Source organism: Endozoicomonas sp. ALB091 (assembly GCF_049310265.1).
Lineage (GTDB): Bacteria > Pseudomonadota > Gammaproteobacteria > Pseudomonadales > Endozoicomonadaceae > Endozoicomonas.
Window position 1 is genome coordinate 692,053 of the sequence record NZ_JBLYNQ010000007.1, and the last position, 230,686, is coordinate 922,738.

General features: G+C 48.8%; 185 protein-coding genes and 4 tRNA genes (2 of these 189 running past the window's edge). 87 read left to right on the top strand and 102 right to left on the bottom strand.

Annotated features, from left to right (window positions below):
* A protein-coding gene (locus ACO6UX_RS14900) for a sodium-dependent transporter (RefSeq protein WP_422448855.1) crosses the window boundary here: on the bottom strand, positions 1-848 show its 5' portion. 496 nt of this gene lie to the left of the window's left edge; 848 of the gene's 1,344 nt are visible here — the first part of the coding sequence; the start codon lies at positions 846-848; its stop codon lies beyond the left edge, outside the window.
* Between the two features lie 202 nt (positions 849-1,050).
* Here ACO6UX_RS14900 and udp point away from each other — a divergent pair, with 202 nt between their 5' ends.
* Together udp and ACO6UX_RS14910 are read left to right on the top strand one after the other, a co-directional pair.
* Positions 1,051-1,824: a uridine phosphorylase gene (gene udp / locus ACO6UX_RS14905; RefSeq protein WP_422448857.1), complete on the top strand. Its 774-nt coding sequence runs from the start codon at positions 1,051-1,053 to the stop codon at positions 1,822-1,824.
* A gap of 280 nt (positions 1,825-2,104) precedes the next feature.
* Positions 2,105-2,908, top strand: a complete 804-nt coding sequence (locus tag ACO6UX_RS14910; RefSeq protein ID WP_422448859.1) for a hypothetical protein — start codon at positions 2,105-2,107, stop codon at positions 2,906-2,908.
* On the opposite strand, the gene ACO6UX_RS14915 is transcribed toward ACO6UX_RS14910, so the two are convergent.
* From ACO6UX_RS14915 to ACO6UX_RS14930, 4 genes are all read right to left on the bottom strand, one after another.
* Positions 2,843-3,469, bottom strand: a complete 627-nt coding sequence (locus ACO6UX_RS14915) for a PqiC family protein (RefSeq protein ID WP_422448861.1) — start codon at positions 3,467-3,469, stop codon at positions 2,843-2,845. The two genes, ACO6UX_RS14910 and ACO6UX_RS14915, sit on opposite strands and share 66 nt — an antisense overlap.
* Complete coding sequence (locus ACO6UX_RS14920) at positions 3,466-4,416, bottom strand: MlaD family protein (protein WP_422448863.1); 951 nt, start codon at positions 4,414-4,416, stop codon at positions 3,466-3,468. The genes ACO6UX_RS14915 and ACO6UX_RS14920 overlap by 4 nt, the downstream gene beginning before the upstream one ends.
* A gap of 66 nt (positions 4,417-4,482) precedes the next feature.
* Entirely contained in the window at positions 4,483-5,253 is a 771-nt protein-coding gene (locus ACO6UX_RS14925; protein ID WP_422448865.1) for an ABC transporter ATP-binding protein, read from the bottom strand.
* Positions 5,254-5,255: 2 nt separating this feature from the next.
* A complete protein-coding gene (locus tag ACO6UX_RS14930) occupies positions 5,256-6,374 on the bottom strand; it encodes an ABC transporter permease (RefSeq protein ID WP_422448867.1) in 1,119 nt (372 codons plus the stop codon).
* Between the two features lie 500 nt (positions 6,375-6,874).
* Here ACO6UX_RS14930 and ACO6UX_RS14935 point away from each other — a divergent pair, with 500 nt between their 5' ends.
* The gene (locus tag ACO6UX_RS14935) at positions 6,875-8,005 is read left to right on the top strand and encodes a hypothetical protein (RefSeq protein WP_422448869.1); all 1,131 of its coding nucleotides are present in this window, start codon (positions 6,875-6,877) and stop codon (positions 8,003-8,005) included.
* Positions 8,006-8,270: 265 nt separating this feature from the next.
* Here the strand turns inward: ACO6UX_RS14935 and argR are convergent, their stop codons facing one another.
* Positions 8,271-8,741 (bottom strand): transcriptional regulator ArgR, encoded by a 471-nt coding sequence (gene argR, locus ACO6UX_RS14940; RefSeq protein ID WP_422448871.1) that lies wholly within the window; start codon positions 8,739-8,741, stop codon positions 8,271-8,273.
* A gap of 285 nt (positions 8,742-9,026) precedes the next feature.
* Here argR and ACO6UX_RS14945 point away from each other — a divergent pair, with 285 nt between their 5' ends.
* The 5 genes from ACO6UX_RS14945 to ACO6UX_RS14965 all read left to right on the top strand — a co-directional run bounded on the left by ACO6UX_RS14945 (position 9,027) and on the right by ACO6UX_RS14965 (position 13,561).
* The gene (locus ACO6UX_RS14945) at positions 9,027-9,776 is read left to right on the top strand and encodes an ATP-binding cassette domain-containing protein (RefSeq protein ID WP_422448873.1); all 750 of its coding nucleotides are present in this window, start codon (positions 9,027-9,029) and stop codon (positions 9,774-9,776) included.
* 59 nt (positions 9,777-9,835) lie between these two features.
* Positions 9,836-10,612, top strand: coding sequence for a transporter substrate-binding domain-containing protein (locus ACO6UX_RS14950; protein WP_422448875.1), 777 nt, complete (start codon positions 9,836-9,838; stop codon positions 10,610-10,612).
* Positions 10,613-10,614: 2 nt separating this feature from the next.
* Entirely contained in the window at positions 10,615-11,334 is a 720-nt protein-coding gene (gene artQ / locus ACO6UX_RS14955; RefSeq protein ID WP_422448877.1) for an arginine ABC transporter permease ArtQ, read from the top strand.
* Between the two features lie 2 nt (positions 11,335-11,336).
* Complete coding sequence (gene artM / locus ACO6UX_RS14960; protein ID WP_422448879.1) at positions 11,337-11,999, top strand: arginine ABC transporter permease ArtM; 663 nt, start codon at positions 11,337-11,339, stop codon at positions 11,997-11,999.
* A 386-nt stretch (positions 12,000-12,385) separates the two neighbouring features.
* A complete protein-coding gene (locus tag ACO6UX_RS14965) occupies positions 12,386-13,561 on the top strand; it encodes a hypothetical protein (RefSeq protein WP_422448881.1) in 1,176 nt (391 codons plus the stop codon).
* A 22-nt stretch (positions 13,562-13,583) separates the two neighbouring features.
* Here ACO6UX_RS14965 and ACO6UX_RS14970 read toward each other — a convergent pair whose 3' ends face one another.
* Positions 13,584-15,092, bottom strand: coding sequence for an NTP/NDP exchange transporter (locus ACO6UX_RS14970; protein ID WP_422448883.1), 1,509 nt, complete (start codon positions 15,090-15,092; stop codon positions 13,584-13,586).
* Positions 15,093-15,541: 449 nt separating this feature from the next.
* Here ACO6UX_RS14970 and ACO6UX_RS14975 point away from each other — a divergent pair, with 449 nt between their 5' ends.
* Together ACO6UX_RS14975 and ACO6UX_RS14980 are read left to right on the top strand one after the other, a co-directional pair.
* Positions 15,542-18,679 carry a hypothetical protein gene (locus ACO6UX_RS14975; protein ID WP_422448885.1) on the top strand — a complete coding sequence of 1,046 codons (3,138 nt, stop codon included), beginning with the start codon at positions 15,542-15,544 and terminating at the stop codon, positions 18,677-18,679.
* Positions 18,680-18,820: 141 nt separating this feature from the next.
* A complete protein-coding gene (locus ACO6UX_RS14980) occupies positions 18,821-19,714 on the top strand; it encodes a D-hexose-6-phosphate mutarotase (RefSeq protein ID WP_422448887.1) in 894 nt (297 codons plus the stop codon).
* Positions 19,715-19,806: 92 nt separating this feature from the next.
* Here the strand turns inward: ACO6UX_RS14980 and ACO6UX_RS14985 are convergent, their stop codons facing one another.
* The gene (locus ACO6UX_RS14985) at positions 19,807-20,346 is read right to left on the bottom strand and encodes a hypothetical protein (RefSeq protein WP_422448889.1); all 540 of its coding nucleotides are present in this window, start codon (positions 20,344-20,346) and stop codon (positions 19,807-19,809) included.
* A gap of 777 nt (positions 20,347-21,123) precedes the next feature.
* Entirely contained in the window at positions 21,124-22,077 is a 954-nt protein-coding gene (locus tag ACO6UX_RS14990) for a hypothetical protein (protein ID WP_422448891.1), read from the bottom strand.
* 340 nt (positions 22,078-22,417) lie between these two features.
* Between ACO6UX_RS14990 and ACO6UX_RS14995 the strand changes: the two genes are divergently transcribed.
* Positions 22,418-23,035 carry a GNAT family N-acetyltransferase gene (locus ACO6UX_RS14995; RefSeq protein WP_422448893.1) on the top strand — a complete coding sequence of 206 codons (618 nt, stop codon included), beginning with the start codon at positions 22,418-22,420 and terminating at the stop codon, positions 23,033-23,035.
* A 135-nt stretch (positions 23,036-23,170) separates the two neighbouring features.
* Here the strand turns inward: ACO6UX_RS14995 and ACO6UX_RS15000 are convergent, their stop codons facing one another.
* Complete coding sequence (locus ACO6UX_RS15000; RefSeq protein ID WP_422448895.1) at positions 23,171-23,776, bottom strand: TetR/AcrR family transcriptional regulator; 606 nt, start codon at positions 23,774-23,776, stop codon at positions 23,171-23,173.
* A 306-nt stretch (positions 23,777-24,082) separates the two neighbouring features.
* On the opposite strand from ACO6UX_RS15000, the gene ACO6UX_RS15005 reads away from it, so the two are divergent.
* Entirely contained in the window at positions 24,083-26,101 is a 2,019-nt protein-coding gene (locus ACO6UX_RS15005) for an FAD-dependent oxidoreductase (RefSeq protein ID WP_422448897.1), read from the top strand.
* A 424-nt stretch (positions 26,102-26,525) separates the two neighbouring features.
* A complete protein-coding gene (locus ACO6UX_RS15010) occupies positions 26,526-26,864 on the top strand; it encodes a hypothetical protein (protein WP_422448899.1) in 339 nt (112 codons plus the stop codon).
* A gap of 149 nt (positions 26,865-27,013) precedes the next feature.
* Here ACO6UX_RS15010 and ACO6UX_RS15015 read toward each other — a convergent pair whose 3' ends face one another.
* Positions 27,014-27,142, bottom strand: a complete 129-nt coding sequence (locus tag ACO6UX_RS15015; RefSeq protein WP_422448901.1) for a hypothetical protein — start codon at positions 27,140-27,142, stop codon at positions 27,014-27,016.
* A 13-nt stretch (positions 27,143-27,155) separates the two neighbouring features.
* On the opposite strand from ACO6UX_RS15015, the gene ACO6UX_RS15020 reads away from it, so the two are divergent.
* Both ACO6UX_RS15020 and ACO6UX_RS15025 read left to right on the top strand, forming a co-directional pair.
* The gene (locus ACO6UX_RS15020) at positions 27,156-27,947 is read left to right on the top strand and encodes a hypothetical protein (protein WP_422448903.1); all 792 of its coding nucleotides are present in this window, start codon (positions 27,156-27,158) and stop codon (positions 27,945-27,947) included.
* 602 nt (positions 27,948-28,549) lie between these two features.
* On the top strand, positions 28,550-29,065 hold the full coding sequence (locus tag ACO6UX_RS15025) for a hypothetical protein (protein ID WP_422448905.1): 516 nt from the start codon (positions 28,550-28,552) through the stop codon (positions 29,063-29,065).
* 1,032 nt (positions 29,066-30,097) lie between these two features.
* On the opposite strand, the gene ACO6UX_RS15030 is transcribed toward ACO6UX_RS15025, so the two are convergent.
* The 8 genes from ACO6UX_RS15030 to ACO6UX_RS15065 all read right to left on the bottom strand — a co-directional run bounded on the left by ACO6UX_RS15030 (position 30,098) and on the right by ACO6UX_RS15065 (position 39,499).
* A complete protein-coding gene (locus ACO6UX_RS15030; RefSeq protein ID WP_422448907.1) occupies positions 30,098-30,493 on the bottom strand; it encodes a basic helix-loop-helix domain-containing protein in 396 nt (131 codons plus the stop codon).
* A gap of 58 nt (positions 30,494-30,551) precedes the next feature.
* Entirely contained in the window at positions 30,552-34,916 is a 4,365-nt protein-coding gene (locus ACO6UX_RS15035; protein ID WP_422448909.1) for a LamG-like jellyroll fold domain-containing protein, read from the bottom strand.
* A 246-nt stretch (positions 34,917-35,162) separates the two neighbouring features.
* Positions 35,163-36,557, bottom strand: a complete 1,395-nt coding sequence (gene sthA / locus ACO6UX_RS15040) for a Si-specific NAD(P)(+) transhydrogenase (protein WP_422448911.1) — start codon at positions 36,555-36,557, stop codon at positions 35,163-35,165.
* A 140-nt stretch (positions 36,558-36,697) separates the two neighbouring features.
* Positions 36,698-36,931, bottom strand: a complete 234-nt coding sequence (gene nqrM, locus ACO6UX_RS15045; protein WP_422448913.1) for a (Na+)-NQR maturation NqrM — start codon at positions 36,929-36,931, stop codon at positions 36,698-36,700.
* A gap of 87 nt (positions 36,932-37,018) precedes the next feature.
* Complete coding sequence (locus ACO6UX_RS15050; RefSeq protein WP_422448915.1) at positions 37,019-38,140, bottom strand: FAD:protein FMN transferase; 1,122 nt, start codon at positions 38,138-38,140, stop codon at positions 37,019-37,021.
* Positions 38,141-38,408: 268 nt separating this feature from the next.
* Positions 38,409-38,618, bottom strand: a complete 210-nt coding sequence (locus ACO6UX_RS15055) for a BrnA antitoxin family protein (RefSeq protein ID WP_209201584.1) — start codon at positions 38,616-38,618, stop codon at positions 38,409-38,411.
* A complete protein-coding gene (locus tag ACO6UX_RS15060) occupies positions 38,615-38,908 on the bottom strand; it encodes a BrnT family toxin (protein WP_422448917.1) in 294 nt (97 codons plus the stop codon). The genes ACO6UX_RS15055 and ACO6UX_RS15060 overlap by 4 nt, the downstream gene beginning before the upstream one ends.
* Before the next feature lie 324 nt (positions 38,909-39,232).
* Positions 39,233-39,499, bottom strand: a complete 267-nt coding sequence (locus ACO6UX_RS15065) for a type II toxin-antitoxin system ParD family antitoxin (RefSeq protein ID WP_422448919.1) — start codon at positions 39,497-39,499, stop codon at positions 39,233-39,235.
* Between the two features lie 346 nt (positions 39,500-39,845).
* Between ACO6UX_RS15065 and ACO6UX_RS15070 the strand changes: the two genes are divergently transcribed.
* From ACO6UX_RS15070 to ACO6UX_RS15085, 4 genes are all read left to right on the top strand, one after another.
* Positions 39,846-41,219, top strand: a complete 1,374-nt coding sequence (locus tag ACO6UX_RS15070) for an L-serine ammonia-lyase (RefSeq protein WP_422448921.1) — start codon at positions 39,846-39,848, stop codon at positions 41,217-41,219.
* A gap of 123 nt (positions 41,220-41,342) precedes the next feature.
* Positions 41,343-44,279: an aminomethyl-transferring glycine dehydrogenase gene (gcvP, locus tag ACO6UX_RS15075; protein ID WP_422448923.1), complete on the top strand. Its 2,937-nt coding sequence runs from the start codon at positions 41,343-41,345 to the stop codon at positions 44,277-44,279.
* Positions 44,280-44,292: 13 nt separating this feature from the next.
* Positions 44,293-45,423: a glycine cleavage system aminomethyltransferase GcvT gene (gene gcvT, locus ACO6UX_RS15080; protein ID WP_422448925.1), complete on the top strand. Its 1,131-nt coding sequence runs from the start codon at positions 44,293-44,295 to the stop codon at positions 45,421-45,423.
* A 376-nt stretch (positions 45,424-45,799) separates the two neighbouring features.
* Positions 45,800-47,170, top strand: a complete 1,371-nt coding sequence (locus ACO6UX_RS15085; RefSeq protein WP_422448927.1) for a YjiH family protein — start codon at positions 45,800-45,802, stop codon at positions 47,168-47,170.
* Between the two features lie 79 nt (positions 47,171-47,249).
* Here ACO6UX_RS15085 and ACO6UX_RS15090 read toward each other — a convergent pair whose 3' ends face one another.
* The 3 genes from ACO6UX_RS15090 to ACO6UX_RS15100 all read right to left on the bottom strand — a co-directional run bounded on the left by ACO6UX_RS15090 (position 47,250) and on the right by ACO6UX_RS15100 (position 50,939).
* A complete protein-coding gene (locus ACO6UX_RS15090; RefSeq protein WP_422448929.1) occupies positions 47,250-47,789 on the bottom strand; it encodes a hydrolase in 540 nt (179 codons plus the stop codon).
* Between the two features lie 211 nt (positions 47,790-48,000).
* Positions 48,001-49,299, bottom strand: a complete 1,299-nt coding sequence (locus tag ACO6UX_RS15095; RefSeq protein WP_422448931.1) for an anaerobic C4-dicarboxylate transporter — start codon at positions 49,297-49,299, stop codon at positions 48,001-48,003.
* 131 nt (positions 49,300-49,430) lie between these two features.
* On the bottom strand, positions 49,431-50,939 hold the full coding sequence (locus tag ACO6UX_RS15100; RefSeq protein ID WP_422448933.1) for a hypothetical protein: 1,509 nt from the start codon (positions 50,937-50,939) through the stop codon (positions 49,431-49,433).
* Positions 50,940-51,292: 353 nt separating this feature from the next.
* On the opposite strand from ACO6UX_RS15100, the gene ACO6UX_RS15105 reads away from it, so the two are divergent.
* Together ACO6UX_RS15105 and ACO6UX_RS15110 are read left to right on the top strand one after the other, a co-directional pair.
* Positions 51,293-51,757: an RDD family protein gene (locus ACO6UX_RS15105; RefSeq protein WP_422448935.1), complete on the top strand. Its 465-nt coding sequence runs from the start codon at positions 51,293-51,295 to the stop codon at positions 51,755-51,757.
* A gap of 267 nt (positions 51,758-52,024) precedes the next feature.
* Entirely contained in the window at positions 52,025-52,207 is a 183-nt protein-coding gene (locus tag ACO6UX_RS15110; RefSeq protein ID WP_422448937.1) for a hypothetical protein, read from the top strand.
* Between the two features lie 147 nt (positions 52,208-52,354).
* Here ACO6UX_RS15110 and lptG read toward each other — a convergent pair whose 3' ends face one another.
* Entirely contained in the window at positions 52,355-53,413 is a 1,059-nt protein-coding gene (lptG, locus tag ACO6UX_RS15115; RefSeq protein WP_422448939.1) for an LPS export ABC transporter permease LptG, read from the bottom strand.
* On the bottom strand, positions 53,406-54,518 hold the full coding sequence (gene lptF, locus ACO6UX_RS15120; RefSeq protein WP_422448941.1) for an LPS export ABC transporter permease LptF: 1,113 nt from the start codon (positions 54,516-54,518) through the stop codon (positions 53,406-53,408). The genes lptG and lptF overlap by 8 nt, the downstream gene beginning before the upstream one ends.
* A 245-nt stretch (positions 54,519-54,763) precedes the next feature.
* Between lptF and ACO6UX_RS15125 the strand changes: the two genes are divergently transcribed.
* From ACO6UX_RS15125 to rapA, 4 genes are all read left to right on the top strand, one after another.
* Positions 54,764-56,257 carry a leucyl aminopeptidase gene (locus ACO6UX_RS15125; protein ID WP_422448943.1) on the top strand — a complete coding sequence of 498 codons (1,494 nt, stop codon included), beginning with the start codon at positions 54,764-54,766 and terminating at the stop codon, positions 56,255-56,257.
* 75 nt (positions 56,258-56,332) lie between these two features.
* Complete coding sequence (locus ACO6UX_RS15130; protein ID WP_422448945.1) at positions 56,333-56,794, top strand: DNA polymerase III subunit chi; 462 nt, start codon at positions 56,333-56,335, stop codon at positions 56,792-56,794.
* Between the two features lie 119 nt (positions 56,795-56,913).
* Positions 56,914-57,678, top strand: a complete 765-nt coding sequence (locus ACO6UX_RS15135; protein WP_422448947.1) for an outer membrane protein — start codon at positions 56,914-56,916, stop codon at positions 57,676-57,678.
* Between the two features lie 401 nt (positions 57,679-58,079).
* Positions 58,080-60,956, top strand: a complete 2,877-nt coding sequence (rapA, locus tag ACO6UX_RS15140; RefSeq protein ID WP_422448949.1) for an RNA polymerase-associated protein RapA — start codon at positions 58,080-58,082, stop codon at positions 60,954-60,956.
* 336 nt (positions 60,957-61,292) lie between these two features.
* Here rapA and ACO6UX_RS15145 read toward each other — a convergent pair whose 3' ends face one another.
* The 3 genes from ACO6UX_RS15145 to ACO6UX_RS15155 form a co-directional block, all read right to left on the bottom strand.
* Positions 61,293-62,279: a hypothetical protein gene (locus ACO6UX_RS15145; RefSeq protein ID WP_422448951.1), complete on the bottom strand. Its 987-nt coding sequence runs from the start codon at positions 62,277-62,279 to the stop codon at positions 61,293-61,295.
* Positions 62,280-62,522: 243 nt separating this feature from the next.
* The gene (locus ACO6UX_RS15150; protein ID WP_422448953.1) at positions 62,523-63,488 is read right to left on the bottom strand and encodes a hypothetical protein; all 966 of its coding nucleotides are present in this window, start codon (positions 63,486-63,488) and stop codon (positions 62,523-62,525) included.
* A 442-nt stretch (positions 63,489-63,930) separates the two neighbouring features.
* Entirely contained in the window at positions 63,931-65,880 is a 1,950-nt protein-coding gene (locus tag ACO6UX_RS15155; RefSeq protein ID WP_422448955.1) for a BCCT family transporter, read from the bottom strand.
* Positions 65,881-66,286: 406 nt separating this feature from the next.
* On the opposite strand from ACO6UX_RS15155, the gene ACO6UX_RS15160 reads away from it, so the two are divergent.
* Positions 66,287-66,976, top strand: a complete 690-nt coding sequence (locus ACO6UX_RS15160) for a hypothetical protein (protein WP_422448957.1) — start codon at positions 66,287-66,289, stop codon at positions 66,974-66,976.
* A gap of 193 nt (positions 66,977-67,169) precedes the next feature.
* On the opposite strand, the gene lpxL is transcribed toward ACO6UX_RS15160, so the two are convergent.
* A complete protein-coding gene (gene lpxL / locus ACO6UX_RS15165) occupies positions 67,170-68,123 on the bottom strand; it encodes an LpxL/LpxP family Kdo(2)-lipid IV(A) lauroyl/palmitoleoyl acyltransferase (protein WP_422448959.1) in 954 nt (317 codons plus the stop codon).
* A gap of 130 nt (positions 68,124-68,253) precedes the next feature.
* Here lpxL and minC point away from each other — a divergent pair, with 130 nt between their 5' ends.
* The 3 genes from minC to minE are packed head-to-tail and all read left to right on the top strand — an operon-like array spanning position 68,254 to position 70,166.
* Positions 68,254-69,054, top strand: coding sequence for a septum site-determining protein MinC (gene minC, locus ACO6UX_RS15170; protein ID WP_422448961.1), 801 nt, complete (start codon positions 68,254-68,256; stop codon positions 69,052-69,054).
* A 48-nt stretch (positions 69,055-69,102) separates the two neighbouring features.
* Entirely contained in the window at positions 69,103-69,918 is an 816-nt protein-coding gene (minD, locus tag ACO6UX_RS15175; protein WP_422448963.1) for a septum site-determining protein MinD, read from the top strand.
* Positions 69,915-70,166 carry a cell division topological specificity factor MinE gene (gene minE, locus ACO6UX_RS15180; protein WP_209202447.1) on the top strand — a complete coding sequence of 84 codons (252 nt, stop codon included), beginning with the start codon at positions 69,915-69,917 and terminating at the stop codon, positions 70,164-70,166. Before minD ends, minE begins: the two co-directional genes overlap by 4 nt.
* Positions 70,167-70,419: 253 nt before the next feature.
* Here minE and ACO6UX_RS15185 read toward each other — a convergent pair whose 3' ends face one another.
* Positions 70,420-71,061: an RING finger domain-containing protein gene (locus ACO6UX_RS15185; RefSeq protein ID WP_422448965.1), complete on the bottom strand. Its 642-nt coding sequence runs from the start codon at positions 71,059-71,061 to the stop codon at positions 70,420-70,422.
* Between the two features lie 87 nt (positions 71,062-71,148).
* On the opposite strand from ACO6UX_RS15185, the gene ACO6UX_RS15190 reads away from it, so the two are divergent.
* From ACO6UX_RS15190 to ACO6UX_RS15200, 3 genes are all read left to right on the top strand, one after another.
* The gene (locus ACO6UX_RS15190; protein WP_422448967.1) at positions 71,149-72,447 is read left to right on the top strand and encodes a M18 family aminopeptidase; all 1,299 of its coding nucleotides are present in this window, start codon (positions 71,149-71,151) and stop codon (positions 72,445-72,447) included.
* A gap of 173 nt (positions 72,448-72,620) precedes the next feature.
* Entirely contained in the window at positions 72,621-72,797 is a 177-nt protein-coding gene (locus ACO6UX_RS15195) for a hypothetical protein (RefSeq protein WP_422448969.1), read from the top strand.
* A gap of 394 nt (positions 72,798-73,191) precedes the next feature.
* Complete coding sequence (locus ACO6UX_RS15200) at positions 73,192-75,315, top strand: carboxy terminal-processing peptidase (RefSeq protein ID WP_422448971.1); 2,124 nt, start codon at positions 73,192-73,194, stop codon at positions 75,313-75,315.
* Between the two features lie 84 nt (positions 75,316-75,399).
* Here ACO6UX_RS15200 and ACO6UX_RS15205 read toward each other — a convergent pair whose 3' ends face one another.
* The 4 genes from ACO6UX_RS15205 to ACO6UX_RS15220 form a co-directional block, all read right to left on the bottom strand.
* Complete coding sequence (locus ACO6UX_RS15205; protein WP_422448973.1) at positions 75,400-76,608, bottom strand: quaternary amine ABC transporter ATP-binding protein; 1,209 nt, start codon at positions 76,606-76,608, stop codon at positions 75,400-75,402.
* On the bottom strand, positions 76,601-77,500 hold the full coding sequence (locus tag ACO6UX_RS15210) for an ABC transporter permease (RefSeq protein ID WP_209202468.1): 900 nt from the start codon (positions 77,498-77,500) through the stop codon (positions 76,601-76,603). The genes ACO6UX_RS15205 and ACO6UX_RS15210 overlap by 8 nt, the downstream gene beginning before the upstream one ends.
* Before the next feature lie 130 nt (positions 77,501-77,630).
* Positions 77,631-78,641: an ABC transporter substrate-binding protein gene (locus ACO6UX_RS15215; protein WP_422448975.1), complete on the bottom strand. Its 1,011-nt coding sequence runs from the start codon at positions 78,639-78,641 to the stop codon at positions 77,631-77,633.
* Positions 78,642-78,904: 263 nt separating this feature from the next.
* On the bottom strand, positions 78,905-79,384 hold the full coding sequence (locus tag ACO6UX_RS15220; protein ID WP_422448977.1) for a MarR family winged helix-turn-helix transcriptional regulator: 480 nt from the start codon (positions 79,382-79,384) through the stop codon (positions 78,905-78,907).
* A gap of 245 nt (positions 79,385-79,629) precedes the next feature.
* Here ACO6UX_RS15220 and ACO6UX_RS15225 point away from each other — a divergent pair, with 245 nt between their 5' ends.
* Positions 79,630-81,606: a BCCT family transporter gene (locus ACO6UX_RS15225; RefSeq protein ID WP_422448979.1), complete on the top strand. Its 1,977-nt coding sequence runs from the start codon at positions 79,630-79,632 to the stop codon at positions 81,604-81,606.
* Between the two features lie 53 nt (positions 81,607-81,659).
* On the opposite strand, the gene ACO6UX_RS15230 is transcribed toward ACO6UX_RS15225, so the two are convergent.
* From ACO6UX_RS15230 to yghU, 3 genes are all read right to left on the bottom strand, one after another.
* Complete coding sequence (locus ACO6UX_RS15230; RefSeq protein WP_422448981.1) at positions 81,660-82,310, bottom strand: hypothetical protein; 651 nt, start codon at positions 82,308-82,310, stop codon at positions 81,660-81,662.
* A 338-nt stretch (positions 82,311-82,648) separates the two neighbouring features.
* A complete protein-coding gene (locus ACO6UX_RS15235; RefSeq protein WP_422448983.1) occupies positions 82,649-84,436 on the bottom strand; it encodes a hypothetical protein in 1,788 nt (595 codons plus the stop codon).
* A 244-nt stretch (positions 84,437-84,680) separates the two neighbouring features.
* Complete coding sequence (yghU, locus tag ACO6UX_RS15240; RefSeq protein WP_422448985.1) at positions 84,681-85,553, bottom strand: glutathione-dependent disulfide-bond oxidoreductase; 873 nt, start codon at positions 85,551-85,553, stop codon at positions 84,681-84,683.
* 228 nt (positions 85,554-85,781) lie between these two features.
* On the opposite strand from yghU, the gene ACO6UX_RS15245 reads away from it, so the two are divergent.
* Positions 85,782-85,985 (top strand): hypothetical protein, encoded by a 204-nt coding sequence (locus ACO6UX_RS15245; RefSeq protein WP_422448987.1) that lies wholly within the window; start codon positions 85,782-85,784, stop codon positions 85,983-85,985.
* A 61-nt stretch (positions 85,986-86,046) separates the two neighbouring features.
* Positions 86,047-86,601: a hypothetical protein gene (locus ACO6UX_RS15250; RefSeq protein WP_422448989.1), complete on the top strand. Its 555-nt coding sequence runs from the start codon at positions 86,047-86,049 to the stop codon at positions 86,599-86,601.
* Position 86,602: 1 nt separating this feature from the next.
* Here the strand turns inward: ACO6UX_RS15250 and ACO6UX_RS15255 are convergent, their stop codons facing one another.
* Both ACO6UX_RS15255 and ACO6UX_RS15260 read right to left on the bottom strand, forming a co-directional pair.
* Complete coding sequence (locus ACO6UX_RS15255) at positions 86,603-87,880, bottom strand: Y-family DNA polymerase (RefSeq protein ID WP_422448991.1); 1,278 nt, start codon at positions 87,878-87,880, stop codon at positions 86,603-86,605.
* Positions 87,877-88,299, bottom strand: a complete 423-nt coding sequence (locus ACO6UX_RS15260) for a LexA family protein (RefSeq protein WP_101746738.1) — start codon at positions 88,297-88,299, stop codon at positions 87,877-87,879. Before ACO6UX_RS15260 ends, ACO6UX_RS15255 begins: the two co-directional genes overlap by 4 nt.
* 401 nt (positions 88,300-88,700) lie before the next feature.
* On the opposite strand from ACO6UX_RS15260, the gene ACO6UX_RS15265 reads away from it, so the two are divergent.
* The 3 genes from ACO6UX_RS15265 to ACO6UX_RS15275 all read left to right on the top strand — a co-directional run bounded on the left by ACO6UX_RS15265 (position 88,701) and on the right by ACO6UX_RS15275 (position 97,275).
* Positions 88,701-93,137 (top strand): hypothetical protein, encoded by a 4,437-nt coding sequence (locus ACO6UX_RS15265; RefSeq protein WP_422448993.1) that lies wholly within the window; start codon positions 88,701-88,703, stop codon positions 93,135-93,137.
* A 139-nt stretch (positions 93,138-93,276) separates the two neighbouring features.
* Positions 93,277-96,339, top strand: a complete 3,063-nt coding sequence (locus tag ACO6UX_RS15270) for a hypothetical protein (RefSeq protein WP_422448995.1) — start codon at positions 93,277-93,279, stop codon at positions 96,337-96,339.
* A gap of 321 nt (positions 96,340-96,660) precedes the next feature.
* Positions 96,661-97,275: an outer membrane beta-barrel protein gene (locus ACO6UX_RS15275; protein ID WP_422448997.1), complete on the top strand. Its 615-nt coding sequence runs from the start codon at positions 96,661-96,663 to the stop codon at positions 97,273-97,275.
* A 102-nt stretch (positions 97,276-97,377) separates the two neighbouring features.
* On the opposite strand, the gene ACO6UX_RS15280 is transcribed toward ACO6UX_RS15275, so the two are convergent.
* The 7 genes from ACO6UX_RS15280 to ACO6UX_RS15310 all read right to left on the bottom strand — a co-directional run bounded on the left by ACO6UX_RS15280 (position 97,378) and on the right by ACO6UX_RS15310 (position 106,399).
* Positions 97,378-98,775, bottom strand: a complete 1,398-nt coding sequence (locus tag ACO6UX_RS15280) for a flagellar assembly protein T N-terminal domain-containing protein (RefSeq protein WP_422448999.1) — start codon at positions 98,773-98,775, stop codon at positions 97,378-97,380.
* A gap of 16 nt (positions 98,776-98,791) precedes the next feature.
* Complete coding sequence (locus tag ACO6UX_RS15285) at positions 98,792-100,468, bottom strand: hypothetical protein (protein ID WP_422449001.1); 1,677 nt, start codon at positions 100,466-100,468, stop codon at positions 98,792-98,794.
* Positions 100,465-101,775 carry a hypothetical protein gene (locus ACO6UX_RS15290; RefSeq protein ID WP_422449003.1) on the bottom strand — a complete coding sequence of 437 codons (1,311 nt, stop codon included), beginning with the start codon at positions 101,773-101,775 and terminating at the stop codon, positions 100,465-100,467. The genes ACO6UX_RS15285 and ACO6UX_RS15290 overlap by 4 nt, the downstream gene beginning before the upstream one ends.
* A 5-nt stretch (positions 101,776-101,780) precedes the next feature.
* Positions 101,781-102,800 carry a hypothetical protein gene (locus tag ACO6UX_RS15295; RefSeq protein ID WP_422449005.1) on the bottom strand — a complete coding sequence of 340 codons (1,020 nt, stop codon included), beginning with the start codon at positions 102,798-102,800 and terminating at the stop codon, positions 101,781-101,783.
* 61 nt (positions 102,801-102,861) lie between these two features.
* On the bottom strand, positions 102,862-103,086 hold the full coding sequence (locus tag ACO6UX_RS15300; RefSeq protein WP_422449007.1) for a hypothetical protein: 225 nt from the start codon (positions 103,084-103,086) through the stop codon (positions 102,862-102,864).
* A 225-nt stretch (positions 103,087-103,311) separates the two neighbouring features.
* Positions 103,312-105,270: a DNA topoisomerase III gene (locus ACO6UX_RS15305; protein WP_422449009.1), complete on the bottom strand. Its 1,959-nt coding sequence runs from the start codon at positions 105,268-105,270 to the stop codon at positions 103,312-103,314.
* A gap of 85 nt (positions 105,271-105,355) precedes the next feature.
* On the bottom strand, positions 105,356-106,399 hold the full coding sequence (locus tag ACO6UX_RS15310) for a hypothetical protein (protein ID WP_422449011.1): 1,044 nt from the start codon (positions 106,397-106,399) through the stop codon (positions 105,356-105,358).
* Positions 106,400-106,750: 351 nt separating this feature from the next.
* On the opposite strand from ACO6UX_RS15310, the gene dgt reads away from it, so the two are divergent.
* On the top strand, positions 106,751-108,220 hold the full coding sequence (gene dgt / locus ACO6UX_RS15315; RefSeq protein WP_422449013.1) for a dGTPase: 1,470 nt from the start codon (positions 106,751-106,753) through the stop codon (positions 108,218-108,220).
* Here the strand turns inward: dgt and ACO6UX_RS15320 are convergent.
* Positions 108,189-109,067, bottom strand: a complete 879-nt coding sequence (locus ACO6UX_RS15320) for a patatin-like phospholipase family protein (protein ID WP_422449015.1) — start codon at positions 109,065-109,067, stop codon at positions 108,189-108,191. The two genes, dgt and ACO6UX_RS15320, sit on opposite strands and share 32 nt — an antisense overlap.
* A gap of 285 nt (positions 109,068-109,352) precedes the next feature.
* Between ACO6UX_RS15320 and ACO6UX_RS15325 the strand changes: the two genes are divergently transcribed.
* From ACO6UX_RS15325 to ACO6UX_RS15335, 3 genes are read left to right on the top strand one after another with little or no spacing between them, the layout of a single operon-like run.
* Positions 109,353-110,432, top strand: a complete 1,080-nt coding sequence (locus ACO6UX_RS15325) for a hypothetical protein (protein ID WP_422449017.1) — start codon at positions 109,353-109,355, stop codon at positions 110,430-110,432.
* Positions 110,356-112,404: an RHS repeat-associated core domain-containing protein gene (locus ACO6UX_RS15330; RefSeq protein WP_422449019.1), complete on the top strand. Its 2,049-nt coding sequence runs from the start codon at positions 110,356-110,358 to the stop codon at positions 112,402-112,404. The genes ACO6UX_RS15325 and ACO6UX_RS15330 overlap by 77 nt, the downstream gene beginning before the upstream one ends.
* A complete protein-coding gene (locus ACO6UX_RS15335; protein ID WP_422449021.1) occupies positions 112,398-112,676 on the top strand; it encodes a hypothetical protein in 279 nt (92 codons plus the stop codon). Before ACO6UX_RS15330 ends, ACO6UX_RS15335 begins: the two co-directional genes overlap by 7 nt.
* A gap of 116 nt (positions 112,677-112,792) precedes the next feature.
* Here the strand turns inward: ACO6UX_RS15335 and ACO6UX_RS15340 are convergent, their stop codons facing one another.
* Together ACO6UX_RS15340 and ACO6UX_RS15345 are read right to left on the bottom strand one after the other, a co-directional pair.
* On the bottom strand, positions 112,793-113,131 hold the full coding sequence (locus tag ACO6UX_RS15340; protein ID WP_422449023.1) for a hypothetical protein: 339 nt from the start codon (positions 113,129-113,131) through the stop codon (positions 112,793-112,795).
* On the bottom strand, positions 113,124-113,363 hold the full coding sequence (locus tag ACO6UX_RS15345) for a hypothetical protein (RefSeq protein WP_422449025.1): 240 nt from the start codon (positions 113,361-113,363) through the stop codon (positions 113,124-113,126). The genes ACO6UX_RS15340 and ACO6UX_RS15345 overlap by 8 nt, the downstream gene beginning before the upstream one ends.
* 244 nt (positions 113,364-113,607) lie before the next feature.
* Between ACO6UX_RS15345 and ACO6UX_RS15350 the strand changes: the two genes are divergently transcribed.
* The 4 genes from ACO6UX_RS15350 (at position 113,608) to ACO6UX_RS15365 (ending at position 115,579) form a co-directional block, all read left to right on the top strand.
* Positions 113,608-113,679, top strand: a complete 72-nt coding sequence (locus ACO6UX_RS15350) for a type II secretion system protein (protein WP_422449565.1) — start codon at positions 113,608-113,610, stop codon at positions 113,677-113,679.
* The gene (locus ACO6UX_RS15355; protein WP_422449027.1) at positions 113,676-113,885 is read left to right on the top strand and encodes a hypothetical protein; all 210 of its coding nucleotides are present in this window, start codon (positions 113,676-113,678) and stop codon (positions 113,883-113,885) included. The genes ACO6UX_RS15350 and ACO6UX_RS15355 overlap by 4 nt, the downstream gene beginning before the upstream one ends.
* Positions 113,886-114,102: 217 nt before the next feature.
* Positions 114,103-114,504, top strand: a complete 402-nt coding sequence (locus ACO6UX_RS15360) for a type II secretion system protein (protein WP_422449029.1) — start codon at positions 114,103-114,105, stop codon at positions 114,502-114,504.
* A 214-nt stretch (positions 114,505-114,718) separates the two neighbouring features.
* Positions 114,719-115,579, top strand: coding sequence for an aldo/keto reductase family protein (locus tag ACO6UX_RS15365; RefSeq protein ID WP_422449031.1), 861 nt, complete (start codon positions 114,719-114,721; stop codon positions 115,577-115,579).
* A gap of 68 nt (positions 115,580-115,647) precedes the next feature.
* On the opposite strand, the gene ACO6UX_RS15370 is transcribed toward ACO6UX_RS15365, so the two are convergent.
* From ACO6UX_RS15370 to ACO6UX_RS15395, 6 genes are all read right to left on the bottom strand, one after another.
* Positions 115,648-115,724 (bottom strand) — tRNA-Pro (locus ACO6UX_RS15370).
* 202 nt (positions 115,725-115,926) lie between these two features.
* Positions 115,927-116,003, bottom strand: a tRNA-Pro gene (locus ACO6UX_RS15375).
* Between the two features lie 110 nt (positions 116,004-116,113).
* Complete coding sequence (locus ACO6UX_RS15380; protein ID WP_422449033.1) at positions 116,114-116,554, bottom strand: hypothetical protein; 441 nt, start codon at positions 116,552-116,554, stop codon at positions 116,114-116,116.
* A 180-nt stretch (positions 116,555-116,734) separates the two neighbouring features.
* Positions 116,735-116,965 carry a hypothetical protein gene (locus ACO6UX_RS15385; RefSeq protein WP_422449035.1) on the bottom strand — a complete coding sequence of 77 codons (231 nt, stop codon included), beginning with the start codon at positions 116,963-116,965 and terminating at the stop codon, positions 116,735-116,737.
* Between the two features lie 199 nt (positions 116,966-117,164).
* Positions 117,165-117,884 carry an SGNH/GDSL hydrolase family protein gene (locus ACO6UX_RS15390; protein ID WP_422449037.1) on the bottom strand — a complete coding sequence of 240 codons (720 nt, stop codon included), beginning with the start codon at positions 117,882-117,884 and terminating at the stop codon, positions 117,165-117,167.
* 175 nt (positions 117,885-118,059) lie between these two features.
* On the bottom strand, positions 118,060-118,485 hold the full coding sequence (locus ACO6UX_RS15395) for a VanZ family protein (protein WP_422449039.1): 426 nt from the start codon (positions 118,483-118,485) through the stop codon (positions 118,060-118,062).
* A 308-nt stretch (positions 118,486-118,793) separates the two neighbouring features.
* On the opposite strand from ACO6UX_RS15395, the gene ACO6UX_RS15400 reads away from it, so the two are divergent.
* The 8 genes from ACO6UX_RS15400 to ACO6UX_RS15435 all read left to right on the top strand — a co-directional run bounded on the left by ACO6UX_RS15400 (position 118,794) and on the right by ACO6UX_RS15435 (position 129,583).
* Positions 118,794-120,401, top strand: coding sequence for an FAD-binding oxidoreductase (locus ACO6UX_RS15400; protein ID WP_422449041.1), 1,608 nt, complete (start codon positions 118,794-118,796; stop codon positions 120,399-120,401).
* A gap of 25 nt (positions 120,402-120,426) precedes the next feature.
* Positions 120,427-122,049 carry a glycerol-3-phosphate dehydrogenase/oxidase gene (locus ACO6UX_RS15405; protein ID WP_422449043.1) on the top strand — a complete coding sequence of 541 codons (1,623 nt, stop codon included), beginning with the start codon at positions 120,427-120,429 and terminating at the stop codon, positions 122,047-122,049.
* A 24-nt stretch (positions 122,050-122,073) separates the two neighbouring features.
* Positions 122,074-123,636, top strand: coding sequence for an FGGY-family carbohydrate kinase (locus tag ACO6UX_RS15410; RefSeq protein WP_422449045.1), 1,563 nt, complete (start codon positions 122,074-122,076; stop codon positions 123,634-123,636).
* A 67-nt stretch (positions 123,637-123,703) separates the two neighbouring features.
* A complete protein-coding gene (locus tag ACO6UX_RS15415; protein WP_422449047.1) occupies positions 123,704-123,958 on the top strand; it encodes a toxin HicA in 255 nt (84 codons plus the stop codon).
* Positions 123,951-124,277: a type II toxin-antitoxin system HicB family antitoxin gene (locus ACO6UX_RS15420; protein WP_101748750.1), complete on the top strand. Its 327-nt coding sequence runs from the start codon at positions 123,951-123,953 to the stop codon at positions 124,275-124,277. The genes ACO6UX_RS15415 and ACO6UX_RS15420 overlap by 8 nt, the downstream gene beginning before the upstream one ends.
* 104 nt (positions 124,278-124,381) lie before the next feature.
* Positions 124,382-124,561 (top strand): hypothetical protein, encoded by a 180-nt coding sequence (locus ACO6UX_RS15425; RefSeq protein ID WP_422449050.1) that lies wholly within the window; start codon positions 124,382-124,384, stop codon positions 124,559-124,561.
* A 264-nt stretch (positions 124,562-124,825) separates the two neighbouring features.
* The gene (locus tag ACO6UX_RS15430) at positions 124,826-127,651 is read left to right on the top strand and encodes a hypothetical protein (RefSeq protein ID WP_422449052.1); all 2,826 of its coding nucleotides are present in this window, start codon (positions 124,826-124,828) and stop codon (positions 127,649-127,651) included.
* Between the two features lie 336 nt (positions 127,652-127,987).
* On the top strand, positions 127,988-129,583 hold the full coding sequence (locus ACO6UX_RS15435) for a flavin monoamine oxidase family protein (protein ID WP_422449054.1): 1,596 nt from the start codon (positions 127,988-127,990) through the stop codon (positions 129,581-129,583).
* Positions 129,584-129,817: 234 nt separating this feature from the next.
* Here the strand turns inward: ACO6UX_RS15435 and ACO6UX_RS15440 are convergent, their stop codons facing one another.
* Positions 129,818-131,137, bottom strand: coding sequence for an ATP-binding protein (locus ACO6UX_RS15440; RefSeq protein ID WP_422449056.1), 1,320 nt, complete (start codon positions 131,135-131,137; stop codon positions 129,818-129,820).
* 312 nt (positions 131,138-131,449) lie between these two features.
* Between ACO6UX_RS15440 and ACO6UX_RS15445 the strand changes: the two genes are divergently transcribed.
* Entirely contained in the window at positions 131,450-132,466 is a 1,017-nt protein-coding gene (locus ACO6UX_RS15445; RefSeq protein WP_422449058.1) for an ISAzo13 family transposase, read from the top strand.
* A 112-nt stretch (positions 132,467-132,578) separates the two neighbouring features.
* On the opposite strand, the gene ACO6UX_RS15450 is transcribed toward ACO6UX_RS15445, so the two are convergent.
* The 10 genes from ACO6UX_RS15450 to ACO6UX_RS15495 all read right to left on the bottom strand — a co-directional run bounded on the left by ACO6UX_RS15450 (position 132,579) and on the right by ACO6UX_RS15495 (position 143,233).
* Positions 132,579-133,832 (bottom strand): ATP-binding protein, encoded by a 1,254-nt coding sequence (locus tag ACO6UX_RS15450; RefSeq protein WP_422449060.1) that lies wholly within the window; start codon positions 133,830-133,832, stop codon positions 132,579-132,581.
* A 252-nt stretch (positions 133,833-134,084) separates the two neighbouring features.
* Positions 134,085-135,326 carry a type II toxin-antitoxin system HipA family toxin gene (locus ACO6UX_RS15455; protein WP_422449062.1) on the bottom strand — a complete coding sequence of 414 codons (1,242 nt, stop codon included), beginning with the start codon at positions 135,324-135,326 and terminating at the stop codon, positions 134,085-134,087.
* Positions 135,327-135,342: 16 nt separating this feature from the next.
* Entirely contained in the window at positions 135,343-135,672 is a 330-nt protein-coding gene (locus ACO6UX_RS15460) for a helix-turn-helix domain-containing protein (protein ID WP_422449064.1), read from the bottom strand.
* A gap of 82 nt (positions 135,673-135,754) precedes the next feature.
* The gene (locus ACO6UX_RS15465) at positions 135,755-136,204 is read right to left on the bottom strand and encodes a hypothetical protein (protein WP_422449066.1); all 450 of its coding nucleotides are present in this window, start codon (positions 136,202-136,204) and stop codon (positions 135,755-135,757) included.
* Between the two features lie 50 nt (positions 136,205-136,254).
* On the bottom strand, positions 136,255-138,450 hold the full coding sequence (locus ACO6UX_RS15470) for an ATP-dependent helicase (protein ID WP_422449566.1): 2,196 nt from the start codon (positions 138,448-138,450) through the stop codon (positions 136,255-136,257).
* Between the two features lie 9 nt (positions 138,451-138,459).
* The gene (locus ACO6UX_RS15475; protein WP_422449567.1) at positions 138,460-139,695 is read right to left on the bottom strand and encodes a helicase-related protein; all 1,236 of its coding nucleotides are present in this window, start codon (positions 139,693-139,695) and stop codon (positions 138,460-138,462) included.
* Positions 139,659-140,786: a DEAD/DEAH box helicase gene (locus ACO6UX_RS15480; RefSeq protein WP_422449068.1), complete on the bottom strand. Its 1,128-nt coding sequence runs from the start codon at positions 140,784-140,786 to the stop codon at positions 139,659-139,661. The genes ACO6UX_RS15475 and ACO6UX_RS15480 overlap by 37 nt, the downstream gene beginning before the upstream one ends.
* A complete protein-coding gene (locus tag ACO6UX_RS15485; protein ID WP_422449070.1) occupies positions 140,783-140,977 on the bottom strand; it encodes a hypothetical protein in 195 nt (64 codons plus the stop codon). Before ACO6UX_RS15485 ends, ACO6UX_RS15480 begins: the two co-directional genes overlap by 4 nt.
* An 18-nt stretch (positions 140,978-140,995) precedes the next feature.
* Positions 140,996-141,256, bottom strand: a complete 261-nt coding sequence (locus ACO6UX_RS15490; protein ID WP_422449072.1) for a hypothetical protein — start codon at positions 141,254-141,256, stop codon at positions 140,996-140,998.
* A gap of 240 nt (positions 141,257-141,496) precedes the next feature.
* Positions 141,497-143,233: a GIY-YIG nuclease family protein gene (locus ACO6UX_RS15495; protein ID WP_422449074.1), complete on the bottom strand. Its 1,737-nt coding sequence runs from the start codon at positions 143,231-143,233 to the stop codon at positions 141,497-141,499.
* Positions 143,234-143,435: 202 nt separating this feature from the next.
* Here ACO6UX_RS15495 and ACO6UX_RS15500 point away from each other — a divergent pair, with 202 nt between their 5' ends.
* The 3 genes from ACO6UX_RS15500 to ACO6UX_RS15510 all read left to right on the top strand — a co-directional run bounded on the left by ACO6UX_RS15500 (position 143,436) and on the right by ACO6UX_RS15510 (position 145,809).
* Positions 143,436-143,657, top strand: a complete 222-nt coding sequence (locus ACO6UX_RS15500; RefSeq protein WP_422449076.1) for a helix-turn-helix domain-containing protein — start codon at positions 143,436-143,438, stop codon at positions 143,655-143,657.
* Positions 143,658-144,112: 455 nt separating this feature from the next.
* Entirely contained in the window at positions 144,113-144,424 is a 312-nt protein-coding gene (locus tag ACO6UX_RS15505) for a plasmid mobilization protein (protein ID WP_422449078.1), read from the top strand.
* A complete protein-coding gene (locus ACO6UX_RS15510) occupies positions 144,421-145,809 on the top strand; it encodes a relaxase/mobilization nuclease domain-containing protein (protein WP_422449080.1) in 1,389 nt (462 codons plus the stop codon). The genes ACO6UX_RS15505 and ACO6UX_RS15510 overlap by 4 nt, the downstream gene beginning before the upstream one ends.
* Before the next feature lie 150 nt (positions 145,810-145,959).
* Here the strand turns inward: ACO6UX_RS15510 and ACO6UX_RS15515 are convergent, their stop codons facing one another.
* From ACO6UX_RS15515 to ACO6UX_RS15550, 8 genes are all read right to left on the bottom strand, one after another.
* Complete coding sequence (locus ACO6UX_RS15515) at positions 145,960-147,495, bottom strand: VWA domain-containing protein (protein WP_422449082.1); 1,536 nt, start codon at positions 147,493-147,495, stop codon at positions 145,960-145,962.
* A 7-nt stretch (positions 147,496-147,502) separates the two neighbouring features.
* Complete coding sequence (locus tag ACO6UX_RS15520; protein ID WP_422449084.1) at positions 147,503-149,023, bottom strand: AAA family ATPase; 1,521 nt, start codon at positions 149,021-149,023, stop codon at positions 147,503-147,505.
* An 88-nt stretch (positions 149,024-149,111) separates the two neighbouring features.
* The gene (locus tag ACO6UX_RS15525) at positions 149,112-149,255 is read right to left on the bottom strand and encodes a hypothetical protein (protein ID WP_422449086.1); all 144 of its coding nucleotides are present in this window, start codon (positions 149,253-149,255) and stop codon (positions 149,112-149,114) included.
* Between the two features lie 46 nt (positions 149,256-149,301).
* Positions 149,302-149,580 carry a hypothetical protein gene (locus ACO6UX_RS15530; protein ID WP_422449088.1) on the bottom strand — a complete coding sequence of 93 codons (279 nt, stop codon included), beginning with the start codon at positions 149,578-149,580 and terminating at the stop codon, positions 149,302-149,304.
* A gap of 67 nt (positions 149,581-149,647) precedes the next feature.
* The gene (locus ACO6UX_RS15535) at positions 149,648-150,004 is read right to left on the bottom strand and encodes a hypothetical protein (protein WP_422449090.1); all 357 of its coding nucleotides are present in this window, start codon (positions 150,002-150,004) and stop codon (positions 149,648-149,650) included.
* A gap of 20 nt (positions 150,005-150,024) precedes the next feature.
* Positions 150,025-150,243, bottom strand: coding sequence for a hypothetical protein (locus tag ACO6UX_RS15540; RefSeq protein ID WP_422449092.1), 219 nt, complete (start codon positions 150,241-150,243; stop codon positions 150,025-150,027).
* Positions 150,240-151,151 (bottom strand): hypothetical protein, encoded by a 912-nt coding sequence (locus tag ACO6UX_RS15545; RefSeq protein WP_422449094.1) that lies wholly within the window; start codon positions 151,149-151,151, stop codon positions 150,240-150,242. The genes ACO6UX_RS15540 and ACO6UX_RS15545 overlap by 4 nt, the downstream gene beginning before the upstream one ends.
* Positions 151,151-153,868 (bottom strand): CHAT domain-containing protein, encoded by a 2,718-nt coding sequence (locus ACO6UX_RS15550; RefSeq protein ID WP_422449096.1) that lies wholly within the window; start codon positions 153,866-153,868, stop codon positions 151,151-151,153. The genes ACO6UX_RS15545 and ACO6UX_RS15550 overlap by 1 nt, the downstream gene beginning before the upstream one ends.
* Positions 153,869-154,358: 490 nt before the next feature.
* Between ACO6UX_RS15550 and dptF the strand changes: the two genes are divergently transcribed.
* Genes dptF through ACO6UX_RS15580 form a run of 6 tightly spaced genes read left to right on the top strand, consistent with a single transcriptional unit; the run spans position 154,359 to position 165,996 of the window.
* Complete coding sequence (gene dptF, locus ACO6UX_RS15555; RefSeq protein ID WP_422449098.1) at positions 154,359-155,966, top strand: DNA phosphorothioation-dependent restriction protein DptF; 1,608 nt, start codon at positions 154,359-154,361, stop codon at positions 155,964-155,966.
* Between the two features lies 1 nt (position 155,967).
* The gene (dptG, locus tag ACO6UX_RS15560; protein ID WP_422449100.1) at positions 155,968-157,296 is read left to right on the top strand and encodes a DNA phosphorothioation-dependent restriction protein DptG; all 1,329 of its coding nucleotides are present in this window, start codon (positions 155,968-155,970) and stop codon (positions 157,294-157,296) included.
* Positions 157,277-162,517, top strand: a complete 5,241-nt coding sequence (dptH, locus tag ACO6UX_RS15565; RefSeq protein ID WP_422449102.1) for a DNA phosphorothioation-dependent restriction protein DptH — start codon at positions 157,277-157,279, stop codon at positions 162,515-162,517. The genes dptG and dptH overlap by 20 nt, the downstream gene beginning before the upstream one ends.
* Entirely contained in the window at positions 162,517-163,374 is an 858-nt protein-coding gene (locus ACO6UX_RS15570) for a phosphorothioated DNA-binding restriction endonuclease (RefSeq protein WP_422449104.1), read from the top strand. The genes dptH and ACO6UX_RS15570 overlap by 1 nt, the downstream gene beginning before the upstream one ends.
* Complete coding sequence (locus ACO6UX_RS15575) at positions 163,367-164,185, top strand: putative phage abortive infection protein (RefSeq protein ID WP_422449106.1); 819 nt, start codon at positions 163,367-163,369, stop codon at positions 164,183-164,185. The genes ACO6UX_RS15570 and ACO6UX_RS15575 overlap by 8 nt, the downstream gene beginning before the upstream one ends.
* An 11-nt stretch (positions 164,186-164,196) precedes the next feature.
* Positions 164,197-165,996, top strand: a complete 1,800-nt coding sequence (locus ACO6UX_RS15580; protein WP_422449108.1) for a DUF262 domain-containing protein — start codon at positions 164,197-164,199, stop codon at positions 165,994-165,996.
* Positions 165,997-166,018: 22 nt separating this feature from the next.
* On the opposite strand, the gene ACO6UX_RS15585 is transcribed toward ACO6UX_RS15580, so the two are convergent.
* From ACO6UX_RS15585 to dndB, 4 genes are read right to left on the bottom strand one after another with little or no spacing between them, the layout of a single operon-like run.
* Entirely contained in the window at positions 166,019-166,375 is a 357-nt protein-coding gene (locus ACO6UX_RS15585) for a DndE family protein (RefSeq protein ID WP_422449110.1), read from the bottom strand.
* Positions 166,365-168,407, bottom strand: a complete 2,043-nt coding sequence (gene dndD, locus ACO6UX_RS15590; protein WP_422449112.1) for a DNA sulfur modification protein DndD — start codon at positions 168,405-168,407, stop codon at positions 166,365-166,367. The genes ACO6UX_RS15585 and dndD overlap by 11 nt, the downstream gene beginning before the upstream one ends.
* Positions 168,404-169,951: a DNA phosphorothioation system sulfurtransferase DndC gene (gene dndC / locus ACO6UX_RS15595; protein ID WP_422449114.1), complete on the bottom strand. Its 1,548-nt coding sequence runs from the start codon at positions 169,949-169,951 to the stop codon at positions 168,404-168,406. The genes dndD and dndC overlap by 4 nt, the downstream gene beginning before the upstream one ends.
* Positions 169,948-171,288 carry a DNA sulfur modification protein DndB gene (gene dndB / locus ACO6UX_RS15600; RefSeq protein ID WP_422449116.1) on the bottom strand — a complete coding sequence of 447 codons (1,341 nt, stop codon included), beginning with the start codon at positions 171,286-171,288 and terminating at the stop codon, positions 169,948-169,950. Before dndB ends, dndC begins: the two co-directional genes overlap by 4 nt.
* Before the next feature lie 63 nt (positions 171,289-171,351).
* On the opposite strand from dndB, the gene ACO6UX_RS15605 reads away from it, so the two are divergent.
* From ACO6UX_RS15605 to ACO6UX_RS15620, 4 genes are read left to right on the top strand one after another with little or no spacing between them, the layout of a single operon-like run.
* Entirely contained in the window at positions 171,352-173,373 is a 2,022-nt protein-coding gene (locus ACO6UX_RS15605; protein ID WP_422449118.1) for a hypothetical protein, read from the top strand.
* Between the two features lie 58 nt (positions 173,374-173,431).
* Positions 173,432-174,898: a hypothetical protein gene (locus ACO6UX_RS15610; RefSeq protein ID WP_422449120.1), complete on the top strand. Its 1,467-nt coding sequence runs from the start codon at positions 173,432-173,434 to the stop codon at positions 174,896-174,898.
* On the top strand, positions 174,895-176,694 hold the full coding sequence (locus ACO6UX_RS15615; RefSeq protein ID WP_422449122.1) for a hypothetical protein: 1,800 nt from the start codon (positions 174,895-174,897) through the stop codon (positions 176,692-176,694). Before ACO6UX_RS15610 ends, ACO6UX_RS15615 begins: the two co-directional genes overlap by 4 nt.
* Before the next feature lie 34 nt (positions 176,695-176,728).
* Complete coding sequence (locus ACO6UX_RS15620; RefSeq protein ID WP_422449124.1) at positions 176,729-178,987, top strand: DEAD/DEAH box helicase; 2,259 nt, start codon at positions 176,729-176,731, stop codon at positions 178,985-178,987.
* A gap of 333 nt (positions 178,988-179,320) precedes the next feature.
* Here the strand turns inward: ACO6UX_RS15620 and ACO6UX_RS15625 are convergent, their stop codons facing one another.
* Positions 179,321-179,626: a hypothetical protein gene (locus ACO6UX_RS15625; RefSeq protein ID WP_422449126.1), complete on the bottom strand. Its 306-nt coding sequence runs from the start codon at positions 179,624-179,626 to the stop codon at positions 179,321-179,323.
* Between the two features lie 389 nt (positions 179,627-180,015).
* Here ACO6UX_RS15625 and ACO6UX_RS15630 point away from each other — a divergent pair, with 389 nt between their 5' ends.
* From ACO6UX_RS15630 to ACO6UX_RS15640, 3 genes are read left to right on the top strand one after another with little or no spacing between them, the layout of a single operon-like run.
* Positions 180,016-181,299, top strand: coding sequence for a hypothetical protein (locus ACO6UX_RS15630; protein ID WP_422449128.1), 1,284 nt, complete (start codon positions 180,016-180,018; stop codon positions 181,297-181,299).
* Positions 181,300-181,325: 26 nt separating this feature from the next.
* Entirely contained in the window at positions 181,326-181,598 is a 273-nt protein-coding gene (locus ACO6UX_RS15635; protein WP_422449130.1) for a hypothetical protein, read from the top strand.
* A gap of 34 nt (positions 181,599-181,632) precedes the next feature.
* The gene (locus ACO6UX_RS15640; protein ID WP_422449132.1) at positions 181,633-182,412 is read left to right on the top strand and encodes a hypothetical protein; all 780 of its coding nucleotides are present in this window, start codon (positions 181,633-181,635) and stop codon (positions 182,410-182,412) included.
* A 56-nt stretch (positions 182,413-182,468) separates the two neighbouring features.
* On the opposite strand, the gene ACO6UX_RS15645 is transcribed toward ACO6UX_RS15640, so the two are convergent.
* The 3 genes from ACO6UX_RS15645 to ACO6UX_RS15655 all read right to left on the bottom strand — a co-directional run bounded on the left by ACO6UX_RS15645 (position 182,469) and on the right by ACO6UX_RS15655 (position 186,166).
* Positions 182,469-184,493, bottom strand: a complete 2,025-nt coding sequence (locus tag ACO6UX_RS15645) for a DNA phosphorothioation-associated putative methyltransferase (protein ID WP_422449134.1) — start codon at positions 184,491-184,493, stop codon at positions 182,469-182,471.
* A complete protein-coding gene (locus ACO6UX_RS15650; RefSeq protein ID WP_422449136.1) occupies positions 184,483-185,058 on the bottom strand; it encodes a hypothetical protein in 576 nt (191 codons plus the stop codon). The genes ACO6UX_RS15645 and ACO6UX_RS15650 overlap by 11 nt, the downstream gene beginning before the upstream one ends.
* A 217-nt stretch (positions 185,059-185,275) precedes the next feature.
* Positions 185,276-186,166 (bottom strand): hypothetical protein, encoded by an 891-nt coding sequence (locus tag ACO6UX_RS15655; protein WP_422449138.1) that lies wholly within the window; start codon positions 186,164-186,166, stop codon positions 185,276-185,278.
* A 304-nt stretch (positions 186,167-186,470) separates the two neighbouring features.
* Here ACO6UX_RS15655 and ACO6UX_RS15660 point away from each other — a divergent pair, with 304 nt between their 5' ends.
* Entirely contained in the window at positions 186,471-186,710 is a 240-nt protein-coding gene (locus ACO6UX_RS15660) for a hypothetical protein (protein WP_422449140.1), read from the top strand.
* Positions 186,707-187,726: a tyrosine-type recombinase/integrase gene (locus ACO6UX_RS15665; protein ID WP_422449142.1), complete on the top strand. Its 1,020-nt coding sequence runs from the start codon at positions 186,707-186,709 to the stop codon at positions 187,724-187,726. Before ACO6UX_RS15660 ends, ACO6UX_RS15665 begins: the two co-directional genes overlap by 4 nt.
* Positions 187,727-187,832: 106 nt before the next feature.
* Here ACO6UX_RS15665 and ACO6UX_RS15670 read toward each other — a convergent pair.
* The 3 genes from ACO6UX_RS15670 to ACO6UX_RS15680 form a co-directional block, all read right to left on the bottom strand.
* Positions 187,833-187,909, bottom strand: a tRNA-Pro gene (locus tag ACO6UX_RS15670).
* Positions 187,910-188,004: 95 nt separating this feature from the next.
* Positions 188,005-188,081 (bottom strand) — tRNA-Pro (locus tag ACO6UX_RS15675).
* 180 nt (positions 188,082-188,261) lie between these two features.
* Positions 188,262-189,626, bottom strand: a complete 1,365-nt coding sequence (locus tag ACO6UX_RS15680) for a class II 3-deoxy-7-phosphoheptulonate synthase (RefSeq protein WP_422449144.1) — start codon at positions 189,624-189,626, stop codon at positions 188,262-188,264.
* Between the two features lie 361 nt (positions 189,627-189,987).
* Between ACO6UX_RS15680 and ACO6UX_RS15685 the strand changes: the two genes are divergently transcribed.
* Positions 189,988-190,236 carry a hypothetical protein gene (locus ACO6UX_RS15685; RefSeq protein WP_209275299.1) on the top strand — a complete coding sequence of 83 codons (249 nt, stop codon included), beginning with the start codon at positions 189,988-189,990 and terminating at the stop codon, positions 190,234-190,236.
* An 11-nt stretch (positions 190,237-190,247) separates the two neighbouring features.
* Here ACO6UX_RS15685 and ACO6UX_RS15690 read toward each other — a convergent pair whose 3' ends face one another.
* From ACO6UX_RS15690 to tadA, 5 genes are all read right to left on the bottom strand, one after another.
* Entirely contained in the window at positions 190,248-191,096 is an 849-nt protein-coding gene (locus tag ACO6UX_RS15690) for a sulfurtransferase (RefSeq protein WP_422449146.1), read from the bottom strand.
* 324 nt (positions 191,097-191,420) lie between these two features.
* Positions 191,421-191,729 (bottom strand): hypothetical protein, encoded by a 309-nt coding sequence (locus ACO6UX_RS15695; RefSeq protein WP_422449148.1) that lies wholly within the window; start codon positions 191,727-191,729, stop codon positions 191,421-191,423.
* A 72-nt stretch (positions 191,730-191,801) separates the two neighbouring features.
* The gene (locus tag ACO6UX_RS15700; RefSeq protein ID WP_422449150.1) at positions 191,802-192,272 is read right to left on the bottom strand and encodes a glycine zipper 2TM domain-containing protein; all 471 of its coding nucleotides are present in this window, start codon (positions 192,270-192,272) and stop codon (positions 191,802-191,804) included.
* A 41-nt stretch (positions 192,273-192,313) separates the two neighbouring features.
* Positions 192,314-196,240, bottom strand: a complete 3,927-nt coding sequence (gene purL, locus ACO6UX_RS15705) for a phosphoribosylformylglycinamidine synthase (protein ID WP_422449152.1) — start codon at positions 196,238-196,240, stop codon at positions 192,314-192,316.
* Between the two features lie 206 nt (positions 196,241-196,446).
* Entirely contained in the window at positions 196,447-196,941 is a 495-nt protein-coding gene (gene tadA, locus ACO6UX_RS15710) for a tRNA adenosine(34) deaminase TadA (protein WP_422449154.1), read from the bottom strand.
* A 245-nt stretch (positions 196,942-197,186) separates the two neighbouring features.
* On the opposite strand from tadA, the gene ACO6UX_RS15715 reads away from it, so the two are divergent.
* A complete protein-coding gene (locus tag ACO6UX_RS15715; protein WP_101748737.1) occupies positions 197,187-197,693 on the top strand; it encodes a type III secretion system chaperone in 507 nt (168 codons plus the stop codon).
* A gap of 78 nt (positions 197,694-197,771) precedes the next feature.
* Here ACO6UX_RS15715 and ACO6UX_RS15720 read toward each other — a convergent pair whose 3' ends face one another.
* Complete coding sequence (locus ACO6UX_RS15720) at positions 197,772-198,008, bottom strand: hypothetical protein (RefSeq protein WP_422449156.1); 237 nt, start codon at positions 198,006-198,008, stop codon at positions 197,772-197,774.
* Here ACO6UX_RS15720 and sctN point away from each other — a divergent pair.
* From sctN to sctU, 8 genes are read left to right on the top strand one after another with little or no spacing between them, the layout of a single operon-like run.
* Entirely contained in the window at positions 198,000-199,343 is a 1,344-nt protein-coding gene (sctN, locus tag ACO6UX_RS15725) for a type III secretion system ATPase SctN (RefSeq protein WP_422449158.1), read from the top strand. The two genes, ACO6UX_RS15720 and sctN, sit on opposite strands and share 9 nt — an antisense overlap.
* Positions 199,344-199,347: 4 nt before the next feature.
* Entirely contained in the window at positions 199,348-199,851 is a 504-nt protein-coding gene (sctO, locus tag ACO6UX_RS15730) for a type III secretion system stalk subunit SctO (protein WP_422449160.1), read from the top strand.
* A gap of 12 nt (positions 199,852-199,863) precedes the next feature.
* The gene (locus tag ACO6UX_RS15735; protein ID WP_422449162.1) at positions 199,864-200,652 is read left to right on the top strand and encodes a type III secretion HpaP family protein; all 789 of its coding nucleotides are present in this window, start codon (positions 199,864-199,866) and stop codon (positions 200,650-200,652) included.
* Positions 200,653-200,660: 8 nt separating this feature from the next.
* Positions 200,661-201,632, top strand: coding sequence for a type III secretion system cytoplasmic ring protein SctQ (sctQ, locus tag ACO6UX_RS15740; protein ID WP_422449164.1), 972 nt, complete (start codon positions 200,661-200,663; stop codon positions 201,630-201,632).
* Between the two features lie 57 nt (positions 201,633-201,689).
* A complete protein-coding gene (gene sctR / locus ACO6UX_RS15745) occupies positions 201,690-202,358 on the top strand; it encodes a type III secretion system export apparatus subunit SctR (RefSeq protein WP_101748641.1) in 669 nt (222 codons plus the stop codon).
* The gene (gene sctS / locus ACO6UX_RS15750) at positions 202,351-202,614 is read left to right on the top strand and encodes a type III secretion system export apparatus subunit SctS (protein ID WP_101748640.1); all 264 of its coding nucleotides are present in this window, start codon (positions 202,351-202,353) and stop codon (positions 202,612-202,614) included. The genes sctR and sctS overlap by 8 nt, the downstream gene beginning before the upstream one ends.
* Positions 202,615-202,616: 2 nt before the next feature.
* Positions 202,617-203,408 carry a type III secretion system export apparatus subunit SctT gene (gene sctT / locus ACO6UX_RS15755; RefSeq protein ID WP_101748639.1) on the top strand — a complete coding sequence of 264 codons (792 nt, stop codon included), beginning with the start codon at positions 202,617-202,619 and terminating at the stop codon, positions 203,406-203,408.
* Positions 203,405-204,466: a type III secretion system export apparatus subunit SctU gene (gene sctU, locus ACO6UX_RS15760; RefSeq protein WP_101748638.1), complete on the top strand. Its 1,062-nt coding sequence runs from the start codon at positions 203,405-203,407 to the stop codon at positions 204,464-204,466. Before sctT ends, sctU begins: the two co-directional genes overlap by 4 nt.
* Positions 204,467-204,487: 21 nt before the next feature.
* Here the strand turns inward: sctU and ACO6UX_RS15765 are convergent, their stop codons facing one another.
* The 5 genes from ACO6UX_RS15765 to ACO6UX_RS15785 all read right to left on the bottom strand — a co-directional run bounded on the left by ACO6UX_RS15765 (position 204,488) and on the right by ACO6UX_RS15785 (position 213,731).
* Positions 204,488-207,049, bottom strand: a complete 2,562-nt coding sequence (locus ACO6UX_RS15765) for an ankyrin repeat domain-containing protein (protein ID WP_422449167.1) — start codon at positions 207,047-207,049, stop codon at positions 204,488-204,490.
* Positions 207,050-207,182: 133 nt separating this feature from the next.
* A complete protein-coding gene (locus tag ACO6UX_RS15770) occupies positions 207,183-208,967 on the bottom strand; it encodes an ankyrin repeat domain-containing protein (RefSeq protein WP_422449169.1) in 1,785 nt (594 codons plus the stop codon).
* Positions 208,968-209,430: 463 nt separating this feature from the next.
* Positions 209,431-210,891, bottom strand: a complete 1,461-nt coding sequence (locus ACO6UX_RS15775; protein ID WP_422449171.1) for a hypothetical protein — start codon at positions 210,889-210,891, stop codon at positions 209,431-209,433.
* 17 nt (positions 210,892-210,908) lie between these two features.
* Positions 210,909-212,549 carry a hypothetical protein gene (locus tag ACO6UX_RS15780; RefSeq protein ID WP_422449173.1) on the bottom strand — a complete coding sequence of 547 codons (1,641 nt, stop codon included), beginning with the start codon at positions 212,547-212,549 and terminating at the stop codon, positions 210,909-210,911.
* A gap of 192 nt (positions 212,550-212,741) precedes the next feature.
* On the bottom strand, positions 212,742-213,731 hold the full coding sequence (locus ACO6UX_RS15785; RefSeq protein WP_422449175.1) for an ankyrin repeat domain-containing protein: 990 nt from the start codon (positions 213,729-213,731) through the stop codon (positions 212,742-212,744).
* Positions 213,732-214,077: 346 nt separating this feature from the next.
* On the opposite strand from ACO6UX_RS15785, the gene ACO6UX_RS15790 reads away from it, so the two are divergent.
* The gene (locus tag ACO6UX_RS15790; protein ID WP_422449177.1) at positions 214,078-216,897 is read left to right on the top strand and encodes a hypothetical protein; all 2,820 of its coding nucleotides are present in this window, start codon (positions 214,078-214,080) and stop codon (positions 216,895-216,897) included.
* A 117-nt stretch (positions 216,898-217,014) separates the two neighbouring features.
* Entirely contained in the window at positions 217,015-217,719 is a 705-nt protein-coding gene (locus ACO6UX_RS15795) for a hypothetical protein (RefSeq protein ID WP_422449179.1), read from the top strand.
* Positions 217,720-217,734: 15 nt separating this feature from the next.
* On the opposite strand, the gene ACO6UX_RS15800 is transcribed toward ACO6UX_RS15795, so the two are convergent.
* From ACO6UX_RS15800 to ACO6UX_RS15820, 5 genes are all read right to left on the bottom strand, one after another.
* Positions 217,735-218,781: an ankyrin repeat domain-containing protein gene (locus tag ACO6UX_RS15800; protein WP_422449180.1), complete on the bottom strand. Its 1,047-nt coding sequence runs from the start codon at positions 218,779-218,781 to the stop codon at positions 217,735-217,737.
* Positions 218,782-218,948: 167 nt separating this feature from the next.
* Positions 218,949-219,572 (bottom strand): hypothetical protein, encoded by a 624-nt coding sequence (locus ACO6UX_RS15805; protein WP_422449182.1) that lies wholly within the window; start codon positions 219,570-219,572, stop codon positions 218,949-218,951.
* Positions 219,541-220,242, bottom strand: a complete 702-nt coding sequence (nfi, locus tag ACO6UX_RS15810; RefSeq protein WP_422449184.1) for a deoxyribonuclease V — start codon at positions 220,240-220,242, stop codon at positions 219,541-219,543. The genes ACO6UX_RS15805 and nfi overlap by 32 nt, the downstream gene beginning before the upstream one ends.
* Complete coding sequence (locus ACO6UX_RS15815) at positions 220,235-221,626, bottom strand: ATP-binding protein (RefSeq protein ID WP_422449186.1); 1,392 nt, start codon at positions 221,624-221,626, stop codon at positions 220,235-220,237. The genes nfi and ACO6UX_RS15815 overlap by 8 nt, the downstream gene beginning before the upstream one ends.
* 11 nt (positions 221,627-221,637) lie before the next feature.
* Positions 221,638-222,360 (bottom strand): response regulator, encoded by a 723-nt coding sequence (locus ACO6UX_RS15820; RefSeq protein ID WP_422449188.1) that lies wholly within the window; start codon positions 222,358-222,360, stop codon positions 221,638-221,640.
* A 612-nt stretch (positions 222,361-222,972) separates the two neighbouring features.
* Between ACO6UX_RS15820 and ACO6UX_RS15825 the strand changes: the two genes are divergently transcribed.
* Complete coding sequence (locus ACO6UX_RS15825; protein ID WP_422449190.1) at positions 222,973-224,202, top strand: efflux RND transporter periplasmic adaptor subunit; 1,230 nt, start codon at positions 222,973-222,975, stop codon at positions 224,200-224,202.
* A gap of 1 nt (position 224,203) precedes the next feature.
* Positions 224,204-227,332: an efflux RND transporter permease subunit gene (locus ACO6UX_RS15830; protein ID WP_422449192.1), complete on the top strand. Its 3,129-nt coding sequence runs from the start codon at positions 224,204-224,206 to the stop codon at positions 227,330-227,332.
* A 235-nt stretch (positions 227,333-227,567) separates the two neighbouring features.
* Here the strand turns inward: ACO6UX_RS15830 and ACO6UX_RS15835 are convergent, their stop codons facing one another.
* Both ACO6UX_RS15835 and ACO6UX_RS15840 read right to left on the bottom strand, forming a co-directional pair.
* The gene (locus ACO6UX_RS15835; RefSeq protein ID WP_422449194.1) at positions 227,568-230,243 is read right to left on the bottom strand and encodes a hypothetical protein; all 2,676 of its coding nucleotides are present in this window, start codon (positions 230,241-230,243) and stop codon (positions 227,568-227,570) included.
* Positions 230,244-230,480: 237 nt separating this feature from the next.
* Positions 230,481-230,686, bottom strand: partial view of a hypothetical protein gene (locus ACO6UX_RS15840; protein WP_422449196.1) — the end only. It continues 2,530 nt past the right edge of the window; the window shows 206 of its 2,736 coding nt (coding positions 2,531-2,736); the start codon falls outside the window, past its right edge — the gene reads right to left on this strand; it ends in the stop codon at positions 230,481-230,483.

Sequence of the window (230,686 nt, forward strand, 5' to 3'; positions counted from 1 at the left end):
ACCGACAGCCCTTCACTGAATACCACGGCAAAGGTGGCAATACCGACCATTACCGCCACCAGCACATCAAGCAAGGCGACCACCAATACCGCCTTAACCACCGACTGCCTCTCCGGCATATAAGCCCCATAGGCCATCAGACAACAGGCACCAATGGCCAGGGTGAAAAAGGCATGGCCCATTGCCTCCAGCACCACACCGCCGCTGACCGCCTCAAACCGGAAAGCAAACAGGTAATCAAGGGCTGGCGCAAAACCACTGAACTGACTGGCATATATCAGTAGAACCACCAGAATCAGGTACATCAGGGGCATCAGCCAGTTATTCAGCTGTTCAATGCCTTTGGAAACGGCTCGACCACTGATGGCCACGGTCATAACAATAAACAGACCGTGGTATAAAACCACCTGCCAGGGTGATTCCAGCAGCTGTTGAAAATGTATCGAAGTCGCTTGAATGCTGTTGGCTGGAAGCCCCCCCGAGAGCGACTGGAAGAAAAAGTGCAGCACCCAGCCGGACACCACACTGTAGAATGAGAGAATCATTGTGGCCGCCAGCGTTCCCATCCAGGCCAGCTTACTCCAGTGCCTGGTATGGCCAGCACTCACCGCCAGCTGCCGCAGACTGCTGGCAGGTGAAGCCCGCCCTGCCCGGCCAACCACAATCTCGGCAACCATGACTGGCAACCCCAGCAACCCCACAAAAATAATATAAAGAAGGAAAAACAGGCTTCCTCCGTTTTCACCGGCTACATAAGGGAAACGCCAGATATTTCCCAAACCGATGGCAGCCCCGGCAATAGCGAAAATAAACGCGCGATTGGAAGTGATTCTGTTTTCAGGTGGCATGGACTGTCCATTTTCTACTGGTATGTACTGACCAACAGGTCATTATCAGCATAGACGCAAACGCATACTTATATCATCGGACGGGCTCGATTTCAGTGGATCAAATATTGATCCAGATCGATAAACACTCCCCATGGATGCGTCTATGATGGATGCTAAGAGGTAAAGTTCAATGATCCAGGGGACGTTCCCAGAGGCATATATGAGCAGTAGCGAAGTTTTTCATCTCGGCCTGAGCCAGAAGGTTCTGAATGGTGCCACACTGGCCATTGTCCCTGGCGATCCGGAGCGGGTCGAACGTATTGCTGAACTGATGGATAACCCGATCAAGCTGGCCAGCCTCCGGGAGTTCACCTCATGGCGAGGGGAGCTGGAGGGTCAGTCTGTCGTGGTTTGTTCAACCGGTATCGGTGGACCCTCCACATCTATTGCCGTAGAAGAGCTGGCACAACTGGGCATCCGGACTTTTCTGAGAGTTGGCACCACAGGTGCCATCCAGCCCCATATCAATGTGGGTGATGTCATTATCACCACCGGTTCCGTCCGCCTGGACGGTGCCAGCCGACATTTTGCCCCCATCAGCTATCCTGCCGTTGCTGACTTTCAGTGTACCCGGGCACTGGTAGATACCGCTGAACAAGGCGGGCTTAACTTCTGGACAGGTATTACCGCCTCCAGCGACACCTTCTACCCCGGTCAGGAACGTTATGACACCTTCACCCAGCGGGTCAGAAAAGAGCTACAGGGCTCTATGGCAGAGTGGCAGTCGATGGGGGTGCTTAACTATGAAATGGAGTCCGCAACCCTTCTGACCATGTGTTCTGCCATGGGGCTTAAGGCCGGGTGCGTTGCCGGGGTCATTGTTAACCGTACCTGCAATGAAACGCCAGATACTGAAAAGCTGGCCAGTGTTGAGCCCAACGCGATTAACACCGTGATCGGAGCAGCCAGGAGGCTTCTGGGCAGCATTGGCTGAATATTAAACCAGGCCCCGGATGGGCATGGAAATAAGATTGGGAATGATACAACGTTCCGGTGAGACTCCTTTGATACAATCGTTACTAACACCTTTATCCAACGGTCCTGTGGATCGATCCGGAGATGCGCCTCCGACAGATCAACCACAGGCCAGCTGGAAGCGCTGGGCAGTGTGTATATTCCCAGCGGCTTCTACCATTGTGTCTGCAGCATTTACCTTGAGTGCGATCTCTTCAGGATGCTTCGTCGCAGCAGCAGTTTTTGGAGTGCTTACCGTCATGTCTACGGACTGTGCTATCAATGCCTGCTCACCAAACAATACCCTTTCTACCAATCCTTCTAAATTTTCCCGTGACATCGATAGACTGAGTGACATACTCAGCAGTTTATCTGAAAGCACCTCCAACATTGTGTACAACCAGGGGTACGAAGTTGTCGATGTCCCCGGCGATGGCAATTGTTTTTTCCATGCTGCCCTTGTGTCATGCGCGCAACGCCCCGGCCGGGATGCTCACAGCTTACGTCAACAGGTGTATGAAGAAGCAAAAGAATGGCTACAGGATTACGAAAACAATCATTCACGTTTCAATGAAGACGAAAGCTGGCGGGATTCTGATTCTGTGCCGGAAGAAGACCTTTACTTCTATTTAACGAATGATTTCGAGCACGATGGCATGACCGGTATGGACGCCATCAAATGTGATGGCAAATGGATGTATACAGTCATCGTCCCCCTGGTTGCCAGAGTGTTGCAAAAGCCAGTCATTACAGTAAATAACAAGGGCACCATTATGAGCGCTGTTGATGCTTATGGTTTCTACTTCCCCGTAACTGACGATCAGTTGAAAAACTTTGATTTAAATGGGATTGGCGACTTTGTATTACTTGAGAACACTGACAATAATCACTTCAGAGGCTGCCGAAAGCGCAACATCATGCCTGAAGATCAACACAGGAAGGTGTCCGAAGATACCATCCCCGAACCACCTGCCGGGGAGATTGCCTCACGTGCGCCCTTAGTTGCCAAGCCCGGGAAAACCCTGAAGCATATCGTTGGCAACCCCCCCCCAGACCTGGCTTAATGTCTGAACGAGAGCTTGTGTAGAAACATCACTCGCCAGCGGCAGGGTATAGACTCTCTCCTGCCGGGCAATGACCTGCTGATCCTGCCCTTCCAGGGACCAGGCCACGTTCATCTGTAACTGCCGGTTCACCAGCGCTATAGACTGAACATCAACAAATGCGACCACTTCCGGGCGTTTATTGCGGACCCAGGGGCCGGAGCTTATCCAAGTGCCAGAGTGAACCTGTTGACGCAGATTCTGCACCATAGCCTGTGTCAGCAGCTCTGGCAAGGGCTCCCCCCAGTGATCATTCGCAGAGGACTGTAAACGAACACCACCATCGCTCCAGGTAATTGTTTTCTTATCCAGCCAACCGGCAACACTCACCGGAAAAACCCCCAGTGTAGCGGTGTCCGGCAGCACAGTCTGCTCTTGTGAAACCGTTGCCGCCACCAGCGTATAATCATGATAGTTGGGGTTCCTGGCGGAACAGCCCGAGAGCAATATGATCAGGAAAAAAGCCTTTGCAGCAGCGTTCTGCCCCATAACAAGGTTCAATATACGAAGGTAACGGCTCACCGTACGTCTCCTGACTGTCTACCAAAGATAATCGAATCGGGTTGGCGTTGCAGCAAGTCCGCCAGATCGTCCACCGCCCTGGAAGCACGACTGATGTCTTTTGAACTCTGCATCAGCTGGTACATCAATGGTGAGTCAGGTGCCAGTGTCTCTTCCGCTGCGGACATGGTCTGCTGGAGTTGCAGCATGGTTTCATTCAACTGCTGCGTGGCGGCAGGCAGATGGGTTTTCAGCAATGCGGTCACTTCCCCGGAATCCTGTGACATGGCAGCAAATTCTTTGCGAATGCCCGCCATGCTTGAGGTCATCTCATCGGACATCGCTGCCATACTGACAAATGCCTTATCAACATTATCAATCAGTTTGTTCAGGCGATCATCTCCGGTCAGCCGGGACAGATTATCAAGAACTTCCGTTAAACTGCTGGCCATTTCCGCAATATTAATGCTCTCAAACCGCTCAATAAACTCTTCCAGGTTATTGGGCACCGTGGGAATCTGTGGATACTCGGTGGCCACAGGCTGCATTTCCGGCACAGAGTCAAAAAAATCCACCTCGATATACAGCATCCCGGTCAATACACTCTGCAGCCCAACCTGGGCACTGAGCCCCTGCTGCAGCAACTGTCCCAGCACATTTTGGTCACTGCTATCATGCTCACTGATGGCATCCGGGTACATATCAATGGTGACCACATTCAAGACCTTCTGATGATTGTGATACAACTTGGTCTTGATGGTGACCACTTCACCAATTTTCACACCGCGAAGAGTCACGGGAGCACCAACATTCAGGCCTTTGATCGAGCTGTCAAACAGGATCTGATAACGCTGGACAGCCTTCCTCGAAAAACCATCCGCATTAAGAAACAACACCAGGGCAAACGTCATGGTGATGATCAGGATGACAAAAAGGCCAACGGATACTGACAAGGATTTTCTATTCATAGGCTTCTCTCGGAAAAGCGAGCCTCACTGATTGATTCGTAGAGTCGCTTTTAAATTCCCCCATCCTTAACACTCACCTCTGGACAGAAACGCTCTGACCAGATCGTGTTTACTGTGGTTAAGCATATAGTCGGGAGACCCGGTATCCAGCTGGGTTTTGCTGTTGGCATCGAGGTAGACCCCATTACTGCCAATGGCAAAAATACTGGCCAGCTCATGGGTGACAATAACGACCGTGGCACCGGTGGAATCTCTTAATTGCAGAATCAGGTCATCCAGTCGTCTGGCACTGAGAGGGTCCAGTCCAGCCGAGGGTTCATCAAAAAACAGGATATCCGGGTCCAGGGCAATGGCCCTGGCCAGCCCTGCACGCTTACACATACCACCACTGATCCGGGATGGGTAAAAGTCTTCAAAACCGGCCAAACCCACCAGTGCCAGTTTATAACGCACCATATCCTGAATATCTTTACTAGACAGTGTCGTATACTGTGCCAGTGGCAGGGCAACATTCTCAGCCAGTGTCTTATCACTGAACAACGCGCCCCCCTGATAGGTAACGCCCCAGCGTTTACGCATCGCCAACTGTTGCTCCGGGGATGCGGCAAAGTAACTCTGCCCGCCAAACAGGATATCGCCCTCTGTCGGCTGGTAGAGCCCAATCATATGTTTCAGGAGCGTGCTTTTACCGCAGCCACTGCCCCCCATAATGACAAACACATCACCTTTGCTGATTTGAAAATGCAGGTTGGACTGAATCAGGTTGCTACCATACTTCATGGTCAAGCCACGGGCTTCAATCACCACCTCCTGACCTTCCTGCTGCAGTTGCCCCATGCTCAAATTCCCAGGTGATAAAAAAGGATATTCAGTCCAGCATCGGCCACCACCAGATAAATAATGGCGGTCACTACCGCGTTGGTCGTCGCCTGCCCTACCGCAGCGGAGGAACGACCACAAGCCAGGCCGGCACGACACCCGGCCATGGCAATCATCAGGGCAAACAGAAAGCTCTTGGCAACGCCGGTCATGATATCACCAAAAGAAATAGCATCCTGGAGCTGGTAAAGGAACATCAACCAGCTAATATCCATACTGGTAGCCACCAGCCCACCCCCGAGCATGCCCAGAATATTACTGTACAGACAGAGCAGAGGAATGGTCAGAATCAGGGCCAGGGTTCTGGGTAACACCAGATAATCCATGGGTTTTATGCCCAGAGTTGTCAATGCATCAATCTCTTCATTAACCTGCATGGTGCCCAGCTGGGCGGCATAGGCGGCACCGGTTCGACCGGACATAATCACCGCCGTCATCAATGCTCCCATCTCACGCACCATGCCAACCCCCACCAGATTGGCGACATACACCTCGGCACCAAACTGTCGGAGCTGGACCATACCCAGATAAGCAAGAATCATCCCGATCAGAACACTTTGCAGCGTGATAATCGGCAAGGCAGAAGGCCCGGATTGATGGCAAAAGCTGATAATATCGGACCAGCGGGCGGATCCTTTCCGGGACAACCAGCGGCACAGGGACAGTGCCAGTTCGCCAATAAACGCCAACAGCTCCATCGCCTCATCACCCAGGCGGGCAACCCGGTCGACCAGCCGATGCAACAGGGATGGGTTTCTATCCGGCAAGGCCTTATTGGGCGGTACGGTATTGGCAAGCCTGAACAGATCTTTTACGTCCTCAGGCAGGCCACTGAGATCAAGCTGGCAATGGGAAGGCTCCAGCATGCGCTGGCAGGCCAATAGCCAGGCCAGCAGTCTGGAGTCCCACGAGAAGTCATCACCGGTAATAAAGGCAACGGTTTTTAATTGATCATAATCCGGTAAAGCAGAAAGCTGATCCAGGGCTGGCAAAACACCACTAACCGTCCAGCTGCCCTGAAGAGTGATCACAACCTTTGGGTCAGACACTTTATCAAAGGTCAGTGTCGCCTGGTTCATGCTGGTTAATGCCTTGAAAAAATGGTCAATAATAACAGAAAAACACCACCAGCAGGCAAGCGTGAGAAATACTTACCAGGCATCAAAACGGCTAAAGCGGGAACTATTTACCAGATTTGCTTTCTTAATAAGGGATTGTCCCGAAATAGTTTCCAGATTTCTGAGTTTCAAAGTTACGTTCGTCCTGATTGCTGTGCTTGTCGAAACTATTTTGGGACAGGCTCCAGGGAGGCTATTCTCGGTCAGCCTCCCAGCTCCTACATTCTTGAAGTAACCTCAACCAGGTAATGTTCGCCATTATGAACCAGACATTGAGGGTGATTCACCCATGTGGGTCACAATATCTACAACCCCTGATCCCTACCACACGCTTGTTATGGTTGGGACGTGAGACGGGGAGTATCGATTCACTGGAAACAAAACTATGTCCCGTTACCACCCTGCCACTGCCTCCCCCCACCTCTTCAGTGTGGACCCCTACCTCTTCAGAGGTAAAAAAAATGGGCACAGCAGCCTTTCATAACCCGTTTGCAGTTCCAAACTACAGTCCCAGATATGAAGAAAATCCTATATGCGAAGCGTTACTGCAAATAGTGGAAGGCAGAAGGTATATTGATCCACCAGATACCGATAAACCACCTGCTCCCAGCACTTTAAGAGGAGAGCCCATCTTTGCAAACACCACGCTCTCTGATGGGAAGGGCACTGGCAGGCAAAACGGCTCACTGACGCAAACCGCTTCCTTGTGCAAAAAGGAAAAATCGAAATCAGGTATCACCGTTGCTGGTGAGACGGCTGTTGATCAGGCAACTTCAGCCAAAGCACTACCTGAGATACCTTCTGTTAACCACTATGCCATTATCAACACGCTCAGAGCATGGAACGGAAAAGTGATAACCGCTAACTTTGGATATATCAATAAAGAACTTAGCGCAGGTTTTGCCAGCTTTTCCCCCGGGGGAAGTAGACTGCGCATTCAGGTACACTTCAAAAAGGATTTATCAAACAGCGGATTACCGCTGCACACACTGCAAAAAAAGTACGCTATATCAGGTAATTTGTTATTTGATGACGACGCGATGGTAAAGAAAGTTATCTCAATGCCTGCCCGATGCTTTTTGAAAGAAGCGCAGCAGCATACCCCACCCAACCCCATTCATCTTGCTAAAAACAGCATAAAAATTTTTAAAAAAGATTCAACGACACAACATTTACTACATATTCCCATCTTAACGAAAGATCAGCAGAAAGTTTACAATACAATTACGTCGCTTTTTAACAAACTGCTCGATAGCAATATTGTCAGCCTGAAAGGGACACCCAGAGCAAAATCCACACTTCAGGGGCAAGCATGCTGCCACCTGAAATCCGGCCAATTACTGTTTATCAGCTTTAAAATCCCTGCTACTGAAATAGACCAGAGAGTAGATCCATCGGTTTACCTGAAACAGGGTAATATTCGTGGCAGATTGAGATACGACCCAAAATGGTTATTCTCGAAAATATCAAATAATTCAACATTACTTCACTCATCACATCCCGGCATCCTTCCAGATGAAAACAAGATTTTTTTTCTTGCCAAAAGCATTACATTGTATTTTGAAGATCCCTCCCGCTCGTCAACGTCTTAACCCGGATATTTTATAAACGTGCACCAGTCCGAACCACTCATCTGATCACTGGTCAAGCATTGCCACCAACTGCTCCGGACACAAAAAGTGTTCCTGCAAAAACAGGAACACTCAGTTAACCCGGATATTTCATAAACTGCCCCGAATATCGCGAAGGACTTTGTCGCTCTAAGGGATTTTGTGAAGGAGCGCCGTACCGGGGAGTACGGTCGACTGAGCAAAACTCCCTTAGAGCGGCAAAGGACAAGCGAGATCGGGAGCACGTTTATGAAATATCCGGGTTAAACATCCCGGCAATACTCAGCGTAATCTCTTTAATCTCCTGCACACTGGCAGGTACCACAAGAATGGTGTCATCCCCCGCCACACACCCCATAATCCCACCTTTTACGCCAATAGAGTCCAGGAGCCTGGCGATCATCTGGGCGGCACCCGGGCTGGTTTTGATCACAATCATGGACTCATTATGGCTAACGTCTTCTACCAGATCTTTTACCGCAATACTGGAATCCATCTTGCCCAGCTCAGGAGGCAGGCAGTAAACCAGCTCATTCAATGCATTGCGCGCCCGGACCGCACCAAAACGGCTGAGCATGCGCGATACCTTGGACTGACTGATATTGTCAAACCCCTGCTCCTGCAGAAGAGTCACCATCTGGCCCTGGGAGCCGCAGCGCTCTTCTTTAAGCAACTGACGGAAAGAGCGAACCAGGGCATCCTGTTTTTGGCTAGTCATAGTCGTCAAATAACCTTCCAGAAAAAATGCTGCTTTCAGGGTTATCCTTTATCGGAAAATCCTGAGTAATGCAGCATTTTTAATCAATCATATATCCAAAAACCAGCGCAACCTTCGATTTTCCACTTGCTGGATGTGTTCGAAGGGTGAGCGTTATAAATTGGCGACAATTATAGACCCTTACCTTTGCAATATGAATTTTTATTCATTTTTTTGTTGATTTTATCCAATCAGTACTGGACAATTCAGCCATAAATTTCAACCGGCAATAAGAAGATTCAGGCAATGGGCATCGCAGTACAGAGCCTCAGCAAATCCTTTGGTGGCCATCAGGTACTGAGGGACATCAGCTTCAGCATCAGTAAAGGTGAAACAACGGTATTACTGGGTTCCAGCGGAGCAGGAAAAAGTACGCTATTACGCATGCTGAACCTTCTTGAGAGTCCGGATCAGGGCACTCTCAACATAGCCGATATGGAATTCAGTTTTCCACAAAAAAAGCACCAGAAACCATCATCCTCGACTGCAGCAGCAAAAGCCTGCCAGCTGCGACGCAAAGTCGGCATGGTTTTCCAGCAGTATCATCTGTGGCCCCATATGACGGTTCTGGAGAACCTGATGGAAGCGCCTGTTCAACAGGGTATGCCCAAAGCAGGGGCCAGAGACAAGGCCATGGGACTGCTGCAACGGATGGGGCTGGCGGATAAAGCCAACGCCTGGCCCGCTTCCCTGTCCGGTGGCCAGCAGCAGCGGGTAGCCATTGCCCGGGCGCTGATGCTCTCTCCGGAAGTATTGTTGTTTGATGAACCCACCGCCGCACTGGACCCGGCCATTACCAATCAGGTGGTGGCCATTATCAACGAGCTGCAGGCGTCTGGCATTACCATGGTAGTGGTCACCCACGAAGTGGACTTTGCCCGGAAAATCGCCAGCCGCGTGGTCTATCTGGAAAACGGGGAAATTGTCGAGGAAGGGACTGCTGAACGATTCACCGCCCCACAAACCCGTGCATTTAAACGTTACCTGCAACATTAATTCAATCGCAACCAACAACCCATTGCTTTCAAGAACCAGCTGTCATTAAGGAAAGCCCGATGAAAAAAATAATTGCCACTGTCGCCCTGGCCAGTACTGCCTTCGCCTCCCTGTCTTTTTCCGGGATAAGCCAGGCGCAGGACACCATTCGTTTTGGTATGGAGGCGACCTATCCTCCTTTCGAGTTCTTTAATGAACAGAATGAGCTGACGGGTTTTGACGTTGAACTGGCCAATGCCATCTGCGCCGAACTGGATGCCACCTGCGAGTTCAACAACCAGCCGTTTGACAGTTTGATCCCCGGCCTGAAATTCCGTCGCTTTGATGCCATCATTTCCGGCATGGATATCACCCCGAAACGACTGGAACAGGTCGCCTTTACCCAGCCCTATTATGAAAACTCAGCCATCTTTGTGGCTGGCATCAACAGTGATGTTAAAGAAGCCAAAGATCTGAAGGGTAAAACCGTCGGAGTACAAAATGGTAGTACCCACCAGGCCTATCTGATCGACAAACTGGAAAAACAGGGCGTGAAAACCCGCCCATACGACAGCTACCAGAACGCCTTGCTGGATATGACCAATGGTCGGGTTGATGCCGTGTTTGCCGATACGGCGGTTGCCCGTGAGTGGCTGGTTCAGCAGGGCAAAGATCAATACCAGAGCGTGGGTGAAGAAGTGAAGGATGCCAATTACTTTGGCATCGGCATGGGCATCGCGGCCCGTCAAGGTGACCCCCTGGTGGAAAAACTGAACACGGCGCTCACTCAGGTAAAAGAGAGCGGTGTTTACCAGCAGCTGCATGCCAAGTATTTCAACTCTGCACAGGTGAGATAACTGTGGGCCTGACCACTCTCTTCGCCAAAGCAACCGTGATGACCCTGGGCCTTGCCCTGTCATCACTGGTTCTGGGCCTGTTAATGGCCGTCGCTTTTTCCCTGGCCGAACTCAGCCGCTGCAAACCCCTTGCCCTCGCCACCAGCACCCTGGTTGCCATATTGCGTGGGCTACCGGAAATCCTGGTGGTGTTTTTCGTCTACTTTGGCTCAACCCATGCCCTGTTCCTGCTAACGGATGAGTTTATTGAAGTCAGCCCGTTTGTTGCCGGTACCCTTGCCCTGTCGTTAATTTATTCGGCCTACGCCTCACAAACCCTGCGCGGCGCTTTTATGGCGGTCCCCAAAGGACAGACCGAAGCAGCGGTAGCACTGGGGATCAGCCGCAGCCATTGCTTTTTCCGCATTATCCTGCCGCAAACCTGGCGTCACGCCCTGCCCGGTCTGGGTAACCAGTGGCTGGTACTGCTGAAAGATACGGCGCTGGTTGCCCTGATTGGTGTCAACGATTTACTGCTCCAGGCCAGGATGACTGCCGCCAGTACCTATGAACCATTTACCTGGTATGGTGTTGCCGCCCTTATTTACCTGGCAATTACCCTGGTCAGCCAGCATATACTGGAACGCATGAAATCCCGATCTAATCGACACCTGACGTCCAGTAACGGCGTGACAGAAATGCCCGTTGACAAACCAGTCAACCCCGGTGAGGCCACCGCATGAATATGGACTATTTACCCGAGCTGCTGAAAGGTCTTGGCACCACACTGGAACTGACCCTGGTCAGCCTGTTTACCGGGCTGGTGCTGGCCATCCTGTTCACCCTGGTGCTTGCCCTGAAAGTGAGGCCGCTGACCTGGCTGGTCAAACTGCAGATTCTGCTGTTTACCGGCACGCCATTGCTGATCCAGATATTTCTGATTTATTACGGTCCGGCTCAGTTTGACGCCATCAGAAACAGCGTTCTCCGGCCCTGGTTAAGCCAACCCTGGTTCTGCGCCATGTTGGCCCTGGCACTGAACTCAGCCGCCTATTCTACCTTGTTATTCAAGGGAGCCATTGATGCCGTGCCAAACAGTGACCGGGAAGCCTGTATGGCGCTGGGCATGACCAACAGACAGGCACTGCTGCGGGTCATCCTGCCCCATGCCGTGCGCCGGGCACTGCCCGCCTATGGCAATGAGGTCATTCTGGTTATGAAAGGTTCGTCCCTGGCCAGTACCATCACCCTGATGGACTTAATGGGCTATGCGGCCAGACTGAACGCACAAACTTACGACACATTAACGGTGTTCACCATGGCTGGCCTGATCTATCTGGCCATGACGGGCGTTCTGACAGTACTGATCCGGTTTATGGAACACAAAGTTCTGGCGTTTAGCCGCTGATTCTTTGGGTAAAACGCCAATTCCGACAACCCCTGTTTGATTTTTTTGCAGATCCCGGCCTGCTGGCTACACTTGTCGGTGGTCATCCAGGCCATGTTTACCTAGGAGGCTGTCCGAGAATAGACAGCCCTACTGCGGCTAAGCGTTATTACCCGTACACCACGTTCACCCTGAGCGGAGTCGAAGGGTGCTTGGCACGATCTATCAGAGTCCGGAGTTTCCGCCCTTCGACAAGCTCAGGACGAACGGTATGGGTAACAGCGCTTAGCTGCACTAGGTAATACACGGTTGGCGTCCACAGGTAAAACATTACGACAACGTCACACAGCCTGGCTAATAACGTTCATTAATAAAACAGTCAGGCACACCGGATACATAATTGAGCAATGATCAAATTATTGAGCTGTCTGGTACCATTTATCGTTATCATCAGCCATGAGCTGTCCGCCAATGGCAATCAAACTGACATTGAAAGTCATATTGAAAACCATCTTGAAAGCCATATCGAAGGCATCGACACCTTTTACGGAACCATATCGTTTAAGGCCATGGCAAATGATCAATCCCGGCTACTCTCTTCCCTTCTGGCCCACCCGGCAGTCAACAGGCTGAAACATATCAACCAGTATGGCCCCATACAGATGGTGGACTCACAGGGCAGTAACAATGAACCCTACTCCCGTTACGACCATTCTCTGGGTGTCTTCTATTTACTCAACCGTTTCGGAGCCCCCTTCCCGGAACAGGTCAGCGGTCTGCTCCATGACTTGCCCCACAGCACCTTCAGCCATGTGTCTGACTACCTGTTTTCTGACAGCTCAGCAGGCAACCCGGACTATCACGATTCACAGTTCACCAACTTTGTGGACAGACACAGCATTACCCCGATCCTGAACAGACATCACCTGTCGTCTGAAACCGTCCACCCCAAAAAAAATCCCTCGTTTACCCGACTGGAACGGCCACTACCAGACCTTGCTGCTGATCGGCTTGATTATATAGTGCAGGGCGCTGCCAGACGAAAAAAGCTCACCAGACAACAGGTCGATGCTATCCTGGCAGACCTGTTCTTTGACCCGTTATCGCAACACTGGTATTCCAAAAGCCTGGAATCCGCGCGGCTGACCGCCGATGCCAGTATTGAACTGAACCGGCATATTTTTGTTACCGCCTGGGGACGGGTTCTCTATCTCTGGACAGCCGATGCCCTGAAACAGCTGGTCAGGGCAGGAGAACTCGGGGCCGATGATCTGTTTTTTACCATGGGTGACGATCAGGTCTGGCAGAAAATACACCAAAGCACCTTGCCCGGTGTACGCACATTAGCCGGGCAAATGCTGACCGCCTGGCATAAGGTGCATGAGGTCACCCATCCCGGGGCAAACACCATAACGTTTGAGAATGTCCGTTGTCGCATTGTTGACCCAAGAGTAGCAACCATCAGTTCCGGCAATGCCGTAACCAGCTGGCTGCGTGTTTCCGATATCGAACCATCATTCAGGGACCGTTACCTTACCGAACTCAAGCGCTGCCAGCTTTTTTATGCTGAGGTCGAGCCATAATCAAAAAAAAGCAGCATGATGCTTATTCCATATGCTTCTGCTCAGTGATTTCCGTGAACCGCCTGCCCAGCGACCGGGCAGATGCAATCCAGATTGCGAAGAAACAGAGAACAATCACCGCAACATAGGGCGCAATGGCAGACAGTGACCCCAGCACCACCATCAATATCTGCTGTATCAATGAACCCGTGGATTTCCCGGTGGGATTGCCAATAATATCCACTGCCGCCTTGCCCTTTACCTTCTGTTCCGGCGTCAGGGGGATATAACTCATCTCCTTGGTGGGGTCGAACAGGGCGTATTTGGTCGATTTACTCAGAATATTCTGAATTGCCCCCAAAATCACCGTCAGCATTAACGGGGCAATCCCCAGGGAGAGTATCAGGCTTTCAGGCAACCAGTCCCGGAACAGGACAAAACAGAAAAACAGGGACCCGGTGACCAATAATATGACCGGCGTGCACAGCGCCGCGAATGTCCAGCCGAAATACCGGATCACATTATTGGTGAGAAACAGCATCATAAAGATCGTCACCAACCCGGTGCAGGTTGAAAACAGCCCCATAAACTGGTTGTAATTATTCGGGTCCGGAAACTGCATACGAAGCTGATTTTTCCAGGTAACCTCCACCATGTTGATGCACACCCCGTAGCTGATCACCAGCAGGGCAATGCACAGGAGATATCTGGAATGAATAATCATTTTCAGGCTGTCGCGCAGGGACAGGCTCAGTTTTTCATTAGCTGGCTCATGGGCACCCAGCTGATGGTATAAGCTGGGATCACTCAGGACATAACGGTTTATCCACCAGTAAATCAAAATAATCAACGCCCCGCCCAGCGTCAGAACCGCGGTCATCAGATTAAGGGAATACCCCCAGCAATCCACACCTTCCGGCAGGTTCTCCCTGACTCCGGAGGCAATATAGACAAAATAACCTGCCGTGGGCAGCGCCAGATTGCCCATCATGCCAAACAGGGCATAAAACCGTTTTGACTCGGCAATGGTATTGATATGGTTGGCAAATCCCCAGAACAGCATCGACAGGCAGACACTGCCCCACAACTCCGACATGACATAAAACAGAGAGAAGGTCCAATTACGCATCACCGCAATCAGCCCCTTGAACCCCGGTGGTAAAACACTTTGCAGATAGTCCGATGTATCATGAAAGTGCAGGGTATCGCGGTTGGGATAGAGCCAGAGCGCAAAGAAAACAAAGAACAGGATAAATGTGGTAATCACCAGGTAAAAAAGTGTATTCCTTCTCACCAGGTTACTCATGCGCGAATAAATCAGGGTAAACCCGATAGCAAAAGGGACATTAACCCAGAGTTTCAGAAATGGGATAATCTCGGCACCGGAACCGGCACCGGTGACCACCAGGGTATCTTTGGTGTCCCTGAGAATCGTATAATTAAAAAGAATAAGGTAAAACATCAAAATCATGGGGATAAGCTTTTTCAGCTCATGACTGTGAACCGGCCAGAACCGTTTCCGCCATTTGCTGAACTCAGGATCAGAACTCATTCAGAAACCTCCGAAACAGATAACCTCGCCCCTTTAATACGGCCTAAAATAAGCCGAAGTAACAAACACGGAAGTCCACTATCAGCCTGAAAACCTGTTCACGAGCCAGATGCAGCCCATTACCGGCGGGAGGTTGTCAAAGAGAATTGACTCCCTGACCTCTCTGTTCAACCCTGAAACAACAATAGAAAAATAATGGTTATTTCATTCAATTACCAGTTTCAAAAAAAGAACGAAATAAAAAACTTTATAAGTTGTTACATTCGGACAAACAAATCAACAAAACCCTAAATTCAGGAGAAAAAACTCCCATTGAATCATCGTTCGCTCTTATAAAAAAATCTCTTATAAAAAAAATCAAAACATAAATAACAAATATTTATCACCACCAGGCGCATTACAGCCTATTTTGAGTGGTTAGATATTTATCACTCCGGTTTCTTATCTCAATGAAAACAGGTTATTGCTACTACCGTATTCTTCTTATGTTTTTATGCCTGTTAATGGCAAGTTTGCTGCCATATTCCGGTACTAGCGTCTTTGCAGCGGTTCATCAGGCTGAAACTGACCGGCAGAAGCAAGCGGAGCAAAGCAAAAACGGGGAGATCAGTCGTCTGGTGAACACTCTGAAAACGGCGGTTGCCTGGGGCCTGGTGCCATTAAGTTCAGAAATTGCCCTGAACATCAGTAAAAATTATTTAAAACAGCATAATTACACCTTTCTCCAAACCTTACTGAAAATCCACGGCAGTAATATCCGGCGTTCAACCAGCCAGCATTTGACCGACAATCTCAGCGCCCGGCTGGAGAGCCTCAGTTACAAAACGCTGTCGGACGAACATCTGAAAAAGCAGACCGATGATCTGCAAACCGATCTCCTGTTCCGTTCTCTGTTTACCTTTTCCATTCTCAGCATGAATGCCCAGAAAGCGAGAAAAACCTATTTCCGTCTGCAGGACATTCTGGACAACATCGCCTCCACCGCCAGACTCGCTTTGACTGATGGAGATTATGACCGGGCCAGTGCCATGATCGCCCTCGCCGTACAGACCATGGTTTACATTCATCCCGAAGCCAGGGCCAGTGACGGAGCTGACAGCATCAGGACCCATTTCAATTACCATATTGACTGGTCCGATATTCCGGAGTTTCGCAACGACATCCAGCGCCATCTGCAGACCATGGATCCACTGGTCCGACGCTCAACATTGATTAACCTGCGTTACTGCGATCTCCTGAACCAGTGGCAGATCAGTTATCAGGACTGCAGCGACTTTGAAAACGGTGCCATAGAGGAACTGGAGGGCATGGCCATCATGTCCGAAAAGGGAACCAGGCCCGGGGTCATCCAGTCCGTCCTCAAGGGGGTTCCTGAGCACTACATCAGAAACGCCATTTTCATTATGGGGGTCTCTGTGCCGGCGGTACTGCTCCATTTCCTGGACAAAAAGAAGACACCGGTGGTCTACACCGTGGTGGACCATTTTGCCAGGGTAACCGGGATGGCAACCACCAAAGCAAACATTGAACGGTTCTCCTCCAATTCCCGCCGCAGCCTGGAAAACTGGGGGGCCATTGATACCGGCAAAGGCAGTTCGACATCGCCCACCGGGGAATTCGCCAACCATTACTTCAACACCCTGCAAAAAAATGCCACCGCCATTCTGGCCGAACAGCCCAACTTTGCCCGCTCCAATGCCCAGCGCGCCCTGGAGGCCCTGGTGGTCAACCTGGCAGAAGCTTTCAACCTGCAGCGGGTCGATGACGACCAGGCCAGCGCCGGTTTGCTGGCCGCAGCGCTGGTTCAGCATTACCGGGAAAACGTTGAAGTTACCAATGATGACAGCCTGATCCGTTCAACCCTGCTGGCCTTCCGGCCACTGTATCGTCAGGAACTGATCCCTGAAGTCGTGGCAGCCCTGGAAATACTGGAACCTGAATACAAAACAAGTTCAAAGGTGAGGCGTTGGTATCAGCAGCAACTGACCACCTGGTTCAGGCTTTCCTCCCCGGATGGTTCAGCACAGGATCTGCCGGAATTCCCCGATATACCATGGATCAGCCAGATTCCCCAACTGCCTTCCGGGAAACCACGGCCACGGGCCCCGAGCAAATCCTGGTATCAGAGCTACCTTCCGGACAAGGAAACCATATCCACGATCACCATCCAGGGTACTGCCCTGGGCTATTCAATACTGGTGGCCATCCTTGAACCCCTGACTGTCAAGCGGCTAGTGGCTGGCAATCCTCCCTACTGGAATCTGGCGTCTTACTACCTGTTGACCTCCATGTTCGAATTTGGCCTGCGTTCCCTGGGCGAACCGGCCATTGTGCACCTGCAAACGGTGATCAAAAACGGGATTGGCAGCACCACGGGCATTCTGTCTTCAGAGGATAAACAGATCCAGGACGAGCTGGCCAACAAAGTCAATGCCCTTAACCGCAAGCTCAGCATTGAAGCCCAGACCAGCCGCTCATACCGTGCCACACTGGAAGGCCTGCTCACCCGTTACTGGAGCCTGTCCAGTCATCTGCTGGCTCACCCGGAACATTATCCACAGTCCCGGGCGGCGGCCACACTGGCCCTGGCTGCTTATACCCAGCGTTATTTTCACGCCGAATTTACGGAAGACAACCTGGTGATGAAAACCCTGGCAGTAGCACGACTGAACCCAGCCTTTGAGATACTCAGGGAGCAGGGTGACATTGAACACTTTACCCGGCAGGTTTTCGCTGCCCTGAAAGCCCTGGATCCGGCATTTGCCAAACAGGACATCAGCAATATCTACCTGAAAATGCTGCAAGGCTGGGGCCTTAAACATGACATACAGATGACAGCCAAATCACAAGATGTGCTGGACACGTGGGCATCTTATGGTGATTACCTGCTGGCAGCCGTGGGATTCTCAACCCAGGCCATGGTGAAAGCACTGGTCCATGACGAAAAAACGGTGGATGTGATCAGCCAGTCGATGGCGCATTTTTTTGTCAATATTTTTGAATATGGTACTACTGACTCATTAAGAAAGAAGATTTACGCCTGGTCCCGGCTGAAGATGCTCAATGTCGTCTCCTTCTACCCGGAGGAAGAGATGGTTGGTGTCAATTTTGCCAACCAGGAAATGACCGACTCTTTTCGCCGCCAGAAATTCTATTTTGGCAAACCGGAACTGGATATGCGGACGCAACTGATCCAGATCATTACCTCTATCGCCAACAGCTATTATCAGGCAATCATAGCAATCGATGCTGACCGCCAGAGTGATAATGTGATCGATCAGGAAACACTGGATAATGTGGAAAACCTGGTGACCCTTACCGTTCTCCGGCTGGTTCTGTTTGCGCCGGACCTGGCAGCCGATGACCTGTATATCCTGCAATCGATCAGCATACTTTCCCTGCCCATCAGGGATGAGCTGCTTGCCATGCGTGAGCCAATCATTGCCAAAATAAAAACAGCCCTTGATTCACTGAAGGTTGATGACAAAAGCGTGATAGAAGACTGTAAGAATAAAGCTATATTGATTATCGATAACTGGCTTCAGCCGCCTCTGCAGAGTACCTTCCCGGACATTGCATCTGAATAACACCTTGTTTAGCTGCAAAGCCCCTGCGGTAACCTGTTTTTTTGTTTGAGCCCCGGCTTTTCCTGACAAGGCACAACGAAAAAACGTAAGTTGTTACCACTTTCCATAATCGGCACTGTTACTAAAAAAATGGTTCACCCAATGTTCACCAGCGACCTGTCTACCGAATCAACTCTCAGCCCCAACATTACCAGGCATAGCCTGAATGGCCTGACCATTCTGAAAATTCAGAGCCGTGAATGTGAGGCGGCAATATCCCTCCACGGGGGCCATCTGCTTCAGTACAAACCGACCGGGCATCAGGACGTTATCTGGCTCAGTAAGAAAGCAATCTTCTCACAAGGCAAAGCGATACGTGGTGGCGTTCCTGTCTGCTGGCCCTGGTTTGGCCCGGCCAGTGCGCCTTCGCACGGGTTTGCCCGAATCAGCCCCTGGCAGTTGCTGGATCATGGGGAAAATGAACAGACCGTTACCATTCGCCTGAAACTCTGTACCTCCGAACAGACCCGAGAGATCTGGCCCCATGATTTCAGTGCCGTTCTCACCTTTACCCTGGGAGCAACCCTGCGCATAGACCTGGAAATGATCAACACCGGTGAGCGCCCCTGGCAATGGAGTGGTGCTTTGCACAGCTACTTCAATATTGCCGCAACCACCGAAACCTGGATTACCGGTGTCGGCACTTCCTACCTTGATAGCCTGCAAAATGGTCTGCCCTGCGAAACCTCAGAAGCCCTGATCATCAATCAACCCATTGACCGGATTTATAACGCCCCGGATGCCAGCATCGCAATCCATGACCGGGGTAATCAACGCATTATCCATGTTGTTAATGCCGGTCATAACTCCGCCGTTATCTGGAACCCATGGAAAGAAACCAGCAGAAATATGGGTGATATGAACGACGATGGTTATGAGACAATGGTTTGCGTTGAGGCAACCCGCTATGCGAAGGATCAGGCATCGGGTGCATTGTTGATGCCCGGTGAAAAAAATATATTGAGCACTGAAATCAGTGTTACTTCTGATAAATAACCATCCGAAAAGTGAAACCTTATTCAGAGTATTTCCCGGATTGAGCGCTATGTTGTTTCCGGTATTAAGGTATCGTGGGAACCGGTAGGCGATCAGGAGTCAGGGCAACGACGCATCGATAATAATTCTGCTTTTTTTGCATCAGCTGCTGACTCTCCTTTTTTCCTCGCTTCTTTTTCACTAAAGCCTTTGTTTAGCGCTGATCTATAGGCGTTTGACTTGGCATTTGAAATGGCCCTGGTCACCTTGCCTTTAACGGTTGCGGCGTATCTGGCATCTTTTTTGGCTCTGGCCGCCTTGCCTTTATCGGATGCGAAGTATTTGGCTCTGGCCGCTTTGCCTTTATCGGATGCGAAGTATTTGGTATTGTATTCGCGCTTGGCCGCCGGGCCTTTCCCGCACTCACGGTAAGCCTTCTGGACAGCCCTTCCTTTCACAGTCTTACGGTAAGCCTTCTGGGCAGACCTTCTTTTTCCTGGCGCAAAGGAAGCCTTCTTTTCATCGGTCTGCTGGTGAGCTACTGAGAGCGTGAGGGGCAAAGGCTCAACAGAACCGGACGATTCAGGCGCGTTAAACTCAGTGGTTTCCGTTGTAATTTGCTCATGTGTGTCTTTAATTAAAGGATCAATCATAGCAACTGGACGTGATGATGGCTGAGAACAACTCAACAATGAATTGCTCAGGGGAAATTTCTGAGCTATTGGCTGAACGTTTGTCAAGGTTAAATCTGTGAATGCAGAGTCATCATCTACAGGTTCACGGGAAAAATCACAAGATAAAGCTTGGTCAAAGTCTTCCAGAGACAGTTGAGGTAACACTGACTCATTTTCAGGGGATGGTAATTGAGAAATTGAAAAATCATCAAGCGAACGAAGAGAAGATGGCATGCCCTGATTCATCATACCCTTCCTTAAATATTCATAATGTAATGAATGACGTGTCTGGATAGAACAGCCCGTCAAACCTGGCTTTGAACTGGAAGAGCCAGAGGGTACTAAAGGTGATTCTGGAGGCTCCTGTAAACAGGAAGAAACAGAAAAGAAGTTTGAGCCAGCGTTACATCTGTCCATTGGATTATTGCATTATTGAATTATTGAATTATTGAATTACCGCTTAAGACCGACCCTTGATTATAAAAGTTCCTCCTTGACCCCAAAAGTAGATTAAAGGTCAGTGATTTAAACTTCATCATAAATCAATATCTATTAAATAATCCATTGAAAAACAGTGTTTTATTGATTTGAGCACACTCTATGCATAAAAACTCAAACCGCTTTCTCCTGCAAGATATTTCATAAGCATTTACTATGACCACAAACAACAACGTCAGCAATCTCTTTCAGGATATTTCCCGGATTGAGTGCTATGTGGTTTCCGGCATTTAAGGTATCCTGAGAACCTGCAGGCGATCAGCGGTGTGGACAAAGACCCATTGATAATAATTCTGCTTTTTTTGCATTTGCTGCTGACTCTCCTTTTTTCCTCGCTTCTTTTTCACTAAAGCCTTTGTTTAGCGCTACTCTATAGGCGTTTGACTTGGCATTTGAAATGGCCCTGGTCACCTTGCCTTTAACAGTTGCGCTGTATTTGGCATCGTTTTTGGATCTGTTCGCCTTGCCTTTATCGGATGCGAAGTATTTGGCTCTGGCCGCCTTGCCTTTATCGGATGCGAAGTATTTGGCTCTGGCTGCCTTGCCTTTATCGGATGCGAAGTATTTGGCTCTGGTCACATGGCCTTTATCGGATGCGAAGTATTTGGCTCTGGCCGCCTTGCCTTTATCGGATGCGAAGTATTTGGCTCTGGTCGCCTGGCCTTTATCGGATGCGAAGTATTTGGCTCTGGCCGCCTTGCCTTTCCCGCGCTCACAGTAAGCCTTCTGGACAGCCCTTCCTTTCTCAGTCTCACGGTAAGTCTTCTTGACAGACCTTCTTTTCCCTGGCGCAAAGGAAGCCTTCTTTTCATCGGTCTGCTGGCAAGCTACTGAGAACGTGAGGGGCTGAGGTTCAACAGAACCGGACGATTCAGGCGCGTTAAACTCAGTGGTTTTCGTTGTAATTTGCTCATGCGTGTCTTTAATTAAAGGATCAATCATAGCAACTGGACGTGATGACGCCTGAGAAAAACTCAACAATGGATTTATCGGGGGTAATTTCTGCGCTATTGGCTGAACGTTTGTCAAGGTTAAATCTGTGAATGCAAAGTCATCATCAGCAGTTTCACGGGAAAAATCACATGATAAAATTTGGTCAATGTCTTCCAGAGACAGTTGAGGTAACACTGACTCATTTTCAGGGGATGGTAATTGAGAAATTGAAAAATCATCAAGCGGACGCCGAGAAGATGGCATGCCCTGATTCATCATACCCTGCCTTAAATATGCATAATGTAGTGAATGACGTGTCTGAATAGAACAGCCCGTCACACCTGGCCATGAACTGGAAGTGCCAGAGGGTACTAAAGATGATTCTGGAGGATTCTGTAAACAGAAAGAAACAGAAAAACAATTTGAGCCTGCGTTACATCTGTCCATTGGATTATTGAGTTATTGAATTATTGAATCACCGCTTGAGACCACTCCTTGATTACAAAAGTTCCTCCTTGAACCCAAAAGTAGTTAAAGGTCAGTAATTTATGAAAAAGCAGATGACCAACTACCAAAATAAGCTCTCATTACAAAATAAACTTCTACAGGATTTGAATATATGAACCCCATAATTGAGCTTGCATCCTGCACAAAAGCTGTAAGTGACATCGCACTACCATATAACCTTATCTTAGAGGCCAAGTTTAAAGGTTATAAGATAAGCGTTGTACCCAATGTATCCGACATATCATATATCCGAGAATATTTTTATTCCAAAAATCTAAAAGTCTCACCTATTAAAGGTGCGAAGAAAGCATTAAAAAAAATAGATACAGCTAAAAATTCCAACAAAAGAGTTATTGAACTTATTGAAATCAGGACTGCTACTACAGCTGCTTATCTGTCATTTAAACTTAATCAAGAATCAATATCTATTGAGCTTTTATCGGTAAAAAAGTCCTATCAAGGTAATGGACTTGGAAAGTTGTTGATGAAATCCATTATTGAAGTTGCTGCGTCCAGGAAAGTCCCTGGCATAGTCTTGAATAGTGACTACGATGCTATTTCCTTCTATGAGAAATTTGGCTTTAAAAAAGTTAAAACAGGAGAAACTGAACCACTGATGAAATTAGCAACGCCTGTGCGAGACTATTTACGGCAAAAGAGCCTGGAACACTATGGTCTGATCTGCCTGGATAAGCAGTTGTTATCGCCAGTTCCATATAAAAAGGTTTAACAAAACCGGGGGCGGAAAGAAAACCGACACTGGACCGTCTTACACCTCATACTGCGCCAGATCGGACTTTAATCTCCACTGCCAGGATAACCGTCATAATGCACATTTCCTGGTGCATCATGGAAATGTACTTTTTTATACCGTTGCCGCTGCCAGTATCATCTCTACTGCACTGTCCGACATGGCATCAATGGAGCTTCTATCCAGGTAAATACCATCATTCAATAAGCGACTCATACCGTGCAACATGCTCCAGCTCACCTGGGCAAGGCGCAGACCATCAATATCTTTTGAAAACTTACCCTTGTCCTGCCAGCTGCGGATCAGATCAACATAGTGCTGAAAGCAGGCAAAAGAGGCCGCTCTCAGACTCTCTGTTGGTTCACCATTTTTCCAGACCGGACGACCGAACATCAGGTCATACTCCTCAGGATACTTCCAGGAAAGATCCAGATAGGCATGGACAAAAGCCTTTAACCAGCCATTCATGTCCCCTGACTGCTCATGCATCTGTTGTGCAAAGTGTGCCTGCCACTTCTCAAACCCCTGCTCGGCGATGGCACAGAGCAGCGCATTCTTATCTTTAAAATGATGATAAGCCGCCGTTCTGGAGACCCCTACCCGCTCCGCCAGCGCGCGCATGGAAATGCCATCCACCCCCTGCTCCCCGATCATCCGGGTTGCCTCTTCAAGCAGCTCCTGGTGAAGATTGCCGTGGTGGTAGGATTTTCTGCCAGTCATATGTCGTTTAATGCCCGTGCGCTGTCTGGTACAAAATGGTGCAGTCCAGAGACAATACAAATTATCTTGACAGTGTCAAATTACCATTTTATCTTGACAGCGTCTAGCCCGGATATTTCATAAACGTGCTCCCACTCTCGCTTGTCCTTTGTCGCTCTAAGGGAGTTTTGCTCGGTCGACCGTACTCCCCGGTACGGCGCTCCCTCACAAAATCCCTTAGAGCGACAAAGTCCTGCGCGAGATTCGGGGCAGTTTATGAAATACCCGGGCTTGATGAGGCGTCGAATCACAAGAAGGATTATAAAAATGACTACCCCCTACCCACATCTTCTGGCACCGCTGGATCTGGGTTTTACCACACTGAAAAACCGGGTTTTGATGGGCTCCATGCATACTGGCCTGGAAGAACGGCCCAACGGTTTTGAACGACTGGCGGCTTATTTTGCCGAACGCGCAGTCGGCGGTGTAGGACTCATTGTGACCGGCGGTATTGCGCCGAATCAGGAGAGCGGGGGTATGCCCGGTGCTGCCACCATGGAAACCATGGATGATGTAAAGCACCACCAGTTGGTGACAGACGCCGTGCATAAGGCTGGCGGAAAAATCTGTATGCAGATCCTGCATACCGGCCGTTATGCCTACCACCCAAAATGCATTGCTCCCAGTGCCATTCAGGCACCTATCAATCCTTTCACACCTAAAGAACTGACCTCCGAAGAGGTGGATGAGCAGATCGAGAGCTTTGTCCACTCTGCGGCCCTGGCAAAAGAGGCAGGCTATGATGGCGTGGAAATCATGGGGTCTGAAGGGTACTTCATCAACCAGTTCATTGCCAATCGTACCAACCAGCGACAGGACGAATGGGGTGGAGAATACCGTCAGCGCATTCGCCTGCCGGTAGCCATGGTGAGACAGACCCGGGAAAGAGTAGGCCCGGACTTCATCATTATTTACCGCCTCTCCATGCTGGATCTGGTTGAAGGCGGCAGTAGCTGGGATGAAATTGTTGAACTGGCCAAAGAGATTGAGCAGGCGGGTGCCACCATTCTTAATACCGGCATTGGCTGGCACGAGGCCCGTGTCCCCACCATCGCGACAATGGTGCCAAGAGCGGCCTTTACCTGGGTAACGGCAAAAATTCGTAACGAAATCAATATCCCGGTCATCACCTCCAACCGGATCAACATGCCGGAAACCGCAGAAGAAGTTCTGGCCCGTGGTGATGCCGACATGGTGTCCATGGCCCGCCCTATGCTGGCAGACGCCGAATGGGTGAACAAGGCGGCGGAAGGCAGAACCGATGAAATCAATACCTGCATTGGCTGCAACCAGGCCTGCCTTGATCATGTCTTTTATATGAAACCCGTCAGCTGTCTGGTAAACCCCAGAGCATGCCATGAAACCGAGCTGAACTATCTGCCAACCAGCAAACCCAAGAAGCTGGCCGTGGTGGGCGCAGGTCCTGCCGGCATGGCATTTGCCGCCACAGCCGCCTATCGTGGTCACAACGTCACACTGTTTGATGCGGCAGACAAAATTGGTGGACAGTTCAATATCGCGAAAACCGTACCTGGCAAGGAAGAGTTTGAAGAGACCCTGCGCTACTTCAAACGACAGATCGAGTTGACCGGCGTCGAGCTGAAGCTCAACCACAGAGTAACGGCAGAAGAGCTGGAAAACAGTGACTTTGACGAAGTCATCGTCGCCACGGGTATCACCCCCAGAAGTCTGGAGCTGGAAGGTATTGATCACGCCAAGGTACTGAGTTATCTGGATGTGTTCAAGGGAGCACCTGTGGGCAACAAGGTCGCCGTTATCGGCGCTGGCGGTATCGGTTTTGATTTGTGCGAACTGATTACCCAGGAAGGCCCATCCAGCAGCCTTGATATTCCCGCCTTTATGAAAGAGTGGGGGGTGGATATGACCTTGGAAAATCGCGGTGGCCTGCTGACCGAAAGTGAGCACCCAAAATCCTCCAGAGAAGTCTTTCTGCTGCAGAGGAAAAAGAGCAAGCCCGGTAAAAACCTCGGCAAGACCACCGGCTGGATTCACCGCTCATCACTGGCTAACCGGGGGGTGCGCATGGTACCAGCCTGTGAGTACCACAAGGTGGATGATCAGGGTCTGCACCTGTCCATTGCCGGGGAGCCTCAGGTGCTGGATGTGGATAGCGTCGTTATCTGCGCAGGCCAGGAGCCCATGCGCGAACTCGCTGATAGCATCAGCGGCAAGACCGTGCACCTGATTGGCGGAGCGGATGTGGCTGCTGAGCTGGATGCCAAGCGGGCAATCAACCAGGGCTGCCGACTGGCTGCTGATATTTGATACTGCCGCTTAACCAGTAAAGGGGGCTCGCCCCCCTTTATCATTCCGGCCTCAAGTAAACCTCGCCAAATAGCCCGAATTGCTATTATTTCTATGTGTGTTTGACATAAATATTGAATGGGTTGTAGTGGGAAGGAACTTTTATGATAAAGGGTGGTCTTAAACTTTAATGCTGTAATTTGATAATTCAATGCATCACTCTAGTAAATTACCACCCTTCCATATTGCGTTTTCCGGACTCAATTCGAATTCACTTCAACAAACGTACCAGCATGACAAAAATGAACAGCAACCCACCTATCAAGGCATGCCTGTCCAAACACTGAAATCTCCTTTTCCTGTTTATGTCAGGCTAGAATCAACGGAATCTTATGATTTTGGTGAAGCTCTGCCCCTTCCCAATGAAGGGGCATGCACTTCTGGAATGGGCAAAACGAGCAAAACCAAATACGCCGCATCCAAAAAAGGCAAGGCGGCCAGGGCCAGATACAATGCATCCGATAATCGCAAGGTGAGCCAGGCCAAATACGAAGCATCCGAAAAGGGCCAGGCGGCCAAGGCCAGAAAACTGGCCAGGTACGCCTTATCCAGGGAAAAAAGGATTTCCCAGTCCATAAAAAATGCAAAATCATACGCCTATCGATCAGCCATAAATAAAGGCTTTAGTGAACAAGTAGCGAGGGAAAAAGAAGAGTCAGCCGCTACGACAAAAAAAGCAGAGTTATCATCAACGTCCTTCATCACTGCTCAGTTATCAGACTGAAGGAATATTTACAATCCCATTCGAACCCTTTTATCCTGAGTGGTTAACAGGCAAAGTAAAAAGTTAGTTTCAGTTAACTAACTGATGACTGGATTGCGAAAGGCTGGGAACTTCTATAAAAAATAGCGGTCTTGAAATATATTTAAATGCTAAAATTCTTCAATGCACAATTCAGCAATCATAAATAATGCTTCTTTTTGTTCGAGCGCTTGCGATCCGATACGGCGGTTAGATTTAGCTCCCAGCCCAGCTGCACCTTTAATTCCTGAGCCAAGCATATCTGGTTATTCCGTGAAAACGGCATTTGATAAAACCATTCCTATATATCTTACTAAGGATACAACAAACCAGGCTATATTAACTCCTCAACACTCATCAACTGAATTTTCTATTTCTCATATTCCACCTAATATCGATGAATTATTTCCTGAATTATCTCAGAGCACTGCCAATCAATTTTTATTCAATTCTAATGACAAACCTATCAATGACGGATTGACAACCACAGATCCAACATCATTGAACCATAGTCAATTATCTCATAATTTAATATCTGTAAAACCACAAACTCCCATTAACCAATTAACTCATACAGAGGCTTCCGAAAATAAAATTTCAGACATGACGATATATAAAATTTGGAGAATAAATAATAGAAAGAAATTAAATAGGATATCCGCAAAAAGAAGTCGAGACAATATAGAAAGCCATATACAAGAAATGGAATCAAAGCTGAGTTTACGACAAATTGCATCAATCAAGTCAATTTGTAGAAAAAACATTAACAATATCAAAGAATTTGATACAATTAGAGATTATCTTGACCGCAATCAGAAAGACAACAAACTGGTAAAAAAATACGGCATTGATAAATTATCCAATTTAATTATTGAGACTAAAAGAAGAAAAACCAACTCAATTGATATAGATGATTTAGATAGTTTTAAATTTTTAAAAAAGAAGGCTAGCAATTCATACTCTTCAACAAAATCAAGATTCTTCAAATCTGAATACATAAAAAAATTGAAATCTGCCATTAAAACCAATCCCATTTCCCCATCTGGATTTCAAACACCAGGCTAAAAAAACTGACTGGTTTCATCCGCTAAATCCATGCCCTCATAGATTTAATTACCAATGATCCGACGACCACCATTCTTCATCACTGTAGAGTTCTGGATTTTACATTACCACGGTTAATAACTATAGCGAATATTTATTCTTATTTGATATAAAATAGGATGAATTATTTAAAGAAGGAACTTTTATAAAAGTAGAAGATCAAGGGTTACAGTTCAATAATTCAATAATTCGATGAATCACCTCAATAACTGTTCTCCATTCAACTTTGATCTTTCTGACTCCTACTCACTGAATTTAACAGAACAAACGTATCAGTTTGATAGCAAACAACAACCAATGCATTTAGGTATGTCTATACAGGCAGTGCCCCCCTTTTTTCTGTTTGCAATTATGATAGCCAGTCAGAAAACCAACAAAGTAATGCTGAACCTCTTAACTTATTTCATAAATATAGTATTTCTGCTCTGACACCAACTAATCCAGAAGACTCTTTCGGATCCGATATTTTCGGAACACAACTGCCAGATCTTGATGAATATCTACTCTCGTATTCTGATAATGAGCACGATAATGATGCGATATCATCCATATTAAATACCCCATTGACGCAGCAGATATGTTCATCAGGGAGTGAGACTGAAACCGGGGAGTCAACACCAGCAAGCCTATCGAATCCCGAAGACCATTTAACTGATCTTCCTGTTGGACTCTCAAACCTACAAAATATACAACCAGCTGCTGCGGATATCCCACTCAACCTTTACCACACCACAAGTAATAACCAACCGACAGAAAAAGTTACTGTTGGTAACTCTTCAAGAATCGTGCAACAAAAGAGTTTCTGCAAGAATATCCGCGATGCCACAGAGCGCCAAAAGCAACGCCAAAGGCAGCGCTACCAAAATGATCCCGACTATGCAGAGCGTAAAAAGAAAATACCAAGAGAGCGCCAGAGAGAGCTTCGCAAAAATCCCGCTTACATGAAACGTCGAAGGGCGCAACAAATGGAGCGATACTACAATAAGCTCGCCTGCGCCGAGCGCAAAAGAAAGCCTGACAATAATCCCGCTTCTGCAGAGCGCGACAGGGTTCGCCCAAAAAAAATGCAAACAGAATGATCTTGCTTCAAGCCTGCTTTAAGAGAGGAACTTTATATCGGTGGAATAGGTCTTAAACTGTAATTCAATGACTCAAAGGATATTCCTGCTCATTTCGTTCAGTTAAGTACAGTTTCAGGCAGCTTTCATAACTTTCCTGAACCAGACATATCAGTTCAGGCCTTTTCCCGGGATGTTGGCGAAGCTTACAATGTTCTGCGTGCTATCCGTTGCTATGAAGCTACTGAAGACAACCATCAACAGACAGCGGCACCTTTTCATAATCCATTTAATGATCCCCGGTTTGAAAAAAGATCAATAGTCATCGTTGATAGACATACTAAAAAAGATCGACAACCTGACGTAACAATTAGAGAAAAACGCCAGGATAATCATCCTGCCCCCTCATATAAGCCTGGCAATCAACCTTTTACGATCCAGTCTATTTCAGGTTCAGGGCATCCAGCTTCACAAAACTCGTTGGTTGTGGATAACAATATTTATCAACCTGCAGAAATTTTTAATACAACAGAATCCGTTGCGATTGTTCAACCCCAAATGGCTACGAACTCATCCAGTGCTCCCACGGTCGAAGGTACTCTTCAGGTGTCTGATGCCAGAGTTAAATGCGAAGCATCCGATAAACGCAAGGAGGCCAAAGCCAGGGCTTCAGCTAAATACAGGGCATCCGAAAAATGCAGGCAGGCCAGTGCCAGATTAGAAGCATCCCCTAAACGAAAGGCATACAAAGCCCAATACAACAGATTCGCTCAAGCCAAGGAGGCCAGAGCCAAATACGCAGCATCCCCTAGAGGCTAGGAGACCATAGCCAGAGCCAGAGCTAAATACGAAGCATCCCGTAAAGGCAAGGAGACCAGAGCCAGAGCCAAAGTCAGGGCCAGAGCCAACTACAAAGCATCCAGTAAAGGCATGCAGGCCAGAGCCAAATACGAAACATCCGATAAACACAAGGAGGCCATAATCAAAATGGATACAAGATCAAACCTTCAAACCGTTATCCCCTGCGCTTCAACGATAGCTCCATTCAAGCAATCAGAAAGGTCCGGGAGGATTTCTGAGCTGCTGTTCAAGGGCTCTAATGTATACACATGCCTGTCTTAATATCTGTACTTTTGTTAATGACTGTTCAGCCCCTCCGGGAATTTTATTTTTAAGTACTAAGAAGGCGTCGTTAATTTTACTGACACGATGTTTTTCTCTAAGGCTAGCCATTCGCCTATGCTGATCATAGGTCATACGCGGTCTATTTCTTTTGGTGAGATAGTTACATTTCCTTGCAGTTGATGTGGAAGAAACGTCTCGGTGATCAACTTGATGAACATCGAACTGCTTGAACGTTATATCTTTAGCAGGATTTATTCCAATAGCGCCAGATGATTCATCTGATGGAGTCTGATTTGGCTGTATTTTTGTTGTATTAATATTCATCTGATTTATTACCTTCTTCATTTTGAATGAAAAAGTACTCGATATTGAGCTTTTTAGTTCATGTTACTGGCGCTGGCATGGTACCTTCAGAAACCTCAAAGTTATCGAAGTATGCTGTACGTCCATACTCCGTTTTCAGAAATAGGCCAATACGGCTTCTGTCTACTGCGAAGCCATAAGATGTGAGCTTCTGCATGCCATTACCATCCAAAAGATCATAGAAGAATGTGTACCTGTCAACCCCGAAGCCATTACCATTTTCAATCACTTCCATACGCAGTTTGACCTTGCCAGAAGCGTTGGCACTGACGTTAATAAGCGGGCTATTGGTACCGAGGCCTTGAAGGTTAATAAGTCCATCACGGCCACTCCAGTAGTCCAGGCCATAGGAGAATACCGGTTGTGCACCATCTTCATCCGCATAGACAGTAAGGCCTGCAATTTGACGATTTTGTGCGGTGTTCAGTTCGAGCTCTGTTTCCACTGCCCAGGACTCAGAGGCGGGTGCTGTAAAATAAGCAATAGGGCCATTGTTACGTGCCTTCCACATATCCGTGTTGCCCATAGTGGTAATGTCGAGACGATCATTAACCTCATCGATGGTAATAGAAGCCAGTGAGCTATCAGGGATATCCGCAGATAAGCCAGAGTCGGTCAGCGTAGCGCCTGCAAAAGACGTCGAATGAGTAGTAAGCAGCGGCAGCCCCACGGTGTTGCCAATTGAAATGGTAAAGGTCTGTTCAGAAGAGTAACCATGTTCATCGGTTGCACTGACAACAAGGCTGTATGAAGGTTTCAGGTCAAAGTCCAAAGCCGCTATTAAGGTCACAGTTCCATCAGGGGCAACTGCGAAATGACTGAGTCCATCACCGCCCACTGCAGAATAGATGACGGTTGTGTCGCCACGGTTAGCATCCGTTGCAGTGAGCGTCATAACGACAGTGTTGACCGCCGTATCCTCCATTACCAGAAAAGCATTGCTGGTGAATTTCGGAGCCTGCTCAACCTGGTAATTCAAGTCAAAGAATGTTTCCTGACCCCGGTCATCGACAACCTTGAGGTTTATGGTCTGTGCATCAGCATTCGTTACCCCCTCATTAGAGTAGACCTGACCACTACCATGAACGTTCAAACCCGCTGAAAAGGCACCACCCCATGGCCCATAAGTACCAGTGGCCGTATTTTTATGGAAGACGAGGAGTTCACCTCCCTCAGGATCGCTGTAGTATTGGCTGAGATCAACAGGTCCAAAGGGTTTACTTCCCTCAATCGTACCAAGGTCAATGGTTGACTGAGTGATCACCGGAGCCTGGTTGGTATGAGCCACATAGCCAGAAGCCACTTTTCGGAAGCTGGAGGTATCGCCCCGGATACGACTGGCGTCAGCCATAATTGCATCCACACGCCAGAAAACCTGGTCGTTGTCGTTAACTGTCTGTACAACTTCAGTAGGGCTGCCAGTCCAGGCCGCTATCAAGCCACTGTCCGGGTTATCAACATCCGTTTTGTTTGAACTGACAAAGAGTTCGTAGCCTGCCGCATCGTGTACGCTTGTCCAGTCAAATTGAACATCTCCCGCAGCAACAATACCGTTATAAGCCGGAGCAATCGGGACTGGTTTGGTCCGTTGATAATTGGCAGTGACCTGAGCGTCATTCAGGGCATAGTTAAAGCTTTGAATCTCATCGATGAACCCGTTAAAGCCCTTGCCAAAAGTCAGACTGTTAAAGTTATAGGTATAGCCCACGTGGGGGGCGGAATCGACGAGCTGACCATCGAAGAAGAGTTTGTTGATACCGCCATATTCATGGACCATGGTTACCTGATGCCAGGTTCCTGTTGCAATGTCTACGGCCCCTTCATTGGTGTATTTGGCATTGATCTCATTCCACTCGATGGCACCGGCCAATTGTGAAGACGGCCAGTGCATTTTAATGCCAGCGCCATGGTTGAAGATATCAATGTTGAGCGACTCTTTACCATAAGAACCGTGGAGCAAATTGACGTTAGCAGTGATCGCATTCGCAGGATTAAACCAAAAAGAGAGTGTCATGCTGTGATGGCGTACAGAAGGTATTACATCATTGCCGATCACCAGGCCATGGGTGTCGATAGATGTGTCGTACGCCTTGCCACTGACGCCACCGGAAACGACAGCGGCCTCATTGACTGCTACTGTAGTGCCACCAGAACCCAGGGTTTGTGACTGGCCTGAAGCAACATGATCGAAGTCAATTAAGCCATCGACGTGCGGTGTTCGTTTAAAGAAATTGAATTTCCGGGTTGTGGTATAACCACCGGTTTCCTTGATATCGATATGAGCGACTGACTGACCTTCATCGAGGTTCACGGCGGCAGTATTCGCTGTAGCAGTGACAGTGATTGTCTCGTCTGCTGCCAATGAAGCAGATGTCCTGTCAAGGCTTAACCACGGACTGTCTGTTTGAATTACCAGTGTCTGATTTACATCTGTGTTGTTGGTAATGTCGTATTCCTGATGTGGTAATTTGCCATTACCATCCCAGTCATAGACGACTTCCTGCGTCGGGCGGGCGATGATCGGGTACGTTGGCTTCATCGCCTGTGGAATCACCTGGATGGACGGATCGCCATTGAGTGTCCAGAGAATATCACTTCCTGTGAGACTCCGATGACCATCACACATTCTATGCCAATGTGCCAGTCCCATGGGCTCACCTTTGGTGAAAATATCGAAGCGGCTATGACGGTAGAACGGTTCACCAACACCATTATTTTTGCCAAGTGACGCCACCGGGCGAGTCCCTCCCATGACACCAATGGAACCATAACGCAACTGGGAGGCACAAAGGTTATTGTCGAAACCAACTTCACACGCTTCACAGGAGCCGATCTCAGATAAGTACGGGCGGACATTGTTACCATGGTTGCGTGAGAGATCGACACTGAGGCCGCCTTGTGTCCAGGTGGGTGTACCATGGCCACCGGTACGGATATAGCCAATATCGTAGTTGGTCAGGAAGTGATCATTCTGCCACTGTTGGAAATCCGTCGGCACATGACCATCGCCAACAACACCTCCGCGAACCCGATACTCAACGCCTGCAAATTCGTAGAGAGCGGCATTGATATTCCAGGTTGTGTCATTGATATCCGGTCTGTAGCGCCAGGTGGTATCGGCCTCGTTTTCGTAGTCGATAAACTTCTGCAAGATCGCATCCACATCACTGTATTTGCCAAACTGACTGCCTTCACCCGCCACCTGGATACGACCAACGAGGACATTCCACTGCCCTGAATGCCCTTTACCCCAATCGCCATTACTGTAAAGAATGCCATCGCCATCGGCATCAATCGTTTCATTCACCAGGTCCACGTAGTAATGATCAGTAGCCGCTACCCCATAGGTATACTCGTACCAATCTGTGACTTCACCCGCATCGACTTTGGCCTGGCGTTCAAAGCGTGAGATACCGCCTTTGGCAATGGCCATCGGCACATCGCCCCGGTAAATATCGGGATCACCGACCATAAGGACATACAGAATATCCTTGCTCTGATAGTTATTACGCAACCAGGTACGTATGTTATCCGCCGCATAGGCACCATGACCGCCACCGTGATCTTTTTCAGTGACAACATGTACAGTAAAGCCGATGGCTTCTTTATGGGCGATAAAGTCATTTAACTTTGTCAGATTTTTTCTAAGTTTCTCGGTGGTTACAATTGCATAGCCTTTACGGTTAAGACGGACATCATCCACATCTTTCATTGGCGATGGCGTGTCGAAGTTACCATTGCCGGTATACCATTGGGCTCCGAGCATTAAAGGGGGCCTCTTCGTCTCCCACGTCTGGCCAAGGGGATTCCACCACCGCTGGATGTTAACTGGAGTCAAGACGATACGATAGACTTCCATCAAGCTGTCATTGTAGTCGTCTAATCCTTTTAAAAATGCTGTGTGCTCTCCTTCGCCAGGCGTAGCTGTACCTAATTTGATACTGGTTAGATCACCACTTGTCTGGGCCAGAGTAAATTGAAGCGCTTCCGGGCCGATTTGTAACTGAACGCTCTTACCTGCAGAGCTGGCAGGGACATTTCTGAGCAAAAGGTTCACATCGTAAGAAATGTTCTCCAGACCTTTGATTGTCCATTCTGCTTGAGAACCAGCGGAACTTCCGCTGAACAATAAGTACTTTGCGCTTGCTTCCCAGGTGATACCTGCCCCCAGTTTGGCGTCCCAGCCGCGCAGGGTGACCACACCTGCGGCGTTAGGCTGAGGGTTGCCTTTGGGAATATCTGCAAAAGTGAGCTGTAGGGATAGTAGAGATATCAATAGAACCAGCCACACCTGTCGTTGAGCCATTGTTTCTCGCAGGCTGGTAGTGAGGTCCCGGTAAATGTTGAAAGCCGGGGTCACGAAAGCTGGGGGCAAGTCTTTCATGGTTCACAACTCTGGTCGTTTACGGTGATAAGAGAAAAAGGCGGCAAAAAGAGAAGGCGGGAAGCAGTGGCAGGTCTTTGCATAAAAGCAAAATTCAAGTCCTGCCTCAGAAACGTTCTTAGTATAACAAACAGAATCACCCTCTGTTTGGATGGTCAGGCTAAAAAGAGTGTTCCGGAATTTCAGCAGCGCCCGGAAGCAGCCGTACTCCGGGCACTGCTGAGATGAGAAGCCAATTAAGCAGGATCAAAACAATCGGTTCAGCCCATCCAGGGCAGCAACACGGTAGGCTTCCGCCATGGTCGGATAGTTAAATGTGGTATTCAGGAAATAACGGAGTGAATTGGCCTTGCCCTCTTGCCGCATCACCGCCTGACCGATATGGATAATCTCCGAAGCCTGGTCACCAAAACAGTGAATGCCCAACACTTCCAGGGTATCCCGGTGGAAAAGAATCTTCAGCATGCCGACCACCTCGCCAGTGATTTGAGCCCTGGCCAGCCTGGAGAAAAACGCCTTGCCCACTTCATAGGGAATGGCATCTGCCGTCAGTTCTTCTTCGGTGCAACCCACAGAGCTGATTTCCGGGATGGTGTAGATTCCCGTAGGCACTTCATTGACAAAGTGCCAGTCCTCACTGTTACAAAGGTGTGCCGCCGCCGAGCGTCCCTGGTCATAAGCGGCACTGGCTAGGCTGGGCCAGCCAATGACGTCACCCGCCGCATAAATATGGGGTAATGAGGTCTGATAGCTTTCATTAACACTTAACTGCCCACGGCCATCGGGCTTAAGGCCGATCATTTCCAGCCCCATTGCCTGGGTATTGCCTGTCCGGCCATTGGCCCAGAGCAACATGTCGGCTTTGAGTTTCTTGCCCGACTTGAGGTGCAGCACCACGCAATCATCCATGGTCTCAAGTTTCTGGAACTCTTCATTATGACGGATAATGACGTTCATTTTGCGCAGCTGATAGCTCAGGGCATCGGAAATCTCTTTATCAAGAAACGACAGCAGCCGCTCACGGGTATCAATCAAATCCACCAGCACACCCAGACCAGAGAATATCGAGGCATATTCAGAGCCGATAACACCGGCACCGTAGATAATCATGCGTCGTGGCGTAGAAGACAGCTCCAAAATGGAATCACTATCAAAAACCCTGGGATGGTGAAAGTCGACACCGGGTGGATGGTAGGGACGGGACCCGGTGGCAATCAGAAAGTTGGACCCGAACAGACGTTCCGTATTCCCACTGGGCTCAGTCACCTCCAGGGTGTGCTCATCAATAAAGACACCACGGCCAAAGTAGAGATCAATGCGATTCCGGGCATAGTACATGGTCCGGGACTGTACCTGCTTCTGAATCACCGATTCCGCTCTTTTCAATACTTTGGGAAAGCTGAACCAGCGGGGATCACCAATCTCACGAAACATGGAGTTGGTATTGAAATCCATGATCTGTTTGACAGAGTGGCGCAGAGCCTTGGATGGAATCGTACCCAGATGAGTACAGCTGCCACCGACAAAGTTAAACTGCTCAACGACAGCGACCTTTTTACCAAGCTTGACGGCATTCATGGCCGCCCCCTCACCCGCAGGCCCCGACCCAAGGATGACCAAATCGTATTTACTGACACCCATTTATTCGATTCCCCCGGTTCCAAAACATTATCCGTTTATTCTTTTTTACAGCTTATACTTTGAGTGTCCAAAAAGCTTTACACCAGGAGGCTGTCACTGGTGCCTACAACCAACAAAAAAACAAACGTAACCAGAAACGATTACGCCTTTTTACTCTGATTTGCAGACGTCGCGTCATAAAACAGGTCATCATTCACCTCGGAAAGAGGATCTGTTTTGTCTCCGCCGCCACAAATGACACAGCTGTCCTTCAGGCCAAGATTACTAAGGCCACCACAGGAGCCTTTAATCGGCTTATTGGCAAAAATCACACCCACCGCCATAGCCGCAATGAGCACCAGAAAAGTACAAAATGTAATCAGCATAATGGTCATGACTGATTCCTCCATTATTTACCATGAAAGGGTTCAGGTGATACACGGAACCTGTTTATTGAAGCGCTATTTCCCGCTCAAGGTTGTTCATGGCTGTTGAACCAGGTAAGGCTTAAAGGCCTCACTGGTTACCGTTGCAAATCCTTCATCCGTATAATAGGCAAAACGTGCCGCAATACCCAGCCTGTTCGCCAGTTCCAGCCCTTTCTCATCCCCCAGCACCATAAACATGGTGGCCAGGGCATCGGCCCGGGCCGAGGTATCGGCAATGACAGCCACTTCCGCTACCCGCTTGGCTTCAGGCCAGCCGGTAACGGGATTAATGGTATGCGAGTAACGCTTGCCATCGACTTCAAAAAAATTCAGATAATCACCAGAGGTTGCCAGTGCCTTGTCCAGAGGCTCAACCAATGCTGATACGCCGTTTTTTCCCATTTCAGGACCGATCACCGCCAATCGCCAGGGGCTGCCATTCGGCTTGACACCCTGAACCAGCACTTCGCCACCAACCTCTACCATAAAGTCCTCAATACCCTGAGCCCTGAGAGCCGCTGCCGCCTGATCAACACCATAGCCCTTGGCGATGGAACTCAGATCAACAAACAACGCCTTTTCACGGGTCAGGGTTGAGCCTTCAGGGTCCGCTTTCAGACTCTGATAACCAACGTTGGCCAGGGCCTCCTGAATAGCGGTTGCCTCGGGAATATGGCCCGGATATTGGTCCTCTATCCATTTGACAAATTCCGGAGCATTGGCCAGCGGGTGGGAGTCACTATCATCGTGACTGTTGTTGACGGCCACCCATTGTGTCGGGCCAAACCCCCACAGGTTCACCAGGGGGCCTACGGTAATATCGTAGGCTCCATCTGACAGATCAGAAATCGCCCTGGCTTGCTGAACCAGCTGAACAATATCACTGGACAGTTTAAACGGCTCCCCTACCGGGGCCCGGTTAAACTGCATCAGCTCAGAGTCAGGCTTATAGGTTGACATCCGTTGATCCACATCAGCCAGGGCATCCTGAACTACAGCGGACACATCCTTTACCGGATGACTGAACAGAGTCGCTACATAACTGACGTTATAGGTCGTTCCCATAACCTGCCCCTGAAAGCTATTCAGCCTGGGCCGCGTACTCAACACCAGAAATACCGCCACCAGCACAATGATGGCAGGTATCAATGATCGCTTCAGAGATCGGGAAAGCAAGTGGAGCTCCTGATAGATAGTGGTTCAATAGGGCGTGGGTCAATCTCAGGTAGCTCTCTTAACACAGTACGGGCAAGGATAACTACCTTATGTCGGTGCGCTGGAAAAGATGCTCTGAGAAAGCTCCCGGCTGCAAGCCTGGCCGGATTCTAGCACCTGCCTGTGGGATAATCATCAGGGATTAAACGGAACGATTCGGGCAGTTACTTAGGAGGCTGACTGAGAATAGACTGCAAGATTCAAGACCCGAGACTGGTTTCTGCTGAAGCTACCGCCAGGACATCGACAGTTTCCGCTGATTGGCAGCACAATCTTTAAGGTAGAGATTAATCAGGCTCTGATAGGGTATCCCCATTTCGTCAGAGAGAGCTTTAAAATAATCAATAACATCCTCATCAATGCGAATGGTCATCTGCTTTTTCAGCTTCTTGGCGTACGGGTTTTTTTCACCCTGACTAAAATCATACTCTTCTCTCATGGCTTCATTCTCGCTGTGTAGATGTCGGTTTCTTTTTTGGTTGCACTCCTCGCGGAAAAAATCCGGATCACCTCATCCATTCGGTAACAGTGACAGACAACTAAAATTTTCAGGCTTGCAGTCATACCAAGAAGGATAAAACGGTCATCCATTCCAGAGTGATCCGGGTCGCCTATGAGCAAGCCATTCTCATCAAAAAAGACAGTTCTGGCTTCATCAAAGCTGATACCGTGCTTTCTGAGATTACTACGGGACTTATCATCATCCCATTCAAAGGTAAGGTGCTTCATTCAACAAAGTGTAACTACAATGTAGTTTATTTCAAGCAGTCAGTTTAGGAAATCGGTGTCTTGAATCTTGAACTTCGTCCCAACATCGCCGCCCCATCAACCACCTGAGAAAGAAGCATTCCTCTCCCGCAGGCTGCTTTCTATAACTCATCAAGCAACTCATTTAAACGTGCTGGTATGTCCATACTGCTGTGCAAAATAGACAGGACGTATAAAACTTCCGATTGCGCACCATCGGAGGATTTTACAAATACAGTTTGTAGGTAAAGAGCCAGATTTCTTCCTGCTGAGCAATGGCTACCGGGTGAAAGCGGTAGAGTTCGCTCACTCATCACCTCCGGAATTGTTCAGTCTCTTTCTGGCTCTTGCCTTGATGTCATCAGCGTTGAGTGATTGAAACTCGTCTTCCGGTGTAGTCAAGATGGGCTCCAGATGCCCTTTTAACCATTTGGCCGACTGTTCTTGCTGGCGTTTGTCGTTACGGATCAGGTCCCTCAGATAGTCGCTGGCGCTTGAGTATTCGCCTTGTTTAACCTGCTGGGCAACCCAGTCTCTGAGCTGGTCGGGTAATGAAATATTGAGTGTGGCCATAATTGTCTCCTTTATCATTTTATGACTGAATATTAGCAGATATTGGCAAAATTTGGCATTTTGGCAGGAGAGGGCCTACAAGCAACTTTTTACCATCACCATCAGGTCGCTGTGAAAATTTGTTTCTTATTGAAAACTTGTTTATTGATGTGGGAGGAAGGTATTGTTACGCTTGCCGTCAGGAATTCAGTGATCTGGTCAAAACCCGTTAATAACCCATTGATGCCTGGTTTCAGGCTGCTCTCTGTTAATGGCTCTTTATGACCATCTTCCTTTTGATAAATAACAAAAAAATAGCCCTGAAAGCAGATATCACAAAAATATACCAACAAATGGAGTCATGGCGATGAGCTTAAGTATTCTCGATTTGTTCAAGATTGGTGTAGGCCCTTCCTCATCCCACACGGTGGGTCCAATGGTAGCCGCCAACCGCTTCCTTGACGCCCTGCTCCAACAGGGGCAGCTTGAGAATACCCGTCAGATTCGTATTGAGCTCTACGGTTCCCTGGCCATGACCGGTGCAGGTCATGCCACCGACACGGCCGTGATGCTGGGCCTTATGGGTGAAAAACCGGACCAGCTCGATCCTGACCAGGCTCCGGCATTGATCAACAATGTCCGCAGCACCGGTGAGTTGATACTTGCTAACCAATATCCGATTCCTTTCATTGAAGATCAACACCTTCACTTTTTGCATGGTCACTCGCTTGCCAAGCACCCTAACGGTATGACGCTAAGAGCTTTTGATGCAGCAGGCCTTGAGCTTTTTCATGACAATTATTACTCCGTGGGCGGAGGGTTCGTACTGAATGAAGAGGAAACCGAACAGACAACTTCGGCAACGGACATTCAGGTCCCCTTTCCGTTCAATAACGCTCAGGACCTTCTGGATATCGGAGACAGAACCGGACTCTCCATTGGTGAAATTGTCCTGGAGAATGAACAACATCTGGGAAGATCTGACCAGATCCAACCAGCGTTGCTGAATATCTGGCAGGTAATGGACCGCTGCATCAACCGTGGCTGTGAGCAGACCGGGGTACTTCCCGGCGGTCTGAACGTCAATCGTCGTGCACATCAGCTGCACCAGGAACTGTTGAACCGCCCGGAAGACCAGCAGGATCACCTGGAAGTGATGGACTGGGTCAACCTGTTTGCCATCGCCGTCAATGAAGAGAACGCCGTTGGTGGTCGTGTCGTTACCGCGCCAACCAATGGTGCAGCCGGTGTTATTCCGGCGGTTCTTGCCTATTACGATCGTTTTGTTCCGGGTAGCAGTGAAGCGGGTATTGTGACCTTTCTTGCCACCGCTGCTGCTATTGGCATGCTCTATAAAAAGAACGCCTCAATCTCGGCCGCTGAAGTGGGTTGTCAGGGGGAAATCGGGGTGGCCTGTTCCATGGCGGCAGGCGCTCTGTGCGCCGTCATGGGCGGCAATAACCGCCAGATTGAAAATGCCGCTGAAATAGGCATGGAGCACAACCTGGGCCTGACCTGTGATCCGATAGCCGGTCTGGTACAGGTCCCCTGTATTGAGCGCAATACCATGGGCGCTGTCAAGGCCATCAATGCGGCCCGCCTGGCCCTGAAAGGTGACGGGCAGCACCGGGTATCCCTTGATGACGTCATTGAAACCATGCGTCAGACGGGGCTGGATATGCAGGATAAATACAAAGAGACTGCCACCGGTGGCCTGGCTGTCAATGTCGTGATGTGCTGAAAGCCCAAATTGAAAACAACATTTGTCTTTTATTTCCACTACTGACCTTTGTCTTTAACAACAAATCCGTCAGTTCAAAAAATTTTTATTAAAATAACGTAATAGTGAAAACAGGACGACAACATGGCCGTTGAACACACTTCTACTCTGCCAACATTGGCAGAATTGGAACATAACGATGCCTTTACCCATCGTCACACAGGTTCTGACCAGCAGGAGCAACAGGCCATGCTGGCAAGTCTCGGGCTCAAATCGCTGGCAGAGCTGATCAATGACACCGTTCCGGGCAGCATCCGGTTAAACCGGGAGTTAGCTCTTCCTGCGGGAAAAACAGAGCAGCAGGCCCTTGCCGGGCTCTATGACCTGGCCCGGCAAAATACAGTGAATAAGTCGTACATTGGCATGGGCTATTACAACACCGAAGTGCCCAATGTCATTCTGCGTAATCTGCTGGAAAACCCCGGCTGGTATACCGCCTATACCCCTTATCAGCCCGAAATCTCCCAGGGCCGGTTGGAAATGCTGCTGAACTTCCAGCAGATGGTTATGGACCTCACGGGTATGGAGGTGGCCAATGCCTCCCTTCTGGATGAAGCAACTGCCGCTGCCGAAGCCATGACCCTCTGCCTGCGCAGCGTGGGACGCAGCAAGGCGGCCTCACAAACATTCTTTGTGGCCGATGACGTGCACCCACAAACCATTGATGTGATGAAAACCCGCGCCGACTGGCTGGGCATCAACGTTATCGTTGGCAACCCCCATACCGAACTGAGCAATCACGATGTATTTGGTGTGCAGCTTCAGTATCCGGGCACCTACGGTAACATCACAGATATTGAGAGTATTGCCGCCATGGCCCGGCAACAGGGTGCCATGGTTTCAGTAGCCACTGACCTGCTGGCTCTGACATTATTGAAATCCCCCGGGGAACTTGGCGCTGATATTGTTCTGGGTAACAGCCAGCGCTTTGGCGTGCCCATGGGATTTGGCGGCCCCCACGCTGCCTTTTTTGCCACCACCGGTAAACTGAAACGCTCAATCCCCGGCCGGGTTATCGGGGTATCCAAAGACAGCCGTGGCAATACCGCCCTGCGTATGGCCATGCAGACCCGTGAGCAACATATTCGCCGGGAAAAAGCCACCTCCAACATCTGTACTGCCCAGGCTCTGTTGGCCAACATGGCGGCCGCTTATGGGGTCTACCACGGTCCGGAAGGGTTAAAAACCATTGCAGAACGCGTACACCGCCTGACCCGAATCCTTCATCACGGACTCACTGAAATGGGTTTCCAGTGCAACCAAACCTTCTTTGATACCCTGACCTTCAAGGTAGGCAGTGAACAGGAAACCATTATCCAGCGGGCGCTGAAATATGGTTGCAACCTGCGCCGAATTGGTTCTGACCGCCTGGGTGTCAGCCTTGATGAAACCACCCGCTCTGAAGACATTATTGAACTGTTCAATATCTTTATGGGTGACGGCAAAGAGCTGAATATTGCCTCTATTGACCGCCAGATCTCGGCCAATAACAGTCAGCTGCCTCATACCCGGAGCACCATCGGACTCTCACCGGAGCTGCGACGTTCAGACAGCATCCTGAGTCACCCGGTATTCAACAGCCATCACTCAGAAACCGATATGATGCGTTATCTGAAGCGGCTGGAAAACAAGGATTACTCACTGGTTCATGGCATGATTCCACTGGGTTCATGCACCATGAAGCTCAATGCTGCAGCAGAAATGCTGCCGGTTTCCTGGCCGGAATTTTCCAGTATTCACCCTTTCACGCCCAAAGATCAGGTTCCGGGTTACCTGACCATGATCCGGCAACTGGAACAGGCTCTGGTGGAGATTACCGGTTATGACGCCATCTCCATGCAGCCAAACTCCGGAGCCCAGGGGGAATATACGGGCCTGCTGGCTATCCGTAATTATCAACGGGCAAACCGGCAGAAGCACCGCGATGTTTGCCTGATCCCCTCTTCCGCTCACGGCACCAATCCCGCTTCAGCGGCGATGCTCGGGATGAAAATTGTGATTGTCGCCTGTGATGATAGCGGTAACGTGGATGTCAATGATCTGAGAGCCAAAGCTGAAGAGTACAGTGAACGCCTCTGTGCCCTGATGGTCACCTACCCTTCCACCCACGGGGTATACGAAGAAGAGATTCGTACCATCTGCCAGATCATTCATGATCATGGCGGCCAGGTCTATATGGATGGTGCCAATATGAACGCCATGGTCGGTGTCTCCCGCCCGGGTGATATCGGCTCCGATGTCTCCCATCTCAATCTGCACAAGACCTTTGCCATTCCCCACGGTGGTGGCGGTCCGGGTATGGGCCCCATTGGTGTCAAGAGCCATCTGGCACCTTACCTGCCCAACCATTCGATAAGCCCGGTCGAAGGCCATAATGAAGGCATTGGCGCCGTATCTGCTGCGCCTTACGGCAGCTCGTCCATACTGCCCATCAGCTGGATGTACATCACCATGCTGGGCAGCCAGGGTCTACGGGAGTCAACAGAGCTGGCCATCCTGCATGCCAACTACATGGCAAAACGGCTGGGTGATCATTACCCGATTCTCTATCAGGGCAGAAACAACCACGTTGCCCACGAATGCATCCTTGATATTCGCCCGATCAAAGAAGCCTGCGGTATTACCGAGGAAGATATTGCCAAACGCCTGATGGATTATGGTTTCCACGCTCCGACCATGTCTTTCCCCGTGGCCGGAACCCTGATGATCGAGCCAACCGAGTCCGAATCCAGGGAAGAAATAGACCGCTTTATTGATGCGATGATCTCAATCAAGCAGGAAATTGATCAGGTCGCCAACGGCACATGGCCAAAGGACAACAACCCTCTGGTCAACGCCCCCCATACCATGGCAGACCTGGCGGAAGATGAATGGCAACGCCCATACAGCAGGAAGGTCGCGGCATTTCCGTCAGCTGCCGGTCATAAGTCGAAATACTGGCCTGCGGCGAATCGCATCGACAACGTTTTTGGCGACCGCAATTTTATCTGTTCGTGCCCCGGCATTGATAATTATCAATAAATGGAGATGAGGTATGTCTGAAGCGTCTTCTGAAAGTCTGAAGAAAACCCCGTTATATGCTCTTCATCTGGACCGGGGAGCAAAAATGGTGCCTTTTGCCGGTTATGAAATGCCGGTGCAGTACCCATCCGGGGTTAAGAACGAGCATATCCACACACGCAGTAAGGCCGGACTTTTTGATGTCTCCCATATGGGGCAGCTGAAACTGTCCGGTGAAGGGGCTGACCATTTCCTGGAATCCCTGGTGCCGGTTGATATAGCAGGCCTTGCCATTGGCAGGCAGCGTTACGCCCTGTTTACCGATGAGGCTGGGGGTATCCTTGATGACCTGATGGTCACCCGTTATGACGACTGCCTATACCTGGTGGTTAATGCGGCATGCAAGGCGCAGGATATTCAGCATATCCGGTCCAGACTGCCGGAAGGTATCAAGCTGGACGTTCTCGATAACCGGGCACTGGTTGCTCTTCAGGGACCCATGGCCGCAAAGGTTATGGCAAAGGTTTTTCCGGAGGTGGCTGACATGGTCTTTATGGACTCCCGCCAGCTATCCATCGATGAGGCACCCTGTTTTGTCAGCCGTTCCGGGTATACCGGGGAAGATGGCTTTGAGATTTCCATCCCGGAAAAAGACGCTGAACGCATCACCCGGCTACTGCTCGACCATCCGGAGGTTGAATTAATTGGCCTGGGTGCCAGAGACTCCCTCCGGCTGGAATCGGGCCTCTGTCTTTACGGCCATGATATGGATGTCAATACCACCCCTATTGAAGCGAGCCTGATGTGGGCCATCAGTAAAAATCGTCGTCATGATGGTGAGCGGGCAGGCGGCTTCCCCGGAGCCGAAAAAATTCTGCAGCAGATTGAGAACCGACAGGTGGCCACCAAACGCATTGGTTTGGTTGGCAGTAGTCGAGCCCCGGTTCGTGAAGGGGCAGAACTGGTTGATGATCTTGGTCAGCCTATTGGTCGGGTAACCTCCGGCACCTTTGGCCCAACAGTTGGGGCACCGGTTGCGATGGCTCTGATCAACGCTGATTATGCGGCATTGGGAACTGGAGTGTATGCACTGGTCAGAGGTAAAAAGTTGCCAATGACCGTCAGTAAAATGCCATTTATCGAACAGCGTTATTACCGGGGCTGATTGATATCTCATAATGACTGCCGACTTACAGTTGGCAGCTTTGTTGATTCATTATCCCTTCTGGTTCCCATATCAATATCACCATCCTCATTTCTATCGTTAGCCAATGCAATGAGTATCACTAATCCTTGATATTCAATAAAAAATCAAGGAGATAGGTCTTTTCCGGGGTAGAAAGTTAATATTTATTAGGAAATAATGCATAATCAACCTAAACAGAGTGCAATCAACAGCTGGCAACCTACTGGCTGCGATATGCACTGATTCATTTAGACCATGACCACACTCCTGACTCATTTATTTGCTGGGCAGGAAATTTGAGGTTTTTGGATCATACTTTCGTGCATGGCTGAGTTTGAGGAGCCCAGGGCTTGTTATGAAGCAGTTTACAGCCGTAAAAAAGAGAGAGACCAGCCTGCGTCACTGGTTAACGTTTTTAATTCCATCACTGATTGGTCTGTTGCTATTTGTCACTCCGGTCAGTATTAATGATGAATTTACCATCCCTGTTGCCCTGCTGGCCGGCGGGTTAAAAGCGCTGCTCAAAGACCAGCTGACCACCATCATTACTATTATTGTCAGCTTTACCGGATGCATCACCATCATTACCAAGCTGTTTCAGCCAAAAGCAATAATGACGCGCCCATTTCTTAACTCTCTGTTTGATATTACCCCACTCTGGTGCCTGGTAAGGGTTGCTGGCATGGTCTTTGTCCTTTCCAGCTTTTTCGAGTTTGGTCCGCAAGCCATCTGGTCAGGAGCCACTGGTGGCATGGTTTTAAATGACCTGATGCCGACCCTGTTTTCGGTCTTTATCTTTGCCGGACTTTTGCTGCCACTGTTAATGAACTTTGGCTTGCTGGAACTGCTGGGCACACTGATGACACGCATAATGCGGCCGGTATTCAATCTGCCCGGCCGTTCAGCTATTGACTGTATTGCCTCATGGCTGGGGGATGGCAGCGTTGGTATCCTGATGACCAGTAAGCAATATGAAACCTCCTATTATACTCAGCGTGAAGCTGCGGTGATCGGTACCACTTTCTCTGTTGTTTCAATTACCTTCTCACTGGTGGTGATTGCCCAGGTGGGTCTGGAACACATGTTTACCCGCTTCTACCTGACCGTCTGCTTTGCCGGGCTGGTTGCCGCTTTTATCGTCCCCAAGCTGCCCCCCCTGTCCAGAAAAAAAGACGTGTTCATCTGCGGAAAAACCCGCAGTGATGATGATGAAATTATTCCTCAGGGTACCAGTGCTTTTGCCTGGGGTCTGGAGCAGGCACTGGAGAAAGCCGCAAAAATCACCCATCCCATGAAGATCATTCAGGATGGTTGCAAGAACGCCATCGATATGGTGTTTGGGGTACTGCCAGTGGTGATGGGTATCGGTACCATTGCACTGATCATTGCCGAATACACCCCGGTCTTCCAGTACCTGGGCATGCCTTTTCTGCCGTTGCTGGAGTGGTTACAGATTCCTGAAGCCCAGGCGGCCTCAACCACCATGATGGTGGGCTTCACCGATATGTTCGTGCCCTCTATCCTGGCGGCATCCATTGACAATGATATGACCCGGTTTGTAATTGCGGCATTATCCCTGACTCAGCTGATTTACCTGTCTGAGGTGGGTGCTTTGCTCCTGGGAAGCAAGATTCCGGTCACCTTGTTTGAGCTATTTATTATTTTTATTCTAAGGACGCTGGTCACACTGCCCGTTATTGCCGCGATTGCCCACCTTATCTTCTGATACCGAAAAGTGAGCCTCAGATTGCTGAGGAGCCTGTCGGACGCTTAAGTCCGACAGGCTCCTGAGGCTCAGGTCCAAATCATTTAATCAGCCTGGCGACATCACGAAACTGTGGTGCGTCGGCAGATTTCATCAGTTCAAACAGCGCCATTTCAACGGTTGTCAGATCAGCCCCCTGGGCTGACATTTTATCCAGAGCCACCTCTTTGCTCTGTAATGTTCTTGATGAAACCCCATCAACCAGCACTTCTACCTCATAGCCTCCGGCAAGAAGATCCATCGCCGTCTGATAGACGCAGATATGGGTCTCTATGCCGGTCAACAACACCTGTCTGCCACCTGTCTGTTCAAGTGCTGACATAAAAGCAGGCTCACCACAGGCACTGAAGGATGTTTTTCTCACCGGGCTGAAGTCCGATAACTCATCAGCCAGTTCAGGAATTGTGCCTCCCAGCTTTTCCGGAACCTGCTCCAGCCAGAGAATCGGAATATCAAGCAATCTGGCCCCTTTAACCATGGTCACAATATTATCAAAGAGTGACTCATGTTCATGCATCAGGGTGGCCAGCTTGCCCTGAACATCCACAACCACGAGCACCGTCGTATCAAGATTTAACATACCTGTTTCTCCTGCCCCTTAGATCAATATTATTTTCGAAATCCCTTGGTCCTAGCACATGGTTTCAATGAGGTTGACGTGTACAATCTCCGTTCACCCTGAGCGGAGTCGAAGGGTGCTTGGCACGATCTATCAGAGTCCGGAGTTTCCGCCCTTCGACAGGCTCAGGACGAGCGGAGTGCGGAGGCGTCAAACTCATTGAAAACATGCATTAGATAATAACCGGAGCCAGCAGAAAACCAAAAATCACACAAAGCAGGATGCAGATCACTCCGGGTACAAAGAAAGGATGATTAAACACCATCTTGCCGATCCGGGTAGAACCTGTTTCATCCATCTCGACGGCTGCAAGCAAGGTAGGGTAGGTTGGCAAAACAAACAGGGCACTGACCGCAGCAAATGACGCGATAGCGGTCACCGGGTCAACAATCATCAGGGCTGCAGGCATCAGAGCCCGGGTCGTTGCGGCCTGGGAATACAGTAACATGGACGCCAGAAACAGTGCCAGGGCAAGCAGCCAGGGATAGTGATCAAGAATATCCCCGGCGGTCTCCTGAACATTCTCAAGGTGGGCACCAACAAATGTATTCCCCAGCCAGGCAACGCCCAGAACACAGATACACGCACTCATACCCGACTTGAAAGTCTGGGCATTCAGAATGTGATTGGTATCTATATGGGTAACCAGGGTAATCAGGCACGCTGCACTGAGCATAAAGGCAAAAATGGCGCTGTCTCTGGGCAGTACGGGATTGTCAATAACACCCACCTTATCGCTGACCAGCGTCGCATATACCACCACCGCCAGGATGCTCAGGCCAAAAATCAGCACGGACATCCTTGCCCCGGGCTTTATTCGATTATCCACAACCTCTGCAGGTTGAATCAGCCCTTCAGAGAGCTTGTGCAGATACACTTCATCTTTGTGCAGTTCACAGCCAAGGTAATTACACACCAGCGACGTCAACATCACGGCAACAAATGTGGTAGGAATGCAAATCAGGAGCAGATCCAGATAATCAACACCAAAGGGTTCCAGCATACCGCTGAATACCACCACAGCGGCGGAGACCGGAGAGGCGGTAATGGCGACCTGAGAGGCAATCACCGAAATACTCAGAGGTCGGGATGGGCGAATCCCATTCTCACGGGCAACAGCAGCAATAACCGGCAATGTTGAATAGGCCGTATGGCCTGTGCCAGCCAGCAACGTCATAAAGTAAGTGATAGCCGGTGCCAGGAACGTCACGTACTGCGGCCGCCTTCTAAGCAATTTATCCGCAATATATACCAGATAATCAAGCCCGCCAGCGACCTGCATGGCTGCCACAGCACCAATGACAGACATGATGATAAGGATCACATCCACCGGGATGGTGCCAGGATTCATCCCAAGCCCCAGGGTAAGCACCACAACCCCGACAGCACCGGCAAAACCAATACCAATGCTGCCCAACCGGGCTCCCAGGAAAATAAATGCCAGAACAATGATCAACTGCAACCAGGTCATGCCAAATCCCCTGAGAAATTAATCTTAAGTCAATGGATAGATAATTTAAGATAGCCTGAAAACGGCAAAAGACGTTTCAACACCGGTCAGGTGATGCTCAGAATCAGAACCGAAACAACCATCAGGAGGCATTACAACTCGTCCGGGGGAGGGAACTTGATACTGTGCATAGTATCTTCAATGTCAGACTCCCACATTGAGGGAACCACCCAGGACGTCAGAAAAACAGTGGCCATCAGGCCGGCTGTGAGCGGGAAGTAATTATTAATACCAAACTGCCCCATCAGCAGATAAGAAACGGAAGGGGTACCAATAAATGCCAGCCCGGGCACGAACCAGGAAAACAACCTGCGCGTGGTGAAGGTAATGACCTCACTTTTAGAGCGAACGGATGCCTCCGCTGCCAGACATAGGTTTTCGGTGTAAACCCGGAATGTGGTAACATTCGGAACCTGTTTGACCACCTTTTTACGCACCGTTCTGGTTCTCTCCCTGGGAGTCATTCTGTCACCCCGTGCGCCCCATACATAAGTGTCAGAATGCTGATAATAAATTTCGGTTTCATCTTCCTCTTCAACAACCTCAATATCTTTGCTGCCACCTTCGTGTAACATCACTTCACAATAATTCCAGGCGATGGGAACAGGCCCCATGGAAAAATACCCTTTCCTGTCTACCCTGATAATCTGACCACTTCTGAATGCACTTCGCTTTGATATGGTTTTATTCCAGTGATGCAGAAACGTTCGGTCAGACTCCTCATACCGACCTGTTCGTTTGAAAAAATCCGTCTCTTCAAATTCGACAACTTGATAGACGTCAGTTACCAGTTCCTTTGTTGCATAATAGAAATTGTACAGGGACGAAAACAGTGAATTTTCTTCATCCCATATCTCCAGCCTCGGCATAAAAGGTTTTACAACATCAATAACAATCAGTTCATTTTTGTGTTCCTCTGACATTTTGGTTCCCACTTCTGCCGTCTCTGCCCCGAGACGTTCCACCAGAACGGGATGATTATGATATTTATTGTCGGTAATGCCCGGACTGCGTACCTCAGAGCCCAGTTTAAAATCAGCAACAACATTCTTTACAACCCAGCCATAAGGCACGCCTGCAATAGCATAAGGCCAGTTTGTAGTCCCGGTATCTTCATTCAAAATATTATCAAAGGTACCGAGCATGACACTGTCCATATACCTCATATAGTGTTTACCACGGCGCACCGGATCTAACACGTGATGGTTGAAAACATCCTGATACTCCGAAGCAAAGTTGATAAAAGGACGGATCAGGAGGTCCATCATCAGGTCATTAAACAGGTAGTTACTATTATCAATGATCGACATGTATAGAGAGGTTGCATTCTTATTTCTGGATCGAATCAGATCCTGGTAATATTCACTGTCTGCATATTGTTTCTCCGGTTCGTTGCCTGCTTCATTTTCTTCAGCATCATCATCCAGATCTTCCTCAATCACATCGTCTTCATCATCCAGATCTCCCTCAATTAAATCGTCTTCATCATCCAGATCTTCCTCAATTAAATCTTCATCATCCAGATACATTGATGATTCTGAGATATTTTCAGTATGCTCATCTACGCCGGCCGTTGTATTAATGGCCAGTAAACTGAACATAAGAACAATTAAAAATGAGAAATCATGAACAACTCGATTCTGCCTCATCATACTCCCCGGAAAGCATTTTATTCTTTTCAGGTATGTCACCATTCAATAATGAAAGACAATTTCATCCCTTAAAAAAAGATAAATAATGTAATCAAATCGTAATAATTCGATTCACAAAAATCTTCAGCCCTTATGGGACAACAAACACGTAAATTTGTTCCATTAAAAAGTCCAAAGGCCGAAAAATACTGAGACACCTGTGCTGGGTGCAAACATTGAGTGGACGACAGCAGTAGTTATGTGCGTGAAAAAAATTTGCTGATAGAATGTCCCGACACGTTTAATAACAAGGCAAGAGGTCGATGGAAGCCACTAATCTTACCCCGGCTCCAGTGTGGAGAAGAGCTGCGGCCATGTTGTACGATTCTCTGTTAATCCTGGCACTGCTGTTTATGGCCGGTTTTATTAATCTGTTCATCCAGATACAGATTTTCGGTGATGAGCAACTGAAAACCATGACTGAAGAGGGCTACCAGCTTGGAGGCCCCTTTTTCTACGCCGCCCTGCTGGTCATCATTTACGGCTTCTTTGGCTTTTTCTGGACCCGGTCAGGACAAACCCTTGGTATGCAGGCCTGGAGAATAAAAGTGGTCAGCAGCGACAATCATTTGATCAGCCCATGGCAAAGCGTGATCCGTTTTCTGATTGCCATTCCGGCATTGTCGCTTGCGGGTATCGGGCTTCTCTGGGCACTGATCGACCATCAGCGGCGAAGCTGGCAGGATCTGGCATCGTCATCCAAAGTCATTCTTCTGAAAAACCGGTAAAGAAAATCTGACCACAGTCATCTAATGTCTCAGTGCAGCTTCATAAATAAGCGGCACTGGTTACACTACCAGCATTAATATTTACAGACGACTGTTCACTTCTGCCTGCCGCTCGATACATATACCGAAACATTTATTGGTATTTTTACCTATCCAGCATTAAAATGAAACCATCGTCATTCACCGGCGTCGGTGTACCAACAAAACTATCGATGGCTTTTCATAGCAGATAGGCTTTCAGCAGGCAGTAAAAAGGGAGACTCCAGTATGAACACTTGGCCATTTGAACAGGTTGTATCTCAACTGGCGGACGTCTTTCGTCGTTTATCAGGCAATCCGGAATCTTTCCACCACTCAGATCAACTGGAAGAGTGCAGGCTCTACTGCCCGATCACACGAACCCCACAAAAGCCTGTAAGAAGAACTCCCGGGCACCCTTTCCAGCGATAATCTCCATCCCCATCGTTCCCACGCTCTGCGTGGGAATGCATAAAGAAGCCTAAAGGATACGAACAATCTCCGTTCACCCTGAGCGGAGTCGAAGGGTGATTGGCACAGTCCTTTATTCAGGGCATGGAGCCTACGCCCTTTAGCCCTTTATGCAGCCCGCCTTAACATCACCGCACCCGCCAGCAGGCAGATGATGACTGGAATCATTACCGATAATACCGGCGGAAACCCGAATACCAGGCTGGATGGTCCCATCAGGTTCTGAACAATCATAAAGACAATGCCGGTGATCACCCCGGAGAAGATCCGCAATCCCATACTGACGGAACGCAAAGGACCAAAGACAAAAGAGATGCCGACAATAACCAGGGAGAGTATGGATAACGGCTGAAGCAGCTTTGTCCACAGTGCCAGATCATACTCTCCGGCATCCAGCCCCTGTGCTTTCAAGTACTTCGTATAAGTGAGCAGGCCGGATATGGGCAATGCTTCAGGTTTGACCACCACCACTTTCAACAGTGTTGTTGTCAAGCTGGTATCCCAGGGTTCAACCAGACTCTGCTCAGTAATAAACTGCTCATTCTTACGGCGTATGGTGGTGACATCCTCCAGCAGCCAATGATCACCCTGATAGATTCCCCGTTTGGCAAAAGCGCTTTCCTGAAGCTTCATCTCATCATCAAAAACATAACGACTCACGCCGTATAGCACGCCGTTTGGCTCGACCGCATTGAAGTACATAAATTCACGGCCTTCACGATGCCAGAAGCCTTCTCCGGTGTATGTGCCATCAGCGGAGCGGGCTATCGCCTTTCTGGTCTCGCCAACCTGCTCGGCCATGGGAGCAAGATATTCGCCAAGCATCAATCCGGTAATAATCATGACCAGGGTGGGCTTCATGACTGCCCCCAGAATACGCCACAGCGAAATACCAGCGGCCCTCATAACCACCAGCTCACTGCTGGACGCCATGGAGCCCAGCCCCATAAGGCAGCCAACCAGTGCCGACACGGGAATCAGCTCGTACAGTTTTTTGGGTATCATCAACAGGGTATATATCAAAGCGTCCAGCGACTGATAGTTGCCCCTGACATCATCCAGCTGCCCCAGAAAAGCAAACAACGCTTCCAGAAATACCAGAATCAGCAGGACAATCACCGTTGCCCCCAGAACATTTCTGGATATGTAACGATCCAGCTTACGCATTTCCAGCCCTCCGGCGCGCCAGCCAGAGTTTACCCGGCTCAACAAGGTACAACAGCAAAGCAATCAGCAAGAAAAGAATATGAATCGGCCACAGACCAATATCCGGCGACAGTCGCCCATCCTCAATCGCGCCACGGCCACTCATTAATAAAGCCAGATACAGCAGATACAGCAATATTCCGGGCAACAGCTTCACATAACGCCCCTGTCTGGGATTAACCCGGGCCAGGGGCAATGCCATCAGCACCACGATGGGTATTAACAGTGGCAAAGAGATGCGCCACTGCAGCTCAGCACGATGGCCCGGGGTGTCGGACGCCAAAAGTGTCGCCGTTGGCAGAGCCTGCTCCTTGCTGATCTCTTTTCCGGAGCGGCGCTCTTCCATACGAAGGCCGTAATGTTCAAAGGCAATTTCCCGCAAAGGCAATGCGCCGGGCGTCAGGTCATAGCGGTAACCATCATCCAATATCAGATAGCGCTGCCCACCCTCTGCTGCATTGACTTCAAGGTTTGCCGTTTGCGCCAGCAGCAAGGTCATCGAACCTGTGTTCTTGCTATCCCCGTTACGGTTGGCGATAAAAACCCTGTTCATCTGCTGGCGGTCGTCGGTTAACGTCTCTGCATAAGTCACGCGCTGCCAGCCAAACTTCTGGAAACGTCCGGAAACCAGGGTATCAAACTCGGTCAGAGCGTCCTGCTCGACAAAAATGCTTTCAACTTTCTGTATTCCCCGGGGGGCAACTACCAGGCTTAACAGCGCAACCACCAGCATAACCCCGACCGCAGGCACCATGGTTATGCCTAAAAGTTGATGATGGCTGAGACCACAGGCGCTGAGCACCGTCATTTCGTTATCAACATACAGCCTGCCATAGGCGAGAATAATGCCCAGGAAAAGCCCCAGGGGCAGTATCATGACCAGAAACTCCGGGATCCGGTAAGCCATGATGGCAAAGAGAAAATCCGCTTTCAGTGTCCCGGTGGCCGCCTGTGCCAGATAGTTCACAAAGCGCCCACTCATGATAATGAGCAATACGACAGACGTCACTGCTAACATAACCTGCAGCATCTGTCTGGACAGGTAACGAAATATGATTAAAGGCATGCCTTGGTGAAATTCATCAAATCAAAACGAACAATTATACGTCAGTCGCCTTAAAAAACCGGTATAATCCCGGCCCGTCTGACAGAATCGTAGAATAAACATACAATTAACCCAATGACTTCTACGTTCTGATAGCCGTCTGGATAATGCCTGAATATCCCATATCCGGACTAAAGCGTCTGGTTGAATTGGCTTAACCGTATTATTATCCATGAAATCGGATAACTTGTCCCCTTGGAGAGACCATGGAATTTGTTGTTAAGAGTGGTGCTGCAGAAAAACAGAAAACTGCCTGCCTTATTTTGGGCGTCCACAAGAAAACGCTTCCCCCCTCTGCGACAGCCTTAGACTCGTTAACCGAGGGGTATCTTGCCGACATACTCAAACGTGGTGATCTGGATTTCAAGCCCGGCCACTCACTGATGCTTCTGCACAGCCGACATGCGCCGGTTGAGCGTCTGCTGCTGCTGGCCATGGGTGAAAATGATAAGCCATTAACAGAAGCCGGGTTTAACAAACTGACGGTCAACCTGGCCAGCCAATTGAAATCGCTGAATGCCAGGGAAGCAAGCATTGCCATCGAAGATATCAACGTCGAGGGCAAGTCACTGCACTGGATCACCCGTCAGTTGGTTGAAGCGATTGAATATGCATTTTATCAGTTCAGCCAGTTTAAAAACGACACCGGCAAAGGCGCTCTTTCGAAGATCAGTCTGAAGAAGGTGACACTGCTGGCGGACCGTAAGAATGCCGAAGAAGTGAAAGCCGGTCTGGCCCAGGGGCAGGCCATTGGTAATGGTCGGAATGTGGCCCGAACCCTGGGCAACCTGCCAGGCAATATCTGCCATCCAACCTACCTTGCCGATGAAGCCAAAGCATTGGCGAAACAGCATGCCAAACTGACCACCAAGGTGCTCAATGAAAAACAGATGTCTGACCTTGGCATGAGCTCCCTGCTCTCCGTCAGTGCCGGTTCCGAACAGGAAGCCCGGCTGATCTGCATGGAGTACAAAAATGGCAAACGCGGTGCCAAGCCTCTTGTTCTGCTGGGTAAAGGGATCACCTTTGATACCGGTGGTATCTCCCTGAAACCCGGTGCCGCCATGGATGAAATGAAGTTTGATATGTGCGGTGCCGCCAGTGTATTCGGCGTCATGAATGCCATTATTGAGCTGGATCTGCCCATTAATGTTATTGGCATGGTGGCTGCGGCAGAAAACATGCCCAGCGGCAAGGCCACCCGCCCGGGGGATATCGTAACGTCCATGTCCGGCAAGACCATTGAAATTCTCAATACCGATGCCGAAGGTCGTCTGGTGCTTTGTGATGCCCTCACCTACGCAGAACGTTACAAGCCGGAAGCGGTGATCGATATTGCCACCCTGACGGGTGCCTGCGTCGTTGCCCTGGGCCATCACACCACCGGCCTGCTCAGTAATAATGAACCGCTGGCTGAAGAGCTGATCAGTGCTTCCAAAGAAGCCATGGATCGGGCATGGCAGCTGCCAATGGGTGAAGAATATGCTCGCCAGCTGGACAGCAACTTTGCCGATATGGCCAATATTGGTGGTCCTGCTGCGGGTACCATTACCGCAGCCTGCTTCCTGGCTAAATTTGCCGAAGCCTACCCCTGGGCGCACCTGGATATCGCCGGAACCGCCTGGCAATCAGGCAAGGAAAAAGGGGCTACCGGTCGTCCAGTGCCCATGCTGGTACAATACCTGCTGAATAAAATCTGATTGTTGCCAGTACTGATGACAGGCCCTGATCGATCAGGGCCTTTTTGTTTGCTCAGATTAGTTTATGATTTCCCCATGACCAGAGTGACTTTCTACCTTTTAGACAGCAATCTTGACAATAACGGGCAAAACGAACAGCAGTTTGCCTGCCGCCTTATCGACAAAGCATGGCGTGGAGGCCTGCCCATGCATATCCATACGGCGGATGAAAGCAGCTGCCAGTCCATGGATCAACTGCTCTGGTCATGGCGGGAGGATAGCTTTCTTCCCCATGGGATTATTTCACCCATCCAGGGCAATACCCCGGAAAGTGTACTTTTGGCCAGAGAGTCTCCCATCACCCTGGGGTTTGACCACCCTGCCGTAGCATCAAAGCGGTTGCTGATTAATCTCAGCCCTGAAGTTCCTCCATTCTTCAAAGACTTTGCCCGCGTTTGTGAAGTCGTGGTTCAGAACCCGGACCAGAAAGCGGTTTCCAGGGCGAAGTTCCGGGCCTATCGTCAGGCGGGTATAGAGCCAGAAGTACACAATATGTAGGCCCTGTCACCCCTTGCCAGCAGATACCGTTCACCCATAGTTTGTCTATCCTTTTTAATAAGAAAGCAGACACACATCGCTTTCAAATAAAAATTCTCTAACCATTGAACGGTAAAATAATGATGAAAACATTGAACGCAATGCTGGTCAGTCTGGCGCTGGCTGTACCGGCCACCAGTCAGGCTATGGATATTTATGCTTTTGCCCGGGGTGGGGCGGCTTATACGGCGATTAAAGATACTGAGGCTGTCAATCCTTTCATTGCAGTTGCGGCTGCTAATGCACCTTCTACTAACCCTGATGCATCCCAAGGCAGCATGGGGATAGCCAATCTGAATAACGATCACAGCGTTGCAGTTGGAGCATTTGGTGCCGGGTTTGTAGTTAACCCCAGTTTCCGTCTGGAGCTTGAAGGGTCTTTTCAGAAGGAATCTGATTATCAGATAGACGTAGCGCTCGGTTGGCAAGTAAACACTGGTCCATTCAATACAACACTTCTTGGCACTGCATATAACAAAATCAATATTGAATCTGATGTCTACATGCTGAAAGCCTATTACGACATCCCCCTCAACAAGCATGTAGTTCCCTATCTTATGGCCGGTGCAGGCTATGCAAAGAACAAGACATCCGGTGTACAGACCTTTTCAGACAACGCCAACTGGAATGAAAAATGGGATGACCACAGAAACAATGAAATGGCCTGGACAGTAGGTGCAGGAATTTCCTATATATTCAGTAAACACCTTGCCCTGGATCTTGGGATAGAACATCGCAACCTCGGAGACTGGGAACTGAAAAACCTGCCGACTACCGGTGACGAGTCTCTCAAGGGCAAGCTGGAATCCACCACACTGCTGATGGGCCTGCGTTACCACTTCTAACTATCCCTCACTAATATTTCTGCACAGGCCGCAGTAAGCTCCTGTGCAATACCCCCTCCAAAACACCTTCTTAAGACAAGCCAGGCCAATAAAAGCCAAACTCCCGTCTATAATCATCGTGGCATGCTGAATTTCGGTCATCCCCGTAGTGCAATTTAAGAGGATTGCGCTAATATAGCGCGCTTTTTGGCACATCGGTCATAATCTTCAGGCAAAACACTGCGGGGAAGCGTATGATTGAGATGGCCCGAGTAGCCTGAGAACCTGCTGTTCGATACAGAGGCTCTCTCACCGTAAACCATTTTCAAAATACAGTCCGCCGGTCCATCTCCGGCCTACGCACCGCCCGGGCGGTAACGTATAATGGCGGTCTGTCAGTCAGGCAAGGTTAGTAGTCAAATATGACGAGTTTCGTTTCTGGGCAACGCTGGATTAGTGATACTGAGACCGAACAGGGGCTGGGCACGGTGCTCACCTTTGACAGTCGCATGGTCACCCTGCTGTTTCCTGCCACCGGGGAAACCCGGCTTTACTCCATAAACAACTGCCCTCTGACCCGCGTTGAGTTCAACCCCGGAGATCGTGTCGAAAGCCACGAGGGCTGGATTATGCTGGTCACCGAGGTGATTGAGAAAGATGGCCTGCTGACCTACTGCGGAACCCTCCCTGACGGAGAAACACGACAGCTGCCAGAAGCCGAGCTGGGCAACCATATTCGCTTCAACAAGCCACAGGACCGGATGCTGGCGGGTCAGATTGACCAGAACAGCAACTTTACCCTGCGTTACAAGACACTCCAGTATAACTACGGTCTGCGCAAGTCCCCGATGCGCGGCCTGATTGGCCCACGCACCAGCCTGATTCCCCACCAGCTGCATATTGCCCGGGAGGTTTCCCAGCGCCATGCGCCACGGGTTATGCTGGCCGACGAAGTGGGCATGGGTAAAACCATTGAAGCCGGCCTGATACTGCACCAGCAACTGATTACCGGCCGTGCCAGCCGGGTGCTGATTCTCTTGCCGGAAAGCCTGGTACACCAGTGGCTGGTGGAGATGCTGCGCCGTTTCAACCTGCGTTTCAGTGTTTTTGACGAAGAGCGCTGCCGTCAGTCTCCGGATGAAAACCCGTTCAATACCGAGCAGCTGATTATCAGCAGCATCGGCTTTCTATGTCATGATGACGAACGCCGCAAACAGGCACTGGAAGCGGACTTCGACCTGTTGATTGTGGATGAAGCCCATCACCTTATCTGGTCTGAAGAAGAGACCAATGCGGAATACCGCTGTGTTGAAGCGCTGTCCCTGCAGATTCCGGGACTCCTGCTGCTGACCGCGACGCCGGAGCAGATGGGTGCCAAAAGCCACTTTGCCCATCTGCGTCTGCTGGACCCGGACCGCTTCCATGATCTTGCCGCCTTTGCCGCCGAAGAAAGCCGTTATGAGCCGGTGGCAGAGGCGGTTCAGGAACTTCTGAACAATAACAATCAGACGCTCCCTGCCAAGGCAAGGGACCATCTGATCAGTTTCCTTGGAGAAGACAGCAAGTCGCTGATTGATATCCTTGACCAGGGTGATGAAGAGGCTCGAAACACTGCCCGAACCCAGCTGCTGCGCCGCCTGCTGGATCGTCATGGTACCGGCCGCGTGATGTTTCGTAATACCCGGGCAGCCGTTGGCGGATTCTCTGGTCGAGCGGCCCAGGGCTACCCCCAGGTGCTGCCGGAGCTGTACGAAATCGCCCTGGAAGAAGAGTCCAACTACCGCCATAACCTTTATCCGGAGCTGGCTTATCAGGCTCAGATCCGTGTCGATGATATGGATCCCTGGTGGAAAGTCGACCCCCGGGTAGACTGGCTGATGAACCTGCTGAAACTGCTGAAGAAAGAGAAAGTACTGGTTATCTGTGCCAATGCCAATACGGCACTGGACCTGGAAAATGCCCTGCGCATACTGTCCGGCATTCCGGCAGCGGTTTTCCACGAAAACATGAGCATTATTGAGCGGGATCGTGCTGCGGCCTTCTTTTCCGAAGGAGAGCATGGTGCCCAGGTACTGGTGTGTTCAGAAATTGGCAGTGAAGGACGTAACTTCCAGTTTGCCCACCATCTGGTGCTGTTTGATCTGCCCGAACATCCCGACCTGCTGGAACAGCGTATTGGCCGACTGGATCGTATTGGCCAGACTGAAGCCATCAAGATTCACGTGCCCTATCTGTCTGGCACCGGTCAGGAGGCACTGTTCCACTGGTACCAGCTGGGATTGAACGCTTTTGCCGATACCTGCCCTGCCGGTAGTATGGTGCAGATGCAACTGGGTGAAGCGCTGTTGCCTTATCTGCAACCGGGCAGCCAGGCCTCCACAGAAGCCATGGATACCCTGCTGAACCAGGCAGCCCAATTGAACCGGCAACAGATGGAGCACCTTCATAAAGGCAGAGACCGATTGCTGGAGCTGAACTCCCGGGGCCTGATCTCCAATGAAGATATGATCAACGACATCGAAGAGCAGGAACAGCCAAGACAGCTCAAGCGGTTTATGGAGAAGTTGTTCGAAGGCTTTGGTGTTGAGGCGGAAGACTATTCCAAACACTGTCTGGTGATTCGCCCGGGCAGCCACATGATCACCACCTTCCCCGGCCTGCCGGATGATGGCATGACCGTCACCTTTGACCGGGACATGGCACTGTCCAGAGAAGACATGCACTTCCTGACCTGGGAGCATCCCATCGTTGCCGAAGGCATGGACATGGTGCTGACCAGCGAGCTGGGGAATACCTCTGTGGCTTTGCTCAAAAACAAAGCCCTGAAGCCCGGCACCATGCTGCTGGAAGCGATTTACGTGGTAGAAACCAGCGCCGACCGAACTCTGCAGCTGGACCGCTACCTGCCAGCCACACCGATCCGCTGTCTGATCGACCCGGGGTTCAATGACCTGTCCGAAAAAGTGGCGTTTGATACCCTGAACGCCCAGCTTCAGCCTTTGAAACGGGGTGTTGCCAAAAAACTGGTGAATGCCCAGCGGGCACCCTTTCTGGCCATGCTGGATAAAGCCGAAGGGTATGCCAAAGATCGGGTACAGCCCATCGTTAATCAGGCTTGCCAGAACTTGCTGACCGATGTCACTGAAGAGATCAAACGACTGGCGGCGCTTAAAGTCGTTAACCCGAACGTCCGTGGTGAAGAGATTGAATATCTGAAAAACCGTGCAGCCCTGGGGCATCAGGCACTGCAGAAAGCAGTTCTTCGACTGGATGCTCTGCGAATTATGATTGCTGGTTAATATTTTTCTTTTGGCTTCTATCTAACTTTTTACTCAGTCTGAGGGTCCCGCCTGCTGCCCGCACAAACGTTTCCGGCTTTTCCGGTGGCGGGCAGCACTAGGAGCCTGTCGGACTTAAGACTGTCCTACTGCGGTTGCGATAAATTGGTCTAAAAATTCCTGCTTCTTCGTCAAATAGCCCCGCTATTCTCCTCAGAAGCAGAAATTTTTATCCTCAATTTCTCGCAATCCTCGCTACGGGGTCGCCTAGACGGACGCTTAAGTCCGACAGGCTCCTAGTCAATATTATTAAAAATGATAGTTCTTAGATGCTGTCTATTTCCACCAGTCTCTGAATTAACTATACCCAGCCGGCTTTTTCATTTCTGCATACTTTTTGATAGTGTCGCAGAAGTCTTTTGTAATTTCTCCAAGAGGCTCATTGTGTGGGGTAAATTGATAATAATCAAATAACAGCTGCATTGTTTTCAGGAAAACTAACAAGTTATCACTGCCAATAAAATCTTTAAGAATACAATCACTCATGTGGGAACGAAAAGTTTCGCGCAATGCAGTACTATTAGATGAATATTTTAATAAAATATCAATTTTGTGATAATCTTTTTTTCCATCCTCATGCTGTAGTTTTTGTATTTCCTTCAGAAGGAAAATTGCATTTTCCTTCTCGCTGGAATTGTGATCAAGTCCTTCTGATTTATCAAGTAACGGATCAACCAATCCCTCAATAAGAATTTTAACTGAGTTGTGCCACGCATCCAGTTGCCGTTTCGTTTCCTCTGCAAACTCACTACCCCCATAAAATGTATCACAATCCCCGTTAGTCTTTTTGAGAATATCCTTTCCAAAATCATTCAATTTTGGTGAAAAGATGTTCAACTCCCTTTTTCTTACGGATGGAGGAAGTTCACTATCGTGATAATAGCCTGTAAAAGCAGTTAGCCTGGCGTTAAAGTCATCTACCAAACTATTCAAATGAGTAATTAACTCAAAGCTTTTATGATTAGCAATCAGTTTCTCCATCGGACTTATCGTTACAGCCCTGGTCTCAGAGGAATTTTCAGCAAGGGTCGTCACCCCTCGTTCTCTAAAGGGTTTTTCTTGAAAACTCGACATTTCATCAGGGAACTCATTATTTATAAACCTCAACATTCCTTGAATAGCTTCGCTGCATTTGCCTTTGTCAGACATCTTTAACGCCTTGACATTGTTTTGAAAGGCTTGAGAGACGGTAACAGTTACTAAAGCTGAGCTGTCAGACACCGTCTGAACTGTGCGGATATTGGAGGCATACTGATTTCTGCCGGTAGTAGTTGCAGGATACATGTTAGTATTCCCATATTTTTGTGAGTTAAAAGGTATTCAGGATTGAACATAAGATGGTGTCAATGCCGGATTTTTCTCTCAGGAAAAGACTGCCGGGGAATCTGCTTTTTCTGTGGAGCCAGCACTTCATGGGTCTGACGTACTGCAATTACAGCTTTTGTCGCCAGATCCTCAGCTATTCAAAGCCGGCCAGTGCAGAACCTTCCAGGGTCCACGAATCCACTTCCTTCACCAGTCACTGAATTAATAATCGAACCCAGTCGGCTTCTTCATTTCTGCATATATTTTGATAGATTTACAGAGCTCATCTGTAATTTCACTAAGAGGCCCTTCGAATGGTATAAAATGATAATAATCAAATAACCGCTGCAGGGTTTTCTGGAATAGCATCAGGTTACCACTACCAATGAAATCCGAGAGAATTAAATTACTCAAGCGGGAACAAATATTCTCCCGTGGTGCTTTTTTAGTTAAATATCTTAATATACCATCAATCTTGAAATAATCATTTTTCCCAACATTTTGCTTTAGTCTTTGTATATCATGCAGAGTGGAAAGTGCTTTATCCTTCTCTCTGGAATTGTGATCGGGTCCCTTTGGATTATTAAATAACGGATCAAGCAGTCCATGAGTAAGAATTTTTACCGAGTTATGCCATGCAACAAGATTCCGCTGCATTTCCACTACGACTTTACTATCCGCATGGCCTGCTTCACAATTTTGGTTCGTCCTTTTGTGAATATCCTTGCCAAAATCTTCCAATTTTTTTGAAAACCTTCTCGAACCATTTTCTCTCAAGTATGAAGAAATTTCACTATCTTCTGAATACCTTATGAAATGTTTTAATTGAGTGTTAAATGCTTCCACCATACTATTCAAATCAGTAATTAATTCAGGGCAGTTATGATCAGCAACTAATTTTTCCAACGGAATTATCGATACAGCCCCGGTCTCAGAGGAGTTTTCAGCAAGGGTTATCCTTCGTTTATCCAAGGTTTCTTGAAATTTCGGCAGTTCATTAGGGAACTGATCATGTATAAACATCAACGTTTCTTGAATAGTTTTGCTGCGTATTTCCTCAGGCAACGACGTGATATGGGTTTTAAAGGATTGAAAAACGGCAGCAGTTATTAATGCTGAGCTGCCAGACGGCGGCTGGGCAGTGTGGGTAGATGAGGCAAACTTATAGTCGGTAGTTGCAGGAAACATGTTAGTGTTCTCATACTTTTATGAGTTAAAAGATATTAAGGATTGACCATAAGATACAGTCAATGCCGGACTTTCTCTCAGGAAAAGCCTGCCAATAACGTCCTTAATTTTTCCACCCTGCCTGCTTTGAACAAGTGGCAGTGCCTGATTTAGTCAGACTCATTCCAAACGGAGATCAGTAATTATTTCATTACGATCTTTTTGACCAGCAGCCTTGGGATAAGTTCCAACTTTTCATACGATCAGTCAAAATACCTATGTGACTCAACCAATTCCCTCGTGATCAGGTTGCGAATTCCCTCTACAAACTTTACAAGGACTTTCTTGCCAGATGTATACCACCATACTGTCGTTAGTCCGTGTTTGTTTCCAGTATGGATGTTCAAATCACATGGCCCAACCCTTTTACCAACAGGCTGGGCAGTGGTTAAACTTTAAAAAATCAAGCTCTGCCCATGCGCATCAGAATTTCTTCTTTAGCCTGCAGACGCTCCAGCGCTTTCTGCTCTTCCTCTTTCTGACGCATCAGCTCATTAAACTCCATGCGCGCCTGCTGGGCCAACTCAGAAGCAGCCTGCCGCTTCTCATTGGCCTCAATGGCAACCCGGGTTAATCGCTCAACTTCCTCCAGCAATGGGGCAGGTGCATCCCCCAGATCAGACCCCGTTGCACCACGAGCCATAGCCTCCCGGCGAATCTGTTTTTTCAGTGCAGCCAGCGCTTCATGGGCCTGACGCTCTGCAATTACGGCGTCTGTCGCCTGATCTTTCAGCTGTTCAAAGCGGGCCAGTGCAGAACCTTCCAGGCTCCATGGGTCCACTTCCGGCAATTCTTCAATATTGATGGTGGGTTCTTCGTAGCCTTCCTGGCGGGAGATATCCAGCATGGTGGCTTTCACTGCAGAAATCATCAACATCACCGCAATCACCAGCAGCGGCAGACCACCGACAATTGCTGCCGTCTGCAAGGTGGCCAGGCCACCCATAAACATCAGCACAGAAGGCATCAGTGACAAAGTGAAAGCCCAGAACAGGCGGTTCCAGCGCATGGGGTCTTCAGTCACATTAGTCTGGACAACTGACGCGAGAATAAAGGAGATGGAGTCAAAGGTAGTCGCAGTAAAGATAATACAGAGCAATGTGAACAATACGATAACCACGTAACTGAACGGCAGCTGTTCAAGCACACTGAATATAGCGGTTGTTGGGCCTTCAGTATTGAGAATACCCACAACATCCAGTTGACCGGAAAGCTGGAGGGACAGACCAAAGTTACCCAGTACGATAAAGTACACCGCACACCCCAGGGAGCCACAGAAAATCGCACCGCCGACCATCTGTTTAATGGTTCGCCCTTTGGAAATACGGGCTACGAACAGTCCCATACTGGGTGCATATACCAACCACCAGGCCCAGTAGAAGATGGTCCAGTCCTGAGGGAAGTGGGTATCTTCAAAGGTGCCATAACCACCGAAAGGTTCTGCCCAGGTGGCCATGACGAAGAAGTTGGACAGCATCCGCCCAATGGAGTCCAGACCCGTCTCCACCATAAACAGCGTAGGCCCCACCACCAGGACAAAAGCCAGCAGACCCAGGGCTCCCCAGAAGTTGATATTGCTCAACAGCTTGATACCGCCGTCCATTCCCTTGTACGAGGAATAGGCGAACAGTGCCGTACACAACAGCAACACACCAATCTGGGTGCCATTTGTAGCTGGAATACCGGTCAGGTAGGTAATGCCCTCATTGATCAAAGGTGCCGCCAGACCCAGCGTGGTGGCAGCACCACCGAGCAGGCCAAAAATAAACAGCACGTCAATCACCTTGCCCAGAGGCCCTTTACTGCGGGCTTCTCCCAGTACCGGCATCAGGGCAGCTGATACCTTCAGAACCGGGTTTTTGCGCACATGAAAAAAGTAGGCAATGGGAATGGCCGGAATCATATAAATGCACCAGGCAACAGGCCCCCAGTGGAAGATACCGTAAGTGGCCGCCCAGCGAACCGCCTCTTCACTGCCCGAGGCCTGCTGAAAAGGCGGTGACTGATAATAGTAGGCCCACTCAATACAACCCCAGTAGAGAATACTGGCACCGATGCCACCACAGAACAACATGGCCGCCCAGGAGGTGGTCGAATACTCCGGTTTCTCATCGGCATCACCCAGCTTGATCTGGCCAATATCGGAAAATACCACGTAGGCCATAAACACCACGGCAGCCAGCCCCAGGCCCAGATAAAGCACCCCCATTGTGTCCGTCATAAAGGTTTTTGCGATGGCAATCCAGTGAGCGCCCTCATCCGGAAACAGTGCCAGCGGTATAACCACCAAGATCAACAAAATAACCGCACCAAAAAAGGTCGGCTTATCAACAAGCTTAAAATGCTCTTCCATAATCTTTGGTCTTCAATAATGAACAGCCGTTGCAGCTGTGAAAACAATAGTTATCAACTTTAAACAAAAAGGGACGTTAATTTTTTTTGGCTACATGTTCATGGTAAACATCCTGCCTGATATGCCATTCAAACCGGTCATTTATGCACCGGAGTTTCCGAAGAGATAATAAGCATAAAGACCTACAAAATCTACGGAAATATCCATTATTGAGCATATTGGATAGTTTCTGACACTCGCCTCCTGTCGGGGAAAGAATCGGTCTATCCCAACAAAAGTACAACTATTCAGCCTGGTAGCCTGCCTTACCGACAGTGATCTGGAATTATGTAATTATTTTATTATGTTCAGGGAACCCTCCTGTTTTTATTTTGTCCTACCAGATAAACAAGTAACGGTATGACTTATGATTCCTCCCTCTTCTTCTCTAACATCTTCGTTCATTGCCGGTGCTGGCCAGTCGCCAACAGAGCCGAACCAGCCGGAATCTATCTCTAGTGATTCTGTTGAGCTAAAGTTGTCCTCTGATGATGATTTTTATCTTTTATATGTTGGTTCTTACACTTCTCCGGGAACTTTAAAGCGAGAGACAATTGAACAATTAAACAAAGATCATCCGGGAATATTCAATGGCCTTGAAAATCCAGATGATTTATTTAATGCTGATCCCGTTAAATACCAGCCATTGGCAAAGTTAATTTATGATACTGATTACAGGGATCTTGAAACCATTTTGGACCCTGATATTGGCGAGCCTTGTTGGTCCGCCCAGAAAATGCTTTATGGTGAATACCAAGGTGATTTTTACAAGTTTGAGGGAGACTATGAAGGAACACAATGGGTTAGGGTTCATAGTGATAAGTATCAGCTTATGAAAAAAAATAAACAATTTGTTGCTCAACTGAGGGAATTTTTGTTTGATCAAAGTATGAGCAATGATGATAAAGTTGTGAACTTACAGATGCTTTTTCCTCCAGTCGACCAAAGTGGGGAAGATATAAGTGCTGATCAACTACGTGAGAATATGGATTTACTTTTTCGCAACACTTTCAAGCAAGCTCAACAGCGAGCCATTAATTCTGGCTTTAAGCCATAAGTTGTGACAAAAAGAAATGGCCATTGAACGACGGTTTCTATAGGTATTTTCAGACATCAGGGAAGTGCTGATGGCTTTATTCAATATAAGAGCAGCGTCCATCCAGCTGCCGCCCTCTGCAAGAACGCGGGAAACACTATTTCTGACTAAGGATATTTCCGGACACTCAATCAGTGAGCATTCAGACAGGCAGTCAGCCCCGATAGAAGTCCGCCTCCCCCTCAGGGCGATTTTTAAACCGCCGATGAAGCCACATATACTGCTCAGGATGCTTACGAATTTGCTGCTCGACAAACTGGTTAACCTGCAGCGCATCCTGAAAGTCGTCACCGGAAGGAATCCCTTCCAGGGCACAATGCAATTGAACCCGGTAGCCTTTGGCACCAGCCAGCCGGGTCACCGTCATGGGAATCACTTTCGCCCTGCCCGCTTTGGCAAGGCGTGAGGTACTGGTAATGGTCGCTGCGGGAATACCGAAGAAAGGCACATAGAGTCCATTTTTGATGCCATAGTCCTGGTCAGGAGAGTACCAGACGGTTCTGCCCGACTTTAATGAGCGCAGCATGCCACGAACATCCTTCCTTCTCAGCAACTGGCTGCCAGGATCAAAACGGTGCCTTAAACGACGCTGAACGTATTCAAAGACCGGGTTCCCATGCTCTCGATAGGTGGCATCCACACTGTGGCGCTGGGTAATCAGGCGACCTGCCAGTTCTATGGTGGTGAAATGCATAACCATCAGGAGGGTGCCATCATCAGACTTCAGGTTTTCCAGCCCCTGATAAGAAACGATGTTGTCCAACCTGCCGGCAGGCCACCACCAGGCGATGGTAACCTCCATAACACCAATGCCGACTGACTCAAAGTTTTTCTTCAGCAGTACCTCTCTTTCAGCCTGGCTCAACTCAGGAAAACACTTCTCCAGATTCACCCGGGCAACATGAACACGGTCACCCGCTACATGGTAAATGATACGTCCAAGCCATCGTCCCAGTTGGAGAAGCCAGCGATAAGGCAATAGCGAAGGAATAACGGTAAGCCCGATCACCAGCCAGGTAAGCCAGTACTTCGGGTGCAGATAGGCCCGGCGAAAGACGTCGTCTGCACGGGCATCAGCCTGCTTGTTAACATCAGGGTTTTGCGACATATAGGTTAATTCAATACTTGTATCTGAACGTTGAGTTCTCTACGCTACATTCTGTTGTATAAAAAGCTGACCATTTAATCTGCTGACTCTCGTCATACAAAGTCGTTATACACAACCAGAGTTGTACTTTATGACCCTTCAACTGCAAACCGGTACTGCAGCTTTCAAGATGACCGGTGGTATTTATACACTGACTACTCTTGAATTGCATTCTACCAATCCTGCGGATATCACCAATCAGCTGGAGAACATGACGCGCAAGGCACCCAAGTTTTTCCAGCAGACACCTGTCATCATCGCCTTCGACCAACTCAGCCCGGAACAACCACCGATTGATCTTTACCAATTGCGCCATAGCCTGCAACAGTTTGGCCTGATCCTGATTGCTGTTCGCGGCGGCCAGGAAAGCCATAAACAGGACGCCATGATGGCAGGCATTCCCTGGCTCCCGTCACCAAGGCAACGGAACCGGTCAGAAGAAAATTCTGCTGCTCATGTGGAAAGCCATGTTGAAACCAATGTGGTCATCATGCAGAAACCCCACACCGCCAGTCCCGCTGCAGCAGAGAGTGCCAACCAGACGCAAACATCACCAGTCATTCATAAGACCACGCTTATAGAACATCCGATCCGCTCTGGTCAGCAGGTCTATGCCGAGGGCGACCTGGTCATTACCAGCCCGGTGAGTTCCGGTGCAGAACTTCTGGCCGCCGGTAATATACACGTCTATGGTCCATTACGCGGCCGGGCCCTGGCAGGTGTCAATGGTAATACTGACGCCCGTATTTTCTGCCTGCAGTTTGAAGCCGAACTCATTTCCATCAACGGTCAGTATAAAATGCCCTCAGCAGCCAGTAACAGTGATCCCCTCTGGGGCGGCAGTGTTATTGTATCCCTCGAGGCACAAAGCTTGCACATAAAGAAACTTTAAGAAATACTGGACAATAGTTCAGTTCTTGATTTATGACAGGATTTCACCTTGGCTCGTATTATTGTTGTGACTTCTGGAAAAGGTGGCGTTGGAAAAACCACCACCAGTGCTTCCATTGCAACAGGATTGGCTCTTAAAGGTCACCGGACAGTTGTCATTGACTTTGACGTAGGCCTTAGAAACCTGGATCTCCTGATGGGCTGCGAGCGTCGTGTCGTGTACGACTTTGTCAACGTAATTAACGGCGAGGCCGAGCTGCATCAGGCGCTGATCAGAGACAAGCGCACAGAAAACCTGTCCATTCTGCCAGCATCCCAAACCCGGGACAAAGAAGCCCTTACCCATGCAGGGGTTGAAAAAGTCCTGAACCAGCTGGCAAAAGACTTTGAATACATCATCTGTGACTCTCCGGCAGGCATCGAACACGGTGCCCTGATGGCCCTCTACTTTGCCGATGAAGCCATTATTACCACAAACCCTGAAGTGTCGTCCGTCCGGGACTCTGACCGTATCCTGGGTATTTTGCAAAGCAAGTCCCGTCGTGCAGTCGAAAACCTTGAACCCGTCAAAGAGCATCTATTGCTAACCCGCTACAATCCTGAGCGGGTGACACGGGGAGAAATGCTCAATATTCAGGATGTCGAGGAAATTCTGGCGATACCGCTGATTGGCGTAATTCCCGAGTCCACCTCAGTCTTGAAAGCCTCCAACCAGGGGGTACCCGTCGTATGCAATACCGACAGTGATGCCGGTCAGGCATACAACGATGTGGTAGCGCGCTTCCTTGGGGAAGACATACCACACCGTTTTCTCGAACCCGTCAAAAAAGGGTTCTTACAGCGCATGTTCGGAGGAATAGGATGAGTCTTATGCAGCTATTCCGCTCACGCAAAGAAGATAACAGCGCCGCGATTGCCAAGGAAAGGCTGCAGATCATAGTAGCCCATGAACGAAGCAGTCGAAGTGGGCGTGATTTTCTGCCAGCCATGGAGCGGGATATTCTTCAGGTTATTCAAAAATACATAGAGGTCCAGCAGGAGTGTATTGACATCAAGCTGGACTCTCAGGATGGTTGTTCTATCCTCGAGGTCAATGTACAGCTGCCGAACTAGTGCAGAAAAGCGTTCATACCCGTACACCCAGTTCATCCTGAGCTTGTCGAAGGATGGTGCCACCGTACTTCGACAAACTCAGCACAAACGGTATGGATATCAACGCCTGGCCACACTTGGAGCTTGACCGAGAATAGATTGCCTTACGGCAGTTGCCACGTAGGGCAGTCTATTCCTGGACAACTTCTTGATCCCCCGTAAAATGAAGTCAAACATATTTTTTGTGAGATCACTACCTATCGCTTTAACCCGGTCAAAAACCCAAAAGCCATTTCCGACCTAGCCAACCGGCAGTAATGAGCGAACAGTTGACAATACCTTCAGTCACTATTTTTTGGGGCAGATTATGATAGTGATTGTTTTGAGTGCCAAGCCTGCCGAAAAATACAGACATTACATCATCACTGACTTCTGAGATGTATCTTATGGCGAGGGTACAAGCAAGATCAGCAGCTACAACAGTGGCATTATAGCGGGCCAACGCCTCAAGATTGGTTGCAAAAAAAAATCCAACATAAACAAGTGTGCACGCCAACACCGTTCGATTGTACAGGGTTTTGTAGAATTGATCCTTCAATGCACTGGTAAAACTGCCGTCAGGAGTCTCTTTTGGTAGAAAAAAATTTTGCCTGCACATGGGGCAACGTGTGTTCCTTTCTCGCCATTCGATAATGCATGAACGACCGAAGGCGTGCCCACACTTCAGGGTAGATAATGCATGGTCAGGCTCTTGGGAAAAATCCTCAAGGCAAATGAGGCAATGGTTTTCAGCCGATGTTTGAGGGAACATGCTTATTTCATTCATTTGGGTAAATTCATTCGTATTATTCTTTTTAGACAGAGCAATCAACAACAAGCTCATACAGCCACTTACTTTAGTGGGCTCAGGCAGCATTATCCAATCCTGAAACAGGTCAGTTTCAACAATGAAATAAAACCTGGCTTTGTAGTAAGATCACCGCTTACATTGCAAGGTAGCGCCATGAGCAAAGAACACTTTAATCAGGAGCTTATCCAGTTCCTCAATGCTTCTCCGACCCCTTATCATGCAGTAGCCACCATGGTGGCCAAACTACAGAAAGCGGGCTTCCAGCCATTGAGTGAGTCCGAATCCTGGTCTCTCAAAGAGGGCGGAAAATATTACGTAACCCGTAACGGATCATCCATCATTGCCTTTACCATGGGCAAACCTGAGCTGGGTGCCAGAATGGTAGGAGCGCATACCGACTCGCCCTGCCTGAAAGTAAAACCTCAGCCAGAGTTAAATAAGCACAGCTATTTTCAGCTGGGTGTTGAGGTTTATGGTGGTGTCCTGTTAAATCCATGGTTTGACCGTGACCTTTCCCTCGCCGGCCGTGTCCAATACCTCAACGATCAGCAACAACTTTGCCAGCAACTGATCAATTTTGAACGTGCAGTCGCCATTATCCCCAGCCTGGCTATTCACCTGGACCGCGAGGTCAATAGTGGCCGTGCCGTCAATCCACAAACCGATATCCCACCGATCCTTTTTCAACTGGCCGATGGCGAAACCGTCGATTTCCGTGAACTGCTGAAACAAGAGCTGATACGTCAAGGGCACAGCGACTGTCAGCAAGTGATGGAATACGACCTCTCTTTCTATGACACCCAAAGTGCTGCCGTTATTGGCCTGAACGGTGACTTTATCGCCAGTGCCCGCCTGGATAATCTGCTCAGCTGCTATGTGGGTCTGGAGTCTCTGCTCAATCATCAGCCATCAGACACCACAGCCCTGTTGGTATGCAATGACCATGAAGAGGTGGGCAGTGTCTCAACCACCGGAGCCCAGGGGCCTTTCCTGAAGAGCGTACTGGAAAGAATGTATGGCACCGGTGAGGCACTGACCCGGGCCATGAACCGCTCCATGCTGATTTCAACGGATAATGCCCACGGCATCCACCCCAACTATGCCAGCAAGCATGACGAGCATCACGCACCGAAACTGAATCATGGGGCAGTCATCAAAGTCAACGCCAACCAGCGTTATGCCACCAATGATGAAACCTCGGCCCTTTACCGCACCCTTTGCCAGGCCAGCGGCAGCAAAGTTCAGCACTTTGTTACCCGTACCGATATGGCCTGTGGCAGTACCATTGGCCCACTGACTGCTGGCGTACTGGGCGTACGCACACTGGATCTCGGGCTGCCAACCTTCGGCATGCACTCAATCAGAGAGCTGGCCGGGAGTGAGGATGCCTTTGAACTCAGCAAAACCCTGGCCCATTTTATGACCCTGGCCAAACTGCCATTCACTGAATAATTAATCATCAGCTGGCTCTTGAACGAGAGCCAGCAAACTCTCCGGACATCCCGTTTTATTGACAAAACACAACGCGAAGCCCCGTCATACGTACAATTTCAGACTCCAATTATCCGGCCGATATTGCTAACCTCGATCATGTCATCAGACCAGCCAACATTGCAGGCAACCCCATGAAACCCGAAGCCAACAACCGGCCAACACTGCGCTCAACCTCAAATTCCAGTAACGCCTTTTCACTTCATCGCAGTAAGATTAATTCGGTCAAGCCGTTGCTAAAGGCTTCTGCAACACTGCCTGCGGCAAAGTCATTTGATGAGACTGGCGGCTATATCAAAGGTTATAACTAATACCAATTCCACCTTCTAAATATGAACTGCGCAGCCATTTTGAACAGCTGGATCTTCGTTGGAATTCCTCGCAATAGCCCTGCTATTACTCGTCATTCCGCCTTGCCCAGCTGTCCAAAATGACTTGCTCGATCTCATATTTAGAAGGCGGAATTGGTATTACTCACACTTTTTACCGGCCAGGTAATGGCCTGATTTACCTGAGCTGTTCAGAATATGAAAGTTCAACGGCTGTCATCCGCCATGTGACTGTATTATGCTGTATTCATCCTTACAGGATATTCAAGAGTTCAAGATCCTGAGCGATGACTTGAGTAATGGAAAGAGTCTTATCCGTTAGGTTAGCCAGGAAGGCACACTTCAACAGACAGAATGACACGGAGCTAACGCCTCTATGATATCGAAACTGCAGCCAGCCAAAAGAATGAGGCTGTTCTTTTCAGCGCTGCTTTTCACAGCACTTCTCTCAGGCAATCTCGCTCAGGCCGTCGATAAGGACATCAGCCAGCCAGTACCCACCCTGACACCCAACCTGCAACAGGCCATTGCCAGCGTTCATGTGGTACAGCTGCTTTCAAGAAGCCACTACCGGAAAATCCCCCTTGACCAGAGCAATATGGAAAAGGTGTTTGATCGCTATCTTGATCGACTGGACCCGAACCGCAGCTTCTTCCTGCTGGCAGATATCCAGGAATTTCAGCCCTATCGGAAAAAACTGGGAGACTCTCTGAAAAGCGGTGACCTCAATCCCGCCTTCGCCATCTTCAACCGCTACCGTGAGCGGGCGGAAGAACGCGCACGCTTCATGCTCAAACAGCTAGAACTGGGCATTAACAACCTGAACCTCAGGAAAAATGAAGAGCTGGTGATTGAGCGCAAGGATGAACCCTGGCTTACCAGCAAGCAAGCCCAGCAACGGCTTTGGATCAAGCAGTTTAAAGACAGCGTATTAAGCCAGAAGCTGAACAATAAAACCGACGAAGAAATTATCAATCAGTTGCGCAGAAGAAACACCAACCTGCTGCGCAGGCTGCACCAGAGCAAAAGCGAAGATGCCTTTCAGACCTACATCAACGCCTTCGCTGGTATTTACGACCCTCATACCCAGTACTTCTCCCCCCAGACGGCGGAGAACTTTGATATCAACATGAGCCTCTCTCTTGAAGGGATCGGTGCCGTACTCTCTGCTGAGGATGAATACACCAGGGTAGTCAGTGTTGTCCCCGGCGGCCCTGCAGAGAAAGCCGGGCAGCTGAAACCCGGTGATAAGATCGTCAGCGTTGGCCAGGGCAAGAAAGGCAACCTGGAAGATGTGGTGGGCATGCGTCTGGACGATGTGGTCAAATTAATTCGCGGCGCCAAACACACCCTGGTTCGCCTGGAGATTATTCCCGGCAGCAGCAATGACAGCAGCACCCGGGTTTATGAGATTGTCCGGGACCGGGTCAAACTGGAAGAGCAGGATGCCGCCAGTAAAATCATTGAAGTGCCCATGAACGGCAAGACCAGCCGTATCGGGGTGATAGAGTTACCCACCTTTTATATCGACTTCAAGGCTGCCCAGGCCGGCGACCCTGACTATAAAAGCACCACCCGTGACGTCCGCAGGCTCCTGGAAAAATTAAAGAAAGAGAAAGTGGATGGCCTGATTATCGATCTTCGCGGTAATGGGGGCGGTTCACTGCAAGAAGCCAATGAGCTGACCGGTCTATTTATTGATAAAGGGCCTACCGTAGTCGTCCGCAATAACCGGGGTCGCGCTGAGCGACAGGAAGACCCGGACTCAGAGCAGCTCTACGATGGCCCCATGGTGGTGATGATTGACCGCCTCAGCGCTTCCGCTTCTGAAATCTTTGCCGGGGCCATGCAGGATTACGGCCGGGCGCTGATCGTTGGCAGCCAGAGTTACGGCAAAGGTACCGTGCAAAGCATCCAGCCACTGAACCACGGGCAACTGAAACTGACGCTGGCCAAGTTCTACCGGATTTCCGGCCAGAGCACCCAGAATCGTGGCGTTATTCCCGATATCATCTTCCCTTCCCTCTATGATGGCCGGGATATTGGTGAGGACACGCTGCCGGATGCACTGCCGTGGGACAATATCTCACCGGTATCCTACAGACCTTACGCCAACTTAAGTCCTTATCTGCCGGAGCTGCAGAAAAAGCATGAATTCCGCACCCGTAAAAATGCGGATTTTGTTTACCTCCATGAGATGAAGGACTACTTCGAACATTATGAAAATCAGAAAAAGGTTTCCCTGAACCAGGAAAGACGACAACTGGAGCTGCAAACCATGCGCAGCCAGCGACTGGCCATTGAAAATCGCCTGCGGAAATCCAGAGGTCTGGCATTGCTGAACAATCTGGATGAGCTGGAGGAGATCAACAACCAGGAACAGGAACAGAAGAAAAAAGATAAAGAGCCTGATGCCTTCCTGAAGGAAGCGGGTGTCATCCTGACCGATATGGTGAAAGCCAGCAACAATAAGCGGCTCTTTACCCGTCGTTCTGGCTAACACCTGCTTTAACTGATGGTAAAAAGCCCGCTATTTGCGGGCTTTTTATTAAGCACAGTGCTCAACCTTAGCAGGCTGGCTGCGCTAATGACCTGTGGAAACATCCCCCAGAACTTCAGCAAGACTGGACCGGGAAAGCTGCCCCTGCAACTGCCCATCGTCATCAACAACGGGGAGGGGAAAGTCGGTGTCCAGGGTATCGGGAATAACGGACTCCAGTATTGAGTCTGCCTGAATAGTCGGCACCGTCTCAATCAATATCGAGGTGACCTTCTTGTGACTCCCCTTCTGCACGGCCTGCTCAAGGGTCTGCTGAAGAATCACACCCTGATAGCCTTCATCATTAACGTAATAGCCAAAGTCTTCAGAGGTCTTTTTCATCTGACTCAAGGCCTCATCAATGGTTTCTGCAGTAATTCGACAGGCCGGAGGTTTCATCACCGTTTCTACGGTCAATGCCCGGGCACGGTTAACATCCTTAACAAACGCTTCCACATAATCTGTGGCCGGATTCAACAGAATATCTTCCGGAGCCCCCTGCTGAACCAGCTCACCATCTTTCAGAATGGCAATGCGATCACCCAGCCTCAGCGCTTCATCCAGGTCATGGGTAATAAAAACAATGGTTTTCTGGAGCTTACTCTGCAACCCGATCAACTGATCCTGCATCTCACTGCGAATCAGTGGATCCAGGGCAGAGAAAGCTTCGTCCATCAATAGAATTTCCGCATCGGTGCACAGCGCCCTGGCCAGACCAACCCTCTGTTGCTGCCCTCCCGACAGCTGGGAGGGGTATTGCTGCTCGTAGCCAGCCAGCCCCACGGTATCCAGCCATTGTTCCGCTTTCTTCAGTCGCTCGGCTTTGCCAACACCCTGAACCGACAGACCATAGGCAACATTATCTATGACCGTCCGGTGAGGCATCAGACCAAAACGCTGAAAGACCATGGACATCTTCTGACGTCGAAAGCTTTCCAGTTCTTTGGCAGAAAACCGGGTAATATCGGTGCCATCCACCAGGATCTCCCCCTCAGTGGGATCGATCAAACGGTTAAAATGGCGAATCAAGGTGGACTTACCGGATCCGGAAAGCCCCATAATCACAAAAATCTCACCTGCCTTGACGTCCAGGTTGATATCCCTGAGCCCAAGCGTATGCCCGGTATCAGCCAGAATCTGATCTTTGGATTCCCCCTGATGAACCCGGGGCATAACCTTGTCAGGCTGTTTCCCGAATAATTTGTACAGGCCACGAATCTGGATCAGAGGCTTTGTCTTGTCACTGTTATGCATGCTCAGCGCCTCCCAGATGTTTCTGGGTTCTGCGGGCATAAGCCTGAGAAACCCGGTCAAAGATGATCGCCAGCGCAACAATGGCAAGACCATTGAGCAGCCCCAGGGTGAAATACTGATTGGTAATGGATTTCAGTACCGGCTGCCCCAGGCCCTTGACGCCAATCATGGAAGCGATCACCACCATGGCCAGCGCCATCATAATGGTCTGGTTAATACCGGCCATAATGGTAGGCATTGCCAGTGGCAGCTGCACCCCCCACAACCGTTGCCACGGGCTGGCACCATAAGCGGTAGCGGCTTCCAATACCTCTTTATCCACCAGCCGAATCCCCAGGTTGGTCAGTCGAATAACCGGTGGAATGGCATAAATAACCACCGCGATCACGCCGGGAATCTTGCCAATCCCCAGCAACATCACCACCGGAATCAGATAAACAAATGCCGGCATGGTCTGCATGATATCCAGCATCGGCGTTACCAGCTTCTGCACACGGTCGGAACGGGCCATGGCGATACCGATTGGAATGCCCAGCACCAGAGAGAGCAAGGTGCATACCGTGATAACACTCAGGGTTCTCATGGTATTTTCCCACATACCAAAATAACCGATGGTCAGCAGGGAACAGACAACACCGAGGCACAGCTTCCAGGAACGGCTGGCGGCGTAGGCCAAACCGGTGATTACCGCCAGTATCAGTAACCAGGGAGAGCTGATCAGCAGGTTTTCAAACCAGACAAGAAAAGAGAGCAACGGATCAAAAAACGACTCAATCAAATCGCCATGTTCCCGGGAAAACTCCCGGTAGGCACCATCCAGAGTCTTTCGCAAAGCGATCAGGTCACTGCGATCCATATCCGGAAACTCAGTAACCCAGGATTCCTTAGCCATACACTTCAGCCTTTATTATGGGTGATTGGCACAGTATTCAGAGTATGGAGTTTACGCCTTTCGACTCCGCTCAAGACGAACGGAGTTTGGAGGTCAATAAATAAACCCATCAATTGCACCAGTGATGACCTTAAAGAGCCGCAAGCTCTTGCTTTACTTTTGCCACTACATCAGCAGGCAACCACTGGGACCAGACGGACTCATAGTTGGTCAGGAAATGCTCCATGGCGATTTCACCATCCGCCTGATTTTCTTCCATCCAGGCCAACAGCTCATTCATCTGCTGATTGGTAAACGAGCGCCCTGCCAGGTACTCATAAGCTGCCGGTGCTTTAACGGCGAAACGTTCGGTGGTAATGGTATTGACCGGCGATGGCGGATACATAGTGACTTTCGGAGACTCACAATCTTCTTTGGTGGTACAGTTGATGTATTCATCTACATCAACACCGGAACCGAAATCCACCTTGACCATTTCATACTTGCCCAGTACTGCCGAGGGTGCCCAGTAATAGCCAAACCAGGCCTCTTCCCGCTCATAGGCTTTGGCAATAGCACCGGACATACCGGCACCGGAACCCGGGTCAACCAGGTCAAACCCATGCTCTTCCAGCTCCAGCGCCCTGAACAAGTTGCCAGAATTAATCTGGCAGTTCCAGCCCGCCGGGCAACCGTAAAAAGCGGACAGGCTGGAATCTTCCGGATGCTTGAAGATTGCTGCTTTCCCTTTAATACCCTTGATGGTTTTCAGCTCAGGGTCTTTTTCTACCATGTATTTCGGTACCCAGAACCCTTCCTCACCACCTTCTGACAGCGAGTTGCCAGCATAGCGAAGGCGCTTTTCCTCGACACCTTTATTGAAAGCCTGCCTCATGGAGTTACTCCACATTTCCGGCGCGATATCCGGCTCTCCTTTTTCAACCATGGAGGTACCTGTCGCCATGGTGTCGCCAGGCACCAGCTCCACATTACAGCCAAAGACATTCTCAAGGATAAATTGATCAACGTGAGCTATCAGCGTTGCCGAGTTCCAGTTCATATCGGCGACTGTGACATCACCGCATTCATCAGCGGACACAGAGGCAGCAAAAGGGAGGGAAACAGCCAGTAAGGCAGCGGCAGACAATTTTCTTTTTAGCATGTGCAATCCTGTTTTTATTAATCCGTTTCTGATACCGGGCAGTGCCTTCCTGGCTCTATGGTGTAGAAAGGGATTAAAAATTTCTGCTCCTGCGGTTTTCCGTACACCGATTAACAGCAGAAATTTTTAAGCCCATTTTCCAGCGCCGAACATTTAACCGTACTTTCCCGTATATCAACTGGGGCACTAACTTACACTTCTAATGATTAGATTTCAAATTACTTTCACCAACACCCCAGAGAAAAAGACCAAAAATCAAACAGCTAAGGTTCTGTCCCGGCAATATCCAGAAGCGGCGCGGCATCGATGGACTCGGCATCCATCATGGCTGCAACCCGCTGCAAAGACGACAAGACCTGTGTTTTCTCCCAGGCCTCCAGCGCCTCAAAGCGCTCAATAAACTGTTCATGCAGTAGCGCCGGCGCTGTTGCCAGTACAGAGCGTCCGAGCTCGGTCAACCGTGCGTTAACAATTCGTTTATCGCTGACACTTCGGACTCGCTCCAGATACTGCCGCTCTTCCAGCCGATTCAAAATGGTGGTTACTGTCGCCTGGCTCAGGGAAACATCCTGGGAAATCCGCTTGACCGTCACATCACCGAGATCGCTGATTGCCTTCAAGACCATGATCTGGGGCGTGGTCAGGCCACAGGCTTTGATCATACGTTTTGAGTGCAGATCCGTTGCACGTATTATGCGTCTTAGAGAAATAAGTACGTCAGTCCAGTAACACGGTTCAGTCATACAATTTACTCATCGAAGAGGTTTAGAAAACAGGCGTATTTATTTGCCACAAAATAAACCGCAAAACAAACAAAATTTGATCTCAAATAGTTTGAACTGTAATATATTTCACCTAGACTCCTAATTAAAGTTGTATACAGGATCCTCTTCATGTTTATCCCCTCAGAGCGTTGACAGGCTTCTTGCACATAGCTCCAAACCCAAACGATCAAATTGATTTTGACTATTCAGCAAGAGCCAGCAACATGTCCCAACCGGAAATCTCTATGCCTTCCAGGCAAACCATCAACCCTCCCGTATTTTTTGGCTCAGCCATGTTAATACTTTTACTGGTGGGCTATACGGTCTTTTTCCCTGAAGATGCCAATAGCCGCTTTACGCATCTACAGTCCAGCATCATGACCAACGCCAGCTGGTTTTATGTCATGGCCGTGGCCCTGATCCTTCTGTGCGTCGCCTTTCTGGGGCTATCCCGATATGGTGATATAAAGCTGGGCCCTGATCATGCCGAACCCTCATTCAGCTTTGGCTCCTGGTTCGCCATGCTCTTTTCTGCGGGCATGGGCATCGGCCTGATGTTTTTCGGTGTCGCCGAGCCGGTTATGCACTTCCTTTCTCCACCGCTGGGTGAGCCTGGTACGGTGGAAGCCGCCAGAGAAGCCATGAAGCTCACCTTTTTTCACTGGGGGCTTCATGCCTGGGCGATTTATGCCATCGTGGCGCTGATTCTTGCTTTTTTCGGTTACCGGCATAACTTGCCACTCACTCTCCGCTCCGCCCTTTACCCCATCATCGGTGACCGTATTTACGGCATTCCCGGCCATATCATTGATGTGTTTGCCATACTCGGCACCATTTTTGGTGTTGCAACTGCGCTGGGTTATGGGGTTTTGCAGGTTAACTCGGGGCTGAACTACCTTTTCGGTATCGACATCAGCACACAGACACAGGTGATTCTGATTGTGGTCATCACGGCACTGGCCACCGTTTCTGTGGCGACAGGCCTTGATAAAGGCATCCGACGCCTCTCAGAAGCCAACCTGCTACTGGCACTGATGCTGTTAGTGATGGTGTTACTGCTCGGACCCACCGTCCTGTTGTTGCAGATGTTCGTGCAAAATACCGGTGGTTATCTGTCTGACATCGTCGGTAAAACCTTCAATCTCTACGCCTATCAGCCCACCGAGTGGCTTGGCGGCTGGACCTTATTCTACTGGGCCTGGTGGCTCTCCTGGTCACCGTTTGTCGGTATGTTTATTGCCCGTATTTCCAGGGGCAGAACCATCCGTGAGTTTGTTACTGGCGTTTTGTTCGTACCAACAGGCCTGACCCTGATCTGGATGACCGCTTTTGGCAATACCGCCATTGATATGATCATGAACCGGGGCATGACCGGTTTGGGTCAGGCCGTAGAAACCGATGTACCCATTGCGCTGTTCAGGTTTCTGGAATATTTCCCGTTCTCAAATGTACTCTCGATGGTAGCCATTGCCATGGTCGTGATCTTTTTTGTCACCTCCTCCGACTCCAGTGCCATGGTTGTCGACATGCTCGCCTCCGGGGGCAACAGTAAAACGCCGCTCTGGCAGCGGGTGTTCTGGTCCAGCCTGATTGGCATTGTAGCCATGGTACTGTTATTGGCCGGTGGCCTGGAGGCCCTGCAAACGGTGACCATCGCCTCAGCACTGCCTTTTTCCATCGTACTGTTGGTGTCAGCTTATGGCTTACTGAAAGCGCTGGCTGTTGATGCAACCAAGAAAGCCAGCCTGGAAAGAACCACACTCACCCCCAAAGTGGGTCATAAACCGATTCCCTGGCAGAACCGGCTGGCGACGATGGTCAGCTTTCCCCGACGGGCCCATGTCAATCGCTTTATTCAGGATGTTGCTCTCCCGGCTATGGAGTCCGTCGCATCAGAACTGAGCAAACAGGGGGTAGAAAGCACGATTCAACTGGATACCGAAAAACAGATACCCAGCCTGGTGGTACTCCACGGCGATGAAGTGGACTTCTTTTACAAAGTGACGCCCCGCTCTTACCTTCAGCCCAGTTTTATGCTGGACGAAGAAGATGAAGAAGAACGCAAATACTTCCGGGCCGAAGTTTTCCTGAGAGAAGGCGGCCAGGGTTACGACATTATGGGCTGGACCAGTGATCAGGTGATTGGTGATATTATCGATCAGTATGAAAAGCACATGCATTTCCTGCACATGGTTCGATAGACTGAACACACCCTCGTTTCCCCGCCCTGTGTGGAAACGAGGTGAACAGTTCGCTATCTAATGTATGGGTAGACAAAGTCAAACTGCTGCCCTGTCAGATTAATGGTCGCTTTTGAATTGTATGTGGTATCGTAACGCTCCATCCAACCATCAGCAGTAATGTGGTAATTGTTCTTGCTGCCATCCCTGCTCAGATGCCCGGACAGATTTCCGTTTAAGGTCTTCCCATACACATTAATCCCTTTAAAGAAAAAGCTGAAATTGACCCCACTGCAAACATTTACCAGATCGGCATGACTGCTATAGGGGATCACTACATACTGCTCTTCACGACCACCCGTTGGCTTAAGCCTGAAACGCATCACCATTATGCCCGCGTGGCTGATATGCAGATAAAGTACCAGTTCAGAGAGCCAGAGTTTTTCAGTTTTGGCAATTCTGTAAGCATCAAAACGATAGGTTCCGGCTGGTATTTGACAGGCAGTAAAGGAGGATAAGTCAGGGGACATCGGCGGCGTATAGGCAGGTGCGGGCTCTGTTCTATAACCATGGTATAAGTAATCCTGCGGGGGTGGGTATAACGGCCCTTCAGGCTGAGGATGGGCCGGCACCTCAGGGTAAGGTGGAGGGGTAAACCGTTCGAGGCCGATTGGTTTACCCAGGACAATCGATGGTAATAAAAGGATAAATGGATACAGTTTCATAACACCACAACCATGACATTATTCTTCCGGGCTAGAAGAATAGGTCATTTACCCGTATTTACAGGATGGCTGTGAAATTAAAAATCAGATTCAGATACCCGGAATAAGTAGCTGGCCATATGGAATCATATATTTCTGGCTACTTGGGCAGGTGCTATGCGAGGCACAACGGAGGGAGCATAGCCGTAGCTATGTGACCGGAGTTGTAACGAAGCACGACTGCATGGATGCAGGAGCTAGAGCAACGCAGGAGCAGTTGCCGAGAGTACCTGAACAAGTAGTCAGAAATATATGATTTCATATGGTTAGCTACTTACATCCGGGCAGTCACCGCGGGCCTACTGAAATGGATTCATTACAGTATCGAGCAGTTCCCACATACTGTTGCGTTTCTGAATTTCGCTGATTGCTCTGCCTTGAATCATCAGTTGTAACAACTCTTGTATATCGTTATGACCGTGATCTTTTGCCCATTTCAGTTTGCTATCCAGTGCCCTGCGGACTTTGTCCGTCGGCTTTGCCCCCGCGCTCAAAATCGTGCCATATAAACATTCTGCGTCATCGTAACGGTCAGTCACTATTGCCCGCTCCAGAGCTTCATTCAGTTTATCCAGAACCCCATCCGTTAGCGTTGCCCCCAGGGCCAGAATGACGCCTGCTAAGCACTCTGCGCCATCGTAATGATCGTCAGCTATGGCCCGCTCCACAGACTCATTCAGTTTACTTACGTCATCGTCCGTCAGCTCTACCCCGGTGCTCTTTATGGTGGATACTAACCGTTCTGCCCGCCCGTAGTTCTGGAAAGCTGCTGCCCCTGCCCATACCAGATGACTCCTCAGTTTTTCCTGGTCATCCTCCGTCAGCTTTGTCTTGGTGCTGACAATCATGGATAGTAACAGCTCTTCCTCATCGTAATGAAGGTGATCTACTGCCAGTATCAGACGGTTACTCAGCGCTATCCGGGTATCCTCCGTCAGCTCTGTCCCAGTGCTGACAATGATGGATAGTAACAGCTTTGCCTTATCGTAAAGACGGTTATCTAATGCCTCTATCAGACCTTTACTCAGTTCTATCCGGACATCCTCCGTCAGCTCTGTCTCAGTGCTTACAAAGACGGACTTTAACAGCTCTGCATTATCGTAAAGACGGTTATCTACTGCCACTATCAGACCTTTGCCCAGTGCTATCCGGTCCTCCTTCGTCAGCTCTGTCCCAGTGCTTACAATGATGGATAGTATCAGCTCTGCCTTATCGTAAAGACGGTTATCTATTGCCACTATCAGACCGTTACTCAGTGCTATCCGGTCATCCTTCGTCAGCTCTGTATCAGTGCTTACAATGATGGATAGTATCAGCTTTGCCTTATCGTAAAGACGGTTATCTACTGCCACTATCAGACCGTTACTCAGTGCTATCCGGGCATCCTTCGTCAGCTCTGTCCCAGTGCTTACCATGAAGGACAGTAACAGCATTGCCTGATCGTAAAAAAGGTGATCTACTGCCTGTACCAGACCGTTACTCAGTGCTGTCCGGGCATCCTCTGTGAACTCTGCCCCAGTGCTTTCAGCGATGAATTGTATCCGTTCTAAAAAATCATACCATCCGTACTTCAATGACAATATCACGCCTTCATTCAGTGTTCTCTGCCCTTCGCTGGTCAGCGTTGGCCCTGTATCCTGAGTAATAATGAGTTGTCGTTGCAGTTCCTGAAAAGGCAGGGTATTGGTCGGTCTTTCCTGATTTGCCACCTCCTTTGCTTCGACGACAAGACCCCATAATTTTACTAACTCAGACAGGCCGCCTTTGAATAATGGACTGACTTTCCTTTCTTCTATTTGATGATGGTTGACACGCACCGGCTTCAGGCAGTCTGTGTTGATGGGATTCGCACAAAAGGCTGTAGCCATCACATCCCGGCAAAATGCTTTACCCAGTGCATCAGCAGGTTGTAGCTGGTCAGCTGGCAACACCAGATCGTAAGTCAGATTCTCAATGGAAATATCGCGCTGTGGCGCAGTTTTTAGAGAATCTGCTTTTAGAGAAGCTGCCGGTTGTTTTTCCTGAGTTACGTCTGGCTGCCTGTTTCGATAATTGCTGGCTAAATCAACTAAGACTGGGAAATTCATTATATAGATCCTTTTGATAATTCTTATTAGATAACAGTTAATGAATTTTGTTCCATTTTTCTACAGATAATCATTTAGCCTATTACGCCTTCGTTTGAAGTTACTGACTGATCTCGGTCAAAGTGGAATTAAAAGTGGAGTTAAAGACAGGATAGAAACGTTATTTCTTATGCTTCACACCGTTACAACGGAACGGTGAAAATTTCACCCTTCCGTTATTTTGTGGTTCTGGAATATTGCCAATTTATTCTGAAGCTTCCAGTTTATCCTGGGTCCTGAGTTCAAAATCAGAAGCATCATGCCGGTTTCTCAGCTGCCCGGACAGTTCACCCCAGGTGCGGTTGACCATTTTCCCACGTTGAACGGCCTCTCGCTGCCCAATATGTCTGGACCATCGAACAACATGTTGATAGTCATCCACCTGAAGAAACTCGGCAGCATCGTAGATTTTGCCATCCACCAGGGCCCCGTACCATGGCCAGATTGCCATATCCGCAATGGTATAATCATCGCCACAGATATAGGTATTGTTTGCCAGATGCTGGTTTAACATATCCAGCTGACGCTTGACCTCCATGGCAAAGCGATCAATAGGGTACTGGTATTTTTCCGGCGCATAAGCATAGAAATGGCCAAAGCCGCCCCCCAGGTATGGACCACTGCCCACCTGCCAGAACAGCCATGAGAGACACTGTGCCCGCCTGGCGGGTTCCGCTGGTAGAAACGCATTAAATTTTTCGGCCAGATAAAGGAGGATGGCTCCTGACTCAAATACCGGTATCTCCACACCGTCGCTTCGATCCACCAGGGCAGGAATCTTCGAGTTAGGGTTTATGCCAACAAAGCCCGAACCAAACTGATCACCTGCCATAATGTCAATCAGAAAAGCGTCATACCCGGCCTCTTTAATCCCCAGCGCCAGCAACTCTTCAAACAGTATGGTGACTTTCACACCATTCGGGGTTGCCAGTGAATAAAGTTGGAATGGATGCTTGCCAACCGGTAACGGTTTGTCAAAACGGGCACCGGCGGTTGGCCGGTTAATGCCACCAAACTGGCCACCATTCTCATTTTCCCAAGTCCATACCCTGGGAGGAACATACGATGCATCTGCCATGGGCAACTCCTTATTCGTTCTTAAGCCCGAAGCTGCCCAGCATAAGATAATTCCCGAAGAAAGGTAAGCGTATTCCCGTATTAAACACAGACATGAAAAGTAACGTGAATCGTTTTCAGGCCTTGATGCAAACAATCTGGATAAAAAGCACAGAGTCATCTATCTATGTCATACATCAAATTCACTGCTTAGTTCTTTCGTTCAAAAAATAACCGGAGTGTTCAAACAATGATAAAAACTGTTGTTGTATCCGTCCTGCTCCTGGCCTGCTTTCTGGTTATGGCCGACCTTGTTCCCTTTTTACTGAAAAACACAGACTCACCTGCTGATAATGAGCAGCCACAGAAAAAACAGGAACACATTATCAAATCAATCGTTTTATTAGTTGGTATTGCGATTATGATCACACTGATCCTGCACTTCTGGCACTGACTCAATCAAATCTGACTGGAGAGTAAAAGTGATGCTGACACAGTGAACACTGACTACATTTATGGGCATGGCTGCTTCCCTGAGTAATTGCAGGGCATTACTGAATACCATTCATTTCGGTGAGTGTACTTTGCATACCATGATTAACCGTTTAAAGCGTATATTTTCCCGACTGGCGTTTCTCTGTGCTGGCCAGAAACCCTCCTTTGAAGGCCCGGGGCTCTCCGGCATTATTGCGGATTGGGTTGAGCCGTTGCTCAGTGAATACAGCGACAGTAATAATGAGATCGAAAACATTATTGATCTGACGTCTAACTGCTGGAATATCGGTGCCTGTCCAAAAGATAACCGGGCTGAGTTATGGGGTCTTCTTATCCAGCCAATCGTTGAAGAACACTTTTATGAACACCGGCATGATCTTCAGGGCAAACTCAGGAAACTGATCAAAGTGAGGGAGAAACTGTATGCTCACGATCCACGCTTCATCCTGGATTTTCGGTTTAAATATCGCCGCTCCCAATTGAGGCTGGATATTTTCAGCACCCGGGACCTGAGCCCGTCCCAGTTTATGGCCGGGCTTGATGCATTAATCCATCAAAGTGAACTCAATGCCTGACTCACGTCTGAACCTTCATGATCTCCGGCCACTGCGTCGTATAAGAAGGACTCAGCACCTGCTGGTTCATATGCCATGGCTGCGCCCGGAAGCCCACTGATGCAGGCCGGAGTGTCTGGCTCCCAAAGCGCTGGTTAATGGCATCCAGCACGGTCATCATCCGGGTATTTTCCGGAATTGCTGCTGCCGTCAGCAAGTCTCCCTGAAAACTTGCACCGGAACAAAGATCCACCAGGGCAAAGCCCGCCTTTTTATACTCGTAACCTTCCTGAAACAGCACGTCCAAAGCCGGATTTAACTGTTGCAGCCAAACCGAGCTATCACTGGTGGGCGATGGAACCATCAGCTTCAGACTCCGTCCGGTTTGCGGGAGATTGGCCTTAAAGGGATCGGTCCTGATAAAAATAATGGCTTCACGGGAATACTGCTGTTGTTTTCTGAGTTTCTCGCAGGCGCGACAGATAAAACTGGCCAGTGCGGCATGAAGTGCCTGCCTGGTAGTGACCCGCTGGCCGAAGCTCCGGGAGCACATAATCTGATGTTTATTGGCTGAACTCCCCTCTTCCCAGGGAATGCAGTACTCCCCCTGAAGTTCACAGACCGTCCGTTCCAACACCACAGAAAACTGTTTCCTGACCCATCGACGATTGGCGTTTGCCAGTTGTGCAGCAGTATGAATACCTGCCGCCTCCAGCCGCTTTCCTATGCGTCGGCCTACTCCCCATACCTCACCAACCGGGGTGATTGCCATTAACCGCTGCTGGCGTATCGGGCTGGTTAAATCCACAACACCACCGGTTGCCGGAAATTTCTTGGCCGCATAGTTAGCGAGTTTGGCCAGTGTTTTGGTGGTTGAGATGCCCACACCAATCGGCAGCCCCGTCCACTGGAATACCCGCCGTTTCATATCCAACCCTATGGCATGCAGATTTGCCAGCGGAAAACCGGAGAGTTCAACAAAGGCTTCATCGATCGAATACACTTCCAGCTTCGGGCTGAACTGTTCCAGCACCGACATAAAGCGGGAAGACATATCGCCATACAGCGCATAGTTGGAGCTTTTCAGTATGATTTCACCACGGGCCACCTGATCCCTGACCTTGAACGCCGGTGTCCCCATGGCAACGCCCAGGGCTTTCAGTTGCGCTGTTCTGGCAACGATACAGCCATCATTATTGCTGAGCACTCCCAGGGCTTTACCCAGCAGGGATGGATTAAAGACCTGCTCGCAGGAACAGTAAAAAGCATTGGCATCACAGAGGGCAATAACGTCCTTCATCGCAGGTGGTGAATGACTTCAGTGACCACACCCCAGACATTGAGCCCTTCTTCAGAGTCCAGTTTAATCGCAGGGTAGTCGGGGTTTTCCGAGTGCAATTCCGGTTTGCCATGGCAATAGACCAGGCGTTTTACAATCAGCTCACCGTCCAGCAAGGCCAGTATCACATCACCGTCTCCCGGAGTGAGGGAGCGATCAATAATCAGAATGTCACCATCAAAGATGCCAGCGCCTTCCATGGATCGCCCCTGGGCCCGGGCAAAAAAAGTCGCTGCCGGATGACGGATCAACAGCTGGTCCAGGGAGAGCGTATCTTGCAGGTAGTCAGCTGCCGGGCTGGTGAAGCCACAGGCAGCCGGGCTCTGGTAAAAGGGCAATGTCTCTGGCAAAGGTCGTGGAAGGATCTGGATCGGCTTCATGCCATTCAATCTCATCAACTGTTTATTTATACAGTATAAGCATTTAGCGGTTAAAAGAAAACGGATGCACTTTGGAGGCAGGAGAGCTGTTCCGCAAGCCGACTCTGATCGACTTGCAATGGAGCATCTTTGCTTCTCCACCTGACACACCATCAATGGAACCTGACAATCATTTTGAGGTCAAACAGCGACATTAATAATCTAGTGCAGAAAAGCGTTAATACCCGTACACCCCGTTCATCCTGAGCTTGTCGAAGGATGGTGCCACCGTACTTCGACAAGCTCAGCACGAACGGTATGGGTATCAACGCTAAATTGCACTAGGAGGTACTCTGAAAGCAACCACATCCACCCACTCCCGCTCAAAGCCTGACCGCCGGGATGACACCGGTTCAAGCGGGATGCCTGACCGCCCCAGAAGCACATTTAACGGTAAAAAAGTCTCAAACCATCAGTCCTGCAGAGGCACAAGCCGCCCCCTGCATGATGTCAAAACTCTTGAAGACGCCTTTTGGGAAAGTAAACCGTTACCAGAACGTAAGACCACCTCGGCTGAGGTGCTTAAAGCATATAGCCGTGATGTAACCTCGCTCAGAAGTGGCTTCTTCCTGCAAAAGCTCTGCTTACAGAACGTTCCACACGGCAATAGAAAAGTCACCCCGGATCAGGTCATTCAGGAATTCAAACGGGAGCCGGGTCAGAATAGCAAGTGCCAATTAGCGATAGCTCGTTTCAAAGCGGAATGCTGCCTGAAAGGCCTGCTCCTGAATGGTCAGCGGGTCACAGCGGATGCGGTGGTTAAGGACTTCCCGGATACTCCGGAAGGAAAACTGGGAATAGCACGCTTTATGGAACAATGTTGCCTGAGTGGCCTGGGCCTGCAAGGCCAGCAGGTCACACCGAATGCGGTGGTCAGGGCTTTCCCGGATAATCCGGAAGGCAAACTGGGAGTAGCACGCTTTCAGGAACAATGCTGCCTGAGCGGCTTGCCATTGAATGGCCAGCAGGTCTCACCGGATACGGTGGCCAACGCTTTTCCGGATAGTCCGGTAGGAAAGCTGGGCATAGTACGCTTTAAAGAAGAATGTTGCCTGGAAGGCATGCCGTTGAATGGCCAGCAAGTCTCACCGGATACGGTGGCCAACGCTTTTCCGGATAGTCCGGTAGGAAAGCTGGGCATAGTACGCTTTAAAGAAGAATGTTGCCTGGAAGGCATGCCGTTGAATGGCCAGCAAGTCTCACCGGATACGGTGTTGAAGGGTTTTCAGGCCGCCAACGCAAAACTGGAAATGGCGCACTTTAAAGCGGAATGTTGTCTGAGGAACCTGCCGTTGAATGGCCAGCAGGTGACAACGGGTGCGGCGTTTAAGGATTTCCCGGATAGCCCGGAAGGCAAACTGGCAAAAGCGCGCTTCAAAGCGGAATGCTGCCTGAGGAGCCTGCCGATAAATGGCCATCGGATCACACCGGCGTCAGTGATTAAGGATTTTCAGGACACCAGGGCAGCACTGGAGCTGGCACGCTTTAAGGAACACTGTTGCCTGAGGGAGCTGCCGCTGAATGGGGAACAGATCACACCGGATGAGGTGGTTAAGGATTTTCAGGCAGCCAGGGAAATATTGGGATTGGCGCGCTTCAAAGCAGAATGTTGCCTGCGGGGCCTGCTTTTGAATGACCAGCAGGTCACACTGGAGCAGGTAGTTAAAGCTTTCCCGAATAGTCCGGAGGGCAAACTGGGGATCGCACGCTTCAAAGCGGACTACTATCTGAAAGGCCTGCCGCTGCATGACCTGCTGGTCACACCGGATGAGGTGTTTATGGATTTCCCGAATAGCCCGGAAGGCAAACTGGGGAGAGCACGCTTCAAAGCAGAATGCTACCTGAAGAACCTGCCATTGAACGGCCAGCCGGTCAGCCAGAGTGAGGTAATTAAAGATTATCAGGCGGCCAAAGCACCACTGGAGCTGGCACGCTTTAAGGAGCAATGTTGCCTGAAGTCCCTGCCGTTGAATGGTCGGCAAGTGACACCGGATGAGGTGATCAGGGATTACCCGGATAATCCGTTGGGCAAACTGGGGAGCGCGCGCTTCAAATCAGAATGTTGTCTGCGTGGCCTGACGCTGGATGGCCAGCTGGTCACACCGGATGCGGTGGTTAAGGATTATCAGGCCACCAGGGCAACACTGGAGCTGGCGCGCTTCAAAGCGGAATGCTGTATGAGAGGCCTGACACTGGCTGGCAACCGGGTCACCCCGGACGAGGTGGTCAGGGATTTCCCGGGCAGTCCGGCAGGCAAACTGGGCCAAGCGCACTTTAAAGCGGAATGTTGCCTGAGGGGCCTGGCGTTGAATGGTCAGCCGGTCACACCGGATGCGGTGATTAAGGGTTTCCCGGGTGGTCGGGAAAGCAGACTGGGTATCGCGCGCTTCAAGGCGGAATGTTGCCTGAGGGGCCTGACGTTGAATGGCCAGCAGGTCACACCGGATGCCGTGGTTAAGGGTTATCTGGCAGTCAGGGCAACACTCGAGCTGGCGCGCTTTAAGGAACAATGTTGTCTCAGAGGCCTGGCGTTGAATCGCCAGCCAGTCACTCCGGATTCAGTGGCCGAAGCGTACCAGGCAGCCAAAGCAAAACTGGCGCTGGCGCGCTTTAAAGCAGAATGCTGCCTGAGGGGGCTGTGTTTGAATAACCTGCAGGTCACACCGGAGGAAGTAGTCGGGGATTATCAGGCCATCAGGGCAATACTTGAACTGGCACGCTTTAAAGCAGACTGCTGCCTGAAGGACCTGAAGCTCAATGGTGACCAGGTCACACCGGATGAGGTGGTTAAGAGTTTCCCGGACAGTCCGGATGGCAAACTGGGGGTGGCGCGCTTCACAGCGGACTGTTGCCTGAGAGGGCTGCTGTTGAATGGCCAGCAGGTCACACCGGATTCCGTAGCCAGTGGTTATCAGGCAATCAGGGCAACACTGGAGCTGGCTCGCTTCAAATCGGAATGTTGCCTGAAAGGGCTGCTGTTGAATGGCCGGCAGGTCACACCGGATGCCGTGGTTAAGGATTATGAACGCGGTGGCAGGTTGCTCGAAAGAGCTATTTTTTATTCGCTACTGGCATTGAATGCCAGAGAACTGAATGGCAAATATCTGGATAACGAGGAGGTATTGGCAGCGTTTAATGATATACCCGGAGATCATACTTCAAGGCAAACCAGGTATCTGGTTCAAAGGTTGCAGCAATCCCACCGGTACGATGAAACCAGCAAAGGTCAGGAGATACTTCAACAGGCCTGGCAAATCTTAACCAAAGTGCCAGTCAAAGACGATGAGCAATCTCGACTGCAATGTATATTGAAATTCATGGCCATGGAGAATAAATGGACAATTGATCAACAGGAAGTGTCTGCAAAACAGGTATTCCATGCCATCAAAACACTGAGGCGCTCATTTAAGAATTCACGCCTGCATTTCTTCTTTCTGGCGCACTGCTGTATCACGAGACAGTCTATTGGCAGACAGCACATTCATAAGGATCAGGTAATCAGGTATCTTAAAAGTTTTCTTGAAGGAAGCAGGCTGCGCCATGCTTTAAACTGCTGGTTTGAAGAATGCAGCTCCGAAGCCTGTGTAATGGATGAGTTACTCGATGCTCAGGGGAGTGACAGTCCTCACCGATATACAACCTTTGCCAGTCAACAGGAAGCTTCTGTTGCCGTTAACAGCGAGAACACCGGACATAAGCATGGAGAACACCTGCCCGACGTGATTCCCGTTATCGAGCGTTCTGAGCGAAGCACAACATCGGCAGAGGTATTCGCTGCCAATCCGGGCAAGGAAGGCTCACTCCCCTGCCAGCTCAGGGAATATCGGGATACAACAGAAACCGCTTCCACCCACCAGACATTTGCCGTCTATATGGCTGAAACCCTGAAGCAAAGGTTAAAAACAGGCATCCCGGACAAGCCGGTTCCACGATTAAATGCGCTAACACTGAAAACACTGGAGATTATTCAGGAAATCAATAGTTCTTATACCATCCCCCCTCTGCTGATTAACGGTTCTTACGGACGTTTTTTACAGAATCTCTGCTCATCATTTAATGATATTGACATTGTCTGCACGGAAGAAGCGTCCTCCAGAACACTCTTTGACAGGCTGCAGGCACTGAACACCGACTGGGATTCTGAAATCGCCAAAAGCGTCACCATCTGGCCAATCGAGGGATGTCAGGCCATTAAACTGCCACACGCCTACAATATTCAACTTAAAGCCGGTGATCTGGGGAGGAAAGCAATGGAGCTTCACGTCAGTATTGATGTCAGAGTAGCCCATGAAAATACCGCACAACTGGCTATTCACGTTCCCGGCGTTGAAAGGCCGGTATGGTGTTTGTCGTTTACGGAAGAAACCCGGTTACTGAACGATACGCTGGAATACCTTGCCAGGAACCTTGACAGGCTAACAGAACAATTGCAAAAAGGAGCGATATTTGGCTTAGCTCGAACCCTGCTTTTTAACACGCCCCAAAACACCGATGAACGTATTTATGGTTTGCTTATGCGCTGCCTGCTTACCCTGAATAAAGCCAGGCAGTTTATCGCCCTGCACTCTGCAGAAAAACCCGGAAAACCTGACGGCCAGACTACCCCGCAGGCAAAAGAACAACAGCGCCTGCATACACTCGCTGCAAATCTACAAGCGAAATTACATAGCCATGTTTACCGTCATGGCTTTGAACACACAATTAACCACTGGCTATCGACAACTCAGCCTGTTAATGATCATCAGCTCCAGAAGAAGGACTTTACCAAAACACTGCTTGCGATGATGCATCCTGCATAAGTAGCTAACCAAAACTGTTATCGATACTAATCCTCATCAATAATTATAGATTTGTTGTGGCAAATCAGGTGATGACCATGGCTTGGCACACCTTAAATGGAACCTAACAATCACTCTGAGGTCAAACGGTGGTATTTACATGCCAAGTGCGCAGGGTTTTATTCTGAAAGCACCCACTTCAACCGACTTCTACCCAAAGTCTGCTGCCCGGGCTGACCGACAAACCGGTTCAGGCAGGATGCCTGACTGCTCCACAAATACATTTAACGGTAAAAGAATCTCCAGCCATCGCTGCCATAGAAGCACAGCCTCCACCATGGGTGAGGCCAGGCGTATTGAGAATGCCTTTTGGAAAAAAACACCACTACACGGACGTCAAATCACCTCAGCTGATGTGCTTAGAGCCTATGGCAATGATACGACCTCGCTCAGAGGTGGCTTCTTCCTGCAAAGACTCTGCTTACAAAACATTCTGCATAACAATAGAAAAGTAACGCCGGATCAGGTTATTCAGGAATTCAATCGGGAACCAGGTCGAAATAACAAATGCCAACTGGCGATAGCGCGCTTCAAGGCGGAATGCTGCCTGAGGAACCTGACCTTGAATGGCCAACCTGTCAGGACGGATACCGTGGTCAGGGATTTCCCGGATGGTCCGGAAGGCAAACTGGGGGTGGCGCATTTTAAGGAACAATGTTGCCTGAAAAGCCTGACCCTGAATGGTCAGCAGGTCACAGCGGCTGCAGTAATTGAGGATTTCCCGGATAGTCCGGAAGGCAGACTGGGGCTGGCACGCTTCAAGGCGGAATGTTGTCTGAAGGGCCTGGCAGTGAATAGCCAGCTACTCACACCGGATGCGGTGGTGAAGAGTTGTCAGGCAGCCAAAGCAACACTGGAACTGGCACGGTTCAAAGAGGAGTGTTGCCTGAAGGGCCTGCTGCTGAATGGTCATCAGATCACACCGGATACGGTGATTGAGAGTTTCCCGGATGACCCGGAAGGCAGACTGGGAATAATGCGCTTTAAGGAACAATGTTGCCTGAGCGGCCTGCTGTTAAATGGCCAGCAGGTGACACCGGATACGGTGGTTAAGGGGTGCCTGGAAATCAATGCAACACTCCCGCTGGCACGCTTCAAAGCGGAATGTTGCCTGAAAGGCCTGGCATTAAATGGCCATCAGGTCACACCGGGTGCGGTGGTTAAGGCTTATCAGGCAGCCAGGGCAACGCTGGAGCTGGCGCGCTTCAAAGCAGAATGTTGCCTGAAAAGCCTGCCGTTGAATGGCCAGCGGGTCACGCCGGATACTGTTGTTAGGGATTTTCAGGCCGCCAGGGCACCACTGGCGCTGGCACGATTTAAGCAACAATGTTGCCTGAGGGGCCTGACGTTGGGAGGCAGGCAGGTCACAGCGGATGAGGTGGTTATGGAGTTCCCGGATAGTCCGGATGGCCAACTGGCCACAGTGCGCTTCAAGGCCGAATGTTGCCTGAGAGGCCTGCCATTGAATGGCCGACAGGTGACACCGGAAGCGGTGATCCGGGATTATGAAAGTGGCAATTGGTTGCTCGAAAGAGCGATTTTCTACTCTCTGCTGGCATTGAATGCCAGAAAATTGCATGGCAACTACCTGGATAACCGGCAGGTATTAGCAGCGTTTGATGCAGCACCCGGGGACCATTCTTCAGGGCAAACCAGATATCTGATTAAAAAGCTGAGACAATCTCATAAGTGCGATGAAACCAGTGAAGCCCAGGATATCATGCAAAAGGCCTGGCAAATCTTAAACAGCGTACCGGTCAAAGATGAGCAGCAACGACTGCAATGCATATTGAAATTCATAGCGATGCAGAATGAATTGACCATTGATCATCAGAGAGTGTCAGCACAACAGGTATCGCAATCCATCAAAACACTGAAGCGCTCATTTCAGAACGCACGCCTGCATTTTTTCTTCCTGGCGTACTGCTATGTCAGGGGCCAGCCTGTTGATGGACGACAAATCCACAGGCATCAGGTTCTGGAGTGCCTCCAGAATTTTCATAAAAGAAGCAACTGGCAGCATGCTTTAGGCCGCTGGTTTGAACAATACAGTCCTGAAGCCAATATAATGGATAATTTATTGTTTGAACGAACAAACACGGTAGCGGTATCCGTTGCCAGTCCCGGGAAGGAATGCCAACGCCCTTATCAGGTCAGGGAATACCGGGATGAAACAGAAAATACCTGCGCCACCCGGGCAGTGACCGCCAGTGCGGCTCAAACTATGGAGCCACCGTTAACAACAGGCGGATCGGATGTTCCGGACAAGTCGACCCGACAGTTAACTCCGCTAACGCTGAAAGTGCTGGAAATTATTCAGGAAATCAATGGTTCTTATAACGATCCAGCCATTCTGATTACCGGTTCTTACGCCCGTTTTTTACAGAACCTCTGCTCAGTATTTAATGATATTGACATTATCTGCACGACAGAAAAATCAACCAGAACACTCCTTGCCAAGCTGCAGGCGCTAAACACCGACAGGGATTCAGACATCCCCAAAAGCATCATCATCTCACCAGTCCCGGGATGTCCGGCGATTCAACTGCCAGGTGCCTACAATATTGACCTTGAAGATGGTGATCTGGCGACCAGGGCATTGGGGTTTCAGGTCAGTGTTGACGCCAGGGTAGCCCAAAATACAACAGGATTGGCCGTTGAGGTTCCCGGCGTTGCCAGGCCGGTATGGTGTTTGTCGTTTGCTGAAGAAACCCGATTGCTCAATGATACGCTGGAATACCTTGCTGAGAACCTTGATCCGCTGACAGAGCAATTGCAAAACGGGCCGGTATTTGACGTCCCCCGTACCCTTCTTTTTAATAGCCCCCAAAATACCGATGAACGTATTTATGGCTTACTTCTACGCTGCCTGCTTACCCTGAATAAAGCCAGGCAGTTTATCGCTCTGCACTCTGAAGGCAGATCCGGGACAAATGACGGTTCGGCCACCACGCTTGAACAACAACGCCTGCATGCACTGACTGAGCATCTGCAAATGAAATTGACTGGCCATGTTTGCCGTCATGATTTTGAGCAAAGGGTTAACGGCTGGCTATCAACAGCTCCACAGGTTAATGGCTACCAGATCAAAAGGAAGGCATTTATTACGACACTGCTTGAGATGATGCATCCTGAAGAAGATCGAATAAACTCAGCTCGATGAACTTTTTGAAAAAATAACACTCTAAACGAATAGACCAAAGTGGCAGGTATTTCTCTTACCACGTCTCCCCTATTAAGTAGCTGGCCATATGGAATCATATATTTCTGGCTACTTGGGCAGGTGCTATGCGAGGCACAACGGAGGGAGCATAGCCGTAGCTATGTGACCGGAGTTGTAACGAAGCACGACTGCATGGATGCAGGAGCTAGAGCAACGCAGGAGCAGTTGCCGGGAGTGCCTGAACAAGGAGTCAGAAATATATGATTTCATATGGTTAGCTACTTAACTGACAACTCTCCCGGCAAACCAGGGATTAAACCGATGACCTTTCGCATATTGTTAATTTCATTACTGTTTTCCACTTCAGCTATGGCATTCGCAGGTAATGACTATAACTATACATTTATTAATACCGGCTTTGGTTACAATAATCAGAATCAGGGCACGCAAAACTTCGATGGAACCACCTGGTTCGTCAATGGTGCCTATAAAGTCCCATCCATACCCGTCATCCTGAACGCAGGATACGCCTACGGCCGCATTGATAAAGATGATGTTGCCAGTAATGTCGAGATTGATGGCAGCTCCTACTTTGCCGGAGCCAGCCTGTTATTAAAGCCAACGGACAGATTCCATGTCATTCCATCGGTCACCAGTGGCCGACTCAGAAACGGCCTGTCTGTGGATGCGGATGAGGTAAAGGATAAAGTCACAGCCTACACAGCGTCGGTCAGCGCCCGTTATCACCTGGAACAAGGCCTCTGGCTGAATTCCGGCTATATTCAGCAATACTATGACCGGGACGAAGATGACAATACCGGCTTCTTCACTGCCGGAGCAGAATATCAAGTGGATTATGAGTGGTCATTTGGCCTGAATTATCGCGGCAATTCTGATCAGTACACCACCCAGTTTTTTGTGAAACTCTTCTTCTGAGTGATCACTGAATTCGGCAATGTGTCCTCATTCCCACCAGAATCTGAACCATTTGGATGCCCCGCTGCCTGCTGCGGGGCTTAAATAAAGTTAACAAGACAGCTAAAAAGACAGAACAACGGCCCTGGTATCCGTATTTTTGGCCTTGAGCCCTCTCAAGCTGAAAGAACGGGACTGTTTGAGAATGTCCAGCTGAAGGCTGGCAGGATCACCCAGATATATAACCTCATAGTTGGCACTGCGATTCTGTATGGGCTGAACACTCACAGATTTGGTAAGAGGCAGGCTTTCCAGACAAGCCCGTAGTTCATCAACATCCCGCATACGATCGAAATTTTTCAGTGTTACCTGAATTTTGCTTCCGTTGTTGAACTGGCTGATAAACTGCTTCTTTATTGCACTGGTGAGCTTTGGCTGCAAATCTTCCATGGCATAACTCAGAGAGTTTTGTTCCCGAATAGTGGCCGAGTCAGAAATTTCAACGCTATTGTTTGGATCACTGGATACGTTAATCAAATCATCGCTACTGAAGCGGTCAGTAATACGGACTTTAATGGTCGTCTGCAGTCCGGTCATACCTCCCATTGCCTTATACTCATACTTGCTGATGTCAGTCTTGATGGTGTATCGAGCACTATTGGGCGAGGACGAAACCTCAAAACCACTGGTCGCCAGAAGTTCGCGCATCAGGCGATCAACCTCAGGTCTGTCCGTTTGAATTGCAAAGGATGGTCGCCCCATATTTTCCTGAATAGCGAGAATCTGCTGCTGACCGTCAGGAGGAGAGTCACTTACCTCGGCACTGATGATGATGAAGTAGTTGTTTCCTTCCTGGTACTCCTTGATCACCGTATAGCGCTGCACATGGCCAGAGGAAACCGTTGAAAGTTTTGCTCTCAAGGCTTCTGCGTTTTCAACCGTTGTTTTGGAGGCCATTTGCACCCCGCCATACTGTTCGACAGCACTGCGCAAAGCATTATTCAACGCTGTCGTGCGTGCAGCTTCCACACCTGATGACAAGGACGCAACACCACGGGCTTCAACAATGCTATCTTGCTCTTCAAACAATTCAGAGAAATCACCGCTACGTTCTGAAATAACCATTACGTTATAGGTCATACCATCATGCTCACCGGTATTAAAATTCCATGCGGCTTTCAGAGTACCTTCAACATTGCTGGTCAATGAGGTGTAGTACTCTTCGAGTACTGTATCACCTTTCCAGGATTGACTGGCCCGCTCTACAGAGGAAATCCGTTCCCCTTTAAGATAAGCCGTCAGAGATTTCATGGCATCCTGCCGTGCTATCTCTTGAGCAACATTGGCTTTACGGTGCATACCGAGACCAATTGCGATCACGGTACGTCCAAGCTCATTGTCATTCACCATGCCCATATACTGGTTATTAGCCAGCATTTTGGACACAGTTTTCTCAAGAGAAGCATTGGCTAATGTTGGCAACATCAGAAGTGCTGCCAGAATGAGAGCCCAACGTTTCATTAGTTAACGGCCCTCCTTACCAACCAAATGCGTCTTCTGCATCGGCATTGCCGCCTCCGGTATAAGCGCCGGAGGTAGCCGTACCTTGTGTGTTTTGAACGGGAACCTGCTGCTTCACAGGTTGCTGTGTCGCTACGGGAGGAACGACACGATTGCTGCTGGCAGCTTCTCTCTCGGCTTGGTTATAAACAGCCTTGCTGCTTTCAGCAATGCGAACAGATTGGTCCAAACCGTCTTTAGTGCCTTTGAGTTGCTGCTGTGATTGAATGTCCAGTACTTTGGTTTGGTACTGGCTGGCCTGCATAAGCCTGGCATTAACAACACTGGATGTATCAATGGAGTAAATGCTGACGTAAATATCCTGGCCAGAAAGCGGGTGGGTCACACGCCTGCCAAAACGCTTGGATAGACCTTGGACAGCGCGATTTTCGATGCTCTGGCTAAGCTCGCTGGTAAAGCTTTCCGCAGCAATGCTGACGTCCTTTCCGCCACTACTACTCAGGGTCGTCATTGCCTGCTCGGCTTTTTCATAGGCAGCAACGTCCGCATAAAGGGCTGTAGCCACTTGTTTACGTGCCATCAGTTCAGCGATACCACGGGCTTTTCGTTCAGAAGAAGAGCTACTGCCAACAGGGCTGGCAGCTATGCCAAGAATATGGAAATTACCAGAACTATCACGGAACTTGCGCCCCCCTGTAGCGGTAGACCAGTCCTGGCTGCGTATATAATCAGCCAGATTTTGTTTCCCTTTGGGAAGCGTCATTGCTTCACCTGAAAGCAGAGCCCGTATCATCTCCTCTTGTTTTGGAGACCAGACGGTCACCATGGCAACTTTATACTGTTGCTTAATGTCATCCCATGATTCAAACTGAGCAGCGGTAATGGCACCATACAGAGGCATTTTGGAAACGGCTTCAGCCATACTGTAGGCTTCACCTGTGACACTGCCTGCCAGTTGGTCCAGCTCGTTCATGGTACTTTCATGTTCAGACATGGCCTCCTGATAATTGGCTTTGGCCTGCTCATATTGGGCTTGCTTGTCAGCAGCGATTTCACCCTTATCGAAGTGCCCATCCAGCTTTTTGATAGCAGCTTCCATCAATGCATCGGCTCTATCACCAAAGGTGACACCTCGGAGCATTTGTGCTTCTTTGGCATCCATAACTTCCAACAGTTTGGCTACTCGCCCCCTCTGAGCAGCAGCTTTTCTTTCCAAATTTTCAAGTTTGTCTTTGAACTCAACATTAAGGTCTGTACCCGGGGTGCTGACACGATCTGCTGCTGACATATCAGTATAGATGTACTGAATAATGGATCGTTTCGCATCCAGAGATGCTTCCATGGATTTCAGAGAACGCTTAATGATGAAACTGTCATCATAAGATGGATCTTCCGAGTCAAAAATAGCTTCGCTTAGAGCGACATATACTCTTTTATCGCTGTTCCAGCCCTCAAGCACCCCACCTTTATCCAGAAATTGATAAGCAAGATCCATCGCATCAACTGCAGCAGCGGACTGTGCAGGCATGGTTTGCAGCTGAGTGGTAACGGCTGTGGCAGGTGTTTCGACGATTTGTGGCTGGACAGAAACAGCAGTGACTTCTGGCGAAGCCGCTTCGGGTTTAAACTCTACAGCGTGTACTGCTGAAGAGACAGCCAGTGCCAGTAGTGTGGCTTTAAAGAGATATCTCATGGTTTGTTCTCAATAATTTGGATAGTGTTATAAGCAAATTTATTTATTGCGGCATACAGTTGCAGATAAGAAACGAACCGGGATGCTTCCTGCTTTAATCCCATGCGGTGAAGAGATTCTGTGTAACGTGAAATAGCTTCCAGGTTGCTGGGTTCAAGAGCGATCCACTGTAAATAAACAGCAGCAGCTTCCGGCCAATTTTGCCTTGCGATTAAGGCTGCTCCCAGATACTGCCAGCTCTCCTGATGACGAGGTGAGCTATTGATGCTTTCTTTTAGCAGAGAGATGATTGTGTCAAGTTCTCTACCCTGTTCAAAAAGGACTTTGGCATCGATAAAGGCCTGGGCTGGCTGATCACTGAATGTGTTACTGAACAGAATATGTCCGGGCAGGCTCAGAGCGGCCGAATAAGGGCTGGCAAGATTCAGTTGGCCAGGTAGTTTGTGCAGGTAGGCAAGGGGATTCTTTTGCTGGTTTTCCTTAATCTGTGCAATAGCATTTGGCGCGCGTGCAGGCAAGGCTGTACTCTCAAAAGCAAGAATGGTTGTCTCAGGTAGAGATTTTTGTTTCAGGTGGTTATCAATGACATAGGCGCTGGCGGGGAGTTCGCAGAGCCAATCCAACGCAGGTGAGTTGTCAGCCTGCAATGCCAACAGTCTCTGCCTTTCGAGAAAAGGCTGCTGCGATGGCTGGTAATAGTTTGCCAGGCAGTATTTTTTTAACAGTTCTTTCTTTTCCCACTGCAGTGCAATCTCCTGCAACCCAAATTCCGAAAAGATCTTCCCCAGATAGTGGTAATGCTGACCGGCATCCAGCTGATGTAATAGTGTGGTGATATCTTCCGTGCTTATGTCTTCATTTTTGCTGGCCGTGATCAACCTTTTGATATCTTCTTCATTAGCTGCCAGAACATAGCGGTAGCTCTCTCCTTCCGGGCGGTTCACCAGAATACGGGATGGAAGCTTTTTCAGCCGGATGTCGCGCTGTCTGATCAGAGCCTGGTCAAGAGAGGAGCTACCTGTTGAAGATGAGAGGGCTTGTAGCTGGTAATGCTCTGTGATCTGCTGCCATGCAGAAATCATCGCTTTGGCTTTAGCCGAATTTCTGGATGTATCTCTTCCATACGGAAGAATCACCGTAGAAAAAACTATGCCGGAGTCGACGATAATGCCTGTTTTGCTGGCCGCATACTTGTCAAAATATAACGTATGTGACTGACCAAGAGTAACAGCCGAAGCTGCTACCCCCGGAGTACCAGACAGAGCAAAGACCATTACCAGGGCAGTAAGGATTTTCGTACTGCGCATACTGCTCAGTCCTTGTAGTTATCTTCCCATTCTGGAGGTAGCGGCATACCGTTGGATACGGCAAACAGCTCGTTCTTTTTGAAGAAGAGTGGATCAGCTTTGATTTCAGCGACCAGGTCCTGAACATCAGGATCATTAGACCAGCGTATAATTTTACCGCGACTGGCATCGGCCCCAGGAGTGACTTCAGCAATAGCCAATGGCAGATCCACCCCCATATCAGACATGTAAAGAGTTACGATCTGTTTGCCCATGAAACCGCTTTCATAGCCTTTATCGATTTGGAAATTACTGCCTCTAAAACCAACGACCTGTCCTCCAATTGGCAGTTTATTACCGATTTTATTTGCAACGATTTTAAGAGCGTTAATGGATGCCTGGTTCAGTGCATCCTGCTCTTGTTCTTGATCGAAACCACCAATCACCTTACCGCTTGGCAAGCGGAACAGGGTGCGAATGGCACGGCCTTCTGCGGAATCCGCTTCAATAATTTCATCTGTCTGGAAATCAATCAGCTGATAATCAACGCGGATTATGTACAGGACTTCGTTATGGTCAACGCGGTTATACTCTTCCTTCACAGCAGAAACACCGGCTACCAGCCCGTAATCGGCATTCAGGCCTTTACCAAAGCGCATGCGCGACAAGGCATCAGTTGTGCCCATATCCTGAAAACGTTTCTCAGCTGCTTTGCCTTTCTGGCCGAGATGGCGGGATACGATCGTGAAGCGTTTCAGCTTGCTGATCTCTGTCTCCATCATGGTAGAAACCGTTTCCAGTGGAAGGTCTGAGTAGCTGCTGGCATCTTTATTTGCAAAAAAGTTTGTAGCAACCACAAGACGCTTGTAGTTCTTGGTTGAATAGTTCTGTGGAAGTTCAATGGCCTTTTTGCTGGACTCATAATCGGCCTTACTCACAGTATGGAGTGAAGGGTCAATCTGCACTTTGCCCTGCATTCCTGCACACCCTGTCAGAATGGCAGCTGAAAGTGCGCAGACACAGAAATGTTTGATGCCAAAAGACATAATAATCTCGTGAATATGAAGGAGGAAAAAAAGAGCAGCTAAATAGCTGCTCTTTTATACTTTATCGGCCAGCGTAACTGATGGCGTTGTTGTAAATACCGTGGTATTTCTTCAGCATGGAGAGTGCATCAACGGTAAATGAGATCTGGTCACCGGCAAGGCTTGCACCCTTCATTGCGGAAGGCAATTTCATAGGATTGGACACCAGAGCTTTGATATCAATTTGCTGGACACTCTTCTGCAGCTTGTAAGCTTCAACTAACAGACCAAGAGACTGTTTCGTCATCTCGGAAGACGTATTCAGGAACGCGTCAAATTCTTTTTTCTCAGCTTCTGGCAGCTTTGCGTATTCTGCTTTGTAAGCTTCAGGATCGGTTTCAGCAAGTTTGGTCAGCTGGTTGTAACCTGCGAGTTCAACCTTCGTAATGTAGCTGTCTGTCAGTTTGATAGTTTTGTCAGTTCAAGTTACAAGCAATTGGCTCGACTCTGATTTGATTCTCAGGGCAATATTCTATGCTGAACTCCGCTTCTTCCGACGACTTCCAGCACTCTTTGCTTTGCCTTTTCGTTTAAACGGCTGGTTCGAAGGGGCAGGCAATCCGGCAACAGAGGGCAAGCCATCGTTCATGGTTTGCATCAATAACGCTCTCAGCTCCTGATCAAGCCCGCCCATAAAGGCACCGTAGCTGCCTTTTCGCTCAACAATGTCATTCAGAGAGGCTTCCCAGCGTGCGGTCATATCAGGCGTGGTCACTCTTTCCGGTAATGCGTTGACCAGGGCTCTGCCAGTGGCTGTTGCATGAATATTTCGGCCTTTGCGCTCCAGGAACTGGCGCTTGAACAAGAGTTCAATAATGCTGGCCCGGGTTGCCTCGGTTCCCAGGCCGTCGGTTTCACGGAGAATCTTGCGAATGTCTTTATCCTGAACAAATCGGGCGATGCCCGTCATGGCCGAAAGGAGTGTTGCATCATTAAATGGTTTGGGGGGCTGTGTCATTTTTTCCTTCAGCTCGGCTTCAGGACAATCAAGCACATCGCCTTTGGCCAGCTCAGGTAAAAAAGCACTCTCTTCATTATTTTCATCACCGACGGAACGCTGATGACTTTTGCCTGAATTCATCAGAACCTTCCACCCTTCCTCGACAGTCTGGCGGCTCCCGGCCCGGAAAAGGCCTTTTTCTATGTCGATATCGACGACTCTTTTTCTGAAAGTATGATCAGGATAAAACTGCGCAACATATTGTCTGGCAATTAATCCATACAACTTGCGATCCAGTTCAGACAATCGTTCAAGGTCCGTTCTCAGAGAGGTAGGAATAATACCGTGATGCGCCCCAACTTTTTTATCATTCCAGGCACTGGTTTTCCTTTCCGGCAACGCCTGATCCACCGCCTTCCCCAGCGAAGAGACATTGTGGCGAATCGTTGCCAACACTTCAGGTGCCTGGGATAAATGCTCTTCGGGCAGATAGCGACAGTCTGAACGGGGGTAAGTAATCAGTTTCTGCTCATAAAGACGCTGACAGCTATCAAGCACCGTCTTGGCATCCATACGCAGCTGCCTGGCAGCATCTATCTGCAGTGCCGACAACGAGTAGGGTAATGGCGGGGGTTCTTTGCCACGCTTATCTTCGACGCGTTTTACTGTCCCCTGCTTGCCGGTAATACGGTCCACCACATTCTGCGCCAGACGCCGATCCAGCACTCGCCCTTCCTCATCCATCCAGTTCTGGCAGGCTTCGCTGGGTAGCCATTTGGCTTTGAAGGTTTCCTCTTTTGCCGTTAACAAAGTGGCAAAAACCTCAAAGTACGGCTTAGGCTGAAAGTGTTCAATTTCGGCATCACGTCGGGCGACAAGACCCAGAATCGGTGTTTGCACCCGGCCGATGGAGAGCAGCCCATTAAAGCCAACCTTCCGGCCAAGCAATGTGCAGGCACGGGTCAGGTTAATACCGTAAAGCCAGTCTGCCCGGGAACGAGCCAGGGCAGAAACCGCCAGCGGTACAAACTCCTGGTTGGATCGCATCCGCCCAAGGGCCTGGGAAACGGCAGAAGGGTTCAGATCGCTGATTAATAAACGACGAACATCTTTTTTACGCTGGGCAGAGAGCTTCAGATAATCCAGCACTTCATCCACCAGCAACTGGCCTTCACGATCAGGGTCACCGGCATTGACAATAATATCAGCCCGTTTGAGCAGCTTATTGATCACTGATAACTGCCCACGCCCTCCCTTTCTGGGTCTCAATTTCCATTGCATGGGAACAATAGGCAGGTGCTCAAGCTTCCATGTTTTGAAGGCCGGATCATAGGCATCCGGCTCCTCCTGCTCAAGCAGGTGACCTATGCACCAGGTCACCACATCTCCTGAAGCAGACTCGATATAGCCTTCCTGTTTTTTCAGGGGCTTTTTCAAAACATCGGCAATGGCTCGCCCAAGGCTGGGCTTTTCGGCGATAAATAACCGCATTCAAAAACAGTCCGGCTGACAATGACTAAAATACTGTTTTTTTATACAGCATAATTCACCATTTAGCGAGCATTCATCCGTTTTCTTACCAGCCCAGGTAGAGTCGGCTGTTGTTATTTTTCCAAAGGTGTTTCGAGTCTTGCATCTGTTGATAAAGCTTTTCCTTACTCCTTTCCTGATCAGGCACCTGATCAACCAATCCTGATGGCAGGTTCTGGTTAATCTCTGTTACAGCATCAACACTGTGCACTGGCACAGTATTATCACCCACCTCCGCCATAGGTTCTGAACTGGAATCCCGACTGTGTTCTGAAGGCCCGGCATCTTCACCAACAGAGTCCTGACCATCAATAAATAGCTCCTCAGCCCACGGAAATGATAGATCTTCCTGAGGTACCTCATAATCTCTCTGTCCGGTGTCATCGGTGTTTACTTCCTCTGCGGGGCTGAGTACACCGGCAATATCGTCTTCAGCAACTGAAACAGAGGGCTCCAGAACTATGGCTGAATCCTCTTCCGAAACAGGCTCCGTGTAAGGTTCATCATCAGGCGGTCTGACAAAGCCACAGAGGCGATTGATGGCTTCTTGCTCATTTTCCAGTGTGTAGAAAATCTCATAAGGCGGTTCGCAAGTTATTGGGGTTTGGGGCTTGTGATCTGGATTATGACCAGCATGATTGTCAATAATGACATCCGGCACCCGGGGGTATTCAATGTCAAGATGGCAAATCGATATTCCGGTGCCTTTCTCCCTCTGCCCCTCTGCCAGATAACGGCCCAGAATCCCCTTAAATGGTATAAATTCATCAAAGTAAACCGCTTCAGCGTTCAGCGCCCTGCATAAATGAGCAACCCCCAGTTTCACAGGATCTTTAATAGCAGGTTTGACAAAATCAAGCCCATAGCCTTTAACCAGACTTAATACATGTTGTTCATTTATCTGATAACGAACGGTGATTTGGGGAAAGGTGATGATTATCCCATCGGCAGTAATACAAAGAATGTCCGTAACAGCCGCCGTCTCAGGCACAATGCTGATAACAAACCCTTCATCAGAAGGCCAGACTGGATAAACACCGGCAGGATAGACATCCTCATAAAATTGGTTTCCATTCCTGAATACTCCCACGCTTCCCTCCGTAACCTGGTAGAGAAAAGGAATATAAGAGTAGAAGTCAGAGGCTTCAGTTTTTTCACCCGGAAAGAGTAAGAAAGAAAGAAACACAAATAACATTATCATTAGTTTCTCTTCCACAATTTAACTCCAGGTTCAAACAAAGACTTATCAGGGAGCAGTAGTTATAGCAAAGCAATGAACCGTCAAGACAAAATTGAAAACAAAAAAAGTAAAAAGCCAATCAGCAGGCTTTCATCCGGATATTGCCCGGTCACTGATCAACGCGGCAAATCATGCTACTCACCGATCAGCCGAAAGATATGGTAATCTGAAAATACTTCCAAACCCCCGGTTACCAAGCCTATGGAACCTCTGGATTACCTTAAGAAACTGACCTGCGATCGCCCTGAGCCGGTAACCCGAGCCCGGCCCCGGGATCTGATTACCGAGACCGAGAGTAACCGTGGTCGTATAATTCAGTCAGCGGCCCTGCGCAGGCTTCAGCAGAAAACCCAGGTCTACCCACTGGAAACCAATGCAGCCGTCCGCAGTCGTCTTACCCACTCACTGGAAGTTCAGCAAACGGGCCGCTATCTGGCCAAAACTATTCTGGATCAACTAAAACAACATGGGGAGCTGGCAAAACTTGGTCTGGAAGGTATCGAAACGGCCTTTACCAATCTGGTAGAAATGTCCTGTCTGCTACACGACGTAGGGAACCCACCTTTTGGCCATTTTGGGGAAGCCGCGTTCAGCCGCTGGGTTCAGGATCATGGCGAAGCCTGCCATCACAAGGCAATGGCCAGACAATCCGCCGTCAATGGCCAAACCGGTCACTCAGAGCTTTTCTACGAGGTACTGTTACCGGATTTGTCCGTCTTTGAAGGCAACGCCCAGGGGCTGCGCATCATTCACAGCCTGCAGACACTCAACCTGACCTGGTCACAGCTGGCCGCCACCATCAAATACACCCGGGCACCTTATCAAAACCCGATAAGCGGATTTGCTTACCGTCAGAAAAAGCCCGGCTTCTACTATTCAGAACAGCGCCTTATCCAGGACATCTGGAAACATCTTGAGATACAGGAGAACTGTCGCTTTCCACTGGTCTACATCATGGAGGCAGCAGACGATATCTCTTACTGCATTGCCGATCTGGAAGATGCTGTTGATAAGGGCATTCTGTCATTCAGGGGTCTGAGCTTCTGGCTGAAAGAAGTGTGGCAGGAATTCACCGGCGAAAAGAGCCAATACCTGCCGGATATCATTAAAACCGCCGAAAATGTTGCCAAAGATAACCCACAAAACTTTATTCGCCATTTACGCTCACAGCTGGTCCGGGATCTGGTCAGCTATGCTGCCAACCGATACCTGCAGAAGCATAAGGAAGTTTTTCATGGGACGCTGGATGAACCATTAATTGATGGCGGCTCAGACCAGCATCTGGCACTGAAAACACTGAAAACCGTCGCCATACGACATGTGTTCAGTAGTCAGGAAAAAGAAACACCGGAACTGCGCGGATATGCGGCCCTGATGGGCTTGCTCGATATCTATCGCCCCATTCTGGAACTCCCCGGCACCGCATTCGCAAACCTCGATAATCTGGATGATAGCGAACACTTTATCGAGCATCGACTCAATCACCGACTGTCCCGGAAGTATAAAGCAGCCTATGTTCGGGCTGTGCATCAAATGCGTCAGGAACAGCATTCTCCCGCTGAACAGAACGATCTTGAATGGTATTTCCGGACGAGACTGATTCTGGACTATGTGGGTGGCATGACAGACTACTTCGTACTTACGGAGTATCAGAGCCTATCGGCAATTTAAACCATGAGGAACGCTTTTGCGTTCCTCCTTTCATGGTCTTCAGCCATTGGGCTCCTTCGTTCTCGAAGTATTTTCTGCTGGAATGATAGCCCATGTCATAGATAGACCGTAGCTGATCCGGCTTCACCATAAAAGCGCTGCAGTCCTCGATACCCTCCGGTGCCAATGACACCTCCGGCAAGTTGATATTGGAAAACTGCCGGGCAGAACTGTAAATCTGAAATACCCTGTCCAGTACATCAAAGGTGTTGGCGAAATGCTCACAGGGCCTGGACATAACCGGAGCAAGATACATCCCGATATGATGGCGACACTGGTCGTTAATCAGGTCTGAAGGATAGTTATTGATAATCCCGCCATCCGCATAGACGGTCCCCTGCCATTTAACCGGGGTAAACATGCCCGGATAAGCGGACGATGCCGTTAAAGCATTAATCAGTGGACCACTGTTAAATACCGTCTGCTGCGCTCTGTTCAAATCAGTAGCAACCACATACAGAGGTTTTTTCAATGATTCAAAACTATCTTCCGGGAAATAAGCCTGAAAATTTTTCGCGATCTTCTCTGAGTCAATCAATCCGAGTGCATTGAACGACAGGTTTCTAAAGCTGAACATTCGGGTCGAGACAAAGAAGTCCAGAATCTCTGCCGGTGCATATCCGGCACTGTGCAGAGCACCGACCATCGCACCACCGCTGGCACCGGAAATAATATCCGGCTCGATTCCATGCTCGTTCAGGTACTGCAGTAAGCCAATCTGAGCCATGCATTTTGCCCCACCACCGGACAGGGTCAGGCCCAACCGATAGGGTTTGCTTTTAAAAAGCTCTGTCGTGAACATGCTCATAGATGAAAGCGCCACCTCTGGAAAGTAACGTTGCTTGCAAAAAAACTGAAGCAGCCTCCTGGCCCTCGGAAAGTTTTTGCTCAAGCCGACATTATGTCATGAGCCCCGCTCTGGGCTAAAGTAAATCTCAACCGAATCCCTAGCCGCTGCGCTTATCAGTGTGGAAAGCGGCAATTGTCGCTGATCATGCTGGATTTTTGTGCTGCTAAAATCATCATATATTTCAATTGGTTACCAGGATGGGGCGGAGACCTTTCTCAAGGAGTTTGAAATAAAAGCACTGTTTTGCGTACAAAAACACTGGTTTTGAGGGAATTTCATCGTTTTTTTGTAACCAATCAGCAGCTCAGCGACGAGGGTATTTATCAGCCTCCAGCCGGAAAGTTCGACACCATCGAAGTGCTTGAAAATGGCAATGCCAGCCTGGTAAAACTGGACGGCAGCAGTGCCGAATTTGACCCGGTCGGAAGGCTTGTCGCCAGACGGGATGCCAATAAAAAAGAAGTACTGTACCGCTATGATGATGAAGATCGTCTGACTCAAATTGGCGATACCCATGGCCGGAGCCTCAACTTAACCTATGGGTTAAATGGGCGAGTCGCCACCGTGGGTGATCACTCTGGACGACAATGGGTATATGACTATGATGCCATCGGTAACCTGGTGTCAGTCACTGATCCCGTCGGCGGTGTAAGAAAGTACGATTACAAGGATTACCTGATTTCGACTGATCCGCAGAAATGGCACCAGCTTACCCGGATCACCGATGCCAGCGGTGTAGTTGTCACAGAGGTTACTTATAATGGGCATAAGGTAAGCTCCTATACTGAGGGTGCAAACCGATACTCGTATAACTATGATGGCAGGAGCAGTCGTGTCACCAAAACTGATAGCCTGAAAAGTGCCTGGACTTTTGTGTACGATAGCCATGGTCAAATTGTCACTGATACCAACCCTATGGGGCAATCTGTACTCCGCGAATACAACAGCAATGGCTATCAGCAGAAGCTCACCGACGCTGCTGGTAACCACTGGTCAAGCCAGTTTGATGCATTAGGCAGAAAGCTCAGTGCTGTCAATCCATATGAGCAAACGACGCAGCTTGAGTATAAAGGCGATAAGCCGTGGCCTGTGAAGGTAACCTCCCCCAGCGGCAGGGCCTCTCTTTTTACCTATGATGATTCAGGTAACCTGATAACGATGACAGACTCATCTGGAGCGGTGACGCAAATGAAGTGGTCTGATACCGGCTATCCTACTCAAAGACGCCCTCGGCAACACCGCCACCATGGCATGGAATGCACGGGGATTAATGCTCAGTGCCACCGACCCACTGGGCCGCACCACTCGTATTCAGTACGATGATCTGGGCAGGCCGGTGAAAACCCTGCGCCCCGATGGCCAGTCATCCACCGTCGTTTACGACGAACTGGACCGGGTCGTTGCCGCTACTGACGCACTCAACCAGACGACAAAGTTCAGCTACGATGCCGCAGGCCGCCTGCTTACCGTTACGGATGCCGCCGGGGGTGTTACTGCATTCCAGTATGACCAGTACGGCAGGCAGATCAGCGAAACCCGCCCCGATGGCAGCGCCATCACCCGCACCTACCGGGCGGACAACCTGCTAGCCAGCAGCACCGACCCACGGGGTATTGAAACCACCTATCAATACGACGCGGCCAAGCGACTGATCCGGATCAATGCTCAGGGAGAAATCACCCAATACACCTACGATGCCAACGGTCGCATGCTCAGCGCCACCAACCCCGAAAGCCAGCTGAGCTGGAGCTACGACAAGGCCGGGCGTACCCTTCAGGAAACCGCCGACGGCAGAACCATTGCCCTGCAATACAATGCCGAGAGCGAACCGGTGGAACAAACCATCGCCGGGGAAACCCTCAGCTATGCCTGGGACAAACGTGGCTTGATAGCGGGCATGACCAGCCCCGATGGTACCCACACCTTTAACTGGGACGCCATTGGTCAGATGAAAGGCATCAATTACCCCAATGGTCGCACCAGCAACTGGGATTACGACGCCGCAGGCCAGCTGACCCGCCAGAACTACACCGATGTGGCCGGTATCGACTACGGCTATGAATACAACAGTAACGGCCTGCTTACTCAGCGAACTGGCGACGGTGCCCAGTGGTCTTACCAGTACGACGCCATCGACCGGCTGGTCAGCGCAACCCACGGTGCAGAAACCTATAACTACCAGTACGATGCATTAGGCAACCGGCAGGAAGCCGGACAACAATACGACGCCTTCAACAAATTACTGGAAGACAGCACCCATACCTATCAGTACGACGCCGCTGGCAACCTGGTGAAGAAAATCAGCAAGGCGGACAACCGCTACGAAACCTTTGGCTACAACCACCGTGGTCGTCTGGTGCGGTTTGAAGCCTTCGCTGCCGGTGCCACTACGCCAGCCACCATCGCTGAATACGCTCACGATGCGTTAGGCCGCCGGGTGCTGAAAACCGTTAACGGCACAGCGACTCGCTTCCAGTGGCAGGGTAACAGTATTGTTGCGGAATACGACAGTAACGATACACTGACCAAACAGTACCGTTATGCCCTGGGTTTTGCACCATTGCAGTACAAAACGACGGAGGGTGTGTATGATGTGCATGCAGACCAGCTGTCCACTCCCAGAGCCATGACCGATCAGGCAGGCAGCACCGCCCGGGCAACCAGCCTCTCACCTTATGGCGTGGCAGATATCACCCGTGGTGAAAGCCTTGGGTTCAATATCCGCTTCCCCGGCCAGTATGCGGATGGTGAGAGTGGGTTGTATTACAACCGGTTCAGGGATTATGCGCCGGGCAGTGGGCGGTATGTGCAGAGTGATCCGATTGGGTTACTGGGTGGTGTGAATTTATTTGTTTATGGATTAGCAAACCCGATTTCACAAGTGGATTTATATGGCTTGTGGTCCTTTGGTGTTGAGGCCTATTTAGGCATTGGAGGTGGCGTTAATGTTGCCTACTCTGGTGGAACTCTGGAAGTTACAGGAAGGCTTGGAGTAGGTATTGGAGGAGGAGCCTCTATTGATCCATATGGCACACCTTCGCCACATTCTGAAGCATGTGGTTCTGGCTATATTGCAAGAACTTCTTTTACTGCTTCTGCTGGAGTTGGATATGGGCCTGTGAGCCGAGGTGTTACTGCGTCAGCTACCAGTGGGAATGCTATTACAACACCAGTTGGAGGGTGGTTCACGCAAAGGTCTGATTGGGGCGGAATTGATGGTAACAATACCATGGGACTTGGTGCACGGCTGGGCGTATCTGCAGGTGTAGAAATTGGGAGTTACTCAAATTGGTAAAATTACCTGTTATTACTGGCAAAGTAAAAATTGTTATTGTTTTATTCTTGCTAGTCGCTGGCTTTCAAGCTTTGGTTAGATACTCGCTTGATAATGATCCAAAGAGAGAAAGTATCCAGCTGTGGGTGCTCAGCAAACAAGAGGTTATGCGCCTGGTTGGTGAAAATGCGGCGGCTAAATTAAAAGAAAAAATTAGTGTACATGCATCTCCTGAAAAATCTGCGTATGAGAAATATACGTTCCACATTATTGGTTCAAGGGGGGGGCACTAGTTACTGTAATTGTTGACTCCAGTGACAGTTACGAGCTAGAAAAAGTTGTGGCTTTAGAGATGAAATAAAGCACCCTGAGTATCGCTTCCATGTTCGGCATGGAAGCCTTTCTTCCTTCACATCAACGCCAGATCCACCAATAGTTTTTCAGCACTTTGTTTTTGCCTCATGAAAGCAATGATGAATGCCGTCCCTGTTGATTCATCAAAACGATAAATCACTTTGTAGTTCTGCATCAGGTTCAGTTGCCAGTAGTCGTGGATGCCAATCAGTGCCAGTTCCGGGCATACCGGGCGTATAGCAACTTCTTTTATCCGCTGTTCTGTGTTGATAAGTAGCTCAGTCAACAGTGCGTTTAACTCTTCTTCCTCAAAAAAAGCACTCATATAGCCTTTTAACAGACTGAGGGTTTGAAAACCGGTTTCAGTGATTGTTACGATGACCGGCTCATTCATTACGTAATCTCTGGATCGCCTCTTCCGTGGATAGGGTTTCGCCCTGGCGTATGTCTCGTTCTGCCCGATTGACCAGCTTAAGCAGGGCAATGGCTTCATCCCGCATTTTGGCTTCCTGTTCGGAGTAGATTCGATAAACCGGCAAGCCATGCTGGGTGATTCTCAGCGGGCCATCATCCACATTGAGTTTGGCGGCATTTTGCTTCAGGTAGCTTAACGTCTGGGTTTCCATGGACTTTTCCTTTAATGGTCTATTAATAGACTGATTATAGACCATATTCGATTTGGTGTTCAGGGTTGTGAAGTTTCATTGGGTCGCTTTTTCATTGGTTGGCAGGCTGCCAGTGCTGAGTATTGAGTCTCAGAACTTCAGTGTTTGCTATGGAGAGTGAATTTGCCGGTGTTACCCGCATGCAGGATGCATTACCATAACTGCTTGAACGACAAAGTAATGATAATAACGTAAAGATGTCACTATGATACCGGGCTGTTCAGAATCAACAGGCCAGAAAGGATTCACTCTCATCGAGCTACTGGTGTGGTTGTGATTACGGGTGTCTTACTCAGCCTTACCTTAATCAATCGGCTTCAGAACCACCATGAAAATTTACCCGCTGCCCAGGCGCAGCGGCTGATCGTGATGATGACCAGCGCCAGGGATCAAGCGGTGGCGCAAAACCGTGAGCTGGGGTTGTCGATTGACGATGGGAATCTTTATCGGTGGTGGCAGCTTAATGACAATCGTATGCGCTGACAGCCTGTTGCAGAACCCTCTTTTCAGCCATACCGCCTACCGGAAAATCTGTTGGTCCGTTTGAGCGTGAGCCATTTCCAGGAGCCAGTTAACACTGGCGAAGCCGTTATCCCTGATCTGGTTTTCTTTCGTGACCGACAGGTGACGCCTTTTCAATTAAGTATCTCAGGCTCTGGTGATGCCAAGCGTATCACTATAGGCAGCGACGGGTTATCTGATGTTGCAATCATGGAGTAAGCACAAAGGGCTCACGCTGATGGAAGTGATGGTGGCTTTGGTTATTTTTTCTGCTACTGCTGCCATGTTGGTGCTGACTGACGGAAATACCGCCAAACAAACCCGGCATGTGCGCACCAGGCTGCTTGCCGCACAAGTTGCTCATTATTATTTGAACTCTGCCTACGCGGAACCGTGGCGTGTGGTGATTGGGCAGCGGGCGGAGCATCGGCAGCAGTTGGGCTATTCGTGGTTTGTGGTACAGCAGGTTACGCCGACTTCTTCACCATTGCTGAGCCACTTACCCGGTATTGGTCATCAGTGTTTCGACGTACTTTTTCGGGGTCGGGGATGGATGGGGGAATCTGGAAGTTTTTGCAGATGGGGTTCTGGCAGCAATTGACCTGAATTCCTTCTACCGGCTCAGGCACCCTTGGTATTTTTACAGCAGAAGATATCTTGGGCAAAACTACGCTCCCTGTACATGCAAAAAACTCCTTTTTTTACAGTGTAGCAAGGGATATTTATAACGTCATTTCACCCGTATTAGGGAAGCGGCTTGAACCGAATCCAGACAAGTCATAATATCGCCAATAATTTCCAGGGGAGGCAAGGAGATGACCGAACAACAGGAAACCCATCCGTTTACGCTGCACGATACCCGTGTTCCCCGTTTTATCTATGGCACGGCCTGGAAAGAACAGGCCACCTCCGAGCTGACACTGAAAGCCCTGAATAACGGTTTCACAGCCATAGACACCGCCAATCAGCGCAAACATTATTTTGAGCAAGGGGTTGGGGAAGCTCTGCAGAACTTTTACCAAACCAGTGGCAAGTGCCGTGAAGACCTCTTCCTGCAAACGAAATTTACCTACGCTGAAGGACAGGACAACCGTCTGCCCTACCATCCTGAAGCCGATACCAAAACTCAGGTTGAGCAGTCCCTTCTCTCATCATTGGAGCACTTGAACACGGATTACCTTGATGCTTATCTGCTGCATGGTCCATCCCGGCCACATGGACTCAGTGACCGGGACTTTGCCGTCTGGGAAGCAATGGAAGGCTTCTATCGGTCCGGCCAAATCAAACTTCTGGGGGTCAGCAATGTAAATCACCAACAGCTGGAGCTCCTGAACCACCATGCGGCGATCAAGCCCATGCTGGTGCAGAACCGCTGCTTTGCCAGAACCGGATGGGACGCCAATATCCGTGCGCTATGCCATCGACATAACATTCTTTACCAGGGGTTTTCGTTACTGACAGCCAACACCCAACTGTTGGCAATGCCTGAATGTCAGACCATTATGAAGAGGACAGGATTAACCGGACCACAGGTCATTTTTCAGGCAGCATTAAAAATGGGGATGATTGTCTTAACAGGCACCAGTGATACAAAACACATGCAACAGGATCTGAATTGTTTGCAGACGCCACTGACGGATGATGAAGTGAATATGATAGAACAACTGATGGCTTAAAATTCAGGCGACATCTCTGAAAATAAAAAAAAAAGCCAGCATGATGCTGGCCAATAAAAAAACAAATCTGGTCGGGGTAGAGAGATTCGAACTCCCGACATCCTGCTCCCAAAGCAGGCGCGCTACCAGACTGCGCTATACCCCGAAATTCATAACCAGGTTATGAATAAAAACAGTGTTCCGGACATCATGGACAGTGATACTTCCTGAAACACCGCCATACCGGAACGCTTGATACTTTAGCAAACCACCCATCTTTTTACAGTGGTGATTTCCGCAAATTAGCTGCGGAATATACTTCAGGCAACAAAAAAGCCCATACTCAAGAGCATGGGCTTTACCTGATCTGGTCGGGGTAGAGAGATTCGAACTCCCGACATCCTGCTCCCAAAGCAGGCGCGCTACCAGACTGCGCTATACCCCGTTAACTCACCGCTACTGCAACCGACGTTGCGCTGAGCCAGTGGAGGCGTATTATCCCTATTTTCCGAACGCCGTCAACTGCCATTGAGGTTTTTATGGTCAATTTAATAACTATGGCTCCCAGTCATATTTATCAATGCTATTGATTGTCAGGCCAGCATCAATATCACCATTCAGAGAGACATCCACAGAATAATTAACCAGACGACCCTGCACACCACCGATCACCAGCAGAGACTGTCCCTGAAAATCATAGCCAGCGCCTAATTCCGCCTGCCAGTCAATCTCACCCCGAACACCTTTCAGGAGGAACTTATCAAAGCCATCGGTGAAGTGATAAGAGAGGGAAAGATCAACACCGGTTACATCCTTAATACCATCCACATCGACGCTACGAACTCCGATAATGGCTGAGGGTATCCAGCCATGCTTTACGGTCCAGCCCAACCCGGCGTAGACATGGTTATCATTCTGGGCTGCAGCCGCAGTATTGGTCTGCAACAATACTGTTGCCATAATAGCCGTTATCAAGCCTTTTATTGTCCGGGACATGTCGCTACCCCCTTTTTTTCAGGCAATATATATTTGCTTATACGCGCTTCCAACTCTACCTGACTGGTAAAAATTAGCAATGCAAGGCAAGAGCTGAAGATTTGTGGCGAAATGCTTTTTCTTTCTCCCGGTAAAAGTTGCCATCCATAGCAAACACTCCATTCCCTGAAGATAAAAAACTCAGTGTGATTCGTTTCTGGCCAGCACCGGGCATTGATCACTGGAATCATTGGCAACGGGCTGATAGTACTGACGCTCAAGCCAGTCTAATGCTTCCTGAAATGCAAGGTCGCCGTAGTCTGAATAGCTAAAACGACGAGTTTCGTGTATTTTCGAACAATCAGGTTTTACCAGATGCGCCTGCCAACCTGCCTGCCCATCTCTGAGCGTATATTTCTCAATTCTCAACATTGCTGATGATAGTTTCCGTTCTTAATTTTGACTGTGCACGATCACTTTTATTGGTGTTGTTAATGCCATCAACAAGGGCAGATTAACACTGAAAAGATGACAGAATCGTGACAGTCAATGACCAATCAACAGGCTGATTATTAGACAAATTATCAATACGCATATTGATACGTATCAATACCTGGCAATTAATTAGTCGTTAAACCCTGTGGCTTCGGGTATCTATTATCTTGTCCGCAATGATTCCTGCCCAGACCTGACACCCTGACTCATTAGGGTGATAACCATCTTCCGCCATCAACGAAGCGTCAGGATTCGTGCCACTGTGGATATACGTCCAATCCTCCTGCTGGCAAAGCTTCTGCAACTGTCTGTCCAGCAAGTAGGCCTTTGCTCCCAACAACCAGCTTAATGGGGCTGGAATCAGGGGAAACCGGTTGATCTTTGGAATTGATGTGATAAATACCCTGGTATTGTCGGAAGCAAAGCGATGGACACACGCCTGCATATGTTTATTGAATTCCGAGCCTGAGGTAAATCTGGTCGTATCATTGACGCCAAAGCTGATGATCAACAGATCCGGTTCTTTAATGGTCGCCTCAAAGGTTAATGAGTCGAACACTCTGGCACCATTTTTTGCCAGTATTTCCCAATCAAACTCCACACCCCGATCCTGAGTCAGGTTCCTGATAACCTGGTGGGTCAGCCCCTGTCTTATCTCTGCCACCCCCACCCCGGCGACAGGGCTTTCACCCACATGAACAATTGAAAAATCCGAGCCTCTGGCCTGCAGCCGTTTACCACTGGCCTCGGGCAGGCGAAGTGCACTTCTTTTTAAATGGACGCCCTGGCAGATTGCGATAGAAAGAAGCAATAGACAACATAAAACGGTGCTTACCAATCCAATAAGTTCAAACATCAAAATAGCCGTTGTGCATTTTTATTGTTGATTCATTTAAACCGATGCCCGGTGATTTTGCAGACTTTAGACCAGGAAAACAATGGCAAATCCATGCTGACCAAGCCTTGTCAGCTTATGGTCACAGAAACAGGTGGCTGGCCCTGCTCAAGGACCAGGTTCACTTTTTCAATGGCTAAAGGTTAAACAACACACTCATACATTCAGGCCAGGGCTGGCAGCCACCTTCAGAGGCGACCAATGCAGGGATACCGAGACTGATCCCCATATAAAGCCCGATACCCACCCCATTGGCAATAATATCGCCAAAACTGAAACGGCGATAACGGGTCATGTGCTGACAGACCTCGATAAACACGCCAAACGCCATCAGCCCTGCCGGTTTCCACCAGCAGACGCTGGCCGCTGGAAATGCCAGATCGATCAGCAGAGAGAGCACCATAAAGGTGAGCACATGTTTCACCTTATCATTGATAAAACGGGTGGGGTCCCATTTGCCAGGTATCAATGACATAAACAGGGCAAAAGCCAGGGCACACAAAGAGAGGATTTGCCAGGTTGAAGGGGGAGTTGCCTGAAGTGAAGTAATCAGTTCATTCATTGGATGGCCCTGAGTTAGAGGTTGTAACAGGTCATCGGCCAATGGGCGTTGGGGTTGATGGCACTTAACATTCCTGTTTAAGGCCTGGTGTTAAGCTTACCCCTCCACTCAATCATAAACATTGGAGTCTTTGTCATTAACGATATTGTATGGTTTGTTCCTTACTGATTGTTGAAATATAACAACCCAACTTGCTACATTAGCAACTCTAAAAACAGACACCGTCGTCAGTTTATAAGCGTTAGCTGCTTCCTGGCTCTATATGGCAGTTATGCGCATTAGCAGAATAAAAAGAACAGGGGTAGACCATGCGCCGTTGGAATGGCTGGGGTGATGAGAGTTACGTTAAGGAAGTCTCCGACCATGGGGATGCATTGATTCGCCGTATTATCGGCGAACCGACCCCCTTGAAAGATGCCACCCTGGAGAGTGTGATAGCCAGGGTACCAGCGTCCCGTCTGCCTGAACATCCACTGATTGTCACTGCTGCAGAAGATCGGGTTCGCCATGCCCGTGGCCAGAGCTTTCCGGACTGGCTGGCCATGCGCAGTGGTGATTTTGGGGTTTTTCCGGACGGTGTCGCCTATCCGGAAACCAGTGCACAGGTTCGCGAACTTCTTGCCCTTGCGGTCCGGCACGATTTTATTGTGATTCCCTATGGCGGTGGAACATCCGTTGCCGGACACATCACGCCACAGAAAAATACCAGAGCCATTTTGACCATTGATATGGGTCACATGAACCAGTTAATGGATCTGAATGAAGAGAGCCAGATTGCCACCTTTGGTGCAGGGACTCCCGGACCACAGGTTGAAGCACAGCTGCAGGCACGGGGTTATACCCTTGGGCACTATCCCCAATCCTGGGAACTGTCCACCATTGGCGGCTGGATCGCCTCCCGCTCTTCAGGCCAACAGTCACTCCGTTACGGCCGTATTGAACAGATGTTTGCCGGTGGCCGTATGGAAACCCTGCAGGGCACACTGGATATTCCTTCGATTCCCGCCTCTTCCGCAGGGCCGGACATTCGTGAGCTCACCATGGGCACCGAAGGCCGCCTGGGTATCTTTACCGAAGTGAAAGTACGCGTACAACGTGCAGCAGAAGAAGAAAAGTTTATGGTCTGCTTTATGCCAAACTGGCAGGCAGGTAAAGCCGTCGCCCGGGAAGTTGCACAGCAGAAGATCCCGCTCTCCATGATGCGGGTCAGCAACGCTAAAGAGGCCCGCGCCCACGCTCATCTTGGTACCTCACTGACACAGTTCAAACTGCTGGATGGCTATCTGCGTTTTCGCGGGCTGGACGACAATCGCTGCATGCTGACCTTTGGCGTGACCGGCTCTGAATACCAAAATAAAGTAGCCCTGAAACAGCTGGGCAAGATTCTGAAAAAACATGGCGGTGTTGGTGGTGCACTGGCCAATATCATGGGCACCATCTGGGCACATGGCCGTTTCAAATTCCCTTATCTGCGGGAAACCACCTGGGCACGGGGCATAGCAGTCGATACACTGGAGACCTCCACCGATTGGGAGAATGTAGACAGCCTGATGCATCAGATGGAAGCGAGCCTGGAAAACGCCTTAAAGGATGAAGGGGAAAATGTCATGGCATTCACTCACCTCTCCCATATCTACGGTCAGGGGTCGAGTATCTATACCACCTATTTCTTCCGCTGCGCTGACAGCTACGAAGCCACTCTGGCACGCTGGAAAAAACTGAAGGCCAAAACCTCTGAAGTGATTGCCCAAGGCTATGCCACCATTTCCCACCAGCATGGCACTGGCCGTGACCACGCGCCTTATATGCCGACAGAAAAAGGTGAGCTGGGGATGCGGATGATTGCCACCCTGGTGCATGACTTTGACCCGGACAAACGACTGAACCCCGGCGTGTTACTCCGGGACAGCGAATAAGTTGAATTAATCAGGTACCCAACCCATGTGGCAGAAATCCTGGCAGACAGGTAACCGGAATCAGTTACTGGAAGCGTTAAAAAACAATACTGACAAAGAATGGGATATCGTTGTGGCCGGTGGCGGCATCACCGGTGCTGGCATTGCCCGTGAAGCGGCACGCCGGGGCCTGAAGGTGCTGCTGGTTGATCGTCAGGATTTCGCCTGGGGAACCTCCAGCCGTTCATCAAAAATGATCCATGGCGGCCTACGCTACATCGCTTCCGGCGATATCAAAACCACCATGCACTCAGTTTCCGAACGGGAACGCCTGATGAAAGAGGCTCCCGGCCTTGTTGATCAAATGGGCTATCTGATGGCCCATTACAAAGGTGGGTTTCCAGGGCCGCTGGTCTTCAATATTCTGCTGCGTATTTATGATTTTTTTGCCGGTAAGCGTTACCGTAAATTTCATAAATCACACGACGTTGAAAACCTGAGCCCACTCATTAATGCGCACAAGCTGCTCGGTGCCACCCAGTTTGCCGATGCCATTACCGACGACTCACGCCTGGTTATCCGGGTTTTGCGCGAAGCTCAGAAAGACGGTGCTACGGTAATAAATTATGTTGGTGTCGATGCGCTGATTAAACACAATGGTCAGGTGACGGGTGCTCAACTGAAGGATACCGAAACCGGTCAGGTAATGCCGGTGAAAGCCAAAGTGGTGATCAATGCCACAGGTGCCTGGGGTGATCAACTTCGGGGTGAGATGACCTCAGAGCAGCATATTCGCCCGGCCCGTGGCAGCCATATTGTCGTACCCGGCTGGCGACTGCCGGTGGCTCAGTCATACACCGCCATGCACCCGGATGATAAACGACCCATATTTATTTACCCCTGGGAAGGCAGAACCGTGGTCGGGACAACCGACCTGGACAACGGCGTTATTGGCAACCATGAAGTAGCCATGACCCGTGATGAACTGGAATACCTGATGCAAGCCGCCTGCGCCCAGTTCCCGAAAGCCGGGTTAACCGAACAGGATATTATATCTTCATGGGCCGGTGTACGCCCGCTGGTCAGCTCCGGGACACTGAACCCGTCAAAAGAAAAACGTGACCACAGTATCTGGAACGATAACGGGCTGGTGACCGTCAGTGGGGGCAAGCTGACCACCTTCCGGCTGATTGCCCTGGATGTATTAAAAGCAGCTGAAGAGTACCTGCCCGGCGTTGATTTCAGTGATACCGGCGCGGATATGTTTACTCAATACGAGCCTGATAGTTCTCTGTTTAACAAGCTGCCGGACTATTTAAAGAAACGTATCCGGGGCCATTACGGCATGGACGCTGATCGTTTACTGACACAGATCCAACCCGATGAACAGGACGTTATTCCCGGTGCCCGTGCCCTCTGGGCCGAGTTGCGCTGGTCGGCCGGCAATGAAGCCGTTGTGCACCTGGATGATCTTCTACTCCGCCGTACCCGCCTGGGCTTGCTGCTGGAACAGGGAGGCCTGATTTTTGCCGACAGAATCAAGACCATCTGCCAGGAAGAACTGGATTGGAGCGAACAGCATTGGCAACAGGAAGTCACCCGTTATCAATCCATCTGGAACACTTATTACAGTATTCCGAAACGGCGCAAGAACGCTGATACTCGATAATAAGAAACAAGAAGTGAGTGTGTAGTGAGTGATTCAGACTATGTGCTGGCCATCGACAATGGCACACAGAGCATTCGGGCCCTGGTATTTGACAGTGCCGGCAATGAGATCGCCAAAAGCAAAGTTGCGCTGGAGGCCTATTTTTCACAACACCCCGGCTGGGCAGAACAGCACCCTGACTACTATTGGCAGCAACTTGGAAAAGCCTGTAAAGCGTTATGGGACCAGGGCATTGTAACGCCCGGGCAGATCAAAGGTATGGCACTGACCACACAGCGCTACACCATGATTAACCTGGATGAAGATAAAAAGCCTTTGAGACCCGCCATTGTCTGGATGGATCAGCGTAAAGCCGAACCGGAAAAGCCCGTTGGCGGCCTCTGGGGACTGTTAATCAAGACCATCGGCCTGACCAGCCTGATCGAAGATCTGCGCGCCAAAGCCCGTGATAACTGGATCATACAACATCAGCCCGATATCTGGCAGAAGACCCGTTACTATGTAAATTTATCCGGCTACCTGACCTATCAACTGACTGGCGAAATGAAAGACGCCTGTGGTTCAGTGGCCGGTTATCTGCCCTATGACTATCGCCGTCAGAAATGGGCTGGCAAGCACGATCTGAAATGGCAACTGCTGGCCGCCAGACGACACATGTTGCCGGAACTGGTACAACCCGGCGAGCGGTTAGGTCATATTACGGCTGAAGCTGCGGAGCATACCGGTCTGCCTGCGGGGTTACCAATGATCGCAGCCTCATCCGACAAGGCCTGCGAAGTCCTGGGCGCAGGCGGTGTTGACCCTCATATTGGCTGTTTGAGTTTTGGCACTACAGCCACCATCAGTACGACAACGTCCCGATATTTTGAAACAGTTCCCTTTATTCCACCCTACACAGCGGCGATGCCTAAGCGTTACAACACTGAGGTGATGATTTATCGGGGCTTCTGGATGGTCAGCTGGTTTAAAAATGAGCTGGCCCAGGCCGAGCAGCGTAAAGCAAAAGAGTTGGGTGTAGAGCCCGAGCAGCTTTTCGATGCCCTGTTAACCCAGGTACCACCGGGCTCAATGGGCTTGATGATGCAACCTTACTGGTCCCCGGGCGTACGTCAACCCGGCCCTGAAGGCAAAGGCGCTTTTATTGGCTTTGGCGATGTTCATAAACGGGCGCATATTTACCGTGCGATTCTGGAAGGACTGGCTTACGAACTGCGATCTGGTAAAGAGCAGATTGAAAAACGCAGTGGCACACCGATCACCCGGCTACGGGTCTCCGGTGGTGGATCCCAGAGTGATGCCGCCATGCAACTGACGGCCAATATTTTTGGCATGGAGGCAGAACGGCCACACACCTACGAAGCTTCCGGCCTTGGGGCAGCCATTAACTGCTGTGTCGGCCTTGGCATTCATAAAGACTATAACGAAGCCATTGATAAAATGACCCGGGTAGGCGATGTGTTTGAGCCGGACCTGCCAACCATGCAGCTGTATGACCGTTTGTACAATGAGGTTTATAAAAAGATCTATAAACGCCTGCAGCCGCTGTATAAATCCATTCGGGATATTACTGGTTATCCGAAACATTAAGTTCCTTTTGACTTTTTTGACTTGTTAGGGGTATTGAAATCAGTATCAATAGTGCTACTATCAATTAATGGCAAGTATATCTGATATTCTCGAACTGATGAGCAAAAACCCCAAGGGCGTCAGATTCAAGGATTTATGTAAAGTCTGCGATGCATACTTTGGGGCTCCCCGACAAACAGGTTCAAGCCATCGGGTTTACAGAACTCCCTGGCAAGGGGATCCAAGGGTGAATATTCAGGACAGCAAGGGCAAGGCAAAACCTTATCAGGTAAGACAAGTGTTGCAGGCAATAGAACGTATGGAGCAAGAAAGCAATGAATAAATCCACCGACAAATACACCTATCGGGTCACCTGGTCTGAAGAAGATCAGGAATATGTGGGCTTGTGTTCTGAGTTTCCCGGCCTGAGCTGGCTGGAACAAGACCAGATAGCAGCGCTGAACGGTATTCGGAAACTGGTATCAGACACCGTGGCGGATATGCAAGCGGCTAACGAGACAATCCCGGAGCCTTTTTCCATCAGGGACTACAGCGGCAAAGTGTTGCTAAGAGTACCACCGGAAACTCATCGACATCTGGTTATTCAGGCGGCAGAATCCGGTGTAAGTTTGAACCGTTATATTGCCAGCAAGTTGCACTGAGCAGCTGAAGGCAAATGGTTTTGTCCTCACTATCATCTACATTAATGACTATTTTTCCCTGCCGATATCCCCTTTAGAGGGGAGCTGGTGTCAGGACTTTCTTTTTGAACACATTCAAGATTCATAATGACACAGTTTTTTCTGACAGCCTTGTGTACCAGGTACTGACCGAGTATCAATCCGCTGAACCGGTGTTGGTCGAGCAGGCGAATATGGCAACAGCGGGCAACTCAACGGCGAACACCGGAAAAGAACATGACCTCGGCCAACAATCTGAAGGATAATATATGTCCAGCGCTGGAGCCCCGATTTAATCAACAGATATCTGCATTTTCATAGTAAAAAAAGGCGTATGTGATTCAAACAATTCTCACCACTGCTATAGCACTGGCTATTATTTCTTCTCGAGTAGCGTACGTACAGCGTCAGTATTACACGTCAAAAGCAGTTAAACGTTAAAGGTCCACCTGTTTCACTCCTCCGGGTATTTACTCTGCAAGACAGTGGATCGATATCGCCGTAAACAACTTTGTTATGAGGTATTGGTTTTGATACGGCCACCAGGCGTACCCTCGGCAGGCACTACCATTGACCCGCAACCGGTGACAACCCCGACCACACAACCAGAGGGCCAATGGAGAGGGTTTGGGGTGGCCCAATCCGCAGTCAGTGCATTTGTTCAGTCGCTAAACCCCCACTATGACCCAACCAATTCCCGGCCGCCAGTACCGGATGTTGCTGACTCTGCTGCTGGCATTGATTTCCCGGGCCGTGATGGCCAGACCAGTGATTACCTGCAGTTCATCACACTGGCAGGACGGGCGATAGCAGCCTGTGCCAACCTGCCTCCGACAATCAATAATGCGCTGGGCTATCTTGTCAACCTCGCGGTCGCGGGGCAGTTTGCCAGCGATCAGTTTAACTCGGTCACTGCCCACGCCGGTTTGGTACCCGAACCTGGCACGCACAGGGAAAATACACCGGACGCCCCCCCGGAAAACACTAAAAACAACACCAGAAAAACCTCAAAGAACCCACGACAACAGCCCGGTAAACCCGTTACCACAACGCACCGGGCTGGCCAGTTACCAAAAACGTCCCTGGCACTGGGAGCTCTGGCCAGCCTTTCCTCGGTCGGCGGATCAGCACCAGCAGCCACCTCTGACACCGCCCCCTGGGTTAAGGTGGCGGATGCCGAGACTCTGAGCAGGGTCTGCCATGATGTGGAATCATGCGGCAATAAATATCAACTGACTAAAGATATTGATGGTAGCCAGTTAACCCAACCCATTGGTAATAAAACCCATCCGTTTACCGGCAAGTTGGACGGCAATGGCCATACCATTGGCAACCTTTTCCGGTGCCTGGTAGAACACCTCTCCGCTGAGGGCAGTATCGAGAACCTGAGTCTTATTGATGCCAATATAAATTCAACAGCTCCGGCCGGGGTAGCGGCTTGTGAAATGTCAGGCGACGCCAGGATCAGCAATATTCACGTTGAACGTGCTTGCGTTGCTACCAGGGGTGAAAATGCAACCGCAGCTGTTGCTGTGGGCAAAATTAACAAAGGAACAGTTACCAACACAACAGCAGCAAACTGCAGGGTGGAAACCTCCGGTAATAAAACAGATGCCGGTATTGGGGCGGGATATCAGTTAACAGGAACTGTTACCAACACGACAGCGTTGAACTGCACGGTGACAACCTCTGGTGAGGATGCAAATGCCGGTATTGGGGCGGGAAGGTCCCATGCAACTGTTACCGACACGACGGCGGTGGACTGCACGGTGTCAGCTTCCGGAGAGTATTCAAATGCTGGTATTGGGGCGGGAAGATCGTACCTTGCAACTGTTACCAACACGACAGCGTTGAACTGCCGGGTGAGAGCCTCAGGCAAAAAGGCGAATGCTGGTATTGGGGCGGGACATCAGAGAAAAGGAAATGTTATCGAAACGGCAGCGGTGAATTGCACGGTGAAAACCTCAGGTTCAAGTAAAGAGGCGAATGCCGGTATTAAAGAGACGAATGCCGGTATTGGGGCGGGATATCTGGCAGGCGGAAATGATATAGAGGGAAATGTTATAAAAACGACAGCGGTGAACTGCTGGGTGATAGGTGAAAAGGCGAATGCCGGTATTGGGGTGGGAGCAAGGAAGAATAAAGCAAATGTTATCGACACGACAGCGGTGAACTGCACGGTGATAACCTCAGGCAAAGAGGCAAATGCTGGTATTGGCGCAGGATCCATTCAGGGAAAAGGAAGTACTGCCAACACTACGGTGATTAACAGCTTCGTTAACAGTACTGATAATGCTCCCTCCCCGGAGATCAATGGAGGAGATAACCCAGTTATTTGTAATGTCAGTATTAATGGTATAAAGCAAACATACAACCGCCAAGCGTGTATTCATTGGCTAAATAATACTCTATTCTGTGAAGATCTTGACCGCCGATTGGTAACGCGGGATTGCCAAGCTGTTAATACTGGTATTGATACATCAAATGGTACTAATGCCCTTCCATCATCTCCTGTCACAGAGACGCTGGCCACGGTGCCAGGCACCACCATGAACGTTTCCAGCCCGGGTTCTATCACACTTACAACGCCCCCAACAACTGGGGCCACGACACCAGGCATGACCTTTTCCTCCCCGGATTCTGCCACTTTTGCCAAATCAACACCGTTAGTGCAATCACTAAATCTAAATACTGTCGTTTTAGCCTGTATCACCCTGGGCGCGTTGTTTGTTGTGCTGATCGGTGTGTACACCTACCGCTATTGCAACCAAAGATCATCGGCCAGGGCTGGCCGTAACCACCCCATGCCGTGGCAACCCGACGACAGATCCATGACTGGTAGACCACTGCCTGCTCCTCCTCAGAACCATTGCGATCTGCTGTTAGTCAGACCGGAGAACACGGCAACAGGATGCAGCAGCGCCATGGCGAACGCTGGAAAAGAATCAGACCAACAACGCCCTGACCGTCCGGATGTACTGAACGAGGATGAATCCATCTATAGCCTTTACGAACCGATGGGGGTCAGGCAGGCGGGTATGGCAAAAGGGGGCAGCAACTTCATGGTAAACACTGGAAAACAACCTGACCCTGGCCAACAACGCCCTGACCGTCCGGATGAACTGAACGAGGATGAATCCATCGATAGCCTTTACGAACCGATGGGGGTCAAGCAAGCGAGTATGGCAAAAGGGGGCAGCAACTTCATGGTAAACACTGGAAAACAACCTGCCCCTGGCCAACAACGCCCTCCCCCCCCGGTGTACGAGAATGTATCGACCAGGCATAAATCCGCCTCCAGGAGGCTGACCGAGAATAGACTGCCCTACACGGCAACTGCTCCTGCGTTGCTCTAGCTCCTGCATCCATGCAGTCGTGCGGCGACAGCAAATTGATCTAAAAATCCTCTTTTGTTCGGCAAATAGCCCCGCTATTCACCTCACAAAACCAAATTTTTATCCTCAATTTTCTGCCTATCATTTACATTAATGACTATTTTTCCCTGCCGATATCCCCTTTGGTGATGCCCTTTTTCAGTCAGATATGCACTCTGGAATGAATCAGGATCACTTCGTTGTTTCAGAAAGGTCATCACTGTTGCTCCCCGTGCTGGCATCATGGATAACAAACCGGTTCCTCCCATGATTTCATAACAACCAACCGGGCTCAATTGATCAGGATATCCAAAAATAATGAATCAGGAAGCCTACGAGACAGATATTGCGATTGTTGGGGCAGGAGTGGGCGGCGCTTATTCAGCATGGCGCTTAAGGGATAAAATTTCGGCTCCTGAACACCAGAAAATTGACCTGTTTGAAATGAGTGACCGGATTGGCGGCCGTCTTTACTCCCTCAAGATGCCCGGAATGCCCAACGTACCGGCAGAACTGGGGGGCATGCGCTACTTTTCCAGTCATGCAGTGACCCGGGAACTGGTCAACGCTTTGGGCTTACCCACTCTTGACTTTCCGGGCAGTGGCACACAGGGCAATATTTCTTTTGTGCGCAACCACCATCTCCGTGACCTGGACTTTCGTGATCCGGATAAAGTCCCCTACCGGCTGAGTTTCAATGAGCGGGGTAAAACACCTGGCGAACTGATTCAATATGTGATCGATACGCTGGTTCCTCAAAGCGTCCGTGCATCCCCTGATGAGTGGAGAGCTTTCCGACAATCCCATACCCTGGAAGGAAAAAGGCTCTATGAGTACGGATGGTGGAGTCTGATGGATTGGGTGCTGTCCAGAGAAGCGATTGAACTGATCAATGATGCCGGGGGTTACGACGCGCCGTTTCGCAATTGGAATGCCGCCGTGGCGATGGATGTCTTCAGAAATAATGCACCGGGCTGGGATGCTCCCTCAAGGATGATTGCAACCGGCTTTCAATCATTACCCGAAGCCCTGGTGCAAGGATTTATTAATCAAGGAGGCCGGTACCACTCCCGTCACAGGCTATGCGCCATAACCCCATTTAAACAGCAGGGACAGACCCGGGTTAAACTCGTGTTCGAGAATGCCCGGGGTACCAGAATGGTGGTTAATGCCCGGCACGCCATTTTAGGGTTACCAAAACGCTCGCTGGAGCTACTGGATCAGGATTCGGTTCATTTACGCACCGCCGAAATACGGTCGGACATTGACTCAGTCATTTCAAAACCGGCCATTAAACTTTATCTTGGCTACCCTTACCCTTGGTGGAAGGTGCTCGGGATCAGAGGGGGTAAGTCGGTGACTGACCTTCAGATCAAACAGTCCTATTATTTTGGTGCAGAAGAGGATCGACCTGCCGGTGAAGCTGGCAACACCAACGCTCTGTTGCTGGCAGCCTATACCGATGGCCGGGTGCTGGATTACTGGCACCCCCTGGCTAAGGGAAATGAGTTTGCCGGAGCAGAGAACCCCTTTGTTCCGGTGGGACAGAGCCCTCTTCCCAACGAGAGCCGGGCCACCAATAACCAGGTCGCGCAAGCCCAAAAGGAACTCAAGGCGCTTCATGACTTGAAATACATTCCGAAACCTTATACTGCGGCCTACATGGATTGGTCTCAAGACCCCTATGGGGGAGGATACAGTTTGTGGAAGCCCGGACAAAAGAGCCTGACTACTCAAAAGCGTATGCGCCACCTGCCCGGTTTACCCATTCACATTTGCGGTGACTCTTATTCCGATCTGCAAGGCTGGGTGGAGGGCGCATTGACCAGCACCGAACTGATGCTGGAAGAACATTTTCAACTGGAACGTCCGCGCTGGATTGAAAAAGACTATTTATCCCGTTTTGCCGTGTAGCACGCTGAATTGGTCAGTTCCAGAGCACCTGAAGAGGAACCTGTTCCAGTCACTCTAGATGACGATTCAGAAAACTCCAGATTTTTTCATGATATGAAAGCCAAAGGTGTACCCGATCATGAAGGGCGATACTCAGGACAGAAAACCGAGACTGGCAGGAAGATTTGCATCCGCAAAGGATCATACGTACTTTTTATCTTCCATCCTCAAAAGTGAACCCCATGGATCAATTTTCTACAAAGTCTTTAACCTGCCTGCATAATATAAAGGCCAGGCTATGTTCTGCCCGGGCTGCTCAGTCCCTCCTGCTGAGCCAATTAATTTGACCGTTCGAGCAGGTTTGTAACGTTCTATATAAGTCTTCAGGCTCTTTGCCCGTGTGCGCTTGCCAGATTTCACTTCCACCGGGATGATCTCGCCATTATTGGTTTTGAAAAGAAACTCAATCTCAGCTTGCCTGAAGTCCCAGGAATAGGTCGGATAACAGCCGGCGGCTATTAACTCATTCTGAACAAAATTCTCAGCCAGATAACCTTTATACTCATAACTTTGCTGAAGATGCTCCTGATAACTGATATCCAGCATATGTCCTAATACCCCAATATCGAACAGAAACAGTTTAAATAAATTGTCTTTCCGATAGGCAGATAAGGGCGATTGCGGTTTGCAGTCAATAGGGTAACAGCGCGACACCAATTTGGTTTTCTCCAACCATTCAATAGGGCCGCTTAAATCCAGATAACTGCGTTTACGTTCGATCACACCGCTAAACCGATAACGTTTAACCGATGCATCCATGTTTTTGGATAGTTGCAACGGCACATTACGAAAGACCCTTTCTATATGCTGTGCATTGACCTTGCCGCCATATTTACCAAAGTCACGAAGATAGCCGGATAATAGACTCCGGTGGATGTTTTGTATCCGGCTGCATCGCTCATTAATGCCACTGAACTTTCCCCCGTCAGCAAACCAGGTTTCTACTGCTTCAGGCATGCCGCCGACAAAATAATAATCCAGCAGCAAATCCCACAGTTTATTGTGAGAGGCCTGAATCTGGAGTCCTCGCCTGAAGGCTTCCAGAATTTTCTCGTTTCCCGATGCCATGACAAACTCTTCAAAAGACATAGGGAACAGCTCCAGAGCTTCTACCTTACCAACCGGAAACGAGTTCAGCAGACCAACATTTGAGCCAGACGCGCAGAGGTAAAGATCCGGGCGTTGCTCAGCAAAGAACTTCAACGAACTTAACGCTGCAGGACACTCGCCAATTTCATCAAAAAACAGAAGGTCATGTTTGGCGTTAATATCAACACCCAGTTCCAGCTCAATATTCAGAAGTATGTCTTGCGGATTCAGATTGGCTCCAAACAGCCCTGCCAGGCTGGGGTTAGCCAGAAAGTCCAGCTTAAGAACCCGACGGAAGTGGTCTTTGCCAAAACACTCCTCGATCAGATAAGACTTACCCACCTGGCGGGCACCATCCAGAAGCAGAGGTTTGCGCTTTGGCTGATTCTTCCAGTTCAATAGCTGGGTAATAAGTAATCTGTCCATGGGTATCGAGAGTCATCCAAAGCGGTTACTTTGTGTTTATTATAGAAGAATAATCGACTTTTCATACTTTTTCATACATTAAAATACAATATCATGTATTTTTTAATAGATAAAAAGCTAATTCTTACTGAAAATTCAGATGTAATTTGCAGTAATCAAGGATCAGGATGGCGAACTCTTAGTTGATTGTTTAGCCCAGACAGTCGTCGCAAGATCGGATCAAGACTTGGCAGATAGCTCGCCAATTTAGTAATTGTCCTGAAATAATTTCTACATTTCGCCTATAGCAAAGAGTCATAAATATATTCTTTGATGATCTTTTCTATGCGAGTGGTCATGGGTAATTATTCAGAAGTAGTTGAAACTCAGATGGTAGATTTTTTCTGCTCACTCAATGAGAGAGATCGCCGAAGGTACGCTGCTATTGAAGCAGTAAAGTTAGGTCATGAGGGTATCGAGTACATATCTCGATTACTGGGCTGTCATCGGGAAACTGTTGCTCACGGAATAACTGAACTTAATTCCAAAAAGCAGCTCACTACGAATCGGATTCGTAAAAAAGGGGGGGGAAGAAGAAGACTAACGGTGGTATGTCCCTGTTTGGTTGAGAACGTGCTCCGTATTCTACACGATCACACCGCAGGTGATCCTATGCGGCAGGAAGTCCGATGGACAAATCTATCCCGCCGAAATATTTCCCGACAACTTGAGAAGACAGACACTCTGGCAAGTAAGAATATCGTCTCCAAGGTGCTTTATGAACAAGGTTTCCGTCGTCGTAAGCCTCAGAAAAAGAGAACGATGGGGCAGAATAAAGATCGCGACGCACAATTCAGAAATCTTAAAAGATTGAAGCAGGAATATTTGGATGCAGGCAAGCCAGTACTTAGCATGGATACCAAGAAGAAGGAGACATTGGGTAATTTCTATCGCGAAGGGGTGACGGATGCTATTGAGCCAACGATTGTCAATGATCACGATTTCCCCAGTCAGGGCAATGGCAAAGTTATACCACATGGGATATACGACTTGGGCAAAAACAAGTCAGTGGTTCATTTAAATACCAGTAAATACACGTCTGAATTTTCTTGTGAGTGCATTGCTCTCTGGTGGCTTGAGCATGGACAGAAAGACTATCCAAATGAAGATGAGATATTAATTATGTGCGATGGTGGCGGTAGTAAAGATAGGCTAGAAGCCAGTAACATCAAGGGGTTTCGGACTTTAAAGGAAGGTGGCGAAAAGGCTTCTGGTCGGCGTGAGAGGATTCGAACCTCCGACCCTTTCGTCCCGAACGAAACGAGCATTCCAGTAAAATCAATTGGTTAAGTGGTTATTTTTGTTCTCACCAGGTTCTGTAATCCATTGATTTCTTTATTCTGCGAAATGATTTTGTTCTCACTGTTTTTTGCACGACATACAGCTTATATTCAAATTATATTCAAAACATGCACCCTACCGGCAAAGCCACCAGTTTATCCGAAAAGGGCAGCACCTTATCACCATTGTAAACAATTACCCCCCGCTGAATACTGCCCGTTGCAATTAGCATTTCCAGAGTCGCGAACATCTCTTTTTTGATCGTCATGCCTGCCTTGACCTCAATGCCTGTGGCCTGGCCATTATGCCCTGACAAAATAAAGTCCACTTCCCGCTGACTCTTGTCACGATAGTGGAAAAGCTGGTAGTCCTGATCACTGATGGCGATAGACTTCAGCAGTTCGGAGCAGACCCAAGTTTCCATCAACGATCCCATAAGATTTCTGTCAGCTTTAATAGCCGCTTCATTTATACCTCTCAGGGAACACAGCAGCCCAGTGTCCACAAAATGAACCTTTGCCTGCTTAATTGCCCGTTTGAGCTCATTCCGATGCCACCCGGGAATTCGCTTGACCAGGTAAAGGTTTTCAAGAGCTGCAACGTATTTTTGAACAGACTTGCTATCCATCTTTATCGCTTTACCAAGACTTGCATAGTTCAATGCCTCAGAAGAGATAGAAGACAGTGATTTAAGTAGCTGCGCCATTTCATCCAGCTTTTGCAACTGAAAAACTTCTCTGATATCCCGCCGGATAATTGCATCGGCATACGATCTGAACCAGCGTGTCCTGCGATTGGCAGAACGCTGTATTGCTTCCGGATAACCACCACACGCTATGGCCGAAATCACCTGATCAAGCTCCAGCAGCGCCCCGTGCTGCGGAGTAAAATCCACAGACAGTAGCTGCCGGATAATATCATGCTCTCCCTGCGCGCCAGCAGGCCTCTGCATCAACTCACTCTGACTGAAGGGGTACAGAGTAATAAATTCTGCCCGACCAGCCAGTGAGTCAGCCAACGTCGGCAGCGTCATCAGATCGGCGGAGCCGGTCAGGATAAAAGCCCCGGGTTGACGATCTTCGTCGACCAGCAGTTTGATCGTACGAATCAATTCCGGAGCCCGCTGTATTTCATCAATAATGACCGGGCGCGGCTGATTACGCAGCAAACCAATAGGGTCATTGCGGGCAACCGTCAGGATATTTTCATCATCCAGGGTCAGATAACTTCCGGAGCCCTCAGGCTTGAGCGTCTCCAGCAGATGCCGCGCAAGGGTCGTTTTGCCAGATTGCCGGGGGCCGGTGATAATAGCTACCGGCGTATCCTTCAGGCATTCCCGCAAATTAGGCTCAATGGCTCTTGGTATGTAGTCCATAGCAATCCAGTCATGACTAATATGGATTTTAGTTTAGACTAATATGGATCATAAAATCGACCATTATGGATTTATAGTCGGACTAAAATGGATTTTACTGACGACTTATCTGGAATTATCAAGCTTTGCAAGGCTCGATTAACTCGATTAAAACGCTGATCGAAGTGAACTTCTGACTGGAAATCCAGCAATACAGAGAAGCATAAAATAAAACTATAAGTTCTTTATTAAAACAAAAATGAAAATATAGTTTCAAAATAGTATTAATTCCAGTAGCTGCTGTTCCTGACGATTAATGCCAATTTCATTCGCGTATTGTTGCCAGTTGTCGGTCACACTACGCAGCTCTGTCAATATCTCTTTGGACTGTGTCGCTGACAATTGAAAATAAGGGGCTACTTCCAGCGCCAGATCCAGACTCAACTCATTGGAATAGTCATCAATATTGAGATGCAGACCCGTTGCACCCTGAATCACATTAATATCGTAAGCCGGTGACAACAACCAGCCTGAACTCGCATTGTCCGCCAGTATAAACCCATGATTACGAAGGTGGTCATCACTGTTGGAAACCAGAATATTAAACGCCAGCCGCCGCCAGAGCTGAGCAAGATCAGCCTGTGTGTTTGCCCCTTGCTCAATAAGAAACTGTGCCAGCTCCAGATAGCTTGCTCCATCATCACCATCATAGTAACCCAGCTGAGTCATCGCTGATGAAAAGTGACGCCGCACCTGCCCATAACGATCAAAGCGCTGGGTAAGAAAAGTATGGTGTGAGCTATTAAAACGCTCGATTTTACAGGGTGCCATGTTAATACCGGCATCTGTTGCCATGCGATAAACCAGATACTCCCAGGCACCCACATCATAACCATCATAATGGCTTGGAAATTTCGCCAGCCAAAGCTCATCGCCATCGCTTACACAGGCTTTGGGGCGTGCGCCACCTAACGACGACCCAGAAGAAATCAGCATAAACAGCCACTTAAGATAATCCGGGTTATCCAAATCCTGGTTCAGCTCAATCTGACTAACCGCATACTCAAGTTCCCGCAGACTTGAAAATGGTGGGGCAGCCAACCGTTCATTACTATCAAGAAAAGGACCACTGTCGGACAATTTAAACCGCAGCGCCCCCATACGACAGATATCATGCACACCCAGCAGGTAATCCGATTCATTGAGCCGCTGAACACGCCGCCCTTCCTGCCTGGCCAGAACCGCTTCACGCCTTTGCATCAGTAAACGCCCCCAGCGGTCCGGACACGAATCCAGAAAGACCCGAAAATTTCGCACATCATTATTGAACTGATCACCGGAGAACAGCTTCAGTTGGGGATCTATCTGTACCGCAAACGGTGAACTTAACCAGCTTTCGGCATAAGCAAACCGGTAAACTTCTGCACCCCGAACCAGATCAACCTCTAATATGCCTACCAGTTCGGGCTGTTCCATCGAATGCCAATGGGCGTAAACCCAAACAGACTTGCTCATAACTGGCACCTTCCCTTTAAAAGGAATCTGAATTACGTTCGTTATTTTTGCGCCGGGATGTTAGCAGCTCAATATCCTGTAACTTACGGCCAAACTCATCATCCAATGCCACTTTTGCTAAATCTTCAGCCAACCCTAATGCTGATAGCACTACCAGATAGTGGCCAATGGAAACACCGGGTTCACCTCGGGTGATATTACGAAGGGTCGGCATAGACAGACCTGTACGCTCAGACAATCGGGTTTGGGTGATCTTCCGGCGTTTCATCGCCAGGGCAATATTCTCGCCCAGTGTTTTCAACAGCCGCAGATCCTTGGGAAAAACAACAGCAGAGCGAGAAGACATGAAACTAAACCTTCATATAAGCCAATTAAATGGAATTATAGTTTCAATTTTATAGAAATCCATTAAACAAGAAAGAATCCTTTTAATAACCGCCCCGGTTTTCACTGCTCAATACCAACTCCACAACCGGCACCTCCCATTGCGAGCATTTATGCATGCCCCGGAAAGCTTCCTCAGAATCCTCCAGACGCCTTCGAACCATGGCAATCACACTCCCCTGTAAAGAGGAACCATTGCCCTGATCAAGCTGATGCACAAGGGATGAATTATTCCGGATCATGGTTTTGGACAGCGCTGCCACGGCCTGACCATCGGCCAACAACAGGATGGCGTCCTTATCCCTTTTCAGGGTTACTGTAAAACCCGCATTCAACCCGGCAAGTACCCCATGAATGGGGTGTGCTTCCGGCATTGAGCCAGCGTAACTCAAATAGAGGTCAGCCAACCCCATCAGATAGAATTGCTGCTGTGGGTAATCACCAGAGGGTTCCACTGCACGAGTCAGACACCCATCACCCAGTTCGCTTTTCAAAAGAGCTACAATGGATTGTTCACATCCTGGCGCTGGCAGATCACCAACTGCTACATTGACCGGGTCATGCCCACGTAAAAAAGCCGACGTTCTTCTTCTATGATATCAACAGGGATAATGGCTGTTCCTGACTCTCTGGAATGATAAGACAACCATCCACCATCCAGCATAACCACCACCGGGAATTCCATGCCCTTGGCACCATGCACCGTACCCAGATGGACACCATTTCCCAGTCTCTGTTCCCGCCGTGTTTCCCGAAGGTAGTCCACCATATGAGCCACCAGCGCACTGACCGGTAATTCTGCCCCGCCGGTTTCCTCCTCCCAGCTATCCAGCAGTGCCATGACTTTCTGCTGCCAGGGTGCCGGAGGCAGTGACAGTTCTTCCAGCCAGCGTCGTATACCATGGCAATCCGCCACACTGTCACGGTGCTCATTCAGGCAGCGAAGCGTTTCGTCAAATTCACGAATCCGGAAAAGTGGTAGATTCTGACCACTCTCCAGCGGCAGGCTGACAGGAAACCCCGCCTGTTCCAGGGCACTACGAATATGGGTCAGCTCTTTTTTGGCAATACCGTGACGGGCCAGTATTGCACATTGACTCCACTCCAGGTCAGGCATCCGTTCTTTCAGACGCTGCAACTCCTGAACCACCGCCAGGGTCTGCTGGCGAATACCGGCACAGGCGAGTATCTGCACCCGCCCCCTGGCTACAGGGTCCAGGCTGTCGAGACTGCCGCCCTCCGGCAAGTGTTGCCGTGCATCATTAATACGGATCTCCTGATGGGTTTTCATACGATTTTTATTATGGCCAATTACGCCATTGGCAGCGCTGATAATATGACCGGAAGATCGATAGTTCTGCACCAGGTAATGTCGTTGCGCCTGATAATCCTGTTCAAACTGTCGTATGTATTCGACGCTGGCCTGACGAAAACCATAAATACTCTGATCATCATCACCCACGGCCATTATGCTCAATTTCTGCTCACCCTGTTCCAGGGTGAGCCCGGCAATGGCCGAGATCATCTCATACTGCTGAACATCAATATCCTGATATTCATCCGCCAGAATATGTTCAAAACCTGCCAGCAGGCGCTCCCGGGCCTGATCCCCCATAATGCCCGGCATCAGGGTTTCACCTTTCAGCAATGCTGTTGCCCCAGGAATCAGCTCATCAAAATTAAAGACATTATTCTGCGGTTTGCCGGCAGACGGACTGCGATTTCCGCCAACATCCGGGACCTGAAAGCTGGTTCCGGTCAGACGCATAGCCAGGCCATTAAAGGTCTGCACCGTCACTTCCCGGGCTTCTCGAGCCAGTAATTGATAAAGCCGCCTTCGCAACGTCACTGCGGCACTGTGGTTATAACAAAGCACCAAGATACTGTAGGGCCGAACCCGCTGAACCCTCATCAGATAAGCACAACGATGCACGACAACCCTTGTCTTTCCGGAACCAGGCCCCGCCAGCACCAGCATATTCTGCCCCACCGGAGCCTGAACAATCGCCTGTTGCTGCGGATTCCCCAGTGATTCAACAATGTCTTTCAGAGACTGCTCGCTGGTGGCCAGCTCCAGCAACTTTTTGCGGTCCTTAAAGTAGCGGTTCAGAAAGCTGGCATTATCCTGCTGAAAATAGTCCTGAACCAGACGCAGCGCCGAAGCCATTTTCTCCAACCCCAGCTTCACATACTCATTCATCACATGAACCTGGGAAATTCGGGCCTTGTAATGGCGGAACAGTGGATCGTAATCCCCTTTGTTATAGCGTCGGCTACGGGCTTCATTGTTCATCTTCAGCGTCATGGCCTGGCGGAAAACAGCCAGCCCCTGCTGAAGAATAATGGCACCCTGCTCATGCAGAAATAGCAAACCCCGCTCCAACGCCGCCAGCTCTTTGCCTTCACGAATATCCAGCGTCATATCCTGTTTGACACTGTCCATCAGCGATTCCAGGGAAAACTCAACCAGCACCTCACTCCGGGAAGACTGTTCAGAGTCTTTAATCGCCCGGATCAGTGCTGTCAGGATATGCTGGGACAAGGCGTGTCGTTTTTCCATGGTTGCCAGAATGTTGGCCCAGCTACGGCAGAGCCTGAGACTGTAATGGTCTTTATAGATATACCTGAATTCTACGCTGCCTATTGACGACGCCAGCCCTTTGCCATCTTCGGCCAGGCTTTTCAGCAGATTTCTCAACAGGTCAGGATTGGCATAATCCAGCCCCTGGTCCACCAGCACCTGATTCAATTAGCGCAAATCCAATGGAAAGGGTTCTTTTTCATGGTCATCGGGATGTGCTTCCCGGAGGCTATCCAGCATGGCCTTTTCTAACCGGCACAATTTCTGGTAGACATCCCGGGCATTATTTCGCCCCTTGGGCCGGAGAAAAGCGGTCATCAATAACCCGTTGGAGACCAGCCCCACATCCGCCATCTGACTGAGGATGGCCATAATATCGGTGGTATTCAGCGGGGTAGCTTTATCCTGCGCTTTCAGATGACGACCAATATCCTCCGCCAGCCGGTCCGCACTCACCCCCTCATCCGGATCAGCATTAATCAGGGCCGAGAGTACCATTAGCCACTTTTTCCGGTTAGTGTCGGACAGCTGTAAGGTATCCAGTTTTTCTTCTGCCTCTTCCAGGGTGTTGAACAGGGGTTTGCCCTGAAATACCAGGTTGGAATTTTCATTTCTTTCCAGGTAACCACCACGCTCCAGCCAGGCAATGGCCGTTTTTACCTTGGTATCTGCTGATCGGTCATCCAGGTCAAAAGAAGTATCCACGGCATCGGAACGTAATAGCTCACCGGACGTAATCACAATATCCTTCCCCGGTCGTTTTTCCAGTCGCCTCAATCCACGCAAAATCTGTTGAATATCATTCAGATGGACTTCAGACAGAGCCCCCAACTTGAACTGGGTTTCAATATCCTGATGGTCAAACAGCAATATACACTCGGCAGGTTGCTCATCACGACCGGCACGCCCCGCCTCTTGCAGATAGTTTTCCAAGGATCCGGGAATATCCGCATGAATCACCAGCCGCACATTATCTTTATCCACCCCCATGCCAAAGGCGTTGGTGGCACAGATAATGTCGATCCCCCCAAGGATAAAACCTTCCAGAATCGCTTTTTTGGCGGGAACGTCCAAGCCACCATGAAAATGACTAACGGTCAGCGACCTTTGCATTTCTTCAAAGTACTGATTAAGTGCCTTCGACAGAAACTGTGCCAGCTCCTCGGTATTCTTGCGGGTGGCACAATAAACAACACAACAGCCATTCTCCGGCAGGCGCTCCATAATCAGTTCCGACACCCGGCCATATTTAGCCGCATGGGTAACCAGGTGCACTTCATAAGCAAGGTTGGAACGCTCAACGCCCCCCTGAAACAGGGTCAGGGACTGCCCCAGATGGCTGGAAAAATGGTCACGGATATCGTCTATCACATCGTGTTTCGCGGTTGCGGTATAGCAGGCCACCGGAGGCAGTGGCTGTTTACTGTTAAGCGACTGCTCCCGAATAAATCGGCCGGCATAAAGATAATCCGGCCGGAAGTCATGCCCCACTTTGACAGGCAATGGGCTTCATCAAATACCCAGCAGCCAATTTCCCGCTGGCTAAGGGTATTAATCACCGACTTATTCCGCAGCTGTTCCGGCGACAGATAGAGCAGGCCAATATCGCCAAGGCGCACCTGTTCCAGAATAGCCCCGCGCTCTGGAGGCGTTAACATGCCGTAAATAGCAGCCACGGCCATGGAGCCGGTTTTCTTTTTCAGGTTCTCCACCTGGTCTTTCATCAATGCCTGCAATGGTGAAATAATCACCGTCAGCAAACCACGGCGGTAATAACGCACCAGGCCGGGAATCTGAAAGCAAATGGATTTACCTCCGCCAGTGGGCAAAATGCCCAGCAATGGCTGGTCATTCATGCCCTCAAGCACAATATCCCGCTGCAGCGGTTGCCCTTCTTTGGTCTTGCGGTAATCCGGATAATTAAAGTAGCGCTGGAGCTGCCGCACCGGGTCATGATTTTCTGCACAGTAACTGCACGACTCATCGCCACAGTGCTGGCCCCGAAGCTGCTTGAGGAGATTGGGTATCTCCGGAAAACGATGACGGACCCAGCCCGGTATCACCGAATTGCCTCCGGATACTTTCAACCAGGCGACACAATAGGGTAACAGCACTCGCATCCGGGTTTCGGGCAAGTGCCGTATGGCCACACGACGGATCTGCTTTGGGCAGACCAGACCTTCGCATAACCGCACCAGTGCCTGTAACACTTCCGGGCCAGTGGTAAACGGCCGATCAATTAATGTCTGGAAAATTGCAGCCAGCCCCTCGAATGATGTCTCGATTACCTCCGGCTGTTCATCACCGGGTTGCCCATAAGGCTCATTCTCTGGATGGCCTGTGGCAAAACAGAAATGATAGAGCCGGATCAGGTCAGGCTCGTTCTGTGCAGTCTCCGAAAAACTCTGATATTGCTCGACAAAGATGGACAGTGCCAGCTGGGCATCCGCCACCGGATCATTAATGGCATCTTTGACCAATTTATAATCTTTCACCAAGTGGTGATAAGGATTACGGGGGAAAGCCAGGGAGACAGGAATAAGGTATCAATCACCGGTTTGGACAATAGCTGCAAACCGGGCTGAAGGGATTGCAGCACCGGCAAATCATGACCGATCAGATTATGGCCGCTGACAAAACGGCAAGGCTGACAAAAGGTATCCAGCCCCTGCAAGGCAGCAATCACCTCTTTTCCCTTGCCTCCCTAGTACTCAAACTGCTGTATCCGATCACTGATGACCGGAGTTTCAGGGTGACCGGTAACCGGATTATGATAAGCCCCGATATGGCGGATAGCCCCCTGGCCTGTGGTTTCCAGATCAAGGGCAATAATCTCCGCAAGCAAAGCCTGTAATTCTGGACTGTTAAACACAGCGACTTCTTTTTGATGGCGCTCTTTATTATTGATGTCATTATCGAAGTCAGGCGTTGAAGAGCCGGAGGTATCAGACTGGCTGCTGGTCATAATGTATCGTCCGTAAGATACAAAGTATTCTAATTCGACAGCCTGTCCAAAAGAAACAGGACAGAATGATCAGCCCTTTCTCGGTGTAACAACGCATTCTGAAAAATCCGGGGATACAAGCAAAGTCATGTCATGACTTTGCTACTGACTCAGTGTGGTGTGCACTCGCACTGAGTTGAGTGATTGCGGAATAAGACAATGCCTATGCAGAACCAGACAATCCCCAGCAGAGTTTATAGTTTATAAATTGACTTTAAATCCCAATGCCTCCAACAACTCTTCATTTTTAGGGAGGGGATTACGATCTAACAGGCTTCTTAGCTCCCTGCGAGCCCTGGACACACCGTATTTTGGTAATCTCATGGATTCATATTGCAATGAACAGACATCGTTTGTAATTCGATTTTGCCCACCTTCCAAAACATCTTTATTTGGTAGAACTACACGAAGATTTTTTGACCTGTCATTTGCTGGAGCTGACAGGCATTCAATCAATTCTGCCTCTGACATACCTTCCAAGAGTCTTTTTTGGCGCAAAGATCGATATCGAGTGGTTACCGTCGATTTTTTAAGTCCCGTGAGATTCGCAAACTCTGCTAAAGAAACATAGCCTCCAATAGCCGAGTCTGGATGTGGTATTTCATAATATTTTGGCGAGTTTTCAGGAGACTTTTCCCATTTCAAGTCACGATATGGTTCGCCACTAATTATGGATCTGTGCAATCGTGATTTGAGGCTGGCTTGTCTGATGCCATTTTCCTCAGCCGCTTCTCTGATCTGGTTATATTTTTTACCGTTATAGATAAAGAAATCTGGCCGACGCCCTTTTTTTCCATAAAATTTATCGATATTCAATGCTTCATAGATTGATGAACCAGACTCGAGCCTTTTTCGGACTTTGCCAGATGTTATTTCCAGCTGAGGGTAATTGAGCTGAAACCAGATAATCATTTGAGACAAGCTATCGAAATACCATTTTCCATTTCCTACAGACATGCTAAATGGCAATCCATTACCCGAGTTACCTAATGACCCGCCGTCTTTAATGTTGTAACCATTTGGCTTCATGCATTCAGGATGATTCTTAATACACTCTTTCTCTAATATCCTAGCGTCATCATTACTCATAACCCTGTGTTTTTTCAGAGTCTTGATAGAGAAAATACTCCTTGGATCTTTATCAAGCTCGACTATTTCTCTAAGTCTTTCTGCCAGGCTGCCCTCAGTATACCCTTTTACTTTTGACTCAACGATGTGCCAGGAAAACCTTTCTGCAAACGAGCGCCGGGTGATACCTACATAAACCTTACCTGTCTCTTTATCTGTGAGCATATAGACTCCCCAAGCAACGTCGGCAGTTATTTCACCGGTTTCCGCTCGGAATACCGCATCCTTGAGTGATTCTGGGTTTGGTATGTAGTCTGGCTTATGGGAGGCGGGGACTTTTGTGATTTTAACTCCTGTCACACGCTCTAACACTTTAATAAAGTCTGTAATTTCATTTGTTTCAGAGTCTATCAACCCATCACTACTGACTTTAATTTGTTCAAGTGCTCGATCAAAGTTCTGTGGTGTTTTTAGTTTCTTTGCCAAGTTCGGAAACGCTTTCTCAGCCCTGGTTCTTACCTCCATTGAGTTTAACGAGCTACCGTCAGGCATTAACCACTTTTTACGTTTGTTTTTAGGGTTATCCCTCTGCTGAATGATGTGTTTCGCAAGCCCATATAGAAGCTTTGTTCTTTCGTCTTGACTGGAAAAACTGTAATAGCTAAGCCGACGTAATTGCCCTCCTTTTCTTATTAGTTTTAGTAACTTCTGATAACAGGCTCTGCCAGTGATTATATTATCAGAGTCGAAATACTCCCGTAGTTTAGCAACAGCCTCTAAGTGGGATTTTTTAACACTAAGCCCTTGAATAAAATCTTGAGCGCCTTTATCCAGCCTGCGCATTCTTTTTCGTGAACTCTTCCCTGGCATATATCCTCCTGATGATTCAGGTTCAATAAATATTTGCTCGCACTCAAATATGAGGCTTATAAGTCAGATCTATCAAGTTAACAACTTAATTTGAATTTTCTACTCATATATGTTTAATTTAGTTTAATTAAGATTACTGTCAATATCAGCAGATATACAGTTATGATTAAAATTAATCACACTCGTTAGCCAGGGAACACTGATGATTCGAATCCTTTTTCGACAATTTCTTGACGATAAAGCTTTCCGGGAAAAACGAAAAATCACTCTTGCCCAGGTAGCTGATGAAGCTGGAATTGGTCGGGCCACTATCACTCGAGTAGCAAACTCACCAGGTTACAACGTAACGCTTGATGTCATTGACGGATTATGCTCATATTTTGACTGCACTCCTGGAGAGTTACTGCAGAAAGTTGATGAATAGGGTCTCCTTTTCATCTCCAGATTCATGGTTCCAATGATTCCGATCCTGTAATGACACGCTTTGGGATCTGTTAAATCCTGGGGATGCAAGCAAGGGCAAAGTAATGTCATGACATTACTTTGCGACTGACTCAGTGTGCACTCGCACTGAGTGAGTGCGGCGTCGTTCCACTCCGCCACAGGAAAAGCAAGAAATCATAACAATCCAGCGCAGAGAGCAGTCTGCCAGATAGAACAGGCCATTGTCGGATACGACAATCCCCGTGCGGAATAAAGCAAAGCCTGTGCCGAATGCGACAATCCTCTCCAGTGGTTATAGTTTTAGCTCATATCTGAAAAGTTAAAAAATCATCAATCATCTTGCCGCAAATTACATACCCATAGCGAACAAAATATCTATTAACGTTTTCCCGCCTTAAATCACTGTATCCTACACGCATCAATAAGGATGCCATTATGGAGAACAACAAAACAACCCAGATTCAAATCAGAGTCAGCGTGCAAGAAAAATCTGAAATCAAGGCAAAAGCAAAGTCGCTGAACTTAAACGTGTCAGAATACATCCTGTCACAGCATCATAATAAAGACCTGCCACCGCCCCCATCAGAAATTGAACGACAGCAACTCACAGAGATAGCTAAAGTCGGGAACATGATTAATGAACTTTTATCTATCGTTCGATCAGGAACCATCCCGGACTCGTTTGAAATCCAGCTCGTTATTGAAGCCATAAGTTGTTTTATAAAGTATCATGAGCAGAAAAAATGATCGCTGATGCCAAGCTAAACGGCAGTGTGGCTAAAGGCATCATAGTCGCTCACTATATGCTGAATCCTGATGCAAAAATTGATGATGCCGATGTCAAAAATATGCAAAAGGGAGGCGGTAATGAACGAATACTGCATATAGAGAGAGATCATGCCCAGCCGGTTCTGATAAACGGATCTCCCAAAGCATCAGCGCAGTCATTCATCAGCCAGGTCACGAACTGGAACAAAAGAAACCGCCCCGGAAAGAAAATGCCAAAATCCCATTGGGAGCATCGTGTGGTCAGCTTTCATCCAGACGACAGCAAAAAACTGAATGCACAAACGGCATGTAGAATAGCCAGAGAGTCCCTAAACATTGTAACTTCTGGAGAGCGACCAACGCTCTATGTTGTCCATGGAGACACCGAACACCTCCATGTTCACATGCTCTATGCAACCGTTGATGAGACAGGAAAAATTCACAATCCCCACCAGGACTACCGCATCTGGGAGCAGGCAATGCAGAGTCTGGAGATCAAATACGATCTTTATAGAGTAGAAAAACGGACAGCCTGTGCATACCATGACCCATCACGAGCACCTGACGGTACTAACCCGGCAAAATGCGAATTCAGGATGATCCAGCGAACTGAAGGGCCATCCTGTAAACAGCAATTGCGACAGCTTCTGGATCAAGCCATTGATGATAGCAAGTCAGCTCATCCTGCAGAAAAATTTGCTCGATTTATCACTTCTCTGCAGTCTCAAAATATTGGTATCACAGCAAACCTTCAAACCACAGGCCGCGTAGTCGGGCTCCGACTGCATTATGGGATTTTTTCGAAAGGCGGCATTAAAGCCTCAGCTCTCGGCAAAAACTATAGCTGGAGTAAATTAGCCCTGGCTGTTGACTTTGATAAAAATACCAACTTCAACACCCACTTACTCAAAGTGTCTGATCATCGAGCCAGGGAGTGGATCAATCATGAAGATGGGGGTAAAGAATATGCTTCTCAGATCATCGACAATACTCAAAGCCCAACCAGAAAAATTTCCACTCAAACAACCAAAGCAACTACTGCATCCAGCAGTGCTCTTATGGTCACTCCAGAATTTCCAGTTAATTATCCTGAATACCTGAAAGAGTTCATCAGAGCAATCATCAGAGCTGCAAACGCTGAAATGAGAAGCCAGCAACAGAAAAATAACCAGCTCAGTCACTCCGTCGACATTATTGTAAAACTACTGGAGTCGCTTCAGAAGCGAGCGATCAAAAATCATCTGAAGCACAATAAACACAGAGCAACACCCACCCGGGCAGGTATGCCGGAAACATCCCGGCACGCTGATTACGAGTCATCAGCTGCCTCTTCAGGACTTCATAATTTTGACAGATCCAGCTGAGGGAGGGTTTGCCTGTTGCTGTGAGGTGTAAGCCTGCGAGCCCGATTTCTTGAATATTTCAGTCACGTGCATGGCTTTAGTTGTATGGTTATCGCTCCGGGCATAATGCCCCGAGCGACTCCCAGCAACATGTTCACAGACAATGATTATCTACAATCCCCCCGTGCCCAGAATCCCGTTACCAAACCCAATCAGTTCCTTAATACTGGAACTAGCGGGATTATAGATCCACTCCCTGTCAAAATGCGTTTTTAGTCTGTTGGACATAAACTCGTTGCCTATGCACAGGGAATAAAAACGGTTACCACTTTCTCTCTGGTGCTCCACTGCTTCCAGCATCTCATCAGGAAGTGATGCCATTACAAAATCAGAGATAATCAACATATCAGCATTTTGATAGTCATCTTTCAGCATAATGCCCAAACCATGCTGAATAGCGGGAGCTACATCGGTTCCTCCGTAAAATGATTTCTGTAGAAAGGAAAGCAGCTTCTTCAAGGTATAGCCTTCGGATAAATCCAGTGTTTCTATCCCTGTAGAAAAATTAATGAGATAACAGTTTCGGTTCTGCTGCTTTGCCATAGTCGTCAGATAGAGCGTTACAGCCTTGGCTATGGTTTCCGGATGACCATGCATGGAGCCACTGGTATCAACACAAATAACAACGGGTCCCATTTTATCTTCTTCGGAAACCTGCTGCTCCTGTTCAACCTCTGTGTCTTTAATATCAGCCTGAAATCCCTCCATTTCGAAGCACATCAAACGGGACTCCACATATTTAAGGTCGAACAGAATAGCGGTCTCAGGATCTGATAAAAGAGCCAGCTCTGAAGGTAAAGCATGCTCAATATCTTTGCCCAGTTTTATTCCGATAATCTCTTCTCTCGAACTGACATCAGGAATGAAAACTGGTAAAGACACCACTGTTTTCGCCATCTCAATCTTTTCAGAGCGACTTATTTGCCTGAGTTTACCGAGCAAGTCACAAAGATCTTTTACACCTTGGTCACCCGATAAATATTCAGCCCATTTCTTGAGTTGCTCTATATCAGATAATGATAATTTACCTTCAGAAAAATCCAGAAAATAACCGGGTTCTAATCCGAGTTTCTCTATGTATTTAACGATATCCTTGAGTCTTTCCAACCACTCTTCGAGTTGCTGCAAATATTTTACCCGATACCTGGACACCGTCTCTAATTCCCATTCAGCCCTTTTCTGGCTTAATCGCTTACGCCATTCATGCTGCAATAACCGCCTCAGAGTACACAAATCAGACCGAACATCTGGCTCGCTCTGTTTCTCCCTTTGCAGCATACAAGTATGCTGCGATTCTTCTTGTTCCTTCAGGGCTTCATCAGGCTCACACCTGGTATGTGCAATCTTTCTCTCCCAAAAAGAAATATCTCTGGGCATCTTTGCCGAGCAAAGAAAAGAAGAAAAATGCTTGAGGTCATCCTCAATATGAATCACATCAGCCTTTCCTGAGCTCAGTTCATATTCCGCCTGTGAACATAGCCTCTCGTCCTCAGAAAATGGAAAACCACCCTGTACTTCTGTTTTCAGGCTCTCTTCCCAGCTTTTTAGCTGGGAGGATACCGTCGTGTTGATCTCAGGATGAATTTTAAGAAAAGCAGCACTATCATCACTGAACTCATCTTGCAAACGCAATAAAATCTTCTTCATGACGACCTCATTTACAGAGCGAAATCAATCGCTCACAATCCGCAAACCTGAGGTTTAGATCTTCAATCTGTTTCTGAATCCCATCTACCGAAATAGCCTGAATTTCTTTGGATAAAAATGGGGTATGCAATGCTGATTCATGGGTAGCTTTTTTATCTTTAACCTGATTCAATGCTTCCGAGATAGATTTCTTTAAGTCATTAGCTGCGTCATGCAATGAAGATATAAGACGTTCATTTACATCTTCCTTTTTATCGCCCTTATGGAATTGTATTTTAGGAACAAACTCTTTCACTTGATAATATCGATCATAATCAACTGAACAGCTCCCTTGTTTATCAAAACAGCAAGTCAAATCAGCAATTTCATTACCATTACTATCAACAGGGTTAAACTCATCAGTTGACTTCATCTTACTGAACTCTATATAAAATTGTAACTTCTTATCAGAGTGACCGTAATGGCGACCGGTTGCAGTTCTCTGCACCTTAAAATAATCACGTCCATTCATTTTTGTCGTCTTATAGACATCCCGACTATAAAACAACTCATTATTTATCTCCTGATCAAGCCGCTCCTTTTCTTCATCTATTTCTACCAGATTTACAGATGTAACATAGCCGCATTCCCTGACAGCATTTTCGACAATATTAATAACAGCTTGACGATTATCTTCTGTTGTCCACAAACAATGACGAAGTAATAATGCATCAGAGTGATTGGTTTCCTTTCGACCGCAGAACATTGCAGCAGCTTTCATTAACAGAGCAGCTTTTTTCCAGCGGCGGTCTGATACATAGACATTCATCTCCTCACTTTTTTCAGCAAGAGCTATCCAGATCAAAGAAATAATCGTGAGCGTTTCTTGAGACAACGAGACCTCATGGAGCCCTCTCAAATTATCCTCCCAGTTTTTACTGCTTATTTTTAAAGCATCAGGAATAGTTATTTCTGCCTGGACAGAATTGCTTTGCAGCAAGGTTTCAAATTTCTCGCGATTCTGCATAGGGGGAACCATCATACGAATGATGAAACGGTCATACAGTGCCTCAAGCCCCTGCCCCTCTGCAGGTGTTTCGTTAGAGGCTGCAACAAGAGCCTTCAGAGGCGCTTTCTTAATTTCTTCACCATTACGAAAAATACGTTCATTGGTTAAGGTCAGTAGCGTATTCAATACAGCAGTGCTGGATTTCCATATTTCATCCAGAAATGCAAAGTCTGCGCTGGGTAAGTATCCATCCGTTTTGCGAGTGTATTTATCTTGCTTCAGTGCTTTAATCGAAACCGGACCAAACACTTCGTCTGGTGTACTAAAGCGATTCATTAAACACTCAAAATAGCGGGCATCTTTAAATGCACAGGCTATACGTCGTGATATTAAACTCTTGGCCGTTCCCGGGGGACCATAAAGAAAGGTGTTTTGACCCGAGAGAGCGCCCAGCAGAGCCACAGCAACAATTTCTTCACGCTCATGGAGCCCACGGCCAAGTTCCTGAACCAGCTTCTCGATTTTTTCTTTCAACTGCATTGGTAAATCCATTATTTCTTGTTTATTTACTATCCTGCCGAATCATTACTGATCCGACAGGAACTCTTAAGCCAAGTGAAAGTGACGGCTATTTTTTCTTCTGATTGGGGTTTTTCTGTTTCCCCCGGTTCCCCTGATTCTGGTCATATTGCAGGTTTGTGCCTGATTGCCCTTTATTAGGGTTTTGCATATTTGCTGCATTGTCAGCAGGTTTTATTTTGGAATTACTCATCGTTTTCTCCACAGATATTTAGATTGATGACTGGCTAGAAAAATAACTAGCACCTTCGTTCAAAGGCTTTCTCGTAGCACTGCCTGTTAAGCAGCTGTAGCTCTCTGCCACCAGCACCCGTCTTGAGTATTAATCTGTGGTTGCGGCCCACGCGAAACCTTACCAGCGACTTATTACATCGAATTTTTTTCCCGCCAAGAAGTTGAAATGGCGTACCTGAAGACAGCTCATTAGCAATTTCTTGGACTTTCTTCTGATATACGGACGGAAGGTTCGACCATATGTTCGCTGCAGAAGTGCATGATAGCGGTGTAGCGTTGCTCATTTCGGGGTACCTTTTCTGGATTGATACCCCTATACGCAGAGAAAATGATTTTTTTTCGCTTTTTATTTCAGCCCGGTAAAAAAACGATGGTTGCTACAGACTCAGACTGCTGAATCACTGTATCTCTGTCATCGCTCAACCTTTCCGAAACATGACAGAAAGTCAACACAACGGCTCCTTCAGCTTTCTCAAGACTCCAAGTGTCTTTAGAAGAAATCCATCCCTTACCATTGCTGTACTCAAAGTAAATATCAATATCCGAATCACACTTAAAAGCAATGCTTTGTGGAGCAGTGACTGCCATTATGCGCTGCTCTCCCCATGGCAACTCAGATAATATTAAAAGATCATCATCCTTCTTCTTCGATGCACTACTCATTACAGCCGCAAAGGGAGAGCCTACCTGGAAAGATGTATCGGGCACGCAGGACAACCTGGGAGGACTCAACGCTGCTTTTGCTGTTTTTTTAAGCTGACGATAACTCTTTGCCAGAGTTGGCCAATTTGCCGCAAATGAGCAGAAACGATCCAACTGCTCCCTCCGCACAACGGCTTCATGCCATTTTTTTCTCTATCAGGATCAATAAGCAGCGATTTCCATGCTTCAGGATCTTGCTCTGTGCCACATACCATTGCGTCCAGTGTCAGCTGATCCAATTTCATGCTACTGACTCCTCAGACGATTTATACAATTTAAGCAGGGTAATCTTATTTCGATACTCTTCCCTGTACACTTCTTCAAACTCATAGAGGTCAACTAATGACTTTTTTGCCATGGCCTTATATAAGCATTGCTGAAGGGGTGTGAGCTTTGGCTTGATAGACAAAAATTGATCAATAATTTTTCTGATAACTCGCCTTACTTTGGCTTTTTCTGAATGTTCTTCTACTCCAGGGGAAGTATATTGCGGCTTATTCTCCCCCTTAACCAAATACTTACGTTCGTATGAGCAAGCAGCTTCTCTATCATCAATTCGTTTACCCATTTCAAAAAATAGATAAAGGTACCTGAAGCAAGCATCAGCCTTGTAACGGGTAGCTTTTGTGGCTGAACCTTTCTGTTCCGGCTCTTGAGCGATTTCATACCATTTTTCAAGACAGCCTATTTCATCCAGCAATTTTTTATTAGCCAAGAGCCAATAGTAAACCAGATCAGAGGCTACATGACTGTTTAATCTGCGCAATCCATGAGCCAATTGGTCCAAAGCGTTTTCTACTTCAACCTCGAATGACTCCCTACCAACTTGTTCAGTCAGTTCATGACGGCCATGAGTTTTGGTTCTTGAGGATACCCTGCCCCTCGTTTTATGCTCGATCCAGAAACCAATTTCAGAAAACAGCCGAATATCTCTGCAAGGTAATTTCTCAGGGTCAAGGTCAGGCACTAAAAAACGGGTTATAATTTGCTCTACTCCAGCCTTCTGAGATGAAAATACTGTTGAAATCTTTTCTGCATCAAATGTTTCAAAAGCAGCTTCGATGACCAATTCGATTCGATCCCGATAACTATCCACATAATGTTTTCTACCATCATAAGACCAGTCACCTATGGGTAAATCGCCATTCCACATCACACAAACTCCGAGGTGAGATCCAGACTATTTAAGATACGTTCAAGCTCAACCTTATCCTCAAGCTGGAGTTTAACTTGCTCTTCAGGAACATAAAGACTCTTGTTCTCAGGCAAACCACAAAAACGCAATCCAGCCCAGGCAGATGGATGCTTAAAGCTTTGCTCCAGCCCTTCAAGATCATCAGTAGAATTTTTTGCCAGCACCGGTCCCATTAAGGCTGTTGTCATCTTATCGCCAGCCCCGGTATAACCAAGGCCAAGCAGATATTCCTGAGTGCCTATTTTTTTGATCACAGTTAACTGCTGGTCAGCACCGGTGTTTATCCACCACCTCTGCGCCTGTAGCAGAGCTCTGGAGGCTTTTTCACCATTAGAGACCAATAAGTCGTAATAGCGTTTCAGGTGCGTGGTTACCAGTTCAGGGACGGCCCAAAGGGTACCGATGGCCGTGTCTGCTCCAAATTCCAGCATATTCATGTCCATACCAAAAGCTTCGTTAACCGGGCTGCCCATAAACATCAATGGCATATTACTGCCACTCTGGCATGCCCATAACTCTACCCTACTCATACCACAAACTTGCCGACCTATCTGACCATCATTTAATGCGAACTGATCCAAGAGTAATTTTGGCCTGTCCGGGTGTATATGTTCCGCATGACCATAGAAGCTAAACACATCAGATGAACCAATTCGTTTCAGAACACTATGTTCAGTGGTATTTTGAGTGGCATCAATATATTCAACATCTGTATGTGCGTAATCTGAGAAGAGTGTCCCGCCCCCAGAAATCCTGACCGTAGATTTTCTTGATTTATAGTGCTTTGCCTTGTGACATAAGCTCAATATGGAGGGCAGCCAGACAACTTCATCAACAAGATCCAACAACCGCTTTCCGGGTAAACCTGTCGCAGCCCATGGGATATGAGAGGCAAAATATGAGGGCAAAATACCAACCTGCTTCTTTCCGATCGGCAGAAACTCAGTCCAGTCCACAAAATCCAATGCCCACCCGTCTTTAGAGGGCTCTTTCGAAGCAGCTGCAGTGTCGCTCATGTCATTTACTAATGAGCTGGGAGCAGGAGCAATGTACTTTTTGCTACAAACAACTCCCTTTTCAAGGTAAATAACAATCAAGAGAAGGTCATCATGCTCACGCTCCATATCGATTTTTATAAGGGTCAGCTCAGGGTATAGCTGAAAAACCTGTTCAATATGGGCGTGCGATATTGAAAATAGATCATCAAGATAACTTTTAAAACTGGGTTCAAGAGCAAGGAGCTTGCTCTCAACTTTTTTAAAATCTGAGAGAACTGCTTTGGCGTGCTGCTGAAATATGGCTTCCGGGTCTGCACTATCCCCAGCCTCTCTGAATATTTCCGGATATCTGGTTGAGTCAAATACCACTCCAGTTCCATCTAAAACAGTACGTCCATCATACAATCTGGCAAATGCTTCCAAGCTATGCTGGAAAAAAGAGTCTCGAGAGCCATACCTATCATGAAACTGGTAAAACAGGGTTGCCTCATTCAGAGCGTAGTGGATAGATCCAAGCTGGCGTTTTATCTGATAGAGGGCTAGAGATAGTTTGTTTTCCGAGCTAAACCAGTTAACGCTTTGTGCTTCAGTGAAACGCATAGAGCTGACATGTTCCAGCTCAACAAAGGCTTCTAATGCCATATCATGTTGACACAACCCTCTTGCCACACCAGAAACCAACATCTGTATATATCGCGCCAAATCATCTGCAGCCTGGTCAGTTGTAGCGGAGTATCTTTTATGAAGAAGCTGAACAGCTTTTTCTTTTGCTTTCTTTATCTTTTCTAAACTGGGCTGATCCCCAAGGCTCTTTATCAAAACTAAACATTCAACTTCCAGATTATTGGCATCCAAATTAGGAGCAGTCATATAAAGTTGCTCTTCTGAAATACCATACTGAGGAGCCAGTCTGAGAATTTCATCACACACCTCTTCATAATGCTTTTGCCCCTTTCCCAGACGGTACAGTCGGGAAAAAGTGATCCCTAGAAGTTGAGGCATTTCGAGTTCAGTCCACAAAGGCATAGGATGAATCAGGTCGCAGGCTTTCATATAACTGCAAAAAGCCCTGTAAACTGCGTCACAAGCCTCGCTTTCTCTCGCTGCATCACAAAGCACAGATGATAAGTTCAAAAGGACCTGAGCATTCCCAACTAACTGAGCAACCAGTGATTTGGTTTGTTGCAAATACTCCAGCGCCTCATAATTAAACTGCTCTGCTTTTTTGAGACAAACACTTGCATCATCTGGCCAAAGAGGCTCGGCTGCCGCTTTTCGCCAGGTCACAGCCAGTTGAGTGAGTGTATAAGCATATCGATCATGGAATCGCTGCCTCTCTTTGCATGCCAGGGCTGTTTCAAGATATTTACGGGCATTATTCAGGTTCTCAACATTACCTCCGGGTAATCGGGCATAATGAGTGTTATGCAGAATACCCATATTATGGTGCACAGCGGATTTTGCATAAGCGTTTCTACCTGTGGCCTTAAGCGCCCTTTGGAAATGCTTTTTTGCTTTCTCCAGCTGCCTGAGATTGCCTGCTTTATCGTATAACTCCCGTCCTTTTGCGTTATGTTTATCAAATAATTTCTGGTCGATATCTTCTGCCAGTGCCTTCTGTTGCGCCAAGCTATAGAGCCAGTACTCTGTAGCTATGGCATTTTGATTATTATTCATTACCTAATAACTCCTTATGAATATTTAATATCGTACAACCCTATAGCTCTAAGGCGCGGTCCACACAGACTTGATTTTAAGGCCGTGTCCCTGCCAGTTATAGGCACTGCCCTTAAACGCTACTGATAAACTAGCTGACTGGTTGCAACATCAACCAGCACCAAAAAACCAACTTGAAAATACTTTTTTATATCACCGTGGTTGTACTACTGGCTGATAACCAACGGTTTCTAGTACTATCTGTCAACTTATCAAAATCACCAAACCTGAGCTATCTGGGCCCATGCTCCCTACTGTCAATAAAAGGCCGTAGCACAACCCACGAGCGGTAGCGTGGGGGGAAATAGATGACACTTATCCCCACCAAAGACCACCCAAGGCTGATAGTCCTCTATTTATAATCAGACGTTCCCATACCCCTATCCCATTGCAGTAAAAGGCAACCGGCAACAGTCTGACGGGCAACATTCGACAAATATCGAGTATTTCCATGACCCTTCGCAAGCTGCTCGACATCCTTTCGCGGTCATCGGCTCATGCCGTCTCGACGCTTGGTAACCGCAATAACCGTGTCAAAGAATACCTTTACATCGAGACTGATGTCGAAAAGGCATTTAAGAAAGCCATTAAGAACATTGAGAGTGCTGATGAGATAATCTTTCTCTGCGGCAGCTCAGGGGATGGTAAATCAGAAATCCTGACCCGGTCCTATGATAAACACCATAAAAAGATCACCTTCCATTTAGATGCCACCCATAGCTTCCAGCCAGACAAGGATGCCATCGCCACTCTGGATGATCTCTTTGCCAGCCATAAAGCATCCGACCTGCCATTAGTGGTAGGCATTAATACGGGCATGTTATTTAATTACAGCGATAGCGGCTCAGAAGCGCATCTGGATATCAGGAACTCGATCAAAGCCTATCTTTCCGGTTTAAAAAGTCAGAGTGTTGCCCCTAATCATACCTTCCTGAATTTCGAGGACTTTCCCAAATACGTCCCCATCGGCGATGAAATCCTTTCACCGTTTATTGCGGATATTCTCCATAAGCTGACTGACAACAACAGCGAGAATGATTTTTACCTGGCCTGGCAGACAATGGCCAGAGAAGATGACCCTGTTCTTTACAGCAACTTCGCCATGTTGCAGCAGAAACCGGTTCAGCAGCTGATTGTGCAAACCCTACTGAAGCTGCGATTAAAGAACGATTACTTTCTGACCGCACGCTCTATTCTTGATGTAATCCACCAGCTGCTTACCGGTCCAAACTATCTGTTCGACAACCTGTTTGCCTCGGAAAAAACAGATCTGTTTCGCAACCTCCATCAATTTGACCCATGCACTATTCGCTCAAAAGATATTGACCTGTTCCTGATACAGAGTTCTCTCACTTTTGATGACGAGGAATTTATCACCTTCAGGGAATACATGAGGAAATGGATTGATCCTGAGGAAATTAAGAACCAGTCAGGCAGCTGGCTACGGCTGTTCTATTTATTTAAGGACATTGAGTTTACCGACCTGCCCCCACAGGATCAGTATCATCTAAAATTCCGTACAGACTTTAATAATGAGCTGATCGAAGAATATACAAGAATATGGCTTCTCCATAGCAACTTCCAGGGTGATGCAGACCAGAGAAATGCCCTGAGAGCTTTTTACAGTAAAGAGCTGATCAAAGCCCTGCTGCGCTACGCCAACCGTTTTGCTCCGCAGTTAAGTGACAAGAGCCAAATTTTCCTGAATGACCTTAATGGCTACCAGGTATCAGCCCATGTTGATATTCGCGCCAGCCTCAAGCAAGTACAAAATGAACGTCCTGCACGCCTGGGTTATTTTAATGCTTACCTGAAACTGGACGACCATGAGCTTCCAGCACTGCCAGTTTCCGTGAATTTTCTGGATCTTATTCGCAAAATCAACCGGGGCTATCGTCCAAACCGGCATGATAAAAACGTCATTGTCCTGCTGGAAGAGGTTATCGAAAGTATTACCGCGCAAGTAAGGCACAAAGACCGCATTCATATCACCAAAGGCTCAGAAAACTGGTCGCTGGTTAATGATATCGATGAAGACGAGATCAGGGTGGAGCGTTGATATGACTTTACCAGAACAGATTATTAAGGGCCTGGGTCACTCAGACCATAAGCAGAAAAACTACCTGCATACATACCTGCCCTACCGCAACAAGGGTAACCGGTTTGATTACGCCATAACGGCTGGCCATACCCTCGGTTTGATCATTGGTAAAGAGCTAAAACCTTCTTTCAGGTTTGAACGCTTCCAAGCCAAGTGCCTGGATGAAATTGCCAGCAAGCTCAGTGAAGAGAGCTTTATCAAGCATTTAGACAAAATGTATTTCGAGGATAACGCTCTGCAAAGCGTTGCTCCCGATTTCCTGCTACTGCGTCAAAGTGAAAAACCACCCAGCGCCAGTAAACACCTGAGTACGATTTTTGAGAGCTTCATGGCGTTTAGCCAGGTTGAGGCCACCCTCGACAGCCATCCTAACTTTATTGAGAGCATTATACTCAAGCAATTACGTGGTCATTTAAAAGAAAAAGCGCCTGATGATGGCCAATATCCTTACCTGCCATTTGTGGCCAACAACTTTGTAAAAGACCTCTCATTCCTGTGCCGGAAAACAGACTACCTGCTTCAATATTGTGACCAGTTTCTTGAGCTATACAACTTTATCTACTGCTCACAAATGGCCCTGAATATCAAAGGGTGGAAATCGGGAGAGCCCACCAGCAAACCGCTCTACTTTATTCTGGATAATGAAAGAGCGGGACAAGAGCGGACAGAAATACATCGTAACGGCTTCCGCCAACTCTACAGCGCTTCAAAAGCGGTGTTCCCAATTCTCTCCATGCTGGATCGTCTTAATAAAGGTGGTGACAAAAAGTATCCACTCTGGATGTTCCGTCAGTCATTACAACAGGCTGACTTATCGACACAGACATCGGTTGCTCATGCCGTGGAACAATGGGCCGAAAATTTCCAGACCCATAACCAGTTGAAACCGAAGCAAGGCTCATCCGACAACATTGCCACCCGTGCACTGGAAGTACTGTTTGATTACGCACAGGATCAGTTTGACGTTGTCGCAACAACCCGTCATGAAATCAGAGCCGCCTACCAGAAAGAGTTTGAAAAACAGGTCTGCCGTCACTTTGTTCAATCCCGGGGCCGGACCGGTCGGGTACTGGTACTTAGCCAGGACTACCTGTTATTACTGACCAATCTTGTCATTGGCAGAGACCATAAACTGCACTTCCAGGAACTTCTGAAAGGCTTCCAGGATCGTGGTTTCTGGTTTGATAAGCAATCCGAACAAAGCCTCCTTGCGTTCTATGACCGTGTTGGAAATGTTGATCGTTTGAGTGACAGTGGAGACGCCGTCTATGTGCGCAGCACCATTTGAACAATTCCTGGTAAACCGGCTGATCCTGTGGTTGAGCGATGTGATCAACATCGGCTCCCGGTATCAGTTCCAGTCTCCGGATGCGAAAAATACCAAAACGCTTTTCCATGAGCTGAAAAGCAAAGCCAACGGCACCATTGTATTGGAAGATACTGCGCTTCCCTATATTCAAATCAACAATGTTCGACTGGTCTGTGTAGCCCACGCCGATGCCAACCAACAGCTGAAGGCCGGTTTCAGTGAAAACTATATCTCCATGTTGCGGGACACCATTGCCGGCCAGTCAGCCCCCCTCGATGACTGTGCCCTGCTGGTACTCCATAACAGCCTTCTGGATACGCTTATCAACAGTGCCGACGACCTGGCCAGCCCGGGCTCAGTATGGGCACCGGAAAAAGTAGAAGCCAACCTGGTTGAATACGCCGACAGCCAGGTGAGTGGCCAGCGCCTGATCAAAAACCTGCTGGCCTGGCAAACATCGCTGATCCGTGAAGAAGGCGGCAGCATGTTTGGCTTTGAGCCACTTTTTACTACCATTGCTTCCGGTGGCTCCCCTGACCTCCGTAACCTTGGTCTGCTACCCGATGCGGCCATCAATACCGGTAACTGGAGCGACAAGCAGATCCTGAAGCGGCTTGAAGACAATCGCCGTTTAAAACAAGAGATCGCCGATGTCGTCGAGCATTTTCCTGAAGAGATAAATGAGCGATTACCTGATCTGGGCGATAAATTTATCCGGGAAAATATTACCAGGGCTGATGCGGACTACACATCTGTTGACGTACAGAATTTCTGGAACGAAATGGATGAACAAAAGCAGTTCGCCCTGGCCTTCCATTCCCTCGAAGCCAATGAAAACTGCAAACTCACCGGCCCCAGAAACGAGAGTAATTCTGCTGCCGGAAAACGCAAAAAACATCTGATTATCGAAGCCCCCCGAGAAACAGGCGAAGTCAAACTGAAAGTGGTTTTCCACGGCAATGACCTGAAGCGGGAACAGTTTGATATCCTCAACAATGAGGCTTTCAAGCATCTGCCTCTTAAAGGTACAACCGGCAAAGGCAAGTACTTCCTGACCTGTGACCTCCCATGGAGCGGTTCTCCCACTTACCTGACCCTGCTCTTAAACCGGCCGAAAAACAATGAGCGCCATCAGTTCCATATACTGATCGTGGAGGAAGGCACTTTTCATATTGAGGCCTTTGAGAACAGGTTTCTGGTAAACCCGAAAAAATCCTGTATTGTCCTGCAGACCGATGAACACGAGCTGATTATCAATCCGGACCTGTCAGATAAAAAGCTGCTCTCGGATAACGAAGAATGTGTACCCACCGATGAGTATGGGATTATCAATTATCAGGAGCCCTACGAGCAGTCGGAAGTCGTATTATTTGATGTAACCGCCGGACTCGGCCGACTGACTTTTCAGGTCGAAGGAGAAGTCAGCAGTGACTCTCTGACCTTGCCTCTATTACTGGACGAACACCGCTTTAACCGCCTGTTTAACGATCAATATAACGGGCAGTTTATACCGGCCAAAGGCAAAGTAATTCTGGATAACCAGGAAAACAAAACCGTTGGTCCACGCCAGAAACTGCTGGAACTTGAATACCGGCTGGTAACAGAACGAACCCTGTTCCTGTCCGCTAATGGCGAGACCGATATCACCTGTGAAGATATCAGCCGTATAGCGCCAGACTTTGCCAATGCCTGCAACGATTTGCTGGACTACCTGAAAGGCCGGCATACCCTGCTATCGCTCTGCTCCTGGGGAGATGAATTAAGGGATCGCGCCAGAGACTATGTTTCAACCTATCTGGAATTTCTGGACAGCATTCCCCTCAATATGAGCCTGGATAACGATACCAGAACCCTGCTAAAGGTCGGCTTTATTGAACAGGATGAGCGTGAGCTGATCTCACCGCTGCATCCACTGGTTGTCGCTTACTATCTCTATCTTGCCGATAATATTACCAGCGACAACGACGCTCACTCATTCAATAATCTGCCACCCGTGACACGCAAGCGCCTGAACCCGCGAGGCCTGCTGCCCTACGTATACTCAAAGCAGTACGAGTACTGCTACACCCAGATAGTGGAAGATAATAGCTTTTGGCTGGAGATTGTTCCCCAGCAGCAAACCAACTATCAATTTGTTGGCAAACTGGTGAAGGAGAAAATCGAGGAGTTTATGAAAACCTTCCGGGAGCTATTCCGGCAGGTAGACTCTGCCCCACTGATTATTAACTCGATTAATAATGGTAAAAACAGCGAAGTATTCCAGGGACTGTTGAGCTATTACCGAAGCCATCTACTCAACAGCCGTTGTATTCACATTAATCTCTACGATAGCAGCCTGACAGAAACTGAGTTCGATCGTTTCGCAGAGATGGGTTCCTACGACCAGATCAAACAGACCTATAAGCTGGATAAAGGCAGTGCCAGGGAAAATGCCGATACCATTATTGACCTGCTGCGCACCCGCCTCTCGTTCAGTAAATTCCGTCATAAGGATAACGAACAGGGCTACGCCCATCTCAGCTTCTTCAAGAACAACCAGAAGATCGACTGTGTCGATAAAAACTCGGAACAACATATCTCCGGCCAGGCCTGCGAAGGTTTGCTTAATGGTGAGTCTTCACGTAGCCAGCATGGCAGCTATTACACCGCTTTCGGGCTTGAGAATAGCCAGTGGCAAAACCAGCCGCACCTCAGGCTGGCCCTGCTGATTAATCGACTACTGAAACCGGCCCGGCAGTCCAACACCCTGTATACCGAAAACAGCGCTATCGCGCTGGCAGTCAGTGATGAGTTCCGTGCCGCACTGGACCGCTCCTACGATAGCTCCATCTGGACCACCGTGATTGATCCCAAGGTAACACTGGAATTTTTCCATAGCAGCCAGAACCTGATCCTGATTCACTACTCAGACCAGTACACCAACTCCGCCGGTTACGATGCCATTACGGTCACTCGCCAGACCGAGCTCTATAAAAAGATCCTGAACGAAAGCGGCAACAACCTGATCAGCGAATACAACGCTTTCAACGGTGAATGGCTGCTGAAAACCGTGACCGATAAAGACACTGAGCGAAAAGGGAAACAGGGCATTATTGGCAGCTGGAAACTGATCAGTGCCCTGCTGGCAGAATCCGGTATTACCTGGATTCCCCTCTCAGTTGCGGAGATGATTCGGGTCTCTGGCAATGTGGGCCTGAAAATGAGCGAAGGTGATTTTTCCCGCTACCACAAAGGCGAAAAATTCCAGGGCAAGATCTCCGACGACATTCTTTTTGCCGGTTTCAAAAATGGCGAACTGATTCTACTGCCGGTGGAAGTAAAAACCGGCCATTACGGCTCCGGCCATAGCGCCCTGGAGGGTGCCCGCACCCAGGCCCTGGCATTGCGGGACTACATGGTGGACGGGCTGCTGGCTCCCAGAACGCTGGAAGGCCGACTCTACCGTGGCCTGTTTATGCGCCAGGTGCTGATGCAGATTGAAAAGTATCAGCTCTATCAGGTCTTCAATGAGAGTCACTTTAACGACCTGCTCACTCAACGTGAGGAATGGCTGAAAGGCGACTACCATCTGGCCAGCTTGCCAGACTACCCTGCCGGGCTAGTGGTTGTGCACCGGGAAGACGACAACTGTAGCCGCACAACGGCCCAGGTAATTGACAATATCCTGCAACTGGAAATTCCCTACGCCTATCTGGACACACTGGTGGGAAGCCCATTGGCAGAGCTGCAAAATCTGCTCCCCACCACCAATCAGCTGGGTATTCCTGCTTCTGCATTTATGCCTGCGGGGCTGGAGAGTAAGAGAGTTTCACCACTTGCCACTGCTGATGGATGGCAAAGCTCTGAGAATGAAGAACTCGAGGGTGAAGAGCCAGAGCTTGACCAGAATGAGTTATTTGATGAACTCAGTCGCATTCTTGATCAGGATTTTGACTCCGAAAATACAAATCCGGAAACCGGTAGTACAGAGCAAGAAGCACTACCTACAGAGGGCATTGAGGAAACGGCCAGTCAATTAACGACACCGGAACAACAATCTGCAACTATGCAACCTGCACAGACAGAGGATAAGCCCCTGCAGGTACTGTTCGGTACAGAGCTGGTTACCGGCTTGCCCATTAACTGGGAGCCTACCAATACCAACAAGCTGTTTAACCCCAATACCGCCATTATTGGCACTATGGGAACAGGGAAAACCCAGTTTACTAAAAGTGTGATTACCCAGCTTGTGCAAAATCAGGGTCAAAATGTCGATGGCAAGCCCATCGGTATTCTGATTTTTGACTACAAGGCAGACTACATTAAGCAGGACTTTGTTGAGGCCACCAACGCCAAAGTTTTTGACCTGTTTAACCTGCCTTTTAATCCTCTGGCACTGTTTGGCAAAAAACCGATGCTGCCGGTACACACTGCTAACCTGTTCCGCACCACACTGGCCACGGCGTTTAACTTGGGTAACAAGCAGCAAAACAAGATTCGCACACTGGTGCTGGATGCTTACGAAAGAGCAGGCATTAAACCTCAGGACCCAACCACCTGGAACCGTCCATCCCCAACGGTTCAGCAAGTGTGGGACCTGTTTATGGATCAGGAAAAGGTAGAAGAGGATTCTCTTTATGCAGCCTTGTCGGACCTGATCAGCTTTCAGATTTTTCAGCCGGACCCAAGCCAGACCCAGTCGCTCTACGACCTGGTGGACGGCGTGACGGTGATTAACCTCTCGGGTTACGACTCCCAAATCCAGAACCTGGTGGTCGCCATGACGCTGGATATTTTCTACAACCAGATGCACCTGCAGGGCAGCTCAAAGTTTGAATCGCCTTATCGTCAGCTCTCCAAGTTTGTTTTGGTGGATGAGGCAGACAACTTTATGAAGCAAAACTTCCCCAGTCTGCGCATGATAATGAAGGAAGGCCGGGAGTTTGGGGTGGGCACCATTCTCTCCACCCAGGAGCTTAGCCACTTTAAAACCAGTGAAAATAACTATGCAAGTTATGTACTGAGCTGGGTGGTACATAAAGTGAATGAGATTAAGGCTCAGGATGTGCGTATGGTGTTTAAAACCAGCAGTAAGGCGGATGACGATAAGATCATTGAGCAAATACAGGGGTTGGATAAACATACGTCGCTGTATCTTGGGGGTGGGGATAGGGTTCGGACTATTAAGGATAAAGCGTTTTGGGAGTTGGTAAGTAAATAATGGAGCTTAATCTTAATGTATGGAAGCGCGGAGATCAGCGAGCGGTTCATAAACCGCTCCTGCTCTTGTATGTGCTTTCACAATATCAAAAAGGGCATGATCGTTTTTTCACCTTTAAAGAAATTGATGAACCGCTCAGGGATTTATTGATTGAATTTGGACCTTATCGAAAAGCTCATCATCCTGAATACCCATTCTGGAGATTAAAGAATGATGGTTTTTGGGAGCTAAAAAATCATGAAAAAGCCCAACCTCGTGCTAGTAATACGGACGTAAAAAAGACAGAACTTCTGAAATACAATGTTGCCGGTGGACTTACTCAGAAAGAGTTTGATGACATCGTCAACAATCAAGACAAGTTGGCTCGAACTATTGGTGCACTTCTGGAACAGTTTTTCCCTGTTACGATTCATGATGACATTATTGAAAAGCTGGATATTCAGGAGTACCTGAATAAACCACATAAACGGGATCCAAGCTTTCGGCATAAAGTACTAACAGCTTATTGTTATAAATGTGCAATTTGTGGATTTGATTGTAGATTAGGACGTGATTCTATCGGACTTGAAGCAGCGCATATCAAGTGGCATCAGAGTAACGGTCCATCATCTATTGATAATGGAATATCACTGTGTTCCTTGCACCATAAAGTTTTTGACAGAGGGGTTATTTCAATTGATAGCTCATTTAAAGTTATTATTAGCGATCATGCTTACGGTGGGGATGCTTTCACAGCACAAATCACAAACTATGAAAACAAAAGCATCCTAACCCCCATCAAAAACATTCAAAAGCCATCAACCCTGTATTTGGAATGGCATAGAAAAAACATTTTTTCAGGTAAAAGCCATGATTGAAAACAGAAGATTAAATGACTATGGAAAAGTAAAAAAAGGAGTTATAGCCATAGCAGGAATTGCACTTTTATGTGCAGCAATAGCAGCTTTAAAGTATCGATTATTTTTCCCAGGATCAGTTATAGCCGATCATGAAAAATGGGGGCAATTCGGTGACTTTTTTGGAGGCACACTAAACCCTATATTTAGTTTATTCTCATTACTAGCCATTTTATGGACATTAATCATACAATCTAGAGAACTTTCAGAGTCAACAGAAGCATTCAAGGATCAAAGTAAGCAAATAAAAAAACAGTCATTTGAAGCCACTTTCTTTTCAATGATAAACTTAAACAATGAAAACATAAAAACAATAAAGATCGAAGAAAAAAACATTCAAGGAAGAGAAATATTCAAAGAAGTATACAAAAACCTAGAATACTATTACGCTTTAGAAAAAGATAAATCATTAAATGAAGAAGATGAATCCAAAATACTAAAGAAAGCTTACAATACATTTTATGCAAAAAATCAAAATACCATTGGCCATTATATAAGAACTTTAAACCAAATATTTGTGTTCATTCACGACACATCAGAAGAAGAAATTCTAAATAGTGACAAGACAAAAGAAACAATAGAAAAAGAAACATTGAGATACTGGCATATCATAAGAGCTCAACTTACTAATTTCGAGCTATTGATTTTATTTTATCACTCTGCAACACAAAGAAACTTTATCAAAAGATCACTTCTATCAGAGAAAAATATTTTTGACCACATCGAAAAAAATGATCTTTTAGATTTCGATCTTCACAAAAATCATCTATAAGGAATAATCACATGATTGTAGATCCTGGACGCCAGCTCGTAACCAAAACATGCAGTATTCGAGATGTTTTCAAAACCAGCTATTATGAAGTACCCGCTAACCAGAGAGTTTACAGCTGGAAAGATGAAAATAGACAAAGACTATGGGATGACTTGCTTTCCACAATCGAAAAAAGCGAGAAAAAAGATGACAATAACAATGATTACCTACAAGGACACTTTCTTGGGGCTGTAGTAATAATTGGAGGGGAATCTTCGAATGAGAATACTCGATACAAGATCATTGATGGTCAACAGCGATTAACTACAACAACAATCCTTTCAGAATGTCTGCGTTGCTACATCGAAGATGTCTCTGATAGAAAAATACGACGTACTTTAGAGAACTACCTTGATGATTGCGTTGTTTCTTTAAGATCTAAAGATGAGGACATTCAGCGAATTAAATTAAACAGAGGAGATGATTTTTACAGAAAATGCATCCTTGAAAAGGAAACTAAAGAAGATAAAATACTTTTTTTACAAAGCCAAATGCTTCCCGAAAACTCAGTACGACAAAATATAAAAGATACATTTTTATTTTTTTTTGAAAAAATTGACAATTATATAAAAAATGGAGATAGGGATGACAAGATTAGAATTCTTACTGAGACAATTACCAACGACTTTTATCTACTTCTAGTAAAAACTGAAAAAGAGTGGATGGCTTACAGTCTATTTGAAACACTTAATGATAGAGGGCTAACGCTATCTAAAGCCGATCTTATTAAGAATGTTTTATTAGATCACTCAAAAGATGCTTCCAAGGATTCCTCAGAAGAAGTAAAGAACAATTGGGATGAGCTTTTGGATGCATATGAGGAATTAGATGATAGCAGATTAGATCTACCACAAATAATCCAATACTCCTACAGCTCACGATACAAAAAACTCAACAAAGAAAAAATTTATGAAACCATATCTGAAAAATTAAATAACAATATAATAGAACCTTACCAACTGAGCCACCAACTAAAGATAGACTCTATAAACTGGAAAGATTTTTACTTAAAAAATATCCCCGACTGGAGTGAAGAACTGACTAAATCGTACCACTCAATTATTGACATCAATTGGAAGGAACACTGTACTCCGTTCATCATGGCAACAATTGAAGTATGTGAAGGAAATATCAAAAAAATTGAAAATTGTATTAAACTCTGCGAAAATTACCTTTTCAGACAGGGAACCATAGTTAAAGATTCAGTTTTGACTTTACAGTCAACCTTTTCTTTAGCAGCCCAAACACTCAGACATACAAAGAGTATAGAGGAAACTTCAGACATATTTAAAAGAAAGAGTCCTGACGACAAATTCATAGAGTTATTTAGAACAGCCACACCTAAAAATCAGAAGCAAGGATTCTATGTACTTAATAAAATAGAAAAGCATATAAACCCATCAAATAAAATCAGAGTCAACGATATAAATGAATCATTTTGCTTAGATTACATAGTACCTAAAAAGCCATCCTCGATTTGGAAAGGCATAGAAAACGAGCCAAACTTCCAAACAATTTCGCTACAATATGGCAACCTCACGATCATTCCGATAGACATGAAGAAACATATCAAGTCATCTAGCTTTGCAGACAAGCTAAACCCAAGTATAGAATCTAGCTACGCTAATACGGAGATTAGCTTGAATCGTCAGATTGTAGATCAACACTTAAAATGGTCACAAAACCATGAGTGGAGCCTTGAAGCAATTAAAGCAAGACAAAACCAGTTTGCTACAGAGTATGCTCCCATTATTTGGTCTCTGAACGTATAGCATACATAACAGATAAGGTGGCTCACGCCACCTTCCCTTTACACTTCACAAATAGATCCCTCAGATGATTCACTCCAGAGAATAAACCTAAACCATCATCCACCAACTGAGCTACTACTTTTCCAAGATCGTGCTCTTTAACTTGTTGCCGAATTAACATTGCATATACTTCAGCATCATCACCAAGTAGTGTTGATGTTGCTAGTGCGTCTTTAACACCATCCTGCTTAGAACTAACCCCATTTTTTAAAGAACCTATTTCAAGAGCATGGGCAATTGCCAATCGTGCAAGTGCATTTGGTCTAAGGCCTGTCCGCCCTTGGATAATGCCAAGTGTGTCCTCAGCCTTCTTTGACAATTTAATGCGATTAGGCAACATCAGGGATACACTCCTTTACAACAGATTCTTCTACCAGGCTTTGCCCAAAATACTTACGTTCCAAGAATTCAGAGTGCCCTTCTTCCGGAAAATACTCAACCTCATAGATATGTGAAATATGAGGCTGCAACGTCTTGAAATAAGCCTGATCAATCTCCGTATCTGTGGACAGGATCACCACCTGATGACTGGCTGTTGGGAAGTAGTTCTCAACCAGCTTACCCCGATGCTTGCTGTCCAATCGACCAAGCGGGGTATCAATAATCACCGGTAATTTACGGCCTGAAGTTCGTGCCAGTGCTTCAAGTATCGCTATAGCAAAAATCTGTTTTTCACCGGCAGAGAGCTGCTGTTTGCTGATCTCGTCACCGTTCTTGTTTAGCAGGCGAACATCAAATGTCTTCGGATCAATCTTGGCCTGCAGGCTGATATCATCTTTACGAGCCAGCTTCTGGAAGGAGTTGGCAAACTCCTGCTCTAATTGAGCAACTTTATTCTCCGTTGCCTGACTGGCAAAGTCATTTAGCAGTTCACGAGACCGCTTGGCTATCTGATAGGCTCGAGTGCTGGAGGACTTAGAGCTGAATTCCTGCTCTTTCTTCTGCATTTTACGCATCAGGTCCATCGCTTCACGGAGTGCCTTACGCGCTTCTTCTCGGGCTAATTGAGCTTGCCCAGTGAGTTTAGCTTTTTCGTCATTAAACTTACGAAGCTGTTCCAGTTCATCCTCTAAAAAAGCCTCATCTGGCGCTCGTTCAAGGTTTTTACTGGCATTATCTAACTGATGTTGAATATCAGCCAAATTATCACCCAGCTCTAACATCTGACGACGGACAGTCGGTAAGACCTCTTTAACCAGGTGGCGGATACTGGAAAACTGTCGCTCAGAACAGTCATGAATCACATCTACCGCCTGTACATCAGCAAAAATATCTGCGAATGCCTGCTCTACAGCGGACTCTACCGCCTGTTTATCCTTGAGAGTGTTTTCCAGTGACTTTTTCAGAAGGTTAAGCTTCTTCGTCATCGTCACTTTTAACAATTGCTGCTTTTTATAATCTTGCTCACGTTCAAGCTGAGCAAGTAATTCCTCTACCCGCCCCATACTGAGAACCAACGGAAAGGTCGATCCCATACAGTCTCGCAGCTGCGCTTCAAGCTGTTTCTTTCCTGCCAGCAAAGCATCAACACGCTCCTGCTCTTGTGACCGGGAACGGGCCCACTCTCCACCCTTGCTTGAGATATAGCCCTCAGACTTCTTAATTTTACTATCGAGCCCCTTCACCTGTCTTATGGCTTCGCTATAGTTATCCATCGCTTTTTTATATAAAGCATAGGAAGACTCATAAGCAACCTTGAGACCAGCCATTTCCTTTTGATGTGCTTCGGGCATTGCAGCAGTATTTTTTTCCCGTATATAAATGGCAAGGTCATCCCGCATACGGTTAATCACATCCAGCCCCAGCAATTTTCTAATTGCCGCTCCCAAAGCTTTACCGGAAGTATCATCTGCCAGCTCTGCAATCTTTTCCCCATCGAAAAAGAAGAGGTCTGACACACCTATGGGTACCAGCTCATTAAGAAAGCCCTGGCATTGCTGTTCACTCAGCTCTTCAAGCAGCACACCATCTTTTTCAATTTTTAAGATTTCAGACACTGTCTCATCGGAACTTCCTGCATCAACAGTCCACTCACGCTTAACGGTATAACGGGATACTTCACCACGGGTCGCATAGCTAAACGCCAGATGGATACGGGCAGCGTTCGCCTGCACCAAAGAGTTCCTGCTTTTATGGATAGACTCTCGCAGATAGGCATGATACTGCTTATTTGATACGTTACTGCCCAGGCTATGACGACCATACAGAACTAATCGAATGGCAGTCAGCGTGGTGGTTTTACCCGCACCATTCAAACCACCAAACAGAATAATGGGGCGCTTGCGATTATTGCGAGTACGGGGAGCCAGTGAGATTTTTTCTTCACCCTTGATTACCCGGAAGTCACAAATTTTTAACTCTTCCAGGATCATGCCAGTTCCTCTTTTTTCGTCAGTTCCTCGTACATAGTTCGCAATTCATTCATCTCTTTGTCGTAACTATCAAGCTTTCTGAGGCTCTCTATTCGGTAGTCATGACTATTGTCGGCATCCCAATCCTGCTCTAACAGACTTTCCATTTTCCTGAGTAAACCACGCCTCACACTCAAACCTTCCATAGAAAGTTCAAGCTCAATCAGTTTCATAATGAGTTCAGCCGGAACCTGGTGCTGCTCTTCCAGCTCTTTCAATAAATCAGCATCTGGCTTGGTAAAAGCCCCCGCATCATTCTCTACCCAGTCCAGATCTTCACCATAAACCCTTCGGTAAATAGCGGGCAGATGGTCTGTCCAGTCAGGATCCAAAGGATCATGAAGCCACTCAATACGGATAGCATGAAGCTCCGACCGAGTTATCAACTCAATATCATGACCGTTTGCACGCAAATCCCTTTCAATCGTTAACAGTTCTTCCAGCCACTCCTGGCGAACAATCATTTTGTATGGACCAAAAGCCCGCTTAATATCACGAGAGCCATCTTCATTAACATTACGGCTACGGACATAACTGATCCGACCATCACGTCGCCGCTTGTTACGCAACTCCTCTTTATTTTCTGGCTTCGTGCTATCCCAAAGCTTCTGACGAAAAACCAGTAACTTATCCATCCAGGTAGCACCATTTTCGATAAGACCTTCAATAGCCTTATCTTTAGTTACCACCGTACAAGTCCAGCAACCGAAACGGGAGTTACCACAAGACGGGGTACTGGTATCAATCACCAGTGGACATTCACCAGAGTTCGACCCTTTATAAAGATCAAACAGCTCACGGTTGGTGCCGCCCCAAGGTGCATACGTTGACAACAGATACATCCACACCTCATCGTGCGTCCAGCTCTCGATAGGCATGTAGGTAAAGGCGCCTGGCAATGACGAATGCCGGGATAACAGGCTTCCATCAATTTTATGCTTGGCTATCACCTGGGCTCGGGAGGAACTTTCCTGGCTTCGTGAACCAAGAACAACAATAACCTCACCAAACCGGGCTACTTTATCCATGATAAACTCACTGACCGGATCAATCTTCATCCGTTCAGTACACCACCGGAAAGATGTGGTTGGAGCAGGATAACCTTTGCCCAGAAGGTTTACCCAAAAAGTCTCATTAGTCTTAGGAAAAACCTGATGGGCGCTAATTGGTAGCCCTTGCGCTTTGGCCCCAGTATTTATGGCATCAATAACATGTTTGATCTGATCCACGACAACCGGTGTTTCAACCAGCGTATCGGATGACACGACATAGATGTGTTTGTGGAGCTGGTCTGACTCAAGATAAAGCAGGGCCGTATATATCAGCGACAGGATTGTCGTTGAGTCTTTACCGCCAGAAAAACCGATAACCCAGGGCTTATCATCATGCAGATAAAGTTCCTGAATCTCGTGGAGTAAATTTTTCAAAGGACGACCTGCATAAACAGACATATCATCTGCCAGCATTTCGTCTATGCTGCCGTACAGCATGTTTTCAGTGGTCATTGATCAAGAGACTCTTCGAGGGCTTCATCCTCAGGGTTTAGCCGTACACCGAGGGTTTTCCGAATAACATTTGCAGTAAGAGTTACACTGGTACGAGCCTTACTCAATCGACCATGATGCAGGGCCCGGCCTTCCCATAGATCCGAGTTCGCACGGGACCAGTCTATCGTTCCCAGTTTGGGTATATATTCTTCCCACTCTGCCGGATATTGACTTAAAAGATCAGCACCAGCACACCCCAAAGCGTGGAGAGCTACCCCGTGTGAGTGTACATAATTCTGCCGCAATTCTGCAGACTGGATTTCTCGCTTTTCTGCAGCTTGCCAGTCCGGCATCGACTTACTCACCAAGTCCCAATACCTAGCCGCCAACTCCATCTCTTCATCGGAAATTGAGTCTTTTGCGCGCTTGCGCAACAAACTTCGGCTGGCCAGCTTGATGCTACTGAGAGCAAATAATTTGATGCTGCGGTTAGAAATACTGGACTTTTCCATCTCCGTCAGCTTCTTAAAACATGGGACATTATCAACAATGTATCGTGCCATGGTTGATGACGGGTCGCGATGGTCGTACAACGTGCTGAGTGAATCACTGGGGCGTACAGCATGTTTATTCAAATCAGCAAACATCTGCTGACTGCGTTTCAGCCCTTCATCAATGAAGAAAAGCACGGGAATATTATCATGCCCAAGCTCACTATTTTCTTTTAACGCCGACTCAATCGCTGCCCGACGATGCTGACCATCATTGATCAGAATTTGTGCATCCATAGGCACCGAAAGCAAACCAAGGTTTGCTGCAACACCAGTATCCGCAAAGGGTTCAAAATTAACCTGATCATTGATTGAGGCTGTAATAGCAGACAATGTGTAATCATCCACATTATCCAGTAAGTAAGACGCTAGGGCAGGCAATCGCGATTTATTCAAAATCCTTTGCGCCCGGAGTTCAGGAGGAACTTCCTCTTCATCAAAAACAAAGATTTTGGGTATCAACCTCATTGGACACATGGCGATATAGCATGGTCGCCCTGCCTGTATCCCCCTGACGGCGGGAAATTGGTGGTAATACTCGCTCACTTGTTGGCGGCTCATCACTCCACCTGTTCGAAATAATTTAACATACAAAAGCGTAATTAATGAGCAACTATAACATACAAGTAAACGAGGTATCTTTATTTTTACGAACTCATAGTTTTGTTCGTAATTTGTTCGGTATAGATATCTGAGCTGTACTGAAGCCCATCCACAATAGAAAGAAGAAAATCGACCTTGTAACTGACTGAGTGCAGTTTTTTTCAGTCTGTCTTGTGACATACTCGCACTTTTAGAAATCATGTGCTCCAGCCAAAAGGACAAAAACCCCACCGGCCAAGGACAGCAGTAGAAGTAACTGAAGACGTGTCAACACTTGCCCATATCCGCTCACTTTACACGGAGCTAACCAGCCCAAAGAACGACAAGAATACGCTGGTGATTCCAAAAACTGAACTTGGCTGGGGTACCTGCCTGAGTTACCACAGCATGGACGACCTGCCCTTTATTGATGGGAAAGAGAAGGTTGTCCTGTTCAGTTCAAAAGAAGCAGAGCAACAATACCTGAAGCTGCAGGATGATAGCCTGAACGGTACGATTGCACTGTTCAACAGTTTCGCCTACACACCCGGTACCAAACCCTCTGCTGTACCTCCCTGCGCCCCTCTTGAACTGGTGATTACTCTGCTACGAGCAGGGCATACCCAATTTGAAGATTTTTCCACAACATTAAAGTTGAGGGGGCTTGGAGCACACGAAAGCTACTTTCTCGCCTGGTACGCTTACGGATATTTTTCCCCAGACCTGGAAGATGTACATAAAAAACGCATGTCCCTGGCCGAGTTCATTAACAAAGAAAAACAACCTTCAGACTCAAGCCCTGTTACTGATCACCTCAGCGATGATGAGCAATTGTTTAAAAGGCTTTGGGACAGTACGCAGCATGAGAATACACTGGTTCTCCCAAAAACGATCCCTAATAGAAATGATATTCTGATACGCCAGAGCAGCCTGAAAGGTTCATTCCTGTTTACCCGTGACCATATTGTTCTGTTTACCCATATTGCAATAAAAAAGCAGTTCCTTGCAGAGAACCGAGCGCTTCAGCTACAGGGCAAGCAAAGTTACCTTCTGACTATTGAGCTTCCGAATACAGCTTCCTCTCTGGAAACCACCCCCTCGGAGGCCCCCTCTGCAGAGCCATCGGTCACAGAACAGCAAGCCGGCCCTGAAGCAGATAAAAGGTATTCCTCCCAAACAGATACTGCACAGAAATCGCAGTCAAAACCTTTTCGCCCTTATTTCTTTAAATCTCTTGAGAGCCTTGAGCAGTTATTTAATACCAACAGCTCATCAGAAGATGTCCTTCTTAACTTGCAAATTGAACTGGAAGCCAGGCAGACAACGGGGGCCAAAAAACTACTGCAAAAGGTTCAGGCAGCATTAAAAAATGTTCCAGGCCCGAATGAAGCGACCACTTCAACCCATCAGGAAAGAACGGCTCACAGCGTTAACAGCCTGGCCCATCTCTACCCCATTGAGAATCCGATAGAATGCAAACGTTTTTATGCCCAGTCCCTCAGTGCTGCCATTGAAAAAAGTGACCTCCCTTCAAGAACCAAGAGCGCCATTAACTATTGGAAAACACAGGGCAAACTCAAATACAAAACCATTGGCGACTTTTATACGTCACCCGATGGCGGGCGAGACTTGTGCAGCGTTCCAGGTATTGGCGATAAACGCTTTGAACGCATTCGTGACTACCTGATATCTCTGGCACCACAATCTCTGAGTAACCAGAAGGAGGAGAGTGGCAGCACTGAGGAAGTAGCAGAAAAACCTTCACCAGTGAATATGCACTCCTTTCTGAACCGCCACTGGACAACCCCAACGGAAGATATCCTGCCTGACGAACAGCACCGGGATAACTCAGTTTTATCGCCAGAGACAGCTCCAGCCTGTGCCAGCACACCTGAGGATAATCCCGGGGAAACCAGTGTCCCCTTACCTGAATACACGACGCTCGCTAACAGAATCCGAAAAACACTGCCCGTCAGCGACTTTCAGATCATCATGGGCCGTGGGGTGCAGGAGCTGCAATACGACCAGCTGGGTCAGCGCCTGAATATGTCGCGCCGGGATGTACGAAAAAGAGAGCAGATGTTGCTGAATAAAGTGAGCCAGAGCAACCAACCGATGCTGGAAAGTTTTATAACCGCGCTAAACCAGCATCTTGATGCCACCGATGGGGATTCCACACTGGAAGCTGCAGGGGAGGTAACCCACCTACCCGCCCATCAGCTTAAGTTACTGATCTATTTCGCCAATAATCTTCAGGAGCAGCCCTGCTGGATTGAGGGCAACCGACTGGTTCGCCTGGATCAATAACGGTCCTTAATCATCTATCGATCAGCAATGCTTTCACCATTTTTTGAGATGTAGAGTAATGTTCAACACTGGGCACTCACCGGAAGAAAAAGCGCAGATTCTCACGGATATGATTCGTGAGCGCAGCGACAAGCCGCTGGATAAAAATACACTGCAGAGCATTATTCATGGTTTGCTGCTGGATTTTCAAAAGCAAACGTCATCCACCGACCGATTGATAACCCTCAGCAGTCTTGCCAAGGTTGCCAGTGTTACCAAGTCTGTCAGCCCTATCATCGGGAAAATGCTGCAGAAACTGCAAATTCCATTAGAAGGGTCTCTTTCCACACTGAGTGATGCAGATCAGCGTTTCTATGTCGCCAAATCACTGGAGTGGTTTGAACCGGAGGAATTTCTACCCTTTGCCGCCTATGAAGCGATCCGTGAAGAGACCGGAGAGCGTGTCAGAACAGAGCTGGTTGGGCTGATTTTCAATTACTCCAATAACCTGAAAGCAGCATTTGCAACACTGTATCAGGGCTGCCAGGCGTTCATTGAAGAGTGCCAGAAGGATGGTAGCACCAGGCTGCTTTCGGAGTCTTCACTCAGCAACCGGTTTCGACGACTGTTTAACTGTGTTGATGACATTCTAAAACAGCGTTCACTGCCAGCCGGGAATGCTGCCGGTGTAACACTCTCCCGATTTATTGGCAAAACATTCAGTCATCTGACAGCCAGCCAGACGACCGATCGCTGGCCTGCTGCGGATGCGGCTATTTCCCTGCTGCAAACGTATCTGCGATCACACTTTTCTGTGGTGGTTGAAGCCACCAGCTATGCCTCACTGACCAAGATAAAAAGCTGGTTTAAAGCCGAAGACTGGTTAAGTTATTGCAGCGAGTCCAACGCGGCCAGGCTGCTGAATAACGATATAGAAGAAGCGTTAATTCTGCTGGCCCGCTTTGGCCGTGCTGATCGGGATATGATGGATTGTTTTATTCAGATTCAGGGTAACCGCGATAATGCCCAGAAATCGTTAAGCCGTGTGGTTGAACAGCACCCGGATATCCCTTCTGATCTCCACGAGTGGCTGACCAGGGCCGGCGTGGTAAAAGCTCAGAATAGCAAAACAGAAGACCTGAAAAACCGAAGTATTGAACAGCAGACCGATAACCTGACGGCTGATTTATTACTACAGGCGGGTCTGCTTTCACCCCGTTTGAAAGTGTTTTCAGACGATGCCCTGCCTACCTTGCAAATGTTCAATCCCGGGGCTGCGGGTCAGGTTAAATACCTGCTGAATGCTAATAAAGAGATCTTGATGACTGTGCGCCAACTGGTGACAACCCGGAATCTCAAGGCAAAAGGTCAGATCAATGATGTTCTGGAGTATCAGGCAGCGGAGCATGAGGTTACTGGCGGTCATAAAGCCGGCACTCGAAAAGTACGGGTCCTGCGTCCTGCCGTTGAACGAAAGGATGGACAGAAAACTGCCATTGTGCGCAAGGCACTGGTTGAAGCGATGGAATCAGGAGAAGACTTATGAGCCATCAGGATTGGCAGCTGTTAATCAGCAATTTGATCGCCCGTATTGAGATTGATGGTGTTACCGGCCAGAAGCGATTGCCCGGCATTATCACCAATGCCGAGTATGCTGCCTTGCAAGGCAGCCTTGAACAATTTGAAAACGGTTCCACGCCACAAGAGTCACCACATCAGCCAGCCACTATTGAGCATGAACATCAGCAAAGCGCAATTGAAGAATACCACTTTGACTTCAATTTTGGTGAAGACTCTGAGGTTGAAAGCACCATTGCTCCGGAAGAAAAGCCTGAAGAAGCAATCGTCCTACAAGAAGACGGTGACAACTCAGTAAAGCTGGAACTGCAAAGCACGCTTATTGATACTGCCGACAATGGCACAACCTACCTGTGCATCGACTTTGGTACTGCACTTTCCAAAGCCTGTATGGTCACCAGGGATGATGGTTATGAAGAGGTTCAACCATTACCCCTGGGTAAAGAAGCCGGGCAGGAAAATTATATGTTCCCTGTCGTTTCTTCTGTTTACATAGGATTGGACGACCGCATTTACTTTGGCCAGAAAGCCATTGACCGCAGTCTGGAAGAGAGAGGTACGGCTGCACATGCCCGTTTTGACTCCCTGAAATCTTATATGATGAGCCATCCGGAAGAGGAGTGCCTGGATACAGTTATTGCTGAACCATTCTGCCCTGCTGGCGTCAGTTTCTCCGTTGGTGCACTGATCTCATTTTATTTAGCCTATGTTACTGACCTGATCGATCAAACGGCGATGGCGGAATACGACCTGCTCCCTTACACCTTGCGCCGTTATGCCATGCCTTGCTTCCCTGATAGCCGTAAGGCCTGGGTTGAAAAAGAGCTTGCCACCTATCTGGCTCGCGCACAGATTCTCGGCGATACCTTTAGTGACGAGTGGTATGAAGGTATTCCTGTCAATAAAGCGACTTCCGCCTGGCAACAAATTCTGAAACTGCCTCAATTACCACGTTTTCTGGTTGATGGCTCTGTTACCGAACCGCTGGCCGTTATCTCCAGTCGGATAAGTCCAGACTCTTCCGTTACCAGTAAAGCCCTGATGGTTGTGATTGATGTGGGTGCGGGCACTACCGACTTTACGCTGTTCCAAATGAATGTAGATGCTAAACAACAGCGTTATCAGGCAATAGAAGTGGACGGTTCTGCCATTAGCCTTAATAAGGCGGGAGATTATGTCGACCAGGTTTTGATGTCCACCCTACTCAAGCAGGCCAGCATTACCGTCAGCCATCCGGACTATAAAGCGATTGTTCATGACATGAAGCTGAAAATCCGTAGCATGAAGGAGCGGCTCTTCAAAGAGAAAACGCTGGAATATTATCTTTTTGATGGCTCCGCCGGTGATATTTCTCTTGAGAGCTTTATCAACCTGCCAGAAATCCGTGCTTTTGCCAAGGACCTGCAAGATACCTTTATGCGCGTTCTCGATTCGATTGATCCATCCTGGCTGACGGATAGCCAGCAAGGATCCATCAGCGTCACTATTACCGGAGGTGGGGCCAATATGCCTATGCTGCAGGAGTTAACCAGAGGACAGGTTTATATTCACGGTATTTCGCTGAACAGATCTTCGCCTACCCCCCATGTTCCGCAATGGATAGAAGACGAAAGCGACCTTCTGGCCCAGGAGTATAACCAGTTGGCTGTATCTATCGGTGGCGCTCGCAAGAATGTCATCAATCGTCAGGCTACACAGAAACAGTACAGCGGCTCACGCCTGTCCCGTACTGCCGCAAACCTGGAAGTTTCCATCGCCCGGTAACCACTGAACACATTGCTGACGGATCTCTACGCTCATGGATGCAAGTATTATTAAAAAGGCATTACAGGCAGGACCAAAGGATCTTAAGGACCTGGCCCTTGCCACGGGTTTGAAGCGTAAACAGCTGGCCTTGTTTCTAAGTAATTCTGATGATTTTGTACTTGCCAGCGGTTTATGGGGACTGGCTGAAGAACCCTCAGATGTTAGAAACATCCCTGAAGTGAAAGACGCTACAGCACCAACAACAAGAGAGTTCGGGTCAGATATTAGTCTGAGGGAAAAGCTACGCAAGGAGCGGCAAGTAAAACACCAACAGCGGCAGAATGTTACGGCCAGTGAAGGTAATTCCACTCCGTCAGCAGCACTGCCAACCGTTGCTGGCATTCGTGAGGCTCTAAGATTAGAGGCAGAAGCCATCCCCAAAAAGATTCGTTTCCAGATTCTGAAGCGGGAGAAAGTGGATGTATTCTGGGTATTAACCATCAAGCCCAATGACTCTATCAACACAACTATCGATGAGAGCCTTGAAGGCGCGAAAGTCTGGTGGCCAGTGAAAGGTGGCGCCAATGGCCAGGCCGATATCCTGGCAGTACTTCCGGAGGAGCAACAAATCCACCTTCGTTTCTGTACCGCCCCACCACCAGAAAAAGAGGAAGCGATCTTTATTTATCTCCCCAGATATATCGATGCCATTATTGATATCTGGAAAAGCAGCTGGGCAGAACGTTGTATCCTTTGGCTGAAACAGGCCCGTACACCAGAAGCAAAGTCAGAAACTATCGATGTTTCCCCTGCTGCCTTTCCTTTATTACGAAAAGGGCAGAAAGCAATATTCCAGCAGCTCGGCTGGCCCATTTCCTTTTTATGGGGACCGCCCGGTTCCGGTAAGACCTATACTCTGGGTGCACTGCTGGCCAGCTTTATGGTTCAGCACCCGGAGAAAAAGGTTCTGCTGCTCAGCTCCACCAATACAGCTGTTGACCTTGCCCTGGTTTCCGTTGATAACGCTTTGGCTCAGCTAACCTCCGAAAAATCGCCTTATGCTGCCGCTGCCAATATTGCACGAAATCGTACAATTCGCCTGGGTAACAATTTCAGGGCCGGACATTTTAAAAACAGGGAGCATCTGATACCCGCTGCTGACAAGAAACTTCTGGATGAACTCAGGCAGCTGGAACTGGAAGAACCACCAAAGGAAAACGTTAAAGATTATGCTTTCTGGCGACAAGCCCGGGATGCATTAAGAAAAAAGATTAAGGCACACTCATTGCTGTTGCTGAAAAATAACCAGCTGGCGGCTCAAACCACTACCCGTGCCGCGTTTACTTTTGAAGAGCTTCAGCAGATAGAATACGACTTGATCGTTTTTGACGAAGCCAGCCAAGTCGGGATTCCTTACGCACTGGCCCTGATGCCATTAGGCAAACATTGTCTTTTTGCCGGAGACTACAAACAGCTGTCTCCTATCTGTATTTCCAAGGCGCAACTGGCCAGAGAGTGGCTTGGCCAATCCATGTTTAAGTATTATCGGAAAAGTGCAGAATGCTGCTGCCTGTTGGATGAGCAGTCGCGAATGGCCGAGCCCATCAGCCAGCTGATCTCCCAAATATTTTATGACGGCGTACTGCGAGTTGCCGATGACGCCAAAGCTAACCGTGAGTGGCAAGCGGCACGGGACAAGGTTGCCGGTGAATCCCCTGTCACCATTCTTGAGGTATCTCAAGACTTTAAATGGTCACAAAAGTACAACGGCCCGATTCGTCACGAGTCAGCCTTGACTCTGTGTGACTATTTGAAATCCTTATTGCCTGAAGAGCGAAAGAACTGTGTTGTGCTAACGCCTTTCAGAGCCCAGCGGGCCTTGATCAAAAATGTTCTGAAGAAAGAGAATTTGGGCACAGTGAATGTCAGTACGATTCACCGTTCCCAAGGGGCTGAATACGACACAGTTCTTTTTGATCCGGTTGATGGGCGGCATAACTTCTTTCAATTCCAGAAATCACTGATTAACGTTGCCCTCAGTCGGGCAAAAGCGAGACTGGTGCTAACACTTTCTGAGGGTGACTGTGCCGAAGATACGTTCAGGAAAATTCGCTTTCTTTCTAAAGAACGCCAACAGTATCAATCGGTAGCTGGGCTGAGCGAGCAACAGATAAAGACTAACTCCGCTACATGGATCGGTAAGGCCGTTCAATTTCGAGGTGTTTCCGGAATTTTTAAGGCGTATAACAACCAACAAGTGATACTTATAGACTTGAGAACTGGAGAAGAACGAAAGTTTTTACTTGAGTAAGCCTGCTTCCGGCCTCTCCAGTTGGGTATTTATTCTTCGCTATACTTTCCCGTTGGCGCCATATGCCACATAAATGAATGAACATCTATCATATCTCGTGGTCTCAGCGGGCTTATTTTGCTTTTGAGCCATTGACTGAAATCCAGAATTTTTTCGTAAAGCTCATAAGAAGGAGTTGCATCATAACGGACTGGGTAACCTGATATATCAAGACATTTTTTTATCATCTCTGGCTAAACAAACATCTGGTTTTCAGGGTCAGATAGAAACAGAAGATATGTCGTATATGACCATTTTCTTATGTTCTGTGTTTTAAGAATTGATACAAAATGATCAAAGCGCTGTGACAGGCATTTCCCCCCATAAAAAATGGTACAACTCAAGCGAAAATACAGGTGAGTTTTCTTTTATAGTGTCCAGAAAGACAGGCTTCTCAAAATTGCCTTGAATAAAATTGGTCAGACCTACTAACTGGGCTATTCGATGGAACAGCTCCGTATACTCTCCAGAGCTGAGCAATTGCTCATACCCAGACCTTCCTAACAATGCCTGAAATTGCTCACAAGCATGAACCTTATGGTTACGTTCTTCTTCAGCCTGACAGTCCCCATAAAAGGCCACCGGGGTTGCGTTTTTCAAAGGTCGCAATCATTCCCGGAATATTACGGTGTTCAAGCTCATTCCCCACTGCATCAAGGATAGTGGCAGCCATATTCCTTGATGATGGAACCTCGAGTTTTTTCATAACATTGTGGAGTACTCTCAGTTCATCAATAGATTTATCTGGCTAATACGTTGCAGCCTGCTGACTTCCTGCGCAGAAAGTTCGGAGTAGCTACTGTTCATACTTCATCTCATTTTATATTCGAAAAATGATCTATCGGCATGCTTGAGCCGTTTGAATAGAGTGAAATTTATTCGCAACCTTACTCACAGAAACGATGCATTAAAAATGCGCTTTACTTTTTTGCATTATGGCACGACAATATGCATGCATTATGGCGAAATATAATTCAGAGAGTTAAGCTATGCCTACATTAATTGGCCGTGATGAGGCTATGGATATCACCCGTGAGCTCAATGATCTATTGCTGGATCAGATGTGGCTAAACACCAATCATGAAAATGTGCAGAAGATGAAACAGCTTCTGTACGAAGAGTCAGACCACTGCCTTATAAATGACCTTTATGCGTATGCGACTGATGCAGTGTGGCTGGGAGGGGATATGGATGAAAAGATTCCCCTGTTTATCGATATGTGCGAGATGGAAGTGCCCCTCTACCTACAGTGCTGTTATACCTATACACATAGCAAGGATAAATTTCTCAAATTACAAAGCCTGTATGAATTGATCCATGCGCGTCTGGTTATTGATGAAGCGGCAGGGGATATAGAAGTTAATGTTCATTGGAAGTTTCTTCCCCATGCCAGTGAAGGTGTGTTAAACCGTCGCCAGGTAGCATTACTGGAAAATAAGAAAGAAGACACCATTCGTAACGCTATGTATGCCGAGGGTAGGGCACGGCTCAAACCGTTTAAAGATAACCTCTATAGAGTTGATGATGTCATTCACTGGCAAAAAGCGATGGGGACGTTTAAGGCCACTCAGTTTCGTCGGGGCGATCCTTGTCGGGAAGACCCATCAACAGGTCTTCAGTTCAAATTATGGCTGCAAGCGTTTGCCAATCCTCATAGCAGCCCTCTGGTTACTTTTGACCAGCTCCGGGAAACGATTACAACAAATCGTCAGACAGCATTTGACCTGTTTTGGAAAAGTCCAGATGAAGACACGCTGCTTGCCTGGTTCTCGTCTCAAAATGCACTCAATCTGGCGTTGTTACTGGACATAAAACCGGACTGGCTAATCAATCAATTGTCTCGTTGCCTTTTAACTGAGCTACCAGAGGACGAGGAGTTCGAAAAGTTGCGCAAAAAAGAGCCCGTGAGTGCTGAATTGCCCGCCACAGCAGAGCTGATAACAAAAACTATTCAAGAGTGTGACTGGATTGAAAGTCACGCCCTTCAGCAAGGGAAACAAAATGCAAAAATGAATGGTTATACATCAGGGAAATATACGTTCACCCATGAACATAATCTGAAAACCCAGTATTTCTGGCTTCCGGTAATAGCCGGTGAACACCTGTCTTTACCCAAAAAACGGTATTTGAAAAAAGACTTGGATCAGTCTGGCAAGTATGGGCGACACAGTGGTTTAAAGAAGTACCAAGAACTGGCCTATGAAGATCTCTATAAAGTTGAAATCCATACTTATGGCGATTTGCAGGATGTCTTGAAAGCACTCAAATCGTAAACCCGGAGTCAATGGTAGGGAGAACCATGATAACCACTCACGCTCAAAAAAGAATGCAACAGCGGGCTATCAGGGCAGAGTTGCTGGATATTATGGATATGGTGGCTATGGAAGGCCACCAACATGGGGGAACATACATACAACAAATCCCTCATAAAGAGCTGGACAGGTTGATTAAAAAAACCAAAAAACTGTTAAAAATACTCAGCAAGGCAAGCAATACCTATTGTGTCAGAGGCGTACATGATTACGTCATTACAGCTGGACATAAAACAAGACCATTGAAAACCACTTATTAACTGATCAGCAATAAATTAAAATCAGGAAAGATATATGTACGATATCAATTTTGAACAGTTTTCTAACACGTTAAAAAATATCAATATCGAAAAAAAAGGGACCCTTCCAGAAAGCCTGAAATTGTTTGATACCGGTAAATTAAGCAGCTATTACGCGCCTTTTGATTACATCAACAAACAGGCGAAGGTTGTTATCTGTGGTATCACCCCCGGAATGCAACAAGCTGTACTGGCTCTGGAAGAAGCCAAGGCAAAACTTAATAACGGTCACTCACTGACGAATGCAAAGCTTGCCGCTAAAGAGACGGCTAGTTTTGGCGGCCCAATGAGAGCCAACCTGATCCGCATGCTTGATAACATTGGATTACCTGAAAAACTGGGAATCCAAAGCGCTGCAGATCTTTTCGGCTCTCGAAAAGATCTGGTCCATTACACCTCAGCACTGCGCTATCCGATATTCGTTAATGGTAAAAATTACAGCGGCACCCCAAGCATGCTGAAGACACCAATATTGAAGCAAATGGTCGACGACTGCCTTGCTAACGAAGTGCAGCAGCTTAGCCCTGAAACTCTGTTTATTCCACTGGGTTCAAAGGTCGAAGAAGTGCTGCGGTACCTGGTAAAACGGGAAGTTTTAAGAGAACAACAGCTACTATCAGGCATGCCACATCCCTCAGGGGCTAATGCAGAGCGAATTTCATACTTCCTTGGAGAGAAAGAAAAACACCTCCTGTCCATTAAAACCAATCCCGACATTATTGATACAAGCAAAGCGCAAATTTTGCGCACTATATCGGGGTTACAGTTGCTGTAGAAAGCTGCCCTGCACTTCTGAGTGAATCAGGAGTGCAGCTCTCAATCGGCTATAAATTACGAGACTTTAAAGAAACGATATCCTTGCACCTTCAAACCAAACCCATGGAGCAAAACTTCTCGTAGGTCATCTGTGGAGAGTCCATAACCATCCATACCCGGTAAATTAAGGCGGGCCAACCGCTGATCAAAACTTTTCTGCCTACTGTAATCGGTAAAGGATTCATCGATAAGATAAGACTTCCAATACAATGGCTGAGGTTCATACTCACTGTACCCGTAGTCAAAAAAGTCCACATGTCGAGATCGCAAATTTATTTTGATACGCTCCATTAGCATTGGTAATGGCTGAGAGTCAAAGCCTTCGTAAACCATCAGGGAGAGTTTTCCGGAGCGGATATGAATCTTTACCAGATCGACCCCATCCGTGTCAGCAAACAGCTGGGCAGCACAGCCAACATAGACTCGTAAAACAGACGGCAAATGATTAATAAATTTACTGTGTAATGTCAGTGAGTGGTTCTCTTCATAAAGCGAGGCGGGTAACTCTTGATGCGCCAGAATACAGGCATTATAAATCAGCTCCGGTTGTGCGATAGAAAAGAGTAATTCTCTGGATTCTTCCTGCGCACGCTTATAATCCCCAAAGAAAGCCTTGATATCTCTCTTCAACTGATCAGGCATATGCCTGTATACCCGTTTTTTATTGAACTGTTGCAAAGCAAAATAAACTCTCAGATCCTCTTTACGCTCTCTTTCAGCTTGCAGCAACTCGTCGGTATTAAATTCCTCCCTAAGAAACTTAAACGCCTTTTTCGGGGAACCGATCACGGCTACCAGCTGTTCACTTTCTGCAAACTCCTCGGCAACAGGCAAGCGACCCAGCTCAAGAGTACACTGCCAAAAGCTCTCAAATAACGTCCTGTTCGCCTCAAGAAGCTGTTGTCTCTTAGGGATACGAACACTTTTATGTACCAGCTGCTTCCAACGGCTCTGGCGTCGCTGCCTGTTTGACAGATATAACTGCTCTTCATCTTTATCCTTAAATATAAAGAAGATTCCGGGAGCTACAGCAATAGGTTCTTCATCCAGAATTTGCTCAAGGAAGATCTGGAGTTCATTCTGGCTGTAATATTTTTGAAAGGTGTTGCGGGAAGTGAGTACACCGTCTTTAAATGGTTTGAATTTATTGATATGCCTTTCACTGGCAATCATTGCCGAAGCAACCAGTAATTTTTTCGTTAACTGCCATGCTCCCTGAACAGCCTCTACCCGCTCCTGCAAATTTTCAATGACATTGATAACATAACCCAGATTAACCAAGTCTCCCGCTTTCCTGGTACCATCAGGCCGCCAGTTAGGATCCCAGCCAGAGCATGTTATCCCGTGGGCCGATAGTTCAGTGAGATCATCACCATGGCCACACCCATAGTCAAAAACAGAATACTCACCGTTTAAAAAGCCGTGCCTGGCCAGCATTTTCATCGGAGCAGAGAATGCATCCCGACTCAACGCTGTTTTGTGACGATCAACCTTATGGGGGGGACTCTCACTAGCATCGACTGATGCTTGGCGAAACAAACGACCATCGACTAATGCATAACCCTTCTCCCGAATTAATGTCTCCCAGCCCTGTTTGAAACCGATTATTCTGGTGTTTTCATACAATCCAGCCTCTTCTCCCTCGCGCGTGATCTCACAGAAATCCTCATAGTCCGGGTGGGAAGTTAGCACCATGTTCTCTTTTCTGTGCAAAATCGGCGGATTGAGGGATCTGGAGAAATCGGTGCTTTTTATTTGATCTCCGGCCAGATTGATACCGGTACTTTTATGCAAGCAGGGGTAGGCATCATCAATAAATGCAGGGTAGCTAAGCAGAGTGACTTTAAAAGCATCCTTGTGGAGACGAACAATATTCCAGTCATCTTCATTAAGGCCAACCAGTGACGCTTGACGGCTAATGAATGTTGCAAGTGCTGGCGATGCCTCGGCCAATGCGTCATAGTGAATATAGACTGCCTTTGGTAAAACCTTACCAACACTCAGCTCCTGAATTGATGACAACCATTGCTCATGATTCATTACCAAAGCGCTCCAGAAACCTCGTTGCAGTCATTGTAGCGGGAACATAACCACGCCCCGCCTTCCTGGGCTGCATCACTGAAACCTGCTGGCAACCTCCACTGCTGTTATAGCTCAAGTGTATGGGCCTGTCTGGGGCATAAAAATAGAGGCGATCAAATGGCAGGTGTTCTGCAATCCACAAACTTATCTCCAGAGATGAGATATCCGGAACAAGAAAATCACAGGCAGCGCCACCGCGAGTACAAACCCTTTCCTTTTTTTGATTGAGTTCATAGCAGGCATGTTGATCAAGACTCGGGTAAATAGCGGCTATTTGATGATTGGCGCTTGCCAATCGTTTTCTTACTATAGCCAACTCAGGAGAACAGAAACCATAGGTGAGCGTGATTTCACCAAAGCGTTCGACGACTGGATCCAATAACTCTCGCGCCAATGCGGCAAGTGCATCCCAACTGGCACTATCTAACGGCAGATTGGAAATACCCAAAGACTGACAGGTTTCACCGCACTCAATGAGCGAGCGATAAATAAAATGCTTACTGCATTTATCATCAAGCTTCACCGCTCACCTCTTAAGAAGATTACAGATGACTGCGTTGCGTAATGACTATTCAGAATATGCCTCTACAAATTGTCAACTGCAATATTTGTCATTTGGGCAAGCAAAACCAAGCATTCATTCCAGAACGTCACGTACTAAGCCTTATATTCTTTTTGCTTGATGACAAGATCCATTTTGAAATTTCGATCACTGTCAGATCAGGTCTGGAGTTATGCATCTACACAATATCCAAAAGTGTTGGCAGAAGGTTTAAACCCACCGAATACGGGGATTCACCGGTACGCTGGCAGTGGTTATAGATTGATGTGTAAATTTTTGCTTGCTGATCAATATCCAAATGAATTGAGTCTTCTCGACAATAATCATCCACACAAATCATCACTTGCTTCAATAAGTCACCATAGATGTTTTTTTCGTTTGATGAGGAACGCTGCTCAGACAGCTGGCTGAGCAACGAACCCAGCATCAGCTCCATATCATCAATCGGCTGAATTTGAAGTGAAGGCTTAAGTTTATCATTATCACCGAAGAGGTGTAACGCACCTTGCTCACCCCTGATAATACTTGTTAGCTTATCGCTTGGAATATGTGAGCAAAACCAACCATTTTCTTTGCTATCCGCCTCATCACTGGAAAAATGATAAATTAATGTTTCAGCCAACTTCCGGGAAAAACGACCGGAATACATCTCCCAGCGCCTGTACTTTATTGTGTTCTCTTTATAGATATAACTACTGCGAGTTCCCACTGCCACAACTATCTGTAGTCCATCATGACAAAGATGAACAATGCTTTTGTTCAAATTTTTCAGCAAATTTAAATTGACCATTTTGTTCAGGTCATCAGTATCCAACGCTGTATTTATACAAAAAGGTCTTCCACTTCCAGTAACCAGCCAAGTCAGCTCTACACCTTCGCGGAGATGAACGACACGCAGTATCTCTGACCCGGGAACAACATCCTTTTGCATTTTCTCTGCTGCGCCCTTTGAAACACCAATGGCCGATGCCCAAGGATAAAGTCTACGGCCACCAAGGACGTACTCAAGACGTGACTTGAAGCTGAAGAAGTCAGGAAACCTCCTATACGTAGGATAATAGTCGCTCACAAGACAGAATTCCCCTCAAATACTTGACATAACCCTAAAAAAAAGGGATAATAGAGACCAAGGAAGCAATAAAACCCTTAAAATCGGAAAAACCAATGGCAAGGGATTTTTTCAGGTTTGTTTACACAGGACTAAACCAACAAACTCTCAGACGCCCCGAGAAACCACCAGTTCCAAGGGCTGAGGCGCACCAATAAAGATGCAAACAGTAAGCCTCTGAAGGATGTTATCAAAAGACTCTGGAAGAGACTAGATTCTGTTTTTGCGCCTCCTATTTCTATAAAACATGAACATGGAGGTTCATATGAGTGACACAGCAGTAGCTGTAACGGGTAACAGCCCCAACCTGCCTTCAAGTGAACTCATCACCGAAGAGCAGCTTATGCTCTGGAGCAAATTTAAACGTCAGGCAGATCTGCTGAACTTTTTGCAGATCAACAATATTGTCTATTTCCGTGGCCGTGGGGGGAGCATTTGCACAACCCTGAACGCAATCAACCATTGCCTGCATAATAACAACCAGAACGGGCAGGCTTGGGGATGAGTAGCACTAAAAAAAGGCGCTACCCAACAGACGTCTATGTCTATCGCAACAAATTGGTATATTGGCCGTACTTGGGTTGCATTAACGGTAAGCCAAAAAGAGGCAAACGTCTTATTCTTGGCTCCCCAGATATGCCTGAGGGTAAGATTTATCAGCTACTGAATCAGATTAAAGAGGCCCGCGCCAAAACGATTGAATGGTTACTCTCTGCCTATATGGATAGCGAAAAATTCAAAAAACTGGGCAAATCGACCCGCCACAATCGGAAAGAAGTTTACTACCCAAAAATTATTGACAGACGAGGGCCAAACAATGGCGCCCGGTTTGGTGATATTCTCCTGAACAATATAACTCCAGCCATGCTGTTACGCCTTTTGAAAACCTTCAAAGGCAATCCGACCCGCAATCAGATCAAAACATTTATAAGTGCGGCCTGGTCATGGGGAGTATTGGAGTACGAAGATGCCCCCCGGCAAAATCCCGCTAAAGAAGTTCCAAATTTTGAGGAAGAGCCCAGGACTTTCTACATTACAGACGAGCTCTACAGAAAAGTTCGTCGCACTATGAAGCCTCTTTATAGAGCAGCCATGGAAATAGCCTATCAGTGTCGGGCAAGGGAAATAGAAATTTTTGCCCTGACTTATGACGACCTGCTTAAAGAAGGTGTATACCTCAAAAGAGCAAAAGGCAGTATCTCAGAAATCACACTCTGGAATCGCAGACTCCGAACGGCCGTAGCCATGGTGAAATCCATCTGCACTAATAAAAACAGTCAGTATCTTTTTCATGAGCCTGACGGTTCACCCATTGAGCCGCAAAAATTTGCCGGTCGCTTTAAAGACTGCATGCGTCGTCGCGTTGCAGCTGGCAAAATCACACCTGAAGAACGTTTTACTTTTCACGACATGAAAGCCAAAGGAGTTTCAGATCACGAAGGACAGTTTTCTGGTCACAAGACCGAGGAAGGAAGAAAAGTTTATATCCGCAAAGCACCGAAAATCAAAGGGTCGAAATAAGCTACACTGGCCCAGTAAAACACTTGTTTTGTTCTCATTTTTGTTCTCAAACCCGCCTCGCATAAACATATTTTTATATTTAAGTGCTGTAAGCCCTTGGTTTCACTGGTCGGCGTGAGAGGATTCGAACCTCCGACCCTTTCGTCCCGAACGAAATGCGCTACCAGGCTGCGCTACACGCCGAAGCCAGAGCTATTCTAGACATGCAGACGAAACTGTCAATGGCAGCAGAGAAGAATTCAATGAAGCTTTAAGAAGAGAAGTAAGGAAAGGAAATATGGTCGGGGTAGAGAGATTCGAACTCCCGACATCCTGCTCCCAAAGCAGGCGCGCTACCAGACTGCGCTATACCCCGTTAGATGAAACCTATCATATTGTTTTTGAACGATAAGTCAACAGCTATCAGTAAACCATGTCTATTTTTTAAACTTGCTGGTTAAACGGAATATGTTAGCCGCATTAACAGTGGCATCCAGAGCTAATGTCGTAATATCACCGGATGATGCTAATGCGGTCTTGCATGGTTGAGCCTAAACTATGTTCTATCTCTCAACGTGCGGCACTTCTTCAGGGTATCAGCAATCAGGAATGCCAGCTCCAGCGCCTGATCAGCATTCAGGCGAGGATCACAGTGGGTATGATAACGATTGCCCAGATGATCTTCCGTCACGGCATTGGCACCGCCGACACACTCCGTCACATTCTGACCGGTCATTTCAAAGTGAACGCCGCCGGCATAGGTTCCCTCGGCGCGATGAGCCGCGAAGAACTGCTCAACTTCTGAGAGAATTTTTGATACTTCGCGGGTTTTATAACCATTGCTGGCCTTGTAGGTATTCCCGTGCATTGGATCACAGCTCCAGAGCACATTGCGCCCTTCACGCTGAACCGCTTTCAGCAGTGGCGGCAGGCCTTTCTCCAGGTTGTCAGCCCCCATGCGGACAATGATGTTCAATTTGCCGGGAATATTCTCCGGGTTGATCCGGTCAATCAGTCGAATCAGGTCATCCGGTGGCAGGGTTGGGCCTGCTTTCAAACCAATCGGGTTTTGAATACCACGGACAAACTCAACATGACCACCATCGACCTGACGGGTTCGGTCACCCACCCAGAGCATATGGGCTGAGCAGTCATACCAGTTACCGGACAGGCTATCACGGCGGGTCAGCGCCTGTTCGTAAGGCAGCAACAACGCTTCATGGGAGGTATAAAATGCGGTTTCTCGGATGGTGGACGAATGCTCTGCTGAGATGCCACAGGCTCTCATGAAATCCAGCGATTCATCAATTCGGTCAGCCATGTTGCGGTATTGATCAGTCTGTGGGCTGTTTGCAACAAAGTCCAGATTCCAGGCATGCACCTGTTCCAGAGAGGCCAGGCCACCCTGGGCAAAAGCTCGCAGCAGGTTCAGGGTGGAAGCAGCCTGGTGATAGGCCTGCAGCATTCTCTGGGGGTCCGGATTACGAGCCGCCGGGGTAAACTCGGTGCCGTTAATGATATCACCGCGATAGATCGGCAATTCAACACCATTGATGGTTTCAGTGCCAGAAGTTCTTGGCTTGGCAAATTGGCCGGCCAAACGCCCTACCTTGATCACCGGGCAGGCAGCACCAAAGGTGAGCACCACCGCCATCTGCATCATGACTTTAAACGTGTCACGGATGTTATTAGCCGAGAACTCCAGGAAGCTTTCTGCACAGTCTCCCCCCTGCAGCAGAAATGCTCTGCCTTCGGTCGCTTCTGCCAGACGGTTTCTCAACTCATTCACTTCACCCGCAAAAACCAGCGGTGGCATGGCAGCCAGCTCCTGTTCAACCCGGCTCAATTTTTCCTGGTCGGGATATTCCGGCAGCTGGAGCAACGGCATATGTCTCCAGCTATCAACAGTCCATGAATTCATTAAGTCACCAGCTCTTTAACACTCGCTAAAAACAGTCATTCTACCTGAATACATCATCAAGGCTGAGAGGTTTTCCCATGAATAATTATGGAAGATATATCAAGAATTATCGCTGATTAGCCGAACTTAAGACTTTACATACCCTATCTGGTTTGTTATAAGTTTTGACCGAACAACAATACGCATACTTACTTATCGCTATGAATTCTTCACTGCTTGCCATGATTACCATGAAACCCGGCACCATTATGATGCTCCGGGGGAGTTATCGTGGATAGCTGAAAAGCAGAAACGAGCCCCCGCACCCTAACCGGTCCGGGGGCTTTTTTATGACCATTTGCCACTGACAGGAAATGACAGCGTGAACGAGTTGAACCTTCGACTGATCACCACCAGTGATCCCGGCAGCCTTGAACAAATTCTCCAGTGCAGCAGCGAGAACGGGTTACACCTGAAAAGTTTTGTTGCTGAGCTGAACAGCAAAAAAGATCAGTATGAAATCAAGATGTGCGTTTCCGGTTTTACCAGTCAGCATCAGATTGTTGGCAGGCTGGCTCAGCAGAAACACATCCGTGAGCTGAGCCCGATAAAATCCCGTGGGTTACTCTGAATGACACGAAGCTATTGGCCTCTGGCGACAGGATGCAGGGGGTCTATTATCCATTCGCTCCATGAGCCGGGGTACAGTGTGGCACCCGACAAACCCGCAAGCTCCATGGCAAAAATATTGTGACAGGCGGTAACACCGGAGCCACAGTAGAAGACAGACCGGGAGTCGTCGCCAACCAGTGCAGTAAATAGTTCCCGCAAGTGATCCGCTGAAAGAAAGCGGCCATCTTCATCCAGGTTTTTGGCGAATGGATGGCATACCGCCCCGGGAATGTGCCCAGCCTGCGAGTCCAGGGTTTCTTCTTCTCCACGGAATCGTTCATAAGCCCTGGCATCAATCAGTTTATAACTAAGGCTACCTTCAGTTTCTATCTGCGCCATAAGATCCTGCGCTGAAACCGTTGGCATATGTCCCGTGGTAAAATCAGCCTGAGTTTCTGCCACTTCAGACACATCGTTAGTCACAGGATAACGGCCCGCCTGCCAGGCTTTCATGCCGCCATGCAGAATCATAGCCTGAGAGATACCCGCCCAACGTAACAGCCACCAGGCCCTGGCGGCCATGGCATGACCGCCATCATCATAAACAACGACCTGAGAGTGCTTATCCATTCCCCAACGACGGAGTGTTGCCTGCCAGTCTGCCGACTCGGGCAGTGGATGCCTGCCAGTTTTACCGGGAATAATCAAACCGGAGAGATCTGCTTCAAGATCAGCATGGAGCGCTCCCGGAATATGTCCCTGGTGATACATCACCCGTCCCTGTTTCGGGTCGGCGAGACTGAATCGAGCATCCAGAACCAGCAGATGTTGGTCGTTCAACAGGGTAGCCAGCATCTCCGGCTCTATTAATAAAGGCATCACTTACCTCTGTCTGGCTGCTAACCGAGGCGGAGCCCAGTGCAGCTAACACACCACTATGAAACATTTATGAAGGTTTACTTTTCTTGCCACACAGTAAAAAAATGACAGTGGCTTTGCAACCAGTCCTGATAACCGTGGTTCGAAGGGAGGAATAGTTCGGAGGAAAGGGAAGTTAAGAAGAGAAATAAAACCCACCAGCAGAGCTGGCGGGGTCACATCCGTGTGACAAGTGCATCCATGCAAGGTTTACGTTATCAATACACTCGTGATGGCAATAGCAGTGATTACGCGAAAAAATGTGAGATATGTCTCACACTTTCATCATTTTCCGGTTGCAGGCTTGTCCACTACCTTGTCGTCACGAAGCACTTTTTCCGAAAGCAGGTTGCTCAACTCTCCGTTATCCGGCGTTTTCAGGATGATTCGGGTTTCTTCGGAAGACTCGTCAAATTCGATGCCCGGAGAGTAAGCAGGCTCTTCCACCGGCGTGTCTATGACCTCCTGCTGTATCGGAATGACTTCCGTTACGGGCAATGGTTCAGGCTCATCCTTTTTAGCCAGCAAAAACCAGCCAGTCACACCCAGAGCCAGAAGAGCCGCCAGCACTACTGCAATTGTCTTGTTACTCATGCCCATCCTCACCCATAGCCGGAAAGCCTCCAAAACTTATTCAAGAGCGGAGACGAGCCCCGCTCCATCAAACTATCGCATTCGAACAACCCGAGTCGTGTTACCCTGCGTCAAAATCTTCACCGCATCACCCACCTGCATAGGCGCTTTTGAGTCAACCTCCTGAACCACTGAAATATATTTTCCACTATCAAGCCGAATGGTCATCTCAATACCCTGCTGTGTGGTCAGCTGTTTTTCAGCCCTGCTCCCCAGCACACCACCGGCAACTCCGCCCAGGATAGCGGCAATATCACTGCCTCTGCCACCGCCAACACTGGATCCTGCAATACCACCAATGGCCGCACCGGCCACAGTACCCACAGCACCTTCAGTGCCTTCCAGTGTTACATATTGCAGCTCGGAAACAGTGCCAAAACTGACCTGCTGGATTCTCCGGGCCTCACTGCTTGAATAGGTTGTCCCTGTGCTGTCCGTCATACACCCTGACAGCAGAGCGGCAAAAGTGAGGGGCAATATGGCCCAATAGCGTCTCAAATTCATGTCGTTAACTCCTTTTGGGAAAACAGGAAAGACCTTTCCTGTTAACCGACCCAGACCCGTGCGTTGCGGAACATTCTCATCAACGGTGCATCTTCACCCCAGTGTTCTGGGTGCCAGCTGTTTTGAACTGTACGGAATACCCGCTCAGGATGGGGCATCATAATGGTAACCCGACCATCGGCAGAGGTCAGGCCAGTAATTCCCTGCACCGAGCCGTTGGGGTTGTAGGGATAACGTGTGGTGGGCCTGCCCTGGTTATCCACAAACTGCAAAGACACCTGACCACTGTTCGCCAGCCGCTCCAGGTGAGACGGATCGGCAAACTCGGCATGCCCTTCCCCATGAGCGACAGCAATTGGCATACGGGCACCCTCCATCCCCCGGAAGAGGATTGAGTGGCTCTTCTGAACCTTAACCATCGCCACCCGGGCCTCAAACTGCTCAGACTGGTTGCGGACAAAGTGAGGCCAGTAGTCAGCACCGGGAATCAGGTCATGCAGATTGGAGAGCATCTGACAGCCGTTGCATACACCCAAGGCAAAACTGTCGCGACGATCGAAGAAGCGGGCAAACTGATCACGGGCCTGTTCATTAAAGAGAATCGACTTGGCCCAGCCTTCTCCGGCTCCCAGAACATCCCCATAAGAGAAGCCACCACAGGCCACCAGACCTGTAAATTCATCCAGAGTACGTCGACCGGACAGGATATCACTCATGTGCACATCAACTGTTTTGAAACCAGCCCGGTCAAAGGCCGCCGCCATTTCTACCTGACCATTGACACCCTGCTCCCGCAAAATGGCCATGGCTGGACGAACACCGGTGTTGATATAGGGAGCCGCCACATCCAGAGAGATATCGTAAGGCAGGGAGGCATGAAGCCCGTCATCATGATCATCCAGCAGGTTATCGAACTCCTGTCGTGCACACTCGGCATTGTCCCGCAGCGCCTGAATGCGATAGCTGGTTTCTGCCCACCAGCGCTGGAACTTGATCCGGCTTTCACTGACCAGCTCGGCTCCATTGAACCGGAACGATACCCGCTGGCCAGCAGCCAGGGTACCGATGGTGTGAGAACAGGCAGCAAGACCATGCTGAGCCAGGATATCCTTAACAAGGCCTTTCTCGCGGTGGCGCACCTGGATAACCGCACCCAGCTCTTCATTAAACAGAGCTGGCAGAACCATGGACTTGTTGCCAGCCAACTTATCCAGATCAACCGCAATACCGGTATGGCCAGCAAACGCCATCTCAATCAGGGTGGTAAACAGGCCACCGTCGGAGCGGTCGTGGTAGGCCAGCAGCAGGTCTTTATCCATCAGTTCCTGAATGGCATTAAAGAATCCTTTCAGATCTTCCGGGGAGTTAACGTCCGGTGCCGAGTCACCTACCTGACCATAGACCTGGGCCAGTGCTGAACCACCCAGTCGATTATGGTCACGGCCAAGGTCAATCAACAGCAGATCGGTATTACCCTGATTCGTCCTCAGCTGGGGCGTCACCGTCCTGCGAATATCCCGGACCGGGGCAAATGCCGAGATAACCAGCGACAGTGGTGAAGTGACACGCTTATCTTCCCCATTTTCCTGCCATTGGGTGCTCATGGACATGGAGTCTTTACCCACCGGAATAGCAATACCCAGAGCCGGACAAAGCTCCATACCCACGGCCTTAACCGTATCAAACAGGTTTTCATCTTCACCGGGATGACCTGCTGCGGCCATCCAGTTGGCCGACAGTTTGATATCCCCGATTTTACCAATACGGGCAGCGGTAATATTAGTAATCGCCTCGCCAATCGCCATGCGACCGGAAGCGGGTGCATTGATCAGGGCAAGCGGTGTGCGTTCCCCCATGGACATGGCTTCGCCGGTATAGCCCTGAAAAGCCGTTGCGGTCACCGCGCAGTCTGCCACAGGCACCTGCCAGGGGCCCACCATCTGGTCACGATTAACCAGACCGGTAATGGTTCGGTCGCCAATGGTGATCAGGAAGTTCTTGCTGGCAACGGATGGCAGTTTTAATACCCGCTCCATCGCTTCCAGCAGCTTGATGTCGGTCAGGTCCAGGGGATCACGCTCGAAGGACTGACGTTGAATCTCACGGTGCATCCTGGGTGGTTTACCCAGCAGCACATCCAGCGGCATATCCACCGGGTGATTATTGAAGTGGCTGTCATCCAGCAGCAGCCGCTGCTCTTGGGTCGCTTCACCCACCACGGCATAAGGGCAACGCTCCTGCTGACAGATTTCTTCGAAGCGGTGAAGGTCTTCGGCCGCCACCGCCATCACATAACGTTCCTGGGACTCATTACACCAGAGCGCCAGCGGCGACATGCCCGGTTCATCATTATGAATGGCACGCAACTGGAAGTGACCGCCCCGGCCACCATCACTGACGAGTTCAGGCAGTGCGTTGGAGAGACCACCGGCCCCCACATCGTGAATAAATGCGATGGGGTTCCTGTCCCCCTGCTGCCAGCAACGGTCGATCACCTCCTGGCATCGACGCTCCATTTCCGCGTTGTCTCGTTGCACACTGGCAAAGTCCAGGTCTTCCTGACCTTCACCCGATGTCATGGAAGAGGCCGCGCCACCACCCAGGCCAATCTGCATGGCAGGACCGCCCAGGACAATCAGCCTGGCACCCACCGGGATCTCCCCTTTTTCAACGTGTTCAGCTTTGATATTGCCAAGACCACCGGCCAGCATAATGGGCTTGTGATAGCCACGAACCTCATAGCCTGCAACGCCTTTGACGCTGGCCTCAAAGGTACGAAAATAGCCACACAGGTTTGGACGACCAAACTCATTATTAAAACCGGCACCGCCTAATGGGCCTTCGATCATGATTTCCAGCGGCGAGACAATGCGGCCTGGCTTGCCATAATCCTGTTCCCAGGGCTGTTGATAGCCTGGAATGTTCAGGTTAGATACGGTGAATCCGGTCAGACCGGCCTTGGGCCTGGATCCCTTACCGGTGGCACCTTCATCACGAATTTCACCACCAGAACCGGTGGCGGCTCCCGCCCAGGGTGCGATGGCCGTCGGGTGGTTGTGGGTTTCTACCTTCATGAGGATATGAATATCGTCCTCATTGAAACCATATTCACGGCTGTCAGATTCCGGGTAAAACCGTTTTGCGTGGAAACCTTCAATAACCGAGGCGTTATCTTTATAAGCTGACAGCACCCCTTCACTGTGCAGGGCATGAGTATTTCGGATCATCTTGAACAGGGAAAGATCCTGCTCTTCACCATCAATACTCCAGGAAGCATTAAAAATTTTATGCCGACAGTGTTCCGAGTTTGCCTGGGCAAACATCATCAACTCAACATCCGTAGGATCCCGTTCGAGTTTTTGATAGCTCTCTATCAGATAGTTGATTTCATCCTCAGCCAGAGCCAGGCCCAGGGAAAGATTAGCCGCAGCCAGTGCCTCTCTGCCGCCTTCCAGAATGGACACAGTAGTCATCGGGGCTGGCTCGGCCACAACAAACAGTTTGGTAATTTCACCCTCATCACGGAAGACAGCCTGAGTCATCCGGTCATGGAGCAAATCTGCAATCCGTGTTTCCTGATCTTCTGATAAACGGGTATCCGCAAACACCAAAAACCGAACGCCTCGCTCGATTCGCTGGATCATACCGAGGCCACAATTGTGAGCAATATCGGATGCTTTACTGGACCAGGGGGAAATCGTGCCCGGACGGGGAACCACCAGAAATTCTGCCCTGGAAGAAAAGCTGTCAGGTTCTATCTGTTGAATCTTTGGGCCGTAAGTCAATAGTCTGGCCAGAATATCAGACTGCCTCTCACTCAGACCTTCCGCACAGGACGACTGGATTTTCACATAATGCTGGAATTCAGCAACAACACAGGAGATCTCTGGCACTCGGCTCTGCAGCTGAGCGAGCAGCTTTTGACGGCGAAACTGGGAAAGTGCAGGGGTGCCACGCAGTATCAGCATGTTCTGGTCTGTCCTCGGGCCAATTAACAGCTAGTGAGGAGCTACAGCCTGGATGAGCTAATAATAAACATCAGGAAGCCCGGATGAGTGGCCACTTCCTGATTGGATTACAGCCAGCCCTTATGCTTTAGCCTCTCAACTCAGGGGGATATTCAAAGGCTGCCTATAATAATCGAAACCAGCCTTCGGAAACCAGCAGTCACAGGCTATTTATCAACAAAAGGCTGCTTTCCCCGCTGTTCACGAATTTGCTGACGGCGAAAACGAAAAAACTCGCTGATCATCCCACTGCATTCATCTTGAAGGACACCTCCGGTAACCTCTACCCGGTGGTTCATCTGAGGCTGTTCAAGAACCCTTGCGGCACTGACAATGGCACCGGCCTTGGGTTCTGTTGCACCGTAGATCAGGCGACGAATCCGACTGTGGACAATCGCACCTGCACACATGGTGCAGGGCTCCAGCGTAACATAGAGATCACAATCCAGCAGACGGTAGTTGCCAATGGCTGCAGCCGCTGACTGAAGTACCAGAATTTCAGCATGAGCAACGGGATTACAGGATGAAATAGGTTGATTACACGCCCGGGCGATGATCTGACCCTCCTTAACCACGACAGCACCGACGGGCACCTCGCCCAGGGTACGGCCTTTATCAGCTTCCAGCAGGGCTTCTTTCATCCAAATGGTGTCATCAATCACAAACTATCTACCAAACCTGACAATCTTGAGCGATTTTGCATCATGAAGTAAAACGGCAGGCTTTTCATCCCTTGATTGGCGAATTTATTTCAGCTTTTTATGAAATGTGACAATCCGCCGATTAAATCTATGGAATTTTTTCCCATGGCGAATGTCTGAGCTATATATAGTGTCTAAGCTATAAATAGCCTATCAAAAATAAATTGCTCAATTATGAAAAATAAATCACTGGAGGGAAGGGCCTGATGTCTTTCAAGCAGAATGTAGAACAGCATCTACAACACTTTGCCCAGAGCATCGGCCTGGGAGAACTCAAATTAAACGAACACGATGCCTGCGGGTTGTGTTTTGACGACACCCTGATCGTGAACATGGAGTATCTGGAAGATGATGAGGCGCTGGTATTTGTTGCTTCTGTTCGACCCATGATTACCCATGACAGTCCGGAGAAAACCACACTGCTGGAAAAAATGTGTTCACTGAACCTCCAGCACCATAGTATGCAGGGTGCCTTTCTGGCCTTGAACCATGACAAAACTGAAGTACTGCTGATTCGCTCCCTGCAGGCTTCCTGCGATTACGGTTTATTCGAGTCCACCCTGGAAAAGTTCGTCAACACTCTGGAATGGTGTGTCAGTGAACTGGATGAGTCCAAGCAGGACCAGACTTCTTCAACATCCACCCCTCCCCGCCCCCAGAGTGGTCCCGGAGGAGCCCCCGGAGGCCCCGGCGATATGGGAATGATGGTGTAACTCCCAAAATACCCAATACCATGAAGGGCTTTCACAGCCCTTCTTTTATTTCGCTGCATTTATTTTACCAACACCATTTCAGCTCGAAATCATCAGGCCGAAAAGAAAAATAGCAGCCTGTAATGGATTCGGGAATCCTTTATCCGGTTTTTCAGCCACGTATTGAGTAGAGCAACTATACTCTGCCGCGTCTGGATAATAACTCCATGCTGTCAGGGCAGGTAATGCTGCATTTACCGAGCATGGAAAGCAGAAGGATCTCGATAGCAGCATATCCATAGCAAGAAAAATAATGGAGGCATCAAGTTGGCTCAAACTTTTAACTATCTCACCAATGCGCTGCAAAGCACCGTGGAAAGCGGCAGGCTGATTGATATTCGTGGCCGTGTTACTGAAGTTCAGGGCATGATCATCAAAGCGGCGGTGCCTGGTGTCAAAATCGGTGAGCTCTGTGAGCTGGTATCCCCCAATAACCCTGATGACAGCGACCGGAACTCATACGCCGAAGTGGTCGGTTTCCAGGGACATGAGACGGTACTATCCCCCCTGGGTGAAATTATGGGGATCTCCTCCACCACTGAAGTTATTCCAACCGGCAAAGTACACCACGTAGCCGTTGGCCCTCACCTGCTGGGGCATGTGCTGGACGGTATGGGCAACCCATTAAACCCTGACGCATTTGATGGCATTGAGCCTGAAGCTCATTACCCGGTTTATACCGATGCCCCCGACCCCATGACCCGAAGAATTATTGACCACCCCATTCCCCTGGGCGTTAAAGCCATTGATGGCGTTCTAACCTGTGGTGAAGGGCAGAGAATGGGGATCTTTGCAGCGGCCGGTGGTGGTAAGAGTACCCTGTTGTCCATGCTGGTCAAGGGAGCGGAAGTGGATGTCACCGTACTGGCCCTGATCGGTGAACGGGGGCGGGAGCTGCGGGAGTTTATCGAGCACGACCTTGGCCCGGAGGGGGTTAAGAAATCGGTTATTATTGTGGCGACCTCCGACAAGTCCTCCATGGAGCGTTCCAAAGCCGCTTACACTGCAACAGCCGTTGCTGAGTTTTTTCGTGATAAAGGCAAACGGGTTCTTCTGCTTATGGACTCTGTCACCCGTTTTGCCCGTGCCCAGCGTGAGATCGGACTGGCCGCCGGAGAACCACCGACCCGTCGGGGTTTCCCGCCTTCGGTATTTGCCACCCTTCCCAAGCTGATGGAGCGCACCGGGATGTCAGATGTAGGCTCTATTACGGCACTCTATACCGTGCTGGTTGAAGGGGATGACATGACCGAGCCGGTAGCGGATGAAACACGCTCGATTCTTGATGGTCATATCATTCTCTCCCGAAAGCTGGCCGCATCCGGGCACTACCCGGCCATTGATGTGCTGGCCAGTGCCAGCCGTGTGATGAATGCCATTACTACCGAAGACCACCGGGCGGCGGTCAGTCGGGCAAGAGCCCTGATGTCCAAATATGAAGATATTGAATTACTGGTAAAAGTCGGGGAATACAAACAGGGGGCTGACCCACTGGCCGACGAGGCGATTCAGAAAATTGAAACCATCCGCTCTTTTCTCAAGCAGAGAACGGATGAACTGATGCCCCTCGACCAGACAATTGCCCAACTACAGCAAATCGTAGGTTACTGAGAAGATGCTGCATGATCTGCTGAAGGTTAAAAATATACGGGAGGAATCGGCTGAACGGGAGGTGAAGCGCTGTCAGCATGAGCTGGATCTCGCCCATCAGGAGGTCGAACAACGCAAGCAGGAAGTGGCACAACGTCAAAAGGATCTGGAAGAGTATGTTGTATGGCGCAGTCAAGAAGAACAGCGGCTATACGATAACATTATGAACACAAGTGTTCAGCAGCATGATCTGGATCTGTTGAAGCAGAAAGTTGCCATGTTACGGGAGAAAGATGCCTCCCTGGAACAGGCCATTGCCGATGCAGAAAAACGGGTGGTAGAAGCACAACAACAGGTAGTCAAAGCGGAGCAGGTCCTGGAAGAAGCGAGACAGGCTCACTTTAAAGCCAAGATGGCTGTGGAGAAGTTTGAGGAGTTCTGCAAGGTACAGGATGAAGAGGCTGAGAAAGAAGCCAAACGTCTTGAAGATCTGGAAATGGAAGAATTTACCGTCAAATCCAAGGAATAGGAGTTAACCATCATGTCAACACACGGCGTGAATCAAACCAACACTCAGCCAACTCCACCCCCGCAACAGAATGATGCTAACCAGCAAAGTCGCAATGTATCCGATAAGCAGGCTAACGACTTTGCGGATCGCATGGCAAAAGAAAAGCGTGGCAAAGAGAAAAAAACGGGTGGCGATAAGGAGCAAAGCCTGGAAAGTCTGGAAAGCCTGCTGGCCGAGCGGAACAAAAACTCTAAGAATGCCATCAGGGGACGCCAGGAAAAAGGTTCTCGCGAAGGTTCTCAGGAAGAGAAAAACAATGAGAATATGTTCAAGAATACCCGCGAAGACGCCTCTGAGCAGGTCATGGTCAATAACGCCCAGAACCCAATTAAAGCCGATACCCAGCTTCAGACCCAGATTCGTGAGATCCAGCAGGCCAGCAGCGTGAAAGAAGTTGAAGCTGCACTTCAGAAGATGGCCGATCAAATACAGGTGTCTGCCAAGGATGCGGTGAATGGGGCAGAGGTTCGCATTTCCCTGAAAGACAATGTGCTGCCGGGTACCGAGATCAGAATCCAGAGACACGGTGGCGAGTTGACAGTCACCATGAACACCACATCAGCAGAAGCCGGAAATTTTCTGGCCCAGCATGAAGCCAACCTGCAGAAAATGCTGGCTGAGCGATTCTCCAACGACAAGGTTCAGGTAAATATCAATATGTCAGGCGGCGATAACCAGGACAGTGATGGTCGCTCCCGTAACCAGTATGCGGCAGAAGATGATAACGACCAGAACTCTTCCAGAAACGACCGGGCATAGGTTGAACCATGGCAGCAGAAACTCTTGATCTACCCTCTGTCTCACCGTCGCAGCTGCTGCTTGGCCAAATCCTCAGCAACCGCCAGACAGAGCTTGCACTGCCGGTTAATGAGGACAGGTGGGACATATCCCTGGGCAGTATTGCCCCGGAAACCATGCCTGCTATCTGCATGCAGCTGGAAATCAATCACCAGCCCGTTTCTCTGTACACCGGCAGTGCCTTCATTGACCTGATCATGCCGGACAATCTGAACAGCAAGATACTGCTGAAACTGCCAAAAGACTTGATGCTGGCCGCTCTGGGAAACAGGCTGCAAACCCTGCTGGAGCATCTGATGCAGGGGCTTGGTATTGCCATCCAGTTTACTGACCTGGCACCGAATAAAGATAAATCAAAGCGTGCAGAACTGGCGATGAATATCCGGATAGGCGGTACGCAGTACCCCATTTACCTGGAAAGCACGCCCATTGTTTTTGAGCTGCTCAAACTGCTGCCCACTCATATCCGGGAGCAATCCACCGATATACCTATCTGGGCAGGTCTTGAACTTGGACGGGCAAAACTGTCTAAAGAGGAAACCAGCGCCCTGGGTGTCGGTGACATTGTATTTTTTAATTACCACGTCACCGGGCAGCAGCTGATTATCAGAGTGAACCCGGATACGGCTTTCATCGGGGAAGCAGAGGGTTCTCACATCACCATCAAGCACAGGATGGACTCAATGGAAGACGATCAAATGCATCATGAACAGGAGCCTATCGACCTGTCAGATATTGAGATTGACCTGGTATTCGAAGTGGGGCGACAGCAGTTCACCGCACAGGAAGTCCAGTCTCTTCAGCCTGGCCATGTGTTTGAGCTGGATCGTCCCATCGAACAACCGGTTAAGGTTCGTGCCGGCGGCAAATTGATTGCCGAGTGCCAGCTGGTACAAATAAATAATCGACTGGGTGCACGTATTACCAGAATTGTCGACTGACTGACTACCTAAACAATAAAGTCTCTTGTTCATACTCTGAGACTGGAAAAGGCGACTATGGAAAGCGGCGCAATTACTCTCACCAGTCCATTTTATCTGATGATCCCACTGGCGCTGATGGCGCTGGTGCCCTTTCTTGCGGTGATGGGTACATCCTTCCTGAAACTGGTGGTGGTATTTTCCATTCTCAGAAACGCTACCGGTCTGCAGCAGATTCCTCCCAATATTGCCATGAATGCCCTGGCCATTATCCTGACACTTTACATCATGGCACCGGTAGGTTTTGAGGCATGGGATATCGCGCAAGAGGAGAACATCAGCTTTCAGGGTGAAGACAGTAGAGAGCTGATGAATAACATCGAACTGCTGATAGCCCCCTATCGGGACTTCCTGAAAAAAAATACCACGGAGCGGGAAAGAAACTTCTTTCTGAAAACCGCAAGAATATTGTGGCCAAAGGCGTATCAGGCACAACTGAGCGCAGATGACCTGGTGGTTCTGATGCCGTCCTACTGTATCACGGAACTGACCAAGGCGTTCGAGATTGGCTTTCTGCTCTATTTGCCGTTTATCGTTATTGACCTGATCGTCTCTAACATCCTTCTCGCTATGGGTATGATGATGGTGTCACCCATGACCATATCCCTGCCCTTCAAGCTCTTGCTGTTCGTACTGCTGGATGGCTGGACCCGGCTAATCCACGGACTGGTGCTAAGTTATGCATGACCCGCATATACTGACACTCACAGCCCAGGCACTCTGGCTGACACTGTTACTGTCCATGCCTCCTATCATCGCGGCATCGGCGGTTGGCCTGCTGATCAGTTTGATTCAGGCACTGACCCAGATTCAGGAACAGACACTGCCATTTGCCTTCAAACTGGTCGCGGTCATTATCAGTATCTTCCTGACATCCCGCTGGATGGGTATCGAGGTTTATAACTTCTCAGTGGCCGTGATGGATATGTTCGAAAGGCTCTGACCATGATCCTGCCCATTGATGATCTGAAAGAGTGGTTTTACATCCTGTCAATGGGGATGCCTCGCATCGTTGCCATGTTTACCGTTCTGCCTATGCTGCACAAGCGGAACCTTGGTGGGTCCATGATTCGCAACGGCATCTGCATGAGCCTGGTGCTGTTCATGCACCCCATGCTGTCTGAGACCAAACCCGACGAAACACTGACAATCTACGACACCGGTGGCATCGTGATCAAAGAAGTCTTTATCGGTGCCATCATGGGTTTCGTCCTGGCGATCCCATTCTGGGCAATGGAAGCCGCCGGTTTTTTTATTGATAACCAGCGGGGTGCTTCCATGGCCAGTACCCTCAACCCGTTTTCCGGCGCAGAAACCTCCCCGATGGGCATCCTGTTCAGCCAGGCCTTTATTGCCATGATCATGACCAGTGGGCTGTTTCTATTGATGCTGGAAAGCATGATGCTCACCTACCAGGTCTGGCCGGTATTCAGCTACTTCCCAAAGATCAATCAGGAAGCGGTGACGTTTTTCCTTGGCCAGTTTGACCTGATTATCAAACTGTCCATGTGGCTCTCCGCGCCGGTCATCATCTGCATGTTCATCACCGAATTTGGCATTGCCCTGATCAGCCGGGCGGCTCCCCAGCTGAACGTGTTCATCCTGGCCATGCCCATTAAATCCGGTGTTGCCCTTGCTATTCTGGTGGTTTACATAGGAACCATTCTGGAATTATCCCAAAAGCACATGATGGGAATCCCTGAGATGTTTGAATCATTGGGAGTGATCTGGAAATGAGTGCAGAAAAAACCGAACAGCCCACCCCCAAAAAACTCCGCGATGCACGGCAAAAGGGCCAGGTCGCCAAAAGTAAAGAAGTATCCGGCACCTTTAACCTTATCGCGGTACTGGCAACGCTCTGGTACATGAGTGACACCTTTATTGACAAGATCAAGCAGATGGTGGTGTTTCCCACGTTAAGCTACAACGAACCCTTTGAAGTCTCTTTCAAAATCGTTACCCACGGTATTCTCAGTTTAACCATGGACCTGCTGATTCCCCTGGTCGCCGTCTCCATGTTTTCTGCCATTATCGGCAACGTCATGCAATTTGGCCTGCTGTTTGCGCCTGAAGGTATTAAACCGGATATTGGAAAAATCAGCCCGGTTGGCGGGTTGAAAAAGATTTTCGCCATGAAAAACCTTATGGAGTTTTTCAAGTCGGTGATCAAAATCCTGTTTCTGTCATTTGTTGTGTATTACGTCATTTACAGCAGTGTGGGCGATATGGTTGACATGCCCTATTGCGGCACTTCATGCATATTACCGGTCGCTGCCCATCTGATAAAAAAGCTGCTGCTCTACGCCATGGTTGCTTTCGTGATTATTGCCATTCTCGACTATATGTTTGAGCGCTACAACTTTATGAAGCAGAACCGGATGAGCAAGGATGAGGTCAAACGGGAACATAAAGAGAGTGAAGGTAGCCCGGAAATCAAAGGCAAGCGGAAGGAAATTCATCAGGAAATACTCAACCAGGCAGAAAACACCGGCAAATCAGACGTTGTTATTAAAAATCCAACCCATCTGGCCATTGGTTTGCAGTACCGCCAGGGTAAGACGCCACTGCCTGTTGTCACGGTTAAAGGTCGTGGTGGTCATGCCCGGTTTATTATCAAAATTGCTGAAAAAGAAGGCATCCCTGTTCTTGAAAACGTACCACTGGCGCATGCCCTGTTTCATTTAAACATTGCCGATTTTATTCCCGGCGAGCTGATTGAGCCCGTTGCCGAAGTATTCCGCTGGGTACAGGAAATTAAAGAGCAGGAAAATGAGGGTGAGTCGCCCGGCGAGTAGCTGACCGAATGAAATCGTATTTTATCCTATCCCCTCCCGTATCAAGACTTTGATCAGCAGTTCGACAACCTCCCGCTGCCTGTTCTGTGCTGCCAAAATCAGGGCAGTGACGCCATTGTCGGTACTGGCATTGAGCTCAGCGCCCTTGTCGAGCAACAGCCTGACAGTCTCCACGTGTCCATTCCGGGATGCAAACATCAGGGCAGTGGCACCATTTCCCATGCGGACATTGACCTTGGCGTCACTGTCGATCAACAGCCCGGCAACATCCCGATAGCCTCTCTCGCATGCCGACATCAAGGCAGTAAAACCATCGTTCCTGGCAACATTGACCTCAGTGCCGATGTCGATCAGCAGCTCGACGACCTCACGCCGCCCGTGCAGGGACGCCAACATAAGGGCGGTGGTACCATTTTTTAACACAACATCGACCTCAGCCCCCCTGTCGATCAACAGCCTGACAATCTCCACGTGTCCATTCTGAGATGCAAACATCAGGGCAGTGAGGCCAGTGTCCATAACGACATTGACGTCAGCGCCCCGGTCAATCAGCAACCTGGCAACCTCCCGGTGTCCTTTCTCGCAGGCAAACATCAGGGCAGTGGAACCATCATCCATGGCAACATCGATTTCAGAGTTGTTAGCAATCAGCAGCCGGGCAACCTCCAGATGCCCATTCCGGGATGCCAACATCAGAGAAGTGAAACCGTCGGGCATACAGACATTGACAGACGCGCCCTTGTCGATCAGCAACCAGACAATGTCACTGAAGCCGCTCCGGGCCGCAATCATCAGGGCTGTTAAGTCATCGTCGTTACTGGCGTTGACTTCGGCACCCCTGCTGATCAGCAGTTCTGTGGTGCCCAACTGCCCTTTCATGGCTGCCAACATCAAGGCATTGATGCCATCAGTCATACTGGCATTAACCTCAGCTCCCCTGACAATCAACAGCCTGGCGACCTCCCGCTGCCCGTTCTCCGATGCCGACATCAGGGCAGTCAAGCCATTGTCAGTTACGGCATCGACCTCAGCGCCACTTTCGATCAACAACTCCGCGACCTCACTCCACCCGCTCTCCGCTGCCAACATCAAAGCAGTGGAACCATCTGTCATAGTGGCATTGACATCAGCACCGCTGCCAATCAACAGCACGGCGACATCCCTGTGTCCACTCTGGGATGCCGACATCAGAGCAGTCAAGCCATTATCCACCCTGGCACTGACATCTGCACCTTTGTGGATCAGCAGCGCGGCGACCTCCCACTGTCCGCACCAGGATGCCGACATCAGGACAGTCAAGCCATTGTCCGTACTGTCGTTGACCTCAGCACCGCTGTTGACCAGCAGTTTAACGATCTCCCAATGTCGGTTCCTGGCTGCAAATATCACGGCATTGGTACCATCATCCATCCTGGCTTTAACATCAGCGAACCTGCCGATCAGCAGCCGGGCAATCTCCAGATGCCCATACCGGGATGCCAACATCAGGGCAGTCAAGCCATCTTCACTGACAGCATTGACCTCAGCATCGTGGTCAATCAGCAGTTCAGCGACATCAGGCTTGCCGTACAGGGATGCCGACATCAGGACAGTCAAGCCATTGTCTGCACAGGCATTGACGTCTGCGCCGTTGCCGATCAGCAGCCTGGCAACCTTACTGTACCCGTTATTGGCTGCCAGCTTCAGGGCTGTTGAGCCATCATCCATAACGGCATTGACCTCGGAACCATTGTCGATCAGCAACTCAGCGGTCTCGCAATGCCCGTTTCCGGATGCCAACATCAAGGCTGTGGAGCCATTTTCCATAACGACATTAACCTTAGCCCCCCTATTGATCATTAGCCTGGCAGCCTCCACGTGCCCGTTATCGGATGCCGACATCAGGGCTGTCCAGCCATTGAGATTGTCGGCATTGCTCCGGCAGACATTGAGCTCAGCTCCCCTGTCCATCAGCAGTACGATGATCTCCCGGTGCCCCCTGCCGGCTGCCAGCATCAGGGCAGTGGTGCCTTTGTTGGTAACGGCATTGATGTCAGCGCCGTTGTTGATCAGCAGGTTGGCGATCTCCCGGCTTCCGATCAGGGATGCTGACATCAGGGCTGTGATGCCTTTGTCCGTAACGGCATCGACGTCAGCACCGCTGTCGATCAGCAGCCTTGCGACCTCAAGGCACCCGTTCTGGGATGCCCATATCAGGGCGGTTAAGTCATGCTCCATAGGGACATTAACATTAACCCCCTGGAGCAACCGGGAACGAATCAAAGGCTGATCCCCACGAATACAGGCGTAAAAAAATATCGGATCAGGGAAGTGTTCGTCCCGGTAATATTCACCGGTATGCTCATTCACCAGAGGCATCGGATTCTTCTGACAAGCCGCGCACTTACGTGTCCCGACCAGTTCTCTGGCAAAATCCCTGGAAACACGATCCAGGTCAAAGCGGTGCCCGCACCGGGTATTTACGAACACGGGTACTGCGTCACGGCCATGAAAAGCCCCATGTCCATTGGCACCAGAAACCTCATCCGACGACCCGGAGACCTCCATGGGAACGGAGGATGAATAATCGGGAGTGACATCCATAGAGCAAACACCCGCATGTGTTAATCAGTGACAGGGTTAGATGAACAATAAACAAAAAAATTCAATGCAATAACAACTGTTTAAAGGCGTTGGGAACACAGGCTGGCTTGATGCTGCCTCCGGGAGCCTACTCTCAGTCTTCCTTCCTGGCCAGGGCTGCGCTCAGGGCTTGCAGGCAGGCGGTATTATTGTTTTCGGCAGCGATGGAGAGCGCAGTGGCACCATCCGTAGTCCGGGCGTTGAGATCTGCCCCTGCCGCAATCAGGGCTTGCAGGCAGGCGATGTGATTGGCCTCGGCAGCGACCATCAGCGGAGTACTCCCATCATCCGTGCAGGCAATGTTGGGATCCGCCCCTCCTGAGATCAGGGCTTGCAGGCAGGTGATGTTATTGTCCTGGGCCGCGATGTAAAGTGGGGTCGCCCCATCATCCGTGCAGGCAATGTTGGGATCTGCCCCGGCAATGAGCAGGACTAGCAGGCAGTTGACGTTATTGTGCTGGGCAGCAATGTACAGCGGGGTAGCACCATCGGTATTTCGGGCGGTGTTCAGCTTCGCCCCGGCAGTGATCAGGGCTTTCAGGCAGGCGATGTGATTGTCCTGGGCAGCAATGAACAGCGGGGTGGTGCCCGAATTCAGGGCGGCGTTGAAATCTGCCCCGGCAGTGATCAGGGCTTGCAGACAGGCGATGCTATTTTTCTGGACAGCGATGAACAGTGGGGTGGCCCCCGAAGTCCGGGCGGCATTGAGATCCGCCCCGGCAAGGATCAGGGCTTGCAGGCAGGTGATGTGATTGTTCTCGGCAGCGATAAACAGCGGTGTGGTATTCGAAGCCCGGGCGGCGTTGAGATCGGCCCCGGCATCGATCAGGGCTTGCAGGCAGGCGATGTAATTATGCTGGGCAGCGGTGAATAGCGAGGTGGCACCCGAAGTCATGGCGGCATTGAGCTTTGCCCCTGCGGTGATCAGGGCTCTCAGGCAGGCGATGCTATTCTGCTGGGCAGCAATCAACAACGGGGTGATACCATCTGAAGTTCTGGCGACATCAAGCTCTGCCCCGGCAGTAATCAGGGCTCGCAGGCAGGCGATGTGATTCTTCTGGGCAGCGATGAACAGCGGGGTAACACCTGTATTCAGGGCAGCATTGAGATCCGCCCCATCAGTGATCAGGGCTTGCAGGCAGGCGATGTTATTTTTCTGGGCAGCAATGTACAGCGGGGTGGCACCCTCCGGACCCTGAGCGGCATTGAGTTTCGCCCCGGCAGTGATCAGGAGGCGCAGGCAAGCGATGCTATTGTGACAGGCAGCGATGAACAGTGCTGTGGCACCCGAAGCCAAGGTGGCGTTGATATCCGCCCCCCCAGCCATCAGGGCTTGCAGGCAGGCGGTGTCATTATCCTGGGCAGCGATTAACAGAGGGGTGGCACCATCCGCAGACCGGACCGTGTTGGGATCCGCCCCCGCAGCCATCAGGGCTTTCAGGCAGGCGGCGTTATTGTTCTGGGCAGAGACGATCATTAGATCAACTGGCCGCCCTGTAATAGCAGACCTGAACGTTTTCCGGGCAATGCCGGGATCCAGCCTCAAAAGCGCGGTTAATTTCTCGACATCACCATTACGACAGGCTTGCAGTGGAAGGGCTTCGCAGAAGGGTGAGTCCTCATAAACACAGGCACCGGCCTCCCGTACCAGCGGTAACACTGCCTGGCGACAAATGCAACAGGTCCCTTGCCCGAATCCGGAACCGAGCCATCTCGAAATACAGTCCAGATCAAACCTGTGCCCGCATTTGGTTTTGACGATAACGGGTACCACACTACGGCCATGGAAATCCTCTTTGCAAATGGAACACTCATCATCACTGAATGCCCCTGAAGTATCAGTAGATACAGGATAAGAGTAACAGCCAACGGGATTCATAAAACAGCCGTATTGGTAAATGGTGGAAAAAGCCTGGGGAAAAAGAATAAACAATAATTCAATATAAATAGCTGTTGCTGGTAAAGAAAAATTCCGAGAGCTTTTTTACGACGAAAATATTATAAATTTAATGACCGGAATGATCAGAAACAAACGACGTTGATCTGTCACGGTAAGATTCAAGCTGTTATTTTCCAGATTATTAATCCGATGCCGTTTATCATCTGAACAGACGATTGGCCCTTCTGAACGTGGTGAAAATATTCAGTGAAGAGTCAGGCATTAAGTAGCTGGCCATATGGAATCGAATATTTCTGGCTACTTGGGCTGGTACTATGCGAGGCACAACGGAGGGAGCATAGCCGTAGCTATGTGACCGGAGTTGTAACGAAGCAGAGTGCCAGCACAAGGAGTCAGAAATATTCGATTTCATATGGTTAGCTACTTAAAGCTGGTGTGCTTTTCAACCATTTGCTGGAGTAGCACCGGACGTCCCGATAATGCCACTGTAGAAATCAGTGAGCACCTGTCTGGTTTCCTCCATCGGATATAATGTTTGCGGGTCCGATGCGATGATGGGTGACAGCAGCTGATGCGTTTCTTTATCAAAGTACCTTCCCGGCCTGCCACTCTCTGTCCAGTAAACTTGATCCGAGAGATTGCGTGAACCGAATCTACGGTTATCCTTATCAATATACTGCACAATATCACTCAGAAAACGCTTGGTCATGATGGTATCCGGAATCAACTTTGACTCTACCCAATAGCAGATACTCAGTTGCTGTGTCAGATCTGCTCCCCATGTAACAGGGCATGTCTTCAGCTTACTTTCCTGATCAGATAAAGCATAATGGATCAACCGCCGGGAAACAGAACTATAGTTTTCATTCCATCTACGGGGGTGCGTTGCCAGCAGAAATAATAAAACGGACAACTCTTCATATTTCATTGAATAGCTACACGATAACTGGTCATCCAGTGCTTTTATGTGGTTGTTGTAACTGCCGAAGCGATGGCTGTTGCGGTTTATGTGATCTGTAAATGACACCATCAAATGACTGATTCTCTCCATGGTTCCGGTATTGCGAGTATGTATTGCGTCAAGCCAGATTTCCCTCACCAGACGGAAAAAGACCGGATAATCCAGGTACGCGTTGCGACTGATTACCGGAAAATCTGCCGGCAGATTTCTAATCAGGGCCTGATACTTTGGGGCACTCTCTTTGAAAGCACGTCGAAAGTCATCATCAGAATAATCCTTGAAATCCCCGGGATCAAAACATGCCCAAAGATCAGGGTGAACCTGTGGATGAAGACCATCGTATTGATCGTCAAGACTGTTGCAAACCTGCATGGCAGACCTGAAATCACACAAAATATCAACACCTCTGCCAACTTTCAAAACTGGCCACCCATAGCGAATATAGATTGCTGACTCCTTCAGCGACTCTGGCCACTGGCTGACCATCTCAGCCACTTTTTGCCGGTCTGGCCACGCAGCGGAGAAATGTTGGTTAAATTCGCAATCCACACGTTTTTTAAGTGACTGGGCGAAATTCATAACCTGACCTGCCAGACGGAGCTTGGCATTAGTGCCGGGAGTGTTGTCGACTGCCGCATCAAGGCTGTTCAGTGTGCTGGTTATATCAACACGTCTGTCTGTCAGCTCCTGAAGAATGCGATCTACCGTCAGTGGTTCGGTTGACCGTTGCTGCAATGTTTTTTCTGCGGCGCAGATATCCTGGTCAGAATACCCCTGCCGCTGCAATTGCAGACGCTCAGATAATGCAAGGGTAGCGTGCCGTGCGTCAAAGCTGGCTACTTCAGCAGAGGCGGCTTGCTGATCTGGCGACAACGGTAATTGATCGGCTGTGACAACAGGTTGTGAAGTGGATGGTAATGGTGACCAAGTGGGATAAGTCATAAGTAAACACCGGATAATTAAACTTTTGGTTTACGTTCAGGACTGCCAGGAGTGAACGTTATCTTTGGCAGCTCAGACGTTTTCAGGCCTAAATCACGCTCCCCCAGTGAAAACTGCCTCACTGATAAAAATTCTTTCTGTCGTTTATCAAGAACTTTATTACTACTAAGACTACGCCCCAGCTTGACATGGGATTTCAATTTAGTCACCACACTCATCATGCCCTTTGTCAGCGGGCTTTTATGTTTTTCTGCCAGAAAAATCTGGTCAAAAATACTTCTCACTGATGGTGATTCAGTTATCCACCATATCCGTGAAGTCTCCAGCACTTCAGCAAACTCTTTCAGCAGTTTTTTTTCATTCGTTGTCAGTGGCTCAACATTGCTGTCATCCCGGAAAAAATGCACCCTGTCTTGCAAGCTGCTCAATCTTTTTATGTTCCTTCCACAAATGTCAGTCATCAGCTTCTTCATGACCGGCTGATACAAATGATAGTCTGCGGACTTTAATGCTACACCATATTTCGTATTACCGGTTGAGCTGCACGCTGCTGGACGCTCTATATTAACGAATGGTTTATTACCGTAATCACTTTGGCTACCCTGGCCTGCAACGTCGGCTAAAGGAACCTTCTCTGAAAAGCTCCAAACCTTTTCAGGCACCAGCCACCGGGCACTTTCTGTCGCTTTTGCCCGCCGGTCACTGCCAGTTTTTTCCCCGGCTACTAATTCCTGCAAGTCCAGCGTTCCCGGAATAAATTGACTATCAACCCGCAACATAACATGGTGAGTGTGGTCCTCTTTTTTCACAAAAAGCCTGGCTGGTGACGCCAATAACCATTGGTTAAGCTTCTGCCAGCAGCCCTTCAGTTGTGACAGTCTCCTTTTCAACTCAGCGATGGAGCCCAGTGTGGGCTCTCTCAAATCAAAGGGGTGCGTCATATCCGGTAAATCCAAACCACTGATTGACGATGGGGCAGGCATTACCTCATTGCATTGACTCATGTACTTTAATAAATATGACCAGCTTGAAGCCAGCTTATAAACTACACAACATCTCTCATCTTGCTTTGAAGTATATTTATCGGGTGTTGAACCCTCACTGACCTTCGGCCCTGCCTGCTCATACACTTTATTTTCAAAGTAGTTTTTACAGGTAAGCAAATCCCTGACCAGTATTGCATAAGATGATCGGCACGCAATCATATTACCAATGAATGAGCGGACTAACAGTTTTGGTAATTTTTTCTTGTTCGCTATTAATTTCTCCACCCAGGAATCAAGATAGTTGAGATCAAGCAAAGCCTGATCTATGAAATTCAGAAATGTTTCATTCCCTGTTGCCAAAATTTCTTCACTGCTTAACCGCTCACAGATCAATCGGGACAAGGTAAAACATTCTTTTTCACTAAGGTATTGTGGCGGTTCGACTTTACAATCATCTGCGCAATCTTCCCTGGCAACCCGTCTTTCCGGGTAGGCATTTTTAACTCTGGAATATCTGCTGCCTAACAACTTTTTACAGGTTTCTTCTCCCCCACGAAGATTATCTGTTGAGCGCACCCGAAGAAGAGAAACTGCTGCTGGTTTTGCATCCTGCACATGATCACCGGGCAGACGCAGGTAGTCTATTACTCTAGCTGTAACACCAAATTCCAAAATATTTCGCCTTCTGAATAGCAGATCAATTAAGGCGATGTAGATTTAAAAAACATGAAAAAGTTCAGAAAAAAGAGGCATGAACCATTATTTATGAAGTGGTCTAATGACTCTGCCCCCCCATCTGAGAAGGTTCAGGCCACCCCTGGAGATTCCTGAATGTTAATCTCCATGCCATATCACTGCCAACAGTCAGGCACCAATAAAATCAAAAAACTCCTGTAAATTAGCGGGCAGGTTGCCTGATGGTCGGCGCAAGATCCCGTGTTCGTCATTAAACAACGAAATATATGCCATGATTTGCAGAACAGGTAGCTTAAAAACCAACTGATTCAGTTCTTCAACCGATTTTGGTTCGGGTATGGGACCAGCATGATCCTCACAATATTTTCCCCAGAAGTAATAGACAGCAAGCCGGAAAACCCGGTTATCTTCAAACATGTCACCGAAAGCTTTGTTATCATCCAATAGTTTGGCACCATAACTGAGCAGCAGTACCAACCGTGATAATTTGTCGGTCTCCCGTAAACTATAGTCACCACTGCCCATGGATGTAAAACTGGGACGAACACGGAATAAATTCGGGTCCGCCCCATGTTTCAGTAACAGCAAAACTGTTTCCAGAGAACCGAAATTCAGAGCATAAAATAACGGTGGCTCATCGCAGCTATCGCGCTGGTTCAGGTTAAACCCCTGATCTATCAGTTCAACAATTTTGTCATTCGACCCATTGGCAATCCATCTGTAGATATCGTCTCTCTCCTCGAATGGATCCTCAGGATATCGATACCACCAAATTATCGGCCCTGTGTCACTTGTATCTCTCGAAGCATCACGTTTTACTGATTCCGAATGATCTGAGCATTCAACGTTTCGCTCTCTCAAAGTGCTACCGGCAAACTGGTGGTACTGCTGAGTACTCAACAGAGAATTAACCGAAGCCTCAGTTGGCAATGTTTCAGAGGTTTCTGGTAGAGACTGGGGGAAATCTGGCCGGACAGCCAAGTGATGATTGATCATGCTTGAATACTCTGAGTTGGCCAGCGTTTGTTTCGTGCTACAATTTTTCGACAACATTAACAACGTAAAAGTTCTTGAAAATAATTCTGGGACTTGACAGCCTGGCGGAGGCAAAGGGACAGAACTGCCTTTTCTTAGTAAAAAAAGGTCGATGTAATTCAAACCGTTCTTACCATGACTATTACACTGGCTATTATCTCCTCCCCATTAACGGTTTAGAAATCGGCAATGGTTACACGACAAAGACAAATCAAGTAGTTGGCCAAATGGAATCGTATGTTTCTGGCTAAGTGGGCAGTTACTATGCAAGGAACAACGCAGGAGCAGTTGCCGGGAGTGGCTGTCCACTTATTCAGAAAATAGGATTTCATTTGGTTAACTACTTAAACGTCACTGACTTATCTGTTCTATTCCTATAGTTATCTGTTCTATTCCTATAGATAGATGTTTGCTCTGTAACGACAGTGAATTGATATCACTGCAAACAACTTTGTTATAAGGTACTGATTTGATACGGCAATCGCACGTCCCCCCAACAAGCACTGCCATCGACCCGCAAACTGTGGCAACCCCGCCCACAGAACCGGAGGGTCGATGGAGAGGGCTGGGTGTGACCATCCAATCCGGGGGTATTGCACTTCTCCAGTCGTTGAACCCTTTCTCTGATCTATCCAATTCCAGCCCACCGGTACCAGGCTTCGTAAGCCCTGCTGCCGACATGGATCCTCAGGGCCTTGATGGCCAGGCCAGTAATTTCCTGCAGTACACCGCACTGGCAGGACGGGCAATATCTGGCTATACCGGCCTGCCCTCAGAAATCATTAGTCTGCTGAGCAATCTTGCCAACCTTTCGGTTGCTGCCCGGTTTGCCAGGGATCAGTTTAACGCGTTCACAGCCCGTGCCGGTTTGCTACCCGAACCTGACACGCAAAGAGAGAATACGCCGGAAAACGCTAAAGAAAAAACCGGAAAAGCCCCCCGGAACCCACGACCACAGCCCGATAACCCCGTGACCACGACACTCCGGGCAGGCCAGCTGCCAAACATGCCTCTGGCACTGGGCGCTCTGGCCAGCCTTTCCTTGGCAGGCGCGTCAACAGCATCCGGCCCTGACACCCCGGTTGAAGTGGCGGATGCCGAAACTCTGGGCAAGGTCTGCCATACAGAGAAATATTCATGCAGTAAAAAATATCGGCTGATTAAGGATATTGACGGTAGCCAGCTGACTCAGCCCATTGGCAATAAAACCCATCCATTTACCGGCGAGTTGGACGGCGGTGGTCATATGATCCGCAGCCTCTCGCACTGCCTGGTAGGAGAGTTGGCCGAGAGCGGTCGTATTGATCGCCTGGGCTTTAGTGGTACCAGTATACGGTCAAACGATCCAGCCGGGGTAGCAGCCTGTGAAATGTCAGGTAATGCCACGATCAGCAATATTCAGGTTGAAGGTGCTGACATCACCACTAACGATGCACCCGCAGCTATTGGCGTTGGCAAGATTAATGGTGGAGGAACTGTGACCAATACGACTGCAGTGAATTGCACGGTAAAAAGTTCCGGAGCCAAGTCACACTCCGGTATTGGTGCGGGATATCAGTTTAAAGGCGCTGTTATCAACACAGCTGCGTTAAAATGTCATGTGGAAACAGCAGGAAAGTACGCAAGTGCTGGTATTGGTGCGGGATATTCGGAGGAAGGAATGGTTACCAACACAATTGCGGTGAACTGCCATGTTAAAACATTGAGAAGACGTGCAGATGCGGGTATTGGGGTGGGATATCTTGAGCAAGGAACGGTTACCGACACGACAGCAGTAAACTGTACAGTCGCAACCGCCAATGATAATGCAGATGCCGGGATTGGGGCGGGAACGTCGAATAATAAAGGTACTGTTAGACACACGACAGCCGTGAACTGCAACGTGACAACCGCCACAGGCGTTGCATATGCCGGTATCGGGGTGGGACATCATGAAGACAGCGATGTTTCCGACACGACGGCAATCAACTGCCGGGTGGAAACCTCTGGCAAACATGCATATGCCGGTATTGGTGCGGGAGGCGCAAATGCAGGGACTGTCACCAAAACGACCGCAGTGAACTGTCATATTGGCACAAAACGGGCCGGTGTCGGTATTCTCGTAGGACTTAACGTTAATCCAAAAAATATCGCCAACACTGTGGTGGTTAACAGCACCTTTAACAGTGCAGGTAAAGATGCCTCTGTGAATAAAAATGCAGGAGATGATTCTGTTATTTGTAATGTCCGCATTAATGGTGAGCAACAGGACAATGACCCTGAGTGTCGTGACTGGCTGGATCATAAATTCTGTGCAGGTATTGACCCCCGCCTGGTAACACAGAATTGTCAGGCCGCTAATTACAGTCTTACCACATTAAACAGTACTAATGCCCTGCTAACGCCCTTAATCACAGAGACGGGGGCCAGGGTATCGAGCACCAACATGACCTTTTCCGATACGGGTTCTGCCACAATTACAAAGCCCCAAACAACTGTGGCCACGGCATCCGACATGACCTTTGCCAGCCCGGGCGCTACCAAATTTGCCACACCATCACCGCTAGCGGAGTCTCTAAGTACTACTGTCATAACTTATATCACCCTGGGCGTCGCTCTGGGCACCGTAATTTTTATCCTGACCGGTGTTACCGGTGTGTGCGTCTACCGCTATTTCCGCCAAAGATCATCGACTAATGCTGACCGTAACCGTGAGGAACCCATACCGGAGTCCCCCGATATGCCCCGGGTTGAGAGAGAGCTATCTACTCCCCCCCGGAACCATCACCAACCGCAACTGTTGTCAGTCAGTCAGGCAAACTCAAGACCGCTGCCTGTTCTTCCCTGGAACCATTATCAACCATTGTTAGTCAGGCAAGGGGACATGAGACGGCTGTCAACTTCTCCCGAAAGCCATTATCAATCGTTGTCAGCCATTCAGGAGAACATGGGGACAGGGGGCAGAAGCTCTATTGCGACGAACGCTGAAGAAGAACCTGACCCGAAAAGTCCTGACAGCCCTGTGTACCATGTACTGACCGAGCATCAATACTGCGGCCATGACCAACCAGTGATGATGGAGCTGACAGATATGACAAAAGCCACTAACTCCATGGCAAGCGCAGGCAAAGAACCGGAGCCTGAACCGCAAAGCCCTGACAGCCCTGTGAACCATGTGCTGACCGGGTATGAATCCGATGACCATGACGAACCGGTGATGATAGAGATGACGGATATGACAACGGTCAATAACCCCATGGCGAGCACAGACCAGGAACCGGAGCAACAACGTCCTGATAGCCCTGATTAAAACCAATGGCTACAGATATCTGCATTTCCATAATATTTTCTGGCAATCATATCTCTACCTGCAGAAACCGGAATTACTGGCTATCTTATGTCCATATTGGTTTGTCAGGAGGTTCAAGTGTCCAGAGTCATTCAATTATGTCTTATTGGCATGATTGCCGTTTTCGTAACCGTCCAGTCATGCCTTGGTGGGGCAGAAACCAACGACAAAAGCAAACCGGTCCTTGCAGAAATAACTTCACCAAAACCGCACGGGGATTCGTCACTATCTGAAGCAGATAAAGAAGCGCTTAAATCTACTGTTCTTGAGATGGTTCGAAACCTGAACACGTTTGACTTTGACGAATTCGCCAGTTTCTTTGCTGAAGACGCATTAAAACTGTTAAAGCATCAGGTGCAACGCTATCACTCAAGTCATTTGTTTCAAATTATTTTTCCTGAAGGACGGGCAAAAGCCAATGAACTGAGTCCACAGGATTTTTATTTGCGAATTATTTCCAAATCAAAATTTAATGTGGGTATTTCCCGGGCCTACGAAATTAATGTGCCCCCCAGGTTTCGTATGCGGGCAGATGATGATGGAGAGATTGTAACCGTACTAACTATCTTCCCGGAGTCATACTCCGGCTATCAGACCAGAAGCGAAGTGTTCACCTTCAGGAAAGCGGGAAACCAATGGGTTCCGGAGGTTCCTGACTTTATTCTCAGCGACTTTAAATATGACCTGACCCGAAACTTTGCCAGCCCGCGCACGTTCTACCCGCTCTATCCGGTCATGGATACTTTCAATATTATGATGGGTTACTTCAAGCCTTCGAGTTAACCCGGAAGACGAGATTCACGGAAATATTGTTCCTCGTCTCTGTAATCGCAATTCCTTCCGTGTGGCCTCGGGCAAAGGCAAAACTCTCGGATCACGTCCATTGAGATGTTTCCCAATGGCACGTAAGCTGGCACCTTTGAGCGACAGCGGTGTGGTTTTCGGGTTTATCTTATATTTACGGATAACCTTCCTGACCAAATTTCTGGTCAGCTTTTTATCCGCACGAGCGCCACACCTGAGCAGTTCAAAGGCAATATCAACCCGCTTTTTCCAGGCAGCTAACTCAAGGGGAGCTATCCTGTCGCCATCGACGCTATTAACATCCGCATGATAATCCAACAGCAAGTTCACACTCCTTAAACCTCCGGTGTGCACCGCAATAGCCAGAGGGGTGGTCAAGCCGGTTGACTTGCCATTAACGTCCGCACCGGACTCCAGCAACAGCTTCGCGATCTTGATATCCCCCAATCTCACCGCTTTGTATAGTGGCGTTTCGTAGCCCGAGCTTCTGCTATTAGTGTCGGCCCCATGCTGCAGAAGTAGCTTTACGGCATTGATATGCCTATGGTAGACAGCCCAAAACAACGGGGTGTAGCGTCCCTTGGTCTTGGCGTCAGGATTCGCACCGTGTTTTAGCAATACCTTCATGACCTTAATACTGATAGGCTTTTCTTGAAGGATAGAGTTCAACGGCGTTTTGACACCAACGGCATGATCGTCAGGGTTTGCCCCATGCTCCAGCAGCAATTCCAGAATCTTGATACGACGATGGTTCACAGCCGTTTTCAACGGGGAATCCTGATATTTCAAATAGCATTCTTTGCGAATGTTCACGCCTTTATGCAGTAGCCGTTCAACTTCATTGCGGCGTCCGGATCTGACAGCCATGACCAGGTCCAGCTTGTCCCGAACCGTAATTTTACGTTTCCCATGTCCGGTCGGTGTCTGGTAATGGGGACTGGTATCTTGTTGTTTGCTGGCCTGGTCAACAGTGTCGGAGAGGGGAGATTGGCTTGCCGGTGTTTCAATCCTGAGAGCTGGCGTATTGCTGATACTGTTCATGATGTCTGCTCTTCATCAGGGACATCATTAAAATATAGGGCTTACGCATTGATCTGATACACCATTTGCATGAAAACTGTATATTGGAACTGTTGACGTTTAGTTGCGAGCTGAGTAACAAAACGTCAACAGGCTCCCGGGAAAAGTGATGACTGCCAGAACAAACTTTAGCCAGAAGAACGATCACTGTGGCCCGGAACCGGTTCAATCACCAGGCTGCCTTCGCGGATATCAAATTGAATCTGCCCATCAGCATTATGTCTGGCAAGTGATTCGATGGTGGCCGCCAGTTCCGGGGTTTTGACCAACGAGATTAATGGCATCCCGGCCAGCTCTTTGAGCAATGCCTTCTGAAAGCTGTCCACGATCATGGTTTTGAACAATGCCACTTCCAGGTCGATCTGAGCCTCCATAAACGCTATCTCAGTAAAATAAATGGCCTCATCTTCCCTGGAATATCTCAGCTGGGTGAAGCCGGTAATTTGCACCGGCAGTTTTTCCGTGACCATCCCCCCAAAGATATCCGCATCCACCTTGCCATCGATATGGAACATCAGGGGCTTGCCATCCCCCTGAAGAAAAATTTGCGGCGTGTCCAGATAGAGCTGCACCGTCATCATCGGCAGCATATCCAGATTGCGAATCTGTGGTGACAGAAAGCCTTTATCTACCAGCTGCTGAAACTGCTGCTGGCTGTAAACCTCCCGGTCATTTCCTGCACAGCCCCCCAGGAGAATAACTGCCAGAGCGCAGAAAACGTTAGCGAGCCAGAATCTGGTTGGCCCTGGCAACCGCCTGTCCCCGGTTGGAAGCCAGTGCATCTGCCCAACGAGTGGTTTCCGGCAACCGGAAGCGGGTAAGACATGATTCAACATAATGCACCGCCGTGTTCAACGATATTCTATGGCCAATACTGATGTACAGTGGGCGGGTTGCGCTTCGGGTGCGCAGCACACTGCCAATCACTTCATTATTATCCCGCAGTTCAACCCTGGCCCCTTTCTGCTCTGGCAGGGTATCACTGTTTCCACATAGTCGGCTCTTGGCAACCCCAATGGCGGGCAGCCCGGTGAGCACACCAACGTGACAGGCAACGCCAAAGCGCCGTGGATGGGCAACTCCCTGACCATCACACAGCAACAGATCAGGCGTTATCCGCAACTGGCCAAGCGCTGCCAGAATCGCCGGGCATTCCCTGAACGACAGCAACCCGGGGATATAGGGCATCCGGGTCGGCACTTTGGCAATGGTGTAATCCAGCAGCTCCAGAGTGGGAAAAGCCAGAACCGCAACGGCGGCACGGGTTACCCGCCCGTTATCCTCAAAGCCCACATCAACACCGGCAACACGGGTAATTTCAGGCAGGTCATCCTGTTGGATCACCTGACTGGCCAGTGTCGTTTGCATGGATATGGCTTCGGCATAGGACAAGTCCCAGCGAAGGTCAGCAAAGTCAGACACTCAACCCATTCCTTAACGGAAGACGAAGGGTCACTTCAAGACCCGGGTGGGCATTGCGGGCAGCAATGGAGCCGTTATGTTGTGATACTGCAGTACTGGCGATCGCCATGCCAAGACCCGTTCCATCATTTTCCTTACCCCGGGTTTCATCCACCCGGAAGAAGGGTTCAAACAGATCGTCAAGGGTCTCTTCAGGCACCCCCGGCCCATAATCACGAATACGAATCAGTGCCACATCATTTTCCCGAAACAGTCGCACCTCAACTTCCGAACCTTCCGGAGTGAAACGGATCGCATTCCTGATGATGTTTTCCACCGCACTGGAAAGAAACTCTCGCACAACCACCAGCTCAATTTTAGCGGTCTCTTTCAATACCACGGCCTTGTCACGGGCCTGGGCTTCAAAGTTACCATCGTCCACCAGCTTTTTCAGCATACCTTCGAGAGCCAGTTTCTCGCAGGTCATATTGGCCATATTATGCTGAATACGGGAAAAGTGGATGATCTGCCCGATCAACTGATCCAGGCGTTCTATCTCCCGTTCGATGCGTGCGTGCTCTGCCTCGGCATCCGGCGTTTTCCGTCTGGCCAGCGCCAGAGAGATCTGCAACCGGGTTAACGGCGACCTTAACTCATGGGAGACATCCCGCAACAACCGTTCTTTACTGAACACCAGAGACCCGACCTGCTCCGCCATGTGGTCAAAATCCCTGGCCAACTCACCCAGTTCATCCCGGCGTCTGGCAACCTTGCCGCCCACCCGGGCACTCAGGTTGCCACGGGCCAGCTTTCTGGAGGCCCGCTGCAAGTTCCGAATCGGCCCCACCAGGTAGCGGGCCAGAACCACACAGAGAAAGAAGCTGACACCCAACGCCAGAATAATAAGATGCCACTGACGTGCAATAACCTGCTGCACCCGCCAGTGCACCAGCATTGGCATCTCCTTGGTGAGGTACAGTTCGTAGGGGGCATCATTCAGGGTAATTCGCTGTGGGCCGACCACCACCACCCCTCGGCGAAAGGTAATGGTCGGATCGCTGAGGTTCCGGGTTTTATTGTAGGCAGAAATCAACTCTTCAGAGATCGACGCACTGCCCAGAATATTGCCCTCAGTATCGAACAGGTAGTAACCACTGCCGGGGAACCGGGGAATGGGTAAGTGCACGGAAGTACGGGAAAGCAGCTCCATTTTGCGGGCCGCTATTTCCAGCTCACGAAACAGCGCCCGCCGCTCGGACAGAAAGTCCGATGGGTCCACGGTGATGGCAAAGGCCAGAAACAGCGTCACCAGCATGGCAATCATGGTCAGCCAGAACCACAGAAAAATCTTCCAGAAGACACTGTGCCATGGCCAGACCACCAGCCCGGGGATTTTAACTCGCACTGGCAACCCCATCAGCCCGGAAGAATATAAAAGTAACCAGATCCACGCACGGTTTTTATCCTTGGATTGCCGTCAGGCCGGGTACCAATCTTTTTGCGCACATTACTCACATGCATATCAATGGCCCGATCATACAGTGTCAACTTACGGTTAAGGGCGATCTGGGTCAGGTCATCCCGGGAAATCAGTTCACCGGCCTTTTCAATCAGCGTTTTCAGCACCAGAAATTCAGTGGCGGTCAACTCCAGTGGTTCACCGGCAATGGCGGCCTCACGGTTGGCCAGATTCAGGGCAATATCATCAATCTGCAGGGTTCGGCTGGTCCCTTCCGGAATCAATGGTGTGCGACCACGGCGCAGAATAGCCTTGATTCTGGCCACCAGTTCACGGTGGTTGTAAGGCTTGGGCAAATAATCATCCGCGCCAATTTCCAGACCGATAATCCGATCCACATCATCGCCACGGGCAGTCAGCATCAGAACCGGGATGTCCGATTGCTGGCGTATCTGCTTCAGGGCATCAAAACCGTTCAGCTTCGGCAAAGTGACATCCAGCAGCACCAGGTCATGCATCCCGGACAGAGCGGCATCAACCCCGGCTTCACCATCATGAACCGCAGAGACCGTAAACCCTTCTGTGGCCAGATATTCCACCAGCAATTCACAGAGCTCGATATCATCATCAATCAGCAACAGCCTGGCACTGGTTTTGCCTGTACTTATAGAGTGACTCATAGCATGTGCTCCATAAAAAAAATACCCCGCCTTGGGGGAAAGCGGGGTTAAAGGTACAGCTCGTAAAGTAACTGATGGTATGGCCAGTCTCCCCCCCGCCCGGGTTTTCTGGCTGCCTCTGCTCATTGATTTAATAAAGAGGCTTGCCAAAAGCGCGGGACATCATATCATTCATCAAACATCAATGCTTAGTGAAACAGCGGCAAGACAACACATCAGCCCCAAACAGTGACGACTTTGATCACTGTTTCTGAATCTCGAATTCAGTGTATTGACTTGCATCTCAATCGGGTCAATAGATCCGGTAAAAGCAGTGTAAAGCCCTGACTTATTCCATTTTAAACAGTAAAGGATTCGCCAATAGTGGTTTTCCACATAGCTCTGGATGGATGAACCTCGTACTATCCGTCACAGTACATAACCCTGTATAGTGTTCGGCGCTTTGCACGGGGCATTTCCCTATATAAAGCCAAAGGCACACTCCCTTCCCCTGAAGTCATACAGGTTAATACTTAAGACCGCCAATACCTTCTTCCCCTAACAGGTTATGACGTTTGCAAAGACAAATAAGTGGCAGGTATTTTGCTGAATGCAAACAGTACGGAGCTATCAATGATCGCTAACATCACTGATCGTAAACTCGGAAAATGGCTTCCGATAGGCGCTTTAGCCACCTCTATTTTCCTTCTGGCCGGTTGCTCGGAGGAGCAGCAGCCGCAACATCAAATGCCGCCACCCGGTGTATCGGTTTTCAGTGTAATCGATCAGGAAGTAGGCGACTATTATGAATACATTGGCCGTTCAGAAGCGATCAATGAGGTAGACATCCGTGCTCGTGTAGAAGGCTTTCTGGTCAAAAGAAACTTTACGGAAGGCGGTATGGTTGAACAGGGCCAGCTGCTTTACGAAATTGACCGGGCACCATTTGAAGCCGCCCTCAAAGGTGCCGAGGCCCAGCTGGCAAGCAACAAAGCTTCCCTTATCAACGCCCGGAAAAACCTTGAGCGTAGCCGGGATCTGGTAAAACGGGGAGCGATCAGTCAGGCTGACTACGATAATAAAACCAGCTCGGAAGCCCAGGCGGTGGCCGCAGTGGAAGCAGCAGAAGCCAGTCTAGAAACAGCCCGGTTGAATCTTGGCTACACGCAAATTTCCGCACCCTTCAAAGGGGAAATTGGCAAATCAACCTACAGTGTTGGCAATCTGGTGGGTCCCACCAGCCAGCCTCTGGCTACGCTGACCAGCATGGATCCAATCTATGTTACCTTTCAGGTGGATGAACGACAGCTGATCAGCCATCTGGCCAAACACCCCGGAGCCAGAACGGCGCAGGAAGCCAGCGTTGAGGTCGAAGAAAAAGGCAGGTTCAAACTCTCTCTCAGACTGCCCAATGGCACTGAATACGACCAGCCAGGCACCTTCAGTTTTGCCGACACCCAGATCGATGAAACCATGGGTACCCTGACCCTGCGAGCCACCTTCCCGAACCCACAGGGTATTATTCTGCCGGGCCTCTACGTCACGCTGCAGGCAGAAAGCCATCAGAAAATGCCCATGCCCCTGATTCCCCAGGCCGCAGTTCAGCAGGATCAGTCCGGCTATTTTGTCCTGGTTGTCACGCCGGAAAATGTCGTTGAAACCCGACAGGTGGAAGTCGGTCGTCGTATCAATGCCATGTGGGCCGTAACCTCAGGCCTTAAGCAAGGTGAACAGATTATCGTTCAGGGCCTGCAGAAAGTGCGCCCGGGCGGCACAGTATCGCCAACCCTGGTTAATGTAGACCCAACCACCGGTACGCTTTCATCACCCGCTTCCGCCAAGCCACAGGAGCAGGATATCTGAGATGATCAGCCAGTTTTTTATTAACCGGCCCAAGTTCGCATTCGTCATCTCGATTGTGATCACCATGGTCGGTCTGATCTCGCTGACAACACTGCCAGTGAGTATGTTCCCGGAAATCACGCCGCCCCAGGTAACCATCAACGCCACCTACCCGGGTGCCGATGCAGAAACCCTGGAGTCTGCGGTTATGCGCCCCATTGAAGAGCAGGTTAACGGGGTTGAAGGGATGATTTATATGGACTCCAAAGCCTACAATAATGGCAGTGTGTCCATCACCGTCACCTTTGATTCCGGCACCGACCAGGACATCGCCATGGTCAACGTGCAAAACCGGGTCGCCGCTGCCGAACCGGGTTTGCCTGAACAGGTGCGCCGACTGGGCATCAATGTACGAAAACAGTCGTCCAATATGCTGCTCGGGGTTAACCTGGTGTCGGAATCCGGCAAGTTTGATCAGGTCTACCTGAGCAACTACGCCAGTAACTACCTGTTAGACCCAATGACCCGTATCAATGGCGTAGCGCAGGCCCAGGTGATGGGTGCCATGACCTACAGTATGCGCGTCTGGCTGAACCCCAGCCGGATGGCGGCACTGGGTGTCACCACTTCCGACGTCAGTCATGCCATTAATGAGCAGAATGCCATTGTTCCCGCCGGACAACTGGGACAATCCCCCAATCAGCCGGATCAACAATTTACCTATACGATTCGTACCCGGGAACAGCTGGAATCCCCTGACGCTTTTGGCAATATCATTATCCGGGCAAACCCGGATGGCTCTTTTGTCCGCATTAAAGATATTGCCAAAGTGGAACTTGGTTCCCAGAACTATGAGGGTGATGCACGGCTGAACAAACAACCCACGGCATTCCTGGTTGTTTACCAGCAACCGGATGCCAATGCCATGGACGTGGCCAAAGGCGTAAAAGCCCGGATGGAAGAGCTGAAGAAGAACTTCCCCGCAGGCATGGACTATACCATCAAGTTTGACACCACAGAGTTTATCTCCGAGTCCATCAATGAGGTGGTCAAAACACTGTTTGAAGCCGTACTTCTGGTTATCCTGGTGGTCTTCCTGTTCCTTCAGAACTGGCGCGCAACGCTAATTCCCGCCATCGCTATCCCGGTGTCGTTGATTGGTACCTTTGCGGTCATGCAGGTACTGGGGTTCTCCATCAATACCATCAGCCTGTTTGGCCTGGTGCTGGCCATCGGTGTGGTGGTAGACGATGCCATTGTCGTGATTGAAAACGTTGAACGACTGATCACCAAAGAAGGCATGGCACCGAAAGAGGCCACCCGCCAGGCGATGAAAGAGGTATCCGGCCCCATTGTTGCCACCACCATGGTACTGCTGGCGGTTTTTGTACCCGTGGCATTTATGCCGGGCATTACCGGAGGCCTCTATACCCAGTTTGCCGTGACCATTTCTGTCGCGGTACTGATCTCCTCGGTCAACGCGCTCACCTTAAGCCCCGCACTGTGCTCAGTGTTACTGAAAAAAGGCAGTCTTGACCAGATTGTCTGGCTGAAGCCGGTAGACACCCTGATTCACAAATTGACCGGGGGTTACCAGGGCTGGGTAAAACTTTTACTGCGCCGTTCCATTCTGGGTGTTGGTCTTCTGGCGGTGATGCTGGGCAGTACCGGCTTTATGTTTACCACCACACCCGGCGGCTTCGTCCCCGGTGAAGACCAGGGCTTCTTTGCGGTCAACATTCAGCTACCGGATGCGGCTTCACTGAATCGCACCCAGGAATTAATGGGGGGCATCACCGACCAGATTCGCTCTGAAAAAGGGGTGGATAGCGTTATCACCATTTCCGGCTTTAGTATCTTCAGCGGTGCCAGCAGTAATGCGGCCATGGCCATTGTCGTACTGGATGACTGGTCAGAGAGACAGAGCCCTGAGCTGCATCAGGATGCCATTTTGCAAAGAACCCAGGCTAAATTGTGGTCGCTGCAAGAAGCACAGGTCATGGCTTTTGCCTTCCCACCCATTCCGGGTCTTGGGTCATCCGGTGGCTTTGACTTCCGGCTGCAAGACACCATGGGACGCTCACCCCAAGAGCTAAGCCAGGTCATGAATGGCCTGATTTACCAGGCCAACCAGCAGCCGGAACTGGCCCGGGTGTTCTCAACCTGGCAGGCCAATGTGCCGCAATACCTGCTGGAAGTGGATCGTCAGAAAGCCAAGGCTCAGGATGTATCGTTATCCGAGATTTTCATGACGCTGCAAACCCAGCTGGGCTCTCTGTACGTGAATAACTTCACCCTGTTTGGCCAGAACTATCAGGTCAACCTGCAGGCTGAAAGTGCTGACCGGGCCGGACCGGCTGACCTCAGCAAGTTCTATGTCCGTAACAGTCAGGGACAAATGGTGCCATTGACCACGGTTGCTTCCCTGAAACCCGTGCTGGGCCCCAGCAGTATCGGTCATTACAACCTGTATCAATCCGCCAGCATCAGTGGTCAGGCTGCTCCGGGTTACAGCTCCGGTGACGCCATTGCGGCAATGGCCCGACTGGCTGAGAACCTTCCCCAGGGGTATACCTATTCCTGGTCAGGTCAGTCTTTACAGGAAATCGAAGCAGGAAACCTGGCACCCATCCTGTTTGCGCTGTGCTTCCTGTTTGCCTACCTGTTCCTGGTCGCCCAATACGAAAGCTGGACCATGCCACTGGCCATCATCAGTGCCGTGCCTATTGCTACCTTTGGTGCCTTTGTGGGAATCAATATCATGCGACAGTGGAATCCGGTGCTGGCCAATGACATCTATGCCCAGATCGGGATGGTGCTGTTAATTGGTATCGCGGCAAAAACGGCGATTCTGATCGTGGAATTTGCCATGGTTCAACGTCGGGAAGGCAACAGTATTTTTGACTCAGCCATTAATGCCGCTGGCCTGCGCTTCCGTGCTGTACTGATGACTGCACTGTCTTTTATTCTCGGGGTAATGCCGCTGGTGCTTGCCACTGGCGCTGGTGCCGCCAGCCGACAGATCATCGGTATCACGGTGAGCTCCGGTATGTTGGCGGCCACTATCTTTGGCACTCTGCTGATTCCAGTGTTTTATTTACTGTTGCAAAGGGTGCGTGAGCATTTTGATCCTGACAAGGCAAATAGTTAATTGAACCAGAAGATGCTGTGTACAATCTCCGTTCACCGGGAATCGAAGGGTGATTGGCACAGTGTTCAACGGTTACCCATACCGTTCGTCCTGAGCCTGTCGAAGACCGGAAACTCCGGACTCTGATAGATCGTGCCAAGTACCCTTCGACTCCGCTCAGGGTGAACGGAGATCGTACACGTCAAACTCATTAAAACCAGGTACCAGATCGCTGGCTGGTTATTCATAACGGTATTTATAAAGCACTACTGTTATGAGGCATCAGTGGATCGGCCAGCTCATCAACCGTCAGGTTCAATGAGTTTTTCGGAATGGCTCCTGGCTTGATGGTTGCTGTGCCATCCTCTCTAATTAGCCATTGCTGCCCACCAGCCCTGACCGACAGAGGTCTGTGCAATGCCTCGGCCATCAATGTCAGTGGATGTCTGTCGGGCAGCGCACTGCCTGGCAACCAGTCCTCCAGAGTAAAGTTTGACCAGCATTCAGGCCCGTAGCAACTGCCTGCTAATTGCGCCCGTTGAACCTCCTCTCTGACAAGCGCAGCTGCCACCTCTGGATCATCATTGGCAGCGCGTGAGGAATCATCATCACCGCCAGCCACCCATTGCTCACAGTCTGCCAGTCTGGAAATACGATACCTGTCTATATCCTCCCCGGTTTTTTCCAGTGTCATTTTCAACGGGTTTACCTGCCTTTTCAGTTCACCCCAGGCCTCTTGCAATTGTGACAGATTGAAGGTGTCCATTTGCGATTGATCTTGCCGATCTTGTACAGGTTTTTTTCGACCTTTTGGCAACTTGTTGTTTCTTTTCAAAAACTGGAACCGGTCATGCCAGATGAGTTTTATCTCTTCAAAAGCGGCTTCAATCTCACTAACCAGCCCTACCTCTGTCCTGACACGTTCATGCAAAGATGCCAGCTCATCCAGAAATTCCCTGTCCAGCCCATCAGTACGAAGAATTAATCCCGACAAGGTGCTCAGCGCATCATTGACATTATCAAGCCAACCACAAATCTTCGTTATATCAGTAACGTCCTGAATGGCCTTTTTGAATTCCATACCCAAAGTGGGCGACGGCGTCAAACCTGCTCGTATTAACTGCCCATAGGAATAAATAAAGGACGTATGAGTGATAATCCGGTCAAATTCTTTATTCATTTTTCTATCAAGCATATCAGCAAGAGCGAAATAAGACTCAGCCTTAACCACAGGCGTACTCTCGGGATCATCAACCACTGATTGAATCATTGCCTTGACCTCAGCCATTGGTCGATCAGCAATAAACGCCTTTACCGCATCCTGCACCCCCTGTGGCAAAGGTGTTTCCCGTGGTGGGGTTGGTGAATCTTGTCGGGCTGCCGACTGAGCTGCGGGTACAGGTGCTTTTGGCTGCACCGGTTTCCGGTAACCATAGCCCCTGGTCATTTTTCGTTTAAGCTTCCCCCTGATCTCCGATTTTTTCCTGGCTTTCTCAGATTCTTCTTCACTGATCAGACTGTTTATTTGCATGGCGGATTCTTCTGCTTTCAGGGCATGCATCAGTAAAATATCTCTGCAGGGCCCTTCTATGAATCGTTGAAAACAGTCATCAAGATTTGCACACTCAGCTTTAGACAGGGAAAACGTCTGCTTAAATTTTTCCATCGCGTCTTTAAACGACTTTTTGGTTGTTTCGATATGTATAAGTTTTTGATTGTCAATGTCTGACAAGTTGATGCAAACCAGGCACGCTAATGCCTTCGATGCAAGATAAAACAACCATTCGATATCGCCCAGTTCAGCATTTATGCCATCAATTTTGCCATCAATCAGGTTGATAAACTTGCTTAACAGCCTGAGTGCTGTGGCAAATTCGCCAATACACAGTGAAGCACTGACCATTTGTATCACTTGGGGAATTTCATAGCACTTGAACAGGTCTTGGTCTAGTTTGTCCGACGCTGAATTTAACCAATTGCTGAAACCTTTAACAGCAGAAGCTGATCCTCGCTTCAGGTCTGCTTTTTCTTTCAAATGTGGATAGTGATTGACAGCATCATCCAGGGTTTTTATCAGAGACAAACCGACAGTGTTACTGACACTGGATATCAGGTCAATATACCGATTATGCATATCCACATCCTTGCTAAGCAGACCATCAGGCTTGATCGGGATCTGGCCATTCAAAGTGGCCAGATTGTCACAGACATTCAGAAACTCCATGGATTGTGACATGAAGACCTGCCAGTGCTGTGACAAACGATCACCATTAAGAGCATTCGACTGAAACATCTGGATCAAGTCACTGATGTTTTGTTCATACTTATTTGCGAGACGTTCGATTTGGTTTTCGTCTGGCTCATCACCACAACACAATGACGACACAAAATGTAATTCTAACACTATTTTAGATACAGGTTTGAAGCGTCTGTGGCACAGAGAGAAGTATTCTTGTTTCAAAAGAAACAACTGATCTCTAAGCAATTCACGATTTTCTTTTGCCAATGTTCGGTCACTCGATTTTCTAACAATCTTTTTTCTTTCATTCGTCACCATTTCCTCAAAAAGAGCAACATCCTCTCGAAAATGCTCCATAATCTCGAGATCTTTCATTGACTTAGGTGTAAAGCCAGCAAAGTCATAGGAAAACTCCATATTTCGGAGGGTCTTGACACTAAAAGGCATTAATTCATCAAAATTTTTTACTTCGGAAAATTTTTTATGACGGACAACCTTTCTCTTAGCCAGTCCTTTACCACCCTTTTTTTCAACAGGGTCTTCCACCGGTATTTTTTTTCTGCTTTCAATAACATTCGGACCGACGGAGTCAATGGTCTTGCTGGCATTATTGTCTTTGGCTGCTGCCGGAAATTGCTTTTCAAAAGTAACCACGCCAGGTGCACTGCCAGCAGAAGGCTTTATATTTTCCATAACCATTACCTTTTATAATCGCGAATATTTCTTAATATTGACAACGTAAAGCCTTTTTTGTTCCCTATCGATGTAACCTGACCCGGGCCAGATCAAAAATGAGGCGTTATCACGGAGAAAAAATAAGGACTTAATGATACCTGTCGGCGACATTTACTGGAGCGGTTATTCATAACGGTGTTTAGAAAGCACGACTGTTAAGTAGCTGGCCATATGGAATCATATATTTCTGGCTACTTATGTATGAGGCGTCAGTGGATCGGCCAGCTCTTCAACCGTCAGGTTCAGTGAATTTTTCGGAATGGCTCCGGGCTTGATGGTTGCTGTGCCATCTTCGCCAATTAACCATTGCTGCCCACCCGCCCTGACCGACAGAGGTCTGTGCAATGCCTCGGCGATCAGTGTCAATGGATGCCTTTCAGGCAGGGCACTGCCTGGCAACC

Bases quoted from the DNA above. Each gene is read 5' to 3' on its own strand.
- ACO6UX_RS15635 (WP_422449130.1), top strand. From the start codon at position 181,326: ATGATAACCACTCACGCTCAAAAAAGAATGCAACAGCGGGCTATCAGG.
- ACO6UX_RS15660 (WP_422449140.1), top strand. From the start codon at position 186,471: ATGAGTGACACAGCAGTAGCTGTAACGGGTAACAGCCCCAACCTGCCT.
- ACO6UX_RS15145 (WP_422448951.1), bottom strand. From the start codon at position 62,279: ATGTATCCTGCAACTACTACCGGCAGAAATCAGTATGCCTCCAATATC.
- ACO6UX_RS15715 (WP_101748737.1), top strand. From the start codon at position 197,187: ATGTCTTTCAAGCAGAATGTAGAACAGCATCTACAACACTTTGCCCAG.
- ACO6UX_RS15395 (WP_422449039.1), bottom strand. From the start codon at position 118,485: ATGAATGAACTGATTACTTCACTTCAGGCAACTCCCCCTTCAACCTGG.
- ACO6UX_RS15290 (WP_422449003.1), bottom strand. From the start codon at position 101,775: ATGCGCAGTACGAAAATCCTTACTGCCCTGGTAATGGTCTTTGCTCTG.
- ACO6UX_RS15305 (WP_422449009.1), bottom strand. From the start codon at position 105,270: ATGCGGTTATTTATCGCCGAAAAGCCCAGCCTTGGGCGAGCCATTGCC.
- ACO6UX_RS15500 (WP_422449076.1), top strand. From the start codon at position 143,436: ATGATTCGAATCCTTTTTCGACAATTTCTTGACGATAAAGCTTTCCGG.
- dndC (WP_422449114.1), bottom strand. From the start codon at position 169,951: ATGACCACTGAAAACATGCTGTACGGCAGCATAGACGAAATGCTGGCA.
- ACO6UX_RS14925 (WP_422448865.1), bottom strand. From the start codon at position 5,253: ATGGGGCAACTGCAGCAGGAAGGTCAGGAGGTGGTGATTGAAGCCCGT.
- ACO6UX_RS15775 (WP_422449171.1), bottom strand. From the start codon at position 210,891: ATGACTTATCCCACTTGGTCACCATTACCATCCACTTCACAACCTGTT.
- ACO6UX_RS15130 (WP_422448945.1), top strand. From the start codon at position 56,333: ATGACCAGAGTGACTTTCTACCTTTTAGACAGCAATCTTGACAATAAC.
- ACO6UX_RS15620 (WP_422449124.1), top strand. From the start codon at position 176,729: ATGGATGCAAGTATTATTAAAAAGGCATTACAGGCAGGACCAAAGGAT.
- ACO6UX_RS14970 (WP_422448883.1), bottom strand. From the start codon at position 15,092: ATGAGTTCTGATCCTGAGTTCAGCAAATGGCGGAAACGGTTCTGGCCG.
- sctS (WP_101748640.1), top strand. From the start codon at position 202,351: ATGCATGACCCGCATATACTGACACTCACAGCCCAGGCACTCTGGCTG.
- ACO6UX_RS15570 (WP_422449104.1), top strand. From the start codon at position 162,517: ATGGAGCTTAATCTTAATGTATGGAAGCGCGGAGATCAGCGAGCGGTT.
- ACO6UX_RS15250 (WP_422448989.1), top strand. From the start codon at position 86,047: ATGGGCATGGCTGCTTCCCTGAGTAATTGCAGGGCATTACTGAATACC.
- ACO6UX_RS15105 (WP_422448935.1), top strand. From the start codon at position 51,293: ATGGAAGCCACTAATCTTACCCCGGCTCCAGTGTGGAGAAGAGCTGCG.
- dptF (WP_422449098.1), top strand. From the start codon at position 154,359: ATGACCCTTCGCAAGCTGCTCGACATCCTTTCGCGGTCATCGGCTCAT.
- ACO6UX_RS15490 (WP_422449072.1), bottom strand. From the start codon at position 141,256: ATGACCAGCAGCCAGTCTGATACCTCCGGCTCTTCAACGCCTGACTTC.
- ACO6UX_RS15060 (WP_422448917.1), bottom strand. From the start codon at position 38,908: ATGAAGCACCTTACCTTTGAATGGGATGATGATAAGTCCCGTAGTAAT.
- ACO6UX_RS15100 (WP_422448933.1), bottom strand. From the start codon at position 50,939: ATGTTCAGTTTACTGGCCATTAATACAACGGCCGGCGTAGATGAGCAT.
- lptG (WP_422448939.1), bottom strand. From the start codon at position 53,413: ATGCGTAAGCTGGATCGTTACATATCCAGAAATGTTCTGGGGGCAACG.
- ACO6UX_RS15400 (WP_422449041.1), top strand. From the start codon at position 118,794: ATGCGCCGTTGGAATGGCTGGGGTGATGAGAGTTACGTTAAGGAAGTC.
- artM (WP_422448879.1), top strand. From the start codon at position 11,337: ATGGACTATTTACCCGAGCTGCTGAAAGGTCTTGGCACCACACTGGAA.
- dgt (WP_422449013.1), top strand. From the start codon at position 106,751: ATGGAACCTCTGGATTACCTTAAGAAACTGACCTGCGATCGCCCTGAG.
- ACO6UX_RS14950 (WP_422448875.1), top strand. From the start codon at position 9,836: ATGAAAAAAATAATTGCCACTGTCGCCCTGGCCAGTACTGCCTTCGCC.
- ACO6UX_RS15700 (WP_422449150.1), bottom strand. From the start codon at position 192,272: ATGAATTTGAGACGCTATTGGGCCATATTGCCCCTCACTTTTGCCGCT.
- ACO6UX_RS15225 (WP_422448979.1), top strand. From the start codon at position 79,630: ATGTCCCAACCGGAAATCTCTATGCCTTCCAGGCAAACCATCAACCCT.
- ACO6UX_RS15015 (WP_422448901.1), bottom strand. From the start codon at position 27,142: ATGCTTGGCTCAGGAATTAAAGGTGCAGCTGGGCTGGGAGCTAAATCT.
- ACO6UX_RS15330 (WP_422449019.1), top strand. From the start codon at position 110,356: ATGGCATGGAATGCACGGGGATTAATGCTCAGTGCCACCGACCCACTG.
- ACO6UX_RS14930 (WP_422448867.1), bottom strand. From the start codon at position 6,374: ATGAACCAGGCGACACTGACCTTTGATAAAGTGTCTGACCCAAAGGTT.
- purL (WP_422449152.1), bottom strand. From the start codon at position 196,240: ATGCTGATACTGCGTGGCACCCCTGCACTTTCCCAGTTTCGCCGTCAA.
- ACO6UX_RS15450 (WP_422449060.1), bottom strand. From the start codon at position 133,832: ATGGACTACATACCAAGAGCCATTGAGCCTAATTTGCGGGAATGCCTG.
- ACO6UX_RS15365 (WP_422449031.1), top strand. From the start codon at position 114,719: ATGACCGAACAACAGGAAACCCATCCGTTTACGCTGCACGATACCCGT.
- ACO6UX_RS15235 (WP_422448983.1), bottom strand. From the start codon at position 84,436: ATGAATTTCCCAGTCTTAGTTGATTTAGCCAGCAATTATCGAAACAGG.
- ACO6UX_RS15680 (WP_422449144.1), bottom strand. From the start codon at position 189,626: ATGAATTCATGGACTGTTGATAGCTGGAGACATATGCCGTTGCTCCAG.
- ACO6UX_RS15185 (WP_422448965.1), bottom strand. From the start codon at position 71,061: ATGCTGCCTGAGCCCACTAAAGTAAGTGGCTGTATGAGCTTGTTGTTG.
- ACO6UX_RS15520 (WP_422449084.1), bottom strand. From the start codon at position 149,023: ATGCAGTTGAAAGAAAAAATCGAGAAGCTGGTTCAGGAACTTGGCCGT.
- ACO6UX_RS14935 (WP_422448869.1), top strand. From the start codon at position 6,875: ATGGGCACAGCAGCCTTTCATAACCCGTTTGCAGTTCCAAACTACAGT.
- ACO6UX_RS15510 (WP_422449080.1), top strand. From the start codon at position 144,421: ATGATCGCTGATGCCAAGCTAAACGGCAGTGTGGCTAAAGGCATCATA.
- ACO6UX_RS14995 (WP_422448893.1), top strand. From the start codon at position 22,418: ATGAACCCCATAATTGAGCTTGCATCCTGCACAAAAGCTGTAAGTGAC.
- sthA (WP_422448911.1), bottom strand. From the start codon at position 36,557: ATGGGTGTCAGTAAATACGATTTGGTCATCCTTGGGTCGGGGCCTGCG.
- ACO6UX_RS14945 (WP_422448873.1), top strand. From the start codon at position 9,027: ATGGGCATCGCAGTACAGAGCCTCAGCAAATCCTTTGGTGGCCATCAG.
- ACO6UX_RS14965 (WP_422448881.1), top strand. From the start codon at position 12,386: ATGATCAAATTATTGAGCTGTCTGGTACCATTTATCGTTATCATCAGC.
- ACO6UX_RS15340 (WP_422449023.1), bottom strand. From the start codon at position 113,131: ATGAATGAGCCGGTCATCGTAACAATCACTGAAACCGGTTTTCAAACC.
- rapA (WP_422448949.1), top strand. From the start codon at position 58,080: ATGACGAGTTTCGTTTCTGGGCAACGCTGGATTAGTGATACTGAGACC.
- ACO6UX_RS15440 (WP_422449056.1), bottom strand. From the start codon at position 131,137: ATGGACAGATTACTTATTACCCAGCTATTGAACTGGAAGAATCAGCCA.
- ACO6UX_RS15190 (WP_422448967.1), top strand. From the start codon at position 71,149: ATGAGCAAAGAACACTTTAATCAGGAGCTTATCCAGTTCCTCAATGCT.
- ACO6UX_RS15455 (WP_422449062.1), bottom strand. From the start codon at position 135,326: ATGAGCAAGTCTGTTTGGGTTTACGCCCATTGGCATTCGATGGAACAG.
- ACO6UX_RS15035 (WP_422448909.1), bottom strand. From the start codon at position 34,916: ATGAAAGACTTGCCCCCAGCTTTCGTGACCCCGGCTTTCAACATTTAC.
- sctO (WP_422449160.1), top strand. From the start codon at position 199,348: ATGCTGCATGATCTGCTGAAGGTTAAAAATATACGGGAGGAATCGGCT.
- nqrM (WP_422448913.1), bottom strand. From the start codon at position 36,931: ATGACCATTATGCTGATTACATTTTGTACTTTTCTGGTGCTCATTGCG.
- gcvP (WP_422448923.1), top strand. From the start codon at position 41,343: ATGGCCGTTGAACACACTTCTACTCTGCCAACATTGGCAGAATTGGAA.
- ACO6UX_RS15525 (WP_422449086.1), bottom strand. From the start codon at position 149,255: ATGAGTAATTCCAAAATAAAACCTGCTGACAATGCAGCAAATATGCAA.
- ACO6UX_RS15460 (WP_422449064.1), bottom strand. From the start codon at position 135,672: ATGTCTTCTCGCTCTGCTGTTGTTTTTCCCAAGGATCTGCGGCTGTTG.
- ACO6UX_RS15390 (WP_422449037.1), bottom strand. From the start codon at position 117,884: ATGTTTGAACTTATTGGATTGGTAAGCACCGTTTTATGTTGTCTATTG.
- ACO6UX_RS15150 (WP_422448953.1), bottom strand. From the start codon at position 63,488: ATGTTTCCTGCAACTACCGACTATAAGTTTGCCTCATCTACCCACACT.
- dptH (WP_422449102.1), top strand. From the start codon at position 157,277: ATGTGCGCAGCACCATTTGAACAATTCCTGGTAAACCGGCTGATCCTG.
- dptG (WP_422449100.1), top strand. From the start codon at position 155,968: ATGACTTTACCAGAACAGATTATTAAGGGCCTGGGTCACTCAGACCAT.
- ACO6UX_RS15090 (WP_422448929.1), bottom strand. From the start codon at position 47,789: ATGTTAAATCTTGATACGACGGTGCTCGTGGTTGTGGATGTTCAGGGC.
- ACO6UX_RS15575 (WP_422449106.1), top strand. From the start codon at position 163,367: ATGATTGAAAACAGAAGATTAAATGACTATGGAAAAGTAAAAAAAGGA.
- ACO6UX_RS15420 (WP_101748750.1), top strand. From the start codon at position 123,951: ATGAATAAATCCACCGACAAATACACCTATCGGGTCACCTGGTCTGAA.
- lptF (WP_422448941.1), bottom strand. From the start codon at position 54,518: ATGCCTTTAATCATATTTCGTTACCTGTCCAGACAGATGCTGCAGGTT.
- ACO6UX_RS15125 (WP_422448943.1), top strand. From the start codon at position 54,764: ATGGAATTTGTTGTTAAGAGTGGTGCTGCAGAAAAACAGAAAACTGCC.
- ACO6UX_RS15765 (WP_422449167.1), bottom strand. From the start codon at position 207,049: ATGGATGTCACTCCCGATTATTCATCCTCCGTTCCCATGGAGGTCTCC.
- ACO6UX_RS15270 (WP_422448995.1), top strand. From the start codon at position 93,277: ATGCCAAGTGCGCAGGGTTTTATTCTGAAAGCACCCACTTCAACCGAC.
- ACO6UX_RS15445 (WP_422449058.1), top strand. From the start codon at position 131,450: ATGATCTTTTCTATGCGAGTGGTCATGGGTAATTATTCAGAAGTAGTT.
- ACO6UX_RS15085 (WP_422448927.1), top strand. From the start codon at position 45,800: ATGAAGCAGTTTACAGCCGTAAAAAAGAGAGAGACCAGCCTGCGTCAC.
- ACO6UX_RS15055 (WP_209201584.1), bottom strand. From the start codon at position 38,618: ATGAGAGAAGAGTATGATTTTAGTCAGGGTGAAAAAAACCCGTACGCC.
- ACO6UX_RS15215 (WP_422448975.1), bottom strand. From the start codon at position 78,641: ATGCTAAAAAGAAAATTGTCTGCCGCTGCCTTACTGGCTGTTTCCCTC.
- ACO6UX_RS15770 (WP_422449169.1), bottom strand. From the start codon at position 208,967: ATGAATCCCGTTGGCTGTTACTCTTATCCTGTATCTACTGATACTTCA.
- ACO6UX_RS15830 (WP_422449192.1), top strand. From the start codon at position 224,204: ATGATCAGCCAGTTTTTTATTAACCGGCCCAAGTTCGCATTCGTCATC.
- ACO6UX_RS15580 (WP_422449108.1), top strand. From the start codon at position 164,197: ATGATTGTAGATCCTGGACGCCAGCTCGTAACCAAAACATGCAGTATT.
- ACO6UX_RS15385 (WP_422449035.1), bottom strand. From the start codon at position 116,965: ATGTTGAGAATTGAGAAATATACGCTCAGAGATGGGCAGGCAGGTTGG.
- ACO6UX_RS15220 (WP_422448977.1), bottom strand. From the start codon at position 79,384: ATGACTGAACCGTGTTACTGGACTGACGTACTTATTTCTCTAAGACGC.
- sctT (WP_101748639.1), top strand. From the start codon at position 202,617: ATGATCCTGCCCATTGATGATCTGAAAGAGTGGTTTTACATCCTGTCA.
- ACO6UX_RS14910 (WP_422448859.1), top strand. From the start codon at position 2,105: ATGTCTACGGACTGTGCTATCAATGCCTGCTCACCAAACAATACCCTT.
- ACO6UX_RS15515 (WP_422449082.1), bottom strand. From the start codon at position 147,495: ATGAAGAAGATTTTATTGCGTTTGCAAGATGAGTTCAGTGATGATAGT.
- dndD (WP_422449112.1), bottom strand. From the start codon at position 168,407: ATGATCCTGGAAGAGTTAAAAATTTGTGACTTCCGGGTAATCAAGGGT.
- ACO6UX_RS15415 (WP_422449047.1), top strand. From the start codon at position 123,704: ATGGCAAGTATATCTGATATTCTCGAACTGATGAGCAAAAACCCCAAG.
- ACO6UX_RS15630 (WP_422449128.1), top strand. From the start codon at position 180,016: ATGCCTACATTAATTGGCCGTGATGAGGCTATGGATATCACCCGTGAG.
- dndB (WP_422449116.1), bottom strand. From the start codon at position 171,288: ATGATTTCTAAAAGTGCGAGTATGTCACAAGACAGACTGAAAAAAACT.
- ACO6UX_RS15545 (WP_422449094.1), bottom strand. From the start codon at position 151,151: ATGTGGAATGGCGATTTACCCATAGGTGACTGGTCTTATGATGGTAGA.
- ACO6UX_RS15735 (WP_422449162.1), top strand. From the start codon at position 199,864: ATGTCAACACACGGCGTGAATCAAACCAACACTCAGCCAACTCCACCC.
- ACO6UX_RS15540 (WP_422449092.1), bottom strand. From the start codon at position 150,243: ATGAAATTGGATCAGCTGACACTGGACGCAATGGTATGTGGCACAGAG.
- ACO6UX_RS14920 (WP_422448863.1), bottom strand. From the start codon at position 4,416: ATGAATAGAAAATCCTTGTCAGTATCCGTTGGCCTTTTTGTCATCCTG.
- ACO6UX_RS15665 (WP_422449142.1), top strand. From the start codon at position 186,707: ATGAGTAGCACTAAAAAAAGGCGCTACCCAACAGACGTCTATGTCTAT.
- ACO6UX_RS15405 (WP_422449043.1), top strand. From the start codon at position 120,427: ATGTGGCAGAAATCCTGGCAGACAGGTAACCGGAATCAGTTACTGGAA.
- ACO6UX_RS15010 (WP_422448899.1), top strand. From the start codon at position 26,526: ATGGGCAAAACGAGCAAAACCAAATACGCCGCATCCAAAAAAGGCAAG.
- yghU (WP_422448985.1), bottom strand. From the start codon at position 85,553: ATGGCAGATGCATCGTATGTTCCTCCCAGGGTATGGACTTGGGAAAAT.
- ACO6UX_RS15245 (WP_422448987.1), top strand. From the start codon at position 85,782: ATGATAAAAACTGTTGTTGTATCCGTCCTGCTCCTGGCCTGCTTTCTG.
- ACO6UX_RS15835 (WP_422449194.1), bottom strand. From the start codon at position 230,243: ATGGAAAATATAAAGCCTTCTGCTGGCAGTGCACCTGGCGTGGTTACT.
- sctR (WP_101748641.1), top strand. From the start codon at position 201,690: ATGGAAAGCGGCGCAATTACTCTCACCAGTCCATTTTATCTGATGATC.
- ACO6UX_RS15265 (WP_422448993.1), top strand. From the start codon at position 88,701: ATGCCTGACCGCCCCAGAAGCACATTTAACGGTAAAAAAGTCTCAAAC.
- minC (WP_422448961.1), top strand. From the start codon at position 68,254: ATGACCCTTCAACTGCAAACCGGTACTGCAGCTTTCAAGATGACCGGT.
- ACO6UX_RS15695 (WP_422449148.1), bottom strand. From the start codon at position 191,729: ATGAGTAACAAGACAATTGCAGTAGTGCTGGCGGCTCTTCTGGCTCTG.
- ACO6UX_RS15690 (WP_422449146.1), bottom strand. From the start codon at position 191,096: ATGCCTTTATTAATAGAGCCGGAGATGCTGGCTACCCTGTTGAACGAC.
- udp (WP_422448857.1), top strand. From the start codon at position 1,051: ATGAGCAGTAGCGAAGTTTTTCATCTCGGCCTGAGCCAGAAGGTTCTG.
- ACO6UX_RS15360 (WP_422449029.1), top strand. From the start codon at position 114,103: ATGTTGCAATCATGGAGTAAGCACAAAGGGCTCACGCTGATGGAAGTG.
- ACO6UX_RS15550 (WP_422449096.1), bottom strand. From the start codon at position 153,868: ATGAATAATAATCAAAATGCCATAGCTACAGAGTACTGGCTCTATAGC.
- ACO6UX_RS14980 (WP_422448887.1), top strand. From the start codon at position 18,821: ATGTTCACCAGCGACCTGTCTACCGAATCAACTCTCAGCCCCAACATT.
- ACO6UX_RS15070 (WP_422448921.1), top strand. From the start codon at position 39,846: ATGAGCTTAAGTATTCTCGATTTGTTCAAGATTGGTGTAGGCCCTTCC.
- ACO6UX_RS15495 (WP_422449074.1), bottom strand. From the start codon at position 143,233: ATGCCAGGGAAGAGTTCACGAAAAAGAATGCGCAGGCTGGATAAAGGC.
- ACO6UX_RS14985 (WP_422448889.1), bottom strand. From the start codon at position 20,346: ATGATTGATCCTTTAATTAAAGACACACATGAGCAAATTACAACGGAA.
- ACO6UX_RS15640 (WP_422449132.1), top strand. From the start codon at position 181,633: ATGTACGATATCAATTTTGAACAGTTTTCTAACACGTTAAAAAATATC.
- ACO6UX_RS15135 (WP_422448947.1), top strand. From the start codon at position 56,914: ATGATGAAAACATTGAACGCAATGCTGGTCAGTCTGGCGCTGGCTGTA.
- ACO6UX_RS15030 (WP_422448907.1), bottom strand. From the start codon at position 30,493: ATGAATATTAATACAACAAAAATACAGCCAAATCAGACTCCATCAGAT.
- ACO6UX_RS15610 (WP_422449120.1), top strand. From the start codon at position 173,432: ATGTTCAACACTGGGCACTCACCGGAAGAAAAAGCGCAGATTCTCACG.
- ACO6UX_RS15820 (WP_422449188.1), bottom strand. From the start codon at position 222,360: ATGAGTCACTCTATAAGTACAGGCAAAACCAGTGCCAGGCTGTTGCTG.
- ACO6UX_RS15000 (WP_422448895.1), bottom strand. From the start codon at position 23,776: ATGACTGGCAGAAAATCCTACCACCACGGCAATCTTCACCAGGAGCTG.
- ACO6UX_RS15615 (WP_422449122.1), top strand. From the start codon at position 174,895: ATGAGCCATCAGGATTGGCAGCTGTTAATCAGCAATTTGATCGCCCGT.
- ACO6UX_RS15295 (WP_422449005.1), bottom strand. From the start codon at position 102,800: ATGTCTTTTGGCATCAAACATTTCTGTGTCTGCGCACTTTCAGCTGCC.
- ACO6UX_RS15275 (WP_422448997.1), top strand. From the start codon at position 96,661: ATGACCTTTCGCATATTGTTAATTTCATTACTGTTTTCCACTTCAGCT.
- ACO6UX_RS15205 (WP_422448973.1), bottom strand. From the start codon at position 76,608: ATGCATAACAGTGACAAGACAAAGCCTCTGATCCAGATTCGTGGCCTG.
- sctQ (WP_422449164.1), top strand. From the start codon at position 200,661: ATGGCAGCAGAAACTCTTGATCTACCCTCTGTCTCACCGTCGCAGCTG.
- ACO6UX_RS15200 (WP_422448971.1), top strand. From the start codon at position 73,192: ATGATATCGAAACTGCAGCCAGCCAAAAGAATGAGGCTGTTCTTTTCA.
- ACO6UX_RS15320 (WP_422449015.1), bottom strand. From the start codon at position 109,067: ATGAGCATGTTCACGACAGAGCTTTTTAAAAGCAAACCCTATCGGTTG.
- ACO6UX_RS15230 (WP_422448981.1), bottom strand. From the start codon at position 82,310: ATGAAACTGTATCCATTTATCCTTTTATTACCATCGATTGTCCTGGGT.
- ACO6UX_RS15825 (WP_422449190.1), top strand. From the start codon at position 222,973: ATGATCGCTAACATCACTGATCGTAAACTCGGAAAATGGCTTCCGATA.
- ACO6UX_RS15435 (WP_422449054.1), top strand. From the start codon at position 127,988: ATGAATCAGGAAGCCTACGAGACAGATATTGCGATTGTTGGGGCAGGA.
- sctU (WP_101748638.1), top strand. From the start codon at position 203,405: ATGAGTGCAGAAAAAACCGAACAGCCCACCCCCAAAAAACTCCGCGAT.
- lpxL (WP_422448959.1), bottom strand. From the start codon at position 68,123: ATGTCGCAAAACCCTGATGTTAACAAGCAGGCTGATGCCCGTGCAGAC.
- ACO6UX_RS15285 (WP_422449001.1), bottom strand. From the start codon at position 100,468: ATGAGATATCTCTTTAAAGCCACACTACTGGCACTGGCTGTCTCTTCA.
- ACO6UX_RS15005 (WP_422448897.1), top strand. From the start codon at position 24,083: ATGACTACCCCCTACCCACATCTTCTGGCACCGCTGGATCTGGGTTTT.
- gcvT (WP_422448925.1), top strand. From the start codon at position 44,293: ATGTCTGAAGCGTCTTCTGAAAGTCTGAAGAAAACCCCGTTATATGCT.
- ACO6UX_RS15160 (WP_422448957.1), top strand. From the start codon at position 66,287: ATGATTCCTCCCTCTTCTTCTCTAACATCTTCGTTCATTGCCGGTGCT.
- argR (WP_422448871.1), bottom strand. From the start codon at position 8,741: ATGACTAGCCAAAAACAGGATGCCCTGGTTCGCTCTTTCCGTCAGTTG.
- ACO6UX_RS15255 (WP_422448991.1), bottom strand. From the start codon at position 87,880: ATGAAGGACGTTATTGCCCTCTGTGATGCCAATGCTTTTTACTGTTCC.
- ACO6UX_RS15300 (WP_422449007.1), bottom strand. From the start codon at position 103,086: ATGACGAAACAGTCTCTTGGTCTGTTAGTTGAAGCTTACAAGCTGCAG.
- ACO6UX_RS15530 (WP_422449088.1), bottom strand. From the start codon at position 149,580: ATGAGCAACGCTACACCGCTATCATGCACTTCTGCAGCGAACATATGG.
- ACO6UX_RS15110 (WP_422448937.1), top strand. From the start codon at position 52,025: ATGAACACTTGGCCATTTGAACAGGTTGTATCTCAACTGGCGGACGTC.
- ACO6UX_RS15380 (WP_422449033.1), bottom strand. From the start codon at position 116,554: ATGTCCCGGACAATAAAAGGCTTGATAACGGCTATTATGGCAACAGTA.
- ACO6UX_RS15280 (WP_422448999.1), bottom strand. From the start codon at position 98,775: ATGAAACGTTGGGCTCTCATTCTGGCAGCACTTCTGATGTTGCCAACA.
- ACO6UX_RS15210 (WP_209202468.1), bottom strand. From the start codon at position 77,500: ATGGCTAAGGAATCCTGGGTTACTGAGTTTCCGGATATGGATCGCAGT.
- ACO6UX_RS15155 (WP_422448955.1), bottom strand. From the start codon at position 65,880: ATGGAAGAGCATTTTAAGCTTGTTGATAAGCCGACCTTTTTTGGTGCG.
- ACO6UX_RS15065 (WP_422448919.1), bottom strand. From the start codon at position 39,499: ATGGCCACACTCAATATTTCATTACCCGACCAGCTCAGAGACTGGGTT.
- ACO6UX_RS15195 (WP_422448969.1), top strand. From the start codon at position 72,621: ATGAAACCCGAAGCCAACAACCGGCCAACACTGCGCTCAACCTCAAAT.
- ACO6UX_RS14975 (WP_422448885.1), top strand. From the start codon at position 15,542: ATGAAAACAGGTTATTGCTACTACCGTATTCTTCTTATGTTTTTATGC.
- ACO6UX_RS15585 (WP_422449110.1), bottom strand. From the start codon at position 166,375: ATGTTGCCTAATCGCATTAAATTGTCAAAGAAGGCTGAGGACACACTT.
- ACO6UX_RS15095 (WP_422448931.1), bottom strand. From the start codon at position 49,299: ATGACCTGGTTGCAGTTGATCATTGTTCTGGCATTTATTTTCCTGGGA.
- ACO6UX_RS15260 (WP_101746738.1), bottom strand. From the start codon at position 88,299: ATGAAGCCGATCCAGATCCTTCCACGACCTTTGCCAGAGACATTGCCC.
- ACO6UX_RS15645 (WP_422449134.1), bottom strand. From the start codon at position 184,493: ATGAATCATGAGCAATGGTTGTCATCAATTCAGGAGCTGAGTGTTGGT.
- ACO6UX_RS15505 (WP_422449078.1), top strand. From the start codon at position 144,113: ATGGAGAACAACAAAACAACCCAGATTCAAATCAGAGTCAGCGTGCAA.
- ACO6UX_RS15345 (WP_422449025.1), bottom strand. From the start codon at position 113,363: ATGGAAACCCAGACGTTAAGCTACCTGAAGCAAAATGCCGCCAAACTC.
- minE (WP_209202447.1), top strand. From the start codon at position 69,915: ATGAGTCTTATGCAGCTATTCCGCTCACGCAAAGAAGATAACAGCGCC.
- ACO6UX_RS14990 (WP_422448891.1), bottom strand. From the start codon at position 22,077: ATGATGAATCAGGGCATGCCATCTTCTCGGCGTCCGCTTGATGATTTT.
- ACO6UX_RS15800 (WP_422449180.1), bottom strand. From the start codon at position 218,781: ATGAACAGTATCAGCAATACGCCAGCTCTCAGGATTGAAACACCGGCA.